General features: G+C 67.1%; 206 protein-coding genes, 1 tRNA gene, 1 rRNA gene, 1 other RNA gene, 1 pseudogene and 1 riboswitch (1 of these 211 cut by a window edge). Of the genes and pseudogenes, 67 read left to right on the forward strand and 143 right to left on the reverse strand.

The window, feature by feature from the left end:
- From L5G32_RS10255 to pheS, 14 genes are all read right to left on the reverse strand, one after another.
- Positions 1 to 124 (reverse strand): 16S ribosomal RNA (locus L5G32_RS10255); the annotation flags it as partial.
- Positions 125 to 649: 525 nt separating this feature from the next.
- Complete coding sequence (tyrS, locus tag L5G32_RS10260; protein ID WP_237010952.1) at positions 650 to 1921, reverse strand: tyrosine--tRNA ligase; 1272 nt, start codon at positions 1919 to 1921, stop codon at positions 650 to 652.
- A complete protein-coding gene (locus L5G32_RS10265) occupies positions 1914 to 2150 on the reverse strand; it encodes a Trm112 family protein (protein ID WP_237010953.1) in 237 nt (78 codons plus the stop codon). The genes tyrS and L5G32_RS10265 overlap by 8 nt, the downstream gene beginning before the upstream one ends.
- Before the next feature lie 28 nt (positions 2151 to 2178).
- A complete protein-coding gene (locus tag L5G32_RS10270) occupies positions 2179 to 5169 on the reverse strand; it encodes an AMP-binding protein (protein WP_237010954.1) in 2991 nt (996 codons plus the stop codon).
- A gap of 106 nt (positions 5170 to 5275) precedes the next feature.
- The gene (gene argH / locus L5G32_RS10275) at positions 5276 to 6718 is read right to left on the reverse strand and encodes an argininosuccinate lyase (protein ID WP_237010955.1); all 1443 of its coding nucleotides are present in this window, start codon (positions 6716 to 6718) and stop codon (positions 5276 to 5278) included.
- Between the two features lie 117 nt (positions 6719 to 6835).
- Positions 6836 to 7333, reverse strand: coding sequence for an arginine repressor (locus tag L5G32_RS10280; protein WP_237010956.1), 498 nt, complete (start codon positions 7331 to 7333; stop codon positions 6836 to 6838).
- Positions 7330 to 8253 (reverse strand): ornithine carbamoyltransferase, encoded by a 924-nt coding sequence (gene argF / locus L5G32_RS10285; protein WP_237010957.1) that lies wholly within the window; start codon positions 8251 to 8253, stop codon positions 7330 to 7332. Before argF ends, L5G32_RS10280 begins: the two co-directional genes overlap by 4 nt.
- Before the next feature lies 1 nt (position 8254).
- A complete protein-coding gene (locus tag L5G32_RS10290) occupies positions 8255 to 9442 on the reverse strand; it encodes an acetylornithine transaminase (protein WP_237010958.1) in 1188 nt (395 codons plus the stop codon).
- Positions 9439 to 10335 carry an acetylglutamate kinase gene (gene argB, locus L5G32_RS10295; RefSeq protein ID WP_237010959.1) on the reverse strand — a complete coding sequence of 299 codons (897 nt, stop codon included), beginning with the start codon at positions 10333 to 10335 and terminating at the stop codon, positions 9439 to 9441. Before argB ends, L5G32_RS10290 begins: the two co-directional genes overlap by 4 nt.
- Positions 10332 to 11561: a bifunctional glutamate N-acetyltransferase/amino-acid acetyltransferase ArgJ gene (gene argJ, locus L5G32_RS10300; protein WP_237011224.1), complete on the reverse strand. Its 1230-nt coding sequence runs from the start codon at positions 11559 to 11561 to the stop codon at positions 10332 to 10334. The genes argB and argJ overlap by 4 nt, the downstream gene beginning before the upstream one ends.
- Before the next feature lie 23 nt (positions 11562 to 11584).
- The gene (argC, locus tag L5G32_RS10305) at positions 11585 to 12622 is read right to left on the reverse strand and encodes an N-acetyl-gamma-glutamyl-phosphate reductase (RefSeq protein WP_237010960.1); all 1038 of its coding nucleotides are present in this window, start codon (positions 12620 to 12622) and stop codon (positions 11585 to 11587) included.
- A gap of 165 nt (positions 12623 to 12787) precedes the next feature.
- The gene (locus tag L5G32_RS10310; protein ID WP_237010961.1) at positions 12788 to 13936 is read right to left on the reverse strand and encodes a metallophosphoesterase; all 1149 of its coding nucleotides are present in this window, start codon (positions 13934 to 13936) and stop codon (positions 12788 to 12790) included.
- Positions 13933 to 16413, reverse strand: coding sequence for a phenylalanine--tRNA ligase subunit beta (gene pheT, locus L5G32_RS10315; RefSeq protein WP_237010962.1), 2481 nt, complete (start codon positions 16411 to 16413; stop codon positions 13933 to 13935). Before pheT ends, L5G32_RS10310 begins: the two co-directional genes overlap by 4 nt.
- Positions 16414 to 16494: 81 nt before the next feature.
- The gene (gene pheS, locus L5G32_RS10320; protein ID WP_237011225.1) at positions 16495 to 17541 is read right to left on the reverse strand and encodes a phenylalanine--tRNA ligase subunit alpha; all 1047 of its coding nucleotides are present in this window, start codon (positions 17539 to 17541) and stop codon (positions 16495 to 16497) included.
- Positions 17542 to 17817: 276 nt separating this feature from the next.
- On the opposite strand from pheS, the gene L5G32_RS10325 reads away from it, so the two are divergent.
- Positions 17818 to 20169 carry a protein kinase domain-containing protein gene (locus L5G32_RS10325; protein ID WP_308192036.1) on the forward strand — a complete coding sequence of 784 codons (2352 nt, stop codon included), beginning with the start codon at positions 17818 to 17820 and terminating at the stop codon, positions 20167 to 20169.
- 165 nt (positions 20170 to 20334) lie between these two features.
- Complete coding sequence (locus L5G32_RS19385) at positions 20335 to 20442, forward strand: RCC1 domain-containing protein (protein WP_237010964.1); 108 nt, start codon at positions 20335 to 20337, stop codon at positions 20440 to 20442.
- A gap of 10 nt (positions 20443 to 20452) precedes the next feature.
- On the opposite strand, the gene L5G32_RS10335 is transcribed toward L5G32_RS19385, so the two are convergent.
- The 4 genes from L5G32_RS10335 to infC all read right to left on the reverse strand — a co-directional run bounded on the left by L5G32_RS10335 (position 20453) and on the right by infC (position 22601).
- On the reverse strand, positions 20453 to 21292 hold the full coding sequence (locus tag L5G32_RS10335; RefSeq protein ID WP_237010965.1) for a TrmH family RNA methyltransferase: 840 nt from the start codon (positions 21290 to 21292) through the stop codon (positions 20453 to 20455).
- A 42-nt stretch (positions 21293 to 21334) separates the two neighbouring features.
- Complete coding sequence (rplT, locus tag L5G32_RS10340; RefSeq protein ID WP_237010966.1) at positions 21335 to 21715, reverse strand: 50S ribosomal protein L20; 381 nt, start codon at positions 21713 to 21715, stop codon at positions 21335 to 21337.
- A 36-nt stretch (positions 21716 to 21751) separates the two neighbouring features.
- Positions 21752 to 21946: a 50S ribosomal protein L35 gene (gene rpmI, locus L5G32_RS10345; protein ID WP_009678672.1), complete on the reverse strand. Its 195-nt coding sequence runs from the start codon at positions 21944 to 21946 to the stop codon at positions 21752 to 21754.
- A gap of 88 nt (positions 21947 to 22034) precedes the next feature.
- Positions 22035 to 22601 carry a translation initiation factor IF-3 gene (gene infC / locus L5G32_RS10350; protein WP_237011226.1) on the reverse strand — a complete coding sequence of 189 codons (567 nt, stop codon included), beginning with the start codon at positions 22599 to 22601 and terminating at the stop codon, positions 22035 to 22037.
- A gap of 246 nt (positions 22602 to 22847) precedes the next feature.
- On the opposite strand from infC, the gene L5G32_RS10355 reads away from it, so the two are divergent.
- On the forward strand, positions 22848 to 23249 hold the full coding sequence (locus L5G32_RS10355) for a DUF1844 domain-containing protein (RefSeq protein WP_237010967.1): 402 nt from the start codon (positions 22848 to 22850) through the stop codon (positions 23247 to 23249).
- A 61-nt stretch (positions 23250 to 23310) separates the two neighbouring features.
- Positions 23311 to 23637 (forward strand): hypothetical protein, encoded by a 327-nt coding sequence (locus L5G32_RS10360; RefSeq protein WP_237010968.1) that lies wholly within the window; start codon positions 23311 to 23313, stop codon positions 23635 to 23637.
- 64 nt (positions 23638 to 23701) lie between these two features.
- On the opposite strand, the gene L5G32_RS10365 is transcribed toward L5G32_RS10360, so the two are convergent.
- Genes L5G32_RS10365 through uvrA form a run of 3 tightly spaced genes read right to left on the reverse strand, consistent with a single transcriptional unit; the run spans position 23702 to position 28339 of the window.
- Positions 23702 to 24664, reverse strand: a complete 963-nt coding sequence (locus L5G32_RS10365; protein WP_237010969.1) for an esterase/lipase family protein — start codon at positions 24662 to 24664, stop codon at positions 23702 to 23704.
- Positions 24665 to 24674: 10 nt separating this feature from the next.
- Positions 24675 to 25427: a N5-glutamine methyltransferase family protein gene (locus L5G32_RS10370; RefSeq protein WP_237010970.1), complete on the reverse strand. Its 753-nt coding sequence runs from the start codon at positions 25425 to 25427 to the stop codon at positions 24675 to 24677.
- 38 nt (positions 25428 to 25465) lie between these two features.
- Complete coding sequence (gene uvrA, locus L5G32_RS10375; RefSeq protein WP_237010971.1) at positions 25466 to 28339, reverse strand: excinuclease ABC subunit UvrA; 2874 nt, start codon at positions 28337 to 28339, stop codon at positions 25466 to 25468.
- 127 nt (positions 28340 to 28466) lie between these two features.
- Here uvrA and L5G32_RS10380 point away from each other — a divergent pair, with 127 nt between their 5' ends.
- The 3 genes from L5G32_RS10380 to L5G32_RS10390 all read left to right on the forward strand — a co-directional run bounded on the left by L5G32_RS10380 (position 28467) and on the right by L5G32_RS10390 (position 32632).
- Complete coding sequence (locus tag L5G32_RS10380; RefSeq protein ID WP_237010972.1) at positions 28467 to 29165, forward strand: MBL fold metallo-hydrolase; 699 nt, start codon at positions 28467 to 28469, stop codon at positions 29163 to 29165.
- 133 nt (positions 29166 to 29298) lie between these two features.
- Positions 29299 to 30132, forward strand: coding sequence for a DoxX family protein (locus tag L5G32_RS10385; protein ID WP_237010973.1), 834 nt, complete (start codon positions 29299 to 29301; stop codon positions 30130 to 30132).
- Positions 30133 to 30316: 184 nt separating this feature from the next.
- Positions 30317 to 32632 (forward strand): HelD family protein, encoded by a 2316-nt coding sequence (locus L5G32_RS10390; protein ID WP_237010974.1) that lies wholly within the window; start codon positions 30317 to 30319, stop codon positions 32630 to 32632.
- 277 nt (positions 32633 to 32909) lie between these two features.
- Here L5G32_RS10390 and L5G32_RS10395 read toward each other — a convergent pair whose 3' ends face one another.
- Complete coding sequence (locus tag L5G32_RS10395) at positions 32910 to 33353, reverse strand: universal stress protein (RefSeq protein WP_237010975.1); 444 nt, start codon at positions 33351 to 33353, stop codon at positions 32910 to 32912.
- Between the two features lie 160 nt (positions 33354 to 33513).
- Positions 33514 to 35667 (reverse strand): excinuclease ABC subunit UvrB, encoded by a 2154-nt coding sequence (gene uvrB, locus L5G32_RS10400; protein ID WP_237010976.1) that lies wholly within the window; start codon positions 35665 to 35667, stop codon positions 33514 to 33516.
- 129 nt (positions 35668 to 35796) lie between these two features.
- On the opposite strand from uvrB, the gene L5G32_RS10405 reads away from it, so the two are divergent.
- Positions 35797 to 36237, forward strand: coding sequence for a QcrA and Rieske domain-containing protein (locus L5G32_RS10405; protein WP_237010977.1), 441 nt, complete (start codon positions 35797 to 35799; stop codon positions 36235 to 36237).
- Between the two features lie 4 nt (positions 36238 to 36241).
- Here L5G32_RS10405 and L5G32_RS10410 read toward each other — a convergent pair whose 3' ends face one another.
- Complete coding sequence (locus L5G32_RS10410; protein WP_237010978.1) at positions 36242 to 36694, reverse strand: VOC family protein; 453 nt, start codon at positions 36692 to 36694, stop codon at positions 36242 to 36244.
- Positions 36695 to 36782: 88 nt separating this feature from the next.
- On the opposite strand from L5G32_RS10410, the gene L5G32_RS10415 reads away from it, so the two are divergent.
- From L5G32_RS10415 to L5G32_RS10430, 4 genes are all read left to right on the forward strand, one after another.
- Entirely contained in the window at positions 36783 to 37331 is a 549-nt protein-coding gene (locus L5G32_RS10415; protein WP_237010979.1) for a ribonuclease FAU-1 family protein, read from the forward strand.
- Between the two features lie 130 nt (positions 37332 to 37461).
- Positions 37462 to 38286: a hypothetical protein gene (locus tag L5G32_RS10420; protein WP_237010980.1), complete on the forward strand. Its 825-nt coding sequence runs from the start codon at positions 37462 to 37464 to the stop codon at positions 38284 to 38286.
- Between the two features lie 307 nt (positions 38287 to 38593).
- Complete coding sequence (locus tag L5G32_RS10425; protein ID WP_237011227.1) at positions 38594 to 40225, forward strand: DEAD/DEAH box helicase; 1632 nt, start codon at positions 38594 to 38596, stop codon at positions 40223 to 40225.
- Positions 40222 to 40767, forward strand: a complete 546-nt coding sequence (locus tag L5G32_RS10430; RefSeq protein WP_237010981.1) for a hypothetical protein — start codon at positions 40222 to 40224, stop codon at positions 40765 to 40767. Before L5G32_RS10425 ends, L5G32_RS10430 begins: the two co-directional genes overlap by 4 nt.
- A gap of 44 nt (positions 40768 to 40811) precedes the next feature.
- Here L5G32_RS10430 and coaE read toward each other — a convergent pair whose 3' ends face one another.
- The 4 genes from coaE to L5G32_RS10450 are packed head-to-tail and all read right to left on the reverse strand — an operon-like array spanning position 40812 to position 44626.
- Positions 40812 to 41753, reverse strand: a complete 942-nt coding sequence (gene coaE / locus L5G32_RS10435) for a dephospho-CoA kinase (RefSeq protein ID WP_237010982.1) — start codon at positions 41751 to 41753, stop codon at positions 40812 to 40814.
- Between the two features lie 37 nt (positions 41754 to 41790).
- The gene (gene dmpG, locus L5G32_RS10440) at positions 41791 to 42858 is read right to left on the reverse strand and encodes a 4-hydroxy-2-oxovalerate aldolase (protein ID WP_237010983.1); all 1068 of its coding nucleotides are present in this window, start codon (positions 42856 to 42858) and stop codon (positions 41791 to 41793) included.
- Positions 42855 to 43817 (reverse strand): acetaldehyde dehydrogenase (acetylating), encoded by a 963-nt coding sequence (locus L5G32_RS10445; protein ID WP_237010984.1) that lies wholly within the window; start codon positions 43815 to 43817, stop codon positions 42855 to 42857. Before L5G32_RS10445 ends, dmpG begins: the two co-directional genes overlap by 4 nt.
- Positions 43814 to 44626 carry a 2-keto-4-pentenoate hydratase gene (locus L5G32_RS10450; RefSeq protein WP_237010985.1) on the reverse strand — a complete coding sequence of 271 codons (813 nt, stop codon included), beginning with the start codon at positions 44624 to 44626 and terminating at the stop codon, positions 43814 to 43816. Before L5G32_RS10450 ends, L5G32_RS10445 begins: the two co-directional genes overlap by 4 nt.
- Before the next feature lie 151 nt (positions 44627 to 44777).
- Between L5G32_RS10450 and L5G32_RS10455 the strand changes: the two genes are divergently transcribed.
- On the forward strand, positions 44778 to 45503 hold the full coding sequence (locus L5G32_RS10455) for an IclR family transcriptional regulator (protein ID WP_237011228.1): 726 nt from the start codon (positions 44778 to 44780) through the stop codon (positions 45501 to 45503).
- A gap of 22 nt (positions 45504 to 45525) precedes the next feature.
- Here the strand turns inward: L5G32_RS10455 and L5G32_RS10460 are convergent, their stop codons facing one another.
- Positions 45526 to 46752 (reverse strand): hypothetical protein, encoded by a 1227-nt coding sequence (locus L5G32_RS10460; RefSeq protein WP_237010986.1) that lies wholly within the window; start codon positions 46750 to 46752, stop codon positions 45526 to 45528.
- Positions 46753 to 46890: 138 nt separating this feature from the next.
- A complete protein-coding gene (rpsA, locus tag L5G32_RS10465) occupies positions 46891 to 48372 on the reverse strand; it encodes a 30S ribosomal protein S1 (RefSeq protein WP_237010987.1) in 1482 nt (493 codons plus the stop codon).
- A gap of 225 nt (positions 48373 to 48597) precedes the next feature.
- Between rpsA and L5G32_RS10470 the strand changes: the two genes are divergently transcribed.
- Together L5G32_RS10470 and L5G32_RS10475 are read left to right on the forward strand one after the other, a co-directional pair.
- On the forward strand, positions 48598 to 49131 hold the full coding sequence (locus L5G32_RS10470) for a 2'-5' RNA ligase family protein (RefSeq protein ID WP_237010988.1): 534 nt from the start codon (positions 48598 to 48600) through the stop codon (positions 49129 to 49131).
- Between the two features lie 19 nt (positions 49132 to 49150).
- A complete protein-coding gene (locus L5G32_RS10475) occupies positions 49151 to 49945 on the forward strand; it encodes a class I SAM-dependent methyltransferase (RefSeq protein WP_237011229.1) in 795 nt (264 codons plus the stop codon).
- A 68-nt stretch (positions 49946 to 50013) separates the two neighbouring features.
- On the opposite strand, the gene L5G32_RS10480 is transcribed toward L5G32_RS10475, so the two are convergent.
- Genes L5G32_RS10480 through L5G32_RS10490 form a run of 3 tightly spaced genes read right to left on the reverse strand, consistent with a single transcriptional unit; the run spans position 50014 to position 52606 of the window.
- Positions 50014 to 50766 (reverse strand): amino acid ABC transporter ATP-binding protein, encoded by a 753-nt coding sequence (locus tag L5G32_RS10480; RefSeq protein WP_237011230.1) that lies wholly within the window; start codon positions 50764 to 50766, stop codon positions 50014 to 50016.
- 17 nt (positions 50767 to 50783) lie between these two features.
- Positions 50784 to 51713, reverse strand: coding sequence for an amino acid ABC transporter permease (locus L5G32_RS10485; protein WP_237010989.1), 930 nt, complete (start codon positions 51711 to 51713; stop codon positions 50784 to 50786).
- Between the two features lie 5 nt (positions 51714 to 51718).
- Entirely contained in the window at positions 51719 to 52606 is an 888-nt protein-coding gene (locus tag L5G32_RS10490) for an ABC transporter substrate-binding protein (RefSeq protein ID WP_237010990.1), read from the reverse strand.
- A gap of 132 nt (positions 52607 to 52738) precedes the next feature.
- Between L5G32_RS10490 and L5G32_RS10495 the strand changes: the two genes are divergently transcribed.
- On the forward strand, positions 52739 to 53647 hold the full coding sequence (locus L5G32_RS10495) for a type IV toxin-antitoxin system AbiEi family antitoxin domain-containing protein (protein WP_237010991.1): 909 nt from the start codon (positions 52739 to 52741) through the stop codon (positions 53645 to 53647).
- 68 nt (positions 53648 to 53715) lie between these two features.
- On the opposite strand, the gene L5G32_RS10500 is transcribed toward L5G32_RS10495, so the two are convergent.
- The 4 genes from L5G32_RS10500 to L5G32_RS10515 all read right to left on the reverse strand — a co-directional run bounded on the left by L5G32_RS10500 (position 53716) and on the right by L5G32_RS10515 (position 58355).
- Entirely contained in the window at positions 53716 to 54777 is a 1062-nt protein-coding gene (locus tag L5G32_RS10500; protein WP_237010992.1) for an isocitrate/isopropylmalate dehydrogenase family protein, read from the reverse strand.
- A 28-nt stretch (positions 54778 to 54805) separates the two neighbouring features.
- Entirely contained in the window at positions 54806 to 57562 is a 2757-nt protein-coding gene (polA, locus tag L5G32_RS10505; RefSeq protein ID WP_237011231.1) for a DNA polymerase I, read from the reverse strand.
- 81 nt (positions 57563 to 57643) lie between these two features.
- Positions 57644 to 58240, reverse strand: coding sequence for an ANTAR domain-containing response regulator (locus L5G32_RS10510; RefSeq protein WP_237010993.1), 597 nt, complete (start codon positions 58238 to 58240; stop codon positions 57644 to 57646).
- Positions 58241 to 58273: 33 nt separating this feature from the next.
- A tRNA-Leu gene (locus tag L5G32_RS10515) sits at positions 58274 to 58355 on the reverse strand.
- Positions 58356 to 58661: 306 nt separating this feature from the next.
- On the opposite strand from L5G32_RS10515, the gene L5G32_RS10520 reads away from it, so the two are divergent.
- Both L5G32_RS10520 and L5G32_RS10525 read left to right on the forward strand, forming a co-directional pair.
- Positions 58662 to 60686, forward strand: a complete 2025-nt coding sequence (locus L5G32_RS10520) for a CocE/NonD family hydrolase (RefSeq protein WP_237010994.1) — start codon at positions 58662 to 58664, stop codon at positions 60684 to 60686.
- A gap of 10 nt (positions 60687 to 60696) precedes the next feature.
- Complete coding sequence (locus L5G32_RS10525) at positions 60697 to 61413, forward strand: copper homeostasis protein CutC (RefSeq protein WP_237010995.1); 717 nt, start codon at positions 60697 to 60699, stop codon at positions 61411 to 61413.
- A 73-nt stretch (positions 61414 to 61486) separates the two neighbouring features.
- On the opposite strand, the gene L5G32_RS10530 is transcribed toward L5G32_RS10525, so the two are convergent.
- The 7 genes from L5G32_RS10530 to trpC form a co-directional block, all read right to left on the reverse strand.
- Positions 61487 to 61966 carry a hypothetical protein gene (locus L5G32_RS10530; RefSeq protein ID WP_237010996.1) on the reverse strand — a complete coding sequence of 160 codons (480 nt, stop codon included), beginning with the start codon at positions 61964 to 61966 and terminating at the stop codon, positions 61487 to 61489.
- 2 nt (positions 61967 to 61968) lie between these two features.
- Positions 61969 to 62874 carry an acyl-CoA thioesterase gene (locus L5G32_RS10535; RefSeq protein WP_372491682.1) on the reverse strand — a complete coding sequence of 302 codons (906 nt, stop codon included), beginning with the start codon at positions 62872 to 62874 and terminating at the stop codon, positions 61969 to 61971.
- Between the two features lie 84 nt (positions 62875 to 62958).
- Entirely contained in the window at positions 62959 to 64392 is a 1434-nt protein-coding gene (gene pyk / locus L5G32_RS10540; protein WP_237010997.1) for a pyruvate kinase, read from the reverse strand.
- A gap of 89 nt (positions 64393 to 64481) precedes the next feature.
- Entirely contained in the window at positions 64482 to 66341 is a 1860-nt protein-coding gene (lgt, locus tag L5G32_RS10545) for a prolipoprotein diacylglyceryl transferase (protein ID WP_237010998.1), read from the reverse strand.
- Between the two features lie 76 nt (positions 66342 to 66417).
- Complete coding sequence (gene trpA, locus L5G32_RS10550) at positions 66418 to 67218, reverse strand: tryptophan synthase subunit alpha (RefSeq protein ID WP_237010999.1); 801 nt, start codon at positions 67216 to 67218, stop codon at positions 66418 to 66420.
- A complete protein-coding gene (trpB, locus tag L5G32_RS10555) occupies positions 67215 to 68522 on the reverse strand; it encodes a tryptophan synthase subunit beta (protein WP_237011000.1) in 1308 nt (435 codons plus the stop codon). The genes trpA and trpB overlap by 4 nt, the downstream gene beginning before the upstream one ends.
- Before the next feature lie 125 nt (positions 68523 to 68647).
- The gene (gene trpC, locus L5G32_RS10560) at positions 68648 to 69466 is read right to left on the reverse strand and encodes an indole-3-glycerol phosphate synthase TrpC (protein WP_237011001.1); all 819 of its coding nucleotides are present in this window, start codon (positions 69464 to 69466) and stop codon (positions 68648 to 68650) included.
- A 129-nt stretch (positions 69467 to 69595) separates the two neighbouring features.
- Here trpC and L5G32_RS10565 point away from each other — a divergent pair, with 129 nt between their 5' ends.
- Genes L5G32_RS10565 through L5G32_RS10590 form a run of 6 tightly spaced genes read left to right on the forward strand, consistent with a single transcriptional unit; the run spans position 69596 to position 77891 of the window.
- Complete coding sequence (locus L5G32_RS10565; protein ID WP_237011002.1) at positions 69596 to 70879, forward strand: SWIM zinc finger family protein; 1284 nt, start codon at positions 69596 to 69598, stop codon at positions 70877 to 70879.
- Complete coding sequence (locus L5G32_RS10570) at positions 70876 to 72360, forward strand: DUF5691 domain-containing protein (protein WP_237011003.1); 1485 nt, start codon at positions 70876 to 70878, stop codon at positions 72358 to 72360. The genes L5G32_RS10565 and L5G32_RS10570 overlap by 4 nt, the downstream gene beginning before the upstream one ends.
- Positions 72357 to 73505 (forward strand): ATP-binding protein, encoded by a 1149-nt coding sequence (locus L5G32_RS10575; RefSeq protein WP_237011004.1) that lies wholly within the window; start codon positions 72357 to 72359, stop codon positions 73503 to 73505. The genes L5G32_RS10570 and L5G32_RS10575 overlap by 4 nt, the downstream gene beginning before the upstream one ends.
- Complete coding sequence (locus L5G32_RS10580; protein WP_237011005.1) at positions 73502 to 75847, forward strand: DUF5682 family protein; 2346 nt, start codon at positions 73502 to 73504, stop codon at positions 75845 to 75847. The genes L5G32_RS10575 and L5G32_RS10580 overlap by 4 nt, the downstream gene beginning before the upstream one ends.
- On the forward strand, positions 75844 to 76995 hold the full coding sequence (locus L5G32_RS10585) for a VWA domain-containing protein (RefSeq protein WP_237011006.1): 1152 nt from the start codon (positions 75844 to 75846) through the stop codon (positions 76993 to 76995). The genes L5G32_RS10580 and L5G32_RS10585 overlap by 4 nt, the downstream gene beginning before the upstream one ends.
- A gap of 23 nt (positions 76996 to 77018) precedes the next feature.
- The gene (locus tag L5G32_RS10590; RefSeq protein ID WP_237011007.1) at positions 77019 to 77891 is read left to right on the forward strand and encodes a GTP pyrophosphokinase; all 873 of its coding nucleotides are present in this window, start codon (positions 77019 to 77021) and stop codon (positions 77889 to 77891) included.
- A gap of 96 nt (positions 77892 to 77987) precedes the next feature.
- Here the strand turns inward: L5G32_RS10590 and L5G32_RS10595 are convergent, their stop codons facing one another.
- The 14 genes from L5G32_RS10595 to L5G32_RS10660 all read right to left on the reverse strand — a co-directional run bounded on the left by L5G32_RS10595 (position 77988) and on the right by L5G32_RS10660 (position 88374).
- Complete coding sequence (locus L5G32_RS10595) at positions 77988 to 78455, reverse strand: SRPBCC family protein (RefSeq protein WP_237011008.1); 468 nt, start codon at positions 78453 to 78455, stop codon at positions 77988 to 77990.
- A gap of 61 nt (positions 78456 to 78516) precedes the next feature.
- A complete protein-coding gene (locus L5G32_RS10600) occupies positions 78517 to 79236 on the reverse strand; it encodes a TIGR02234 family membrane protein (protein ID WP_237011009.1) in 720 nt (239 codons plus the stop codon).
- Complete coding sequence (locus L5G32_RS10605; protein WP_237011010.1) at positions 79233 to 80756, reverse strand: anthranilate synthase component I; 1524 nt, start codon at positions 80754 to 80756, stop codon at positions 79233 to 79235. Before L5G32_RS10605 ends, L5G32_RS10600 begins: the two co-directional genes overlap by 4 nt.
- Positions 80753 to 80932 (reverse strand): tautomerase family protein, encoded by a 180-nt coding sequence (locus L5G32_RS10610; RefSeq protein WP_237011011.1) that lies wholly within the window; start codon positions 80930 to 80932, stop codon positions 80753 to 80755. Before L5G32_RS10610 ends, L5G32_RS10605 begins: the two co-directional genes overlap by 4 nt.
- Position 80933: 1 nt before the next feature.
- Positions 80934 to 81308, reverse strand: coding sequence for a phosphoribosyl-AMP cyclohydrolase (gene hisI, locus L5G32_RS10615; protein ID WP_237011012.1), 375 nt, complete (start codon positions 81306 to 81308; stop codon positions 80934 to 80936).
- A gap of 50 nt (positions 81309 to 81358) precedes the next feature.
- On the reverse strand, positions 81359 to 82126 hold the full coding sequence (gene hisF / locus L5G32_RS10620) for an imidazole glycerol phosphate synthase subunit HisF (RefSeq protein WP_237011013.1): 768 nt from the start codon (positions 82124 to 82126) through the stop codon (positions 81359 to 81361).
- Positions 82123 to 82965, reverse strand: coding sequence for an inositol monophosphatase family protein (locus L5G32_RS10625; protein ID WP_237011014.1), 843 nt, complete (start codon positions 82963 to 82965; stop codon positions 82123 to 82125). Before L5G32_RS10625 ends, hisF begins: the two co-directional genes overlap by 4 nt.
- Positions 82966 to 82970: 5 nt before the next feature.
- Complete coding sequence (priA, locus tag L5G32_RS10630) at positions 82971 to 83717, reverse strand: bifunctional 1-(5-phosphoribosyl)-5-((5-phosphoribosylamino)methylideneamino)imidazole-4-carboxamide isomerase/phosphoribosylanthranilate isomerase PriA (protein ID WP_237011015.1); 747 nt, start codon at positions 83715 to 83717, stop codon at positions 82971 to 82973.
- Positions 83718 to 83722: 5 nt separating this feature from the next.
- A complete protein-coding gene (locus L5G32_RS10635; protein WP_237011016.1) occupies positions 83723 to 84004 on the reverse strand; it encodes a hypothetical protein in 282 nt (93 codons plus the stop codon).
- Complete coding sequence (gene hisH, locus L5G32_RS10640) at positions 84005 to 84640, reverse strand: imidazole glycerol phosphate synthase subunit HisH (protein WP_237011017.1); 636 nt, start codon at positions 84638 to 84640, stop codon at positions 84005 to 84007. It lies immediately after the preceding gene.
- A complete protein-coding gene (gene hisB / locus L5G32_RS10645) occupies positions 84637 to 85284 on the reverse strand; it encodes an imidazoleglycerol-phosphate dehydratase HisB (protein WP_237011018.1) in 648 nt (215 codons plus the stop codon). The genes hisH and hisB overlap by 4 nt, the downstream gene beginning before the upstream one ends.
- Before the next feature lie 2 nt (positions 85285 to 85286).
- Positions 85287 to 86381, reverse strand: a complete 1095-nt coding sequence (locus L5G32_RS10650) for a histidinol-phosphate transaminase (protein ID WP_237011019.1) — start codon at positions 86379 to 86381, stop codon at positions 85287 to 85289.
- Positions 86382 to 86419: 38 nt separating this feature from the next.
- Complete coding sequence (hisD, locus tag L5G32_RS10655) at positions 86420 to 87742, reverse strand: histidinol dehydrogenase (protein WP_237011020.1); 1323 nt, start codon at positions 87740 to 87742, stop codon at positions 86420 to 86422.
- A gap of 131 nt (positions 87743 to 87873) precedes the next feature.
- On the reverse strand, positions 87874 to 88374 hold the full coding sequence (locus L5G32_RS10660) for a GNAT family N-acetyltransferase (protein ID WP_237011021.1): 501 nt from the start codon (positions 88372 to 88374) through the stop codon (positions 87874 to 87876).
- A 416-nt stretch (positions 88375 to 88790) separates the two neighbouring features.
- Between L5G32_RS10660 and L5G32_RS10665 the strand changes: the two genes are divergently transcribed.
- Complete coding sequence (locus tag L5G32_RS10665; RefSeq protein WP_443669357.1) at positions 88791 to 90212, forward strand: DUF222 domain-containing protein; 1422 nt, start codon at positions 88791 to 88793, stop codon at positions 90210 to 90212.
- Here the strand turns inward: L5G32_RS10665 and nadC are convergent.
- Positions 90169 to 91062 carry a carboxylating nicotinate-nucleotide diphosphorylase gene (gene nadC / locus L5G32_RS10675; protein WP_237011022.1) on the reverse strand — a complete coding sequence of 298 codons (894 nt, stop codon included), beginning with the start codon at positions 91060 to 91062 and terminating at the stop codon, positions 90169 to 90171. The genes L5G32_RS10665 and nadC overlap by 44 nt on opposite strands.
- The gene (nadA, locus tag L5G32_RS10680) at positions 91059 to 92069 is read right to left on the reverse strand and encodes a quinolinate synthase NadA (protein ID WP_237011234.1); all 1011 of its coding nucleotides are present in this window, start codon (positions 92067 to 92069) and stop codon (positions 91059 to 91061) included. Before nadA ends, nadC begins: the two co-directional genes overlap by 4 nt.
- 301 nt (positions 92070 to 92370) lie before the next feature.
- Between nadA and L5G32_RS10685 the strand changes: the two genes are divergently transcribed.
- Positions 92371 to 93048 (forward strand): NUDIX hydrolase, encoded by a 678-nt coding sequence (locus L5G32_RS10685; RefSeq protein WP_237011023.1) that lies wholly within the window; start codon positions 92371 to 92373, stop codon positions 93046 to 93048.
- Positions 93049 to 93102: 54 nt separating this feature from the next.
- On the opposite strand, the pseudogene L5G32_RS10690 reads toward L5G32_RS10685, so the two are convergent.
- From L5G32_RS10690 to L5G32_RS10715, 6 genes and pseudogenes are all read right to left on the reverse strand, one after another.
- Positions 93103 to 93633 (reverse strand): annotated as a pseudogene (locus L5G32_RS10690) (DUF2567 domain-containing protein); the annotation flags it as partial.
- The gene (gene bsaP, locus L5G32_RS10695) at positions 93630 to 93890 is read right to left on the reverse strand and encodes a biotin synthase auxiliary protein BsaP (RefSeq protein WP_237011024.1); all 261 of its coding nucleotides are present in this window, start codon (positions 93888 to 93890) and stop codon (positions 93630 to 93632) included. The gene bsaP and the pseudogene L5G32_RS10690, both read right to left, overlap by 4 nt.
- A 58-nt stretch (positions 93891 to 93948) precedes the next feature.
- A complete protein-coding gene (bioB, locus tag L5G32_RS10700; RefSeq protein WP_237011025.1) occupies positions 93949 to 94983 on the reverse strand; it encodes a biotin synthase BioB in 1035 nt (344 codons plus the stop codon).
- On the reverse strand, positions 94980 to 95756 hold the full coding sequence (bioD, locus tag L5G32_RS10705; protein WP_237011026.1) for a dethiobiotin synthase: 777 nt from the start codon (positions 95754 to 95756) through the stop codon (positions 94980 to 94982). Before bioD ends, bioB begins: the two co-directional genes overlap by 4 nt.
- Positions 95753 to 96913 (reverse strand): 8-amino-7-oxononanoate synthase, encoded by a 1161-nt coding sequence (locus L5G32_RS10710; protein WP_237011027.1) that lies wholly within the window; start codon positions 96911 to 96913, stop codon positions 95753 to 95755. Before L5G32_RS10710 ends, bioD begins: the two co-directional genes overlap by 4 nt.
- Positions 96910 to 98304, reverse strand: a complete 1395-nt coding sequence (locus L5G32_RS10715; protein WP_237011028.1) for an adenosylmethionine--8-amino-7-oxononanoate transaminase — start codon at positions 98302 to 98304, stop codon at positions 96910 to 96912. The genes L5G32_RS10710 and L5G32_RS10715 overlap by 4 nt, the downstream gene beginning before the upstream one ends.
- A gap of 113 nt (positions 98305 to 98417) precedes the next feature.
- On the opposite strand from L5G32_RS10715, the gene L5G32_RS10720 reads away from it, so the two are divergent.
- From L5G32_RS10720 to treY, 3 genes are all read left to right on the forward strand, one after another.
- Positions 98418 to 98981, forward strand: a complete 564-nt coding sequence (locus tag L5G32_RS10720) for a TetR family transcriptional regulator (protein ID WP_237011029.1) — start codon at positions 98418 to 98420, stop codon at positions 98979 to 98981.
- Between the two features lie 83 nt (positions 98982 to 99064).
- Positions 99065 to 101209 carry an acyltransferase family protein gene (locus L5G32_RS10725; RefSeq protein ID WP_237011030.1) on the forward strand — a complete coding sequence of 715 codons (2145 nt, stop codon included), beginning with the start codon at positions 99065 to 99067 and terminating at the stop codon, positions 101207 to 101209.
- A gap of 31 nt (positions 101210 to 101240) precedes the next feature.
- Positions 101241 to 103556, forward strand: a complete 2316-nt coding sequence (gene treY, locus L5G32_RS10730; protein WP_237011031.1) for a malto-oligosyltrehalose synthase — start codon at positions 101241 to 101243, stop codon at positions 103554 to 103556.
- Positions 103557 to 103792: 236 nt separating this feature from the next.
- On the opposite strand, the gene L5G32_RS10735 is transcribed toward treY, so the two are convergent.
- The 15 genes from L5G32_RS10735 to lspA form a co-directional block, all read right to left on the reverse strand.
- Entirely contained in the window at positions 103793 to 104566 is a 774-nt protein-coding gene (locus tag L5G32_RS10735) for a hypothetical protein (protein ID WP_237011032.1), read from the reverse strand.
- A 7-nt stretch (positions 104567 to 104573) separates the two neighbouring features.
- On the reverse strand, positions 104574 to 105737 hold the full coding sequence (locus L5G32_RS10740; RefSeq protein ID WP_237011033.1) for an MlaD family protein: 1164 nt from the start codon (positions 105735 to 105737) through the stop codon (positions 104574 to 104576).
- Positions 105734 to 106849, reverse strand: coding sequence for an MCE family protein (locus tag L5G32_RS10745; protein WP_237011034.1), 1116 nt, complete (start codon positions 106847 to 106849; stop codon positions 105734 to 105736). The genes L5G32_RS10740 and L5G32_RS10745 overlap by 4 nt, the downstream gene beginning before the upstream one ends.
- Complete coding sequence (locus tag L5G32_RS10750; RefSeq protein ID WP_372491683.1) at positions 106846 to 107934, reverse strand: MCE family protein; 1089 nt, start codon at positions 107932 to 107934, stop codon at positions 106846 to 106848. The genes L5G32_RS10745 and L5G32_RS10750 overlap by 4 nt, the downstream gene beginning before the upstream one ends.
- Positions 107935 to 107951: 17 nt before the next feature.
- Complete coding sequence (locus L5G32_RS10755) at positions 107952 to 108944, reverse strand: MCE family protein (RefSeq protein WP_237011036.1); 993 nt, start codon at positions 108942 to 108944, stop codon at positions 107952 to 107954.
- The gene (locus tag L5G32_RS10760; protein ID WP_237011037.1) at positions 108941 to 109975 is read right to left on the reverse strand and encodes an MCE family protein; all 1035 of its coding nucleotides are present in this window, start codon (positions 109973 to 109975) and stop codon (positions 108941 to 108943) included. Before L5G32_RS10760 ends, L5G32_RS10755 begins: the two co-directional genes overlap by 4 nt.
- Positions 109972 to 111270, reverse strand: a complete 1299-nt coding sequence (locus tag L5G32_RS10765) for an MCE family protein (RefSeq protein ID WP_237011038.1) — start codon at positions 111268 to 111270, stop codon at positions 109972 to 109974. Before L5G32_RS10765 ends, L5G32_RS10760 begins: the two co-directional genes overlap by 4 nt.
- A gap of 6 nt (positions 111271 to 111276) precedes the next feature.
- The gene (locus tag L5G32_RS10770) at positions 111277 to 112143 is read right to left on the reverse strand and encodes an ABC transporter permease (protein WP_237011039.1); all 867 of its coding nucleotides are present in this window, start codon (positions 112141 to 112143) and stop codon (positions 111277 to 111279) included.
- Between the two features lies 1 nt (position 112144).
- A complete protein-coding gene (locus tag L5G32_RS10775) occupies positions 112145 to 112942 on the reverse strand; it encodes an MlaE family ABC transporter permease (protein ID WP_237011235.1) in 798 nt (265 codons plus the stop codon).
- Positions 112943 to 113320: 378 nt separating this feature from the next.
- Positions 113321 to 114715 carry a threonine ammonia-lyase IlvA gene (ilvA, locus tag L5G32_RS10780; RefSeq protein WP_237011040.1) on the reverse strand — a complete coding sequence of 465 codons (1395 nt, stop codon included), beginning with the start codon at positions 114713 to 114715 and terminating at the stop codon, positions 113321 to 113323.
- On the reverse strand, positions 114669 to 114938 hold the full coding sequence (locus L5G32_RS10785; RefSeq protein ID WP_237011041.1) for a hypothetical protein: 270 nt from the start codon (positions 114936 to 114938) through the stop codon (positions 114669 to 114671). Before L5G32_RS10785 ends, ilvA begins: the two co-directional genes overlap by 47 nt.
- A 61-nt stretch (positions 114939 to 114999) precedes the next feature.
- On the reverse strand, positions 115000 to 115614 hold the full coding sequence (locus L5G32_RS10790) for an IMPACT family protein (RefSeq protein WP_237011042.1): 615 nt from the start codon (positions 115612 to 115614) through the stop codon (positions 115000 to 115002).
- 4 nt (positions 115615 to 115618) lie between these two features.
- Entirely contained in the window at positions 115619 to 119152 is a 3534-nt protein-coding gene (dnaE, locus tag L5G32_RS10795) for a DNA polymerase III subunit alpha (protein WP_237011043.1), read from the reverse strand.
- Positions 119153 to 119276: 124 nt separating this feature from the next.
- Complete coding sequence (locus L5G32_RS10800) at positions 119277 to 120203, reverse strand: RluA family pseudouridine synthase (protein WP_237011044.1); 927 nt, start codon at positions 120201 to 120203, stop codon at positions 119277 to 119279.
- Positions 120196 to 120789, reverse strand: coding sequence for a signal peptidase II (gene lspA, locus L5G32_RS10805; RefSeq protein WP_237011045.1), 594 nt, complete (start codon positions 120787 to 120789; stop codon positions 120196 to 120198). The genes L5G32_RS10800 and lspA overlap by 8 nt, the downstream gene beginning before the upstream one ends.
- 84 nt (positions 120790 to 120873) lie before the next feature.
- On the opposite strand from lspA, the gene L5G32_RS10810 reads away from it, so the two are divergent.
- Positions 120874 to 121911 (forward strand): hypothetical protein, encoded by a 1038-nt coding sequence (locus tag L5G32_RS10810; RefSeq protein ID WP_237011046.1) that lies wholly within the window; start codon positions 120874 to 120876, stop codon positions 121909 to 121911.
- Between the two features lie 127 nt (positions 121912 to 122038).
- Here the strand turns inward: L5G32_RS10810 and L5G32_RS10815 are convergent, their stop codons facing one another.
- Positions 122039 to 122614 carry a WKL family lipoprotein gene (locus L5G32_RS10815; protein WP_237011047.1) on the reverse strand — a complete coding sequence of 192 codons (576 nt, stop codon included), beginning with the start codon at positions 122612 to 122614 and terminating at the stop codon, positions 122039 to 122041.
- 179 nt (positions 122615 to 122793) lie between these two features.
- On the opposite strand from L5G32_RS10815, the gene L5G32_RS10820 reads away from it, so the two are divergent.
- A complete protein-coding gene (locus L5G32_RS10820; RefSeq protein ID WP_237011236.1) occupies positions 122794 to 123732 on the forward strand; it encodes an asparaginase in 939 nt (312 codons plus the stop codon).
- Between the two features lie 16 nt (positions 123733 to 123748).
- On the opposite strand, the gene L5G32_RS10825 is transcribed toward L5G32_RS10820, so the two are convergent.
- Together L5G32_RS10825 and L5G32_RS10830 are read right to left on the reverse strand one after the other, a co-directional pair.
- On the reverse strand, positions 123749 to 125176 hold the full coding sequence (locus L5G32_RS10825; protein WP_308192033.1) for a DNA polymerase IV: 1428 nt from the start codon (positions 125174 to 125176) through the stop codon (positions 123749 to 123751).
- A complete protein-coding gene (locus L5G32_RS10830) occupies positions 125170 to 125352 on the reverse strand; it encodes a hypothetical protein (protein WP_237011048.1) in 183 nt (60 codons plus the stop codon). Before L5G32_RS10830 ends, L5G32_RS10825 begins: the two co-directional genes overlap by 7 nt.
- Before the next feature lie 70 nt (positions 125353 to 125422).
- Between L5G32_RS10830 and L5G32_RS10835 the strand changes: the two genes are divergently transcribed.
- Both L5G32_RS10835 and L5G32_RS10840 read left to right on the forward strand, forming a co-directional pair.
- Entirely contained in the window at positions 125423 to 126175 is a 753-nt protein-coding gene (locus L5G32_RS10835) for an SGNH/GDSL hydrolase family protein (protein WP_237011049.1), read from the forward strand.
- A gap of 344 nt (positions 126176 to 126519) precedes the next feature.
- Positions 126520 to 128004 (forward strand): HNH endonuclease signature motif containing protein, encoded by a 1485-nt coding sequence (locus L5G32_RS10840; RefSeq protein WP_237011050.1) that lies wholly within the window; start codon positions 126520 to 126522, stop codon positions 128002 to 128004.
- A gap of 85 nt (positions 128005 to 128089) precedes the next feature.
- Here the strand turns inward: L5G32_RS10840 and ileS are convergent, their stop codons facing one another.
- From ileS to L5G32_RS10950, 22 genes are all read right to left on the reverse strand, one after another.
- The gene (ileS, locus tag L5G32_RS10845) at positions 128090 to 131302 is read right to left on the reverse strand and encodes an isoleucine--tRNA ligase (RefSeq protein ID WP_237011051.1); all 3213 of its coding nucleotides are present in this window, start codon (positions 131300 to 131302) and stop codon (positions 128090 to 128092) included.
- A gap of 245 nt (positions 131303 to 131547) precedes the next feature.
- The gene (locus L5G32_RS10850; RefSeq protein WP_237011052.1) at positions 131548 to 132552 is read right to left on the reverse strand and encodes a hypothetical protein; all 1005 of its coding nucleotides are present in this window, start codon (positions 132550 to 132552) and stop codon (positions 131548 to 131550) included.
- A 45-nt stretch (positions 132553 to 132597) separates the two neighbouring features.
- On the reverse strand, positions 132598 to 133392 hold the full coding sequence (gene wag31 / locus L5G32_RS10855; protein ID WP_237011053.1) for a DivIVA-like cell division protein Wag31: 795 nt from the start codon (positions 133390 to 133392) through the stop codon (positions 132598 to 132600).
- Between the two features lie 310 nt (positions 133393 to 133702).
- Positions 133703 to 134005 carry a YggT family protein gene (locus tag L5G32_RS10860; protein ID WP_237011054.1) on the reverse strand — a complete coding sequence of 101 codons (303 nt, stop codon included), beginning with the start codon at positions 134003 to 134005 and terminating at the stop codon, positions 133703 to 133705.
- A 91-nt stretch (positions 134006 to 134096) separates the two neighbouring features.
- Complete coding sequence (locus L5G32_RS10865; RefSeq protein WP_237011055.1) at positions 134097 to 134888, reverse strand: cell division protein SepF; 792 nt, start codon at positions 134886 to 134888, stop codon at positions 134097 to 134099.
- Between the two features lie 84 nt (positions 134889 to 134972).
- On the reverse strand, positions 134973 to 135707 hold the full coding sequence (locus L5G32_RS10870) for a YggS family pyridoxal phosphate-dependent enzyme (RefSeq protein WP_237011056.1): 735 nt from the start codon (positions 135705 to 135707) through the stop codon (positions 134973 to 134975).
- Complete coding sequence (pgeF, locus tag L5G32_RS10875) at positions 135700 to 136416, reverse strand: peptidoglycan editing factor PgeF (protein ID WP_237011057.1); 717 nt, start codon at positions 136414 to 136416, stop codon at positions 135700 to 135702. The genes L5G32_RS10870 and pgeF overlap by 8 nt, the downstream gene beginning before the upstream one ends.
- Before the next feature lie 16 nt (positions 136417 to 136432).
- A complete protein-coding gene (gene ftsZ, locus L5G32_RS10880; RefSeq protein ID WP_237011058.1) occupies positions 136433 to 137605 on the reverse strand; it encodes a cell division protein FtsZ in 1173 nt (390 codons plus the stop codon).
- Between the two features lie 261 nt (positions 137606 to 137866).
- Complete coding sequence (locus L5G32_RS10885) at positions 137867 to 138589, reverse strand: cell division protein FtsQ/DivIB (protein ID WP_237011059.1); 723 nt, start codon at positions 138587 to 138589, stop codon at positions 137867 to 137869.
- Positions 138586 to 140061, reverse strand: a complete 1476-nt coding sequence (murC, locus tag L5G32_RS10890) for a UDP-N-acetylmuramate--L-alanine ligase (protein WP_237011060.1) — start codon at positions 140059 to 140061, stop codon at positions 138586 to 138588. Before murC ends, L5G32_RS10885 begins: the two co-directional genes overlap by 4 nt.
- Positions 140058 to 141227, reverse strand: coding sequence for an undecaprenyldiphospho-muramoylpentapeptide beta-N-acetylglucosaminyltransferase (gene murG, locus L5G32_RS10895; RefSeq protein ID WP_237017904.1), 1170 nt, complete (start codon positions 141225 to 141227; stop codon positions 140058 to 140060). The genes murC and murG overlap by 4 nt, the downstream gene beginning before the upstream one ends.
- Positions 141194 to 143050: a putative lipid II flippase FtsW gene (gene ftsW, locus L5G32_RS10900; protein WP_372491684.1), complete on the reverse strand. Its 1857-nt coding sequence runs from the start codon at positions 143048 to 143050 to the stop codon at positions 141194 to 141196. Before ftsW ends, murG begins: the two co-directional genes overlap by 34 nt.
- Positions 143047 to 144579: a UDP-N-acetylmuramoyl-L-alanine--D-glutamate ligase gene (murD, locus tag L5G32_RS10905; protein WP_237011062.1), complete on the reverse strand. Its 1533-nt coding sequence runs from the start codon at positions 144577 to 144579 to the stop codon at positions 143047 to 143049. Before murD ends, ftsW begins: the two co-directional genes overlap by 4 nt.
- Positions 144569 to 145657 carry a phospho-N-acetylmuramoyl-pentapeptide-transferase gene (mraY, locus tag L5G32_RS10910; protein ID WP_237011063.1) on the reverse strand — a complete coding sequence of 363 codons (1089 nt, stop codon included), beginning with the start codon at positions 145655 to 145657 and terminating at the stop codon, positions 144569 to 144571. Before mraY ends, murD begins: the two co-directional genes overlap by 11 nt.
- A 97-nt stretch (positions 145658 to 145754) precedes the next feature.
- A complete protein-coding gene (locus L5G32_RS10915) occupies positions 145755 to 146270 on the reverse strand; it encodes a UDP-N-acetylmuramoyl-tripeptide--D-alanyl-D-alanine ligase (protein WP_237011064.1) in 516 nt (171 codons plus the stop codon).
- Positions 146267 to 147853: a UDP-N-acetylmuramoyl-L-alanyl-D-glutamate--2,6-diaminopimelate ligase gene (locus tag L5G32_RS10920; protein WP_237011239.1), complete on the reverse strand. Its 1587-nt coding sequence runs from the start codon at positions 147851 to 147853 to the stop codon at positions 146267 to 146269. The genes L5G32_RS10915 and L5G32_RS10920 overlap by 4 nt, the downstream gene beginning before the upstream one ends.
- A 169-nt stretch (positions 147854 to 148022) precedes the next feature.
- Positions 148023 to 149909, reverse strand: coding sequence for a peptidoglycan D,D-transpeptidase FtsI family protein (locus L5G32_RS10925; protein WP_372491685.1), 1887 nt, complete (start codon positions 149907 to 149909; stop codon positions 148023 to 148025).
- A gap of 21 nt (positions 149910 to 149930) precedes the next feature.
- Positions 149931 to 150818, reverse strand: coding sequence for a cell division protein FtsL (ftsL, locus tag L5G32_RS10930; RefSeq protein ID WP_237011065.1), 888 nt, complete (start codon positions 150816 to 150818; stop codon positions 149931 to 149933).
- Positions 150819 to 150834: 16 nt separating this feature from the next.
- The gene (rsmH, locus tag L5G32_RS10935; RefSeq protein ID WP_237011066.1) at positions 150835 to 151833 is read right to left on the reverse strand and encodes a 16S rRNA (cytosine(1402)-N(4))-methyltransferase RsmH; all 999 of its coding nucleotides are present in this window, start codon (positions 151831 to 151833) and stop codon (positions 150835 to 150837) included.
- 228 nt (positions 151834 to 152061) lie between these two features.
- Positions 152062 to 152499, reverse strand: coding sequence for a division/cell wall cluster transcriptional repressor MraZ (gene mraZ, locus L5G32_RS10940; RefSeq protein WP_237011067.1), 438 nt, complete (start codon positions 152497 to 152499; stop codon positions 152062 to 152064).
- Between the two features lie 412 nt (positions 152500 to 152911).
- Entirely contained in the window at positions 152912 to 153325 is a 414-nt protein-coding gene (locus L5G32_RS10945) for an SCO2097 family morphological protein (protein WP_237011241.1), read from the reverse strand.
- A gap of 54 nt (positions 153326 to 153379) precedes the next feature.
- The gene (locus tag L5G32_RS10950) at positions 153380 to 153880 is read right to left on the reverse strand and encodes an SAV_6107 family HEPN domain-containing protein (RefSeq protein ID WP_237011068.1); all 501 of its coding nucleotides are present in this window, start codon (positions 153878 to 153880) and stop codon (positions 153380 to 153382) included.
- A 165-nt stretch (positions 153881 to 154045) separates the two neighbouring features.
- Here L5G32_RS10950 and L5G32_RS10955 point away from each other — a divergent pair, with 165 nt between their 5' ends.
- Both L5G32_RS10955 and L5G32_RS10960 read left to right on the forward strand, forming a co-directional pair.
- Positions 154046 to 154738: a GNAT family N-acetyltransferase gene (locus tag L5G32_RS10955; protein WP_237011069.1), complete on the forward strand. Its 693-nt coding sequence runs from the start codon at positions 154046 to 154048 to the stop codon at positions 154736 to 154738.
- 4 nt (positions 154739 to 154742) lie between these two features.
- Positions 154743 to 155558 (forward strand): LppM family (lipo)protein, encoded by an 816-nt coding sequence (locus L5G32_RS10960; RefSeq protein WP_237011070.1) that lies wholly within the window; start codon positions 154743 to 154745, stop codon positions 155556 to 155558.
- Between the two features lie 52 nt (positions 155559 to 155610).
- Here the strand turns inward: L5G32_RS10960 and L5G32_RS10965 are convergent, their stop codons facing one another.
- Positions 155611 to 156591: a methylenetetrahydrofolate reductase gene (locus tag L5G32_RS10965; RefSeq protein ID WP_237011071.1), complete on the reverse strand. Its 981-nt coding sequence runs from the start codon at positions 156589 to 156591 to the stop codon at positions 155611 to 155613.
- 101 nt (positions 156592 to 156692) lie between these two features.
- Between L5G32_RS10965 and L5G32_RS10970 the strand changes: the two genes are divergently transcribed.
- The 4 genes from L5G32_RS10970 to L5G32_RS10985 are packed head-to-tail and all read left to right on the forward strand — an operon-like array spanning position 156693 to position 161696.
- A complete protein-coding gene (locus tag L5G32_RS10970) occupies positions 156693 to 157799 on the forward strand; it encodes a polyprenyl synthetase family protein (protein WP_237011072.1) in 1107 nt (368 codons plus the stop codon).
- Positions 157799 to 159316 (forward strand): phytoene desaturase family protein, encoded by a 1518-nt coding sequence (gene crtI, locus L5G32_RS10975; protein ID WP_237011073.1) that lies wholly within the window; start codon positions 157799 to 157801, stop codon positions 159314 to 159316. The genes L5G32_RS10970 and crtI overlap by 1 nt, the downstream gene beginning before the upstream one ends.
- Positions 159317 to 160804, forward strand: coding sequence for a polyprenol phosphomannose-dependent alpha 1,6 mannosyltransferase MptB (mptB, locus tag L5G32_RS10980; RefSeq protein ID WP_237011074.1), 1488 nt, complete (start codon positions 159317 to 159319; stop codon positions 160802 to 160804).
- A complete protein-coding gene (locus tag L5G32_RS10985; RefSeq protein ID WP_237011075.1) occupies positions 160797 to 161696 on the forward strand; it encodes a phytoene/squalene synthase family protein in 900 nt (299 codons plus the stop codon). Before mptB ends, L5G32_RS10985 begins: the two co-directional genes overlap by 8 nt.
- An 18-nt stretch (positions 161697 to 161714) precedes the next feature.
- Here the strand turns inward: L5G32_RS10985 and L5G32_RS10990 are convergent, their stop codons facing one another.
- Positions 161715 to 162080: an Rv2175c family DNA-binding protein gene (locus tag L5G32_RS10990; RefSeq protein ID WP_237011076.1), complete on the reverse strand. Its 366-nt coding sequence runs from the start codon at positions 162078 to 162080 to the stop codon at positions 161715 to 161717.
- A gap of 73 nt (positions 162081 to 162153) precedes the next feature.
- Between L5G32_RS10990 and L5G32_RS10995 the strand changes: the two genes are divergently transcribed.
- Positions 162154 to 163389 carry a protein kinase domain-containing protein gene (locus L5G32_RS10995; RefSeq protein WP_237011077.1) on the forward strand — a complete coding sequence of 412 codons (1236 nt, stop codon included), beginning with the start codon at positions 162154 to 162156 and terminating at the stop codon, positions 163387 to 163389.
- A 470-nt stretch (positions 163390 to 163859) separates the two neighbouring features.
- Here the strand turns inward: L5G32_RS10995 and L5G32_RS11000 are convergent, their stop codons facing one another.
- Both L5G32_RS11000 and L5G32_RS11005 read right to left on the reverse strand, forming a co-directional pair.
- Entirely contained in the window at positions 163860 to 165254 is a 1395-nt protein-coding gene (locus L5G32_RS11000) for a class II 3-deoxy-7-phosphoheptulonate synthase (protein WP_237011078.1), read from the reverse strand.
- Positions 165255 to 165264: 10 nt separating this feature from the next.
- The gene (locus L5G32_RS11005) at positions 165265 to 165765 is read right to left on the reverse strand and encodes a polyadenylate-specific 3'-exoribonuclease AS (RefSeq protein WP_237011079.1); all 501 of its coding nucleotides are present in this window, start codon (positions 165763 to 165765) and stop codon (positions 165265 to 165267) included.
- Between the two features lie 41 nt (positions 165766 to 165806).
- Between L5G32_RS11005 and L5G32_RS11010 the strand changes: the two genes are divergently transcribed.
- Positions 165807 to 167132, forward strand: a complete 1326-nt coding sequence (locus L5G32_RS11010) for a glycosyltransferase 87 family protein (RefSeq protein WP_237011080.1) — start codon at positions 165807 to 165809, stop codon at positions 167130 to 167132.
- Positions 167133 to 167166: 34 nt separating this feature from the next.
- Here the strand turns inward: L5G32_RS11010 and L5G32_RS11015 are convergent, their stop codons facing one another.
- The 6 genes from L5G32_RS11015 to L5G32_RS11040 all read right to left on the reverse strand — a co-directional run bounded on the left by L5G32_RS11015 (position 167167) and on the right by L5G32_RS11040 (position 171532).
- Positions 167167 to 167892 (reverse strand): lysophospholipid acyltransferase family protein, encoded by a 726-nt coding sequence (locus tag L5G32_RS11015; RefSeq protein ID WP_237011081.1) that lies wholly within the window; start codon positions 167890 to 167892, stop codon positions 167167 to 167169.
- A 52-nt stretch (positions 167893 to 167944) separates the two neighbouring features.
- Positions 167945 to 168937 (reverse strand): ROK family protein, encoded by a 993-nt coding sequence (locus L5G32_RS11020; protein WP_237011082.1) that lies wholly within the window; start codon positions 168935 to 168937, stop codon positions 167945 to 167947.
- Positions 168938 to 168939: 2 nt separating this feature from the next.
- Positions 168940 to 169287 (reverse strand): hypothetical protein, encoded by a 348-nt coding sequence (locus L5G32_RS11025; RefSeq protein WP_237011083.1) that lies wholly within the window; start codon positions 169285 to 169287, stop codon positions 168940 to 168942.
- Positions 169288 to 169437: 150 nt separating this feature from the next.
- A complete protein-coding gene (locus tag L5G32_RS11030) occupies positions 169438 to 170670 on the reverse strand; it encodes an ArsA family ATPase (RefSeq protein WP_237011242.1) in 1233 nt (410 codons plus the stop codon).
- A 20-nt stretch (positions 170671 to 170690) separates the two neighbouring features.
- Positions 170691 to 171128, reverse strand: coding sequence for an SRPBCC family protein (locus tag L5G32_RS11035; protein WP_237011084.1), 438 nt, complete (start codon positions 171126 to 171128; stop codon positions 170691 to 170693).
- A complete protein-coding gene (locus tag L5G32_RS11040; RefSeq protein ID WP_237011085.1) occupies positions 171125 to 171532 on the reverse strand; it encodes a hypothetical protein in 408 nt (135 codons plus the stop codon). The genes L5G32_RS11035 and L5G32_RS11040 overlap by 4 nt, the downstream gene beginning before the upstream one ends.
- 132 nt (positions 171533 to 171664) lie before the next feature.
- Here L5G32_RS11040 and L5G32_RS11045 point away from each other — a divergent pair, with 132 nt between their 5' ends.
- Positions 171665 to 173461: an AMP-dependent synthetase/ligase gene (locus tag L5G32_RS11045; RefSeq protein ID WP_237011086.1), complete on the forward strand. Its 1797-nt coding sequence runs from the start codon at positions 171665 to 171667 to the stop codon at positions 173459 to 173461.
- A 177-nt stretch (positions 173462 to 173638) separates the two neighbouring features.
- Here L5G32_RS11045 and L5G32_RS11050 read toward each other — a convergent pair whose 3' ends face one another.
- The 5 genes from L5G32_RS11050 to L5G32_RS11070 all read right to left on the reverse strand — a co-directional run bounded on the left by L5G32_RS11050 (position 173639) and on the right by L5G32_RS11070 (position 178396).
- On the reverse strand, positions 173639 to 174757 hold the full coding sequence (locus L5G32_RS11050) for a glycosyltransferase family 4 protein (protein WP_237011243.1): 1119 nt from the start codon (positions 174755 to 174757) through the stop codon (positions 173639 to 173641).
- The gene (locus L5G32_RS11055; protein ID WP_237011087.1) at positions 174757 to 176166 is read right to left on the reverse strand and encodes a peptidase MA family metallohydrolase; all 1410 of its coding nucleotides are present in this window, start codon (positions 176164 to 176166) and stop codon (positions 174757 to 174759) included. Before L5G32_RS11055 ends, L5G32_RS11050 begins: the two co-directional genes overlap by 1 nt.
- Entirely contained in the window at positions 176167 to 177144 is a 978-nt protein-coding gene (locus L5G32_RS11060; RefSeq protein ID WP_237011244.1) for a C40 family peptidase, read from the reverse strand.
- Between the two features lie 163 nt (positions 177145 to 177307).
- Complete coding sequence (locus tag L5G32_RS11065; RefSeq protein WP_237011088.1) at positions 177308 to 177877, reverse strand: C40 family peptidase; 570 nt, start codon at positions 177875 to 177877, stop codon at positions 177308 to 177310.
- 18 nt (positions 177878 to 177895) lie between these two features.
- Positions 177896 to 178087, reverse strand: a riboswitch (cyclic di-AMP (ydaO/yuaA leader).
- 111 nt (positions 178088 to 178198) lie between these two features.
- On the reverse strand, positions 178199 to 178396 hold the full coding sequence (locus L5G32_RS11070; protein WP_237011089.1) for a hypothetical protein: 198 nt from the start codon (positions 178394 to 178396) through the stop codon (positions 178199 to 178201).
- A gap of 371 nt (positions 178397 to 178767) precedes the next feature.
- On the opposite strand from L5G32_RS11070, the gene L5G32_RS11075 reads away from it, so the two are divergent.
- Together L5G32_RS11075 and L5G32_RS11080 are read left to right on the forward strand one after the other, a co-directional pair.
- Complete coding sequence (locus tag L5G32_RS11075) at positions 178768 to 180561, forward strand: DEDD exonuclease domain-containing protein (protein WP_237011245.1); 1794 nt, start codon at positions 178768 to 178770, stop codon at positions 180559 to 180561.
- The gene (locus tag L5G32_RS11080; protein WP_237011090.1) at positions 180558 to 180836 is read left to right on the forward strand and encodes an Lrp/AsnC family transcriptional regulator; all 279 of its coding nucleotides are present in this window, start codon (positions 180558 to 180560) and stop codon (positions 180834 to 180836) included. The genes L5G32_RS11075 and L5G32_RS11080 overlap by 4 nt, the downstream gene beginning before the upstream one ends.
- Positions 180837 to 180846: 10 nt before the next feature.
- On the opposite strand, the gene trpD is transcribed toward L5G32_RS11080, so the two are convergent.
- Positions 180847 to 181902, reverse strand: a complete 1056-nt coding sequence (trpD, locus tag L5G32_RS11085) for an anthranilate phosphoribosyltransferase (protein ID WP_237011091.1) — start codon at positions 181900 to 181902, stop codon at positions 180847 to 180849.
- 26 nt (positions 181903 to 181928) lie between these two features.
- Positions 181929 to 182378 (reverse strand): hypothetical protein, encoded by a 450-nt coding sequence (locus tag L5G32_RS11090; RefSeq protein ID WP_237011092.1) that lies wholly within the window; start codon positions 182376 to 182378, stop codon positions 181929 to 181931.
- Between the two features lie 151 nt (positions 182379 to 182529).
- Here L5G32_RS11090 and ctaE point away from each other — a divergent pair, with 151 nt between their 5' ends.
- The 4 genes from ctaE to qcrB all read left to right on the forward strand — a co-directional run bounded on the left by ctaE (position 182530) and on the right by qcrB (position 186887).
- Positions 182530 to 183141 carry an aa3-type cytochrome oxidase subunit III gene (ctaE, locus tag L5G32_RS11095; RefSeq protein ID WP_237011093.1) on the forward strand — a complete coding sequence of 204 codons (612 nt, stop codon included), beginning with the start codon at positions 182530 to 182532 and terminating at the stop codon, positions 183139 to 183141.
- A 70-nt stretch (positions 183142 to 183211) separates the two neighbouring features.
- The gene (qcrC, locus tag L5G32_RS11100; RefSeq protein WP_237011094.1) at positions 183212 to 184108 is read left to right on the forward strand and encodes a cytochrome bc1 complex diheme cytochrome c subunit; all 897 of its coding nucleotides are present in this window, start codon (positions 183212 to 183214) and stop codon (positions 184106 to 184108) included.
- On the forward strand, positions 184105 to 185271 hold the full coding sequence (qcrA, locus tag L5G32_RS11105; RefSeq protein ID WP_237011095.1) for a cytochrome bc1 complex Rieske iron-sulfur subunit: 1167 nt from the start codon (positions 184105 to 184107) through the stop codon (positions 185269 to 185271). Before qcrC ends, qcrA begins: the two co-directional genes overlap by 4 nt.
- The gene (qcrB, locus tag L5G32_RS11110; protein WP_237011096.1) at positions 185268 to 186887 is read left to right on the forward strand and encodes a cytochrome bc1 complex cytochrome b subunit; all 1620 of its coding nucleotides are present in this window, start codon (positions 185268 to 185270) and stop codon (positions 186885 to 186887) included. The genes qcrA and qcrB overlap by 4 nt, the downstream gene beginning before the upstream one ends.
- Before the next feature lie 364 nt (positions 186888 to 187251).
- Here qcrB and L5G32_RS11115 read toward each other — a convergent pair whose 3' ends face one another.
- From L5G32_RS11115 to ctaC, 4 genes are read right to left on the reverse strand one after another with little or no spacing between them, the layout of a single operon-like run.
- Positions 187252 to 188880 carry a hypothetical protein gene (locus tag L5G32_RS11115; protein WP_237011097.1) on the reverse strand — a complete coding sequence of 543 codons (1629 nt, stop codon included), beginning with the start codon at positions 188878 to 188880 and terminating at the stop codon, positions 187252 to 187254.
- Between the two features lie 10 nt (positions 188881 to 188890).
- Complete coding sequence (locus L5G32_RS11120) at positions 188891 to 189454, reverse strand: GNAT family N-acetyltransferase (protein WP_237011098.1); 564 nt, start codon at positions 189452 to 189454, stop codon at positions 188891 to 188893.
- Positions 189455 to 189462: 8 nt separating this feature from the next.
- A complete protein-coding gene (locus L5G32_RS11125; RefSeq protein ID WP_237011099.1) occupies positions 189463 to 189879 on the reverse strand; it encodes a cytochrome c oxidase subunit 4 in 417 nt (138 codons plus the stop codon).
- Entirely contained in the window at positions 189879 to 191030 is a 1152-nt protein-coding gene (ctaC, locus tag L5G32_RS11130) for an aa3-type cytochrome oxidase subunit II (protein WP_237011100.1), read from the reverse strand. The genes L5G32_RS11125 and ctaC overlap by 1 nt, the downstream gene beginning before the upstream one ends.
- A 313-nt stretch (positions 191031 to 191343) precedes the next feature.
- Here ctaC and asnB point away from each other — a divergent pair, with 313 nt between their 5' ends.
- A complete protein-coding gene (gene asnB, locus L5G32_RS11135; protein ID WP_237011246.1) occupies positions 191344 to 193269 on the forward strand; it encodes an asparagine synthase (glutamine-hydrolyzing) in 1926 nt (641 codons plus the stop codon).
- A gap of 151 nt (positions 193270 to 193420) precedes the next feature.
- Here asnB and L5G32_RS11140 read toward each other — a convergent pair whose 3' ends face one another.
- From L5G32_RS11140 to L5G32_RS11150, 3 genes are all read right to left on the reverse strand, one after another.
- A complete protein-coding gene (locus tag L5G32_RS11140) occupies positions 193421 to 194395 on the reverse strand; it encodes a carbohydrate kinase family protein (RefSeq protein ID WP_237011101.1) in 975 nt (324 codons plus the stop codon).
- A gap of 177 nt (positions 194396 to 194572) precedes the next feature.
- Complete coding sequence (locus L5G32_RS11145) at positions 194573 to 194923, reverse strand: HesB/IscA family protein (RefSeq protein ID WP_237011102.1); 351 nt, start codon at positions 194921 to 194923, stop codon at positions 194573 to 194575.
- 136 nt (positions 194924 to 195059) lie between these two features.
- A complete protein-coding gene (locus tag L5G32_RS11150; protein WP_237011103.1) occupies positions 195060 to 196133 on the reverse strand; it encodes a glycerate kinase family protein in 1074 nt (357 codons plus the stop codon).
- 59 nt (positions 196134 to 196192) lie between these two features.
- Here L5G32_RS11150 and L5G32_RS11155 point away from each other — a divergent pair, with 59 nt between their 5' ends.
- Genes L5G32_RS11155 through L5G32_RS11165 form a run of 3 tightly spaced genes read left to right on the forward strand, consistent with a single transcriptional unit; the run spans position 196193 to position 199357 of the window.
- Positions 196193 to 196873 carry a DUF3043 domain-containing protein gene (locus L5G32_RS11155; RefSeq protein WP_372491686.1) on the forward strand — a complete coding sequence of 227 codons (681 nt, stop codon included), beginning with the start codon at positions 196193 to 196195 and terminating at the stop codon, positions 196871 to 196873.
- A 2-nt stretch (positions 196874 to 196875) separates the two neighbouring features.
- The gene (cobT, locus tag L5G32_RS11160; protein WP_237011104.1) at positions 196876 to 198621 is read left to right on the forward strand and encodes a nicotinate-nucleotide--dimethylbenzimidazole phosphoribosyltransferase; all 1746 of its coding nucleotides are present in this window, start codon (positions 196876 to 196878) and stop codon (positions 198619 to 198621) included.
- Positions 198611 to 199357: an adenosylcobinamide-GDP ribazoletransferase gene (locus L5G32_RS11165; protein WP_237011105.1), complete on the forward strand. Its 747-nt coding sequence runs from the start codon at positions 198611 to 198613 to the stop codon at positions 199355 to 199357. Before cobT ends, L5G32_RS11165 begins: the two co-directional genes overlap by 11 nt.
- 13 nt (positions 199358 to 199370) lie before the next feature.
- Here L5G32_RS11165 and L5G32_RS11170 read toward each other — a convergent pair whose 3' ends face one another.
- Together L5G32_RS11170 and gcvT are read right to left on the reverse strand one after the other, a co-directional pair.
- Complete coding sequence (locus L5G32_RS11170; protein WP_237011106.1) at positions 199371 to 200477, reverse strand: branched-chain amino acid aminotransferase; 1107 nt, start codon at positions 200475 to 200477, stop codon at positions 199371 to 199373.
- Positions 200478 to 200542: 65 nt separating this feature from the next.
- Positions 200543 to 201652 (reverse strand): glycine cleavage system aminomethyltransferase GcvT, encoded by a 1110-nt coding sequence (gene gcvT / locus L5G32_RS11175; protein WP_237011107.1) that lies wholly within the window; start codon positions 201650 to 201652, stop codon positions 200543 to 200545.
- Between the two features lie 62 nt (positions 201653 to 201714).
- Here gcvT and L5G32_RS11180 point away from each other — a divergent pair, with 62 nt between their 5' ends.
- From L5G32_RS11180 to L5G32_RS11200, 5 genes are all read left to right on the forward strand, one after another.
- Positions 201715 to 203229, forward strand: a complete 1515-nt coding sequence (locus L5G32_RS11180) for a leucyl aminopeptidase (protein ID WP_237011108.1) — start codon at positions 201715 to 201717, stop codon at positions 203227 to 203229.
- 198 nt (positions 203230 to 203427) lie between these two features.
- On the forward strand, positions 203428 to 205209 hold the full coding sequence (gene sucB / locus L5G32_RS11185; RefSeq protein ID WP_237011109.1) for a 2-oxoglutarate dehydrogenase, E2 component, dihydrolipoamide succinyltransferase: 1782 nt from the start codon (positions 203428 to 203430) through the stop codon (positions 205207 to 205209).
- Between the two features lie 230 nt (positions 205210 to 205439).
- Positions 205440 to 206168 carry a lipoyl(octanoyl) transferase LipB gene (lipB, locus tag L5G32_RS11190; protein WP_237011110.1) on the forward strand — a complete coding sequence of 243 codons (729 nt, stop codon included), beginning with the start codon at positions 205440 to 205442 and terminating at the stop codon, positions 206166 to 206168.
- On the forward strand, positions 206165 to 207217 hold the full coding sequence (gene lipA, locus L5G32_RS11195) for a lipoyl synthase (protein ID WP_237011111.1): 1053 nt from the start codon (positions 206165 to 206167) through the stop codon (positions 207215 to 207217). The genes lipB and lipA overlap by 4 nt, the downstream gene beginning before the upstream one ends.
- 86 nt (positions 207218 to 207303) lie before the next feature.
- Positions 207304 to 208056, forward strand: coding sequence for a DUF4191 domain-containing protein (locus L5G32_RS11200; protein ID WP_237011112.1), 753 nt, complete (start codon positions 207304 to 207306; stop codon positions 208054 to 208056).
- Positions 208057 to 208166: 110 nt separating this feature from the next.
- On the opposite strand, the gene L5G32_RS11205 is transcribed toward L5G32_RS11200, so the two are convergent.
- Positions 208167 to 208688, reverse strand: a complete 522-nt coding sequence (locus L5G32_RS11205) for an RDD family protein (RefSeq protein ID WP_237011113.1) — start codon at positions 208686 to 208688, stop codon at positions 208167 to 208169.
- A 267-nt stretch (positions 208689 to 208955) separates the two neighbouring features.
- On the opposite strand from L5G32_RS11205, the gene glnA (L5G32_RS11210) reads away from it, so the two are divergent.
- From glnA (L5G32_RS11210) to L5G32_RS11220, 3 genes are all read left to right on the forward strand, one after another.
- On the forward strand, positions 208956 to 210389 hold the full coding sequence (gene glnA / locus L5G32_RS11210; RefSeq protein ID WP_237011114.1) for a type I glutamate--ammonia ligase: 1434 nt from the start codon (positions 208956 to 208958) through the stop codon (positions 210387 to 210389).
- A gap of 311 nt (positions 210390 to 210700) precedes the next feature.
- Positions 210701 to 211582 (forward strand): hypothetical protein, encoded by an 882-nt coding sequence (locus L5G32_RS11215; RefSeq protein WP_237011115.1) that lies wholly within the window; start codon positions 210701 to 210703, stop codon positions 211580 to 211582.
- An 11-nt stretch (positions 211583 to 211593) separates the two neighbouring features.
- The gene (locus L5G32_RS11220; protein WP_237011116.1) at positions 211594 to 212163 is read left to right on the forward strand and encodes an FKBP-type peptidyl-prolyl cis-trans isomerase; all 570 of its coding nucleotides are present in this window, start codon (positions 211594 to 211596) and stop codon (positions 212161 to 212163) included.
- Here L5G32_RS11220 and L5G32_RS11225 read toward each other — a convergent pair.
- From L5G32_RS11225 to glnA (L5G32_RS11235), 3 genes are all read right to left on the reverse strand, one after another.
- Positions 212157 to 213287, reverse strand: a complete 1131-nt coding sequence (locus L5G32_RS11225) for an esterase/lipase family protein (protein WP_237011117.1) — start codon at positions 213285 to 213287, stop codon at positions 212157 to 212159. The two genes, L5G32_RS11220 and L5G32_RS11225, sit on opposite strands and share 7 nt — an antisense overlap.
- Before the next feature lie 137 nt (positions 213288 to 213424).
- Positions 213425 to 216433, reverse strand: a complete 3009-nt coding sequence (locus tag L5G32_RS11230) for a bifunctional [glutamine synthetase] adenylyltransferase/[glutamine synthetase]-adenylyl-L-tyrosine phosphorylase (protein WP_237011118.1) — start codon at positions 216431 to 216433, stop codon at positions 213425 to 213427.
- Positions 216434 to 216445: 12 nt separating this feature from the next.
- Positions 216446 to 217783, reverse strand: coding sequence for a type I glutamate--ammonia ligase (gene glnA, locus L5G32_RS11235; protein WP_237011119.1), 1338 nt, complete (start codon positions 217781 to 217783; stop codon positions 216446 to 216448).
- A gap of 201 nt (positions 217784 to 217984) precedes the next feature.
- Between glnA (L5G32_RS11235) and panB the strand changes: the two genes are divergently transcribed.
- The 3 genes from panB to L5G32_RS11250 are packed head-to-tail and all read left to right on the forward strand — an operon-like array spanning position 217985 to position 221332.
- Positions 217985 to 218827: a 3-methyl-2-oxobutanoate hydroxymethyltransferase gene (gene panB / locus L5G32_RS11240; protein WP_237011120.1), complete on the forward strand. Its 843-nt coding sequence runs from the start codon at positions 217985 to 217987 to the stop codon at positions 218825 to 218827.
- A gap of 32 nt (positions 218828 to 218859) precedes the next feature.
- Positions 218860 to 219831: a prolyl aminopeptidase gene (gene pip, locus L5G32_RS11245; protein WP_237011121.1), complete on the forward strand. Its 972-nt coding sequence runs from the start codon at positions 218860 to 218862 to the stop codon at positions 219829 to 219831.
- Between the two features lie 19 nt (positions 219832 to 219850).
- Positions 219851 to 221332 carry a CYTH and CHAD domain-containing protein gene (locus L5G32_RS11250; RefSeq protein WP_237011122.1) on the forward strand — a complete coding sequence of 494 codons (1482 nt, stop codon included), beginning with the start codon at positions 219851 to 219853 and terminating at the stop codon, positions 221330 to 221332.
- Here the strand turns inward: L5G32_RS11250 and L5G32_RS11255 are convergent.
- The 6 genes from L5G32_RS11255 to cobC form a co-directional block, all read right to left on the reverse strand.
- The gene (locus L5G32_RS11255) at positions 221310 to 222770 is read right to left on the reverse strand and encodes an RNB domain-containing ribonuclease (protein ID WP_237011123.1); all 1461 of its coding nucleotides are present in this window, start codon (positions 222768 to 222770) and stop codon (positions 221310 to 221312) included. The genes L5G32_RS11250 and L5G32_RS11255 overlap by 23 nt on opposite strands.
- A 44-nt stretch (positions 222771 to 222814) precedes the next feature.
- An RNA gene (rnpB, locus tag L5G32_RS11260) (RNase P RNA component class A) lies at positions 222815 to 223229 on the reverse strand.
- A 39-nt stretch (positions 223230 to 223268) separates the two neighbouring features.
- Complete coding sequence (locus tag L5G32_RS11265) at positions 223269 to 223949, reverse strand: histidine phosphatase family protein (RefSeq protein ID WP_237011124.1); 681 nt, start codon at positions 223947 to 223949, stop codon at positions 223269 to 223271.
- Positions 223942 to 224703, reverse strand: coding sequence for a zinc ribbon domain-containing protein (locus L5G32_RS11270; protein WP_237011125.1), 762 nt, complete (start codon positions 224701 to 224703; stop codon positions 223942 to 223944). Before L5G32_RS11270 ends, L5G32_RS11265 begins: the two co-directional genes overlap by 8 nt.
- Before the next feature lie 12 nt (positions 224704 to 224715).
- A complete protein-coding gene (locus tag L5G32_RS11275; protein ID WP_237011126.1) occupies positions 224716 to 225840 on the reverse strand; it encodes a Nif3-like dinuclear metal center hexameric protein in 1125 nt (374 codons plus the stop codon).
- On the reverse strand, positions 225837 to 226913 hold the full coding sequence (gene cobC, locus L5G32_RS11280; protein ID WP_237011127.1) for an Rv2231c family histidinol phosphate aminotransferase CobC: 1077 nt from the start codon (positions 226911 to 226913) through the stop codon (positions 225837 to 225839). The genes L5G32_RS11275 and cobC overlap by 4 nt, the downstream gene beginning before the upstream one ends.
- Positions 226914 to 226943: 30 nt before the next feature.
- Between cobC and L5G32_RS11285 the strand changes: the two genes are divergently transcribed.
- From L5G32_RS11285 to L5G32_RS11295, 3 genes are read left to right on the forward strand one after another with little or no spacing between them, the layout of a single operon-like run.
- Positions 226944 to 227666 carry an HAD hydrolase-like protein gene (locus tag L5G32_RS11285; protein ID WP_237011128.1) on the forward strand — a complete coding sequence of 241 codons (723 nt, stop codon included), beginning with the start codon at positions 226944 to 226946 and terminating at the stop codon, positions 227664 to 227666.
- On the forward strand, positions 227659 to 228162 hold the full coding sequence (locus L5G32_RS11290) for a low molecular weight protein-tyrosine-phosphatase (protein ID WP_308192034.1): 504 nt from the start codon (positions 227659 to 227661) through the stop codon (positions 228160 to 228162). The genes L5G32_RS11285 and L5G32_RS11290 overlap by 8 nt, the downstream gene beginning before the upstream one ends.
- A gap of 17 nt (positions 228163 to 228179) precedes the next feature.
- Positions 228180 to 229130, forward strand: coding sequence for an SURF1 family cytochrome oxidase biogenesis protein (locus L5G32_RS11295; protein WP_237011129.1), 951 nt, complete (start codon positions 228180 to 228182; stop codon positions 229128 to 229130).
- Here L5G32_RS11295 and L5G32_RS11300 read toward each other — a convergent pair.
- Positions 229118 to 230074 (reverse strand): cobalamin biosynthesis protein, encoded by a 957-nt coding sequence (locus L5G32_RS11300; protein ID WP_237011130.1) that lies wholly within the window; start codon positions 230072 to 230074, stop codon positions 229118 to 229120. The two genes, L5G32_RS11295 and L5G32_RS11300, sit on opposite strands and share 13 nt — an antisense overlap.
- Between L5G32_RS11300 and L5G32_RS11305 the strand changes: the two genes are divergently transcribed.
- A protein-coding gene (locus L5G32_RS11305; RefSeq protein WP_237011131.1) for a spermidine synthase crosses the window boundary here: on the forward strand, positions 230073 to 230686 show its 5' portion. The gene runs 202 nt beyond the window's last position; the window shows 614 of its 816 coding nt (coding positions 1-614); it begins with the start codon at positions 230073 to 230075; its stop codon lies off the right edge, out of view. The two genes, L5G32_RS11300 and L5G32_RS11305, sit on opposite strands and share 2 nt — an antisense overlap.

A 230686-nucleotide genomic window follows, 5' to 3' on the forward strand; every position in this document is an offset into this window, starting at 1 on the left:
CACCCACGTGTTACTCACCCGTTCGCCACTCGAGTACCCAGCAAGCTGGGCCTTTCCGTTCGACTTGCATGTGTTAAGCACGCCGCCAGCGTTCGTCCTGAGCCAGGATCAAACTCTCCAACAAAAAACATCAAAACACCCACCAAAAGCAGGCAATTTCGACACAAAGCCAGAAAGCAAACCTGACCAATCCAAAAAAACTGACTGATAAATCTACTCTATAAAAACAACAAACCCCCAAAAGAGGTTCATCCTTGTCACAAACAGACAATCTCAGCCACAAAACAAAAATAATATGGCACAAGAAAATCCATCACACACTATCGAGTTCTCAAAGAACACACACCCACCAGCACCAACCCACACCAGGGCCGAACTCCAGCAAGCACATAAAAAATTGTTCCGTCAGCCGTTTTCAGGCCAACTCCCCCAACCTATCAGGCCAGATACCACCAGACAAAACCCACACCCGAACCCCGTCACCAGGGAACGAAACTGAACTTTGCCGAAGCGGCTTCCTACTGTACCTCACCGCGGCGGAGTCTTTCAACTCGCTGGGCGGTGCGGGATTTCGGTGTCGTCGCGGCTGTGCCGCTCGGACTTGAAGAAAGTTACTAGACGGCCACCGCGAAGACAAATCCGCTGGTCGTCAGCCGATTCGCGCTCCCGCGAAGGTCTTCTTTCCGCGGCGGAGCACGAGCCATCGTCCGTGCAGCAGGTCGTCACTCGTCGGAGCCCACTCGGCGTCGGTGATCTTCACGTTGTTGACGTAGGCTCCGCCCTCGTCGACCGCACGGCGGGCTGCCTTGTTGCCGGTGGCCAGACCCGAAGCAACGAGCAGCTCGACGATCGTCGGTGCCGCGCCGGCGTCGAACTCCGCGATACCGGTCTCGGACAGGGCGGCCGACAGTGTGCCTTCGTCGATTCCGTCGAGCTCCGCACGTCCGAAGAGGGCCTGGCTCGCCAGCTCGGCTGCCGCAGTCATGTCGGCGCCGTGGATGAGAGTCGTGAGTTCGGCTGCGAGGCGCTTCTGTGCCAGACGCAGATGAGGCTTCTCGGCCGTGGCCTGTTCCAGTTCGACGATCTCGTCGCGCGACAGAAACGTGAACCACTTGAGGTAGTCGACGACGTCCGCGTCAGCAGTGTTGACGAAGTACTGGTACCAGGCATATGGCGAGGTGAGCTCGGGATCGAGCCAGACGCTCCCACCACCCGTCGACTTGCCGAACTTCTTTCCATCGGCCGAGGTGACGAGTGGAACGGTCAGGACATGCGCGGTGCCACCATCGACCTTGCGAATGAGATCCGCACCGCCGACGATGTTGCCCCACTGATCGGAGCCGCCGATCTGCAGCACCGCTCCGTAACGCCGGTACAACTGCAGGTAGTCGTTCGACTGGAGCAGCAGGTAGCTGAACTCCGTGTAGCTGATTCCGTCGGACTCGAGTCTGCGCTTGACCGTATCGCGCGCGAGCATCACATTCACCGAGAAGTGTTTGCCGACGTCGCGGAGGAACTCGATGGTGCTCATCGGGCCCGTCCAGTCCATGTTGTTCACCAGCACGGCACCGGTCGGCGAGTCGTCGATGTCCACGAACCGCTCGAGCTGTCCGACGATTCGGCCGGCCCAACCTGCGACCGTGTCCTCGGAGTTCATCGTGCGTTCGCCGACGTCCCGCGGGTCGCCGATCAGGCCGGTCGCTCCCCCGGACAGGACGATCGGACGATTGCCTGCCGCCTGGAACCGTCGGAGAGTGAGCAGCGGCACGAGGTGGCCCGCATGCAGACTCGACGCGGTCGGATCGAATCCCGCGTACAGCGAGATCGGACCATCGGCGAGAGCCTTGCGCAACGCATCGATGTCGGTGGTCTGGGCAATGAGGCCGCGCCAGGCCAGGTCGTCGAGAATGTCGTCAGTCATCAGCGTTCTCACTCCCCTGCACTGCAGTGAACGCTTGATGCTCCTCATCGGAGACTGTTCGAGCGTCGTCGATGAGCATGTCGGGGATGCCGAGCTCGTCGATCGAGTACGCGACACGCAGGCGCGGGTTGTACAACTCGTCTCCTGCGTCGATCAGTTCGCCGAGGTCTTGCGGGCAGACGAGCCGGTCGCGGACGACCGGGTCGAGGCGTTGGGCGCGGGTGCTCATGGGTTCCGAGGTTACTCGGGCCGCTGCGTCACTCGAGAGCCTGGGCAGCGGCGTGTGGTGTCGGCGACGACCAGTCGACGGCCTTGGCCGCGCGAGCCGTGTACCGGCGGTAACGACCCATGCCGTCCCGGTACCAGACTCGGGCACCCGGCTTCGGGATGCCTGCCGCGACGAACTTGCTGGTAATGACTCGGAACGATTCGGAACGCGGCATCTCGTTAGTGACCCAGATGAGGTCCGGGCGCTCGTCGGACGGCAACGATCCCAGGCTGACTCGGAGCGTCGTAGGTGTCACCGACGCGGCGTCGGGACGAAGGCTGACGACCGCAACCGCGACCTGCGTCCCCGGCGAGCCAACGCCGTAGACTGCGACCTGATTGACGGCGGCGACTTGCGAGAGTGCCTGCTGGATCGGTACCGCGTAGACGACTCCGTGAGCGGTGCGGATCACGGTCTGCGCGGACCCCATGAACCACAGGTCGCCGTCCGCATCGGCGCGGAAGAGGCTTCCCGTGACCTCCCACCGATCGTGCGTGCGGAACACGTCCCGGAGGACGAGCCCGTTCGATCCGAACCGCTGTGCCGCGTGCGCGACGAGCATTCCGACCTCGTTCGGTGCTGCCTCCCGGATGAATCCGCTGTCGGCGTCCACCTGCAACTGCTCGCTGTCGGGGTCGTACGCCGCGATGCGGACCGAGTTCGTCTCGGGAAGCGCACGACCCATCGAGCCGACCTTGTTGCCGTCGACGTTCGCGAGGATCGTCGATCCATCGGCCGTCGCAAAGAACTCGAGGACACGCGCAGTCGGCAGGACCTCGCCGATCTCCGACCACAGGCCGGTCGACAGACCCGACCCCATGAACAGGCGGACGGTGTTGAGCTGGGCCGGATCGAACTTAGATCCATGGAAGACATCCGCCAGCATCGACCACGTGTACGACACGACCGTCACACCGTAATGGCGGACCTCGAACGCGAACGTCTCGGGATCCACGCCATTCGAGAGCGCGATCCTCGAGCGCCCGGCAACGGTCGCGCCCAGCGTGGTCAATAGACCCGACGCATGGTGCAGCGGGGGCAGGCAGTAGACGGTGTCCCGGTTCGACAGACCCGCAGCGGCCGCGGCGCCGAACGCCGACATCGCGAAACGGTGGTTCGTGATCGACCACTTCGCGACGCGACCCTGGGTCTTCGTGAAGAGAATGAACGCCAGATCGCCGGCAAGACCCGGATCACGGCGATACCAGACCGGCACCCGCACCGCGTCGGGGTCGATCTGCTCCATGTCGATCACGTGCTCGCCATCCGCACGCTCAATGGCGCGCGAGTCGCCGCTGCCACCGCCGAGCACGAGGACGCGGTCGTTGACGGCCGCTGCGACCTCGAGGTGCGTCGGGTCGGTGATGACCGAGTGCGTGTCCGACAGCTTGAGCATCTCCGGAAGGTCTTCGCCCGATGCCAGGATGACGGCGACCGCCCCCAGCCGAGACAGCGCTGCGACGACGACCAATGCCGACGGACGGGTGTCCATCAGAACACCGATGTGTTCGCCCGGACGGATGCCGCACGAGATCAGACCTGCGACGACGTTGTCGATACGGGTATTGACCTGGTCGTGAGTGAGGACGCGGTTCTCGAACAGGAACAGTTCGTCGAGAGGCGTGCGACGTTGGTTCTCGCTCATGAGCTTCGCCAGCGAGATGCGCGTCGACGGCTGGATCTGACCGAGACGGAACAGCCTCGGCACGGTCCGTACTGACTCGCTCGCTACCGCAACCGTCGTGCGCTGGATCGACGAGACCGCCTCGATGACCTCTTTGGACACCGCGGTTCCCGCGCCCGCCACCTGACCGACTCCGTAGGTGAGACGGTTCGCCCAACTGATTCCCGTACCGGTGGACGCCGACGCGTCCATCGGAGCCATGTTCTCTGGTCTCGGACCACGCCCGTCGTTCCACAGGATCCATTCGGCCGTCGTCGGCCACGACAGCCTGCCTGCGGTCGATCCCACGACGAGACCGAAGTGGCCTGCCGGGACCGGTGTCTCGTAGACGTCGGCGTCCGGCGCCGCGCGTTGGATGCCACGGACTGCGACCGGCTGACCGATGTCGTCGGTCTCGCCGACGAACGCCAGCACCGGGCAGCTGATGTCGGTCATCGACACGACGTCGCCGTCGATGACGAAGCCGCCCGACATCATCCGGTTGTGGACGACGAATTGCCGGAGGAGTTCGGCGACGGCCGGTCCGGACCAGGCGACCCACCCCTCCTGCTCGATGAATCGACGCTGGTCTTCACGAGGCAGGAGTGCGTCACGATCGTGGAGTTTGCGTAGGAAGTCGATGCGGCTCTTCGCCGTCTTCACCGGATCCGCGAGCTGGAAACCGGTGCGCGCCAACCAGCTCGGCACCCAGAGGTTGCTGAAGAATCGGTCGCCGAGGAATTCGACGCCCGGCACGACGAGGTTGGCGGGGATGCCGAGCGGCATGGCCGCCGTGATGTCCACCGGGCTGCCGTAGGTCACGAGGCTCGCCAGGCCTTCGGACCTCCGGTAGGCCGCCGTCTGGTACGCGAACATGCCACCCTGCGAGTAGCCCCCGAGGTGCACGTCCCGCCCGACGACGCGCCTCACGAAGTCGACGACTCGGCTGATCGCCACGACATGATCGGTGAGGGTGCGCTCCATGCCGCCCTCTTCGTGGTCGGGCGACCCGAAGTCGACGACCCACGGGATGATCCCGTCTCGGTGCAGGACCGAGACCGCGCCGTTCTGCTCGGTCACGTCGTACACGTTGGCCGACACCATCATCGGCGGGATCAGAATGACGTGAGCGGCGTCTGTGCCGGGATCGTCGGGGAAATAGCGCCGCAACCGGAACATCTTCTCGGTCTCGACGACGGCGAAGGGTGCAGGTTCGGTGCCGGTCGCCAGACCGCCCATGCGGACCACTTCGAGCCCGTTCTGAGTCGTGGCGACAATGCGCTCCACGGCGGTGCGTATGTTCGGCAGTCCGACCACGTCAGTCCCTCTCTCCCCGCCACGGCAGTAGTCACCGCCGAAGCGGGTCCGCGACCCGGATCACCTTACCTGTACCGGATGGTCTCAGGCACGATGACCGCCGACTTCAGGCGAGCGACTTCCGGAGTTCGGCGATAGTCGCCGTGGCAACCGTGATCTGCCGCTCCACCTGCGGGGACGCGGTGCCTCCGTGCGCGTTGCGTGACTCGATCGATCCGGCCACGGTGAGGACCTCTGCCACGTCCGGTGTCAGCGCCGGATGGATCCCGGCGAGCACATCGTCGTCGAGGTCGTTCAGCCCGACGCCCCTCGATTCGGCCTCACGCACACACGCGCCCGCCACCTCGTGCGCCACTCGGAATGGAACTCCCTGCCGGACAAGCCATTCGGCGATATCTGTAGCGAGAGTGAAGCCGGCGGGCGCCAACTCCGCCATACGGTCGGCGTGGAAGGTCAGCGTCGCGACGAGGCCCGCCATCGCTGGCAGGAGGAGTTCGAGCTGCGCGACCGAGTCGAACACCGGCTCCTTGTCCTCCTGTAGGTCGCGGTTGTACGCCAACGGCTGCGCCTTGAGCGTCGCGAGAAGCCCGGTGAGGTTGCCGATCAGACGGCCCGACTTGCCGCGGGCGAGTTCGGCCACATCGGGATTCTTCTTCTGGGGCATGATCGAACTGCCCGTCGACCACGCGTCGGCGAGGGTGACGTACCCGAATTCCGGAGTGCTCCAAAGGATTACGTCTTCGCCGAGCCGCGACAAGTCGACGGCTGCCATGGCGAAGACGAATGCAGCCTCCGCTGCGAAGTCACGCGAAGCTGTCGCATCGATCGAGTTGTCGGCCGCGCTGTCGAAACCAAGGTCCTCGGCGATCGCGACCGGGTCGAGTCCTAGCGACGAGCCGGCGAGCGCACCCGAGCCGTACGGCGAGATCGCGACCCGTCGGTCGGCGTCGACCAGACGTGCGACGTCGCGCAGCAACGGCTGCGCATGCGCGAGAAGCGTGTGCCCCAACAACACCGGCTGGGCTGCCTGCAGGTGAGTCTTACCGGGCATGACGACGCCCGGGTTGGCCGCCGCCTGCGCCACGAGAGCTTCGGCGACGTCGAGCAGGCCCGAGCCGACTCGGCGCATGCCGTCGCGCAGCCACATGCGGAACAGCGTGGCCACCTGGTCGTTGCGGGACCGTCCGGCCCGAAGCCTGCCACCCAGTTCGACGCCCACACGTTCGATCAGTCCGCGTTCGAGGGCGCCGTGTACGTCTTCGTCCGACTCCGCCGGAACGAACGTGCCGTCGGCCAGGTCCGCGGCGAGTTGATCGAGCCCCACGTGCATTGCGGTCAGATCGGCATCGGTCAACAGACCTGCGCGATTGAGCACGCGAGCGTGTGCCTTCGACGCAGCGACGTCGTACGGAGCGAGTGCCCAGTCAAAGTGCGTCGACTTGCTCAAAGCTGCCATCGCCGCAGCAGGCCCGTCCGCGAATCGACCTCCCCACAGGGCGCCTTCGTTGGTGCCCTCCGTGCGGGTGGCTGCGTCGTTGCTGTCGGCCATGAGGTCGGGTTCTCCTTGTAGGACGGGACGGTCGGTGGGACGGGATGGTCGTTCGGGTTCACGCGATGTTCGTTCGATTTCATTGTGCCGGGTCGAGCCCGCGATGTTGCGCAGCGGTCACACGAGGCTTTCGATCTGTTGGGAGAGGTCCGCTCCGGAGAGCGGGCCCCGTGCCAGAACGAAGACCGTGTCGTCTCCGGCGATAGTGCCGACCACTCCGGGAAGTCGCGCACGGTCCAGCGCGCTCGCCAGGTAGGCCGCGGCGCCCGGCGGCGTCCGAAGCACGGCGATGTCACCGGACGAGTCCGTCGACACCAGCAGGTCCGCGAGCAGACGCGACACCCGATCGGTTCCACCGGACACGCCGCGGACCGGGGTGCCGTCTTCTGGCACCACGTAGACGCCTGCCCCGCCGTCCGCGGCTCGCAGCTTCACCGCGCCGAGTTCGTCGAGGTCACGCGACAGGGTCGCCTGGGTGGCCTCGATCCCGATCTCGGCCAGGCGTTGCTGTAGGTCCGACTGGCTTCGCACCATGTCGGCAGCGAGGATCTCGATGATCCGCGCATGCCTACCCGCGCGAGTCGCCGCGAGGCGGGCCGGGTCCGGGTCGGTCACTGGTTCTCCAGCAACCAGGTCAGTAGCGCTTTCTGCGCGTGCAGACGGTTCTCGGCCTCGTCGAAGACCACGCTGGCCGGGCCGTCGATCACCTCGTCGGTGATCTCCTCGCCGCGGTGAGCGGGCAAGCAGTGGAGCACGATCGCGTCGTCGGCGGCGTGGCCCAACAGATCTGTGTTGATCTGATACGCCCGGAAAGGCCCGACCCGATCGAGCCCGTCGCCTTCCTGCCCCATCGAGACCCAGGTGTCAGTGACGAGGACGTCCGCGCCTGCCGCAGCAGCGATCGGGTCGTCGACGACGGTCACGCTGCCGCCGGTCGCCTCCGCTTGACGCTGTGCCTGTGCGACGTCGGCGGCGGCGGGACGGAAGCCCTCCGGTCCGGAGACTCGCACGTGCATTCCGGCGATCGCACAACCCAGCATCAGCGAGTTGGCCATGTTGTTGGCCGCGTCGCCGAGATAGGTGAGCGTCAGTCCAGCCGCCTGCCCCTTGTGCTCGATGATGGTCTGCAGGTCGGCGAGCACCTGGCACGGATGGAACGAGTCGCTGAGCGCGTTGACGACCGGCACGGACGAATACTCGGCGAGGTCGTCGAGGCGATCCTGCCCGAAGGTGCGCCACACGATCGCGTCGACGAAGCGGGACAGGACCCGTCCGGTGTCGGCGAGCGACTCGTCGCGCCCCATCTGCGTCGTCGTACCGTCGACCACGACGGCGTGCCCGCCGAGCTGCGCGATGCCGACCTCGAACGAGAATCGGGTCCGCGTCGAGTTCTTGTCGAAGATGACGCCGACGGTCTTCGGCCCGGCGAGCGGCTTGGCCGCCAGCGGGTCGGCCTTCATCTGCGCTGCGAGCGCGAGGACGCGTGTCTGCTCGTCAGGCGAGAGGTCGTCGTCGCGGAGGAAGTGGCGGGTCATGTCAGCCTTTCGCATGCGCCGCGGCGGCGGCGTCGAGGATCGCGGGGAGGTCGGCGACGAACGCCGCGGCCTGATCGTCGGACAGAATCAACGGCGGGGCGAGACGCAGTACGTCGGGAGCGGGTGCGTTGATCAGATACCCCGCGTCGCGAGCCGCCGCGTCGGCCTCTTTCGAAACCGGTTCGGTCAGGACCACCCCCAGCAGCAGGCCGTCACCGCGCACTCCCTTGATCAGCGGGTGGCCGAGACCTTCGATGTCTGCGGTCAACGACTTGCCGAGCGCATCCACTCGCGCGCACAGGTCGTTCGCGTCGATGTGGTCGAGCACCGCCAAAGCTGCGGCGGCGGACGCCGGATTCCCACCGAACGTGCTGCCGTGATGGCCCGGGCCCAACAGTTCGGCCGCCGGGCCGGTAGCGACCACGGCGCCGATCGGCATACCACCACCGAGCCCCTTCGCCAGGGTCATCACATCGGGGACGATGCCCGACCGATGGTGCGCGAACATGGTGCCCGTCCGAGCGATCCCGGTCTGCACTTCGTCGAGGATGAGCAGCGCCCCGTGTCGGGTCGTGATGTCTCGGGCTGCGGCGAGGTATCCGGGCGGCGGGACGACGACACCGTTCTCGCCTTGGATCGGTTCGAGGATGACGGCGGCGGTCTGGTCGGACACCGCGGCTTCGAGCCCGGCGATGTCGCCGTATGGCACGAAGTCGACGCCTCCGGGCATCGGTTCGAACGGCTCACGCTTGCCCGGCTGGCCCGTCATTGCGAGCGCACCCATCGTGCGGCCGTGGAAGCCGCCCTCGGCGGCGATGATCTGCGGGCGTCCGGTGCGGCGGGCGATCTTGAACGCCGCCTCGTTCGCCTCGGTGCCCGAGTTGCACAGGAACACCCGGCCGTCGTGCCCGAATGCTCCGAGAAGACGTTCGGCGAGTTTCACGACCGGTTCGGACACGTAGAGGTTCGACACGTGGCCGAGCGTCGACAACTGCTTCGCGACAGCGTCGACGATCTCCGGGTTGGCATGGCCGAGAGCGTTCACCGCGATGCCGCCGAGCAGGTCGAGGTATGCCTTGCCGTCGGCGTCGTAGACAACGGCGCCCTCGCCGCGCACGAGTGCGATGGCCGGCGTCCCGTAGTTGTTCATCAGTGACGACGACCACCGCTGCTGCAGGGGTGCGGTCATTCGTGGGGACCTTTCTCGTCGGCGAGAACCGTGGTGCCCGCGGTCGACGCGGTCAACAGGGCTGCGAGCACTCCGTGTGGCTCGCGCCCGTCGATGACATGAGCTGCGCCGACACCGGCTTGAACGGCGTGCAGGCACGCCTCCATCTTCGGCACCATTCCGGCGTCGAGGCTTGGCAGCAACGCTGCCACCTCGCTCGCGGAGATGCTCGAAACGAGCGACGATCGATCGGGCCAGTCGGTGTAGAGACCCTCGACATCGGTGAGCATCACCAGGTGTTCAGCGGAGAGAGCGCTCGCGATGGCGCCCGCCGCGGTATCGGCGTTGATGTTGTGGACGACGCCGTCGGCGTCCGGCGCGATCGTCGAGATCACTGGGATCCGGCCTGCCCGGATGAGATCGTCCACGGCCGATGTGTTGACGGCGGTGATGTCGCCGACAAGTCCGATGTCGGTCGGTTCTCCGTCGACCAGGGCGGTGCGGCGGGTCGCGGTGAACAGGTGGGCGTCCTCGCCGGTGATCCCGACCGCGTACGGTCCGTGGCGGTTGATGAGTCCTACGAGCTCTCGACCGACCTGACCGAACAGCACCATCCGCACGACGTCCATGACTTCGGGAGTGGTGACGCGGAAGCCGCCGCGGAACTCGCCGTCCAGCCCGAGTCGCTTCAGCATCGCCGAGATCTGCGGCCCGCCGCCGTGGACGACGACCGGATGGATACCGCAGGCCCGCAACAACACCATGTCTGCGGCGAACGCAGCCTTCAACGCGTCGTCCACCATCGCGTTGCCGCCGTACTTGACCACGACTCGCCTGCCGTGCAGTGCCTGCAGGGCGGGCAGAGCCTCGGCGATCACCGCGGCTTTCGCCAAAGGGGTTCCGTCGACGCTCATGACGAGTACGCCGAGTTCTCTTCGACGTATGCGTGCGAGAGGTCCGTCGTCCGGACCGTCGCCTCGCCGTCGCCGGATTTGAGATCGGCGACCACGTGAATGCGATTCCCACTCAGGTCGACGTCCCGTGCGCCGTCGACCCCTGTGCCGTCCACACACACGGTGGAGCCGTTGAACGACACTGCGATCACGTCGGGATCGATGATCACCGGGGTGACTCCGATGGCGGCGAGCACCCGGCCCCAGTTGGGGTCCGATCCGAACAACGCCGTCTTGACGAGCGAGTCTCGCGCCACCGAACGCGCGATGATCAGTGCGTCGTCGTCGGTCTTCGCGCCCGTCACGGTGATCTCGACCCGCTTGGTCACGCCTTCGGCATCGTTCTGAAGCTGCGCGGCGAGGTCGTCGCACACGGCGAACACTGCTGCGTCGAGTTCGTCCTGAGACACCTCGATGTCACTCGCCCCGGAGGACAGGAGCAGCACGGTGTCGTTGGTCGACATGGATCCGTCGATGTCGAGGCGATCGAAGGTGCGCGCGGTCGCGTGGCGCAGCGCCGCGTCGAGTTGATCCGCCGAGGCTTTCACATCGGTGGTGAGGACGACGAGCATCGTTGCGAGCGACGGCGCCATCATGCCTGCACCCTTGGCCATGCCACCGACGTTCCAGCCGCCCGGATGGTGCAGAGCGACCTGTTTGGGTACGGTGTCGGTCGTCATGATCGCGTGCGCCGCGTCGGTGCCGCCCTCGATTCCACCGGCCATCTCGTGGACGATCTCGGTGACCCCCGCGAGCACCTTGTCCATCGGCAGCCGATCCCCGATCAGTCCGGTCGAACACACGGCTACTTCCCCGGCCCCGGTCTCAGTGCCCCAGTTCGATAGTGCCTCGGCCACGGCCTCCGCCGTTGCATGCGAGTCCTGGAACCCTCCCGGACCGGTGCACGCGTTGGCGCCACCGGAGTTGAGGATCACCGACCGGAGCCGCCGTGAGGCGAGCACCTGTTGGGACCAGCGAACGGGCGCGGCCTTCACCTGGTTTCGAGTGAAGACGCCCGCCGCGTCGTACTCGGGCCCTTCGTTGAACACGAGCGCCAGGTCGGGCTTGCCGCTGGCCTTGATTCCGGCAGCGAGCCCGGCGGCGCGGAACCCGAGGGGCGCGGTGACGCCTTGTCGCCGGACCATCCGGCCGCCGGACGCCGGATCGTCGAACTCGGCGGGCTCCAACGGTGACTGCGGCTGTGCTTCGGTCACGGTGCCACTCCCACTACGGTCAGGCCTTCGGTCTCTCCGAAACCGACGGCGAGGTTCATCGATTGAACGGCTGCTCCGCCAGTCCCCTTGGTCAAGTTGTCGATGACGCCGACCGCGGTGAACGTTCCGGTCCGCTCGTCCACTGCGATCCCGATGAGGACGGCGTTGGAGCCGATGATCGACCCCGTCTCCGGGAACTCGCCGGAGGGCAGGACGTGTACGAACGGCTCGTCGGCGTATGCCTTCTCGTAGACCTCGCGTAACTGCTGCTCGGTCGCGGAAGTACGTCCGGTGCACGTGGCGAGGATGCCGCGCGTGGTCGGCACGAGCACCGGGGTGAACGACACGTCGACGGGCGTGTTCGCCGCGTTCGACAGCGCCTGAGTGATCTCCGGCGTGTGCCGATGGGCACCGCCGACGCCGTACGCCCGCACCGAACCGATCACCTCGGCCGCGAGCAGGTTGACCTTGGGCGACCGACCGGCGCCCGACGCACCGGACATGGCGACGATGTTGACCCGCGAGTCGACCAGACCGGACGAGATCGCGGGCAGCAGCGACAGAATCGAGACCGTCGGATAGCAGCCCGGCACTGCGATCCTCGTCGTCGACGACAATGTCTCCCGATTGCCCGGCAGTTCGGGCATGCCGTACGGCCACGTTCCAGAGTGGTCGCCGCCGTAATAGTGCGACCATTCCGCCGAGTCCTCGAGCCGGAAGTCGGCTCCGCAGTCGACGATGATCGTCGACGGCGGCAGCGCGTCGGCGATGACGGCCGACTGCCCGTGCGGCAACCCCAGGAACACCACGTCGTGGCCCGCCAGGACCTCGGGCGTCGTCTCCTGCAGGACGCGGTCAGACAGCGGGATCAGGTGCTTATGGTGTTCACCGAGACGCGTTCCGGCATTGCCGCCCGCCGTCAGTGCGCCGATCTCCAGTTCACCTGTGGCCAGCCGCGGGTGGCCGCACAAGAGGCGAAGGATCTCGCCGCCCGCATAGCCACTCGCGCCTGCGACCGCTACCTTGATAGTCATGTCAATCATTATGCATGATGACGCAAATTAATTCAGTGGCAGGGTCGGATCTCGACTCCGCTCGATCAGCGGAAGTGCGACTCGATCAGCGGGCAGGCAGCTCGGTCAGCGGGCAGGCAGCTCGGTCAGCGGAAGTAGGACGTCGATCGGCGGAGTGCAACTCGATCAGCGGGCCGGGCTCGGACGCAGGGTGAGCACGGTGATCTCCGGCGGAGCGAGTACGCGGACCGGCGGGCCCCACGCACCGGTTCCTCGCGTGACGTAGACGGGGACACCGTCGACGTCGCCCCAGCCCGCGGTGACCGGCTGCTGGAAACGCACCAGGTAAGTGTTCGGCCAGAGTTGGCCGTCGTGGGTGTGCCCGGACAACTGGAGATCCACTCCGTACTCAGCGGCGTCCTCCGCCTGAATCGGCTGATGAGCGAGGAGGATCACCGGTCGCGAGCGGTCCCGATCGCCGAGCGCCGCCGCGTAGTCCGGCGCGTACGGATCCGGTGCGGTCTCGTCGTAGACGCCTGCGAGATCGACCACGTCGCCGCCTCGCTGCAGTTCGACGCGTTCGTTGCGGAGCGTCGTGATGCCGAGGGTCTCCCAGAAGTCGAGCCACGCACCGCCGTCGTCGACGTAGTACTCGTGATTGCCGCTGATCCCGAACACGCCGAGCGGAGCGTGCAGGTCGCGCAACGGTTCGAGGTCGGGGCCGACCTTGGCGACCGTCCCGTCGGTCAGGTCGCCGCCGAGCAGAATCAGATCGGGGTGCTGGGCCATCACGTCGTCGACGACCCGACGGACGAAGCCTTCTCCTCGTGCCGACCCGACGTGGACGTCGGTGACCAGGGCGATCCGGACTCCGTCGAACGCCGCGGGAAGATTGTTCAGGTCGGCTTGGTGCTCGACGATCCGCGGGGACGCGGCCTCGGTGAGTCCGTAACCAGTCACGGCGAGTGCAGCCACGACGACGACGGCCGTCGACCCGGCCAGGACTCGCCGCGGCAGCCCACCGCCCGGCCGCCGCACCACGCGCCGCACCACCCGGACCACGCCCGACACGATTGCGATCGCCACCGTGCCGAGAAGCAGGTAGTAGACGACCGCGGCCCAGGTGAAACCGACGAACCCGATAGGACGAGCCCACTCGGGATCGAACACGTCGCCTACCGCGAACGCCATCGTCGTCGCGACACCGAGCACGATCAGCACGACATCCGCGGCCACAGCCCATCGCCCGCGTACGCCGGGCGCTCGGACCAGACGGCGATGCAGCCAGAACGTGACCAGCAGCGCGGCGACACCCGCGACGACGAGGCGGATCAACGGAGCCGAGCGCCTACCGCGTCGGCTGCCCGCTCGACGGCGGCCATCTTCGCTGCACTCGCGTCGTCCTCGGTGAGGGTCCGGTCGCCGGCACGGAAGGTGAGCGCGAAGGTCAACGACTTATTGCCCTCGCCGACCTGCTCCCCGGTGAACACGTCGAACAACGAGATCGACTCGAGCAGTTCGCCCGCTCCGTCGCGCAGCGCGTCCTGCACCTGGCGTGCCGCGACGTCCGCGGACACCACCACGTTCACGTCCTGCAGCACAGCCGGGAACGGCGACACCGTCGGCGACGGCAGGCTCTCCGTGAGTGGCAGAGCGTCGACGTCGATCTCCAACGCGCACAGACGTGCGGGCAGGCCTGCGCGCTCGAGGACGGCGGGATGAAGCTCGCCTGCGTGACCGACCGTCACGCCGTCGACCTCCAGGCGCGCCGATCGTCCCGGGTGCCACGGCAGGGTGTCGTCGGCGACGAGCGTCAACTCCACGCCCGACACCGCGGCGATCTCGCGGGCGGCCTCGAACGCGTCGTATGCGTCTGCGGCGCGACCGGGCCCCCACGGCCCAGCGGGCGCACGCAGACCGGTCAGCACTGCGGCGGCGTACAGCGGCTGGTTCGGCAGTGACGCGTCGAGTGCCGCGAGGTCCTCGTCGGACGGGCGTGACGTGACGTCGAGCGCGTCCACGACCGGCCCCTGGTCGCCGCCGAGGACCACCTGACCGACCGCGTACAGCGCGAGGTCTCGTCGACCGCGAGCGATGTTGCGGGCCGCCATCTCGAGGAGCCCGGGAAGCAACGTCGTGTTGAGCTGCGGCCGGTCGGCCTCGAGCGGGTTGAGCACCGACACCGCTGCACGGCGCGGGTCGTCGGACGGCAGCCCCCACGTGTCGAACACGCCCGCGGGCATGAACGGATACGGCAGCACCTCGATGAAGCCGTCCGCAGCCAGCGTGACACCGATCGCTCGGCGACGCCGCTGCCACGCCGACAGGCCGCGGCCGCCGGGGGCGCGCGGAACGACGGCCGGAATGTCTTCGAGGCCTTCGAGCCGCAGGACCTCTTCGACGAGGTCTGCGGGTTGGCCGAGGTCGGGCCGCCAGGACGGTGGGGTGACGAGAAGGACGTCGCCTGCCTCCTCGACCACGCAGCCCACTTCGCGCAGGCGCGCGGCCGTGGTGCCTGCCGGATAGTCGACGCCTGCCGTCGCATCCGGGAGTCCGGGAGCGATCTCGATCGGCGTGATCGGTTCGGTGTCCAGGCGCACGTCAGTAAGGTCGCCTGCGATGCGTCCGCCGGCGAGGTCGACGATCAGCGACGCTCCGCGATCGGATGCGACCGCAGCGAGTTCGGAATCGACGCGACGCTCGAACCGCTTCTGCGCTTCCGAACTGAGCTTGTGCCGCTTGCCCGTGCGGAACACGCGGACCTGATCGAAGTTCGCCGATTCGAGCAGCACGTTGACGGTGTCGTCGCCGACCTCGGTCGCGGCCCCGCCCATGACGCCTGCCAGCGCGATCGGTCCCGACTCGTCGGCGATGACGACGTCCTCGGGATCGAGCGTGCGGGTGACCCCATCGAGCGTCTCGAGGGTCTCCCCCGCCTGCGCGGGCCGTACTGTGATCGCGCCGCGCACCTTGTCTGCGTCGAACGCGTGGAGCGGCTGACCGAGTTCGATCATCACGTAGTTGGTGGCGTCGACGATCGCCGAGATGGGTCGGATGCCCGCCACCAGGAGTCGCTTGGCCAGCCACCACGGCGACTGCGCTGTGGCGTCGACGCCTTCGATGACGCGTGCCGTGTAGCGGGTGGCGGCACTGTCTGTGTCGATCGCCACCGGCCACGGCTCGCGGGTTCCGGCCACAGCGAGCGCGGAGCCGCCGAGCCCGGCGTCGACGTACGGCACTGCGAATGCACTCGCCAGTTCGCGACCGAGTCCGCGCATGGAGAACGCGTAACCACGGTCGGGAGTGACGTTGATGTCGATTGCGGTGTCGTCGAGTCCGAGCACCTCACGCGCATCGGCGCCCGGCTCCGCCGTGCCCGGGGCGAGCACCAGAATGCCCGAGTGGTCGTTGCCGACCCCGAGTTCGGTCACCGAGCAGATCATCCCGTCCGAGGTCTTCCCGTACGTCTTGCGGGTGGCGATCTCGAACGGACCGGGCAGCACGGTCCCCGGCAGGGCCACCACCACGAGGTCGCCGACCGCGAAGTTACGGGCGCCACACACGATGTCGCGGGGATCGTCCTCGCCGACCTCCACCTGGCAGAAGCGGATCGGCTTCTTGAACTCGGTGAGCTCCTCGATCGCAGCGACCCGCCCGACCACGAGAGGGCCGGTGATCTCCGGGAACGGCTCGACGTCCTCGATCTCGAACCCGACCCGGACGAACCCGGCGTCGATCTCGTCGGTGGACGCAGCCCAGTCGGGCGTGCCGTCGCGCAGTACTTCGGTCAGCCAGGACTGTGGGAGTCGCACGGGGTAACCAACTTCTTTCGTGTGGAACTCGCGTCGCGAGTCGTCGATTCGCAGACGTCGATGAGGACTGGTGGAACTTGTCTAGAACGCGGGACCGAACGGCGCGGTGAAGCGCACGTCGCCCTCCACCATGTCGCGCATGTCAGGCAGGTCGTTGCGGAACTGCAAGGTGCGTTCGAGGCCCATGCCGAACGCGAAACCCGTATAGCTGTCGGGATCGATTCCACTGGCACGCAGCACGTTCGGGTTGACCATTCCGCAGCCGCCCCATTCGACCCAGCCTGCGCCGCCCTTCTTGCCGGGGAACCAGACGTCGACCTCGGCGGAGGGCTCCGTGAACGGGAAGTAGGAGGCCCGCATGCGCGTGGTGGTCTCCGGGCCGAACAACGCCTTCGCGAACGCTTCGAGAGTCCCACGCAGGTTGGCCAGGGTGAGCCCCTTGTCGACGGCGAGGCCCTCGATCTGGTGGAAGACCGGCGTGTGCGTCGCATCGAGTTCGTCGGTGCGGAACGTGCGTCCTGGGCAGGCGACGTAGATCGGCACGTCGCGGCTGAGCATCGACCGCACCTGCACGGGCGAGGTGTGTGTGCGCAGCACCTGGCGGGAGCCTTCGGGTGCGATGTAGAAGGTGTCCTGCATCGATCGCGCGGGGTGGTCGGGAAGGAAGTTCAGCGCATCGAAGTTGTGGTGCTCGGTCTCGACCTCGGGCCCCTCGGCGATCTCCCACCCCATCGACACGAAGACGTCGGCCACTTGTTCGGCGATCACCGTGATCGGGTGCCGCGCTCCCTGCGGGCGACGACTTGCAGGCAGTGTGACGTCGATGGTCTCGGCGACCAGGACGGCCGCGTCGCGTTCGGCGGTCAGCACCTCAGTTCGCTCGTCCAACGCTGCGGACACTCGGCCACGCACCTGATTGACCAGCTTGCCTGCCGCAGAGCGCTGATCCTTCGGAATGGACCCCAGAGCGCGCCGGGCCAGCGCGATCGGCGACCGGTCGCCGATGTGAGCGATCTTCGCCTGCGTCAACTCGTCGAGGTCGGACGCTGCGTCGAATGCGGCTACCGCGTCGACGACGGCGGCATCGAGTTGTTCGTCGGTCGGGAACTCGTCAGCCGAGTCGGGCACTTCGTTGGGGTTCTGCGCGTCGGCCACCTGGCTCGCATCTCCTACACCTGCAGGGAAAAGGACACTTACAGCGTAATCGACCAGGCATAAGGCACAGAGACCAGCCCAGGCCGCTCCCTTTGCGACGGTGTGTGTCATTCGGAAGGCCTAGGTCAATACCGACAATCGGATGACCGAGCAGCTACATTTCTGGTGACCGTGTTCTGTCCGACGGCAGGTACGGGTTCGAGAGTTTCGTGAGACTGGAGGAAGAAAGTGCCTGCACAGCCCGGAGATGTGATCGCCGGATACCGAGTCCTCTCACTACTCGGCTCAGGAGGCATGGGCGATGTCTACGTCGTGGAACACCCACAACTAGAACGCAAAGAAGCGATGAAGGTCATCTCCGTCGCAGGCGCCTCCAACCCCGACTTCCAACAACGCTTCGCCAACGAAGCACGCACCGCAGCCTCCCTGGACCACCCCAGCATCATCACCGTCCACAGCTACGGCGTCGACGACACCAACAGCTCCGAGAAGACCGCAGGCCTGCCCTGGTTCACCATGAACTACCTCGACGGCCCCGACATCGCATCAACCCGACTGACCCCCGCCGAAACCATCAACGTCATCAACCAAGTCGCCGACGGCCTCGACTACGCCCACGCCCGCACCATCGTGCACCGCGACATCAAACCCGCCAACATCGTCATCACCCGCAACACCGACGGCACCCTGGCCCGCGCCGTCGTCCTGGACTTCGGCATCGCCAAACTCTCCAACTCACCACAACTGACCGCCATGAACTCCGTCGTAGGCACCATGGCCTACACCGCACCCGAGATCATCTCCGGCCAACCCGCCACCGCACGCTCAGACCAATACTCCCTGGCCTGCACCACCTACCAAGTCCTCACCGGACACGCCCCCTTCCAAGCAGACACCGCCACCGCACTGATGATGGCCCACGTCCAACAACCCCCACCACCACTCGGCCAAGCACGCCCCGACCTCGCCGCCCTGACCCCAGTGCTCACCCGCGCCATGGCCAAAGACCCCAACGCCCGCTACAACAACTGCCGCGAATTCGCCACCGAACTACACCGCGCACTCACCCAAACCAGCGCAGGCACCGCCACCGCCATCGCACCCACACCCACGCCACCACCACCGATGCCCCACACCTCCAACCCCGGCCTCGGACCCAACCCAACCCCGCACCCCACACCCCACAACCAGTCCGGCCCCAACAACCCACTCGGCCCCCACAGTCAAAGCGCCCCATACAACCAAGGCGCCTACACCTCCAATCCCCAACAACCCGGATACAACCCCGCCATGGGACCCGCCGGAATGGGTTCGGGCGGCATGGGACCAGGCGGCCCCATCGGACCAGGACCCGCCCCCAACGGACCCTGGAACCCCGGCCAACCGACACCACCCAAGAAAAGCAAACGCAACCTCCTCATCACCCTCGCCATCGCCGCCATCGCCATCATCGCCATCGCCGGAACCTCACCCCTCTGGTGGCCAAGCTCCAACGACGACGCCGGCCCGGCCGTCGCCACCGAGAATCTCGAGGTCTCGTTCGGCACATCGTGTTCCATCCGCGACGGTGAGCTGTACTGCTGGGGCGGCAACAGAGCGGGCCAACTCGGCGACGGCACCACCACCGACCGGGCGAATCCCGCCAAGGTGACCGGACTGACCGACGTCACCGGGGTGGCCGCAGGCGGATTCCTCGACGAACAGGATCGAATCACCGCGACGACGTGTGCCATCGACGCAGGCGAGGCCTATTGCTGGGGCGCCGCCGGCGCAGGCCAGATCGGCAACGGGACCAAGGAACAGGGTCAACAGACGACGCCGTTCAAGGTCCCGAATCTGACGGACGTCACCGCGATCGCGAACAGTTACGCGGCTTCGTGCGCAGTGTCCGCAGGCGATGTCTACTGCTGGGGATACGGCACCACCGGCCAGATCGGCAACGGTGCCACGACCGAGAACGTGCTCACTCCGACCAAGGTGCCCGGACTGTCGGACGTCAAGACTCTGGCAATGGGTTCGGGCTCTGTGTGTGCCGTCGACGGCGAATCGGACCTGTACTGCTGGGGCTCCAACCAGAACGGGCAGTTGGGCGACGGCTCGACGACTCAACGGAACGCACCGGTGAAAGTCAACTCGCTCAAGAACGTCGAAGACGTCTCGATCGGCATGAGCCGGGACAGCGACAAGCGCCTCCAAATCGAGACGTGTGCCGTCGCCGACGGCAAGATCTACTGCTGGGGTGCCGGACTCGGCACCGACTCGAGCCAACGTTCCGCGCCTGCGGAAGTGACCGGCATCGACGATCCGCAGCAGGTCTCCGTCGACGTCGACACCGCATGTGTCGTGGACGGCTCCGGCGACGTGTACTGCTGGGGCAACAACATCAAGGGCCAGGTCGGCAACGGAACGACCACGTCCAACGACAAGCCTGCCAAGGTATCGGGTCTGCGTGACGTCGACGTCGTCAAGACCGGCGGAAGCACGACGTGCGCAATCACTGTCTCGAGCGAGATCTATTGCTGGGGCAGCAATTCCAGCAAACAGGTCAGCGACTCCGAAGACTCGACTGGTTCGCCGACACCGGTCAAGCACGCTGCCTGAAACGGATCGAACTCGGCCTCTCGACCCGGGCGGCCGAGTTCGGCCTGCGCGCATGGAATCGGGCAGTTGAACGACATGTCCGTTCTCGCCGCTTACCCTTTAGCTGACCGAAGTCGGCCATCTGAGAGGACCCGAGAATGTCTGCACAGCAGCGTCACCTGTGCGGTGACCGATGCTGACACCTACTGCTGGGGCACCAATTCGTCAGGCCAGCTCGGCAACCAGCAGGCTCCCGAGGAGAAGAGCGCGACGCCGGTCAAGGTGAGCTTCTGACCGGCGCGGGTCAGGTGTTCTGGACTCGCGCGCTCGCGTAGAGGCAGATGGCACTCGCGGCCGCGAGGTTCAAGCTCTCCGCGCGTCCGCGAATCGGGATCGACAGTCGATGATCCGCGTCGGCCAGGACGTCGTCGGGCAGACCGTGCGCCTCGTTGCCGAACAACCACGCGTGCGGCGTGGACAACGTCGTGTCTGCGTCGTCGAGCGAGAGTTCGCCGTCCATCGTCGTCGCGACGAGCGCGACGCCCGCCGACCTGATCTTCCCGAGCGCTCCGGCGATGTCGGGGTCCCGCACCACCGGGATGTGGAAGACGCTTCCCGCCGACGCCCGGACACTCTTCGAGTTGTGCGGGTCGACGCTGTCGCCGAGGAGGAGCACGGCGTCCGCGCCCATCGCATCTGCGCATCTCGTCAGAGTCCCGACGTTGCCGGGTTCGCGGGGTTCGACGGCGACGACGAGGAGTCGCGGGCCTGCGGCCAGGATCTCGTCCAGGGTGGACCACACGAGGTCGCAGACGGCGAACACTCCTGGCGAGGTGGTGGTCTCGGACAGCTTCGACGACGCCCGATCGTTCACCTGATGAACGGGGAGTCCGGCGTCGAGTCCGCGGCGCACGAGCGCGGCATGCCGCTCAGCGTCGCTCTCGCGTACGAGCAGACCGGTCGCGCGCTCGGTCGCAAGCGCAGCGTCCACCGCGTTGAATCCTTCGACGAGGAAACGGTTCTCGGAGCGACGGACCGATGCTCGATGAAGCTTCGTCAACGAAACGACCCGCGACGACCGTTCGGTGAGAACGTCCGTCGCGGGTCGCTGCGGTGACCGCGGTGCAGTGCGGCGGTCGGTCACGACTCGCTCCGCTCAGCAGGCGAGATCATGACGTGCGTCCGCTCAAGCAGCAGGCGCGTTGACATCGGCGGGCAGTGCCGCACGCGCGACGTCGACGAGGCCGGTGAAGGCTGCCGGGTCGGTGATCGCGATATCCGAGAGGACCTTGCGGTCGACCTCGACGCCAGCGAGCTTCAGCCCCTGGATGAGGCGGTTGTAGGTGATGTCGTTCGCGCGCGCCGCAGCGTTGATGCGGGTGATCCACAGCTTGCGGAAGTCGCCCTTGCGCTGACGACGATCGCGGTACGCGTAGGTCATCGAGTGGAGCTGCTGCTCCTTGGCCTTGCGGTACAGGCGCGACCGCTGTCCGCGGTAACCCTTCGATGCCTCGAGTGTTGCGCGGCGCTTCTTCTGGGCGTTGACCGCCCTTTTCACACGTGCCATTAGTCAGTAGTCCTTATACGTCGTGTCAGGGAAAGATCAGCGGTTGAGCAGTCGCTTGATGCGCGGTGCGTCGTTCTCGCTCACAACGGTGGTGCCGTCGAGGCGACGGGTGACGCGCGACGACTTGTGCTCGAGGAGGTGGCGCTTGCCAGCCTTCTGGCGGACGATCTTGCCGCTTCCGGTCACCTTGAAACGCTTCGCGGTGCCCTTGTGGGTCTTGCTCTTCGGCATGGTTTTCCTTAAATCAGGCGAACTCGGGCCGCGTCGGTTTCACCGGCGCATACTCGAGCCCGCTAGGTGCGGGAGTTCTTGTGTGGTCCTATTCGGCCGACTGCTGGGCCTTGGCCCGCGTCTTCGCGCCCTTGTGCGGCGCCAGGACCATCGTCATGTTGCGGCCGTCCTGCTTCGCCGAAGTCTCGACGAAACCGTGCTCTGCGACATCGTTGCCGAGTCGCTGCAGCAGACGGAAACCGAGTTCCGGACGCGACTGCTCGCGGCCACGGAACATGATCGTCACCTTGACCTTGGATCCCGCTTCGAGGAACCGGACGACGTGGCCCTTCTTGGTCTCGTAGTCGTGGTCGTCGATCTTCGGGCGGAGCTTCTGCTCCTTGACGACGGTCATCTGCTGGTTACGGCGCGATTCGCGCTGCTTCTGCGCCGCCTCGTACTTGAACTTGCCGTAGTCCATGATCTTGCACACCGGCGGGCGTGCGTCAGGCGCAACCTCTACCAGGTCCAAGTCGGCTTCGTAAGCCAGGCGAAGCGCATCTTCAACACGCACGATGCCCACCTGCTCTCCCCCTGGTCCGACAAGACGGACCTCGGGAACGCGGATGCGCTCATTGATGCGGGTTTCAGTGCTGATGGGGCCTCCTCGATAAATGTGTACTCACGTGGCCGGCCAGGAGAACTGGCAGCTCGAGGAGATCGAGACCGAGCAAACACCGCCGTGCGCGGGGCCTCACCTTCTGCGATCGCTCGCTGGTGACGCTCCGTCGTCTCGCGACGGTGTGACCGGAACCGGACAACAACGAAGGCCTGCGGCCCTGCGTCGTACGGTGGGACTCGAGAGTTCCTCTTGCTACCCCGGCGTCAGCCGGAGCGGTCATGCTGTGAAAGTCTAACAGGCGTGAGCGCTAACTCCTATTCGACCGGCAGTCCCTCCTCCGACGACGCGCATACGCACGTCGCACCCGGTGGGTCCACAGACGAGAACGTTCGCGAACTCGCAACAATTCCCGCGGTTGAGGTCACCACGCGTGCGATCGTCATGCTGATGAGCGCGGCGGCGGAGAAGATCGGCCCCGAGGCCGGCGGTGAAGCCGAGCACCAAGACCTCCCCGAAGCCCGTGCCCTGATCACTGCGCTCGGTGGCTTGGTCACTGCAGCCTCGGGCGATCTCGGCCTGCACCGCAAGCCGGTCCTCGACGGGCTGAAGGCACTGCAGCTCGCGTTCCGCGAGGCGTCGTCCTACCCGGACGAGCCCGGCCAGGGCCCCGGAGAGAAGTACACCGGGCCGGTCAAGGACTGAGAACAGCGACCCGGAGCTCGACAGTATCGGCGGATGCCTGGATCGCGTCTACGCTAGCCGTATGACGTATCCAGGAGCTGCGGACGGCGCCGACCGCGACGAGGCCGACTACCTCGACGCCGAGATCGTCGAGTCCTCGACGTCGCCCGACTTCACGCCGAACGTGCACGCGCCGACAGTCGAGGACGTCACCGGCTACACCGAGTCAGGTGTTCCGACGTTCGACTTCGTGCGCGACAAGATCGAGCATCGCACCGCGACCGCAGACGGCGGACAGGTCCTCTCCGAAGGCGGGCGCGAGGCTGCCGAACTCGACGACGCGATGGCGAAACGGGACGAGGCCGCGAAGTCGAAGCTGGACGAGATCCGCAAGTCGATGGGCTTGTGAATTCTTCGGCACTCTAATTCGTCCTGACGCCGAACCGGAGTGCCAGAGTCGTCGAACCGTCCACTCACGCCCCGGTGAACGGCGGCACGGCGATGCACGGGACCGGTCTCGGATGTGCCGGGTCGAGTGCGTTCAGCACGAGTGCAGCACTGCGTCGGTTGGCGACGATCGACATGTGGTCCGAATGGTCGGCCGCACAGCCCTTCTGGACCGTGATGTTCGTGACGTCCGTTCCCGGCGGGCCATCGAGGATCCCCGAACTGTAGGGCGTGACGATCGTGTCGTGGCGGGTGACGATGTTCGTGTAGTGGACGCCGGGCAGGTACGGCGTCGGGAGTCGGACGGCCCGGTTGAAGTCGAGGTCGGCGGGCGGCGTCGTGCATTCCGGGCAGTCGGGCCTGGCAGGCGCCTTGACGCCCAACGACTTTCGAATCCGGCCGACCATGTCACCGAACTCGTCGTCTTGGTCGGGCCCCTGCCTCCAGTACGGCGCCAGGGACACGTATGCGTTCACGTGGCCGCCGCCGCCCAGGTACTTCATCCAATAGGTCGGGTGCTCAGTGCCCTGCGAGTGCCCGACGACGTCGAGTCGGTCCGAACCGGTCGACGCGAGGACTCGATCGGCGAAGACCTTGACCTGCCAGGAGCTGTCGACCTTGGGTCCGAGACCGCCGATGGCGGACGCCGGCCACAGCGTGCTGAGGGCCCCGTACGTCGGCGCGAACACGCAGTAGCCTTCGCGGACGAGGACGGCGGCTAGTGTCGCCCAGTTCGTCTGTCGGCCCCCACCTGTCCCGTGCACGAGCATCACCGGACGCGGATGCCTCGCCGACGGCGTACAACCGAAGTCGTTGGTGCCGGGCAGTGAGCCACCGGGATTCTGGAGTTCGGCCCGGATCCCGTCGAGGAAGTCGTAGGTGATCGGTGCGGCATCTGCGGGCGCCGGGCGGACCAGCGCCGTGCCGGTGAGGAACAGGACTGTGGTCGCCACGACGACGATGACCTTCGACGGCAGCGATCGACCCATGACCGTCAGGCTAGACGACCGACGCCAGCAGGACGACCGTCTGGCCGTCGTCGCCAAGGACGATCCTCGTGCGGTACCCGTGCGACGCCGCTACCTCCTGCGCAGTCGCTGCCTGGCTGCGGTGCATCTCCAACGCCACGACCCCACCGCGCACCAGGTCATCGCCACGCACCAGGTAGTCGAGCGACTGCTCCAGCAGGAGACGAACGGTGTCGAGCCCGTCCGAGCCGCCGAAGAGCGCCCGCCGCGGTTCGTGGTCGGTGGCCTCGGCGGGCAGAAGCCGGGCCTGACTGTCCGGCACATACGGCGGGACGGCAGCGATGACGGCCACCCGACCACGCACCCGCGGTGGCAGTGCCGCAAGCAACTCGCCCTCGTACACGTCGGCGCCGGGGACGTTGCGCCGTGCGAACGCGAGTGCGCGGCCCTCGACGTCGGCGAGCATCACCGGAGTCCGAAGCGCTCGGTCGCGGACCACCGCACCGATCGGAGCCACTCCGCAGCACGCTTCGACGACGACCGAGTCTCGATCAGTGATCTGGTCGGTGACGACCTGTTCGACGACGACCTCGGCGAGCAGTAGCGATCGACGCCGCGGAACGAAGACGCCCGGGCCGACGTACAGGTCCAGTCCGCCGAACTCGACCCGGCCGACGATGTGCTCCAGCGGCTCCCCGACTGCGCGCCGTCGGACCCAGTCGTCGACCTGTCTGTCGTCGGCCGCCCATCGACGCAGGACGCGCGCCTCGTCGTCCGCGAACACGCAGCCCGCGGATCTCAACTCGGCGACGACCTGGTCGATCAGACGGCCTCTTCGACCCGTGGGAGAAGGTCGGCGATGAACCCGCCCGTATGCGACTCCGTAACGGCGGCAACGTCTTCCGGCGTCCCCTGCGCCACGACGACACCGCCGCCGTCGCCGCCTTCTGGACCCATGTCGACGATCCAGTCGGCCGTCTTGATGACATCGAGGTTGTGCTCGATGACGATGACCGTGTTGCCCTTGTCGACGAGACCGTTGATCACGAGCAGCAGTTTCCGAATGTCCTCGAAGTGCAGACCAGTCGTCGGCTCGTCGAGGATGTAGACGGTGCGCCCCGTCGACCGCTTCTGCAGTTCGGCCGCCAGCTTCACGCGCTGCGCCTCACCTCCGGAGAGCGTCGGCGCGGGCTGACCGAGACGGACGTATCCGAGTCCGACCTCGACGAGCGTCTTCAAGTACCGGTGGATCGACGTGACCGGCTCGAAGAAGTCCGCCGCTTCGTCGATCGGCATGTCGAGGACTTCCGCGATCGTCTTGCCCTTGTAGTGCACTTCCAACGTCTCGCGGTTGTAGCGAGCGCCGTGGCACACCTCGCACGGCACATACACGTCGGGCAGGAAGTTCATCTCGATCTTGATGGTGCCCTCGCCCATGCAGGCCTCACAGCGTCCGCCCTTGACGTTGAACGAGAAGCGTCCCGGCTGATAGCCGCGGACCTTCGCCTCGGTCGTCGCGGCGAACAACGTGCGGATCTTGTCGAAGACGCCGGTGTAGGTCGCCGGGTTCGACCGCGGTGTGCGGCCGATCGGCGACTGGTCCACCTGGACCAGCTTGTCGAGGTGCTCGAGTCCCTTGATACGCGTGTGATGCCCCGGCACCTGGCGGGCGCCGTTCAGCTTGTTCGCGAGGACGGTAGCGAGGATGTCGTTGACGAGCGTCGACTTTCCCGATCCCGAGACGCCGGTCACCACGGTGAGGACTCCGAGCGGGAACGCCACGTCGATCCCGCGCAGGTTGTTCTCTCGGGCGCCGACCACCGTCACCTGTCTCTTCTTGTCGACGGGACGACGAATCGCAGGCACCTCCAGCACTTCGCGGCCGGACAGGTAGGCGCCCGTCAGGGACCGCTCATTGGCCAGCAGCCCGTCGTAGTCGCCGCTGTGCACCACCTCGCCGCCGTGCTCACCCGCGCGGGGGCCGATGTCGACGATCCAGTCCGCTGCCCGGATCGTGTCCTCGTCGTGTTCAACGACGATCAGGGTGTTGCCGAGGTCGCGTAGTCGAACGAGGGTGTCGATGAGCCGACGATTGTCGCGCTGATGCAAACCGATCGACGGCTCGTCGAGCACGTAGAGGACACCGGCGAGGCCTGCGCCGATCTGCGTCGCGAGCCGGATCCGCTGCGCCTCACCACCGGACAGCGAGCCTGCGGCGCGGGAGAGCGACAGGTACTCGAGGCCGACGTCGAGCAGGAATCGAATGCGCGCCTGGACCTCTTTGAGGACACGACCCGCGATCGCCGCTTCACGCTCGCCGAGTCGTAGGCCGTCCAGGAACTCGGCACAGTCGGCGACCGACAGCGCCGTGACATCGGCGATGGATTTGGGGCCGTGCGCCGGGTGGTCCAGTGTCACCGCGAGGATCTCGGGACGCAGGCGAGTGCCGCCGCACGCCGAGCACGGCACGTCGCGCATGTACCCCTCGTACCGATCCTTCATCTGCTCGGACTCGGTGGTATCGGCGCGACGCGACAGGAACGACATCACGCCTTCGAACTCGGTGTAGTACGAGCGGACGCGACCGTACCGATTCTTGAATCGGACGTGCACCTGGTGGTCGGAACCGTTGAGCAACGCCTTGCGCGCATTCTTCGGGAGCTGGCCCCACGGGGTGTCCACGTCGAAGCCCATCTGGTCGCCGAGGCCCTCCATGAGGCGGAGGAAGTAAGCCGCGTTGTGTCCGGTGGACCAGGGTGCGACGGCCCCGTCGCGCAGCGTGCTCTCGGCATCGGGGACGACGAGCGACTCGTCGATCTCCTTCTGGATGCCGAGACCGTCGCACGTCGGGCATGCCCCGTACGGCGAGTTGAAGGAGAACGCGCGCGGTTCGAGGTCGTCGATGGCGATCGGGTGAGCGTTCGGGCAGGCCATCTTTTCGGAGAACCGACGCTCCCGTTCGGCGTCGTCCTCGTCCAGGTCGACGAAGTCGAGCACGATGATTCCGTCGGCGAGCCGGAGAGCGGTCTCGATCGAGTCGGTGAGCCGCTGCTTCGCGGACGGCTTGACCACGAGTCGGTCGACGACGACATCGACGTCGTGCTTCTCCTGCTTCTTGAGCTTCGGCGGGTCGGCCAACTGGTGGACGACGCCGTCGATCCGCGCGCGGGCGAAGCCCTGTGTCTGCAGATCGGCGAACAGATCGACGAACTCCCCCTTACGGGTCCGCACGACCGGAGCAAGCACCTGAAACCGCGTGCCCTCGTCCATTTCGAGAATCTGATCGACGATCTGCTGCGGCGTCTGCCGTTCGATCCGCTCCCCGCACTCCGGGCAGTGGGCGGTGCCCGCACGCGCGTACAGCAGACGGAGGTAGTCGTACACCTCGGTGATCGTGCCGACGGTGGAACGCGGGTTGCGGTTGGTGGACTTCTGATCGATCGACACCGCAGGCGAGAGCCCTTCGATGAAGTCGACGTCAGGTTTGTCCATCTGTCCGAGGAACTGGCGGGCGTACGCCGACAGCGATTCCACGTAGCGACGCTGTCCCTCGGCGAAGATCGTGTCGAATGCCAGCGACGACTTGCCCGACCCCGAGAGTCCGGTGAACACGATCAGCGAGTCGCGAGGCAGGTCGACGTCGACGCCACGCAGATTGTGCTCACGCGCGCCACGGACGATTAGCCGATCAACCACTACTTTTCCTTACATCTGACAACAGTTCCCCCAAGGCGACAGAGTACGCGGCCCCTCCGACAGTTCTCGGCCCACAGTGAGGGCCATCGCACCGGACTGTGGCGGGTCGGACAGTTAGCCTTGACCTATGACGCAGCAGATCACAGTCTCCGACCAGTACACCGGCAACGTGTCCCCCGAAGCCGACGGCCAACGGAACAAAGCGCAGCGACGGGAACTCGACAACGCGACCGTCGTGAAGATCTCCGTCGGCCCGATGGACAACAACGCGTATGTGATCACCGACAAGGCCACCGGCCAAGCGCTGCTGGTCGACGCGGCGAACGACGCCGGCGTGCTGTTATCGCTCGCCGAGCAACTGCCAGGCACGATCGGTCAGATCGTCACCACCCACGGCCACCCGGACCACTGGGCAGCCCTCGAGGAAGTTCGCACCGGACTCGACGTCCCACACGCAGTCGGCACCGACGATGCCGAAGCCCTCCCGATCGAAGCCGACCGGCTCCTCTCCGACGGCGACACCGTCACGGTCGGCGACCTCGTGCTCGACGTGATCGGCATCGTCGGTCACACCCGTGGTTCGGTCGCACTAGCCCTCACCGAGTCGTCCGGCCGCGTCCACTTGTTCACCGGCGACTCGCTCTTCCCCGGCGGCGTCGGAAAGACGTGGGAGCCCGGCGACTTCGACGTCCTCCTCGGCGACGTCGAGACGAGACTGTTCGGCCGGTACGGCGACGACACGCCCGTCTATCCCGGCCACGGGGTCGACACGTCGTTGGGGGCCGAACGCCCGAATCTCCCCCAGTGGCGCGAACGCGGCTGGTGAACATCCTGGACACGCGACGCCGAATCGGTAATGTCGAGCACGATGGCGTGCTCGAGCCGATGGTCGCTGGACCAGCGGCGTTCGCTTCGAGCGCGGTGTCTGTCAACTTAGACGAGACGAAAGGCTGATCTACATGATTCTCCGACGAATTGCCCGCCCGCTACTCGGCGCAGCCTTCATCGCGTCAGGAGTCGAAGCGGTGCGTGCGCCGTCCGGGCCCGCGCGAACTGCCGAACCACTGCTCGAACAGGTTCCCGCCGACGCGGAGACCGTCATCCGTGTATCGGGTGCTGTGCAGATCGGCGCGGGCATCGCCCTGGCCACCGGCAAGGCGCCGCGTATCGCGTCGACAGTCCTCGCAGGCACGCTTGTGCCGACCACTGTGTTCGCCAGTGACTTCTGGAACGAGACAGACCCGGTCCGCAAGAGCGCGAAGCAGTCTGAGTTCATCAAGAACGTCGGCCTTCTCGGCGGCGTGCTGATCGCATCGGCCGACACTGAGGGCCGTCCCTCGCTGGGCTGGCGCGGCCGCCGTGAGGTCGGCCGGGCACGCGAAGCGGTCGCCGGTGCCCTGCCGAGCAGCTCGGAGACGTCGCACGCCTGGGACGGCGTGACCCGACGCGCTGAGGACCTGACTCACGAGGTCGCGGACCGGATTCCGACGGACACGATCGCCTCTCAGGCCTCGCGACTGTCCGAGACCGCGAAGTCGCAGGCTCACGACGTGGCCGAGACCGTCTCCGATCGAGCACCGGAGGTCTTCGAGAAGGTCCGTCATCGCGCCGAGGGACTGGCGGCAGAGGTCAGCGATCGCGCGCCCGAGGCCGCGGCACGCGCCCGCGTCCTCGCCGAGCGTTCGCAGGAGAAGGCCGCTGTTCTGGCCGAGCGTTCGCAGGAGAAGGCTGCTGAGCGCGCCGAGCAGGCCGCCGACCGCGCGGCAGGCTGGCGCCGCAAGGTTCGCGGCTGAGCGCCGAGTGTTGACGCCCTGAACAAGGGCGTCTACCACGAGGGCGGCCGGTCCCACCGATCAGATCAGCGTCGGTCGGGACCGGCTGCCCTCGTTCGTTGTCTGCGACTTCGACCACCGGACGGGATCGGGCTCCCCCGTCGCGAAAGCCTCCAGTCGCGAAGATCGGTAATATGGAACGACTGTGAGCGCGCCAACCCCAGACTTTCCCGAAGATCCTGCGCCAGACCCACGTCTGGCGGAGGAGCAGACGCATCTCGACGCCGTCTATGCACGGCTCGATCGCATGCGCAGCACCACTCGTCGCCGCCTCGGCGAGACGCTCCGCGAGTCCGCGGGAACTCCGCAGGCGTTGTCCGAGCGCGAGTCGTACGAGCGCATGTACAGCGACGAACTGACCAAGATCGACGCAGCCGAGCACAACCTGTACTTCGGGCGACTCGACATGTCCAGGGACGCAGGCGAAGACACGGTGCGCCGGATCGGCCGGATCGGGATCCTCGACGACGACGACCGCGACACCACCCTCCTGCTCGACTGGCGAGCGCCGTTGTCACGACCGTTCTATCTCGCGACCCCGGCGGCACGCGAGGACGTCGAACGTCGACGCCACATCCGGACTCGAACGCGCACCGTTCGCAGTGTCTCCGACGAATACCTGCTCTCGGGGAAGATCGACGACGACGCGACCGGGTCGAACGTCGTCAACGAATCCGCCCTCGTCGACGCGTTGAACGCGGCCCGCACCGGTGAGATGACTGACATCGTCGAGACCATCCAGCGCGAGCAGGACGAGATCATCCGGTCCACCCACCGCGGCGTGGTCGTCGTCCAGGGCGGGCCGGGCACAGGGAAGACCGCCGTCGCCCTCCACCGCGCCGCCTATCTCCTGTACACCCACCGCGAGATCCTTTCGCGCAGCGGCGTCCTCATCCTCGGCCCCAACGAGGACTTCTTGCGGTACATCGGTCAGGTGCTGCCGTCGCTGGGCGAGACCGGAGTGCTCCTCTCGACGGTCGGCGACCTGTTCCCCGATGTCACTGCGCGCGGCCACGATTCGCGTGAGGCGACCGCTCTCAAGGGCGACCAACGGATGCTCAACGTCCTGCGTGCCGCGGTCCGCGCACGCCAGTCGCTTCCCGGCAAGGGCCTCGTGACCCACTTCGACGGCTTCGAGCTCCCGATCGACGCCTACCTCGTCAAAGCGGCTCGAGCGCACGCCCGATCGACGCGACGCGCGCACAACCTCGCGCAACGAGCGTTTCTCCGGGCAGCCCTCGACGAGCTCGCAGCTGTTCACGCGCGACGCATCGGCTCGAGCGAACTCGACGGCTCACAACTGTTGACGGCCGCAGACTTGGAGGACATCCGCTCCGAACTCGAAGCCGACCCGCACGTCGTCGCCGAACTGACCGAGTTCTGGCCCACGCTCACCCCGCAGCGAGTGCTCCGCGACCTGTACGACGATCCGGCGTTCCTGCGCAAGGCCACTCGCGGTTGGACCGACGCCGAACGCGAAGCCCTCTATCGACTCGCTCGCCCCCTCCCGAACGACGCAGACCTCGCCCCGGGCGACGTACCGCTCCTCGACGAGCTCGCCGAACTCATCGGCTACCGCACCGACGAGGCCGAGCGGGTGAACCGAGCCCGCTGGCGTCAGCAGCTGTCCGAGGCTCAGGACGCCCTCGACATCCTCACCGGTTCCGCGCCCCAGGACCTCGAGGACGATCTCGATCCGGAGATCCTGATGGCGTACGACTTGATCGACGCCGAGCAGCTCGCCGAACGCCAGGTGCACACCGAACGCCGGACCACAGCCGAGCGCGCCTATGAGGACCGGACGTGGACGTTCGGCCACGTGATCGTCGACGAGGCTCAAGAATTGTCGTCGATGGCGTGGCGGATGGTGATGCGGCGCATCCCGAACCGGTGGATGACCGTCATCGGCGACACCGCGCAGACCGGCGACGCCGCCGGCAGTACCTCGTGGCGCGAGGTGTTCGAACCGTACGTCGCGAATCGGTGGCGACTACACGAACTCACCGTCAACTATCGGACGCCGTCGGAGATAACGCGGTACGCCAACCGCGTCCTCGCTTGGATCGATCCCGATCTTGAAGCTCCGAGATCGTTGCGGGCCAACGGAATCGAGCCGTACGCGGTAGAAACCGACGATCTAGCCGCGAGCGTCGCCGACCTGGTCGCCGACGCCGATTGGTCGGGACTGGCGACCGTGATCGCGTCCGACGGAACCGCTGACGCTCTACGGGAGCGGCTCACCGAACGGGGGTCAGGGGTGTCGGTCCACGCGATCACGGCGGCCAAGGGCCTCGAATTCGACACCGTGGTCCTCGTCGACCCGGCCGATCTCGTCGTGGAGTCGCCCCGCGGCTACAACGACCTGTACGTGGCGTTGACGCGTGCGACGCAGCGACTCGTCGTCGTCCACACACGCGCGCTGCCGCCCGATCTCGCCGATATGCCTGCGGCCGCGGGCTGAGCGCCCTCCCCCTACCGTCGGTCGAGCGAAGTCGAGACCCCTCCCGCTGGTCGAGTCCCCACCGCCGGTCGAGCGGAGTCGAGCCCCCTCCCGCTGGTCGAGCGGAGTCGAGCCCCCTCCCGCTGGTCGAGCGGAGTCGAGACCCCTCCCGCTGGTCGAGCGGAGTCGAGACCCTGGGATCTCGACTCCGCTCGATCAACAGAGATCCCGCTCGATCAACAGAGATCCCGGTCGATCAACAGAGAACTCTGCTGATCAGCAGTGGGCTCGGTGGCGCTTACGTGGTGTGAACGATGAGAACGTCGCAGGCAGCCTTGCGCGCGACGTCGGCGGGAACCGAGCCGAGGAGGCGACCGGCGATCGAGTTCAGACCCCGGTTGCCGACCACGAGAAGGTCGGCCTGGACATCGACGACCAGCTGCAGCAGCGCGTCGACGGGCGCGCCCTGAACAGCACGCTGGACAACGGTCGTCGCGCCAGCGCCGACCGCCCGCTCCTTCGCGGTGCGCAGGATCTCCTCGGTCGGCGACGATCCCATCACCTGGTACGCCTCGTCGCGCAACGTGTCAGTCGCGCCGCTCGCCGTCTTCCCATCGTTCGGGAAGTATGCGCACGCGATGACGACGGTCCCGTCGCCGGCGATCGCGCCTGCGCGCTCGACTGCCTTCAGCGACGATTCCGATCCGTCGGTGCCGACCACGATCGTCGAATATCCGCTCATGTGTGAGTTCCCTCCAAGGTGATGTCACAGGGCTACGCCGTGGTGATTGTCCAGACGAACCCATTTCCGACACCGAACATACCCTGTCGTAACCCGGAAACTCTGCGACTTCGAACTCACTGTCACACAGGAATCAATGAATACGACGGTGAAATCGGCGTCACTTTATGCCCGCGGCATCCATTCCACGCAGTTCCTTCTTGAGATCCGCGATCTCGTCACGGAGGCGGCCTGCGAGTTCGAACTGCAGATCTCGCGCCGCGTTCATCATCTGATCGGTGAGCTCGTGGACGAGGTCGGCGAGTTGCGCGCGCGGCATCGCCGAGGTGTCCCGCTGCTCGTAGACGCCCGCACTGACCGCCTTGGACACTTCGCCCTGGGCCCGACGCCCACGGCTGGAATTACGTCCCGATCCACCGATCTCGACGGTGTCGTCGGCTTCGGCGTACACCTGATCGAGAATGTCCGCGATCTTCTTTCGCAGGGGCTGCGGATCGACGCCCTTCTCCTTGTTGTACGCAATCTGCTTGGCTCGACGACGGTCCGTCTCGTCGATCGCATTCTGCATGGAATCGGTGATCCGGTCCGCATACATATGGACTTGTCCGGACACGTTTCGGGCCGCACGACCGACCGTCTGAATCAACGAGGTAGTGCTGCGCAGGAATCCTTCTTTGTCTGCGTCGAGAATCGCGACGAGCGAGACCTCGGGAAGGTCCAGACCCTCACGCAGCAGATTGATGCCGACGAGGACGTCGTACTCGCCGGTGCGCAGTTGGCGCAGAAGCTCCACACGCCGCAATGTGTCGACCTCCGAATGCAGATACCGCACTCGGATCCCGAGTTCGAGGAGGTAGTCCGTGAGATCCTCGGACATCTTCTTGGTCAGCGTGGTCACCAGGACGCGTTCGTCGCGATCGGTGCGCTCCCGAATCTCGTGAACGAGGTCGTCGATCTGACCCTTGGTCGGCTTCACCACGATCTCCGGGTCGAGCAGACCCGTCGGCCGGATCACCTGCTCGACGAACTCCCCGCCCGCCTGGCCTAGTTCGTACGCACCGGGCGTCGCCGACAGATAGACGGTCTGTCCGATTCGGTCGGAGAACTCGTCCCACGTCAGCGGGCGGTTGTCGACGGCGGACGGCAGGCGGAAGCCGAACTCGACGAGGTTGCGCTTGCGCGACATGTCGCCCTCGTACATCGCACCGATCTGCGGGACAGTCACATGCGACTCGTCGATGACTAGGAGGAAGTCGTCCGGGAAGTAGTCGATGAGGGTCGCCGGAGCCGAGCCCGGTCCGCGGCCGTCGATGTGGCGAGAGTAGTTCTCGATGCCCGAACAGAATCCGACCTGCCGCATCATCTCCAAGTCGTAGGTCGTCCGCATCCGCAGGCGTTGCGCCTCCAGCAGCTTCCCTTTGGCTTCCAGGTCGGCGAGACGTTCTTCGAGTTCTTTCTCGATACTCGCCATCGCCCGCTCCATGCGTTCAGGTCCGGCGACGTAGTGCGTCGCCGGGAAGATACGGAGTTCGTCGACCTGCCGGACGACGTCACCGGTGAGCGGATGCAGATAGTAGAGGGCCTCGACCTCGTCGCCGAAGAACTCGATGCGAACCGCTAGTTCCTCGTACGACGGGATGATCTCGACCGTGTCGCCACGCACCCGGAAGCCACCGCGCGTGAACGACATGTCGTTGCGCGTGTACTGCACGTCGACGAGCAGACGGAGCAGCGCGTCACGATCGATGGACTCGCCGACGCCGAGCTCGATCGACCGGTCGAGATACGACTGCGGCGTTCCCAGACCGTAGATGCACGACACCGAGGCGACCACGACCACGTCACGGCGCGAGAGCAGATTCGACGTCGCCGAGTGCCGAAGCCGTTCGACGTCGTCGTTGACCGAGCTGTCCTTCTCGATGTAGGTGTCGGTCTGCGCGATGTACGCCTCGGGTTGGTAGTAGTCGTAGTACGAGACGAAGTACTCGACGGCGTTGTTCGGCAACATCTCGCGTAGTTCGTTCGCGAGCTGCGCCGCGAGCGTCTTGTTCGGCGCCATCACCAGCGTCGGGCGCTGCACGCGTTCGATGAGCCACGCCGTCGTAGCCGATTTACCGGTTCCGGTCGCGCCCAGCAACACGACGTCCTTCTCCCCTGCCGTCAGACGCTGCTCCAGGTCGGCGATCGCGGTCGGCTGGTCGCCTGCGGGTTCGTACTCGCTGACGACCTCGAAGCTGCCCTCGGTCCGTTCGATCTCACCGACCGGCCGGAACTCCGAGTGCGCGATGACCGGTTTCTCAGCGGGGAATGCCATGCCACAAGGGTAGACACCGCCACCGACAATCGCCCGTTCCACCAACGCAGACCGCCGCTGACTGGTGGAATCGACCACATACCCACCGTGCCCGCTCGACAGCCACTTCGACCGATACAGGAGTTCCAGATGACCGAGAACCGAATCACCCCGTCTCGCCGCACCGTGCTTACCGCAGCCCCGCTAGCCGCGGTGGTTCTCGGGGCGGCCGCATGCGGCGACGACTCCAGCGGATCGGACAACACCTCGACTGCCGCGAACTCCTCGCCGTCCGACTCGGCGGCGAACTCGTCGGGCGATGTGCTGACCACGACATCCGAGGTCCCCGTCGGAGGCGGCGTCGTCGTGGGCGACGTCGTCGTCACCCAGGCGAGCGCCGGTGACTTCGCGGCGTTCTCGACGAAGTGTCCACACCAGGGCTGCGCTGTGGCTCCTAAAGATGGAAAACTCGACTGCCCCTGCCACGGAAGCGAATTCGACCTCGACGGATCTCTGGTGCACGGTCCGGCCACCACCGGGCTCACTCCGGTCGACGTCCAAGTCCGCGGGACAGACGTCGTCCGGGCGTGAGGGCTCAGACCCCGGTCACCTCACCGATGGGACTGACCTCGAACGCTGGGTTGTAGACGAAGTCCCAGCGGAATCCGTCCGGATCGGCGACACACGCACTCACCCCACCCCACGACTGCGTGGTCGGCGCGGCGACCGACACCGCACCCGCATCCACCGCTCGGAGATACCAGGTCGCGACCTCGTCGGCAGCCGACACGTTGTGGCCGAGCGACATCGGCGGCGCGAGGGGCCCGTGGCCGACGTCGCCGTACTCGGACGGCATCTGGTCGACCGCCCAGAGTGCGAGCATCATCCCGTGCCCCGCCTGAACAAAGGCGATGTCGTCGGCGACACGATTGATCAGCGGGAAACCGAGACCGTCGGTGTAGAAGCGCGCCGCCACCGAGACGTCGCGCACGCCGAGCGTGATCGCGGTGATCGCGGGGCCGTTCGTTGAAGTCGATGCGTGGGTCATGTCCTCACCGTAAGCCGCACCCGCCAAGGTTTCGACCGGTCTGCCGCGACGGCCTGCACACGCCCGACCCGACCGTTATCGTCGGCTCATGAGTTCCTCCGACGGTCTCGACTCACACATTCATCCGCCGAAGACCGAAGTGTTCGACGTCCCGGCGATGACGAACACCGACAACAAGGGTTTCGTGCGCCCGGTCGACGTGTACCGGGAGAAGCCGTACGGGCTGTACATGTCGCGAACGGCAGACCACCCGCGGTTCACCCATCTGGAACTGTGGCTGCTTCCCGAACTCGGGCTCCGCGCCAACATCTTCCACTTCGTGGACGGTTATCGACCCCAGCAGCGTCTCTACCTCGACGTCGGACGCTTCTCCGGACCCGACGGCCAGGGGCGATGGCACTCGGTGGACTGGTATCTCGACCTCGTCGACGACGCCGACCGGCCGCTCGCCCTGATCGACGTCGACGAGGTATTCGCAGCCCACGCCGCAGGGCTGATGACCACCGCCGAGTGTGAGCGAGCCGTCGAGATCTCGACGGCGGCCCTGACCGGATCGGCCGCCTCCGGGTGCGTGCAGACGTGGCTGGACCAGCAGGTCGGCGAACCGCTGACGTGGCTGGACTCCGAGCCAGCATAGGCGACGGCCAGCCCCTACCCCGAGTCGGTGATGTAGCCCGAATGACCGACTCCCCGGGTGGCCGGTCGGGCACGCTGTGCGACACTTCTCTCGTTCCACCGATCCTACGCACATTGGGAAAGCCGCCGATATGACGACTCCACCGAGACCAGACCAACCTGACTCGAACAATCAGCCCGATCCGAATCAGCCGGGTCAAACGAATCAACCGGGCAACCCGTTCAGCCAGCAAGGCAACGCACAAGGCCCGGTGTACGGCCAGCAGCAGCAAGCCTACGGGCAGCAGCCCGGTCAATTCGGCTACCCGCCGCAGGCGGGATACGGACCGCCGCCCGGCGGTCCCGGCAACCCGACGCCCCCGCCGTCCGGCATCCGATCCAACAAGGTGATCCCGATCGTCGTCGGATGCATCGCCGTCGCGATCCTCGTCGCCGTCGTCGCCGGTTACCTCGCGTTCCGTGACACCGACGACGGCACGGACGTCGACGCCAGCCCCGTCGGTTCGTGCCTCACCGTCGACTCCAAAGAACTGTCGAACGTCGAGACCAAGCGGATCGACTGCGACAGCACCGACAGCCTGGCGTTCATCGTCGCCGCCAAGAAGCCGTCCGAGAAGGGCTGCGAGAAGGCCGGCCTGCGTTTCTGGGTGACCGAATACGGCGACGGGGCAAGCGAAGACACCCTCTGCCTCGCACCGAACTACGTTCAGGGCCATTGTTATGAAGAGTCGTCCGTCGCGACCGGCATCGGCATCAAGGTCGTGCCGTGCAGCGAGGAGTCTTCGATGATGAGCGTCGTCTACAAGGTCACCGAACGCGTCAAGTCCACCTCCGTCCCGAACTGCACGGACCCGACCAAACAGAAGGTCTACGTGTCGAAGATCGACACGGGCCCGAACGACGCTCTCGGCGTGTGCGCCCACATCCAAGGCGACTACGCATGGGAGGACGAGTAACGGCTCCGCCGTCGGGAGGACGAGTAACGGCTCCGCCGTCGGGAGAACTCAACCGCCGCGATGATCGGTCGACAGGCCGTGTGACCACTCGAGTCGCACGGCCTGTCGTCGTCTCAAGGTGTCACCGCGAGCCTTCGCCGCAATGATCTTCGCCGCAGTGTGTATGCTCGGCGGCTGCTCCGTGAAACGAGCCCCTCATTCGGTCGACGTTAAGGATCTCCTCCTGAGTCTCGAAGTCACGTATCTCCCCGACCTCCACCAGTTCGCGCTCTGGTCGTCGCATCGCCTCGACGACCCCGCACGCACCATGACGGTGCCCCTCGTCGTTCCCGTCGACGGCGCGCTCGGCGTCCATCAGGTCCACTGCGACCTGGTCGACGTCGGCGACCTGCCTGCCCGCGCACGGGCGTCCGCGTCGCTCACCGCGTGGCGGGCGATGTGCGACGACCCCGACACCGCACCCGACGTCCGCCTGCCCGTCGCCGCCCACACCGAAGCCGATCCGACCGGAACCGCGGTCACCTCCGCGGGATACGCGAAGGCGGCACTGCGCGACTCGTTCACCACCGAACGCGTGCTCACCGACATCGCCGCAACTCTTCGGCCATACCAGGTAGCGGGCGTCGCCTGGCTCGTGAGGACCGTCGACGCCCACGGCGGCGCCCTCCTCGCCGACGAGATGGGGCTCGGTAAGACGCTGCAGGCCATCGCCGCCCTCGACCGACTCGGCGAGGGTCGACATCTCGTCGTCTGTCCGACCAGTCTCATCACCAACTGGCGACGCGAGATCGCCCGATTCGCACCGTCACTCACCGACCGGGTCCAGGTCGTCTCCTATGCTCGACTGCGTCTGTCGGCAGCAGAGCTTGCCGAAACCCCTTGGAACGCAGTAGTTTTCGACGAAGCTCACACGCTCAAGAACTCGAGGACGCAGGTGTCTCGTGCCGCACGCGGACTCGACGCCCAGGCCCGGATCGCGCTGACCGGCACCCCGATCGAGAACTCTCTCGACGACCTGTGGGCCATCCTGCGAGTCGTGACGCCATCGATGTTCCCGGTGAAGGCCGTGTTCCGTCGCCGGTTCACCAAGGCGGTCGCGTCGGGGGACGACGGGGCCCTCCCCCGTCTGCGTGCCGCCGTCGCGCCCGTGATGCTGGCCCGCACCAAGGATCGCGCGGCAGCCGCCCTCCCGCCGAAGATCGACAATCCGGTGCTCTGCGACCTCTCCGACGAGCAGGCTCGCCTGTACGACTCGTATCTGGCGCGCGCCGCAGACGACGGCTTCGGAACCGGGTTGCAGCGTCACGGACGACTCCTCGCCGTGTTGACGACGTTGAAGCAGATCTGCAATCACCCCGACCTCGTCGACGGTCCGGCCACCTCGTGCGAGGCTGGTCGCTCGGGCAAGCTCGACGTCACGATGGAGATCCTGGAGGCGAACGCCGTCGACCGACCGACCCTCGTGTTCACGCAGTATCGACAGACGGGCGAACTCCTCGCTCGCGCAGCGTCGCAGATCGTCGGCGAGGACGTGCCCTTCTTCCACGGCGGCCTCTCCCTGGACGAGAGGTCCGCGATCGCCGACCGATTCCAGTCCGGGGCCGGTCCGAGCATCCTCGTGATGAGCATCAAAGCCGGCGGGTCCGGCCTGACGCTGACTCGCGCGTCTCACGTCGTGCACTTCGACCGGTGGTGGAATCCCGCCGTCGAAGCACAGGCCACCGACCGCGTGCACCGGATCGGACAGGACAGCCCGGTGACCGTCACGACCTTGACCACGGCGACCACTCTGGAGGAGCACATCGATCAGATGCACCGCCGCAAGGCGATGCTCGGTGTGCACGCCGACGACTCGTCGATCGTCTCCGACCTCGCGACCCTGGACGACGAACGCCTGCTCGACGTCCTACGACGCACTCGAGAGGATTCGCCACGATGACGCCCCAGTTCGGATTCACCACATGGGGCGCGGACATCGTCCGGCTCGCCGAACCCGTCACGGCGAGCACACCGAACACATCCGCTCCGCGCGCGCGGAGCATCGCGCGCAACGGCGGAGTGACGCTGGACATCGATGGCAGGCAGATCACCGCACGAATTCACCGTGGTGGCGAGGCTTCGATCGCGCATCTGGAGATCGCGGCGATGGAGCCGCCCGTGATGGCTGCGCTGCGTGACGAGCTCGGGTCGCGGACCGAACCCGACGACGCTGTCCACGCCGCACTCCGGGCACGCGGGCTACGACCGGCCGCGACCTTGGCGGCCGCAGACTGCTCGTGTCGAGCTCGCACGACGATGTGCGTTCACGTCCTCGCCGCGCTGTACGCGCTCGCGGAGCGCGTCGACCACTCGCCGTCGACCGTCCTCGGCATGCAGGCAGGCGTCGACGGATCCGACGACGCCGCGGCCAACGGTCCGCCGCCACGGTGGACGCCGATCGCAGCCCTGGACGTGCGTGACTATTTCACCGTGCGCGACTGACCTAGCGCTGGGCCACGCTGAGTCGGCGAGTTGCTACCGCAGTGTCAGTCGGCCGGCCGCACACGCACGAGCGCGCCACGTCCTGGATCGGCACTACCGTGCAGTCGTACCTGCGGGTCGTCGGACTCGACGGGCGGGAACCCGCCCGCTGCAAGGGGTTCCGCGAGTGCATCGGCAGCAGTGAGGTCGGCGACGGTCACCGTCAGCTCCGGAATCGGACGCGTCGGATGATCGGCTGCCGACGACGTCGCGGTGTGCGCGACGGCCTGCGCGCCGCCGCCGACGAGGGCCCACAACCGGTTGACGAGACGAGCGCCGAGCTTCGATGACTCCGGGTCGTCGGCGGTGTCGTCGAGCGACGGCTCGACCGCGCGGCGAGCAGCCACGTTGTCACGAAACGGCACGAGGCGTTCCTCCCACACGGCCAATGCCGCGGCGGCGAGGTCGTCGGGTGTGCCGGAGTTGTCGAGCCAGACGTCGGCGACGGCATGGCGCTGCTCGTCGGTTGCCTGCGCTGCGATGCGCTGGCGGGCGTCGTCGGCGTCCATCCCACGCAGCTCGACGAGACGGCGGAGCCGAACGTCCTCGTCGGTGTGGACCATCACGACCAGGTGATAGAACGGCGCCATCCGGCCTTCGACCAGGAGCGGAACGTCGTGCAACACGATCGCGTCGTCGGGAGCGGCATCAGTGAGCTCCTGAGTGCGCGCGCCGATCAGCGGGTGGGTGATCGAGTTCAGAAGCTTGCGGCTGTCGTCGCTGACGAACGCCTTCGCGGCGAGCGCGGGCCGGTCCAGCCCGCCGTCGGCGTCGAGGACGTCCTCGCCGAACGCTTCGACGAGCTGCGCCAGCCCGGGCGTACCGCGCGCGACCACTTCGCGCGCGATCTTGTCTGCGTCGATGTGGTACGCGCCGTGCGCGATGAACGTCTGGGCGACTGTCGATTTGCCGGCGCCGATACCGCCGGTCAGGCCGATTCTGATCACGAGTCCACTGTGTCAGATCGACCCGACCGGCGGTACGTCACACTCCGGCCGGTTCGGCGTCGACCGCTTCGCGCTCCTCGACGAGGGTCAGCGCGATGTCGACGATCATGTCTTCCTGTCCACCGACGAGGCGCCGTTCACCGCACACCGTCAGAATGTCGCGCACATCGAGGTCGTAACGCTGCGCTGCGGTCTCGGCGTGCCGCAGGAACGACGAGTAGACGCCCGCATAGCCGAGCGTGAGCGTCTCACGGTCCACCCGCACCGGCCGGTCCTGCAGTGGCCGGACGATGTCGTCGGCCGCGTCCTCGAGCGCATTCAGTTCGCACCGATGCTCGAAACCGGACAGATTGGCGACGGCGACGAACGGTTCGATCGGGCAGTTTCCGGCGCCCGCGCCGTGGCCGGCGAGCGACGCGTCGACTCGGTAGACGCCGTTCTCGACAGCGACGACGGAGTTCGCGACCGACAGCGACAGGTTCTCGTGGGCGTGGATGCCGATCTGGGTGGCCGGATCCAGGACATCGCGGTACGCCTTGATGCGCGCCTCGACGTCCTTCATCGTGAGTCGGCCCCCGGAGTCGGTGACGTACACGCAGTGCGCGCCGTACGACTCCATCAGCTTGGCCTGCTGCGCGAGCTTCTCGGGCTCGGACATGTGGGAGAGCATCAGGAAGCCTGACACGTCCATGCCGATCTCACGTGCGGCCGCGATGTGCTGGGCCGAGACGTCGGCCTCGGTGCAGTGGGTGGCGATGCGGACCGAACGGACACCGAGATCCCAGGCGCGCTGGAGCTCTTCGACAGTGCCGACTCCCGGCAGCAGCAGCGTGGTCAGCCGTGCGTTGTCGATGACGCTCGCGGCGGCCTCGAGCCACTCCCAGTCGGTATTCGATCCGGGACCGTAGTTCACCGAACCGCCGGACAGTCCGTCGCCGTGTGCGACCTCGATCGCGTCGACGCCCGCCGCATCGAGTGCGGAGACGATGCGTTTGACGTCGTCCGTGCTGATCTGGTGACGGACGGCGTGCATCCCGTCACGAAGGGTGACGTCCTGCACGAAGATAGGCGTCCCGCCGGGGTTCTGCGTCTGGTGCGTGCTCATGCGGTGGTCTCCTTCTCGGCCGCGAGGGCGGCGATCCGCTCGGCGTACTGCAGGCCTGCGGAGGTCATGATGTCGAGGTTCCCGGCGTACGCGGGAAGGTAGTGCGCGGCGCCTTCTACTTCCAGGAACACCGAGACCTGGTGGGTCGGAGCCGATTCGGGCTCCTCCTTCATCAGGGTCTCGACGGTTGAGCCTTCGGCGATCGGGATGATCTGCACCTTCTGCTTCAACCGGTAACCCGGAACGTAGGCCGACACGTCGGCGACCATCTTCTCGACCGAGTTACGGATCTGCTCCTGGGTGTCGAGATCCGGAGCGTCGACGAGCGTGTACACGGTGTCGCGCATAATCAGGGGCGGCTCAGCCGGGTTGAGAATGATAATCGCCTTGCCATTACGGGCACCGCCGACCTCCTTGATCGCGCTGGACGTCGTCTCGGTGAACTCGTCGATGTTGGCGCGAGTGCCCGGCCCCGCCGATTTCGACGCGATGGACGCGACGATCTCGGCGTACGCGACGGGGGCCACTCGGGACACGGCGGCGACGATCGGAATCGTCGCCTGCCCGCCGCAGGTCACCATATTGACGTTCGGGGCGTCGAGGTAGTCGTCAATGTTGACGGCGGGCACCACGTAGGGACCGATCGCGGCCGGAGTCAGGTCGACGAGGCGCTTGCCGAGCGGCTCAAGAATCGAGGCGTTGTATTCGTGCGCCTTGGCCGATGTCGCGTCGAAGACGATCTCGATCTCGTCGAAGCCCGGCAGTTCGACGAGACCTTCGACGCCTTTGCTGGTGGTCGGCACACCCATGCGCTCGGCGCGCGCGAGCCCGTCCGACTCCGGGTCGATGCCGACCATCGCGCCCATCTCCAGATGCTTCGCCGTGCGGATCACCTTGATCATCAAGTCCGTGCCGATATTGCCGGAACCGATGATGGCGACTTTCGTCTTCTTGCTCATGACTGCTTTCCTTCGCTGAACTTCGCGACGACGGTGCCGAGTCCAGAGATCTCGACCCTCACCTCGTCGCCGGATTCGATCGGCCGCATGGGGCCGAGTGCACCGGACAGGATGACCTGTCCGGCGCGGAGGGGTTCGCCGAAGTCGCGAGCCGACTTCGCGAGCCATGCGACCGCGTTGAGCGGATCTCCGAGGCACGCCGCTCCGTTGCCCGTCGAGACTTCCTCGCCGTTGATGAGCATGCGCATGCCGACGTCGACCGGCGAGAACTCGTCGAGGGTCTTGCGGTCCGCCCCGAGAACGTAGACGCCGGACGACGCGTTGTCCGCAACCGTGTCGGCGAAGGCGATGTCCCACCCGTCGATGCGGCTGTCGCACACCTCGATCGCCGCCACGCCGTAGTCGACGGCGTCACGGATCTGGTCGATGTCGAGCGGACCGTCGGCGAGGTCGTTCTTGAGGACGAACGCGACCTCCGCTTCGGCCTTGGGCTGCAGGAGTCGATCCATCGGCACTTCGACGCCCTCGCCGTAGGCCATGTCGTCGAAGAGGACGCCGAAGTCGGGCTGGTCGACGCCCATCTGATCTTGGACGGCCTTCGAGGTGAGGCCGATCTTGCGCCCGACGATGCGGGCGCCGCCCGCGAGACGTCCGGCGGTCAGTCGTTCCTGGACGCGATAGGCGGCAGGCAGGTCGACGGCTCCGATGAGGTCACGGACTGGAGTGCACGCTGTTCGAGTCTGCAGCGCCTGGAGGAGCCTGTCGGCCGCCTGCTGCTCGGCGGCGACGGAGTCGGTACTGGTGGTCATAGTGAACATGTTCCCGCGATCACACCCCGTGACGGAAGGAAGTCGTCTCGTTCAGCGATACGCGGCGTAGAGTCGGTACGTGACCAGCGACTCTGCCTCCATCTCTCCCCCTGGCCCGGTGTCGGTTCCCGATTCGGTGATCGGGAAGGTAATGCTGATCCTGCATGCGTTCGAGGTCGACGACCACGAGCTGACATTGGCTGAGATCGTCCGTCGCACACTCCTGCACAAGGCGACTGCGCACCGTCTCGCGCGGGAACTGGTCGACGCTCGACTGCTCGACCGCACCGACAGCGGATACCGACTGTCCGGCGGCCTGTTCGAGCTCGGCATGCGCGCCTCAGTAGAGCGCAGCCTGTTAGAGATCGCGATGCCGTTCCTTCAGGACCTGTACGCCCGCACCCGCGAGACCGTGCACCTCGGCGTCCTCGACGGCCACGAGGTCCTCTACGTCGCGAAGATCGGCGGCCACCGGCAAGCGAGCGCACCGTCGCGGACCGGCGGCCGGATGCCGTTGCACTGCACCGGGATCGGGAAGGCACTGCTCGCCCACGCTGAACCCGACCTGCGTCGACAGGTGCTCGCATCCCCTCTCCCGCGACGCGCACCGCGGACGATCGTCGCCCCCGGGCTGCTCGCCGCCCAACTCGACACCGTCCGCGAGGCCGGCGTCGCGTTCGAGTTCGAGGAGTCGACGATCGGCATCGCATGCGTGGCCGCCCCGATCCTCGAAGTCGCGACCAACGACGTCGTCGCCGCCGTGAGCGTGACCGGCCCATTGACCCGGTACCGACCGGAGCCGCACGCCGACGCCGTTCGCGCCGCCGCGACCGGGATCGCGGCGACGCTTCACCGACGTCGCGCGCTACAGAGATGAGCGGACGTCACAAGCCCGGCGCTCACCCCGTGACGGCCACAGCCTCGGTGACGTCCACGTCGAGGGTGGTGCGCGCGATCTCCGAACCCGAGAGCACGTCGACCGCGACAACGGTGTCCGTGGACGGATCGCTGACGTAGGCGGTGCCGCCGAGGACCTCGACCAGCGGCATCGGCTCCTGCCATTCGACGGGCTCGGTCCACTCCCCGATCACCTGATGGCGCCCGATCTGTCGACCCGTCGCCGGATCGAACACGTACAGCGCGCCGTCGGTCCCCAGGATCACCGCCTCGCCGTCCTGTCCGCGGGCCAGTGAGCGGAAGCTGTAGCTCGTCGGGAGGTCCACGACGCGCAACGTCCCGGTCCTGGTGTCGGTGAGCGAGAACTTCCGCGGGCGCTCTATCTCATCGTCGTCGAGAGTGTCGGCGGGGACGGTCTTGTAGTCACCGAGAACGAATGGCGAATCATCCGCTCCCGCTTGGTTTCCGATGCGAGCGTAGGAATCTGGAGCGGTCACCTTGGTGATGTCTCCACCGCGAACCAACAGCAGGCCGTCCTCGCATCCGAAGGCCAGCACACCGTCGGCCGCAGCCGCCTCTCCGTGGATGCCCGGGCATTGATCATCAGTCGCGAGTTGTTTCCCGTCGGCCCCGATGATCGCGATGCCGTCCCGAGATTCCTCGTCGCCCTGCGAGACGACGAGCGTCCCGTCGGCCCGCTTGACTGCGACGCCGTGATGGGCGTGAGGCGCACGGTAGTCCGACGTCTCGGGTTGCCCGTCCGACAAGGCCTCGCCTGGCATCGTCACGGCCTCGCCGCTGCCGTCGAAGAACAGCGTGATCGTGTCGTCGTGCGCGACGACGTGGCCCGGCTTGGGGCCGTCGAACTCGACGTCGGTCATGCGCGGCTCGGACGTGAAGTAGTGACTGTGGTCGCCGTGCGATTCACGCCAGGTTCCGGCGTCGACGAGTTCGAAGCCGTCGTCGGTCGTCACGAAGACGTGGCGGGAGTCCCCCGCCGGGTTCAGACGGAGGAAGCCGTCACGCTCGATGTCGGAGACCTCGTCGAGGCTCTTTCCATCGAGCACCTTGAGTCCCCCGTCGTAGGCGACCACCAAACGTGGTGTGGCGCGGGACTTCTCACTGGGCGAGGACGAGGCCGCGTCGTCGGACTCTCCGGAGCAAGCGGAGAGAAAGGCAGCGCCGGCGACTGCGAGGGCGGCGAATAGTCGTGTGTTCGTTTTCTGCATGCGGCCAGTGAACACGTTGATGAAAATTATTGTCAACAACGCATGGTTGCCAACCGCTCCGGACGGAGCGCTGACACAACAGCGCCCCGGAACCCTTAACGGATTCCGGGGCGTTGTCAGCTTAAGCAGCGAGCGCTATCAGACGTTGCCCGACAGCTTCTCGCGGAGTGCGGCGAGCTGCTCGTCGCTGGCCAGCGATCCGCCGGTCGTCGCGGCACCGGTCGAGTCCGAAGGCTCGCTCGACGACGCCGGAGCCGAAGCGGACGACGACGAGTAGTCGGTCGGAGCGTTCTCTGCCTCGGCGGCTGCCGCGGCGAACTTCTCCATCTGAGCGGTGTGCATCTTGTGACGACGCTCAGCCTCGGCGTAGCGCGCCTCCCACTCTTCACGCTGGGAGTCGAAGCCTTCGAGCCATTCGTTGGTCTCGGCGTCGAAGCCCTCGGGGAAGATGTAGTTGCCCTGCTCGTCGTAGCTGTCGGCCATGCCGTACTTCGAGGGGTCGAACTCCTCCGAGTAGTCCTCGTTGGCCTGCTTCAGCGACAGCGAGATACGACGACGGTCCAGGTCGATGTCGATGACCTTCACCATTGCGTCGTCGCCGACCGAGACGACCTGGTCGGGAACCTCGACGTGGCGCTCGGCCAGCTCGGAGATGTGGACCAGGCCCTCGATGCCCTCTTCGACGCGGACGAATGCACCGAACGGCACCAGCTTGGTGACCTTGCCCGGAACGATCTGACCGATCGCGTGAGTGCGGGCGAACTGACGCCACGGATCTTCCTGCGTCGCCTTGAGAGACAGCGAGACGCGCTCGCGGTCCATGTCGACGTCGAGGACCTCGACGGTGACCTCGTCGCCCACGGTGACGACCTCGGACGGGTGGTCGATGTGCTTCCACGACAGCTCGGAGACGTGCACCAGGCCGTCGACGCCGCCGAGATCGACGAATGCGCCGAAGTTGACGATCGAGGACACGACGCCCTTGCGGACCTGGCCCTTCTGCAGCTGGTTGAGGAACTCGCTGCGGACCTCGGACTGGGTCTGCTCGAGCCATGCGCGACGCGACAGGACCACGTTGTTGCGGTTCTTGTCGAGCTCGATGATCTTGGCCTCGACCTCCTTGCCGATGTACGGCTGGAGGTCACGGACGCGACGCATCTCGACGAGCGAGGCGGGCAGGAAGCCGCGAAGACCGATGTCGAGGATCAGGCCGCCCTTGACGACCTCGATGACGGTGCCCTTGACGGCCTCGTCCTTCTCCTTGAGCTCCTCGATCGTGCCCCAAGCGCGCTCGTACTGTGCACGCTTCTTCGACAGGATCAGACGGCCTTCTTTGTCCTCCTTGGTGAGGACAAGTGCTTCGACCTCGTCACCGACGGTGACGACTTCGCTCGGGTCGACGTCGTGCTTGATCGACAGCTCGCGCGAGGGGATGACGCCTTCGGTCTTGTAACCGATGTCAAGCAGAACCTCGTCGCGGTCGACCTTGACGATGGTGCCTTCGACGATGTCGCCATCGTTGAAGTACTTGATCGTTGCGTCGATAGCTGCGAGGAAATCCTCAGCCGAGCCGATGTCATTGACGGCTACTTGCGGCGAGGTGATCGTGGGGGACGACATATGGTGAGTTGCTCCGGACAGGTAGGTAGTAGGTACGGTTTTCAGGACTGTCCGTGCAGGCCAGACCTGGAATCCGACGATTGTGGGCGCGCATGACGGACATGCGCGTATTCCAGGATACTACCCGCCACTGGCCTGCACAAATGGGATGTGTTGCGCCCCTTGATCGGACACCGGGCGGGCACACACCGCGCACTGAATCGTCGGGATGGGATGCTTGTGGACGTGGCTCAATCCATCGAACTGCTCATCGACGAGGAGGCGCAAGCGCGTGTCCGTGACGTCTGGGGAGCACTCGACGCCATCGGCCTGCGCACCCCGGCGTCTGTCCACTGGTCCACCGCCCGCCCCCACTGCACCTTGCTCGCCGGCTCGGCGATCGATGAGTCGGGCGCCGCGCACTCCGGCATGGCCGCGGTGGCGCAACGCCTCCCCTTCTCCGTCCTTCTCGGTGCGCCCGTGGTCTTCTCGTCGCGGTCGACGTTCACCATCGCGGCGAGCGTCGTACCGTCGGCCGACCTCGTGAGTGTCCATGCGGCCGCGTACCGACTGTGTAGCGACGCAGTGATCGACCTCGGCTCGCATTGCGCCCCCGGATCCTGGACGCCGCACGTCACCATGGCGAGACGAGTGCCCGCCTCGGCGATCGCCGAGGCCGTCGCGTGTGTCGGTGAGCCGATCACCGCTCGCGTAAGCGCGATCCGACTGTGGAACGGCGAAACGAAGACGGAGACGGTGGTGACCGGCCGTGCCTGCTGATGATCCCCGACCCCCACGCATGCTCGGCGACGTGGACACCCCGACGAGCGAACGCGCGAACCGTTCGTGGTGGGACTCCGAAGCCGACGAGTACCACGGCGAGCACGGAGCGTTCATCGGCTCCACCACGCCGGGCGGCGAGTTCGTCTGGGGCCCGGAACGGCTACGCGAAGAGGATGTTCGACTTCTCGGCGACGTCGAGGGCCGAGACGTCCTCGAAGTCGGGTGCGGATCGGCTCCGTGCGCGCGGTGGCTTGCGGCACGCGGCGCACATGTCGTCGGGCTGGACGTGTCTGCCGGAATGCTCGCTCACGGTGTCGACGCGATGCGACTCGACGACCGCCGAGTCCCGCTCGTCCAGGCGGGCGCCGAGCACCTTCCGTTCGCCGACGCGTCGTTCGACATCGCGTGCTCGTCGTTCGGCGCGATACCGTTCGTCGCCGATTCTGCCCGCGCGATGCGTGAGGTCGCTCGTGTGCTGCGGCCCGGCGGCCGCTGGGTGTTCGCGACAAATCATCCGATGCGCTGGATGTTCCTCGACGATCCGGGGCCGGAGGGCCTCGTGGTCCGGCTGTCGTATTTCGACCGGACCCCGTACACCGAGGCCGACGACGACGGCGTGGTCACCTACGCCGAACACCATCGGACGATGGGCGATCGGATCCGCGAGATCGTCGCCGCGGGCCTCGTGCTCGACGACGTCGTCGAACCCGAGTGGCCGGACGACCTCGACCAGGAATGGGGCCAGTGGTCTCCGCTGCGCGGCGCCCACTTCCCCGGCACCGCCGTGTTCGTGACCCACAAGCCCGAGTGATCGGGTCGCGTGATCGGCGGCGTCGATGTCTTCGCGCGCTAGTCGAATAGCCGACTGCAGGTAGATCGCTACAGCAGCTTCGACAGGAAACTCTGGGTTCGTTCGTGCTGTGGATTCGCCAGGACGTCACGCGGGCGTCCCTTCTCTACGACGGCACCCGCGTCCATGAAGATCAGTTGGTCGGCCACCTCGCGGGCGAAGCCCATCTCGTGTGTGACGACGAGCATCGTCATCCCGTCTGCTGCCAGACCACGCATCACTTCGAGGACATCGCCGACGAGTTCCGGGTCGAGCGCAGACGTCGGCTCGTCGAAGAGCATCAGCTTCGGTTCCATCGCGAGTGCGCGAGCGATCGCCACCCGCTGCTGCTGTCCGCCCGACAACTGCGCCGGGTAGGCATCGGCCTTGTTGCGCAGTCCGACCTGATCGAGCAGCGCCATCGCATGCTCGGTGGCCGCCGCTTTCGACTTGCCGCCGACCAGCATCGGCGCCTCGATGATGTTGTTGACCACCGTGCGGTGCGGGAAGAGGTTGAAGTGCTGGAACACCATCCCGATGTCGCGACGCTGACGACCCGCGTCACGCGAGCTCAGTTCGTAGAGTTTGCCCGCCTTCTCCCGGTAGCCGATGAGGTCGCCGTCCACCAGGAGTCGTCCGGCATTCACTTTCTCCAGGTGGTTGACGCACCGCAGGAACGTCGACTTTCCCGAGCCGGACGGCCCGATCAAGCAGGCGACCTCCCCGCGCTGTACTTCGAGCGACACACCGTTGAGAACGTCCAGGGCGCCGAAGTTCTTGCAGACGCGGTCGGCCAGGACCATGGGAGTCACGTCGGCGTTCACTTGCCCTCCTCGACGATCGGTTGGTTCGCCGCGGCGAGCGCAGCCAGTTGCCTGCCCGACAGTTCGCGCGACGACCCCTTCGAATAGTGCTTCTCCAGGTAGTGCTGGCCGACCATGAGCACGCTCGTCACCACGAGGTACCACGTCGACGCGACGAGCAGCATCGGGATCGGCTGGAAGTTGACGCCGGAGATGTCGCGCTGACGGCCGAACAGATCCAGGGTGAACGGCACAGCCGACACGAGGCTCGTCGTCTTCAGCATCGAGATGACCTCGTTGCCAGTCGGTGGGATGATCACCCGCATCGCCTGCGGCAGCACGGTGCGCCGCATCGCCTGCCACCACGACATCCCGAGCGCCGTCGACGCCTCCATCTGTCCCTCGCCCACCGACGAGATTCCCGCACGGACGATCTCCGCCATGTAGGCCGCCTCATTCAACGCGAGTCCGACGACCGCGACGACGAAGACGTTCTTGAGGCTGAACTCCTGAATGTCGAGTTGAACGAACGTCGGCCCCCACGGAACGCCGAGGTTGACCGTCTGATAGATCGAACCGACCAGTCCCCACAGGACCAACTGAACGTAGACGGGAGTGCCTCGGAAGATCCACAGGTACACCCATGACGTCCACCGGAACACCGCGTTGGGCGACATCCGCATCACCGCGACCACGACGCCGAGGATGACGCCGAAGATCATCGACAACACGGTCAGCGCCAGCGTGTAGCCGACCCCCGACAGGATTCTCTGCTCGAACAGGTAGTCGCCGTACGTGCTCCACTGGTAGGCGTCGTTCGTCGCGGCGCCGTAGACGAACAGTGCGGCCAGGACGACGATGACGACGCCGACGACCCACTGCCCCGGGTGCTTGAGGGGAACAGCTTTGATGGGCGCCGGTGCGTCCGACGTGTGAATATCGGCCATCTGAGTTACTCCTCGGCCCCGTTGATCTGCGCTGTCTCGATCATTCCCGCCTGCACACCCCAATGTTCGGAGATCTTCCGGTACTGCCCGTCGTCGATCAGGTACTGCACTGCCTGTTGGACCGCCGCCGCGAGCTCGGACCCCTTTTTGATCGGGAACCCGTACGGCGCGGAGTCGTAAGTCGGTCCGACCTGTTCGAGTTGGCCGTCGGTCTTCTTGATCGCATACGCGGTGACCGGCGAGTCCGCGGAGAACGCGTCGACCTGGCCGAGCAGTGCAGCGTTGACGGCCTGATCCTGCGTGTCGAATGCCACCTTGACGATCGGTTCCGCACCCCGCGCCACGCACGCCTCGCTCTTCGCCGGGACCTCATCGGTGTCCTCCGTCGTCGACACCTGCACCCCGACGCGCAGCCCGCAGGCATCGTCGGGATCGACATCGCGTCCCGGTTTGGCCGCCCACTGGATGCCCGCCGTGTAGTAGGTGACGAAGTCGACCTGCTCCTCACGCTCGAGCGAATCGGTGAACGACGACATGCCCATGTGATAGCTGCCCGCCTGCACCGACGGGATGATCTTGTCGAAGTCCGACTGGGTGTACACGACCTTCAACCCGAGGACGGCGCCGATCGCGTCGACGAGATCGACGTCGTAGCCGATGATGTCGCCGTTGCGGTCTTTGAACTCGTTCGGTTGATACGGCGGGTTGGTTCCTACCTTGAGCACACCGCCCGCGCGGATCGCCGAAGGCACGAGAGCCGCGATCGCAGGCTGCTCCTCGACGTGGATGTCGATCGGCTTGGTGTCGAGCGCCGACTCGTCGACCACACAGCCCGACAGCACCAGGACTGCACACGCAGTCACGGCGCCGAACAGGCGCGAGCGCATCCGCATGCCGGGCATCCTCTCGTCGGTCTGGACGCAACCGTTCTTCTCGACGAATGTGTTGGTCCGAAGAACGAGTATGGCGGAACCGGTGTTGGCGACGCGCCGACGGGTCCCTCAACGGAACCGCGCCGAACCGACGTGCGTCTAACCGATATGGGCGACTTCGGGGAGATCGCGGCATTCCTGGCAGCACACGACGGCGTCGTCGGCGTTGGGCAGGCGCACGCCTGCGGCCTCAGTGACGGCGACATCAGGGGCAGGCTCAAGCGTGGCGAATGGCTCGCTCTGGCCCGAGGCGTCTACCGGTCGGCGGCGCACCCGCTCACCGAAGCCGCGATGGTCCGCGCCGCCGTGCTCTCCTACCGTGGAGTCGCCGATCGGACGACGGCAGCCTGGTGGCACGGAATGCTACGAGACCTGCCGTTGCGCATCACCCTGTCGACGCCGCATCGTCGGACCGCACCGGACTGGCCGATCGACGTGCTCGCGACCCGCCGTCGATACCAGCACGAATCCGTCACCGATGTCCTCGATCTGCCGGTCACCCGCAAGCCGCTGACCGCACTCATGGCTGCGGTCGACCCGCCGTCGGGCGCCGCGTTCCTCGACCGAATGCTCCAGAAGCGGACGGTGACTCTCGACGGCCTCTATCGCGCGATCGACGACAATGCCGGACTGCAGGGCATGGTCGCCGCGCGCCGCCTCCTGGCCGTCGCGGCCTCCGACAGCGAGTCGGACGCGGAACGTCTGTTCACGCGTCTCCTCGACGACTGGAGCGTGGTCGGCTGGGTGCAGCAGTATCCGGTCGGCGGCTGGCGGCTCGACTTCGCATGGCCGGAACTGAAGGTCGGGGTCGAGATCTCCGGCTGGGCATTTCATCGGGACACGAAGCGACACGGAAACGACCTGGCCAAAGCCAATTGGCTCCAACGAAACGGGTGGAGTGAGCTGCAGTACAACTGGCACATGCTCAACGACACGCCCGCCCAGTGCATTCAGGAGGTCATCGATCGGCTCACCGCGCGTTCTGCCGCGGCTGACTGGTGATGCCGCAAGAAACTGTGCGGTTGACGTTCACCAGGAACGACGGCGTCACAATATCGTGCACGGAATCGTCAGAGAGCTGCTGTGACCGCAGCGGTGAACTCCGTCGTCGACGCGGAACCACCCAGATCGGCAGTCGCGAGCCCGTCGGCGAGAACATGCGCGACCGCGGCGTCGATCGCGTCAGCCGCCCGCAGCGCCGACGTGGACGCCGACTGTTCGCCGTGCCACCGCACGAGCATCGCGATCGACGAGATCGTCGCGACCGGGTTCGCGACGTCGCGGCCCGCGATGTCCGGGGCCGCCCCGTGGACGGCTTGAGCCATCGCTCGATCGGCAGACGAATTGAGGGACGGCGCGAGACCGAGTGACCCGGACAGTTCCGCCGCGAGATCCGAGAGGATGTCGCCGAACAGGTTCTCGGTCACGATCACGTCGAAGTCGCCCGCACGCCGCACCAGGAGTGCGGCCATCGCGTCGACGTGCTCGGTGTCTACCCGAACGTCCGGGTACCGTTCGCCCACCTGCAGGCAGACATCCCGGAACAGCCCAGTCGTCATCCGGAGGACATTGGCCTTATGGACGACGGTGACGTGGCCGCGCCGACGTCGGGCTGCTTCGAACGCTTCGATCGCAATCCGCTCGGTCGCCGCCCGCGTGATCAGCCCCACCGACAGAGCGACGTCGGGCGTCGGCATGAACTCACCGCTGCCGACCGCCATGTTGCGGTCCGCGTACAGGCCCTCGCTGTTCTCGCGGACGATCAGCACGTCGATGCCCGGAGTCGTGGCCCGAACGCCCGTCACGGCCCGAGCCGGACGTAAGTTCGCGAACAGATCGAACTGCTTGCGCATCACCGCGCCGGGCGCCGGATGCCGCAGGTCCGCCGGATACGACGCGCTGTCGTGCGGGCCGACGAGCCACAGATCGAAGTCGGCGAGGGCCTCGAGCGTGCTCCCAGGCACCGGCGCACCGTGCGAATCGATCGCGGTCGCGCCGAACGGCAGTCGTACCGTCTGCAGCCCGGTCCCCTGCCGTTCGAGTGCGCGCTCGGCCACCGACAATGCAGCAGGCACCACCTCGGGGCCGATGCCGTCACCGTCGAGCACGGCGATCCTCAACGGTTCAGTCACGAGTGCGTCTCCTTGGTGCGATTAGGCCTCAGTGGGCGGCGGCGTCCCACGTCCGGCCGACGCCGACGGAGACTTCCAGCGGGACCGAGAGGGAGATCGCGTCGCCCATCTCCTCGCGGACGAGGGCTTCGATGGCATCACGTTCGCCGGTCGCGATGTCGAGGACCAGCTCGTCGTGCACCTGCAGCAGCATGCGCGAACGGTGTCCCTCGGACGTGAGTCGGCGCTGAACGTTGATCATCGCGACCTTGATGATGTCGGCTGCAGTGCCCTGGATCGGCGCGTTGAGTGCCATCCGTTCGGCGGACTGGCGACGCTGGAAGTTGTCGGAGTTCAGATCCGGCAGGTAGCGGCGACGACCGAACAGGGTCGCCGTGTACTCGTTGCGCCGCGCCTGTACGACGACGTCGTGCAGGTAGTCACGCACTCCGCCGAACCGGTCGAAGTACCGCTCCATCTGCTCCTTGGCCTCTTCGCGACCGATGCCCAGCTGGGCAGCCAACCCGTACGCGCTCAGCCCGTAAGCGAGTCCGTACGACATAGCCTTGACCCGCGAACGCATCTGCGGATCCACTTGGTCGACGGGTACGCCGAACGCGCGGGACCCGACGAAGTTGTGCAGGTCTTCCCCCGACCGGAACGCCTCGATGAGCCCCTCGTCCTCGGACAGATGCGCCATGATCCGCATCTCGATCTGCGAGTAGTCGGCAGTCATCAGAGTCTCGAACTCGACCGACTCCGCTCCCGGCGCCACTGCAGATCGTGGCCCGCTCGCTCCCGCTCCCGGCGCCACTGCAGATCGTGGCCCGCTCGCTCCCGCTCCCGGCGCCACCACGAAACCACCGCGGATCTGGCGTCCCGCCTCGGTACGGACCGGAATGTTCTGCAGGTTCGGATCCGTCGAAGACAGTCGGCCGGTCGCGGCGACGGTCTGGTTGAACGTCGTGTGGATGCGGCCGTCGTCGGCGACGGACTTCAGCAGACCGTCGACCGTCACCTTCAGCCGTGTCGCGTCACGATGCTCCAGCAGGAACTTGAGGAACGGGTGCTCGGTCTTCTCATACAATCCGGCGAGCGCATCGGCGTCGGTCGTGTACCCGGTCTTGGTCTTCTTGGTCTTCGGCATCTCGAGCTTGTCGAAAAGGATCGTCTGGAGTTGCTTCGGCGACCCCAGGTTGACCTGCTCCCCGATCACTTCGTACGCCGATTCGGCCGCGTCGCGGACCCGTTGCGCGAACTCCGACTCCAGGTCGGAGAAGTGCGCCGTGTCGACGCCGATTCCCACTGCCTCGAGATCGGCGAGCACGAAGGTCAGCGGCAACTCCATCTCGGTGAGCAGCGCAGTCGAGTCGATCCGCTCCAATTCGGTGTCGAGCGCGTCGGCGAGCTCGGCGACGGCACGCGCCGACAGCATCAACGATTCGGCGGCTCGCGCCGAATCGGCGTCGTCGTCGAGCAACGACAACTGCCCACCGTCGTCGACGCCGTCGTCGGCTTTGAGCTCACGCCGGAGATAGCGCAGCGCGAGGTCGTCGAGATTGAAGGAACGCTGTCCGGGCCGCACCAGATACGCGGCGAGCGAGGTGTCGGACGTGACGCCGTCGATCCTCCAGCCACGTCCACGCAGCGCGTGGACCGCCCATTTCGCCTCGTGGACGGCCTTGGGCACCGATGCGTCAGCGAGCCAGTCGGCGAGTGCCGCATCATCCGCCGCCGACATGGCGACCGGGTCGATGAACGCGCCCGCACCGTCGGCGGCAGCGATCGCGAGGCCGTCGACGTCCGAGCCGACGACCACCTGCTTGGCGTCGACAGCGATGCCCGACCGCCCGGTCCGCGCATGCGCGTCCAGCCACTGCGCGACCTCGTCCGCGGCCAGCTGCGCACCGTTGATCTCGATGCCTTCATCGGCTTCGGGCTCGGTCGAGGTCAGGGTCGAGAACAGTCGGTCGCGCAGCACCTTGAACTCGAGATCGTCGAACAGGGCGTGGATGCGGTCGCGATCCCACGCGTGCAGCTTCAACTCGTCGGGGCCTGCGGGGAGGTCCATGTCGCGGATCATCTCGGTGAGAGTCCGGTTCATCTGCACCGACGCCAGGTTCGCGCGCAGTGAGTCGCCCGTCTTTCCCCGGATCTCGTCGACATGGTGGACGAGCTGCTCGAGCGAGCCGTACTCCACGATCCACTTAGTCGCCGTCTTATCGCCGACCCCGGGGATACCGGGGAGGTTGTCGCTCTTGTCTCCACGCAAGGCCGCGAAGTCGGGATACTGCTCGGGGGTGAGCCCGTACTTCTTCTCGACCTCTTCGGGGGTGAACCGCGTCAGAACCGACACGCCGGTCTTCGGGTACAGCACCGTGATGTTCTCGTTGACGAGTTGCAGCGAGTCGCGGTCGCCGGTCACCACCAGCACGCGATAGCCCGCCGCGTCGGCCTGGGTCGCGAGCGTCGCGATGATGTCGTCGGCCTCGTAGCCTTCTACGGCCATCACCGGAATGCCCATCGCCGCGAGCACGTCCTTGGTGACGTCCACCTGACCGCGGAACTCGTCGGGAGATTTGCTGCGCTGCGCCTTGTACTCGGGGAACATCTCGGCGCGGAACGTCTTACGCGACACGTCGAACGCGGCCGCGATGTGTGTCGGCTCCTCGTCCCGCAACAGGTTGATGAGCATCGACGTGAAGCCGTAGACGGCGTTGGTGTGTTGCCCGGTGTTGGTCGTGAAATTCTCCGGCGGCAGGGCGAAGTAGGCCCGATAGGCCAACGAATGCCCGTCGAGCAGCATGAGGGTCGGTCGGGTCTCGGTCTTCTTCGCTGCACTCACATCAGTGAGTCTAGGGCGTGGTTCCGACAGGCCGGTCGGCAGTCAGCCGAGGGTCTCGACGACGACCTGCGCGACGGCTTTCATCGTGACGCGACGGTCCATCGCGTTGCGTTGGATCCACCGGAACGCGTCGGGTTCGGTGAGTTCCTGCTTGGCCATGAGCAGACCTTTGGCCTGTTCGACGAGCTTGCGGGTCTCGAAGCGCTCGGACATGTCGGCGACTTCGGCTTCGAGGAGTTTGAGTTCGCGGTACCGACTCAGCGCCACTTCGATCGCGGGCACGAGATCAGCCTGGGTGAACGGCTTCACGAGGTACGCCATCGCTCCCGCGTCCCGAGCGCGCTCGACGAACTCGCGCTGGCTGAATGCGGTGAGCATGACGACGGGAGCGAGTCGCTTCGATGCGATCTCGCTCGCCGCGTCGATGCCGTCACGGACGGGCATCTTGACGTCCATGATCACGAGATCGGGTCGGAGTTCCTCGGTGAGCTCGACGGCCACCTGCCCGTTCGGCGCCTCTCCGACGACGTCGTAACCCTCTTCGCGGAGCATCTCGATGAGATCCATGCGGATGAGCGAATCGTCCTCGGCGACGACGACCCGGCTCGCTTGTCCGGTAGTCGCTGTGTCGTCTGCCATCGCGCTCTCATCCTCGTCTGTCACGGTGAAATGTGCCCCGGGCCGGACTCGAACCGGCACCCCTTTCGAGACCGCATTTTGAGTGCGGCGCGTCTGCCTATTTCGCCACCGGGGCTGGTGGATCAGTGCGAGGTGAAAGTGTACTCGGTGACGCCGACCCTGCTCCAACTCGGGTCGAATGCGTTGCCCGACAGACGGACAACGACTCTGGACCCGCAGCACCCCGCATCGAGCAGTTCGCGCGGACGCCGTCGGGATCAGGTCGGCACGAGACTCGACGGAGACGAAGATAACCCTTATTGTTACCTGAGAGTCAGATCACGAGCAGGTGACGACAGCACACTCCTGTATTCCGTCTGACCTTTCGGGGAAGGTTTCTGAACAGGTGATCGCACCATTGCGCCGGACAGTCCGGCATCTCATGATTGCTCTCGTCGCAGCGACGACCGTCGTAGCCGGGGTCGGACTCGTGCCCGCGACGTCGTCGGACGCGAACGCCGACGTGTACGGCGCGCTCGGAGCGAAGTTGACGCGCACCCACGACGGTCCGCAGAAGTACTCGGGCTACTCGGTGAAACCGGACGTGCCGATCCGTATGAGTGACGGAACTGTGCTGCGGTCCAATGTGATCCGACCGACGAACCGGTCGGGAAAGCCGGTGTCCGCCAAGCTTCCCACCATCGTCACGATGACGCCGTACACGAAGATGGTGTCGGCTCTCGCGTCCGAGGTGATGAACTACCCGGTCCTGGTCCCCCAGCTCATCGATCTGCTGAACGGGATCAACGCACGCGGAACCTTCCTGTCCGGCTACAACGAGTTGATAGGCGCCCTGCGCGGCGGTCTGGTCAACACGTTCGCCTACGACCCGAAATTGGTGAAGAGCGGCTACAACATCGTCGTCGTCGACGTCCGCGGCACCGGTTTCTCCCAGGGCACGTGGCAGGTGTTCGGCGAGCGTGAGCGCAAAGACACCGTCGAGGTGGTCGACTGGGCCAAGAAGCAGAGCTGGGGCAACGGGAAGGTCGGCATGTCCGGCGTCTCGTACTCGGCGATCAACCAGTTGCAGGCCGCGTCCGACGATCCGGGCGCACTCGACGCGATCTTCCCAGTGGTGCCCGGCGCCGACCTCATTCAGGACGTGATCGCTCCGGGCGGCGGCGTCGGATTCGGCTTCCTCGTTCCGTGGCTCACCCTGGTCAACACGACGAAGCTGATTCCGAACGTGGCCTCGATGCTCAACGGCACGTTCGACTGGAAGTGGCTCGCGGACCGGGTGAAAGATCCGCTCACGTTTTTCGACGTCATGATCGAGGCGCTGACCACGAAGTCCCCGAAATCGTTGCGCGGCACCACCCGGCAGCTCGTCACTCCGGGGTCGGACCGTCGAACGTCGTACTTCACCGACGTCTCGGCGATCACGACGCCCACGTTCAGCATCGGCGGCTGGAACGACCTGTTCACCAACAGCGAGGCGCGCCTGCTGACCGGGTTGAGCAAGCTTCCCGATGCGAAGAAGAAGCTGATCATGGACGACGGCTACCACATCACGTCCAGCTCGAACTTCGGGCAGAAGGGCTACCCGCCGCGCATCGACGTGCTCGCCCGCGCCTGGTACGACAAGTGGCTCAAGGGAATCGACAACGGCATCGACCGGTATTCGCCCGCGACCCTGGCCTCCGAACCGAATGGCTGGTTCGTCCAGGGGAAGACCTATCCGCTCCCCGGACACACCTACGAGCGCCAGTATCTGTCCGGTCGGTCGTCGGGCACTGCGCGCACACCTGTCGCAGGCGACGGCTCGCTCTCTGCGGCCCGGCCGGCGGCACGCGCCACCCGCCAGGTGAAGCCGGGACTCTCGACGCTGTGCAGCCGCGACGCCGCACAGTCCGCAACCGGAATCACCGCGATCTTCGACTTCTGCGGCAAGGACTCGCGCGTCTCCGAGGTCGCTGCCCAGACCTTCACCTCGGCCCCGGTGTCGGCGGCGACGAGCATCAGCGGCACCCCCGTGGTCCATCTGCGTCAACGACTCAACGCCACCGACGGCTACTGGCACGCGACGGTCAACGTCGTCTCGCCGGACGGACGGTCGACGACGGTGTCGATGGGCCAGCTGATGGTGTCGCTTCGTGCGATGGACAAAGAGCGGAGTTCGTACGCGCCGAACGGCGACCTGACCGACGCGATCCCGAAGCTGTCGATCTCGGACTATCACAAGGTGAAGCCCGGGCAGACTCTCGACGTCGACATCCCGATGACGGCGACTCAGGCCAAGTTGCGCCCCGGGGACCGACTCCGCGTGGACATCTACGCCTTCAACTTCCCGAAGGCCGTCCCGCTCGGTCCTGAACTGTGGTCGTCCCAGTTACGTCCGCAGTACATCGAGATCGATCCCGCGCACCCGAGTTGGGTCAACGTCCCGGTGTCGCGGCCCATCAAGTGACTCGTCTGAGATGACGGCTCTGGAGATCGCCGTCCAGGACCCCGCAGGCGCGGAGAACGCCCGCGCAGGCGGGGCCGACCGGGTCGAGTTGTGTTCGGCGCTGGGTGCGACAGGTGGCCTCACCCCGACACTCGCCTCTGTCGAGGCGACTGTCGCGACCGGAGTCGAGGTCCACGCACTGGTCCGAACACGGCCGGGTGGTTTCGTCTACACCGCAGGCGAGATCGCGGTGATGGCCGCGGACATCGTCCATCTGGTCTCCGCGGGCGCCGCAGGCGTCGTTGTCGGCGCGTTGCATGACGACGGCTCGATAGACCGGGGCGCGACGGCCGTTCTGATCGCCGCTGCGCGTCAGTCGGGCGATGTCCAGGTCACGTTCCATCGCGCGCTGGATGCGGCAGCGGACCCGGTCGACGCACTGCGGGTCCTCGGCGGTCTCGGTGTGGACCGAGTGCTGACCTCCGGTGGTGCGAGAACGGCGTATGAAGGACGCGCCGTGCTGTCAGCACTCGTCGCGGCCGACACCGGCGTCCAGGTGATGGCGGGCGGTGGCGTGCGTCCAGGCGACATCGGTGCGCTCGTCGCTCTCGGCGTCGACGCCGTCCATCTGTCGGCCAAGGCTCTGGTCGACGATCCTGGATCGTCCGGCCCGGGCGGTGGGTCCGCGGCCGGCCTCGAGACGACGGATCCGGCGCTCGTCGCTGCCGCTCGCCGAGCGCTCCGGTAGTCGGACGGGACCGCCCTATGCGAACAGGTAAGTGAGGGACCGCCCTATGCGAACAGGTAAGTGAGGGACCGCCTTATGCGAACAGGTAGCCGCCCTTGAGTGCGGCGGCGCCGACCACTTGGCGGTAGCTGTCACCGATGCGCACTACGTAGGCGTCGACCACCGGGAGATCGCGGATCTCGAACTCGGCGAGGCACGTGTCGCCGGTGAGGACGGCCAGGCGGGACAGGCGCGTGACGGCGAGCGGTTCGTCGCGCGGCGACGCGCCGCTTGTCGCGTCGAAGACCGCAACGCTGTCGCCGAACGCCACCGGGATCGATCCCGCGACGGCTCGCGTCCCGCAGTCGACGGCGACGCCGCCGACCGCCGTCATCGTCGACCGTTGGTGGAAGCCCTCGACCACCGCGAGTGTCCCGGCCACCAGCGCGGCGAGCACAACGACCACGCTCGCGATCCGGATCGGCCACTTGTAGCTTCGCTGCCAGCGTTTCGGTTTCACCGGCGGGCCGGGCGGCAGATGGAACCGGACGTCGGGAGCCTGGAAGTCGGACACGGTCACGAGCGCGGTGGGAAGTACTTGATCAATGCCTCTTGCACGACGGACGCAGCCAGCGCCCCGTCACGGGTGAAGACACGGCCGGACCCGATGCCGCGCGAACCGGCTGCCACCGGCGACTCGGTCGCGTACAGCAGCCACTCGTCGAATCGGAATTCACGGTGGAACCACATCGAATGGTTGACCGTGGCCGCGAACAGCCGGTCGAATCCCCAGGACAGCCCGTGCGTAGTGATGATCGAGTCCAGGACCGTCGTGTCCGACGAGTACGCGAGCGCGGCGACGTGCAGGAGCGGATCGTCGGGCATCGTGCCGTCGGTCTTCATCCACGCCCGGTTGTGATTGAGGTTCTCGCCGGTGCCCTTCAGTTTCCAGGCAGGCGCGTTGACGAACCGGATGTCGATCGGGTGGAGGGCGTTCACGAACGCCTCGACGGTCTCTTCGTACCCTTCGAAGTGCTCACTGATGGGCGGCAGACTCTCGGGGTACTCGACTTCGGGAATGTCCACGGCGTGTTCGAGGCCCGCCGCGTTGTTCTGGAATGCGACGAGCATCGTGAAGATCACTTCGTCGTCTTGAATCGCGGTGACCTGACGGTTGGCGAACGGTCTGCCGTCGCGGAACCGGTCGACGTGGTACTCGAGGGGCTTCGTCACATCACCGCCGCGGACGAAGTGCGCGTTCACTGCGTGGACCGGCGGGCTGCCCTTGACCAGGGTGCGGCCCGCGGCGACGATGCCCTGGCCGAGTAGTTGACCACCGAAGGTCCGCGAGTTGACCTGCTCGGGGTGGTGCCCGATGAACAGGTCGTCGTCGGCCCGTTCCAGGTCGAGCAGTGCAAGCAGGGTCTGCAGGTCGGCCGACTGCTCGGCCGCCAGGGAATCTCCAGCGGTGTCTGTACTCATAGGTCTCCACCATATGCGACGCGCGCCGCCCGGTGACCGGGCGGCGCGCGACGTCAGCGACAGCGAGGAGGAGCCGTGGCTGTGTCAGTGGTCCTGTTCGCCGATGCGGTGCACGTGCACGAAGTTGGTCGAACCGATCACCGACGCCGGAGCGCCTGCGACGATGACGACGGTGTCGCCTCGCTGCAGTCTGCCGTTGGCGGTGAGGACTTCGTCGACCTGGTCGATCATGGCGTCGGTGTTCTTCATGCGGGGCACGAGGACTGCGTCGGCACCCCAGCTGAGGGCGAGTTGGTTCCGGGTCGCCTCGGTCGCGGTGAACGCGAGCAGCGGAATCCGCGAGTGCAGTCGCGCGACGCGGCGCAGGGTGTCGCCGGACTCGGTGAACGTGATGATCGCGGCCGCGTTGAGTCGCTCGGCGATGTCGCGCGCGGCGTAGGTGACGATGCCGCGGCGGGTGCGCGGGACGTGCGTCAGCACGGGAACGTCTCGAGTTCCCTCTTCGACCGCCGTGACGATGCGCGACATGGTCTGCACCGTCTCATTCGGATATTTGCCGACTGACGTCTCGCCGGAGAGCATCACGGCGTCGGCGCCGTCGAGGACTGCGTTGGCGACGTCGGAGGCCTCCGCTCGGGTCGGACGAGAGTTCTCGATCATCGAATCGAGCATCTGCGTCGCGACGATGACCGGCTTGGCGTTCTCCCGCGCCATCTGGATGGCGCGCTTCTGCACGAGTGGCACCTGCTCGAGCGGCATCTCGACGCCCAGGTCACCGCGCGCGACCATGATCGCGTCGAATGCGAGGACGATCGCCTCGAGGTTGTCGATCGCCTCCGGCTTCTCGAGCTTCGCGATCACCGGCACCCGGTCGCCGACCCGATCCATCACCTCGTGGACGAGTTCGATGTCGGCGGGACTCCGGACGAACGAGAGCGCGACCAGGTCGACGCCGAGTTCGAGCGCGAACTCGAGGTCCGCGATGTCCTTCTCCGACATCGCGGGCACCGAGATGTTCATGCCCGGCATCGACAGGCCCTTGTTGTTGCTGACCGTGCCGCCTTCGGTGACCAGGCAGACCACGTCGTTGCCGTCGACGTGATCGACGGTCAGACCGACCTTGCCGTCGTCGACGAGAAGCCGGTCACCCGGTCGGGCGTCCTCGGCGAGGTGCGCGTATGTGGTCGACACGCGGTCGTGGTTGCCGATCACATCGTCGACGGTGATCCGGACCTGCTCGCCGTCGTTCCAGTCGACCGCACCGTTGGGACGACCGTTGTCCTCGAACTTGCCGAGACGGATCTTCGGGCCTTGAAGATCGGCGAGAACACCCACGGCCTGGCCGGTGTTCACACTCGCCGCGCGAACCGCCTCGTAGACACTGCGATGGTCGCTGTGCGCGCCATGGCTGAAATTCATACGGGCGACATTCATTCCGCACTCGACGAGTGCGGTGATCCCTTCTTCGGTGTTAGTAGCGGGTCCCAGAGTACAAACGATCTTGGTTCGACGAGTCACCGCACAAGGCTATCCGGCGCGCGCACACATTTCGAACCTACTGGCGGGTAAAACGTTTGGTTAACCTCGCGTTCGCCCGCGGATGCCAGTCAGTCGTCGTTCTCGCTGGACTTGTCGCGATCGCGCGACCGGATCTCCATGGCGCCGAGTTCGTGTCCCGACGTGTGTTCGACGACGGAGATCTCGTCGAAATCGAACCCCTCGAGGTTCGACACGACCGTGTATCCCGGCCCCGGCTCGCCCCCCGTGTCATCCGCATCGGTGGCGTCCGCATCGGTGGCGTCCGCGTCGGTGGCCTCGCCGTCGGCGCCATCGCCAGCAGGCGTCTCGGCGGTGTCGGGTTCCGCAGTGTCGGCTGTGTCCGCAGTGTCGGCTGCGTCGGATTCCGGTGCCACTGGCCCAGATTCCCCGAACTCAGGTCCGACAGGCTCCGTGTCGGCGATCCCCTGCTCAGACTCGTCGGACTCTGCAGCCTCAGGTTCTGCGGTCTCAGATTCCGCGGTCTCAGATTCCGCGGTCTCAGAGTCTGCGGTCTCAGGCGCCAAGTCTTCATCGTCACCGGTCCCGACGGCAGAGGCTGCGTCGTCGCCAAGCATCTCGCCGTCTGTGTCATGGTCGCCGGCGTCATGGCCATCGGTGTCATGGTCGTCGATCGCGTGGTCGTCGGTCTCGTCGGAGGTCTCCGGTTCCGATTCCGTCGGATCAGCGTCGTCGTCAGCGTCTGACGTCAACGCAGTCGCCCCGGCAATCGTCCCGACGCCTGCTGCCGCCGCCGCTACACCGGCGGAGGAGCCGGCGTCATTGTCGTTAGCGGACTCTTCATCGACTGGTGCTGCCCACTCGCTGTCTTCGTCCCCATCGTCCCGGTCGTCCCAGTCGTCCCCGTCGTCCCCGTCTTCCCCGTCTTCCCCGTCGTCGATGACCGCAAAGCCCTGGTCGTCGTCTTCCTCGTCGTCAGAGTCGTACTCGTCCTCGTCGTCAAACCCGCCTGCGTCGTACGCGTCGTCCTCGTCGTCGTCCAACTCGGCCGAGACGTAGCCGAGGTGCCCTTCGGCGGCGAGTTCTTCGGCTCGGTCGGGCCAGAACATCGACAAGCCCTTCTCACGCCCGCGGGGCGCCAGCATGACGTACAACGCGGCGCCGAGGAACACGAGAGCGGAGACCAGGACGTTGACGCGCAGGCCGAGGATGTGGGTGGCCTCGTCGCTGCGCATCATCTCGATGCCGAACCGTCCGACGCAGTAACCCGCGACGTACAGCGCGAACAGACGTCCGTGGCCGATCTGGAAACGCCGATCCACGAACACCAGCAGTGCGACGATGAGCAGATTCCAAATCAGCTCGTACAGAAACGTCGGGTGTGCCACTTCGAGCACGTTGCCGTTCGAGACACCGTCGATGACGGCGATGCCGCTGCGCCCGGTGTCGGGGTCGACGCGCTCGAACAGTTCCAGCCCCCACGGGACCGTCGTCGGTTCGCCGAACAGTTCCTGGTTGAAGTAGTTGCCCAGCCTGCCGATGGCCTGCGCCGCGAGGATTGCGGGCGCGATCGCGTCGCCGAACGGCGGGAGCTTGATCCGCTTCCAACGGCAGCCGATCCAGCCCCCGACGGCGCCGAACGCCACGGCGCCCCAGATGCCCAATCCGCCGTCCCACACTTGAAAGACGGCCGCGAGGCCTTTGCCGTCGTCGCCGAAGTATCGCCACCAGTCGGTGATGACGTGATAGATCCGGCCACCGATCAGACCGAACGGAACTGCGATCAGTGCGACGTCGAGGACGTCGCCCGGGCGGCCGCCTCGTGCCTGCCACCGTCGGTCGCTCCACCAGACGGCGACGACGATGCCGATGATGATGCACAGCGCGTACGCGCGGAGCGGGAAGGGGCCGAGATTCCACACGCCTTGCGGCGGGCTCGGTAGGTACGCGAGAACGTGTCCGGCAGTCACACGTGCCACAGTAGTGCACCGGGTGGGACCTTCGGCGAACGTGACCCCACGTCAGGTCGGACTCGAGCGCGGATAGTCAGGCGCCGGAGCGGCGGACGCCCTGCGCCAGGTCGTCCACCAGGGCAGCGACGGCTGGCTGTCCTTCGTCTGCGGCCGACACGATGGCCGAGCCGACGATCACACCGTCCGCGTACGCGCCGATCTCGGCAGCCTGGTCGCCGTTGCGGACGCCTAGCCCGACGCCGATCGGGATGTCCGAGTGCTCGCGGACGCGGGCGCACAGTTCCGGAGCCAGGTTCGACACCGACGATCGAGCGCCGGTCACGCCCATCGTCGACGCCGCATACACGAAACCGCGGCAAGCGTCGACAGTCGACGCGAGCCGCTCCGGAGTCGACGACGGAGCGACGAGATAGATCCGGTCCAGATCGTGGGCGTCGGACGCGGCGTGCCATGCGGCACCCTCCTCCGGGATCAGATCCGGCGTGATGACGCCGACACCGCCCGCAGCGGCCAGATCACGCGAGAACGCGTCGACGCCGTATCGGAGGATCAGGTTCCAGTAGCTCATCACGACCGGCGCGGCGCCCGCGGCGGCCACTGCCTCGGCCGCGGCGAACACGTCACGGACGCGAGTTCCGCCCGCGAGTGCGTGGACGGCCGCCTTGGCGATCGTCGGTCCGTCCATCACCGGGTCCGAATACGGGATGCCGATCTCGACGATGTCGCAGCCCGACGACACCATGGTGCGCAGTGTCTCCAACGACGTCGACAGGTCCGGATATCCGACCGGGAAGTACCCGATCAACGCACTGCGATTCTCTGCGCGGCACGCGGCGAAGGTGTCGCCGAGGCGGCTGCTCGTTGCGGTGTTCACTTGTCGCCCCCTGCGATAGCTGCTGCGTACTCGGTCTCCGACTGCGGTTTGCCGTACAACCCGAACCACGTCGCGGCGGTGTCCACGTCTTTGTCGCCACGACCGGACAGGTTGACGACGATGATCGCGCCCTCCCCCAGTTCCTGCCCCAACTTGAGGGCGCCAGCGACGGCGTGCGCGGACTCGATCGCCGGGATGATCCCTTCACGGCGGGACAGCAGCTTCAGCGCGTCCATCGCTTCGGTGTCGGTGATCGGGCGGTACTCGGCTCGTCCGATGTCCTTCAGGTACGCATGCTCGGGACCGACTCCCGGATAGTCCAGACCTGCGGAGATCGAATGCGACTCGACGGTCTGGCCGTCCTCGTCCTGCAACAGGTACGAGTAGGCGCCTTGGAACGCTCCGGGGGTGCCGCCGGTGAAGGTCGCGGCGTGCCGTCCGGTCTCGACGCCGTCGCCTGCCGCCTCGAAGCCGACGAGTCGGACGTCGGCGTCGTCGATGAACGGATGGAAGATGCCGATCGCATTCGACCCGCCGCCCACGCATGCGACGACTGCTTCCGGGAGCGCACCGGTCTTCTCCTGGACCTGACGCCGAGCCTCCATGCCGATGATCCGCTGGAAATCGCGGACGAGCATGGGAAACGGGTGCGGTCCGGCCGCTGTGCCGAAGCAGTAGTAGGTGGTGTCGGCGTTGGTCACCCAGTCGCGCAGCGCCTCGTTGATGGCGTCTTTCAAGGTCGCCGACCCGGACTCGACGGCGACGACCGTCGCACCCAGCAATTGCATGCGGGCGACGTTGAGCGCCTGGCGTTCGGTGTCGACACGTCCCATGTAGATCAGGCAGTCGAGGCCGAGGAGCGCACAGGCGGTTGCGGTCGCGACACCGTGCTGGCCCGCACCGGTCTCGGCGATGACCCGCTTCTTGCCCATCTTCTGCGCGAGGAGCGCTTGACCGAGCACGTTGTTGATCTTGTGCGAGCCGGTGTGGTTGAGGTCCTCGCGCTTGAGGAACAGTCGCGCGCCGCCCGCCAGCTCGCTCATCCGTTCGGCTTCGTACAACGGCGAGGGACGTCCCGCGTAGTCACGCTGGAGACGGTCGAGTTCGTCGAGGAACTCCCGATCGCTGCGCAGCTTCTCGTACGTGGCGGTGACCTCGTCGATCACCGCCATCAACGCTTCGGGGACGTGTCTGCCGCCGTAGACGCCCCAGTGGCCGCTCTCGTCGGGTCCGATCGGCGCGACGTTCGCGACGCCGTCACTGGCCTTGGGGAAGTCGGTCTGGTCGGTCACGGGTTCAATCATCCTCGTCTAAGTCGCGGAACGGCAATCGAATATCGGGTCAGCGACGCTGGTCGAGACAGCAACGCTCGTCGACCGCCGTCGAGACAGCAACGCTGGTCGAGCGGAGTCGAGGCCCACGGCGAACCTCAGCGGGACGGCTTCGGGCACGACGGATGCGCGCCGGCCGTCACCAGGTCGGATACCGCTACTCGCGGATCGCCGGAGGTCACGAGTCCTTCGCCGACCAGGACTGCGTCGGCTCCCGCACCGGCGTAAGCGAGCAGATCCGCAGTTCCGCGGACACCGGATTCGGCGACGCGCACGATGTCGGACGGCAGTCCTGGAACGATGCGCGAGAACACGTCACGGTCGACCTGCAGGGTCTTGAGGTCACGAGCGTTGACACCGACGACAGTGGCTCCGGCTTCGAGTGCACGGTCGGCTTCGGCCTCGGTGTGGACTTCGACGAGCGCCGTCATGCCGAGCGATTCGACACGGTCGAGCAACGACGCCAGGGCCTGTTGCTCGAGCGCTGCGACGATCAGCAGGACGACGTCCGCGCCGTGGGCACGAGCTTCGTGGATCTGGTATGGGCCGACGATGAAGTCCTTGCGGAGCACCGGGATGTCGACTGCGGCACGGACAGCGTCGAGATCGGCGAGCGATCCGTTGAACCGTCGTTCCTCGGTGAGCACGCTGATGACGCGCGCTCCCCCGTCTTCGTAGGCCTTCGCCAGTTCGGCCGGGTCGGCGATGTTGGAGAGCTGCCCTTTGGACGGACTCGATCGCTTGACTTCGGCGATGACCGCGATGTCCGGCTGCCGTAACGCGGCGGTGGCGTCGCGCGGCTCGGGAGCCTTCGCGGCGAGGGCCTTCACGGCGGCGAGATCGAGGACGGCTTCGCGCGCCGCGACGTCCGCCTTGACCCCGTCGATGATGGAATCGAGCACTGACTGTTCGCTCACTATGACGCCCCTTTCTCGCGCTGTGTCTCAAGAGTAGGCAAGTAGTCCAGAGGTCCGCTGCGCGGGGTGTCCTCGGCTCGAACGACACGATCGGTGGCGATGTCGGACGACGACGCTAGTGTGCGATGTATGCCGTGGACACAAGAGAAGGTGCTCGCCGCCGCACCGGACTCGTCGTCGGTGGCCGCCGGGCGCAAACTCGCCACTCCCGGTCCGTGGTCGTCGACCGGCAGCACCGATGAGCTGCTGTGGGGGTCGTGCCAAGGGAGCGGCAAGAAGCCATACCAGGTGAGCATCGACCTGACTGGACCCGCGTATCGCTGTTCGTGCCCGAGTCGGAAGTTCCCGTGCAAGCATGCGATCGCGTTGCTCCTGCTGTGGTCGGCGGGCGCGATCGACGGCGGCGAGGTCGCCGCCTTCGCAGCCGACTGGGCGTCGGATCGGGCAGAGCGGTCGGCACGCGCCGACAGACCGACCGCGGCGCCTGATCCCGAAGCTCAGGCGGCACGTCGTGCCGAACGGCTGGCGACGATGGACGCCGGTGTCGCCGACTTCGTCCAGTGGCTCGCCGATCTCGCGCGAGGCGGGCTGTCGCAGGCGCTGCGCCGCCCGGTGGCCTGGTGGGAGGCCGCGGCCGCGCGCCTGGTGGACGGTCAGCTCCCGGGCCTGGCCGAACGAGTCCGAGACACCGGAGCCGACGCCGCGCGCGGACTCGACGCTGCCGAACTTCTTCAGCGTGTCGGCGTGTGGTGGATGCTCGTGCGGGCATGGGGTCGCCGCGACCTCCTCTCCCCTGAGTCCGTCGCCGACTTGTATGCCGCAGTTGGCCTTCCGACACCGACCTCGCTCGTCCGCGACGGCGAGAGACGAAGCGGCGTGTGGACCGTGCTCGGCGCGCACCGCGACGAGAAGGGGCGACTCTCACAGCAGCGGACATGGCTACGCGGCGACGACGGCGAGATCGTCATGACGTTGGAGACGGCTGGTCCCGGCCAGAGTCTCGGTGTGCCGCAGTTGGCGGGGGCCCGCCTCGCCGCCGAGATCGCCCTGTATCCGGGGCACCGGCCTCGGCGAGCTCTGTTCGTCGACCCGCCGGAGGTTCTCGAGCCCGCGGCGTCCTTGGGGTCCGGCGGCAGCGTCGACGACGCACTCGCCGCTGCGGCGGCCGCGCTGGCAACGGTGCCGTGGCGTGATCGGCACCCGGTCTGCATCGACGACGTCGCCATGGCGGGCGATGCCTTCGATCATGTCGTCGACTCGGCGGGCTCGGCGATCCGTCTCACGCCGGACACTCCGACCCGAGCGCTCCTCGCAGCGACTGGCGGGCATGCCGATCAGCTGTTCGGTGAACTGGACGGCGGGCTGCTGCGAGCACTCACCGTGATCGAGGGCGGCGAGGTGACCGTTCTATGAGCGGGTCGATCCCTGCGCCCGTCGCCGTCGCGGCGTGGTCGGACGAGTTGTTGTCAGCGGCTGTCCTCGGCACGGACCGTCGCCCGGCACCGACGCCCCCACCGGTCCTCGGCACGGGCGACCCCGACCTCGACCCGGCCCAGGCACTGCTCACGCAGGCCTCGCTCGCTGCGGCGATCGACCGGGGCGGCCGGACAGCCGTCCGCGCGACAGCGATCTCCGCGGCTCCCGCCGAGCACCAACCGCTTGCGCCCCCTCGCGCCGTACAGGTTCTCCGGATGCTCGTCGAGACGCCGCCGTCGCCGCCGGACATGCGCTTCGCGCTTCTCGATCGGTGGCTGACGACCGCTGCAGCACACGGCGTTCGAGTGCCTGCCGGGCAACTGCCCGTCCTACTCGCTCTCGCCGGGACGCGACCCGAACTGCAGTCTGCGTTGCGTGGGGCGTGGGGCGAGCGCGGCCGATGGCTCGCCACGCTCACAGACACACCGTCGAGCCCGCACCCCTCCCCCCAGGCGCCGCCGACAGATGTTCGGGACGGCCTCGCCGAGCGGTGGGCGGCGATGCCTGCGCGTACCAAGGAACAGACACTCAACGAGCTGCGAGCCGGATTGTCCGAGGCAGACGAGCCGTTCGTGGAGGGTTGTCTCGACGAGAAGTCGGCGCGGGTCCGCGACGCCGCGCGGTCGCTGCTGCGATCACTGCCCACGAGCCGCTACTCGCAGCGGATGGCGCAGCGACTCCGTTCGCTCGTCACCGTCGAACACCCCGGCATGGCCCGTCGACTCGCGACATTCGGCTCGGACGGGCCGCTCACCGTCCGCGTCGACCCGCCTCGCGAACTCGACGACGCAGCCGTCCGCGATGGGCTGCCGAAGCTCGCAGCGGACGCCGACCGTTCGTCTGCGATGCGCGCCGTCGTCGCCGACGCACCACTGACCACGTGGACGACGATCGCCGGAGCTTCGCCGGCCCAGATCGTCGAGGCCGTCGTCGCCGACACCACCGTGCGCGACTCGCTGGTCCGCGCCGCGGCGGCGCAGCGCGAGATGGAGTGGGCGGCCGCACTCCTCGAACATGTCCGAGCGCCGGACCTCATCGCGGTACTCGAGCCAGAGCAACGGGAACGCTTCGTTCTGGCCAGACTCCCGAAAGAGTCGGACGTCGAGTTCGGCCACCTCCTGAGCATGGCGCCGACGCCGTGGAGTCCGGCGATCGCCAACGCCCTCCTCGATCGACTCGACCGCCCGGTGTCCGCCCGAAACGGGCGGACGTCCGGAATCCTCGTGACGGCCGGCGACGCCGTCCACGTTCCCGCCGCCGTCCTGCCACGTGTCCAGTCGATGCTCGACGCAGCCGACAACCATCCAGGCGACACCGACCCCAAGCACGCGCGGCTCAGAGCGCAGCGGACCACGTTGCTGCGTACAGCCGTCACCTTCCACGCATATGTCCGATCCATCCAGGAGGCCTTCGCATGACCGGCATCGACCCGACCACGACTGGGACGTCAGAGACAGGGATTCGTGACGAGGTGGTGCGCGCCCACGCCGAGCAGCAGTTCGCCGACGAGCTGACCGCCCTGCGCAACGTCGACGACCGGCCGCGCCCACCACGTTGGGCGATGTCGCCGTGGGCGGTCTCGACCTATCTGCTGGGCGGCGAGTTACGCGACGGAACTGTGATCACCCCCAAGTACATCGGCAGCCGCCGCCTCATCGAGATCGCCGTCGCATCGCTCGCCACCGACCGAGCGCTCCTACTCCTCGGCGTTCCCGGCACCGCGAAGTCGTGGGTGAGCGAACATCTGGCGGCGGCCGTCAGCGGCGACTCGACCCTCGTCGTCCAAGGAACCGCCGGTACCAGCGAGGAGACCATCCGGTACGGCTGGAACTACGCGAGCCTGTTGGCGCACGGCCCGTCGGCCGACGCCCTCGTCCCCGGCCCGGTGATGCGCGCGATGCAGTCCGGCGCCATCGCACGCATCGAGGAACTGACGCGGATCCCGGCCGACGTCCAGGACTCACTGATCACGATCCTCTCGGAGAAGACCCTGCCCGTCCCGGAACTCGACACCGAAGTTCAGGCGCGCCGCGGGTTCAACGTGATCGCGACCGCCAACAACCGCGACAAGGGCGTGAACGACCTGTCGTCCGCGCTGCGGCGTCGCTTCACCACAGTCGTCCTCCCTCTGCCGGACTCACTCGCCGACGAGGTCGACATCGTCACGCGCCGTGTCACAAGCCTCGGCGCATCCCTCGATCTGCCCGCCGACCTCGAGTCGCTCAGCGAGATCAGCCGTGTGGTCACCGTGATGCGCGAACTGCGGTCCGGGCTGACGGCCGACGGCCGCACCACCATCAAGTCGCCGAGCTCCACGCTGTCGACCGCCGAGGCGATCTCCGTCGTCACGAGCGGGCTGAGTCTGGCCGCACACTTCGGCGACGGCGTAGTGGGAGCCGACGACGTCGCAGCCGGTCTACTCGGGGCCGTCGTCAAGGATCCGGTACAGGACGCCGTCGTCTGGGACGAGTACCTGGAGACCGTCGTCCGCGGACGTGAAGGCTGGGACGACCTGTACCGGGCGTGTCGTGACCTCGGATCAGCTCCGACGGGACGCGCGTGACCGGTCACCAGATCGTCCCCGGTGTGCATGTCCCCGGTGTGCATGTCCTCGGGATCCGTCATCACGGTCCGGGGTCGGCGGAGTCCGTCGCCGCCGCGCTCGACGAGCTACGCCCGGACGCCGTGCTCGTCGAAGGCCCACCGGAGCTGACGCCGATCCTGCCGCTGCTCGCCGACCCGCAGACGGTCCCGCCAGTGGCCGGTCTGGTGTACGCCGCCGATGAGCCGCGCCGCGCCGCGTTCTATCCGCTCGCTGCGTTCTCACCCGAATGGGTCGCCACCCGGTGGGCGCTGCACGCGAGCGTGGACGTCGCGTGGATCGACTTGCCTGCAGCGACGTCACTGGCGATCCGCGCGGCTGTAGAGGATCACCAGAATCAGGGCCCGTCCGAGTCCGACGACGTCCCCGACGAGAAGATCACTGACGAGACGATCACCGATCCGATCGGCGCCCTCGCGGAGGCGGCAGGCTACGACGACCCGGAACGCTGGTGGGAGGACGCCGTCGAGCACCGTTCTGGAAGTGCGGTCGACCGGTTCACCGGCCTGCGCGAGGCGATCGCCGAACTCCGCCGCGACGAACCTGCGCCTGCCGCGCTCGTCGACGACGAGAAGGTCCTCGACACCCGCTCTGCGGCAACGCCGACGGGTGCGGCGACGACCGCGGTCCGCGAAGCCGCGATGCGCAAAGCGGTGCGGGCCGCTGTCAAAGCGGGAGCACAGCGAGTCGCCGTCGTCTGCGGCGCCTGGCATGCACCCGCCGTCGATCTCGCACACGGACCGTCCGCTGCCGCCGACAACCGACTGCTGCGCGGACTACCGAAGACCAAGGTCGCCGCGGCGTGGGTCCCATGGACTGCCGGGCGACTGTCCTACGAATCCGGATACGGGGCGGGCGTCACCTCCCCGGGCTGGTATCGCCACCTCTACGACAGCCGTGCTCGGGGCGACTCCCCGGACACCGCGGCCGCTGCGTGGCTGGTGCGTACCGCCCGCGAACTGCGCGAACAGGGTATCGCCGCATCGCCCGCAGCGGTCGTCGACGCCACCCGCGTCGCCCGCACACTCGCCACGCTGCGGGGCCGTCCGCATCCGGGCCTCGCTGAACTCGACGACGCCTCGTTAGCGGTCCTCGCCGACGGCGATCGGACTCCGTTGCGCCTCGTGCACGAGAATCTCGTCGTCGGCCACGACATCGGAGCCGTGCCCGACGACGCACCGATGATCCCGTTGGCCGCGGACCTGCAGCGCCGCCAACGCGCGTGTCGGCTGAAGCCGTCGGCCGCTGCGAAGACGGTGACCCTCGACTTGAGAACCGAAGCCGGCCGGGCACGGTCGACTCTATTGCATCGGCTGAGGCTCCTCGGCGTCGACTGGGGTCAACTCGCCGACGTCGGCCGGACCACCGGCACGTTCAAGGAGGCGTGGGAACTAGCCTGGGACCCGGCGCTCTCGATCGCTGTCGTCGAAGCCGGGATGCACGGAACGACCGTCGCGTCCGCTGCGGCCGCGAAGGTCGCAGCCGATGCCCGCGAGGCGACCCGACTGCCTGCGCTGTCCGAACTGGTCGACGCCTGCCTGCTCGCCGACCTACCGACACACGACGTGGTCGCCGCACTCGCCGATCGGGCCGCGACGCACGCCGAAGTCGCCGAACTCCTGGCCGCCGTCGAGCCGCTCGCCCGTGTCTGCCGGTACGGCAACGTCCGCGACGTCGACACCGGCGACGTCCGTCATGTCATGGAGGCCACCGCGATTCGCGCCGCCGTCGGACTACCCTCGTCGGCCGTCGCGCTCGCCGACGACGCCGCCCTGGCTCTACGCGACTCGATCGAGGCCGCGCACCGCGGCCTGATGCTGCTCGCCGACCCCGATCTGTCCGACCGCTGGTTCCGAGCCCTCACCGAGGTCACGGCGCGCGATGCGACGCCGGGACTCGTCGGCGGTCGAGCGACTCGGATACTGCTCGACGCGGGGCGCATCGATCGCGACGTCGTCGAGGAACAGATGAGCCGGACGCTGTCCACCGCGTCCGACCCGACTGACGCCGCGGGATGGCTCGACGGCTTCCTGACCGGCGACGCCATGATCTTGATCCACGACGCTGCGCTTCTCGCGGTGGTGGACGACTGGTTCGCTCACGTCTCGACCGACGTGTTCGACGATCTGTTGCCGTTGCTGCGCCGAACGTTCGCCGAGTTCAGCACCTCCGAGCGCCGCAACATCGGCCGTGCGTTGTCGCGCCGCGCCGACGACCAGACCGACACCCGAGCGATCGACTGGAACCGTGCCGCGCCGGCGTACGCAGCGACTGCACACCTCATCGGATGGGAGAGCGCATGACCGACACCGACGACCGACTGACCCGGTGGCGGCTCGTACTCGGCGGTGACGACGCCGACGGGGTCGGCATCGACCGCGCATCGATGTCCGCTGCGGACGCCGGCCGCGACCGCGTCCTCGGCGATCTGTACGACGCGCCGCGGCGCGGTGGGCTCGGCGGCTCGCAGCCTCGAGTGTCGCGGTGGCTCGGCGACATCCGCACCTATTTCCCGTCGTCGGTGGTGCAGGTAATGCAGTCGGACGCGATGGATCGCCTCGGACTCCGACGTCTCCTGTTGGAGCCGGAGATGCTCGGATCGGTTCAGCCCGACGTCCATCTCGCCACGACGCTGATCGGTCTCACCTCGGTGATGGACGAGGCGACTCGGGAGACCGCCCGGACCGTGGTCCGCGCGGTCACCGATCAACTCGAGGAACGCCTGCGCAGAGCGACGGTCCAAGCTGTGTCCGGCGCTCTCGACCGGTCGGCTCGCACCTCCCGCCCGAGGCCCGGCGACATCGACTGGAACCGTACGATCGCGGCCAATCTGCGGCACTACCAGCCCGAGTACCGGACCGTGGTGCCCGAGAAGCTCGTCGGGTACGCACGGCGTCGATCGCAGGTACAACGCGAGATCATCCTCGCCGTCGACCAGTCCGGATCGATGGCCGAGTCGGTGGTGTTCGCGAGTGTGTTCGGCGCCGTCCTCGCATCGCTGCCGTCGGTGGCGACACGGCTCGTCGTGTTCGACACCGCCGTCGCCGACCTGACCGACGACCTCGACGATCCGGTCGACATCCTCTTCGGCGTCCAACTCGGCGGCGGCACCGACATCAACCGGGCGGTCGCCTACTGCCAGGACCGCATCTCGAAGCCTGCCGACACCGTGGTGATCCTGATCAGCGATCTCTACGAGGGCGGAGTGGCCGACGAACTGTTGGAGCGCTCACGGGCGATCGTCGACTCTGGCGCCACTATGGTGACCCTCCTCGCCCTGTCCGACTCGGGAGCGCCAGCCTTCGACGCCGACCTCGCCGGCCAGTTGAGCGGTATCGGCGTCCCGTCGTTCGCGTGCACTCCCGACCTGTTCCCCGACCTGATGGCTGCCGCCATCGAGGGCCGTGACGTGGGCGACTGGGCGTCGAGTAACGACATCGTGACCCATTGAGGCTCGACGGTAGGGTCAGTGGCGTGAACCACGCCTCAGCGCAGGGCCCGAACGGGCCTGGATCAGAAGTCGACGTGAACTCATTGCGTAACTCCGGGTTGTTGGGCGACTCCGGGTTCTTGGGTGATCTGGCACAGCTGCGCACAGAGTTCACCCGCTTCATGCTGCGGTACCAGTTCGGTATCGAGGAGGTGATCACCAAGATCAACATCCTGCGTGAGGAGTTTCGCCTTCTCCACGATTACAACCCGATCGAGCACGTGACTTCCCGGGTCAAGGACCCCGAGTCGATCATCCACAAGGTCGCCAGAAAGGACTGCGACCCGTCCTTCGACGCCATCGCTCGGTCGATCACTGACATCGCGGGGGTGCGAGTGACGTGCAGCTTCACCTCCGACGTCTACCGGATGTCAGATCTGTTGACCGGCCAGTCAGATCTGACCGTCCTCCAGGTCAAGGACTACATCGCGACGCCCAAGCCGAACGGCTATCGCAGTCTGCACGTATTGGTCGAGGTACCGGTGTTCCTCTCCGACGCCGTCGTGCCGGTGGTCGTGGAACTGCAGTTCCGAACCATCGCCATGGACTTCTGGGCCAGCCTGGAGCATAAGATCTTCTACAAGTACCGCGGTGACGCACCCGCCGGGGTGCTCGACCAACTCGCCGAAGCCGCTGAGACCGCGCATCACCTCGACACCGTCATGGAAGACCTCCATCGGCAGGTCCACGTCGATACTGCGTCCGACCGCAGACCTGACGGACGCCTCGTTCCTACCGATGATGTGCTCGAGCAGCTGCGGACGATCCGGACTCGCCCTCACCCGGACTCGGCAGCCGGCCCAGAGGGTCCCGGCAGCCCAGAAGACCACGACAGCCCGGACGACTCCGGCTACTGAACTTCCGGCACCCGAGGGCGACAAGGCGCGGCGCGACGCCGCCCCTGAACGCACGGAACCGGGGCCGCGTTCGCGACCCCGGTCCGATGGTTCTCGTCAGTTGGTGGAGGCTTCGGCTGCCAATTTGCCGAGAGTGTCCTCCAGCTCGCTTTCGGTGACGAGCGGGAACTTGAGCTTCTCCAGGAGGTCCTTGTCGGTGACCTTCGACCAGTCGTAGGTGTGGCGGACGAGAGTGCTGTCCGGTCCCTGCGACTCGAGCTCCCAGACCCACTCCCAGCCGGGAGGCTGGACGCCAGCCGGTGCGGTCTGCCACGCGAGCAACTTGTCCTTGGCGTACCCGGTCACATGGTTGTCGGTCTTGTACTCCCCGCCCATGTGCGGGCCTTCCATGTTCATGGTGAACACCTCGCCGACCTTCTGGATCCGGTCGGCGTGGTCGATGCTGCGGATGAATCCGGACCCGTCCAGCTTCTCGTGGCGCTCCGGGTTGCTGAGGACGTCGAAGACATCGGCGACCGGAGCTTCGATGACGCGTTCCACTGTGACACTCGTTTGTTCACTCATGACTCCACCGTGCCGAAGTTCGACGACCTTGGCAACCCTCGAAGCACCGCGCGGACCGGACTCAGTCGCGGTCGTCGGTCGGGTCCATTCCGTTGTCTAGCGAGTCCCACAAGAGGCGTTCGTTGCCGTCGGAGTCGACCTGTTCGCCACGAGCGGCACGCTCGCGGTCGGCGAACACCTTCCGCTCGAGCTCTTCGCGACGTGCCGCGGGTGAGGTGTACTTGGACGACATCCCACCGGCCGTCGCACCCCGCATCATGAGGACTGCCGCGACCGCCGCGCATACGGCGCCCGCGATCAACACGTATGCGGGCGTGTCGAACGTGAGGATCACGGTCACGTCGTACTTCGGGTCGAGGTCGATGGCGTCCGCGGCGAACAGATTGTTCTCGCCGTTGGTGATCAGCGAGACCGCGGGGATCACCGACGCGATCGCGGCGATCGCGAGGATGACGGCGACGACACGCAGCATCCATCCACGCACCGCGAACTGTGCGACGATGCCTGCCACGAACAGCAGCGCGACCGCGACCAGCCACGGGCTCCAGTCCGAACCGTGCACCGCGAAGTTGCGCGGCACGCCGAGTCCGTCCTCGGCGACGACCTCGGCCCACCGCATGCGCGACGACGACCACAGTGCGATCGCGGCGACGACCAGCAGAACGCTCGCGATCCCCTGTCGTCGACGTCCGACCGACTTCTGAGCGGACGCGATCTCCGCGTCGGTCGCCGCCGCTCGCCGGCCACCTGTCTGCTCGTCCTGCGTGCCTTCGCCTGTCATGCTCGGTCCTCTCCGCCGACGCGCGTCACGGTGCCCGCGGCCGCGACGGCGTTCAATACCGCTGTCGCCTTGTTGCGTGCCTCGTTGAACTCGTATTCGGCGTCACTGTCGGCGACGACGCCGCCGCCCGCCTGAACGTACGCCGTGCCGCCGGACAACAGTGCGGTGCGGATGGCGATCGCGGTGTCGGCATCGCCTGCGAAGTCGAGGTAGCCGACGATGCCGCCGTACAGTCCGCGGCGGGTGATCTCGTGTTCTTCGATGATCTGCATGGCACGGACCTTCGGCGCACCGGTCAGCGTCCCCGCCGGGAAGCACGCGGTCACCGCGTCGAGTGCCTGGTTGTCGTCCCGCAGACGTCCCGACACGGTCGAGACCAGGTGCATCACGTGGCTGTAACGTTCGACGCGTCGGTAGTCGGTGACGCGGACGGTACCGGGTTCGCAGACGCGGCCGAGGTCGTTTCGGCCGAGATCGACGAGCATCAGGTGCTCGGAGTTCTCTTTCTCGTCCTCGACCAGTCCCTTGGCGAGGAGTTGGTCCTCCTCTTCGGTGGCTCCGCGCCAGCGGGTGCCGGCGATCGGGTGCGTCGTCGCCAACCTGTCCGCGACGGTGACGAGGGCCTCGGGTGACGAGCCGACGATCGCGAACGGATCGCGCTCGACGCCGGGGACCCGAACGAGATACATGTACGGGCTCGGGTTCGATGCGCGCAGCACCCGGTACACGTCGATCGGGTCGGCGTCGGTGTCGAGGGCGAACCGTTGCGACGGCACCACCTGGAACGCCTCACCCGCCTCGATCGCCTCGACGACGTCGTCGACGATCTGCGAGTACTCGTCGAAGGTGCGCTGCGAGGTGTACTCGGGGGTCGGCCGATCGAACGTCGAGACCGTCGACGCCGCCGACGCCGCCAACGCGGAGGTCATCACGTCGAGCCTGCTCACCGCGTCCGCGTACGCCTGCTCGGCTCGCTCGTCGGAGCCGTCCCAGTTGATCGCGTTGGCGATCAGCGTGATGGTGCCCTCGTGGTGGTCGAAGGCCGCCAGCTCGGAGGTCAACAGCCAGAACATGTCCGGGAGACCGAGATCGTCGTCGGTGATCGACGGCAGTCGCTCGAGGCGGCGCACGAAGTCGTAGGCCATGAATCCGACGAAACCGCCCGTCAGCGGCGGCATTCCGACGATCGCCTCGGTCTGCAGCAGCCGGAGCGACTCGGCCAGGGCGGCGAGCGGATCGCCGCCGGACGGCGCGCCTGCCGGCACCGTCCCCCACCAGTGCGCTTGGTCGTCGACGACGGTCAGGCCCGAGGAACCGGAGCCGATGAACGACCAGCGCGACCACGACTGGCCGTTGGGTGCGGACTCGAGCAGGAACGTGCCGTCGCGGTCGCCCGCCAGTTTGCGGTAGGCCGACAGCGGCGTCTCCGAGTCGGCGAGCACCTTGCGGGTCACCGGGACCACACGATGGACGGCAGCCAGGTCGAGGAACTCCGCCAGCGAGGTGGTGTGCGCGGTCATCCGAGCGGCTCCCCGCCGACGCCCCACTGGCTGCGTGGGATCTCGGTGATCGTCACCCATACCGAGTCGGGGTCCTTACCGGTCGCCTTCGCGTACGCCTCGGTCACCGACGCGATCGTCTCGCGTTTGACAGTGTCCGACAGGCCCTGGGTCTGCGAGATCTGGATGAGCGGCATGTCAGCGCCTTTCGTCGTCGGAAGCGAGAACCGAGTCGGTGAATTCGAGCGGCTCGGTGTCGAAACAGCTGTGGTTCCCGGTGTGGCAGGCCGGCCCGACCTGGTCGACGACGAGCAGCAGCGCGTCGCCGTCACAGTCCAGTCGCACGTCGTGCACGTACTGGGTGTGACCGCTGGTCTCACCCTTGACCCAGTACTGCTGCCGGGACCGGGAGTAGTACGTGCCCTGACGGGTGGCGAGGGTGCGTTCGAGCGCTTCGTCGTCCATCCACGCCATCATCAGGACGATTCCGGTCTCGCGTTCTTGCGCGATGGCCGCGAACAGTCCGTCCGGGCCGCGTTTGAGTCGCGTCGCGAGCTCCGCGGGCAATGCCATGAGAGGCTCCTTGGTAAAAGGTCTGGGCTCAAGAAAAGTCTGGACTCACGTCATCGGACGGTGATGTCGTCGGCACGCATCGCGTCCTTGACCTCGCCGATCGTCAAGTCTCCGAAATGGAACACCGATGCGGCGAGGACCGCGTCGGCGCCCGCGTGGACGGCGGGAGCGAAGTGGTCGGCCGTGCCCGCGCCGCCGGAGGCGATGACCGGGATGTCCACGGCGGCGCGCACCGACCGGATCATCGCCAGGTCGAAGCCGTCCTTGGTGCCGTCGGCGTCCATCGAGTTCAGCAGGATCTCGCCGACTCCGAGTTCCGCTCCGCGCCGCGCCCACTCGACAGCGTCGATGCCGGTGCCGCGTCGGCCGCCGTGCGTGGTGACCTCCCACCCAGACGGGGTGGACGACTCGCTCGCGGTGCGGGCGTCGACCGACAAGACGATGCACTGCGAGCCGAACCGACGACTCATCTCGTCGAGGACTTCGGGGCGCGCGATCGCCGCGGTGTTGACGCTGACCTTGTCGGCGCCGGCACGCAGCATCGTGTCCACGTCGTCGACGGTGCGGATGCCGCCGCCGACGGTCAACGGGATGAAGATCTGGTCGGCGGTGCGACGGACCACCTCGATCATCGTCGACCGACCCGAACTCGACGCGGTCACGTCGAGGAACGTCAGCTCGTCGGCGCCTTCGGCGTCGTAGCGCGCGGCGAGTTCCACCGGATCGCCCGCGTCCCGAAGATTCGCGAAGTTGACTCCCTTGACCACTCGACCGTCGTCGACGTCGAGGCACGGGATGACGCGCACCGCCACACTCACTGGTCCACCTTGCTTTCGATCGTCTCGTCCCCGGTCACGCCGCTGTCGGCGATCACCTGAAGGAGTTCTGCATGAAGTTGTCGGTCGCCGGTCACCAACGATTGCGAACCGACCCGCCACGGTTGCCCGTGCACATCGGTCGCAACGCCGCCTGCCGCACGGACCAGCGCGGCACCCGCGGCGTTGTCCCACGCGTGGTAGCTGAACGACACCGCGCCGCCGAAGATTCCCGCGGCGACATACGCCATGTCGGTTCCCGTGGAGCCGGTCATCCGCAGCCGACGTGCCCGATGGCTCAGCGCAGCGTACAACGCTGCCCTGCCGGTCCCGGGATACCGACCGCCCGACCGCACATTGAAGGCACCGCACCCGACGACCGCCGAGGACAACGGCGCCGGGGCGAGCTGCGGGGCAGGCCTGCCGTTGACTGTGAACGACTGTCCGACGATGCCCGCGTAACGCTGGTTGAGCAATGGCAGCCGCGTGATGCCGAGGACCGGTTCGCCGTCGACGGCGAGCGCCAACAGCATCGCGGCGAGCGGCAGGCCGACGGAATAGTTGTACGTTCCGTCGACCGGGTCGAGGATCCAGACCGGTCCCGAATCGGCGGGCGGGCCGCCGAACTCTTCGCCGTGTACCGCGATCCCCGTCTCGTCACCGAGCGCGGTCGCGATCCGGCGCTCCAACGACAGGTCGACGTCGGTGGCGAAGTCGTCGCCCTTCTTACGCACCGACCCCGGCGAGCCGAGCCCCTCGACGAACTCCGACGTCATCGCGTCCAGAACCTCGTCGGCGACGGCGAGTAGACGTGGGAGATCGAGGTCGGCAGAGGGTGGCACGAGAGTCACTTCGTCGCGGACACCGCGGCCAGCGCCTCGGGCAACGTGAAGCGTCCCGCGTACAGCGCCTTCCCGATGATCGCGCCTTCGACGCCGAGTTCGGTGAGTTCGGCGATCGCGATCAGGTCGTCGACCGTCGACACACCGCCCGACGCGACGACCGGCGAGTCCGTGGCGCGAGCGACCTGCGCGAGCAGTTCGAGGTTCGGGCCGGTGAGCGTGCCGTCCTTGCTGACGTCGGTCACCACGTAGCGGGCGCATCCGTCGGCGTTGAGCCGATCGAGCGTCGACCACAGGTCCCCGCCGTCGGTCACCCATCCGCGGCCGCGCACCCGCCACGACTCTCCATCACGCAGTACGTCGAGTCCGACGGCGATCTTGTCGCCGTGCTCGGCGATCGCACCGGCACACCATTCGGGGTTCTCGATGGCGGCGGTCCCCAGGTTGACGCGAGTCGCACCGGTGGCGAGCGCCGCCGCGAGGGACTCGTCGTCGCGGATGCCGCCCGACAACTCGACGTTGATGTCGAGCTCGGCTGCGACTTCGGCGAGGAGCGCGCGGTTCTCACCGCGGCCGAATGCGGCGTCCAAGTCCACGAGGTGGACCCATCGTGCTCCGCCTGCCTGCCACGCCTGAGCAGCGTCCCGCGGTGATCCGTACGACGTCTCCGAGCCCGCCTCGCCCTGGACGAGACGAACTGCCTGACCGTCGACGACGTCGACCGCAGGCAGCAGTTCGAGAGTCTTTCCCATTGCTTTCAGTTTCCCGTTTCCTCGTCGTGTGCCGCCGCACGGGCACGCCGTTCGTCGATCTCGGTCTGGACGCCGGCCATCATCCGCCGCGATACCAGCGCGATAACCGCGACCACGGCGACCACCGCCACAAACGCGACGATGAGTGCCGCCGTCGGCGACACCTGCGCGACGAACAAGATGATGATCGCCGCGACGATGATCACTCCAGTCGCCGCGCCGAGCGCGTACGCGACCATCTTCCCGAACGAGAAGTCGGCCGACGCCGATCGTGTGGTGTCCGGCATCTACAAACTCCCGATCCAGTTGGTCAACAATTGTGCTCCCACGTCACCGGACTTCTCCGGATGGAGCTGGGTGGCCCACAGCGGTCCGTTCTCGACAGCCGCCAGAAACGGACCACCGTGATCGGACCAGGTCAGACGTGGCGGAGCGATCTTCGAGCCGTCAGAGTCCATCTGCCACGACTGCACGGCGTACGAGTGGACGAAGTAGAAGCGGGCGTCGTCGTCGATGCCCTCGAAGAGCTTCGAGTCGTCCGGAGCCTGCACGGTGTTCCACCCCATGTGCGGCAGGACGTCGGCTTGCAGTCGTGTCACCGAGCCCGGCCATTCGCCGCAGCCGGTCGTGTCCACACCAAACTCGACGCCGTGCTCGAACAGGATCTGCATGCCGACACAGATTCCGAGCACCGGGCGTCCGCCGGCGAGGCGGCGACCGATGATGCGGTCGCCGCGCACCGCGCGCAACCCCTCCATGCAGGCGGCGAAGGCTCCCACACCGGGGACCAGCAGCCCCTCGGCGTTCAGCGCGGTGTCGAAGTCGGACGTGATCTCCACGTCGGCGCCTGCCCGCTCCAGAGCCCGCTGCGCCGACCGGAGGTTTCCCGATCCGTAGTCGAGCAGCGCGATCTTCCGGCTCACAGGCTGCCCTTCGTCGACGGCACGCCACTCACCCGCGGATCGGGTTCGACGGCTGTGCGCAGTGCGCGCGCCACTGCCTTGAACTCCGCTTCGGTGATGTGGTGCTGGTCGCGCCCGTACAAGACACGCACATGGAGAGCGATGCGTGCGTTGAGGGCGATCGACTCGAAGACGTGCCGGTTGATGACCGTCGAGTAGGACGAGTACGGGCGGTCGCCGCCCGAGTAACCGCCGATGGTGGCGGTCAGCAGGTGCTCCGGTTCGCCGGTGTGCACGATGTACGGCCGACCCGAGACGTCGACGATCGCCTGCGCGAGAGTCTCGTCCATCGGGATCCACGCGTCGCCGAATCGCCGGATGCCCTTCTTGTCGCCGAGGGCCTGTCCGATCGCCGTGCCGAGCACGATCGAGGTGTCTTCCACCGTGTGGTGGGCGTCGATCTCGATGTCGCCCTTCGCGTGGACGGTGAGGTCGAAGCTGCCGTGCGCGCCGAACGCGGTCAACATGTGGTCGAAGAACGGCACGCCGGTGTCGATGTCGGTGACTCCGGTGCCGTCGAGGTCGATCTCGACGACGATCGACGACTCACGCGTCGTCCGCTCGACGCGGGCGATCCTGTGCTGACCTGTGCCTGCGTTGGTCACTCTCACTGCTTTCGGTCGGTGCCGGCCAGCTTCTCGCTGACCGACAGGAAGACATCGTTCTCGGCGGGCAGTCCAATCGTCGCACGCAGCCGACCCGGAATGCCCACATCCCTGATCAGCACGCCGTCGTCGAGGTACCGCTGCCAGGTGGCCGGCGCGTCCGCGAAGTCGCCGAACAGGATGAAGTTGGCGTTCGACGGGCTCACGTCGTATCCCATCGCGGTGAGCGCGGCGACGACCCGTTCGCGTTCGGCGACGAGCGCGGCCACCGAGTCGAGGGTCTCGACACTGTGGCGCAACGCCGCTCGTGCTGCGGCCTGGGTGATCACCGACAGGTGGTACGGCAGGCGCACCAGGAGCAGCGCTTCGATCATCGCCGGAGCAGCCGCGAGGTAACCGAGCCGTCCGCCTGCGAACGCGAACGCCTTACTCATGGTGCGCGAGACGATCAGCTTGTCGCCGTACTCGTCGAGCAGGGTCGCCGCGCTCGGCTCGTCCGAGAACTCGGCGTACGCCTCGTCGACGATCACGATGCCGGGAGCCGCGCGCACGATCGCGGCGACGTCTGCTGCCGGGATGCTCTCGCCCGTCGGATTGTTCGGCGACGTCACGAAGACGACGTCCGGAGCGTGCTCGGTGATCGCCGCGATCGCCGCGTCGACGTCGAGACTGTAGTCGTCGGCACGGTGCGCCGGAATCCACGTGGTCTGCGTGCCGTCGGAGATGATCGGATGCATCGAGTACGACGGGACGAAACCCATCGCGCTACGGCCGGGTCCGCCGAACGCCTGCAGTACCTGCTGCAAGATCTCGTTGGAGCCGTTGGCCGCCCACACGTTGTCGACGGTCACCGCGACCCCGGTGGCGCCCGACAGGTAGGCGGCGAGGTCCGTACGGAGGTCGATCGCATCCCGGTCCGGGTAGCGGTGGAGTTCCTCGGCCGCACTACCGACGGCCTTGGCGACGTCGTCGACGAGCGCCTGACTCGGCGGATGCGGGTTCTCGTTGGTGTTGAGGACCACCGGAACCTTCAGCTGCGGTGCGCCGTAGGCGGACTTGCCGCGCAGGTTCTCGCGCAGCGGCAGGTCCGCGAGCACGAATCCCTCGCCTGGCGTCCGGACTGAGCGTGGCGCGTTCACCGGTCGCCCGCGAATCGCGCGGTGACCGCTTCGCCGTGCGCGGGGAGGTCTTCGGCGTTCGCGAGGGTCACGACGTGGTCGGCGACTCCGGCCAGCGCGTCCCGGTCGTAGTCGATGACGTGGACGCCGCGCAGGAACGTCTGCACAGACAGGCCGGACGCGTACTTCGCCGAGCCGGTGGTCGGGAGGACGTGGTTCGATCCGGCGCAGTAGTCGCCGAGACTGACCGGCGAGTGAGCACCGACGAAGATCGCGCCCGCGCTGGTGATGCGGTCGGCCACGGCGGCAGCGTCGCGCGTCTGGATCTCGAGGTGTTCGGCGGCGTACGCGTCGACGACGGCGACGCCCGCATCGAGGTCGTCGACGAGGACGATGCCCGACTGCTTGCCCGCGAGGGCTTCCTTGACTCGTTCCGAGTGCTTGGTGGCACTCGCGGCGGTCTCGACCGCGACGTCGACGGCGTCGGCGAGGGATTCGCTGTCGGTGACGAGGACCGACGCCGCGAGCACGTCGTGCTCGGCCTGGCTGATCATGTCCGATGCGACGATCGCCGGATCGGCTGAGTCGTCGGCGAGGATCGCGATCTCGGTGGGTCCGGCCTCCGAGTCGATGCCGACGACGCCGCGAACGAGACGCTTGGCCGCCGTCACGAAGATGTTGCCGGGGCCGGTGACGAGGTCGACGGGGTCGAGCGTCGTGCCGTCGGTGTCGGTGCCGCCGTACGCCAGGAGCGCGATCCCCTGGGCTCCGCCGACCGCCCACACCTCGTCGACACCGAGCAACGAGCACGCGGCCAGGACTGTGGGATGCGGCCAGCCGCCGAAATCGGCCTGCGCGGGAGAAGTGACGACCAGTGAGCCGACACCTGCCTCCTGCGCCGGTACGACGTTCATGACGACGCTCGACGGGTAGACGGCGTTGCCGCCCGGAACGTAGAGGCCGACACGGCGGACCGGGATCCACTTCTCGGAGACGGTGCCGCCGGGCACCACCTGGGTGCGGGTCGTCTCGCGTCGCTGCTCGGCGTGCACCAGCCGAGCGCGCCGGATGGACTCTTCGAGGGCCGCGGTCACGTCGGGGTCGAGGTCCGCACGCGCCTGCGCGACCACCTCGGCGGGAACTCGCACACTGGCCGGGCGGATCTTGTCGAACTGTTCGGTGTAGTCGAGCGCGGCGGTGGATCCGTGCTCGGCGACCGCTTCGACGACCGGGGTGATGCGAGGCAGCACGGCGTTGACGTCGGTTCCGCCACGGGGCAGTGCACGACGCAGTTCACTCAGCGTCGGGACCGCGCCCCGCAGGTCGGTACGGGCAAGCATGGGTATCTCCACTCAAAGGTCTGCCGATAACGGTCTGGGGATCGGGCTCCCACCAGGATATGCCGTGCGCGCAAACTGTTTGCGATCGCCTCGGGCGGTGCAGGACAGTAGTCGTTCCGGCGAGGACGGATTCAGGCGTTATGGGTCTCGGCCGGCTGTGAACGCGAGTGTTGCGCCGGGCGACGCATCGGCACGTGAGGGATCGCGTTCTCGACGAATCGAGGGCCGTCGACGACGTAGCCCCAGCGGGCGTACATCGCTTCGAGGTACGCCTGCGCGTCCAAGACACTCTCGGCATCCCCGATCTCAGCGACGATCTCACCCATGAGCGCCTGCGTAAGCCCGGTGCCGCGCAACTCGTGGCGGACGCAGACACGACCGATGTGAAACTCCTTGCGTCCGTCTGCGAGCTCGTCGGTGAGGAGCCGCGCCGTAGCGACGGGCGCACCGTCTGGGTCGGCGCACCAGAAGTGGACCGTCGTCGGCTCGGCGTCGCGGCCGTCGATCTCCGGATACGGACAGTTCTGCTCCACCACGAAAACGTCGACGCGCAGTTTCAGGATGCCGTGGAGCGTCGTCGGGTCGAGGTCGATGAGAGGCGCGTGCTGCACGATCGGAGTCACCGTCCCCATGATGCCGGACGGCACAGTATCTGCGGGACATCCAGACCCGACTGCGGTCCTCAGAAATTCATCTGTTCGAACTATTGTTCTATCGAACACATGTTCGTAACATAGATCACATCAGGTTCCGATCTCGATCGGATGCCCTGACAGGTTGTTTTCCAATTTCATAGCGCGTCGTAGCGCATGGCGACTTCGCCAGTAAGCGGCCCCCTGAGAAGGGCGCCGAACTGCCGCGAAGGGTGTGGCGACGGCAACCGCTCGCTGGTCGGGCGGCACCGCTCCGCTCACTGGTCAGGCGGTTCCGCTCCACTCGCTGGTCAGGCGGTTCCACTCCGCTCACTGGTCGAGCGGAGTCGAGACCCATTGCCTGCCGCGGCGGTTCGCGGCGATCTCGCTTCACCCCTCTAGGAAGGAGGGCTGCCATGTTTGCTTCCACTGTCGCCGAGTTCAGTGATTGGTTAGTGGACGAACTCGCCCCAGTCACCGCTGCTGAACACACAGGCCAGGACGAGAGTCCGCCGGACGGTCTACGGCTGACGCAACGATTGGCCTCCGGACTGCGCACAGTCTCCGATGACGAGCTGTATCGCTCGATCGTCGAAGTCGACCGTCTCCGGAACCTCGTCGAAGGCGTCCAGTCCCAATTGGTGGCGACGGCCGACCGGGTCGGTTTGACTGCCCGGCTTCACGTCAGGACACCGGCCGGGTTGTTGATCGGTCTCGGCGTGCCGCCCGCGGCCGCTCACCGCATCGCGCGAAACGCGAAGCACGCCGCCTCGATAGGGGCGCTGGACCGGGGCACTCGGGACGGCTCACTCTCCCCAGAGAAGGCCGATGCCGTCGGCAAGGGCGTCGCATTCGTCGAGAAGCGAGTAGCCCTCGACAAGCAGTCGCGCGACACGTTGATCGGACGACTGATGGTGCAGGAGACACCAGCAGACGTCGCCGCGCGTTCCCGTGAAGCCGCGATCGCATTGTCCTCGGAAGCCGATGTGCCCGATGCGATTCCGGTCGCGGAGAATGCGAGCCTCAACGAGATGTCCATGACGTCGAACGACGAAGGCCGCGTGGTGGCCGAACTCGACATCGACGTCACCACTGGCGAAGAACTCGCCGCCGCGTTGGATCCATTAATGAAGCCGGTCTCCGAACCCGACGGCAGTCCTGATCCGCGCACCGCTCCTGCCCGGCGCGCTGACGCATTCAGGCAGATCATCCGAACCTACTTGTCCGGATCGCAGCGGCCGACAAGCGGCGGCGTCCTTCCACACGCGACGTTGCTCGTCCCGACTGCTGGAACCTCCCCGGCGGGGATGAGCCCGGTCGCATCGCTCGGCTACGCGGGCCCCGTATCGCAGGCGACCGTGGAACTGACCCTCTGCGGGGCGGCGGTCACCGCGGTATCGGTAGACGGGCACGGAGCCCCGATGGACGTCGGGCGCACTCGGCGTCTGTTTCCCGCAGCGATCCGCACGGCGCTCGTTGCGCGCGACCGCGGCTGCGCCCACCCGGGGTGCGGCCGGCCGGCATCGTGGTGCGACGGGCAACCACATCCGGCCGTGGAGCGAAGGAGGCGAGACGAGCCTGGCCAACGGTGTGCTGCTGTGCACGATGCACCACAGACTGATCCACCACTCCGACTGGGAGGTCTTCATCGGCGACGACCGGCACCCCTGGTTCGTTCCGCCCGTCGACCCTCATCGTCCGAAGCGGGAACGCACGGCGATTCGGTCGCACGCACGGCGCACGTTGACCGCCTACCCGACGGCAGACGCGGCCTGATCGCAGTCGAGAGCGCTGCTACATGTCAAGACCGAAGTCGAGGACCGCGACCGAGTGAGTGAGTGCTCCGACAGCGAGATAGTCGACGCCGGTCCGCGCGTAATCGATCGCGACGTCGATAGACAGGCCGCCCGACGACTCGAGCTTGGTCTCCGGCGCTTGTGCGTCCCGACGCTGGACCGCCATCTGCGTCTCCCACGGCTCGAAATTGTCGAGCAGCACGAGCTGGGGATTCAGCGGCAGCACCTCGTCGAGTTGGGTGAGCGAGTCGACCTCGACCTCGACCGGAACGTCCGGTGCCACGGCGCGCACAGCCTCGAGAGCCTGTGCGACTCCCCCGGCGGCGACCACGTGGTTGTCTTTGATGAGCGCGGCGTCGCCGAGTCCCATGCGATGGTTGACGCCGCCGCCGGCACGCACTGCGTACTTCTGTAGGACGCGCATCCCAGGCAGGGTCTTCCGCGAGTCTCGGATATTCGCGGCGGTGCCGTCGACCGCCTCCACCCACGCCGCGGTGGCCGTCGCGATCCCGGACAGATGGCAGAGCAGGTTGAGCGCCGTCCGCTCCGCGGTCAGCAGCGCCTGCGCCGGCGCCGTCACGGCGAGAGCAACGGACCCCGGCTCCACCCGCGCGCCATCGACCAGTTCCTCGTGCACCTCGTAATTGTCTGCACCGATCACCTGGTCGAACACCGCGCGCACCACGGGAAGCCCAGCCACGACGCCGTACTGCCGGGCGACGACCTTCGCCTGAGCGACAGCGTCGTCCGGGACAGTCGCGAGCGACGTGATGTCCGGCCCATACCGCAGATCCTCGATCAACGCCGTACGGATGAGCGCCAGGAGGTCTTCGTCGACGTCGAGTACGAGGTCGCCGGTGGCGGACTCGTCACCGATGAAGGCCTCGGTCATTCGCCGCCGCCCGGGTTGCCGATGGTGATCATGCGCTCGACGGAGGCACGGGCGCGCTCGGCGACGTCGGGAGCCACGACGACCTCGTCCTTGCCTTCGGTGAGGCAGCGCAGCAGGGCGGCCGGAGTGTTCATCTTCATGTACGGGCACGCCGCACGCGAGTTGACGGCCTGGAAGTCGACGTCCGGCGCAGCCTTGCGCAACTGGTGCAGCATGCCGACCTCGGTCGCGACCAACACCTGTTTGGACTCGGTTGCCTTGGCCGCGTCGATCATGCCGCCAGTCGACAGGATCTGCACGCGGTCAGCAGGCACTGTGCCCTCACCAGCCAGGTACAGCGCCGACGTCGCACACCCGCACTCGGGATGGATGAACAGTTCCGCGTCCGGGTGCGAATCGACCTGGTCGGTCAGTTCGTCTCCGTTGATGCCTGCGTGGACGTGGCATTCGCCCGCCCAGATGTGGATGTTCTCGCGACCGGTCGCTCGCTTGACGTGCGCGCCGAGGAACTGGTCCGGAAGGAACAGCACCTCGCGGTCCGGATCGATCGACGCGACCACGTCGACGGCGTTCGACGACGTGCAGCAGATGTCGGTGAGGCCTTTCACCTCCGCCGTCGTGTTCACGTACGACACGACCACGGCGTCCGGGTAGTCGGCCTTCCACTCGCGCAACTCGTCCGCAGAGATGGAGTCGGCGAGCGAGCACCCCGCCCGCTCGTCCGGGATCAGCACCCGCTTCTCCGGGCTGAGGATCTTCGCAGTCTCGGCCATGAAGTGGACGCCGCAGAACACGATCTCGTCGGTGTCGACCTCGGCAGCGATCCGCGACAGCGCCAGGGAGTCGCCGACGTAGTCGGCGATGTCCTGGATCGCGGGAAGCTGGTAGTTGTGGGCCAGGATCGTCGCGTTGCGTGCCTTGGCGAGACGCTTGATCTCGGCCGCCCAGGCCGCGTCGGGTTCGACTCCCCCGTATGCGGCGGGAATGCCGTGGCGCGGGTCGGGCATGCCGAGATCGGTCTCGGTCCGCTGGATCACGGTTCCAGTCGTCATGGCGGGAACTCCATTCACATCGTCTGGCGACGGCGGGCTGCGCCGTGGACCAGGACCGCGGTACGAGTTCGCAGAGCAAGACGAGTCTCATCAGAACAAGCACCGGGCCTTACAACAGGTCTGCGGGTTTCCGACTATTGATCGATAACCCTGCGGTCATCGTAACACCGCTGACGCCGACATTGTTCCGCCCATCACACGCCGCCGTTCCCCGACGTCGGCCTCGGCCCCCGGCCGGTCTCCTACACTCTGTGGCATGACCGAATCCGTGCACGTCGAAGTCTTGTCCTCGGTGTTCCAGATTCGGGAGTGCGGCGACGCGGGGCATCTTCTGCACGTCCTCCTCGTCCGCAGGGACGGCGAGTGGACGCTGCCCGGCGGCGGCATCGGCGACCGCGACACTCTCCCGGCAGCTGCCCAACGACATCTCGCCGAACAGGCGCGTCTCACCCGCGTGGCCCACCTGGAGCAACTGTCCGTGTTCTCCGCCCCGGACCGGGTGCCCGGAGCCCGGACGATCGCCTCGACGTTCCTCGGACTCGTCCCCCGGGACATCCCGGCCGACTCGACCTCGGAGGACGCCCGGTGGGTCGACGTGAACGATCTGCCGAGCCTCGCGTACGACCACGCTCAGATCGTCGACCAGGGCAGGCGCAGGCTCGCCGCGAAACTCTCGTACACGAACATCGCGTTCGCGCTGGCGCCCGGCGCTTTCTCGATGTCGGAACTCTCCGAGATCTACGGCGCCGCTCTCGGTTACACCGTGGACGCGACCAACCTGCTACGGATCCTGTCGCGTCGCGGAGTGGTCGTCGCGACCGGGACCGTCGGTCGGACCGGACGATCCGGTGGACGTCCACCCAGCCTCTACGCCTTCGCCGAGACCGTCCTGCGGGTGACCGACGAGTTCGCCACCCTGCGGCCGCCACTCTGACCGCCACTCCGGTGCGGGCGGGTCGGGCTGCAGTGTCGGGTTCTTCGCGGTCAGCACGCACACCAGATAGACGATGATCGCGGCGGTCGGCGCGCAGATCAGCAGCAGCCACGGCTGCGTGACGTCCGAGTCGAACCACAGCCGCACAGTCAACTCGTAGTCGCCGGGAACGTTCTCGTCGAGCGCCGGACGCACGGCTTTCGCGATCCGCGTGCCGATGTCCATCGCCAGTCCCGACGAGACGATCGCCGTCACCGTCGTCAAGGCCAGCCCCGGCACACCGCGCATGCCTCGTAGACCGAACCACGACGCGAGCGCGAGCACGATGCCGAGACCGAAGGTCAAGAACGCGAACGTCGCCACCCCGCCGAACAGGTTGGCGGACGCCCCCTGGTCGAACCGGCCTTCGCCCGGGGTCGTCACCGTCGCCTTCACCGGCGGTGACAACCACACCCACAGGCCGCCGACCAACACTGCCAGCGCAAGGACGACGATGACGAAGGCGAGCGCCGAACGGTAGTCGACCTTCGTCGACGACGCGTTCGGGGACAGCGAGGCTGCGGTGGTCGAGGACGGAGTGGTCATCGTCGGCCGAGCTCCGTGGAGTCGACGACACCGTGACGCGAGCAGCGCGCATCCCAGCCGTCCGGCCGGACCTGCACCACCATGCGACGACCGCACTGTCCGCAGAACCGCGGTGGTTCCAGGCCCAGGCGCGCGGCCGCGGGGACCGCGTCGTCGGCCTGCATCTCCAGCTCGATTCCGGTGTAGACGCCGAATTTCAGTGGCTCAGCGAGCGGCGACGGAACCGACCTGGTTCCGATCGAATCCATTCCGATCATCTACTGCCTCCTGTCGACGCCGGGCGCGACCACGACGGTACACCTCGCCCGACAGTCGTCAGATCGTGTCATTGAGCACCTTGATCGGCATCGACAGATCCTCCAGCAGATCGAGGTCGCTCTCGGCCGGGCGGCCCAGCGTCGTCAGGTAGTTGCCGACGATGACGGCATTGATGCCGCCGAGGATCCCCTGTTCGGCTCCCAGGTCGCCGAGCGTGATCTCACGACCGCCAGCGAACCGCAGAATGGTGCGCGGCAACGCGAGCCGGAAGGCTGCGACCGACTTGAGCGCTTCCGACGCGGGAAGGACGTCGAGGTCGCCGAACGGCGTGCCCGGACGCGGGTTGAGGAAGTTCAACGGGACCTCGTCGGGTTCGAGGGCCGCGAGGTCTGCAGCGAACTCGGCGCGCTGCTCGAGCGACTCACCCATGCCGAGGATGCCGCCGCAGCACACCTCCATGCCCGCGTCACGCACCATCCGGAGCGTGCCCCACCGCTCCTCCCACGTGTGGGTGGTGACGACGTTCGGAAAGTGACTGCGCGAGGTCTCCAGATTGTGGTTGTACCGGTGCACGCCCATCGCCGCGAGTTCGTCGACCTGCTCTTGAGTCAACATGCCGAGGCTGCACGCGATCTGGATGTCGACCTCGTTGCGGATCGCCTCGATCCCCGCCGCGACCTGGGCGAGCAGGCGCTTGTCCGGGCCGCGGACGGCTGCGACGATGCAGAACTCCGTCGCTCCGGTCTTCGCCGTCTGCTTCGCAGCCTCGACCAGCGACGGGATGTCGATCCACGCGCTACGGACCGGCGACGCGAACAGACCCGACTGACTGCAGAAGTGGCAGTCCTCCGGGCAGCCGCCCGTCTTGAGGGAGATGATGCCCTCGACTTCGACCTCGGGACCGCACCAACGCATGCGTACGTCGTGAGCGAGCGCGAGGATCTCGGTGAGTCGCTCGTCCGGCAACTGCAGGACCTGCAGCACCTGGTCCTGGTCGAGGCCGACGCCGCGTTCGAGGACTTGCTCGCGGGCGACGGCGAGGATGTCGCCGGTGGCTGCTGCAGTGCTCTGCGGCTGTTCGGTGGTGGTCACTGGATGCACTCCTGTCGATCATGATGGGTCGGGCTGCCGATGAGGCTGGGCTCGATGGGGCTGGGCTCGATGGGGCTGGGCTCGATGGGGCTGGGCTCGATGAGGCTGGTTAGCACCCAGGAGGGTGCGGAGGTCTGGAACTGGCTCGGTGCACGCGAACCTGCTCCCGCAGGCACGACTCCGACGATCGGCACACCCGTCAGTCGCTCGAGATCGGCGCGGTTGCACGCCATCGCCAGGTCGGGATCGGCAGGCCAGGATCCGATGACGAGGCCTATGACGGCGACGTCCGCGCTGCGGAGCTCGCGGACGGTGAGTTCGGTGTGGTTCAGCGTGCCGAGACCCGGATCCGTGACGACGACGGCCGGTGCGTGCAAGGCGCGCGCGACGTCGACGATCGTCAAGTCCGGTGCGAGTCGCACCCGGACGCCGCCAGCACCTTCGACGATCACCAGATCGCAATCGTCGGACAGGTCGCCGACCGCTCCGCACACGTCGTCGAGCGCCAGGAACGGCAGCCCCGCCCGGCGTGCTGCGGTCTCGGGTGCGAGCGGGTCCGGGTAGCGAGCGCCTTCCCTGGTCGGCACGTCGCCGACCAGTGCCTGAACGGTCGCTAGGTCGCCGGGCTCCCCCGGAGCGACGCCGGTCTGCGCCGCTTTGACGACGCCGACGCGCAGGCCGCCCGCTCCGGCCGCGGCGGCGATGGCGGCTACGGCGATCGTCTTGCCGACGTCGGTGCCGGTGCCCGTGACGACGAGGACGCGCGCGGTCATCGGGAGGTCTCGACTTCGCTCGACCAACGAGAGGAAGCACAGGATGCCAGGGCGTCACGGACGACGTCGGCGACCGTGTCGAGGGTCGCGTCGTCGACGTCGGCGCGCACCGTGAGACGAAGTCGCGATGTTCCTTCGGGGACCGACGGCGGCCGGAAGCAGCCGACGAGAACGCCTCGATCCCGACAGATGCTTGCAGCGGTCACGGCCGCGGCTGGATCGCCGACGACGAGTGAGACGACAGCCGAGTCGGGGGCAGGCGCCCCGAGTGCGCCCGCGATGCGATCGGCGTTGCGTCGCAACGCAAGCGGTAGCCCGGGGTCGGCCATCAGTACCCGAAGCGCGGCGTGCGCAGCGCCCACCGCCGCCGGGTTGAGACCGGTGTCGAAGATGAAGGTCCGCGCGTGATCGATCAAATGGTCACGCAACAACTCGGGTCCGGCGACCACGCCCCCTTGCGCGGCAAGTGATTTGGAGCAGACTGCGGTCACGGTCAGATCATCGGATCCGGCCAGCCCGCATTCGGCGACCAGACCGCGGCCACCCGGCCCGCGGACACCGATCGCGTGGGCCTCGTCGACGAGGAGCATCGCTCCGGTGTCTCGGGCCGCTGCGTACAGCTCTCGCAGCGGAGCGAGCCGCCCGTCGATGCTGTACACGGAGTCGGTCACGACCAGCGCCCGCTCTTCGGTGCGCCGCGCGAGCGTGCGCCGAACCGCTTCGTGGTCACCACGGTCGACCACCACGACCCTCGCCTTCGACAGCCGGCAACCGTCGATCAGGGACGCGTGGGCTCCGGCGTCGCTGACGATGAGGTCGCCGCGTCCGACCAGTGCGGTGATCGCGCCGACGTTGGCGAGGTACCCGGATGAGAACAGCAGCGACGACTCCGTTCCCAGGAATCGTGCGAAGTCGTTCTCGAGGTCGAGGTGCGCTTGCGTCGTCCCGACCACGAGGCGCGACGACGTCGCGCCCGTCCCCCAGGTGTCCACCGCCGCGTGTGCGCCCGCGATCACCGCCGGGTGTCGGGACAACCCCAGGTAGTCATTGGACGCCAAGTCGATCTCGCCGGCCCCCGACTGCCGCGCGACGGGCGCGCGATGCAGGCCCGCGGCGCGCGTGCGGTCGGCGACGGCGGCGAGCCACGCGGCACTCATGCGGGGGTCTCGACTTCGCTCGACCAGCAGGAGGCGCTCGACCGCGGTGAGGAAGCGCTCGACCGCGGGGAAGGAGCGCTCGACTGAGAGGAAGGAGCGCTCGACTGGCAGGACGAAGACGCGAGCGTCGCCCGGACGCCCGCACCGAGCCCCGCGGTGACCGCGGCCAGATCGGCGTCGTCGATGACGAACGGGGGCATCGTGTAGATCAGATTGCGGAACGGGCGCAGCCAGACGCCCGCGTCGAGGACGGCGTCGGTCGCCGCCTGCATGTCGACCTGGCGGTCCAGTTCGACGACGCCGATCGCCCCGAGCACCCGGACGTCGACCACACCGTCGAGGTCCGCGAGCGGGGCGAGACCTGTGCGCAGCCCGTCCTCGATCTGCGGGACCCTGTTCCGCCAGTCCGATGCGACCAGCACGTCCAGCGACGCGGACGCGACCGCGCACGCGAGCGGGTTGGCCATGAACGTCGGCCCGTGTGCGAGGCCGCCGGCCTCACCGCGGCTGATGACCTCGGCGATCTCCTCGGTCGTCACCGTTGCAGCCAAGGTCAGGTAGCCGCCGGTCAACGCTTTGCCGACACACAGGATGTCGGGCGCGATCCCGGCGTGGTCGACGGCGAACAGTTCCCCGGTCCGACCGAATCCGGTCGCGATCTCGTCGCAGATCAGGAGAACGTCGTGGGCGTCGCACAGGCCCCGCAGTGCACTCACCAGCCGCGGATCGTGGAATCGCATACCGCCTGCCCCCTGCACGACGGGCTCGACGATGATCGCGGCGATCCGGTCGCGCTGGCTGGTCAACGTGTCGTCGACGAGCGCGATGTAGTCCTCGTCGTAGTCGACCGGCGGCTCCGGCACGAACACCTGCTCGGCGAGGACGCCGCGCCACATGGCGTGCATTCCGCCGTCCGGGTCGCACACACTCATCGGCGCGAACGTGTCGCCGTGGTAGCCGCCACGCCAGGTCAGGATTCGATTCCGTTCGGTGCGCCCCAGACTGCGTTGGTACTGGACGGCCATCTTGATCGCGACTTCGACGGACACCGACCCGGAATCGGCGAAGAAGACCTTGGTCAGTGGTTCGGGGACGAGGTCGACGAGAGTCGCGGCCAGACGCGCGGCAGGCTCATGGGTGAGGCCGCCGAACATGACGTGCGACATCTTCTGGAGCTGTGCAGTCGCCGCGGCGTCGAGAACCGGGTGCCGGTAGCCGTGGATGGCCGCCCACCACGAACTCATCCCGTCGATCGCGGTCGATCCGTCGGCGAACGTCAAACGGACCCCGGACGCCGACTCGACCACGCGGGGCGACGTCGACGCAGGAAAACCGCCGTACGGATGCCACACGTGATCGGCGTCGATCCGCTCGATGGTGGCCTGGTCCACTCCGTACTCCTCACACGTTCTCCGCCACAGCGAGACGCCGTAGTCCTGAACACCGTACAGGTAGTCCTGTACGACGTACAGGACGGTCGATTCACGGCGGCTACCCTGGCCCGGTGAGCAACTCCCGGACCGACGTCCTCGCCGCGGCACGTGCCATCTTGGCCGAGCACAGCCTCGCCGACCTGACCATGCGCAGGCTGGCCACCGACCTCGGCGTCCGACCGAATGCGCTCTACTGGCACTTCCCGAACAAGCAGACGATGCTTGCCGCACTCGCCGACGACATCCTCGACGCCGTCGAGCCGCCGACGGAAGGCTCAGCGCCCGAACGGATTCGAAGCACCGCGGTCACCATGCGGGCAGCGCTGCTCGCCGTTCCCGACAGCGCCGAGATCGTGTCATCGGCGTGGGCGTCCGGACTGTCGCACCGGTCGACGGTCCAGACCATCGTCACCGTCGCCCGCGACGGCGGACTCGACGAGCAGACTGCGGCAGGCGTGGCGACGGCGGTGTGCCAGCTGACGATCGGCCTCACCATCGAGGAGCAGACCCGCACCCAGATGGAGCGGCTCGGAGTCACCGGGCCGTCCGGACGTGATTTCGACAGCGAGTTCGCCGGCGGACTCGACGTGATCGTCGCCGGCGCTCGAGCTCGGGCAACCGCCTCGACCGATTAGAGGTCTTTGGCGCCGGTTGAGTACATTCATGAGTCGTTCATGAAATAGGGCTCCCAGGTCCGCCGACCGAAACGACTGACACCGTGACCGACTCCACGCCTGACATCCGTCCTGCGTATCGCACCGACCTGGACGGTCTACGCGGAGTCGCCATCGCACTCGTCGCCTGTTTCCACGTCTGGTTCGGCAAAGTCTCCGGCGGCGTGGACGTGTTCCTCACCCTCTCCGGTTACTTCTTCGTCGGTTCGCTGCTGCGACATGCGATCGCATCCGCAGATCCGGTCGCCACGTTCCGCGACACACTCAACCCGTGGCCACGACTGTCCCGTCTGCTGCGCAGACTGCTCCCCGCTCTGGTCACCGTCCTGATCGGTGTCGCGATCGGAGCCCTGATCCTTCTTCCGCAGACGCGGTGGGTCAGCATCGGCCGCGAGATCATCGCCAGCGCCCTGTACTTCCAGAACTACTATCTCGCGTGGAACTCGCAGGACTATCTGGCGGCGAGTTCGGACAACAGTCCTCTGCAGCATCTGTGGTCGATGTCGATGCAAGGCCAGTTCTTCGTCGCGACCATGCTGTTCGCACTCGTCCTCGCCGCAGCCCTCAAACTGCTCGGCACCCTGCTGCCCGCGTTCACCAAGGCATCGGTGATCCGTACCGTGATCGGTGTCGTCGTCGTGGTGATCGCCGCCGCGTCGTTCTATCACGCGACGGTTCAGCAGGGCGCCAACCAGCCGTACAACTATTACGACACGCTCGCACGCCTGTGGGAACCACTCGCCGGCGGCCTGCTCGCCGTCTGGATGCCGAGCGTCCGTCTGCCGTCCTGGCTGCGGACACTCATCACCGTTGGAGCCCTCGCGCTCATCGTGTCGTGCGGCTGGTGGATCGACGGAGTCGCCGAGTACCCGGGGCCGATGGCCTGGGTGCCGGTCGGCGCGACGCTGCTCATCATCTGGTCGGGCTCCGGGACCGCGCCACGTCCGGCCGCCAACCGGGCTCTGGCCTCCCGGCAGGGTGTCTGGCTCGGCAACCTCGCGTACGCCCTGTACCTGATTCACTGGCCGCTGCTCATCTTCTACCTCGCGTACGCGGACTCCGATCACGCGACGTTCATCGAGGGAACCTGCATCCTCGCCGTCTCGCTCGGGATGGCATGGCTGGTCAAGCGCTACATCGAGGACCCACTGCGGGGAGGCAACCGCTCGCCGCTCGCCGCCCGTCACTGGCCTGGACGTCCTCGGATCCGCTACGCCGCGATCATGTCAGCGTTCCTGGTGCTCGGCGCCGCCGTCGTCGGCACCGGAGCCAAACTGTGGGAGCACCACATGTCGACCGTCGCGATCGGCACAGAAGACATCGACCCCCATCTGTATCCGGGCGCCCGCGCCTGGATCGACGAGATCCCGGTACCCGCGCGCGACCCGCAACCGACACCGCTGGCAGCCGAGTTCGATCTCGCTCCGACGACCGCCGACGGTGTGATGTCCGACTTCGCCGACCTCGACTTCCACGTCGGCGTGTACGGCGACCCCGACGCCGAGCGCACGATCGCCGTCGCGGGCGGTTCGCATGCCGAGATGTGGGTCCCGGCGCTCGACATCATCGGCAAACGCAACGGATTCAAAGTCACCACCTACCTGAAGATGGGATGTCCCCTCACGCTCGAGAAGAATCCGACGCGCATCGACGGGACGCCGTACCCGGAGTGCACTACCTGGGTTCGAAAGGTTCTCGACGAACTCGAACGAGTCCGCCCCGACGCGGTCTTCACGAACTCGACGCGACCGCGACCCGACGGGCCTGCCGACTATGTGCCGCCCGGCTACCTCGAGGTGTTCGACGAACTGACCGCAGCCGGAATTCCGGTGATCGCCATCCGTGACACGCCGTGGCCGCACGACGACGACGGGCGCCCCATCAACACACCGGGCTGCCTCGCCGATGGCGGCGACGCGCACAGTTGCGGCTCCGAGCGTGCAGCTGCGCTGGCTCTGGTCGATCCGATCACCGACTATGCCCTGCTCAACCCGCTCCTGCATCCCCTCGACATGTCCGACCACGTGTGCGACGAAACGTTCTGCCCCGCGATCGTCGGTAACATCATCGTCTACAAGGACTTCCACCATCTCGGAGCGACGTACGTCCGCAGCTTGAGCAGCGCCCTGTCTCGTGCACTGGAGGCTGAACTGCCGTGGACTGGACCGTCGTTCGGCCCGTTCGACTGATCGGGCACAACCCGCCCACGATCGGAGCGCCATGACCACGGTCCCGGCCGACCCGGTCGCGACATACCGGGTGCAGCTCACGCCCGACTTCGCGTTCGCCGAGGTCGCAGGCATCCTCGACCATCTCGTCGAGCTCGGGATCAGTCACCTCTATCTGTCGCCGATCCTCGCCGCCATGCCCGGTTCGACACACGGCTACGACTGGTGCCCGCCCGCCCGCATCGCCCCCGAACTCGGTGGCGTCGACGGCTATCGCTTGCTCCGCGCACACGCACAGGCCCGCGGGATCGGCATCGTCCTGGACATCGTCCCCAACCACATCGGCGTGTTCGACGCCCGCCACAACCACTGGTGGGCCGACGTCCTACGCAACGGCGCGGACTCCCCGTACGCCGAGTACTTCGACCTCGATCTGGACTTCGGCGACGGCGCGCTGTGCCTGCCGTGGCTGCCCGCCGACGGCGACCTCTCGGAACTGCGCCTCACCGACGGCGAACTGTGGTTCGGCGACAGGTACCTTCCGACCGCTGACGACACCGTGTCGTCAGGCCGTTCCGCACGCGAAGTGCTCGATCGCCAGCGTTATCGACTGGTCCCCTTCGACAGCCGCCAGATCGGCTATCGGCGATTCCTCGCCGTCAACGAGCTCGCCGCCCTCCGCCAGGAGATCCCGCGCGTCTACGACGCCACCCACGCCTGGCTTCGGGAACTGGCAGACGAGGACCTCTTCGACGGCGTCCGGGTCGACCACCTCGACGGACTCATCGACCCGATCGGCTACTGCCGCAGACTCCGCGAGGACATCGGCGATCGACTGCTGTACGTGGAGAAGGGACTGAGCGTCGGCGAACGACTCGACCCGGAGCTTCCGGTCGACGGCACGACAGGCTATGACCAGCTCCGCCTGATCGAAGGTGCTTTCACGGCTCCTTCCGGCGCGATCGAGCTCTCTGAGGTCTACCAACGCATCACCGGCATGTCCGGTGACGGCGACGCTCTGAATGCGCGGGCGGCGGAGCTCCGCCACGTGACGCTCATCGATCTGTTCTCCGACCGTGTCCGCCGCGCGACCGCATTGTTCGCGGAGTCGGCGCCCGGCGTCCCCGTCCACAAAGTGCAGGCGGCCGTCACGACGCTCATCTCGCGTGCACCCGTCGCCCGACCCGGTAGCTATCCATCCCTCACCCCGGCGATCCTCGCGAGGATCGCGCGCATCCGCAGTGAAGCCCCGTCGATGGAAGACGGCCTCGACGTGCTGGCCCGCGCCTTCACCGACCCGGACACCGCACCGGAGGCCGTAGCCAGGCTCGGCGAAGCCGTGTCGGCGGTGACGGCCAAGGCGATCGAGGACATCGGGTACAACCGGACCGGACGCCTGGTCTCGGCGAACGAACTCGGCTGCACTCCACTGGTGCCGTCCGTCGATCGTGATGAGTTCCACGGAGCGTTGGCGAACCGGGCCCGTCACTGGCCTCGCGCACTGACCGCCCTGTCGACCCACGACACCAAGCGCAGCGAGGACGTTCGGGCGCGAATCGCGCTGATCTCCCAGATCCCGCAACGGTGGACCGTGTTGGTTCTGACGCTCTGGCGGATCGCACCGCCTCCGCACGCGCCGACCGCCTACTACTTACTGCAGAACCTGATCGGAGTATGGCCCGACACCGGAGCCCCGGACCCCGCCGTCCGCGAGCGTTTCCACGCGTACGCGCGGAAGTCGATGCGCGAAGCGGGGGTCGTCTCGTCGTGGACGGCCGTGAACGACGCCGCCGAGACCGACGTCATCGAGTGGATAGACCGCCTCCTGACCGGGACGCCCGCCGACCTCATCTGCGACTTCGTCGAGATCATCGCCCGACCTGCACGCGACGAGTCCGTCTCGCGCAAGGTGGTGTCGTTGGCGGCGCCGGGCGTCGGGGACGTCTACCAGGGCACCCAGTGGTGGGACGATTCGCTCACCGACCCGGACAACCGCAGACCCGTCGACTACGGGCAGTCACTCGACCACCCGAAGGCAGCGATGATTGCGACGACTCTCGCCGTACGACGGCGCTACCCCGAGTGCTTCGGTCCGGGCGGCGTGTACGAAGCCGTCGTCTGCCGCGGAACCAGCGGAATCCACGTCATCGCCTTCACTCGAGGCGACGCGGAGGGTCAGCCACGCGTGCTGGTGGCGGGAGTCCGATTGGCCCAGACCTTCCGGCCCGGGCCGGCGCGCGAGGACGCAGTGATCCCCTTGCCGCCCGGTGTGTGGCGCGACGCCGTCACCGGCGACGACCACTACGGCGACGTCACCGCAGACGTCGTCTTCGGCGACCGTCCTGCCGTGATCCTCGAGCTCCTGTAGAGCTCGCCCCCACCGCCGGTCGAGACCCTCCACGCCGGTCGAGCGGAGTCGAGACAGCTTCCGCTGGTCGAGCGGAGTCGAGACAGCTTCCGCTGGTCGAGCGGAGTCGAGACAGCTTCCGCTGGTCGAGCGGAGTCGAGACCCAGGATCTCGACTCCGCTCGATCGGCGAAGGTGCGCTCGACCAGCGAAGATCCGCTCGACCAGCGAAGATCCGCTCGACCAGCGAAGGTCCGCTCAGCCTGCCGGCTGTGTCGGCATCGCGGGCACCGGCCCGGTCTGCTGGCTCGGATCGCCGGTGGCCGCCGACTCTCCGCCTGCCATCCCCGGGACCGCCTGCACATTGGAGACGAGCCAGTCGCCATCCACTTTGTCGAGGGTCAACTGAATGAGGGTGACGGCGTGGCCGCCGCCCGGCGCGGTCGCCGACGTTCCGGTGAACTCGAAGCTCACGACGGTCACCGCGTGATCCTTCGAGAACGACTCGACCATCGACGAGTTGATCTTGGTCGTCACGTTGGCGAGCTTCTGGGTGTCGCGCCACTTCACCGTCTCGGACGCCGACGTCTCGATCTGCTTCTTCTGGGCGCCTGTCGACAAGGGGCCGACTTTCGCCTTCAGCTGGTCAGCGGACGCACCGTCCTTCAGCAGGACGCCGAAGTACTGGGTGACGTACTCGGAGGCCGCCGCCTTGCTGTCGTCGAAGGCGTTCAACTCCTGTTCGGTGTCGTACCACTTCCAGCCGCAGAAACCGAGGACGGCGAGGACCGCGATCACGACGACGCCCGCCGCGACCCGGGTCAGGGCGCGTGCCGACACGGTGAACTGCTTGCCCTGCGCCGACTCCCGATCGTCGCCGCGAGCCTGCGCCCGCGCTTTGGCTTTCGCGGCGACTCCGCTGGTCGCGCCTGCCGTGTCATCGGACGAATCGGTGACGTCTACCTTCGTGGTCTCGGTCTCGTGCCCTTCGTCGGAGGCGGTGTTCTCGATCTCAGAATCCTCGGAGCTCATACATCCTTCACTTGTCCAGCGGAACCGTGCGTGCATTCGGATCGTAGTTCGGCGGTGGCTTCCCGGTATCGTCGCCCTTGGGCCGGGGAGCATTCGCCGAGCCGCGAGTCTGCAGCGTCGGATCCTTGGTCTCGCAGTACAGGTTGGTCGGAACGGTCAGTTCCAGGATCTTGGTCGGCCGCACCGGCGCCAACGAGTAGTTGCACGCGGGGCGCGGATACAACGAGGCCAACGCCCACCATGCGCCGTCGTGGAACATCTTCTGCGACTGAATGCTGCCGTCGCGGATCGCCGGGAACAGGTTCGCCAGAGTCGGCGCACGGAGCGCCCCCTGCCTGCCGATGTCCAGAAACTGCTTCACGATGTCGGTGACCGGATCGGTGATCGTGGACAACGAGCCGGCGAGTGAGGTGAACTGCGCCGGACCGTTGCCGAGCAGTGTCCGGATCTCCCCGTCCGCATCGACGACGGCGGTCATCAGGTCGTTGGTGCCCGTCGCCAGCTTCTGAAAGTCCGGCTGGATGTCTGCCGTGGTCTTGAAGACGGTGCCGAGGTTCTCGATGAGCTTCGTCGTCTGCGGAAGCACCCGGGCCAGGTCGGCGAAGATGACGCCGCCGGAGTGGAAGATCGACTTAAGTTGGTTCGGCCCCTCGTCGTTGAGCGCGATCTCGAGCTCTTGCAGTGTCGACGTCAGTTTCGGCGCATCGATCTGGCTGATCACGTCCAGCGTGGACTGCAGCATCGACGAGAACGCGACGGTGACGTGAGTCTGGTCGCCTATCTCGATGGTGTCGCCGTCTTCCAGGTACGGGCCCGCGGTGGTGGCCGGCGTGAAGTTCACATACTGCTCGCCTGCCGCCGACAGCCCGAGTGCGGCCACCTTGGAGTCCTTGTTGATCTTCACGTCGTCGTTCAGCCGCAGCTGGACTTGGACGGTCGACGGGGTCACTTGGATGTCGCGGACCTCGCCGATCTGCGAACCGCGGAGCATCACCTTGCTGGTGCCCTGCAGCCCGCCGGACTCGGGGAAGTTCACGGTCACGTCGTACGTGCCCTGCCACGGGCGCCAACTCAGCGAGCCGAACGCCAGATACGCCAGACCGAGGAGCATGACGACGACGAGGCCGAGGTTACCGATGATGATCTTGCGTTTGACGAGCCATTTCTTCATCGCTGACCCCCGTTCTTCGCGCCGCTGCCCTTTACCCCGAGAGTCGCGAGCAGTCGCTCCAGGGTCACTTGCAGTGCGTGGTCGCCCTTCGTGATGTCACTCGCCTCCGGCAGGCGCGACGCCGAATCGAATCCGACACCGGGCGTCAACCAGTAGATCTTGGCCGCGACGGCCGCTGCCGAGCCCTGCGTGGACTTGATCCACTTCGGATTCAGCTCGGCCAACCGGTCCGAGAGCGGCCCGAAGATCGGCGCCGACTCGTTGAGCGCCGCCAAGGTGGTGTTCAAGTTGGCCAGCAGTTCGCTGAAGTTCTGTTTCTCGGACTTCAGGAAGTCGTTGGTCGCTGACGTCACCTTGTTCGACTTGTCGAGCGTGGTGAGGATCGAACCGACTTGACTGTCGACTGCGTCGATGGCCGCGGGCAGTTTGTTGATCGACGCCGAGATCTGGGCCCGGCCGTCCGCGAGTTCCTGCGTCAGGCGGGCAGTGTCGACCATCGCTGCGTCGACCTGGCCCGAGTTCTTGTTGAACTTGTCGATCGCGGTCGTGAAACCTTCGATGGCCCCGTGCAACTCGGGTGCGTTGCCACCGACCGCGGTCGACAGTTCGGTGAAGATGCGCTGCAAAGCGCTCACCGATCCGCTGTCGACGAGGCCGGTCGCACTGACGAGAATGTCTTCGACGGTCGCGGCAGCCGAGGTCTGGCCGGTCAACCTTCCGCCGTCGCCGATCGTCCCCTTCGACGGATCCTGCGGCGGCAGCAACGCCACGAACACGTCGCCCAGGGGCGTCGCCTGACGGAGCTCGGCACCGGTGCCGGTCGGGAGCGTCACGCTCTTGGACACCGACATGGTGACATTCGCCTGATAGTTCTCGGCGACGATGTCGTCGACCTGGCCGACGTCGGTGCCGCCCAGTCGGACTTTTGCCTGGGCAGGCAGGTTGAGCGCGTTGTCGAACGACGCGTGGACGGTGATCGCGTCACCGATGCCGCCCGGGGCAGGCAACGGGATCTGCTCGACGGTGATGCCGGGGACCGCGCCGCACGCGGCCAGGCTGATCGTCGTCGCCAACGCGACGACTGCGGCTGCGAACTTCCTCATGCGTGTCATTTCGTCAACAGCCCCAACAGTCCGGAGTAGATGCCCATGTCTGGGCCGAAGTCCTTCAGCTGCCCGTTTCGGCATCCCTTCTTGTCCACTCTGATCGCCTCGCAGAGCGTCGCCGTGAGCTCGTTGTCGACCAGCGACTTGTCGAGGAGGACCGACGCGCGCCACGCGCCCTGCTCGGCCGAGATCGAGTTCGACAGGTTCTGGAAGAGCAGCGGCGCGACATCGACCGCTTCGACGACCTGCCGCGAGTAGTCCGACAGGTTTCCGATGACCGCGCTCAATCGTCCGGTCGACGAACTGATGGTGCCCGCGTTGTTCTCCAAGAACTCCGAGGTGTTCTGCAACGTCCGGTTCAAGTCGCCGAGGGTGGCGACCAGACCGGCAGACTGGTCGCCGAGCATCTGCGAGACCTGCGTCATCGACGACGAGAACTGCAGCATCTTCGGATAGTTGTCGGTCAGCGTCGTCGTGAGCGTGCTCAACGACTTGAGGATGTCGACGATCGCGTCGCCGTTGTCCGCACCGGTCTTTCCTGCCTTGGCCAACGCATCGAGGGCGTCGCGCAGACGCTCACCGTTGCCGTCGGCGACGCCGGACGTGATGTCGACGAGATCGGCGATCGGGCCTTCGCCCGGCTTGTCGCCCGACAGGTTCACCACCAGTCGATCGATCGAGTCGAACAGGGTCCCGATCTCGACCGGAGCCTTGCTGTTCTTGATGACGCCGTCGTCGCCGAGCTTCGGACCACCGGTGTACGCGGGCGTCAGCTCGACGTGTCGGGTGGTCACGATCGATGTGTTGACGATCGCGGCCGTCACGTCTTCGGGGATCGCGATATCGTCCTCGATGGTCATCTCGACCTTGACGCGGGTGCCCTGCGGCTCGACCGACAGAATCCGACCGACCGGCATACCGAGCACGGCGACGTCGTTGCCCTCGTACAGGCCCGACACATCGTCGAAGTACGCGGTAACCGTTTTGGACTGCCCCAACGCGGCCGACCAGCTCGCCGGCATCAACGAACAGCCGGTGATCGTGAGCATGGTCGCCGCAGCGACGGCGACCGCAGCGACGGCCCGGCGCATCCCACTTCCTTCCGCGGTCAGCATCCGTCCACCACTTTCGCCAGGCACAGCCAGTTGTCGGGGAAGATGCCCCACGGCAGGTAGCCGTTGGCGTACGGGCCGTCGCCGACCAGGTTGTTGGTCAGGCGAGCGGTTACCGGCAGGATCTCGAGCATCTTCCGCAGGTTGTCTCGGTTCTTCTCGAGACCCGACGAGATGGTGTCGAGGTTCGCCATCACCGGCGCGAACTGGTTCCCGTTCTCGGCGGCGACCGCCCGCGCCTGTTCGGTGAGCTCGGCGATTCCGTCGAGCATCCGGGTGACGAGTCGTTCCCTGGTCTGGATCTTCGTCGCCAGCTGAGCACCTTGTCCGACGATGATCGACAGCTGGAACTGGCTGTCCTGGACCTGCTCGGTCACGGCCTTCGTATCGGTCAGGAGTTGGCCGATCTGGTCGGTTCGGTTGTTGATGACGTCCGACATACGCGTCAACGCGTCGAGCGTCGGTTCCGCGATCGCCGGCGCACCCTTCAGCTGGCTGTTCAGCGTGCGGATGCTGTTGGCGAGATCGTCGGCTTTGATGCCGTCGAGCACCGGAGTGCCTTTCTCGAGCGTCTTCTGCAAGTCGTACGGGACCCGCGTCACCGTGATCTGCTCGCCGTCGAGTTCCTGGTCGGACTCGCCGAGGACGACGTCGACGTACCGCTGGCCGAGGAGCGTCGACATCTTGATCTCGGCGGATCCGTCCTCACGGACGTCGACGTCGTTGTCGACCTTCATCGTGACCTTCACGTGGTCGCCCGCCAATTCGGTGTCGCTGACCTCGCCGACGTCGATGCCTGCGACCCGCACTTTGTCGCCGGTCCGCAGGCCGCCCGCTTGGATGAAGTCACCCGTGTAGGTCTTCTTCCCGAGGTTCGCCGAACTGAGGCCGACCACCGCGACGAGCACGACGATGATGCCGATGGCGCCGATGATTCCGTACCAGAGACCTCGGCGGCCGTTGAATGAGGATCGGACACGTTTCTTCATCGGCACACCACCGAGTGTTGGGTCCCGCCGATCTGGGTGATCAGACCCGGCGGAAGCAAGACGTCGCCGATCGCGATATCGAGTTCACATGCATAGATGTTCAAGTAGGCGCCCTGCATCATGACGTTCGGGAAATGGCCGAGGAACTCCGGTAGGACTTTTGCCATGGTGTCGAGTTTCGCGCCCTGACCGATCAACTTGGTTGTGGCTTCGCGAGCCGCTGTACCCGCGTCCCGCAACGAGCCTCGGTTCTGGGCGAGCACGTCGGCGAAACCATCGGCGGTCGTCCCGATCTGCTCGATCGACTTGCCGAACGCCGCCGAGTTGCCGTTGAGGTTCTCGACGAGCTTCGATGCACTGTCGATCAACGTCTGCACCTGCTTGCCCTGGGACGCGAGCTCGCGCATCACCACCGAGAGATTGGTGATGATCGTGCCGAGGACCTGGTCGCGGTTCGCCATGTCGTTCGCGACTTGACCGATCTGGGCCAGCGTCCGCGACAGCGACACCTCGTTGCCTTGGAAGGTCTGAATCAGGCCCTCCGACAACGAGTTGACTTGTTCGGGCGTCAACGTGTCGAACACCGGCTGGAAGCCTGCGAGCAGTTTGGTGACGTCGAAGGAGTCCTCACCCGGGAGATGGAGCGTCGAACCCTTACTCAGTTCGGCTCCAGGCGTCGCGCCGTCGAGGTTCAACGCGAGGTACCGCTGGCCGATCAGGTTCTGGTACCGGATCGCCGCCCGAGTGTTGGCGTAGACGTGCTGATCGTCTTGCACCTCGAACGTGACTCGGGCACGTCCGTCGTCGAGTTCGATGTCTTGTACACGGCCCACGCGCACGCCGGCCATCCGAACGTCATCGCCCGACGCGAGACCGGACGCGTCGCTGAACTCGGTCGCGAAGTCGGTCACCTTGCCCTGCACCGTGCGCTCGAGAGTCGACCAGATCAGGTACGTGAGGAGCAGCGCGACGACCGCGAACACGCCGAAGCCGATCAACGGCTTGCGAATACTGTCGGTGCTCTTGCTCATCGCTGTCCTTCCTTCTCCGGCGCAACCGACACCAGCGGACCGAGCATCAACGTCTCCGCGGACGTCGGCTTACGGCCGAGCGCCGTCCCCAACGTCTTCGAGTCTCGTGACGTCGAGACCCCATTGGCGCGCTTCCGGTTCCGATCCGGCTGCATGCCGCCTTCCGGATACACCGACAGCGGTCCGGACATCGTCGGGCCGGTTCCCGTGCCTGGTCCGACGCAGCCGGGCCCGCGTAGCTGGCCGTAAGGTCCGCCGTCGTACACCGGGCAGTTCTGCTTGGAGTACATGCGGTAGGCACCGAAGTTGACGCCCAGATTGAGCTGGACGTGGCCGTTGACTCCGGTGAACACACCGAGCACCCGACCGGCGAGCACATAGAGTTCCCGCAGCGCCTGCGGCATCGCGTCCGGGTCGAGCATCGTGGCGCCCAGGGTGGTGTTGAGGTCACGGACGACGCGTTTGCCTGCATCGCCGTTCTTCGCGAACAAGGCCTGCGTCGTGTCGAGAAGGCCTTGGCTGTTGGAGAGCAGTGCGGTGAGATCGTCTTGCTTCTCGGTGATGGTCAACGCGGGCTTCACCGATTTCCCGAGAGTGTCCAGCAGCTCCGGGGTCGAGGCCGCCAGGCCTTTCACCGATGCGGAGAAGGCGTCGAAACCCGATGGCGCACCGGGCGGAAACTGCGCGTTGATCGTCTTCCAGTAGTTGTCGAGGACCCCGACGAACGTCGAGAACGTGGCGCCTCCGCCGTCGAGTGCGTCGGCGATGGTGCCGAGGACCATGCCGAGGTCCTCCGGCGGGACACTGCGCAGAAGAGTCCGAAGATCATTTTGGGCGTCCTGCAGTCGAATCGTCGGCTCCGACGTGTCGGCTTTGATCACGTCACCGGCGGACAGCCGATCGTCGGACGGGTTCTCCGGCCTGATCAGCTCAACCGAGTTGACGCCGAACAGGTTGGACGGCACCGTCCGCGCCGTCGTGTTCGCGGGAATCCCTTCGGCCTGCTTCGGCTCGAGCAGCATGTGGACTTCGCGTTGCTGATCGGAGGACGAGCCGACGACCGCAACCGAGTCGACTTCGCCGACGATCATCCCGTTGTAACGCACGTCGGCTCCGCTGATGAGCCCGTCGCCGACATCGGTCAACGACGCCGAGACGTCGGTCGTGTCGTCGAACTTTCCCTCGTACCTCGCCCACAGGACGCCGAGCACGAGGAGACCGACCACGGCGAAGATCACACCTCGCACCAGGTACGTCGTCATCGACGGATCGCGCCCACCTGTATCGATTTTCATAGCCGGTTACCCCGATATCCTGATTCCGGCGGTCATACCCCAGAACACGAGCGTGAGAATCAGATTCGCGAAGACGATGGTGATGATCGACAACCGAATCGCGTGGCCTGCCGCGATCCCGACGCCCTCCGGGCCGCCCGACGCGAAATAGCCGTAGTAGCACTGGATGAACGTGGTCAGCAGAACGAACACGATCACCTTGATGAACGAGAACACCACGTCGCGCGACATGATGAACGAATCGAAGTAGTGATCGTATGCGCCCGCGCCTTCACCGCTCTGCACTTGGAACATCACCTGGCAGGCGATGTAGTTGGCAGCCAGCGAGATCGCGTACAAGGGGATGATCGAGAGCACCGCCGCCGCCATGCGGGTGGTGACCAGATACGGCAGCGGACGAATCGCGATCGACTCGAGTGCGTCGATCTCCTCACTGATCCGCATCGAGCCCAACTGAGCGGTGAAGCGGCATCCCGACTGTGCGGTGAACGCCGTAGCGGCGAGGAGCGGTGCGATCTCGCGTGTCGTCGCGAACGCCGACAGACCGCCGGTGAGCGGATCCATGCCGAGCAGGTGCAGCGCGGTATACCCCTCGATGCCGACGGTCGCGCCGCCCATGACACCGAGGATCACCATGACGCCGACGGTGCCGCCGCCCACGACGATCGCGCCGTTGCCCCATGCGACGTCCGACAGCAGGCGCCAGACTTCCTTCTTGTAGTGACGGAAGGTGATGGGCGCGAGAGCGATCGAGCGCACGAGGAACGTGATCAAGTGCCCCATCGCGACGAGTCCGTCGCGCGGACCGGCGATCGCTTTGCGTCCCCACTCCAACGGCCGGAGCGCGGGCGGCGTGTACCGCGAAGCAGTCATGTCACACCACCTTCGCTGGGACGACGAGGGCGAACACTTGAGTGAGCACCACGTTCACGGTGAACAGCAGCAGCACCGAGTTGACGACGGCTGCGTTCACCGAGTTCGCGACACCTGCCGGGCCGCCACTGGTGTTCAGTCCCCGGTCGCATGCGACGACGGCGACGATGGCACCGAATATCACTGCTTTCACCACCGCGAATATCAAGTCCGAGGTACTCGCGAACGAGGCAAAGGTTCCGGTGTAACTGCCTGGCGTCCCGCCTTGCGCGTACACGTTGAAGACGTAGCCGGTGATGAAGCCGACGAAACACACGAAGCCGCACAGCAGGAATGCGACGACCATCGTCGCGAGCAGGCGCGGCGAGATCAGTCGCTGAATCGGATTAACGCCCATGACCTTCATCGCGTCGATCTCGTCGCGGATGGTCCGGGAGCCGAGGTCGGCGGCGATCGCCGACCCGACGGCGCCTGCCAGCAGCAACGAGGTCACCAGGGGTGCGCCCTGCCGGATGACGCCGAGCCCGGTCGCGGCGCCAGAGAACGAGGTGGCACCGATCTGGCCCGCGATGTTCGAGACCTGGATCGAGACGATGACACCGATCGGGATCGCGACGAGGAGAGTCGGGAAAACGGATGTCGACGCCATGAACGCGCATTGGCGGACGAACTCTTTGAATGGGAATCGGCGTTTGACGATGTCGACGATCAGAACCTTGAAGACCTCGATGAACATCGCCAACTGGCGACCGAAGGTCTCGAACGACTTGGTGATGTGCTCGCGGTACCACTTGCCCACACCACTGCCCGACCACTTCGCGCCGAGCCCGGCTCTCACCCCTAGCGTTTCGGTGCTCAATCCCCTGCCTTCGCGTCGTCAACCCTGAGGGCGTCGATCGGACGGAGAGTTCGTCCCCAACCGACCGTGGCGGCGTGTCGCGAGGGTGCCCGCTGCTGCCCGCTGATCCCCGAATCCCAAAATCCTATGAATCCGTGGATCGAAGCATACACAGTAACTCCGACTTTCGTGTGCATCGAGTCACAGATACTTTTCGAGTGTTGCACGCACCATATGCCTCATTGCAGGTCATGTGCGTCTCGCCGGGACCGAGAGCCGGTCGTTCTCTGAACACAGCTGTGCTCAGATTGCCTGGCCTGAAGCCCGTCAGGTGAGGCGTCAGGTGAGGTATCGGTACGCGGGCGACCCCGGTTCGAGCCGCTCGACGTTCAACCGCGAACGCGACATCCGGTCCTCGAGTCCCACCAGGCCTGCCGGATCGCCGAGTTCGACGCCGACCAGCGCCTCGCCGGTGTCGCGGTTGTTCCGCTTCACGTACTCGAACAGCGTGATGTCGTCGTCCGGGCCGAGTACTTCGTCGAGGAAGCGACGCAGTGCGCCGGGCTCCTGCGGGAAGTTCACCAGGAAGTAGTGCTTGAGTCCTCGATGCACCAGCGACCGCTCGATGACTTCGCCGTACCGCGACACGTCGTTGTTGCCACCGGACAGCAACGAGACCACGCGTGCGTCCGCGGACAACGACAGTTCCGTCAGCGCCGCCGACGCGAGCGCACCCGCAGGCTCGGCGATGATGCCCTCGTTCTGATAGAGCTCCAACATCGTCGAGCAGATGGCGCCTTCGTCGACGTGCATGATCGTGACGCTGCCCGGAGCGAGGTCGACGTCGGACAGCTCGATGACCGGAACGGCAGGACGCTCGGTGAGGGGCAGTAGGTCCGGATGGGCGACGACGCGGGCGCCCGCCGCTGCCATGACCGAGTGCCCGAGACCGCCGATCCGTTTGACCGACGCCCCGTCGACGAACGGATCGACCGTCTCGAGGGTGTACGGCGAGCCGGTGACGAGTGCGGCGGCGAGCGATGCGGCTCCGCTCGGCTCCACACCGACGATCGCGACGTCGGGGGCCACCGCCCGCAGGTAGGTGACGATGCCCGCCATGCAGCCCGCACCGCCGACCGGCAGCACGACGACGTCCGGCGGACCGTCGAGCTGGTCGACGATCTCGGCGCCGATGGTGCCCTGCCCGGACGCGGTTCGCGGATCGTCGAATGCGTGGATCCAGGTGGCTCCGGTGCGCAGGACGTCGGCTTGTGCCGCCGATGCCGCCGCGTCGTAGGTCTCGCCGACCGCGATCAGCTCGACGAAACCCTTTCCGTGCCAGTTGATCCGATCGCGCTTCTGTTTCGGGGTCGTCGTCGGAACATAGATCCGCCCGGCGATGCCCATGGTCGCGCACGCGAACGCGACACCCTGCGCATGGTTGCCTGCGCTCGCCGCGACGACGCCTGCCGCGCGCTCGGCGTCGGACAGCTGCGCCATCACGTTGTAGGCGCCGCGGATCTTGTACGAGCGGACGCCTTGGAGGTCTTCGCGCTTGATGTACACCTGAGCACCGGTGTCGGCGCTCAGCCGTGGACACGCCTCCAACGGGGTGCGTACCACGATGCCGTCGAGCCGCTGTGCGGCGGCGAGGATGCTGTCCCGACTCAGTCCGGGGACCGGGCTGTCAGTGCTCTTCTCTGCGATATGCGGCGGCGTACTCACGCGGTCCATGTTCCCACCGTCGGCCGTACCAGGCGTAGCCGCCCCACCACACGGCGAGCACCACCACGGCGGCCGTCCACGCGGCGACGATCGCGGATCCGCCGAAGAGGAGGGCCGACATCGCCATGACGAGCCCGACGCACACCGCAGCCAGTTTGTTGACCGGCCACCGCACACCGGCGACGTCGACGGTCGGGACCGTCCGGAGATCGCGATGGATGTGGGTGGTCATAGAGTCGAGTGTAGCTCATCCGCACAGTAAGTTTCGGGTGCACGAATCTTTCTGTCGCGGGTCATGAGAACTGGGACGTCGAGTCCAGGATCTCCGCAGCCCCGGACGTCACGGACAAGACGTGGTCGCGAAGCCCCGCCTCGGCGTCGACGGGGACCTGCACGACGAACTCGACCGCGACGGGCCCGTATTCGGTGGACCGCACGACGCCCATCGAACGCAGGTCCGTGGCGACCCGTCCGGCCTCGTCGACGGGGACCGTCAACCGGATGACACTGGAAAGCACCGCGTCACGCAGCGGAGCTGCGTCGAGCACCGCGGTGGCGCTGCCGCCGTACGCGCGGATCAGGCCGCCCGCACCGAGTTTCACGCCGCCGAAATAGCGCACGACGACGATCGCGGCGTTCACCACGTTCCGTCCGGTCAAGGCGGCGAGGATCGGCGGTCCCGCCGTGCCCGCGGGTTCGCCTGCATCGGACGACCGACTCACCTGATGCGGCTCCGCCCCGATCAGATACGCCCAGCAGACGTGGTTCGCCCCGTCGGAGGGGACGCGGTCGACGAGCGTCGCAGCCTCCTCCGGCGAGGCGACCGGCGCCAAAGTCGCGATGAAGCGGGACTTCTTGATCGTCGTGGTGACGACGATCTCGCCTGCATCAGAATCGAGGACGCGCACCGGCTCAGGTCAGGCAGCCGGGCCCGAGCAGCGCCTTCAGGTCGCCCTTCAACGCCGACGACGGATTGACGCGCAGCGCCTCGGTGAGACGCAACTGGGTCTGCTTCCGGTCGCTGACCAGAGTCACGTGGACGTCCGAGGTCCCCGGATGCCGTGTCAGGACCTGTTTGAGGTCGTTGACCCGGTCCGGCGTGCACCGGTTGGTCGGCAAGGTCAGCATCAACGGCTTAGTGGCGCCGACCTCGGTCAGATCGGGCACTGCGAGATCGTTGGCGCTGATCATGATCGAGTCGTCACGCTTGTTGACTCGGGCCCGCACCAGGACGATGTTGTCTTGCAACAGGTCCATCCCGTACGCCGTGAACGCGCGCGGAAAGAAGTACACCTCGGCGCCGCCGACCAGGTCTTCGATGGTGACGGCGGCCCACGGCTCGCCCTTCTTGTTCACGCGGCGCGTGACCGACGAGATGATCCCGCCGATCGTGATCTGCGCACCGTCGGAGATGTTGCCTTCCAGCAGCGTGGAGATCGACGTGTCGGTCTGCGCCGAGATCGCGTGCTCGAGCCCGGCCAACGGATGGCCGGACACGTACAGCCCGAGCATGTCGCGCTCGAGAGCCAACTTGTGCTTGGTGTCCCACTCCTCGTCGGGGATCTTGACAGCGAACACGTCGCCGACGTCCTCGACGTCCGAACCACCGAAGAGGTCGAACTGGCCGATCGCCTCCGCCTTCTTGGTACTCATCACGGCATCGACCGCATCGGCGTGCACCAGGAACAGTCCCTTGCGCGGATGCTCCATCGAGTCGAACGCGCCCGCCTTGATGAGCGATTCGGTGACCTTCTTGGTGCAGGCGACCACGTCGATCTTCCCGAGATAATCCGAGAAGTCGGCGTAACGTTCCTTCGCCGTCCGCGCCGCGATGATCGACGAGACCACACCGGTTCCGACGTTGCGGATGGCGGCCAGACCGAACCGGATGTCCTCACCGACGGCCGCGAAGTTCGCCAACGACTCGTTGACGTCCGGCGGCAGCACGGTGATGCCCATCTTGCGGCAGTCCGCCAGATAGATTGCGGCCTTGTCCTTGTCGTCGCCGACCGAGGTCAGCAGGCCTGCCATGTACTCGGCCGGGTAGTTGGCCTTCAGGTAGGCGGTCCAGAAGGACACCAGGCCGTAGCCCGCAGCGTGCGACTTGTTGAACGCGTAACCGGCGAACGGCAGGACGGTGTCCCACAGCGCGGTGATCGCGGCCTGGGAGTACCCGTTGTCGCGCATACCGTCGGCGAAGCCGTCATAGGCCTCGTCGAGGATCTCCTTCTTCTTCTTACCCATGGCACGTCGCAGCAGGTCGGCCTGGCCGAGCGAGTAGCCGGCCACCTTCTGCGCGATCTGCATGATCTGCTCCTGGTAGACGATCAGACCGTACGTCTCCGAGAGGATCTCCTTGAGCGGCTCTTCCAGCTCCGGGTGGATCGGCCTGATGTCCTGAAGCCCGTTCTTACGCTTGGCGTAGTCGGTGTGCGCGTTCACGCCCATCGGACCCGGTCGATACAGCGCGAGGACGGCGACGATGTCCTCGAATCCGGTCGGCTGCATCATCTTAAGGAGTTCACGCATGGCCGCGCCGTCGAGCTGGAACACGCCGAGGGTGTCGCCGCGCGCGAGGAGCTCATAGGTCTTCTCGTCCTCGAGCGGCAAGGTGTCGAGGTCGAGGTCGACGCCGCGGTTGGTCTTGATGTTCTCGATCGCGTCGCCGATCACCGTGAGGTTTCGCAGACCGAGGAAGTCCATCTTCAGCAGACCGATCGCCTCACACGAGGGATAGTCCCAACCGGTGATGATCGCGCCGTCCTGGGCACGCTTCCACACCGGGATCGCATCGGTCAGCGGCTCGGACGACATGATCACCGCACACGCGTGCACACCCGCGTTACGGACGAGCCCTTCCAGGCCGAGCGCGGTGTCGTAGATCCGCTTGACGTCCGGATCGGTCTCGATCAGCGTGCGCACCTCCGACGCCTCGGAGAACCGTTCGTGCTCCGGGTCGGTGATGCCCCAGACCGGGATGTCCTTGGCCATGATCGGCGGCGGCAGCGCCTTGGTGATGCGGTCGGCGATCGAGAATCCCGGCTGACCGAACTGCACTCGGGCAGAGTCCTTGATCGCGGCCTTGGTCTTAATCGTGCCGAAGGTGATGACCTGGGCGACCTTGTCGTGGCCCCACTTCTCCGACGCGTACGTGATCATCTCGCCGCGTCGGCGGTCGTCGAAGTCGATGTCGATGTCGGGCATCGACACACGCTCGGGGTTGAGGAACCGCTCAAACAGCAGACCGTGCGGGATGGGATCGATGTTCGTGATGCCCATCGCGTACGCCACCAACGACCCGGCGGCGCTGCCACGTCCCGGACCGACCCGGATGCCGACTTCGAGCGCGTGACTGATCAGGTCACCGACCACCAGGAAGTACGCCGGGAAGCCCATCTGGTTGATGACGTTCAGCTCGAAGTTGGCGCGGTCGGTGTATTCGGTCGGCACGACCTGACCCGAGAACCGGCGGTCCAGACCGACCATCACCTCGCGCTCGAGCCACGATTCCTGCGTGTACCCCTCGGGGACCGGGAAGATCGGCATCCGGTCGTGGTGGGTGAACACGTCCTCGTACGACTGGACCCGCTCGGCGATCTCCAACGTCGAATCGCAGCCGCCCGGGACGACGTCGTCCCACAGTTCGCGCATCTCCTTCGCGGACTTGAGGTAGTAGCCGTCGCCGCCGAACTTGAACCGGGTGGGATCGGACAGCGTCTTGCCGGTCTGGATGCACAACAACGCCTCGTGCGACGACGCATGATCGCGGGTCACATAGTGGCAGTCGTTGGTCACCAGCGGCTTGATGCCGAGCTTGCTGCCGACAGTCAACAGCCCGGACCGGACCCGCTGCTCGATCTCCAGACCGTGCTCCATCAACTCCAGATAGAAGTTGTCCTTGCCGAAGATGTCCTGCCACTTGCCCGCGGCCTCCAGCGCTTCGGCTTCGTGGCCGAGCCTGAGGCGAGTCTGCACCTCACCCGACGGGCACCCCGTCGTGGCAATGATCCCCTCGGAATGCCGGGCGATGATCTCGGCGTCCATTCGCGCCCACTTGCCCAACTGCCCCTCGGTCGACGCCAGCGACGACAGTTTGAACAGGTTCCGCAGTCCCGTCGCGTTCTCGGCCACCATAGTCATGTGGGTGTACGCGCCCGAACCCGACACGTCGTCGGACTTTTGGTCTCGACTGCCCCACAGGACGCGTTTGGTGTTGAACCGCGACTCCGGCGCGACGTACGCCTCGATCCCGATGATCGGCTTGATGTCGAACTTGAGCGCCGTGTTGTAGAAGTCCGAGGACCCGTACATGTTGCCGTGGTCGGTCATCCCGATCGCGGACATCTCCAGCCGTTTCGCCTCTGCGAACAGCGGCGACATCTTCGCCGCGCCGTCGAGCATCGAGAACTCGGTGTGGTTGTGCAGATGAACGAACGACCCGGACACTCTGGCGACTCCCCGCATTGCATTTCGATGGAACGGCTCCACTGTATGCGTCCCCTCCGACAGTCCCGGAGAGGCACGCCCCCACTACCGCCGGTTGTGACGCGTGTGGCGATGCGGACGATCGCTAGACGTCGCGCAGGACGTCGAGTGCGTGTTGAAGGTCGTCCGGATACTCCGTGGTGAACTGGACTCGTCGCCCGTCCGCCGGGTGTGCGAACGCCAACGAACGGGCGTGCAGCCACTGCCGGTCGAGGCCGAGTCGGGTCGCCAGGGTCGGGTCCGCACCGTACGTCGGATCGCCGGCGCACGGATGGTGCAGTGCCGAGAAGTGCACGCGGATCTGATGGGTTCGCCCGGTCTCGAGGTGCACGTCCAGCAGCGACGCCGCCGCGAACATCTCGAGCGTCTCGTAGTGAGTGGTCGACGGCTTGCCGTTCGCGGTCACCGCGAACCGCCAGTCCGATCCCGGATGGCGGCCGATCGGCGCCTCGATGGTGCCGACCGGCGGATCCAGACGGCCCTGGACCACCGCGTGATAGACCTTCTCGACGGTCCGATACTTGAACGCCCGCTTGAGCAGCGTGTATGCGTTCTCCGAGGCGGCGACGACCATCACACCGGACGTGCCGACGTCGAGTCGGTGGACGATCCCCTGACGCTCCTGGGCTCCGGACGTGGAGATCCGGAAGCCCGCTGCGGCGAGTGCCCCGATGACTGTGGGGCCGGTCCAGCCCTGCGACGGGTGCGCGGCCACCCCCGGCGGCTTGTTCACCACGACGATGTCGGAGTCGTGGTAAATGACGTCGAGGTCGGCGACGGGCGTCGGCTCGACGGTCAGCGGACGCTCCGGCTCCGGCAGCGTCACGTCCAGCCACGCCCCGGCGACGAGTCGGTGCGCTTTGTCGACCGCGACCCCGTCGACAGTGATGTCGCCGGCATCGGCGAGACCCGCAGCGACCGTCCGCGACAGACCGAGCAGTCGTGCGACTCCAGCGTCGGTGCGCATCTCGTGCAGTCCGTCGGGAACCGGCATCGCCCGTGAGTCACGCATCGTCGTCCTCCTGTCCCTCGGCGGCGACGGCGCGGTCCTTGCGCGCCGCCCACCCCGAACGGGAACCGTCGTAGTCGTAGCCGAGCAGAGTGAGGACCACCAGGAGCACCGCGCCGCAGACGACAGCCGAGTCGGCGACGTTGAACGTCGGCCACCAGTCGCCGACCTGAATGAAGTCGACGACATGGCCGCGCAGCGGTCCCGGAGATCGGAACATGCGGTCCGTCAGGTTTCCGATCGCGCCGCCGAGCACCAGCCCGAGTCCGATCACCCAGCCCGTCGACACGAGCCGGTTGCTGTACCGGATGATCCCGATCACCACGGCGAGCGCGACGAACGTCAGTACCCACGTGTATCCGGTCGCCATCGAGAACGCCGCTCCGCTGTTGCGGATCAATTTGAAGGTAACGACGTCGCCGATCACGTGGGTCGGGTTCCACGGGTCGAGGCGGGCGACGGCCAGTGTCTTGGTGATCAGGTCGAGAAGGTAGGCCACCACCGCCACGAGGGCGAGCAGCGCGACGGTCCGGGAGGTGCTTCGCCCGGTGGTCCGGACGCCATCGCGCCCGGGCTCGGTTTCACTCATTCCTCGATTGTCCACGATCAGCGTGCGTCACACCGACGCCGCCCTGACCTGACCACGCTGGACACAGTCATTACTCTCGGACGGGTGAGTGTCTCGCCGATCGCGTCCGCCGCGAACCCGCACCCGTCATCGCCCCGTGATCGCCGGATCGGGAGACGCGTGATCGCCGCCCTGACCGTGCTACCGGTCGGCGCGGTCCTAGCGTTGAGCGGCTGTTCCTCCGACGACGAGAGCGCGGCAGACCCCGGACCGTGCGCCGCGGCGTCGAGCGCGGATCGCGAGGGCATGCGGCCGATCCCGGTCGCACCGGCCGACGTCGAGGTACTCGACACAGGGGCACCACAGACAGGGGCACCCCAGACAGGAGCACCACAGACAGGACTTCTCGAGTCCCGACCGGACACGACGAGTCCGCAGGAGGTGACGTTGACGACCGACTCGATCGAAGCCTCCATCGCGCCCGCAGACAACGGCAACCAGTCGGTCCAGCGCACCCAGCAGCAGTTGAGCACCCCGATCACCGCGCGCGTCGTGTGCGACGACCCGTCGGATCTCGAGTTCACAATCGGAACGCCGACGACGAAGGACGCCGAGCTCACCCCCGGACTCGACGCGATCGCCGGGTCGGAGGGCGGACTGAGTGTCGCCGACGGGTTGCAGGTCCGGTCGCTGCGGCTGTTCCCCAACGAGGAGTCCGGATCGCCCGCGCGCAGCGCGCTCGAGCAGTCGTTCTCCGGTGCGCTCGACCAATCGGTTCCGCTCCCGACCGAGCCGGTGGGCGTCGGCGCCCGCTGGAAATCGGTGCGCATCATCTCGTCGGCCGCCACGATCAGGCGGACGACGACCGTCACGCTCACCGGGCGCACCGGGAACATCGTCCAACTGGCGGTCGCCGTCGACGACGTCCCCGTCGACTCGATCTTCCGTATTCCGGGTTCGGCGCAGACCTTGACGATCAACAGGTACTCGATGGCGGGGACCGGCGAACTCACCGTCGACCTCACGCGTGTGCTGCCGATCGCGGGCTCGATCACCACCGAAGGCGCGCGCGAACTCGCGGGCGACGAGAACAGCGCGCCGTTGCTTCAGCAGAACGAGTACACCGTCACCTGGACGTCCTGAGGCACCTGGACGTCCTGAGGTTCTTCACCGGACCCCGATGGTTCACCGTCTCCCCAGAGACGCCCCACCGAACGACGACGAGCCCCGCACCACGTGGTGCGGGGCTCGTCGTCGAGTGTCGGGCGAGTCAGCTCGCCTTCTTCGACGACTTGGCCGTCGAACTCGACGAGCCGTCGTCGCACAGCGGCGTCTTGACGTCGTTGGCCGACAGCAGCGGGCAGACCGTCGACTTCGACAGCTTCCAGCGACCGTTGTCGAACACGATCGCGGCGTCGATCTTCTGCGGCGGGTTGTCCGGGAGCTTGACCTCGACCTTGACCTTCGCCTTGTTCGGGCCGTTCTTGGTCACCGGCGGCTTGATCTTGTAGGTGACGTCCGGGTTGTCCTCGGCCGCCTTGACGAGCTCCTCGAAGAGATCGGGATCGACCTCGGATCCTTCGACGAGTTCGGTCTTCTCGGCCGGCTTCACCTTCGGATCGAGAGCCTTCTCGAGCAACCCGTTGAGCTCCTTGACGTTCGGCACGCTGCTCGAATCGGTCATCGGATCGCTCGACGACGACGTGCCGCCTTCGGCCGCACTGGTCGAGGCCTCTGCGGTGGGAATCGGAGGCAGGTCCGAACCGCCGTCATCCGAACCGCACGCGGCGGTCGCGGCAACGGCGGCGGCCACCACGGCACCGGTCACGAAATTGCGAATCTTCACGGATAAAATCCTCACGTCTGGTTCTACGCGGGTCCAGGTCTGGCCCCCGAGCCAACCCCACTATGCCAAAAGGTGACACGGCGGCGCATCCGACACGTCGCGCACCGCCTGCCGCACCCGTCCCGCGCGTCGCCGGTGAGCAGCACGCATACGGCTTCGACAAGTGCGAGAATCGGGCCATGAGCCCACGCCAGGTTGTGATGATAACCACCGGCGGCACCGCCGCCTCACGCACCACCGACGACGGAGCGGTGCCCGTTCTGTCGGCCCTGGAGTTGCTGCCCGACACCGCAGACGACGTCGCCGTGCGCCCCCGCGAGTTGATGACGGTCGACTCGTCGTCGATGACCGTCCGACAGCAGTTCGACGTCGTGCGCGCTATTGCCGAGGAGTTGTCCGACCCCGCAGTCGTCGGTGTCGTGGTGACCCACGGCACGGACACGTTGGAGGAGACCGCGTACCTCGCCGACCTCTTCGCCGCAGATCCACGCCCGGTGGTGTTCACCGGTGCACAACGTCCCGCCGACCACCCGGACGCAGACGGACCGGCGAACATCGCGGCAGCGGTCGCGCTCGCGGCCGATCCGTCCTCCCGCGACCGCGGTGTGCTCGTCGCACTCGGTGGAACGATTCTCTCCGCTCGCGGCGTGTTCAAGACGTCGACCACCGACCTGCGTGCGTTCGACACCGTCCACCGCGGCCTGCCGCGCCCCTTGATCGACGGGGCGGTGCCTGCACGACCCGCGCGAGTGGACCTTCTCGCGCTGTACCCCGGCGTCTCCCCCGGTACCATCGCCTCAGCGGTCGAACAGCGGGCAGCAGGAATCATCTTGTCCGCCACCGGGTCTGGTAATACACACCCGGACATAACCGCGCAGGTGAACCTCGCGGTGCAGCGCGACGTCCCGGTCGTCGTCTCGACGCGGGTCCCGTACGGCGCAGTGCAGCCGACCTACGGCGGCGGAGGCGGCGGCGTCGACCTGCTTCGCGCGGGAGCCGTCTTCTCGCCCTGGCTGCGAGCACCGCAGGCGCGGATGGCTCTGATCGCGCTCCTGTCGGCCGGAGCCGACCGCGACGCGATCACGGCGTTCTTCGCTGCCTCCTCGCCCGCCGACTGATCACCCCTGTCGACCTTCAGTCCTCGTCGGGCGAATCCCAGCCGAGACTGTCGAGCGGATCGGCGCGCTCCAGCAGCGGTTCGGGCAGCCGGAAGTTCCGTGTCCGTCCGCGCCCGGTCGATCGAGTCTCGAAGCGAACGGTGACGAAGCCGTGTCCCCCGCCTTGCACCCAGCCGTGGCCGTGCTCGGGGTGCGTCACGTCGGTGCCGGTCGGGAACTCGTCGGGTGCCGAGGGTCCGCGCGGGATCTGGACGCTCTGAGGAGTGGAGCCTTCGACGTCCTCACCATTGCCGCCACCCGAAGCGCCGTCGGCACCTGGGGCCGCCCCCTCCTCGCCCTGGTCGGGGACGGCGGCGAGGTCGGGGAACAACGAGTCCTGTCGCACATCGTCGAGTCCGGAGTACCCGACGCCGACGAGCCGGACCGGTCCGATGTCGAGCGGATCGAGCATCACTCGGTAGGCCGCCGCGGTGAGCGCTTTGAGATCCGTTGTCGCACTTGGGAGTGTCGACGACCGGGTCAGGATCGACATGTCGCTGAGCCGGTGCTTGACGACGATCGTCCGCGCGCCACGACCGTCGTCGAGCAGTCTGCGGTGGGCGTGCGACGCGGCCGACGAGACGGCGGCCCTCATGCCAGCGGAATCCATGATGTCGGTCGCGAACGTGCTCTCGGCGCTGATCTGCTTGGCATCCGCGCGTTCGGCGACCGGTCGGTGATCTATCCCCTGGGCGAGCTTGTGGAGTGCCAGACCGACCGTGCCGCCGAGCACTGAGGCGACTTCGGTCTCCGACAGTGCGGCGAAGTCACCGATGGTCTCCACCCCGAGACGGCCGAGCCGATCTCCCGAGACGGGCCCGACACCCCACAGTTTGCGAACCGGAAGCCCGTGCAGGAACTCCAGTTCCGTGCTCGGCGCGATGGCGCGGTATCCGTCCGGCTTCGCCATCCCGGAAGCGATCTTCGCGATCTGCTTGCCCGAGCCGAGCCCGACGGATGCGGCGAGTCCCGTCTCGTCCCGGATCGCGGCACGCATCGCCGTCGCGACTGCGGCTGCATCGGCGACCGTCGCGCCGACGAGTTCCGGCGGTTCGCCGAACGCTTCGTCCAACGACAAGGTCTCGATGACGGGCGCGAACCGGCGCACGATCTCGAATACTCGGCTGCTCACGACACGGTAGACGCCCCCACGAGGCGGGACCACGACGGCGGTCGGCCCGATCAGTCGGCGCGCCTCGTGCATCGGCATCGCCGATCGCGCCCCGTAGACACGAGCCTCGTAGCTCGCACCGGCGACGACTCCACGACCGCCGACACCGCCGACGAGGACCGGCCGCCCGGCGAGGGTAGGCCGCGTGAGTTGCTCCACGGATGCGAAGAACGCGTCCATATCGATGTGGAACACCCACCGTGAGCCGCGCTCAGCGTCGGAGTCCGTCACCACCGCTCACGGCACATCGCCAGCACTCGCGGGTCGTCGGTGACGAATCGGTCGACCTCTTCGCCCGCGTCGCACCGCAGAAGCGAGATGGTCGCCGACTCCGGTCGTAGAGCGGCCACCTCCCACACGGCGCCTGCGTCTTCCCACCGTTGCAGGCGGTCCAGGTCATCGGAGGTCATGGGCGCATTCTATCGTCGACCGCCCGCCCGGAGAACGACCGCCGGTCTACCGCTCGGTAATCTCGTGCAGGTGACTTTCACTCGATACGTCGCTCTCGGCGACTCGTTCACAGAAGGGGTCGGCGATCCCGACCCCGCTTCGCCCAACGGTGTCCGCGGCTGGGCCGATCGCGTCGCAGGCGCGCTCACCGCCGTCGATCCGAGCACCCGCTACGCGAATCTCGCTATTCGCGGACGCAAGCTCGTGCCGATCATCGACGAGCAAGTCGACACCGCCGTCGCCCTGAACCCCGACCTGGTCACCATCCACGCGGGCGGAAACGACATGCTGCGGCCAGGCGTCGATCTCAACGCACTCGGCGAGGCCTACGACGAGGCGATCGGACGGCTCGTCGCTACCGGCGCGACGGTCGTCGTGTTCACTCCGCACGATCCCGGAGCGTCGAAGTTCTTCGGGCCGTTGCGCGGCCGGTTCGCGATAATGGCCGAGATCGTCCGGCACATCGCCGACCGTCACGATCTCGTCCTCGTCGACTACTGGCGCATCCGCGACTACGACGACACCCGTCTCTGGGCGAATGATCGCCTGCACATGTCGTCGCAAGGGCACCAGCGCATGGCGATCGCCGTTCTCGACGCACTGGGAGTCGCACACGACCTGCAGCCGTTGCCGCTCCCTGACTCGATTCCCTCCGGCGCCGCCGAGAACATCCGCTGGACGCGCGAGTTCCTCGGCCCGTGGGTCGGCCGGCGACTGCGCGGTACGTCGAGCGGCGACGAACTGTCCGCGAAGTACCCGACGTGGTCGGCAGCGCCCGTCTGACTCGCTGCTCAGTCTCGGGGATTTCGACTCGCTCCGCTCGCTCAATCAACCACAAAGACTCGCAAGCCGCCCCTGAAGTTGGTTGAGCGAGCGGCACCTGTAGCTCCTGTAGTTGGTTGAGCAAGCGAAGCGCGTCGAAACCCCGGCGTCGCACAGACCGACCACCGCCGAACAACCAGGGACTTCGACTCGCTCCGCTCGCTCAACCAACTACAAAGGCCCGCTCGCGCGAGGCCCGCGGTTACGGGACACTCCACCGATCGGAGAATTGTCGTACCCCGTTGATAATGTCATGTCAGAAGCCAACGAAACCGGTTCTGACCGGCACAGAGGACGTGATTCCGATGAGTGGATCGACGTACGACGGCCAGTCTCTCCCGGACTCGCCGGCCGCGCTGATCGAGCTGATGAACGAAGCCGCGGCGAAACTCACCGAGGTGTCGTTCGCCTCGATGTCGAGCGAGGAGATCCTCACCGCCGCCGAGACCAACGAGCAGATGCGTGCCCGTGTCGAGGCAGCGACGACCAGTCTGATGATCGAGGTGAACGACCAGTTCGCCTTCCACGGCGCCGGTTTCCAGACCGTGCAGAAGTACATGGCCACCGGGCTCCGTTTGGGCGCCGCCGAGGCGAGCACACGCACGAAGCTCATGTTCGCGACCGGCGAGTTCCTCGCCATCGGCGGCGGCCGACTCCCGGCCCGCAATCCGGCCGCTGCGCAGGCGTTGCGCGACGGCGCGATCAATCGCGCCCACGTCCGCGACATCGCCGAGGTGATGGACAAGATTCCCTCCGCAGTCGACGCGGAGACCGTCACCGCCGCCGAGGAGCACCTCGTCGACGCGGCTCGGACGCTGTCCCCGGAGGGCGTCAAGAAGGTCGGCGCGCGAATCCTCGGCCATCTCGACCCCGACGGCGAACTGACGGACGACGCCGACCGCAAGCGCACGCGCGGTTTCACCCTCGCCCCGCAGGATGCGCGGCTGATGTCCAAGGTGCGGGGATCACTGACCCCGGCGCTGCGGGCCAAGCTCGACGTGATCCTGACCGCGTGGGCAGCGCCCGGGATGAACAATCCCGAAGACCCGGAGTCGCCGCACGGCGCAGCCGACCAGGCCGGCCTCGACGAGGAAGTATTGACGGCGGCGCGCGAGCGCGACACGCGCACCACCGCGCAACGCAATCACGATGCGCTCACGGCGATGGCCGACTTCGTCCTCGGTCACGGTGCGCTCGGTCGTCCGGACCGGATTCCGGCCGAACTGGTCGTGACCGTCACCGACCAGGAGTTGGCTGCCGAAGCCGGTGTCGCGCTGACCGCCACTGGCGTGCACGTTCCGGTGAAGGACCTCGTCGAGGTCGCCGCCCACGCGACGACACATCTCGCTGTCTTCAAGGGCCACACCGCCGAAGTCCTCTATCTCGGACGCGGCAAGCGGTTCGCCCGCAAGGCACAGCGCCTGGCCATGTTCGCCCGCGACCGCGGCTGCTCGGGCCCGGAGTGCGACGTACCGTTCTCCCGGACCGAGGCGCACCACGTGGTCCGTTGGGAGAACGGTGGACGCACGGACATCGACAACCTCGGCGGAGCGTGCGGCAAGCACAACCGGGCCGAGGGCTCCGGGGCGGGCAAGTGGACGACCACGATCCTCGCCGACGGGCCCGACGCGGGCCGGGTCGCCTGGCGCCCCTCCGGCTCCACCCGCACGTGGCAGGTCAACCCGATTCACCACGTCGGGCAGGAGCCCGAGTTCCTCCCGAACGGCCCGCCGCGGGGCAGCGGTTCGGCCGTCGAGGCTCTGCTCGCCACGATCCTTGACGCCGCCTGACCCGGCTCTACACCCCGACGGGGTGCGTGAGCCGGGCAGGAGACGTGCGACCGAGCGCGGTACGGCTCAGACCCCAGTGAAGGCCTTACAGCTTGGCAACGTCCGCGGAGACACCGTCACCCAGTTCAATGGCTGCCGCGTCGCCGGTGACGACGTCGAACGTAGTCGCGAGGACCTCGCCCGCAATCAGATCGGCGTGACTCTTCGCCGTCTCAACCGACTCCGCAGGCACCACGAGTCGCACCGAGATACGGTCGGACACTTCGAATCCCAGATTTCGACGCGCGTCCTGCAGTTCGCGGACCCGGTCCTTCGCCCATCCCTCGGCTTCGAGTTCGGGCGTCACCTGAGTGTCGAGCACGACGAGTCCGCGGCCACTCGGCATCTCGGCCGTCGAATCGGGCGACGCCGCGACCAACTTGCGGGTGAACTCCTCACCGCGCAGTTCGATACCGTCCGCGAGGACCACCTGTTCGCCGGTGTCTTCGCTCGTCCCGAACTCCCAGCTCCCCGACTTCACGGCCTTGATCGCCCGCTGTACGTCCTTGCCGATACGCGGCCCCGCAGCACGGGCGTTCACCGCGACTTCGACCCGACCGAACGCGTCGACGTCCGTCGACAGGTCGACGGTCTTGACGTTCATCTCCTCGGCGATCAGATCCGCGTACGGAGCCATCGCTTCAGCCGTCGGCGACGCCACGGTCAGCCCGGGCAGCGGCAGACGCACACGCAGCTTGTTCGCCTTGCGAACGCTGGAGGCCACCGAGCACACCGACTGGATCTCGTCCATCGCCGCGACCAGGTCGAGGTCGGCGGGCACTTCGTCCTCGGCAGGCCAGTCGGCCAAGTGCACCGACCGCTCCCCCGTCAGACCGCGCCACATCGCCTCGGTGGCCAACGGCAACAGCGGGGACGCCAGCCTGCCTGCCACTTCGAGAACTGTGTACAGGGTGTCGAACGCGTCCGGGTCGGTGTCCTGTCCCGCCCAGAACCGCGCACGCGAGCGCCGCACGTACCAGTTGGTCAACGACTCACAGAACTCGCGGAAGCTCTCGCACGCTCCGGCGATGTCGTACACGTCGAGCGCTTCCGTCATCTCGTCGCGAGTCGACGCGAGCTTCGCCAAGATGTACCGGTCGAGCACGTTCTCCGAGTCGGTACGCCACGTCGCGCGACGGTCCGCGTACAGCTGCAGGAAGCTGTACGCGTTCCACATCGGCAGCAGCGCCTGTCGCACACCTTCGCGGATGCCGCGCTCGGTGACGACGAGGTTTCCGCCGCGCAGGATCGGCGACGCCATCAGGAACCACCGCATCGCATCCGAACCGTCACGATCGAACACTTCGTTGACGTCCGGGTAATTCCGCTTGGACTTGCTCATCTTCTGGCCGTCGTCGCCCAGGACGATGCCGTGCGCGGCAACCGTCTTGAACGCGGGGCGGTCGAACAACGCGGTCGCCAGCACGTGCAGGTTGTAGAACCAGCCGCGCGTCTGGCCGTTGTACTCGACGATGAAGTCGCCCGGGTTGTGCGGTAGCACAGCACCCGACTCGTCACCGTCGAACCATTCGGTGTTCTCGAACGGGTAGTGCACCTGCGCGTACGGCATGGACCCCGACTCGAACCAGCAGTCGAGCACTTCGGGGACTCGCCGCATCGTCGAGCCACCGGTCGGGTCGTCCGGATTCGGACGCGTCAGATCGTCGATGTACGGGCGGTGCAAGTTGTCCGGACGGACGCCGAAGTCGGCTTCGAGTTGATCCAGACTGCCGTACACGTCGATACGCGGGTAGTCGGGATCGTCGGAGATCCACACCGGGATCGGGGCACCCCAGAACCGGTTACGGCTGATGTTCCAGTCCTTGGCGCCTTCGAGCCACTTGCCGAACTGTCCGTCGCGGATGTGCGACGGCGACCAGGTGATCTCCTGATTCAGTTCCAGCATCCGATGCTTGATCGGCTGGACGGCGACGAACCACGACGGCACCGCCATGTAGATGAGCGGCTTACCGGACCGCCACGAGTGCGGGTACGAGTGCTCGATCGTCTCGTGCCGGACGATCCGGCCGGACTGCTTGAGGTCCTTGATAATCACCGGGTTCGCGTCGAAGACCATGAGTCCCTCGTACGGCGGGACCAGAGAGGTGAAGCGGCCACCCGGATCGAGCGGCTGGACCACCTCGATGCCGTTGGCCGTCGCGACGTCCATGTCCTCTTCACCGAAGGCCGGGGCCAGGTGGACGACGCCGGTGCCGCTGTCGGTGGTGACGTAGTCGGCCAACAGGACGCGATGCGAGTTCGGGTGTCCGACGAAGAAGTCGAAGGGCGGCGTGTAGGTGAGGTCCGCGAGTTCGCGGCCCTGGTAGGTCGCGACCGTCTCCGGCTCGACGATCTCCTTCCCACGCGCACCGACCAACGCCGACGCCAGCAGGTACTGCGTCCCATCCGCCGCCTTCACATGCGAGTACTCGACGTCGGGATGGACGGCGATAGCCAGGTTGGACGGCAGCGTCCACGGCGTGGTCGTCCAGATGAGCGCGTTGACTCCGTCGAGCGCGGCGAGCGGCGAGTCCGCGGCCACGGTCAGCGGCATGGCGACGGTGACGGCCGGATCCTGTCGCATCCGGTAGGCGTCGTCGAGCTTGGCCTCCTGGTTGCTCAGCGGCGTCTGCTCGTACCAGGAGTACGGAAGCACGCGGTAGCCCTGGTAGACCAACCCTTTGTCGTGGAGCCGCTTGAAGGCCCACATGACCGACTCCATGAAGTCCAGGTCGAGCGTCTTGTAGTCGTTGTCGAAGTCGACCCAGCGGGCCTGACGCGTGACGTAGTCGCGCCACTCGCCCGTGTACCGCAGCACCGAGTCGCGGCAGTACTCGTTGAACTTCTCGACGCCCATCGTCTCGATCTCCGACTTGTCGGTGATCCCCAACTGCCGCTCGGCTTCGAGTTCGGCGGGCAGGCCGTGTGTGTCCCAACCGAAACGCCTGTCGACCTTCTTGCCGCGCATCGTCTGATAGCGCGGGACGACGTCTTTGACGTAGCCGGTCAGAAGGTGTCCGTAGTGCGGGAGTCCGTTGGCGAACGGCGGGCCGTCGTAGAAGACGAACTCCTCCGAACCGTCCCGGTTGGCGATCGACGCCTTGAACGTGTCGTCTGCGGCCCAGAAGTCGAGCACATTGCGCTCGAGGTCTGGGAACGAGGGCGCGCCACGCCCGGATCCGCCGGTCAGGTCGACGATCGGGTACACCGATGTCGGAGCGTCCGGGGACTGCGGGGTATCGGGGGTCTGCTCGCTCATGCGGTCTCCTCGTGCCAGCTGATCACTCAGCATGTATCGGCACGGGGACGCTCGCCTGACGGCTGCGCGGTACCACCCCGCTTGCTGCACCCCACATCGAGCGTGGTGCAGCCTCTCATCGGAAGGCTGTGACGGGCCGACCCGTCCGGTTCTACTGAGGTACTCCGTGTACCCGTTCTTCCGGAAGCTCCCCGGTGATGGCCGGATCGTCGCTGGACAGTGCAGAGCTTACCCGCTCGGCTCGTTCACGCGCCTTCGGGCTTGCCGTCCGAATCGGTGCCGGAGCCCGACTCGGACGCAGCGTCGTCGTCGGAGTCGCGGTAGACGAACTGCATGGCGGGCAGAGTCGGATCAGAGGTGTTGACCACCACGTTCTCCGACTGCTCGATGCGGCGTCGTCGACCGACGTACCCCGCCGACTCGGGGTCGCTCGAACCGTCGGCGGCCCCGAGGGAACCGGTGTCGGTCGGCGGTCCCGACGGCGCCGGAGCGGACGTCTCGGCGTTCGATCCCGGGAACGTCCCCGTCCCCGGCGCTTGCGCTGCCGGAGTTGCAGTCGCTTGCGGCGCAGGAGTTCCCGGCGCGTACGGCTCGGGATCGGCCACTGACTGCTGTCCGGTCTGTGCCGGGAACGAACCGGTCACCGAACGGATGTAGTCGTTGGCGTCACCGGTCTCACCGGTGCCGACCTGGCCTGTCTGGGGCCCCGTCTGAGTCGGGGTCGGGCCGGTGGATGGCTCTCCGGTCCAGCTGGTGCCCACACCGTTGCCGTGCGCGTCCGGCGACACGACCGAGCCGAGGCCGCCCACGGCGGCCGGCTTCCACGTGGTGTCGGACGTCGGTGCTTGCGCCTGCCGAGCCTCGTCGACGCCGCCCGTCGCAGGAAAGCCTGCGGTCCGAGCGCCTGCTGAGTGTGGTCCGCCAGTCGCGGCCGACTCGTCCACACTCGCCTGATCAGTCCCATGCGCCTGATCCGCAGTGCTCGCCTGATCAGCCGTGGTCGCCGAGTCGTCGTCGATCAGCGGCTCGGCCCGGGATGCGGATTCGCGGCCCCGAATGGTGAACAGCGGCTCGTCCTCGACGCCAGCTCGACCGCGTCGATTGGCACGGATCGTGTCGTACAACAGCACGAGCAGTCCCACGACGCAGACGGCGATGCATGCGACGGCGAGCGCGAAGTTCGCGTTCATCAGGGCGATGACGAGCAAGACGAAACCGATGAGGGTCAAGCCCACGGCAGCTGTCAGCATGGGAGGCACCTCATCGGTTCGGTCTGCTCGGTAGCGGTCCTCACGTCAGCTCTGCTGGTAGCCGCCGTCGAAGCCCTGCCCTTGGCCGGACTCCGCAGGCGCTGCGCTTCCGCGCTGCTGCAGCTCTTCCAACTGCGACTCGAGGTAGGTCTTCAGTCGAGTGCGGTACTCGCGCTCGAAGGTCTTCAACTGCTCGATCCGACCTTCCAGCACGCCACGCTGCTGGTTGATGGTCGTCATGATCTCGGTGTGCTTCTGCTCGGCGTCGCGCTGCAGGAAGTCAGCCCGCTCCTGAGCCTGGCGCACCTGGGTCTCGGCCCGAGTCTGCGCATCGGCCAGGAGTGCTTCACTCCGCTGGCGAGCATCGGCGAGCGTCGCGTCGGCGTTGCCCTGCGCGTCGGAGACCATCGCCTCGCTGCGCTGGCGAGCGTCGGTGACCAGTCCGTCGGCCTCGCTGCGGGCCGAGCCGGTGACTCGGTCGGCGGTGTCCTGCGCGAGGGCCAGGATGCGGGCAGCGCGGCTGCTCGCCTCGTCGTCGGTGGCCGGAGCCTGAGTCTGGGTCTGAGCCGCCGCCGCAACGGGAGCCGGTGTCGGCTCGGGAGTGGGAGCCGGCGCAGCGAATCCCTGTGTCTGGGCGGGCCCAGCAGCGCGGGCTTCGGCGAGTTCGGTCTCCAACTCGCTGACGCGCTGCTTGAGATCGCTGTTCTCGTCGATCAGACGAGCGAGCTCCGCCTCGGCGAAGTCGAGAAACTGATCGACCTCGTCCTCGTTGTAGCCCCGCTTACCGATCGGCGGTTTACTGAACGCCACGTTGTGCACATCAGCCGGTGTCAGCCGCATTTGCCGAGTCCCCTCTTACCTTTCGCTCGTATCCGGGTGGATACGAGATCGTCCGCCCGGGCGAACACGTCTATGCGACGGTTTCCATCGCAATTCCATTAATACCAGTACCACTACGTCACTAGCGTGTCATCTCGTCACATCAGGACCAAGTGTCGTCAAATTGCTCAATCAGTTCGCAATCAAAACTCGATCGAATCGTCACCACTTGATGTTAGTAGGCAAACACCTGATCGATCGAACACCCCGTGATCTGCGGTGATGCCCCTCACCCTCCGCACTGCACGCAGTCAGTCGGCGGCACGGCCGGTCACCCACCGGACACGGCCGCGAAGTGCTCTGTGATCTGCATTCCTATCGACACGACGATCAGCACGATCAGCAGCGAGAGGTCGAGTCGGACAGCGCCGAGATTCAGTGGCGGCACGACGCGCCGCAAGAACTTGACCGGCGGGTCCGTCGAAGTGAAGACGATCTCGACGAGGACGACCGCCGCGCCCTTCGGCCGCCAACGCCGGGCGAACGACTGCACCGTCTCGAGCACAAGCCGTCCGAGTAGCAGCAGCGTGTAAACGAACAGGACGAAGTAGAGGATCCACAGGAAGGACGTCACCCCTCAAGGGTGCCTGATTACCGACGAAAACGCCGCGTCGACCCGCCCATAGGCGCGTCGACGCGGCGTGCGTCACTACCGACATCCAGTCTCAGACCTGGTTGGAGAACCCCGTCTCCGCGATCCGCCGACGCTGCTCCGGCGTCACATCAATGCCCGCGGGTGAGAGCAGGAACACTTTTGTGGCGACCTTCTCGAGCGATCCGCGAGCTGCGAAGGCCAAGCCTGCAGCGAAGTCGACGAGGCGTTTCGCGTCGTCGTTGCTCATGTCGACGAGGTCCATGATGACCGGGTTGCCGTCGCGGTACCGCTCGCCGATCGTGCGAGCCTCGGAGTAGTCCGCCGGACGCAGGGTGCTGATCTTGCCTGCCGCGTCTCCCATCGGATCGACCTCCATACGGGGCTCGGGTGCGATGGCGTTGGCGCCGCGCACGCTCATGTTCGACTGGCGGTCGAGCGGTTCCAGACGCGAACGGCCCGGAACCTCGTCCGAGAGTCGGCGCGGAGCCGGTCCGTCTGCCATATGGCGCGACACGCCGTACGGGCGGCTCGCACGCGGAGCGAAACCGCGGGCGCCCTCGTAACGGTCCTCACGAACGGGCGCCTCGAACTCGATGCCCGCGTAGCCCGCATCGCGGTACTCGCCGCGATACTCCGGCTCGCGGAGTTCACCGCGCATGGGTTCACCGCGCATGGGCTCGTCGCGGTAGCCGTCCTCGTAGAACGGTTCGTCGCGCATCGCGTTCGAGCGGTACTTCTCCATGTAGGTGCGCTCACGCGCACTCAGGGCGGGCCCGTCGATGGGCTCGTCGAAGTAGTCGTCGTCGTACTCGCTCGGAGGCACCATGCCGAAATATGCCTTGAACTTCTGCATCGTCGTCATCGGAAGCCTTTCTACAGATGCGCGGGATGGTAGTGAGAGTCGGTGTGTCTCTTGATCCAGATGATTCTGTTGTGACCAATGTGACTAAGGCGAGAGTAGCGGTCTCGCACCCATGATTGCGGTTCCGACACGCACGCATGTCGATCCGTGCGCGATGGCTTGCTCCAGATCGCCAGACATGCCTGCGGACAGTTCGCGTGCGCCCGGATGGTCGGCGACGAACCGCTCGCGTATGCCCGCAGCCTGCGCCATCGCCTCCTCCGGATCGGTCTCGAGCGGCGCGATCACCATCAGTCCGTCCAGCCGCAACGCGCCCGAATGCGCGGCGACTCGCTCGGCGACCCCGCGGAGGTCGGCCTCGACCAGTCCCCCACGCTCCGGATCGCCGTCCAAGCTCACCTGAAGCAGCACTCCGAGTGGATCCGTCCGCTCACCGTCGTCGAGGCTGCGCTGCGCCGCGCCGCCGAGCGCCTCGACGAGATCGAGCGAGTCGACCGAGTGCACACGCTTGGCCCACCGGCTGATCGATCGCGCCTTCTTCCGCTGCAGACGTCCGATCATGTCGGCGTCGAACACGACGTCGGGTCGGTCCGCGCGCACTTGTGCGATCTTGCGGCCGGCCTCCGGTTCACGGGACTCGCCGAACTCCCGCACGCCGAGGTCGATCAGATGCTCGACGTCGCTCGCCGGAAAGAACTTCGTGACCACGAGGAGCGTGACGTCGCCTTCTGTCCGGCCCGCCGCGCGCTCGGCGTCCGCGACTCGCTCCCGGGCGGTCGCCAGGGCCGACGCAAGTTCGTCGCGGCGATCGTCACTCATTCGTATCCATCCAGATCACCGATGCGAGCCGACCGGTCGGCGCTCCGCGACGGTGACTGAACAACCGGTCGTCTTCGATGGTGCACCGCGGGTCGACGGCGACGGCGCCCACTCCCGCTTCGACGAGTTGTCGCCGGATCCCCGCACGCAGGTCCAACCCGGTGGTCCCCTTCGTGGTGCGAGTCGCACTTCCGGGCAGATACTTCTCGACGTCGGCCTGCATCTCGGGCGGCACCTCGTACTGGTCGCCGCTCGCGGCGGGTCCGAGGAATGCCCCGATTCGCTCGGGCTTCGCCCCGAGCTCCACCATGGCGCGTAGAGCGGCTAGGACGATGCCGATGCGCGCGCCGACGCGACCGGCGTGCACAGCAGCGATCACGCCCGCTTCGTCGTCACTGAGCAGCACCGGCACGCAGTCGGCCGTCAGAACGGCCAAGACGAGATCGGTCTGCGTGGTGACGAGCGCATCGGTCACCGGGACCGGCTCGTCGACGGGTCCGTCGACGACCGTGACCGTCCGCGAGTGGACCTGCTCCATCCAGACGACGCGATCGGGCCCCACCCCGAGATTGCGTCCCAGACGAGCACGGTTCTCCGCGACCGCCGTCGGATCGTCACCGACGTGGTCACCGAGGTTGAACGAGTCGTACGGCGACCGCGAGACGCCACCGGCCCTCGTGGTCACGGCACGACGGACCTTGAAGGTCATGCGTTCATCGTTCCTTCTACTTCATGAAGTCGGGCACGTCGACGTCGTCATCGTCGAACCGGAGTGAATTGCGGCGCGGAGCCTGCTCGCCGAACGGATTCCCGGACTGCTCCCGGTCTCCGCCGAACAGCGGGTCCTCCTTGGGCGCCGACTGCGGAGCCTCGCCTGCGCTCGCGTTCGCGACCGAACCCGAGCCACGTGACGGTGCAGCGGCCGCGGGCACATCGGAGCGCTTGCGCTGCGAGGCGCTGTCGAAGCCTGCGGCGATGACGGTCACGCGCACCTCGTCGCCGAGGTTGTCGTCGATCACGGTGCCGAAGATGATGTTGGCGTCCTCGTGTGCAGCCTCCTGTACTTGCGATGCAGCGTCGTTGATCTCGAACAGACCGAGGTCGCTGCCGCCCGCGATGGAGATCAGGACGCCGTGTGCGCCTTCCATGGAGGCTTCGAGCAGCGGCGAGTTGATCGCGGCCTGGGCGGCCTTGCTGGCGCGACCTTCACCGCGAGACGCACCGATGCCCATGAGCGCACTGCCCGCGTCGCTCATGACGCCCTTGACGTCGGCGAAGTCGACGTTGATGAGACCCGGTGTCGTGATGAGGTCGGTGATGCCCTGAACACCGTTGAGGAGCACCTCGTCGGCACTGCGGAACGCGTCCATCAGAGACAGCTGCGAGTCCCCGAGCTGAAGTAGTCGATCGTTCGGGATGACGATCAGTGTGTCGCAGGATTCGCGGAGGGCGGTGATGCCCGCGTCGGCCTGGTTGCCGCGACGCTTGCCCTCGAACGAGAACGGTCGGGTGACGACGCCGACGGTCAACGCGCCGAGCTTGCGGGCGATCGATGCGACGACTGGAGCACCGCCGGTGCCCGTTCCGCCGCCCTCGCCCGCGGTCACGAAGACCATGTCGGCGCCCTTGAGGAGCTCCTCGATCTCGTCGCGCGCGTCCTCGGCAGCGACGCGACCCACGTCGGGGTTGGCGCCTGCGCCCAGCCCGCGCGTCGAGTCACGGCCGATGTCGAGCTTGACGTCGGCGTCGGAGATCAGCAAGGCCTGCGCGTCGGTGTTGATCGCGATGAACTCAACACCTTTGAGACCCTGCTCGATCATCCGGTTCACGGCGTTGACACCGCCGCCGCCGATGCCGACGACCTTGATGACGGCCAGGTAATTGTGGGGTGGCGTCATGATGCCTTCCTACTTCGAGCTCAAACCCTAAAGCTGAACCAAAGGGTTATAGTTATGTCAAGTACTTGCGATGTGCCTAACGGTATTGACTACCTCGCGCCGCACCCCGCAAGGCGTCTGGGCGTGTCGCGATTCGTCGGTGAATTCTTCCCCTAGCGGAGTCTTCCCCGGCGAAGTCTTCCCTGGCGAAGTCGTCACAGCGCAGCCGGGAGCCAGCGCGGCCGAGCCCGCCCAGCGGACGCTGTATTCGAGCCTCGGCGATTATTTGATCGCAGGGAAGTCCGGACTCGAGACGTTGAGTTCGTCGCCCTTGAGCTTCAGAATCTGGCGGAGCGCATCTGCTTTCTCGGCGGTCTGCGACGAATCGCCCCACACCGCATGGCGGCCGCTCTTGAGTTCCACGGTGATGTCGGCCGGCGAAGACGCCTCGATAGAGGTCGTGCGACTCCGCAGCCAGTCGGGCAGTTCCTGCGCGACCGCCAGTACCGCTTTCGTGGTCGGATCCTTCGGTCCCGGGTGGCCGGTCACCACCGTCGGCAGCCCGACGAACGGCGCCGGAAGGGACTTCCGGTCTGGGAAGCTCCGATAGACCATGCCGAGGCGGTCCATGACCCCGATCTTTCCGTCCTGCTCCAGCGTGACGACGGGAACCCGTTCGGTCACGTCGATCGTGAGGGTCGACGGGTAACTCCGCTCGACCGTCACCTCTTCGATCTCGGGGAGCACTGCGACGCGGTCGGCGACGGCGACGGTGTCCACCTGAAGCAACGGCGTACCGGTCGGCGCCTGCGCGGCCCGCCGGATCTCGTTCGCGTCGACGACCTTCGCGCCGACGACGTCGACGTTGCGCACGGACATGAGCGGTGTGTAATAGGCGATCGCCACGGCTGCTCCGACGAGCAGAACCGCCAGGAGCGCGGTGACGATCACCGTTGCACGGCTGGGACGTCGACCGTTCTCGCCGCGCCCGCGGCGACGGCTCATTCGCTCGCGGCCAGCGCCGACAGAATCGACGCAGCCTGCATCGTGATGTCGCCCGCACCGATCGTCAAGACGAGGTCACCTCGCCGGGCGCGTGCGGCGACGGCTCCGGCGATCTCAGACATGTGCGGCACGAACTCTGCGGGGGCCGTCACCTGGTCGGCGATCAGAAGTCCGCTGACGCCGGGCTGCGGGGCCTCTCGCGCGCCGTACACGTCGGCGACGATCACTTCGTCCGCGAGGCTGAGTGCGGCGGCGAATTCGGATGCGAACTCGGCGGTCCGCGAGTACAGGTGCGGCTGGAATACAGCGATCACCCGGCCGGAACCGTGATGGACCACATCGCGCGCGGCCTGCAGCACCGCACGGACCTCGGTCGGATGGTGCGCGTAGTCGTCGAACACATCCACTTCACGCTCGCGACCGCGCAGCTCGAACCGTCGGTGAACCCCGCCGAAGCCCTCGATTCCGTCGGCGACGGCATCGGCGTCGACTCCGGTGCGCACGCACCCGACGAGTGCGCCAAGTGCGTTGAGCGCCATGTGCCTGCCCGGGAGAGTCACCTCCAAGGAACGTTCGACGACGTCCTCGGTGACCGGTGCGTGCAATCGGACCGCCGACGTGCTGCCCGCCCCGCGCGGCGTCACCTCGAGGAGTTCGGCGACGAGCGGAACGTCGGGCGCGAGATCGGCGTGGTCGCCGCCGCCGTAGCCGAGCACGGCCACGCCCCGCTCGGTCAGCGAAGCACTGCAGCGCCCGCCGAGCGCGGCCGATCCCGGATCGTCCAGGCACAGGACGAGCGTGCCGCCGGGCCGTATCTGCGCGACGAACTGGTCGAAGACGTCGACGTAGGCGGCCTCGGTCCCGAAGAAGTCCAGGTGGTCGACTTCGATGTTGGTGACGACGACGACGTCGGGGGTGTACTGCAGGAGTGAGCCGTCGCTCTCGTCGGCTTCGGCCACGAACACGTCGCCGCTTCCGTGGTGCGCATTGGTCCCCGACTCGTTGAGCTCACCGCCGACGGCGAACGACGGGTCGACGCCGCAGTGCTGCAGCGCGACGACGGACATTGACGTCGTCGACGTCTTGCCGTGTGTCCCGGACACCAGCAGGGTCCGGTAGTCGGCCATCAACAACGCGAGGACCTGCGGTCGATAGAGGATCTCGATGCCCCGGTCGCGTGCTTCGACGAGTTCGGGATTGTCTTTCGGGATCGCAGCGTGGGTCGTGACGACGACCGTCGGACCGCCGTCGAGCAGGTCGAGAGCCGTCGGGTCGTGGCCGACCTGGACCAGGGCTCCCCTGGTCCGCAGTGCCAGGATGCCGCGCGAGTCCTTGGCGTCCGAGCCCGACACCTGTCCGCCACGGGCGAGGAGGATCCGAGCGAGACCGGACATGCCCGCTCCCCCGATACCGACCATGTGCACGCGGGCGAGTTGCGCTGGCAGCTGCTGTGGTGTTGCGGGCGCGGTCATCGGGTTCTTCTCTCTCGTGCCAGTTCCAGTGCAGCGGTCGCGACGGCGACCGCCGCGTCGCGATGCCCCACACCTGCCGCTGCCGTCCCCATGGCGGCCAGCCGGTCGGAGTCGGTGATCAACGCCGGGATCTCGCGTCCGGCCCACTCGGCGGTGACGACCTCGTCGTCGACGATCACCGCGCCGCCCGCTTGTTCGACGGGCAGCGCGTTGAGTCGCTGCTCACCGTTGCCGTGCGGCAGCGGAACGTAGACGGCTGGCAGCCCGGTCGCCGAGATCTCGGCGACTGTCATCGCTCCGGACCGGCACATCACCAGATCGGCTGCCGCGTAGGCGAGATCCATCCGGTTGAGGTAGCTGACGCCGACGTACGGCGGCGCTCCTGCAGGCGAGACGGGGCTGATCGAGTTCTTCGGTCCATACGCGTGCAGCACCCCGATGCCCGCCGCGCCGAGGGCCGTCGCAGCCGGTGCGACGGCCTCGTTGAGTCGCTGGGCCCCTTGCGAGCCGCCGAACACCAACAGGGTCGGCGCGTTCTGATCGAGGCCGAAGAACGATCGCGCCTGCGCGCGCACCGCAGCGCGGTCGAGGGTGGTGATCGCGCCACGCACCGGGATGCCGACGACGTCGGCGTCAGGAAGTCCACTGTCGGCGACAGCGGCGAGCACTCGGTCGGCGACCTTCGCGCCGACTTTGTTCGCGATTCCTGCGCTGGCGTTCGCCTCGTGAATGACGACGGGACGGCGACCCGACTTGCGCAGTTCCGCGCGTGCGGCGAGGTATGCGGGCAATGCGACGTACCCGCCGAAACCGATCACGACATCGGCGTCGACCTCTGCGAAGACCTTGCGTGTCGCGGCCACCGATCTGGCGACGCGCCACGGGGTCTTCGCCAATTCCATGCCGGGCTTGCGCGGCAACGGCACGGGCGGGATCAGTCGCAGGTCGTAGCCGCGTTCCGGAACGATCTTGGTCTCGAGGCCTCGGACAGTGCCCAGTGCCGTGATGCGCGCCGCCGGATCGAGTTGCCGGACAGCGTCGGCGACTGCGAGTGCCGGCTCGATGTGGCCCGCTGTTCCGCCCCCTGCCACCACGACGGACAACGGCCTGTCGCCGGACTCACTGTGCTTGCTCACCGGCGCCTGTACTCCCGTCCGTTCGGCCATTCGGGTCGCGGACGACCCCTGTTCCCTCGACTCGGCGGCGACCAGGACTGGTCGCGCCGGACTGATTCCGGCCGCGGTCGGCGCGACTGCCGAGCCGACCCGCCTCGCCCGCCAGGATAGTGGATCTCTCCGGACGAGACCGAGCCCGTCCGTCGCGGCGCCGCCGACGTGGGCCGCGGACGGCGAGCGCGTGCGGGAGCGGGACGTCGTCCGTCGCTCTGCGTCGACCGCCTGCGCTCGAGGCGGTCGCGGAGCTGGTCGGCCCGCGGCGGACGGTACATCTCGGGAACAGGCAGGCGTAGGACACGAGCGAGCCCGCGTGGCCGGGCCGCGCTCAGTGCGCGAACGGCGTCTGGTTCATGGCGGGCCGCCGTCGCGAGGAGCCCGAGCATCGCCAACATCGTCAACATCGAGGTGCCGCCGTTCGACAGGATCGGCAACTGGATTCCCGTGACCGGCAGCAGGCCGATGACGTAACCGATGTTGATGAACGCCTGCACGAGGAACAACACGGTGATCGTTGCCGAGAGCAGTCGCAGGAACGGGTCGATGGAGCGTCGTGCGATGCGCATGCCGACCCAGCCGAGCAGAATGAAGAGCCCGACGACGGTCAACGCCCCGATGAGGCCGAGTTCCTCGCCGATGATCGCGAAGATGAAGTCGTTGTGCGCGTTCGGAAGATAGTTCCATTTCGCGGTGCTGCGTCCGAGTCCGACCCCGAACACGCCGCCGTTCGCGAGCGCATATTGCGCTTGCGTGGCTTGATAGCCGTCGCCCAACGGGTCGTTGGTGCGACCGATGAAGCTGAACACGCGGGCCGCACGGTAACTCGACGACAATGCTAGGGCGACGGCGATCACGACGAAGCCGATCGCGAAGCCGCCGAACACCCGTCCGGAGAGGCCAGCGAACCACAGGAGTGCGCCGATGATGAGCGCGATGATCATGGTCGTCGACTGGTTCGGCTCGAGGATGATGAGCGCACAGATCAGGACGCCGACGGGCACGAGCGGCAGCAGCAGTTCCTTGCCGAACGTTCCGACGCTTCGCCGCGACGCCAGCAGGTGTGCACCCCACACGCACAGTGCGACCTTGACGAGTTCGGACGGCTGCACCGACAGGCCTGCGATGGAGAACCAACGGCGCGCACCGTTGACGGTGACACCGATGCCAGGCACCAGGACCAAGACCAGCAGGAGTGTCGCCACCATGATGCCGACGGTCGCGAACCGTCGAAAGAATCGGATCGGGACTTTCAGAGTTCCGTAGAACAGGAGCAGACCCAACGCGGCGAAGATCGCCTGCGTGGTGACCATGCCGTAGGCGGATCCGTCCTTGGCGTACCCCTCCACCGACGATGCGGACAGGACCATGATGAGGCCGAGGACGGTCAGGATCACGGTCAGCGACAGCACCATGTGGAACGACGTCAACGGTTTGCCGAGGAGTGTCTTCACACCGTCACGCAGGGTTGTCACGACGCCTCTGACGTCCACCGATGACATCGAGAAGTTCAGGCTGCGCGCCGCCTGCGGAGCCGCGGCGCGAGCGCCAGGATTCTCGCGGCGCCGACGACGTGGCCGCGGACGCTCGTCGTCGGGCGAGTCTTCGGGCACGCCGTCGGTGTCGGCACTGTCGGCAGAGGTCCCGTCCGAGGTGTTCCCAACCGTGCCAGTCGAGTCGTCCCCGCCGACATCGCCCTCGTCGGTCGCGTCCCCGTCGGTATCCCTGTCTGCATCCAGGTCGACGTCGACGAACTCGTCGACGTCGGCTACGTCGTCGCTCGTGCTCCGACGTCGGGCTCCGGCCTTCCGCGCGCTCATGCGAGCCGCGCGTCGGCGAGGGCTGCGGACGCTGCGGCGAACGAATCGCCCCGCGCCCCGTAACTCGCGAACATGTCCAGCGATGCGGCTGCAGGCGCCAGGAGCACCGCGTCCACTCCGCCGCGTTCACCACGAGCGTCTGCCTCTGCCAACTGCCAGGCAGCCGAGACCGCCTGTGCCATCACCGCGTCGGCGCCGTCCGCACCGGTCGCCGTGATGGCGGGAGTGTCGTCACCAGTCCGCTGAGTCATCACCGAACCATCGTCCCTTGTGAATACTGTGACTGCTGGGACTTCTGGGGCGTGTCGCGCAATCGCTTCCAGAATCGTCTCCCGATCTGCGCCGATTGCGATCACACCGGCCAGCCGCTGTGTGTTCCGGGTGATCAGATCGTCGACGGCGGCCCCCTTCAGGAGTCCGCCCGCGATCAAGACGACCCGGTCGAATGCGGCGACCGCGGCCTGCGCGGCATGCGGATTGGTGGCCTTGGAGTCGTCGACGAATGAGACGCCGTCGATGACGCCGACGACCTGCCCGCGGTGAGCGCCCGGCGAGAAGCCCGCGAGTCCGCGTTCCACAGCGTCGGCCGACACGCCAGCGGCGCGCATGAGGGCCGCGGCGGCGAGAGCGTCTGCGCGACCGGACGGGCCGGACGGGCGAACACGGTCGGCAGCGATCAGGGGCACCGGCGCACCTGCGAACGCCCGGTCCACGAGGGTTCCCTCGATCACTCCGAGCTCCCCCGACGCCGGTGCGCCCAGGGTGAAGCCGATGCGTCGAGCACCGTCGCCGACCGGCAGTTCGGACGCGACCTCGTCGTCGAGGCCGACGATCGCGACGGCACCCAGGAGCGCTTGCTGCTTGGCCTGCGCATACGCCTCGAACGAGCCGTGCCAGTCCAGGTGGTCGGGCGCCACGTTCAGCACGACGCCTGCAGCGGGACGAACGGACGGGGCCCAGTGCAGTTGGAACGATGACATCTCCACGCACAACACGTCGGCACGCGGGGCTGCGCGCAACGCGTCCACCACGGTCAGACCGATGTTTCCGCAGGCCACGATCGGCAGGCTCGCGGCTTCGCCGATCGCTTCCGCCATCGACGTGGTGGTGGTCTTGCCGTTGGTACCGGTGATCACGAGCCATGTGCGCGGCGGGCCGTACACGCCGGAACGGTCGACTCGCCAGGCGAGTTCGACGTCGCCCCACACTGGGATCCCGGCAGCGGCCGACGCTTCCAGAAGCGGGTCGTCCGGCCGGAATCCCGGTGAGACGACGATCAGATCGACGTCCGACGGTGCGCGGACCGATCCGTCGGGACCGGCGAACGCGTCCGGCCCCAGCATGGCGACATCGCGGGCCTGCAGATCCGGATCGACCCAGCCCTCGATGAACTTGGTGTCGAGCATCGTCACTGTCGCACCCTGCTCGAGCAGCAGGTCCAGCACTGACAGCCCGGTGGCGCGGGCCCCGGCGACGAGGACACGTGCGCCGCCGAGCGCGAGCGGAACGCTCGACACGTCAGCTGCCATGCGAGATGTACTCGCTGTAGAACAGGGTCAGGCCGAGAGCGCAGGCGATGGCGGTCAACAACCAGAATCTGATGATGACCGTGGTCTCCGCCCATCCGCCCAACTCGAAGTGGTGGTGGAACGGCGCCATCCGGAACACGCGCTTTCCGGTGGTCTGGAAGAACGCGATCTGGACGACGACCGAGACGATTTCGGCGACGAACAACGCACCGAGGACGACGGCCAGGAGTTCGGTCTTGGTGGTGATCGACAGACCGGCGACGAGGCCGCCGAGCGCCAGCGATCCGGTGTCGCCCATGAAGATCTTGGCGGGGGCTGCGTTCCACCAGAGGAATCCGAGGCACGCGCCGCCTGCGGCGACGGCGACGACGGCGAGGTCGAGCGGGTCACGGACCTGGTAGCAACCGGCCTTGTCGTCGTTCGCGCCGAGCAGTTCACACGACTGACGGAACTGCCAGAAGGTGATCAGCACGTACGCCCCCATCACCATCGCCGCGGATCCGGCCGCGAGACCGTCGAGTCCGTCCGTGAAGTTCACCGCGTTCGACCACGCGGCGACGACGATCCAGCAGAAGAACACGAAGCCGACCGCCGACAGCGAGATGACGTTGATGTCGCGCACGTACGACAGGTGCTCGCTGGCCGGAGTGAGTTCGGCTCCGTTGCGGAACTGCAGGAGCAATACGCCGAAGATGATCGCAGCGAGGAACTGGCCGACTGATTTGGCCGTCTTGTTCAGCCCGAGGTTCCGCTGCTTGCGGATCTTGATGAAGTCGTCGAGGAAGCCGACGATGCCGAGAGCCGTCGCCAGACCGAGGACGAGGAGACCCGACGCGCTCGGTCCCGAGCCGTCTTGGATGATTCCGACGAGGTGCGCGCCCAGGTAGCCGAGCCACAGTGCGGCCACGATCGCCACGCCGCCCATCGACGGCGTACCGCGCTTGGCCTGGTGACTCTGCGGTCCTTCGACACGGATCTCCTGGCCGAATCCTTGGCGGGAGAACACCTTGATCAACACCGGGGTGAGCAGAATCGACACCGCCAGCGAGATCACACCCGCGATCAGAATCTGGGTCACAGCTGGAAGTCCTCACTCGTCGAGAGAAGTTGAATTCTGAATCTATCGTGAGGACGACCGCCCGGGGTGCATCGGGTGACCCGCCGCGCGTCGAAGATCACAGTTCCACGATCCTGACCTGCAGACCGACGTCGTCACGCCAATAGTCGATGAGAGCGGGCGCGAGATCTGCTGGTCCCGCGATGACGACGACGTCGCCCGGTCCGGGCGTATAGCCGGGTTCGGTCCGCATGTGGTCGATCGCGGCGGCAGGCGTCGCGACGAACGCCGCTTCGTCGCCCCAGGAGCCTTCCATGACCGCGCCTTGGTGCAGTGCACGGACGATCCGAGTGGTTCCGACCGCGATGATCTTGTCAACGGCCACGCGAACCGCCTGACGGCCAAGTCCGTCGTGAGCGAGTGCACGCGCATTGTCGTCGAGCCCGTCACCGTCCGCGAGTTCGCCGAACACCGCCCAGGTTCGTCGGCCCGTCTCCGCCTGCGACGCAGCCCGATGCCCGCTCCCCGCACCGGACTCCGCGGCCACGGCAACCATCTCTCGCACGAGCCGTTTGGCGGCGCCGACGTCGGCCCCCGGTTCTGCGATCAACACGTTCAACGGTTCGCCGCTCACGCCTGGTTCCTCTCGTCCGGTGCCTCACCTGTGTCTGACAGCCGTGTGTCCAGAGCGTCGGCGAGAACCAGTCGGTCATCGAACGGGTGCTTCACCCCCGCGATCTCCTGGCCGGTCTCATGACCTTTGCCTGCGATGAGGACGACGTCACCGGGCTGCGCCCATTCGACCGCCGCGGCGATGGCGGCCCGGCGGTCGCCGATCTCGCGCACGTCGATGGCGCGCCGGACGTCGCCTGGTGTCTGGTCTGCGCCTGCGATGACTGCGGCTCGGATCGCGGCGGGATCCTCGCTGCGCGGGTTGTCGTCGGTGACGATCAGCAGGTCGGCGCCACGCACCGCGGCCTGGCCCATCAGCGGACGCTTCTCGGTGTCCCGATCGCCGCCTGCTCCGATGACCACGCCGATCCGGCCGGACGACTGCGCGCCGAGCGTCGCGAGGACCGCGTCCACTGCGGCGGGCTTGTGGGCGTAGTCGACGACGGCGAGGAAGTCCTGCCCCCGCTCGACCTTCTCGACGCGTCCGGGCACAGCGACCGTCGTCAGTCCAGCGATCGCCCGCTCGACGTCCGCACCGGCTTCGGCGACGACAGCGAGCGCGACGAGTGCGTTGGCGACGTTGTACGCGCCGGGAAGCGGAAGGACGACGTCGCGTTCGACGCCTGCCGGGTCGACGGCGCGGATCTGCTGGGTGCCCTGCCCCGTCTGCGTCGTCTCCAGGACCCGCCATCCGTCGTCGCCTGCAGCGGTGTCGGCGGTGGAGACGGTGATGACGCGGCGGCCGCCAGCCGCGGCGACGGTGGCCATCTGCGAGCCCCAGACGTCGTCGACGCAGATCACCGACCGTTCGGCGTGTGCCGCGGAGTCCGCGGCGAACAGCCGTGCCTTGGCCGCGAAGTAGTCGTCCATCGTGTGATGGAAGTCGAGGTGGTCCTGCGAGAGGTTCGTGAACGCACCGACCGCGAACCGGCAGCCGTCGACGCGGCCGAGAGAGAGTGCGTGACTGGACACCTCCATCACGACGGCGTCGGCGCCGCGCTCGCGCATCACCGCGAGGAGCCGTTGCAGATCGGGAGCCTCGGGCGTGGTCAGTTCGCTGGGGATCGGCTCGCCGTCGAGTCGTGACCCCGTGGTCCCGACGATGCCGACGCTGGCTCCGGTCGCTCGCAGTGCGGCCTCCGCGAGGTATGAGGTCGTGGTCTTGCCCGAGGTCCCGGTGATTCCGATGAGGGTCAGCGACGTCGACGGATCGCCGTACACGCGGGAGGAGACCGCGCCGAGCACCGCACGCGGATCCGCGTGCACGAGCACCGGCAGACCGGCTCCTCGCTCACTGGCGCGCACGATGTCCAGGCCTGCCTGGTCGGTGAGCACCGCGACCGCACCGGCCTCGACGGCCTGATCGACGAACTCGGCTCCGTGCCGACGCTGCCCTGGCATGGCGGCGAACAGGTCTCCCGGTCCGCAGCTCTGGGCCCGCAGCGTGGCGCCCGAGACCTGCACGGCGTCCGCGCTGCCGTCGACGACGATGCCCGCGACGTCGGCGAGTTCGGTGACGCTCACCGGCTCGGTCGCCGGTCGCATCTGAACCGCCTGCGGATCGTGTTGTGCGCTCACTGCGCAACCCCTCTCGTAACATCGCCGGTCTGGGACCCGTCCGTCGTCACGACGCTTTCGCCCGACCTCTGGTTCCCGCCGTGGCTCGTACGTCCACCGCGTGTCGGTAGACGAATCTACCGTGACTCTCGACCGTTCAGGACTGCAGGCGCAGGCGCGGCGCGGGCTGCGGCGAATACGGGACTCGTTCGTGCTGCAGGAGCCACTTGCCGATCGTGCCGAACAGCGGAGCCGCGCTCTGTCCGCCGCCGCCGTCCGAACTGCGGACCGGGTTGTCCATCATGATTCCGACCACGTACCGGGGATCGTCGGCAGGCATGATGCCCGCGAAGGTGATGTTGTAACTCGACCGCGAGTAGCAGTTGCACTTGGGATCGACCTGCTGTGCAGTGCCGGTCTTGCCAGACGTCTGATATCCGGCGATCGCTCCCGACGCACCGGTGCCCTGCTGTGGTCCGCCCTCATCGTCCTGCATCACCGCGCGAAACATGTCGCGCACGGTGTGCGCGGTCTTCGGCGACACCACTTGTACGGACTCGGGTGCGTCGCCGCCCTCGATGATCCGCGGGGGGATCCGGACCCCGTCGTTCGCGATCGCCTGATACATGGACGTCATCTGCAGCAGAGTCATCGACAGGCCCTGACCGATCGGCAGGTTGGCGAACGACCCGCCTGACCACTGGCTGAGCGCAGGCACCGCGCCGGGGCTCTCACCGGGCAGTCCTACACCGGTCGTCGCGCCGAGCCCGAACTTGCCGAGCATGTCGGCGAACCTGCGTTCGCCGACCCGCTGCGCCAGCATCAGAGTGCCGACGTTCGAGGATTTTCCGAAGATGCCGGTAGTCGTGTACGGCGCGGTTCCGTGCGGCCACGCGTCGTTGACGGTGATCCCGGACATCCGGATCGACCCGGGCACCTGCAGCACCTCGTCGGGATTGGTCACCCCGTACTCGATGGCAGCGGCCGCGGTGACTACCTTGTTGACCGATCCGGGCTCGAATGGTGAGGTCACCGACCGGTTTCCGCGGTCGGCGTCGCCCTGCTCGTCTGCGGGCAGCGACGGATTGAATGTGCTGTCGTTGGCCATCGCCACCACCTGTCCGGTGTGACTGTCCAGAACCACTGCCGAGACGTTGTTTGCGCCCGACGCCTTCTTCGCCATGTTGACCTGAGTCTGGACGAACCACTGAGCGTCGGAGTCGATGGTCAGGCGCACGGTCTTGCCGTCGATCGCCGGATGCACGTTGCGGCTGCTGCCGGGGATCACTGCGCCGTCCGCGCCCTGATCGAATGTCTCGGTGCCGTCGGTGCCTGCCAGTACCGACTCCATCGACGATTCGAGACCTTCGGCGCCGTTCCCGTCGTAGTTGACGTCGCCGACGATGTTCGCGGCGAGCGACCCGCCCGGGTAGACACGGATGCTCTGCGGATCGGCGCCGACCTCGGGGAACTCGTCCATGATCCCGCTGGCGATCTCCGGCGTTATCGAACGCGCCAGATACACGAAGTCTTTGTCGGACGTCAGCTTCGACCAGAGGTCCTCGGTGCTGATGCTGCCGCCGAGGGCAGACGACACGCCTGCGGCGATCTCCTTGAGTCGGGTGTCGACGTCGGGAAGGCTCGGGTCCTTCTCGTGCTCGTCGGCGATCGACTTGCGGACCGACTTCGGCAGGAACGTGAGTGCGCGCGCGTCGTCGGTGTGGGCGAGGAGTCGGCCTTCGCTGTCGACGATCGAACCGCGTGTCGCGGGCAGCACCGACGTGACCGTTCGCTGTTGCGCGGCCTCGGCCGAGATCGAGTCGGCCGCGATGACGTGGACGTACACCATTCGGCCTGCGACGAGTGCGCACGCGAGAGCGACGACGATCCACAGCATCCGTTGTCTGCCGATGAAGCGCTTGGACGGCGCAGTGTCGAGTTCGGCGATCCGGTCGTCGGCAGGCTGCGGAGCCTCGGGCGCACCGGCCGTCGATCGAATGCCCGGCCGAGAGCCCGGCGGGCGGACAGATCGAGATCGGGTCATGATCGTCGATTCTCCCCTGCGTCAGCGCGCAGGTTCCGCATTACGCTCCGGCGTGGCGTCGACGGGAGGAGTGACGTTCGTCTGCTGTCGACTCACCTGACGGCTCGGGTCGGCGTTCGGTCGGACGTTGGGCGCCGGACGGTCCGACGGGGCCGTCGTGTTCGGTGCTGCGGTGTTCGGTGCTGCGGTGTTCGGTGCTGCAGTGTTCGGGGCTGTCGTGTTCGGGGCAGGCGTCGTCGCGTTCGGGGCCGCGGTGTTCGGGGCGCCAGTAGTCGGTGCAGCGGAGTCCCCCGTCCCCTGCAGGCCTACCGAATCGTCGACACCCTTCGGGTCGATCTTGTCGACGGGGTCCGGAGCCGGGTTCAGATCGGGCAGGCGACCGCCCTCCGAGACAGTGGGCGCGCCCACCCGGTGCGCCTTGCCGTCGGCGCCGATGACGATCTGTACAGCGCCCTGGCTGGGCACCATGCCGAGGTCCCCGGCCTTCGCAGCGAGGGCCGGCGCCGAGTCGGCGAGGTCGTGCTGTCGCTTGAGATCGTCCCGCTTGTCCTGAAGGGTCTGGTTCTGCTCGCGCATGGCGTCGAGCGCGTACGAGTCCTGCGCCGATTTGGTGGTCAAGTAGAGAGTGAGCCCGAGCGCGCCCGCGATGAGCAGCAGCACCGGGAAGACCAGCGGGACACCGCCCACTCGCTTGCGGGCGACAGCTGAGACCGCCGCGTCGGGCGACATGCGACGCTGCCTCCGGTCGAGTGCACGCTGTGCGGCCTTCGACCGGGTCGAGCGGTCGACTGCCCCGGCACGGCCGCGGCGTGTGGCGCCTGCGTGAGCACGCGCACCCGACGGACGGGCACTGTTCCCCGTCTTGCGGCTCTCGACCCCCTTCGTACGGTCGTCGACAATCATGCTCATCGCGCTCCCCCTTCGTTCACTGCTGTCCCCCGACGTCTGCTGCTATGCGTTCGATGGCCCTGATCCGTACCGGAGCCGACCGCGGATTCTCTTCTCGCTCAGCCTCATCGGCCTGCTCTGCACCACGTGTGACGAGTCCGAAACGGGCGGCCGTACCCGGTAGATCCACCGGAAGTCCAGCGGGAGTGGTGTTTCGGACGACTTTCGCGAAGTCGCGTTTGACGATCCGATCTTCGAGCGACTGATAGCTCATCACCGCGAGGCGACCGCCGACGGCCAACAACTGCAGCGACGCTGGGATCACTCCGCGCAGCGACTCGAGTTCATGGTTGACCTCGATCCGGAGCGCCTGAAACGTTCGCTTGGCTGGATGCCCGCCGGTTCGACGCGTCGCGGCCGGAATCGTCGTGTACAGCAACTTGACGAGCCTCGCCGACGTGGTGAACGGTTCGACGGCCCGCTCACGCAGCACTGCCGACGCGATCTTTCCGGCGAACCGCTCCTCGCCGTATTCGCTGAGGACGCGGGCGAGCGCGCCGTGATCGTACGTGTTGAGGACGTCGGCCGCGGTCAGCTCGTCGTCGGCGTTCATCCGCATGTCCAGCGGCGCGTCGACGGAGTAGGCGAATCCGCGGTCGGCGCGATCGAGTTGCATCGAGGACACACCGAGATCGAGGAGGATTCCATCGACGGCTGCCAGACCGGCAGCTGCAGCGACGTCACCGATCTCGTCGTAACGAGCATGGTGATAGACGACATGGTCGCCGAACGTAGCGAGCCTCTCACGGGCGATGTCGAGGGCCGAGGTGTCTCGGTCAATGGCGTGGACCGTGAGCCCGGGAAGCCTGCTCAGGAAGTACTCGGTGTGGCCTCCGGCTCCGAGTGTCCCGTCGACGAGGACGCTGCCGGACCCGTCGTCGGCGATTCGGGTGAGGGCGGGTTCCAGGAGCCCGAACATCCGCTCGGCCATCACTGGCACGTGGCCGTGTTCGCCGTGCTGACGGTCGTTCACCATTCCCCTCCTCCAGATCGCCGTAGGTGTGCTGCGCCGGCAGAACTGCGCCGGTCTGCGGATACGACTCTGCGGTGAGGCGGGGTCCCCGCCCGAGCGCACCTGGCGTTGGGGAAGTACGTCAGGGTCGATCGGGCCGAGGCCTCATCTCACCGCAGGTGTCGTAAGTTCCTGTTCAGTTGATCGATGTCGTCCAGAACAGCTCTGGCCGCATTGTCATGACCGGGGTCATCAGAGGATCGAGTCCAGCGCTTGCGAGCCCGCGTTCGAGAACGCTTCCTCGTGCTGCGCCTGGTACTCGCGCCACTTCTGCGCGTCCCAGATCTCGAGGTGGTCGTACGAGCCGATCACCACACACTCCTTGGTGAGCGATGCGTATCCGCGATGCTCACTCGAGAGGCTCACCCGCCCCTGACCGTCGAGTCGCTGTTCGTCGGCGCCTGCGAAGAAGTACCGGAGGAACGCTCGCGCTTCGGGATCGTTGCGCGACGCCGCCACGGCCTTGTCTGCGATGGAGTCGAACTCTTCGGCTCGATACACCGACAGGCTGTGATCTTGGCTTCTCGTGACCATGACCCCTCCTGACAGTGCGTCCCGAAACTTCGCGGGCAACGTCAGTCGCCCTTTGTCATCCAGTTTGGGTGTGTATGTGCCGACGAAACGAGCCATGTCGGCACCTCCTCACCCGATGCTGAGTTCAGTGGTTCCGGTGTCCCCCTCGCCCAGTGATACCCACACTACCCCACTTTCCACCACTTTCCACCCATCATGCCCCACTTCCCCACCACCGACGGATAAAACAGCAGGTCAGAGGCAATCACATCCAGGTGATTCTCAGATTTCCGCGCCGTGTCCGCGCGTGTCACGTACCTACTGGCGGGACGAAAAGACACTGCAGTGCCTGGTGGGGCACCCATAGAGAGGATTGTGGGTGAAAGTGGGGGCACCGGGTGGGGGAAGGTGGGGACGCGGGGGCGCCGAGGGCACGCAGAGCAGACAAAGATCGGGGCCGCACCCCTTCGTGATGAAGGTGTGCGACCCCGATCTCGGGTCGAACTATTCGGTCGTATGACTCAGGTCGTCAGCTGTCGTCCTGCTCGAAGCGCCGTTGGAATCGCGATTCCATCCGTTCGCTGAACGACGGCCGTCCGCCTCTGTCCTGTTTCGTGTCGCCGCGCGGACCCGACTGCGAGCCGCTCGCGTCGTGCGTGCCCGCACGGTTCGGTGCAAGCAGCCCGAATGCTGCGGCACCGAACATGACGAGGAATCCGGCGAAGCTCAGGATCTTGAGTCCGCCGACTTCGAAGTCGACCATGAGGCCGCCGACCAACATCGCGAGTCCGATGAGGAACCCGAGTGATGCAATCAGACGACGTCGCGCCGTCGGACGACCTACGCGCCGCTTGGTGACGCTCGAGGCAAACTTCGGATCCTCGGCGTACAGCGCGCTTTCAATTTCATCGAGCATCCGCTGCTCGTGCTCGGAAAGCGGCACCATCCCTCCCTCGCTGGTCGTCCGGGCGTCATCTTGTCGTCGCCCAGTTACTTCTCATGATACGAGCAGATCGGCCATCCGACCACCTTCGCGGGTCGATGTCCGTCGGCGATGCCCGATCTTCCCCTGTTCATACGCCAACAGCGTGGCATCTGCCACATCGAGAAACTCCATGGCACGCCGTTCGACACGGTCGCAGAGGGTGGAATCGACGGTGCGGACAAGCCCTGCCTCGACTTTCGCGCGCATCGCGGACAGCCCGCCGAAATACTCGGCGAGATCGTGGGCTTCCGGCGCGACCGCACGAATGCGACTCCAGGCGTCCCGTGCATCACGGCGCCTGCGAACCGGACCGGCAGGCTCGTGCACGACGAGGACCGCGCCCGCAGCCCTGATCGCCGCCAGATAGAACAGACGAAACCGCTCGGCGCCGTCGTCGTCGACTGCGGATGCGTCGTCGAACAGCACCTCCGCGCGCTCGAGGAGCTCCCGGCTGCGGATCACGACGCGCTCGTCGACGATCTGCTTCGACTGCGACCGCAGGGGCTGTGTCATCTCGCCTCACTCACTTCTTCGGCTCGGCCCGTCCTCCTGGGCCCGTTGAAGTCGAGACTCCCACGGAGGTCTGACAATTCCGCGCGCTAATGTCGTCGGCGAAGGATTCTCGACCACCCGCGGTGCGAGATCGCGGACAGCCGGAGGGAAAGGGGGTTGCACGCCATGACATCACCGTCCCCGTTCCGGATCGTGGCGCTCGACCCCGCCGACGCCGATCGCTGGCTCGATCCCGCCGTGCACGTCTACGTGACGGCGATGGACTATCCGCGGAGCACCGAACACCATCGGTCGCCCCTGTGGCGCGACCACATCGCACGCCCCGGCTGGTTCGCCGTCGGCGCGGTCACTCGCGTCTCCGCAGTGGACGCACTCCGCCCCGCGGTGACTCGTCTGCGCGTCGACGGCCTCACCGGATCCGATCGCGAGGTCCTGGTCGGAGTCGCGTACGGGTACCGCGGAGCCCGCGACCAGTGGTGGAATCAGCAGTTGCGGTCCGGGCTGCGACGCACGGGCAGCACCGCCGAGCAGATCGCCGCGTTCACCGCCGACTACTTCGAACTCACCGAACTCCACGTCCATCCGATGGCACAGGGCCGAGGGATCGGCGAGCGACTGCTGACCGCGCTGCTCGCCGACCGACCGGAGTCGAAGGTACTGCTCTCGACTCCCGAGGTGCCGTACGAGGAGAACCGCGCGTGGTCGCTGTACCGGCGCCTCGGGTTCGGGGACGTCCTACGGCGCTTCACCTTCATCGGCGACCCTCGGCCGTTCGCATTCCTGGGCAGGCCGCTCCCATTGACCGACCGGGTCGACCCGTGTCGCAACGGAGATCGACGCAGTCCTCTGGCACGATGACACCGTGAAGTCACTGTGTCGCGTACCGATCCTCGCTGTCGTCGCACTGCTTGCGCTGGTCCCGTTGTTGTCCGGGTGCCTGACCAAGTCGACGACTGTCGGTGATCAGTTCTCGGGTCGCGTCATCGTCGCCACCAGCCCCGACTCCGGTCCGACCACGCCTGCCTTCGACATCCCCGCTTCGCTGAGCGGACAGGTGTGGGCCTCAGACTTCCCCACGAAGGACACGGCTCCGGCGCCGACGGCCACGACCGCACCCGACACCGGTGACACGCCTGCACCGACCGCCGAAGGCAAGACCGGAGCCCAGTTGTCGTTCGACCACCTGTCGACCGGTCAGTTCGGCCAGCTCGGGTCCATCGTCGCCGCTGCACTCCCCGATCAGACGGCCACGGTCGACATGAAGGTGACGCGAAGCGGTGACTTCGTGCGTCTGCGCGGGTCGACGGCACTCGCCGAGCTCGACCAACAGACCTCCTACGTCTCGATCACCGTGGACTTCGCCGGCCCAGTGGTCGCGACCAACGGCCAGCAGACCGGCGACTCCACAGTCACCTGGATACCGGCCCCGGGCCAGACCACTGAGTTCAACGCGGACGCCGAGTACGCCGACCCCGCGACCGCAGCCGTCCCGAGCTGGTCGTGGTTCATGCTGCTGCTGTGCGCCGCGGTGATGGCATTCATCGCGGTCGCCGCGTACAAGAACCGCGACAACAGCCCGCGACCAGGCCGAGTCCTCAAGTCCAAGCCGCTGCCCAAGCCGTTGCAGAAAGTGGCCGACAAAGTGTCCAAGGACGATACCGACCCCGAGGACCCCTGATGTCCCCAATAGGCGAGATACTCCAGTAGGCCTGATCTCCCGGTAGGCACGATCAGACCGGCGCGAGCGCTCCCCGAGTGTCGATGCCGATCCGCTCGAGGACCTCGCTGGTGGCCTTCGCGAAGTTGAGACTGCAGAAGTGCAGGCACGGCGCGCCTTCGGAGATCAACCGTTCCGAGGTCTCCGTGCACAGGTCGATGCCGACGGCGCGGACCGCTTCGCGGTTCTCTTCCGGCCCGTCGCCCGCAGCACGTGCGAGTCGTTCCTCGACATCGGCGGGAATTCTGCTGCCCGACAACTCCGTCATCCGACGCGCGCCCGCGAGCGACGTGATCGGCATGAGCCCGGGGATGATCGGCTTGGCGCCCTGCTCCGGGTCGGCGGCCACCACCCGATCACGCAGCCGCAGGTAGTCCTCGACGTCGAAGAAGACCTGGGTGACGGAATACTCCGCACCCGCACGCAGTTTGCGGATCAAGTTCTCGGTGTCGGCGGCCAGGTCGGGAGCGCTGTGGTGTCCTTCGGGGAACGACGCGACACCCGTGTGGAAATCGCCGAGACCGTCGATCAGATCGACGAGTTCGGATGCGTACTCGACGCCGTCGGGGTGCGCAGTCCATGCACCGAGCGGATCACCGGGTGGGTCCCCGCGCAGCGCGAGGAGGTTGACGATCCCCTTGTCGGCGTACGCACCGACGAGGGCACGCAGTTCGTCGACGCTGTGATTGACAGCGGTCAGATGGGCGATCGTCAGCAGAGTCGTCTCGGTCGCCAACTCGCCCGCGATGCGGACGGTGCGATCCCGTGTCGATCCGCCCGCGCCATAGGTCATCGACGCGAAGGCCGGATTCATTCGCTCGAAGATGCGGACTGCGCGCCAGAGACGGGCCTCTGCTTCGGCGTCACGCGGCGGAAAGAACTCGACGGAGAACGGCACCGGGCCGCTGCCTCGGGCCGCGATCGCTTCGACGACCGACTGGCCGCCCGCGCGCGCAGCCGCGGACACAGTTGCTTCACTCACGCTCCTGATCATACGGACGAGTCGAATTCGCCCCAGACCCGTCAGACGAGCTACTCCTCTCGCACCGCAGCCGTGAGGCCGGTCACCCGACGTCGCCCCGGTAGGCTGACCGCGTGTTGAATCTGACCGATGTGCCTGCCGCTGTCGACGCGGTGCTGGAGGAGTTCTTCCAGGCCACAGCACCGATTCTGGACTCGATCTATCCGACGGTCGGCGACGGTGGAACCGCTCTACGCGAGTTCGTGATGACTGGCGGCAAGCGCATTCGTCCGATGTTCGTCTATGCCGGACGTCGCTGCGCCGGAGATAAAATCACGATGAGTGAAACTCCGATGACACCTGACGAGACGCTACGAGTGTGCGCGGCCATCGAGCTCATTCAAGCCTGTGCGCTCGTCCACGACGACATCCTCGACCGATCCGACACTCGGCGGGGCAACCCGACCGTGCACCGTCGTTTCGAGGCCCTGCACCGCGCTCGACGCTGGAATCACGACGCCGCCCACTACGGCGACTCGGCCGCCATCCTGATCGGCGACCTCGCACTGGCCTGGGCCGATGACCTGTTCCACGGTGTCCTGCCCGTCGGCGTCGCCGACCAGAGCGCCCCGTCTCGTCCCGTCCCGTTCGCGGCATCTGCCGTCTGGTCGCAGATGCGGACCGAGGTGTTGGCCGGCCAGTTCCTGGACATCACGAACGAGGCGTCGGGCGACGAGTCGACGACGGCGGCCGAACGCGTCATGACCTACAAGACCGCGGCGTACACGGTGGCCCGGCCCCTCGAGCTCGGCGCGACGCTGGGCGGCGCCGACACGAGCATGCGCCGGGAACTGCACGGGATCGGCATCGATCTGGGCATCGCGTTCCAGCTCCGCGACGATCTGCTCGGCGTGTTCGGCGACCCGGAGGAGACCGGAAAGCCGTCCGGCGACGACCTGGTCGCGGGCAAGCGCACCGCCCTGCTCGCCGTCGCACTTCAGCGGGCGGACGAGGCTGCCCGCGACCTCTTGCGGTCGAGCATCGGGCGCGCCTTGGACGACGCCGAAGTCGCGACGGCCCGCAGGGTTCTCGTCGATTCCGGAGCCGTCGCCGAGATCGAGCGACAGATCGCCGAGCGCCGCGACGCCGGCCTGACACGGATCGAGGACCTGGACTGCGACGAGGCGGCTCGCGCCGACCTGCGCACGCTCGCGCATCGCATCACCGTCCGGAGTCGGTGATGGCGACTCGGGCGCCGCGCGTCGCCGTGATCGGCGCCGGTCTGTCAGGTCTGGCCGCGGCCGCGCATCTCCGTGCGAACGGAGCCGAGGTGACCGTCTTCGAAGCCGAGGACTCCCCCGGCGGACTCGTCCGCACCGAGACCGTCGGCGGGCACCGGTTCGACACTGGCGCGACTGTCCTCACCATGCCGTCGCTGATCGTCGACGCACTGGGCGCGCTCGGTGTCGACGCCGACGAGGCGAACCGCCGTCTGGCGTTGCGGCCCGTCGACCCCGGGTACGTCCTGAACTATGCCGACGGCACGAGCCTGGCTGTTCCCCATGACGCTGCGGCGATTCCCGCCGCAGTCGCATCGGTCTTCGGCGAGCAGGCGGGCGACGGCGTCGCCGATCTGCTGCACTGGCTGCGCCGCGTGTACGACGCCGAGTTCGACACGTTCATCGACCGCAACTTCGACGGCCTCGCCGATCTGACCGATGCGCGCACTCGACGGTCGGCCGCCGAACTGGTCCGTCTACGAACGCTCGGTGGGCTCACCGGTGCGATCGCGCGCTTCATCGCGGACGAGCGGCTGCAGCGGGCCTTCACGTTCCAAGCGCTGTACGCGGGCGTCCCGCCGCGTCGAGCGCGGGCGATCTACGCGATCATCCCCGACATGGACATCGGGCGAGGGGTCTTCGCTCCGGACGGCGGGATGGAACGCGTGGGACGCGTACTCGCCGATGCACTCACCGACAGCGGCGCGGACATCGAGTACCAGACGCCGATCACGTCGATCCGTCGCGACCCGCACGGACGGGTGAGCGGGGTCGCGGTCGGCGACAGTGTCGTCGACGTCGACGCCGTGGTCGCGACTCTCGAACGAGACGGCGTCGCCCAACTCACCGGCGAACGGCCACGACGCCGACTGCGGTACTCGCCGAGCGCCGTCGTCGTACACGGTCTACTGCCCGCCGGGACCACGAACACGTGGCGTGCCGGGCATCACACCCTCGACTTCGGGACGGCGTGGACTCAGACGTTCACCGAGATCACAGGCAAGCGCGGGCGACTGATGTCCGACGGCTCGTTCCTGATCACGCGCAGCGCCGTCGGGGATCCGTCGACGTTCGTCGCCGACGGATTCGAGTCCGTGTCCGTGCTGGCCCCGGCACCCAATCTCGACTCCGCCGATCTCGACTGGGATCGAATCGCCGAACCGTACGTCGAGGAAGTCGTCGGAACGCTCGCGTCGCGCGGATACCCGGGAATCGACGGGATGCGCGTCATGCGAATCGACCACCCGAAGACGTGGTCGCAGGCCGGACTGCCTGCGGGCACCCCGTTCTCGGCGGCACACACCGCGTCCCAGACCGGTCCGCTGCGCACCGCCAACGTGTGGCCGACCAGTCCGAACCTCGTGCTCGCCGGAAGCGCGACCGTGCCGGGCGTCGGCATCCCTCCGGTTCTCGTGTCGGGCGGCTTGGCTGCCGCTCGGGTCACCGAACTGCTGCGCGGCGGCGACGGTGGACGGTAGATGTCGACTGTGACTGATCTCCTACGCCGCTACCCCGACGCCGTCCTCGGATTCGTCGGGTCGGTGGCCGTCACCGTCGGCACGTACGGGCTCGCCGACGTGCCCCGCAACGATGCGACGCTGGAGCACCTCGGGCTGGTCCCGATGTCGTACGGTCACGGCAAGACGTTGTCGGGGATCGTCTTCTGGCTCGGAATCACGGCCATGGTGCTCGCGTGGGTTCGGATTGGCCGCGACCGCGAGGCGATGAGCCTGCGCGCGACGTCGACCACCGTCCTGGCGTGGGCTGCTCCCCTGGTGTTCGCCATACCGGTGTTCAGTCGCGACGTGTACGCGTACCTCGGACAGGCTGCAGTCCTGGCCGCGGGCTTCGACCCGTACAACGACGGCCCGGCGCATGTGCCCGGTCCGATCGTCGACTCGATGGCGCAGATCTGGGCTCCGACGACGTCGCCGTACAACCCGGCGTTCATGTTGCTGGCACGTGGGGTCGTCGCGGTGACCGGCGAGAATGTGTTCGCCGGGGTGATGGCCTTCCGGCTGGTGCTGCTCCCCGGGCTGCTGTTGGCCCTGTGGGCCGTGCCGCGGATCGCCGAGCATTTCGGTGCGAGCCGACGTTCAGGTGTCTGGTTCGCACTGCTCAATCCGCTGCTGCTGATTCACCTTGTCGGCGGCCCGCACGGCGAGATGCTGCTGATGGGCGTCATTGCTGCGGGCATCGTCCTGGTGTTGAACGGGCGGCACGCGAGCGGTCTGGCGGTGCTCGGGCTCGCCGTGTCGTTGAAGGTCACCGCGGGTGTGATGGTGCCGTTCGTGGTGTGGATCTGGCTCGACCATCTACGCCGGGAACGCGAGGTGACCGTGCGCGACCGGGTCGGAGTGTTCGCGGCCACTGCTGCCATCCCTGCGGCCGTGTTCGGTGCGTTCACCGTCGTTCTCGGTCTCGGGTTCGGCTGGCTGAACGGGTTGGCGTTCGCGAATCGGATCATCAATCCGTTCACGATCCCGACCGCGGCCGCGCACCTGATCGCGTGGGTGGCGTCGCCGTTCCACGCGTGGAATCTCCACGAAGTCCTCGGAGTGACCCGAACCGTCGGTTCCGTGGTGATGGCTCTCGCGCTCGTCTACTGCTGGTGGCGCGGGCGCCGCGACGAGCGCTCGGCAATGGCGTTCATGTGTTGGGCGGTGTTCGCAGTCCTGCTGCTGGAGCCGTCGACACTGCCCTGGTATTACACGTGGGTCACGGTGATCGTCGTCGCGTTCACGCTTCCGCTGTGGGCGCGCCAGGTGGTCGTGGCAGCCAGCGTCGTCCTGCTGATCCTGTTCCAGCCCGACGATTCGATCCTGTTCTACAAACCGCTCGAGTCGCTCCTCGCACTCGCCTTGGGCGTCCTGGCTGCGGTATCGCTTCGTCATCGAGATCCGCTGCGGCTGAATCGGTTCGGCGCTGTGCTTCGCCCAAGCAGCGCGTCTGGCACCGATGGCTGACTCGGAGCGCGGTTTCGCGGTCGCCCGCGCCGTCACTGCTGATGCGGGCCGTACGTATTATCTCGCTTCTCGCCTTCTGCCGGTACGACGTCGCCGCGCCGTGCACGCGCTGTACGCGTTCGCGCGCATCGTCGACGATGTCGTCGACGGTCCGGGGCCACCGGAATCGCCCGCCCTCCGCGTCGACGTCCTCGACGCAGGCCTGACGGCGGCGTTGTCGGATCGGCCGGCACCGCCGGATCTGGGACCACGCGAAGCCGATGTCCTCGCCGCGCTCGCAGTCGCGGTGCGCGACAACGGAATCGATGTCGGCACCTTTGAGGCGTTTCTGCGCTCGATGCGGATGGACGTCCCGGGCACAGACGTGTTCCGGTCTCGATACCGAACCTTCGCCGAACTCGCCGAGTACACGTATGGCTCTGCGGCGGTCATCGGCCTTCAGCTGATACCCGTCCTCGGGGCCGACCCGTCGCTCGCCGACGGTGCGGCACTGCTCGGCGAGGCGTTCCAACTGACGAACTTCCTCCGCGACGTCGCCGAGGACTTACGACGCGACCGGATCTACCTGCCGTTGGCCGAACTCGCCGCGTTCGGCGTCGACGCGCAGTCGCTGCATGCCGACCTGGCGCGGCGTTCGACGAGCCGCGAGATGCGTCGTGCCGTCGCCCATCTGATCGCGGTGAACCGCGATCAGTATCGCCGCGCGGCGCCGGCGATCGCACAGTTGCCGCGCACCAGCCGACCTGCGATCGCGGCGGCAGCGCAGTCGTACGGCGACATCCTGCGCGTGATCGAGGACATGTCCTACGACGTCATGCGCACTCGAGCCGTGGTGCCGACCAGGACACGGATCGGCCATGCCGCCGCAGCGACGTTGACGGCTGCGCGGTGACTGCGTTCCACGCAGTGGTCAGAATGCCTGGGCTTGCGCGCGCCTGATCACTTCACGCGCGGAATGCGTGTGCAGTGCGTCCGCGGGACGCAGCGCGAGGTCGTCCTGTTCTTCGAACAGCCATTCAAGCGCCTCGTCGCGCGTGTAACCGCCGTCGAGCAGGATCGTGACGAGCCCTTCGAAGTGTTTCGCGAGGCCGTCCGGGCCGAAGAACGCGACCGGGATCACTGGTTGTCCACCACGTGAGGCGGCCAGCAGGTTGTGGTCGCGGATCAGCGTGCGGATCCGGCCGGTGGAGACTCGCAGCCTGACGGCTGCCTCCTCAAGGCTGAGCGCCTCGGCGTCGTCGGGAAGGATGTCGATGGAAAGCGGAAGGGAACCCACGGACGATGACACTACCCGCCCGTGACCTCAGGGTCACACGGCTAGCGGTGCCGTACGGGTAGATTCGATCACCGTGAGCACCCCCGCCGACCCCCTGATCGGCCGCGTCCTGGAACGCCGCTATCAGATCGACGCGCCGATCGCGCGCGGCGGTATGTCTGCGGTCTATGTCGGTACGGACCTGCGCTTGCACCGTCGTGTCGCCGTCAAGGTGATGGACGCACGGTACGTCGGCGATCCACAGTTCCTGCGCCGCTTCGAGTTCGAGGCTCGCGCGGTCGCCGGACTGAGCCACCCGGGGCTGGTCGCGGTCTACGACCAGAGCATCGACGGTGAGATCGCGTTCCTGGTCATGGAGTTGGTGCGCGGCGGCAGTATCCGCGAACTCCTGCGCGAACGTGGGCCGATGCCGCCCCACGCCGTGGTCTCGGTCGCCGTTCCGATGCTCGGCGGTCTCGGCACCGCGCACCGCGCAGGTCTGGTGCACCGCGATGTGAAACCCGAGAACGTCCTGATCTCCGATTCCGGCGACATCAAGGTCGCCGACTTCGGTTTGGTGCGCGCTGTGGCGGAGGCCGGGGTGACTTCGGCGAGCGTCATCCTCGGCACCGCGGCGTACCTCTCCCCCGAACAGGTGTCGTCGACGGAGATCGATGCGCGCAGCGACGTGTATTCGGCGGGCGTCCTGTTGTTCGAGCTCCTCACCGGTCGTCAGCCGTTCAGCGGCTCAACCCAGCTCGCGCTCGCCTACCAGCGCCTGTCGTACGACGTCCCGGCGCCCGGTGACATCATCGACGGCATTCCACCGCAGATCGACGACATCGTGCTGCGCGCGACCGAACGCCACCCAGACGATCGTTTCATCGACGGTTTCGCCATGCAGCACGCCGTGCTCGACGCCGTCGACGAACTCCGACTTCCCGCCTTCACCGTGCCTGCGCCCCACCAGGCGTCGGCCCGTGTCACGTCGGCGATCGCCCGTCCGGTGAGTCCGCCGCAGGCGTCGCCGCCCGACATTCCCGAGACGAGGCAGGACGCCGAGCGGGACGGCCCGGACTTCGACTACACAGACTTCGATGACGCAGACTTCGACGACGCGGGGTACGACGCAGCCGAGTACGAGGACGAGTACGACGACCCGCGACTCGGGCATCGCGGAGTCGCTCGACACGCTGACGATCCGGACGACGACGGCGACTCGATGCCCGCCACTCGCCGCCTGACCGCCCTCGTCTGGTTCGTGCTGATCATCTTGGCCGGCGCTGGCGTCGCCGCCGCCGGTTGGGCCGTCGGCTCAACCCTCGCCTGAGGGCGCACCGCGCCCGCTGGTCGAGTCCCCACACGCCGGTCGAGCGAAGTCGAGACCTCGTACAGCGCAACCGATCTCGACTCCGCTCGATCAACGGGAGCTCCGCTCGATCAACAGGAGGACCGCTCGATCAACGGGAGGACCGCTCGCACAACAGCAGCACCGCACACACAACGACACGCACCCACACGCCGGTCGAGCGAAGTCGAGACCCCGCACAGCACAACCGATCTCGACTCCGCTCGATCAGCAGGAGGACCGCTCGATCAACAGCAGAGCCGCTCGATCAACAGAAAAGCCGCCCGCTCAACACGAGCACCGCACACACAACGACACGCACCCACACGCCGGTCGAGCGAAGTCGAGACCCCGCACAGCACAACCGATCTCGACTCCGCTCGATCAACAGCAGGACCGCCCGCTCAACAGGAGATCCGCTCGATCAACAGAGAAGCCGATCGGTCGGCGGGTCAGCCGCGGAGCATTTCGGCGACGAGGAAGGCCAACTCCAGCGACTGCTGCGTGTTCAAACGCGGGTCGCAGGCCGTCTCGTAACGGCCTTCCAAGTCGAGGTCCGAGATGTCCTGGGCTCCACCGAGGCATTCGGTGACGTCTTCGCCCGTCAACTCGATGTGGACGCCGCCCGGGTGGGTGCCCAGGGCGCGATGGACCTCGAAGAAGCCCTGCACCTCGTCGACGACCCGGTCGAAGTGGCGGGTTTTGAAACCGGTCGATGCGGTGTGCGTGTTGCCGTGCATCGGATCGCACTGCCAGATCACCTTGTGGCCGGTCTCTTCTACGGCTTGAACGATCGCAGGGAGTACTTCGCGAACGTTCCCGTTGCCCATTCGTGAGACGAGGGTCAGACGGCCCGGCCGGTTGTCGGGGTCGAGGAGCTCCACGTATTCGACGGCCTGCTCGGGCGTCGTCGTCGGGCCGATCTTCATCCCGATCGGGTTGTTGATCAGTTTCGCCAAAGCGACATGTGCGCCGTCGATCTGACGGGTGCGCTCCCCGATCCACAGGAAGTGCGCCGACAGGTCGTACAGCACTTTCTCGTCACCGCCCCGCGGATCGTCGGCCAGGCGCAGCATCGCGCGCTCGTAGTCGAGGACCAGCGCTTCGTGCGACGCGAAGATCGACGCCGACTCGAGGCTCGAATCGGTGACGCCGCATGCGTCCATGAACTTGAGGCCACGATCGATCTCCGCCGCGAGCGCCTCGTAACGAGCCCCGGCGGGCGAGGTCCGGACGAACTCACGGTTCCAGTCGTGCACGCGGGCCAGTCGCGCTTCAGCACCGGTCAGAGCGCGCACGAGGTTCATCGCCGCCGATGCGTTCGCATAGGCTCGCACCAGTCGGGACGGGTCGTGAACACGCGACGCCTCGTCGGCCGCCAGTGAGTTCACCATGTCGCCGCGGTACGACAGGAGACCGAGCGCGTCGGTGTCGGACGAGCGGGGCTTGGCGTACTGTCCGGCGATCCGCGCAACCTTCACGACCGGCATGCTCGCACCGTAGGTGAGGACGACGGCCATCTGCAGAAGGGTCCGGATGTTGCCCTTGATATGCGGTTCGGTGTTCGCCGCGAAGGTCTCGGCGCAGTCGCCGCCCTGAAGCAGGAAGGCACGGCCGTGCGCCACTTCGGCGAGTTGGTCGGCGAGCTTCTCGACCTCGGTCGGCATGCAGATCGGCGGGACGCTCTCGAGAACGGTCCGCATCTTCCGCGCTTCTGCGGCAGGCCAGTTCGGCTGCTGCAGCGCGGGACGCGCCAGCACGTCCTCGAACCGTTCGGCGAGCGAGCCGGGCAACGGCGGCAGTTCGGGAAGTTCGTCGAGGGGCACGTCTACGGTCCAGTTCACCACGTCGTTCAGCCTATCCTGCGTCGGCGGCGTCCGAGCGCGCCGCCTCGATCGAACGCCACTTGCTCAAATTGTGCCGCGCATCGGCGAGCGCGTCGTGCGCGTCCTTCGGTGCGGGCGGGAGCTTCGGCGAACCCGCGGCCTCCCAATGCTGACGCAACTCCCGGGTGAACCGCGGCATGTTCCGCGGCAGGTCGGTCATCGGCCCCCACAGCTGACACAGGACGACGTGGTCGTACGCGGCGACCCACGCCCACAACTCGATGCGCCCCTCGCCCGCACTGAGGAACTCGTGCAGGTCCTCGCGGATCGCGTGCCGCGACCGCCACGCTTTGTCGGCGGGTGAGGGCAGCTTGTCGAGGACGTTGGCACGTACCCAACTGCCTGCCCGGCCGGGATCGAACTCGGTGGAGCACGCATAGAACTCTCGGCCGTCCTCGGCGGCCACGCCGATCGACACCAGTTCGATGGTCGTCCCGTCTTCGATGAACTCTGTGTCGTAGAAGTAGCGCACGGGGTGAAGGTTAGCGCGAGCGGTCAGTCCATACTCTTCCTATGCCTTCTTCGACCCGAGTCGCCGAAGCCGTGCTGCGTCGATGGCGGCCCGGGCCCGTCGTGACCGTTCTGTGCGCCCTCGCCTTCGTCGCGTCGTCCACCTTGCAGATCGCCGGTGTCCCGTTCACCTCCAGTTGGGGGACGAGGACCCGCTTCGACATGGACGTGTACCGCCTCGGCGGTCAGCTCTGGCATCAGGGACTGAGCCTCTACGCCGACGGGTCGATGCCGTTCACGCAAGACGGCATCTGGCTGCCGTTCACGTACCCGCCGTTCGCAGCTTTGCTCTTCACGCCGCTCGGCGAGCTGTCGTTGTCCGTGACGAGCACGGGCGTGTCTGTCTTGACCGTCGTATTGCTCGTCTACGTGACCAAGTTGACCTTGGACGTCCTCGGCGTCGCCGACCGTGCCAACCGCTGGCAGATCGCACTGCTGGCTTCGGCCGTCACGGTCTGGTTCAACCCGTTCTGGATGACTCTCGGGTTCGGTCAGATCAACATGGTCTTGATCACCCTGACGATGATCGACGTCTTCGTCATCGGACGTCGCAGCCGCGTCGCGTCGAAGGTGCAGGGCGTGTTGGTCGGCGTCGCTTCGGCCATCAAGTTGACGCCGCTGGTGTTCCTCGGAGTATTCCTCGCCGCAGGTCGTGTCCGGGCGGCCGTCGTCGGCGTAGTGACGTTCGCGGCCGCAGCGTTCATCGGCTGGTTGTGGATCCCGGACGACTCGGTGACTTACTGGACCGACACCGTGTTCCACACCGGCCGCATCGGCGAACCCGAAGGCCGGATCAATCAGAATCTGAACGCACTGTGGCTCCGTTTGTTCGACGACGGCGGTTCGACCGCATCGATCTTGTGGGTGGCGACGAGCCTGCTGGTGACCGTTCCCGCCCTCTACGCCGTGTTCGCCGCTCGTCCGCGCGACGCCTTCGCGCCGGGTCCGATCGGCGGCCGCGTCGACGCGATGGTCGTCACGTGCAGCGTGGCGGTGTGGGGGTTGCTCGTCTCCCCGACGACGTGGGCGCATCACTGGGTGTGGTGTGTCCCAGCGATCGCGACGTGCCTGGTGTTCGTCTCGCGGACTTCCGACCGGCGCGTCCGAACCGTGTACGGGTCGTTGGCCGGGGTCGGCACGGTGATCTTCGCCATCGGCCCGTTCCAACTGCTGCCCCCGATTCAGGCCGGATGGGCATGGTGGGAGCACATCGTCGGAAACACGTACCTGTTGTGGGGTATCGCACTGCTGTTCGCGTTCTGGTGGATGCCGTACCGCACGAGCGTCGACGATGCGCGCGTGCCCGAGGCACGCCTCGACGAGGCGTGAAACCACCGTTCCAAAGAGTAAGGCAGCCGATGAGTCAGGCGGCGGGTTCGTCCCCGCCCATGACGTCTTCGGCCTTCGTGTAGGTGCCGTCGTCGTTCTTCAACTTTGCCGCATAGATGTCGACGTACTGCTGCCCGGTCATCTTCATCAGCGTGTACATGATCTCGTCAGTGACCGCTCGCTCGATGAAGCGGTTGCCCGCCATCCCCGCATAACGCGAGAAGTCCAGTGGCTCACCGACTTTCACAGTGATTCGGGTGGGACGCGGCAAGACTGTTCCGGGCGGGTTGATGCGGTCGGTACCCACCATCGCAACCGGGATGACCGGGTTTCCGGTCTCCAGCGCCATCCGGGCCAGGCCGGTCTTGCCCTTGTAGAGGCGACCGTCGGGCGACCTGGTGCCCTCCGGGTACAGGCACAGTAGACCACCGTCGTCGAGAACCCTCTTGCCTGCCGCGAGTGCACCCTCCGCGGCACTGCCACCGGACCGATCGACGGGGATCTGGCCCAATGCGGAGAAGAACCACTTCTTGAGGAGACCTTTGATCCCCGGCGAGGTGAAGTACTCCGCCTTGGCGAGGAAGTAGATGCGACGACGCGCCATCAGCGGCAGATAGAAGCTGTCGACGACAGCCAGGTGGTTGGACGCCATCAGTGCCGACCCGTCGGCCGGGATGTTGTCGTGTCCTTCGATACGCGGACGCCCCATGAGCCGCAGCGCAGGCCCCATGAGGACGTACTTGATGAGGTAATAGAACATCGTGCCCCGATTCTCTTCTACGCGAAGCCCCGCGGCTCGCCGGACGCGCAGGTCAGTTTACTTCGCCGCTCTCACGTGTCGCAGCCAGTCCTTGTCGCGCCACTTCGGCGGCTCCGATGACGCCTGCGGTCTCCCCGAGCTGGGTGCCGCGGATCCGGGCGAGCTGTCGATGTCCTGCACCGGTGACCGCCGCGGTGTAGTGCTCGCGCGCGTCGTCGAGGAACAGTCCGGACGCCGCCCCGACGCCACCCGCCAGGACGATGAGATCTGGATCGAAGACGTCCGCGATCATGCCGAGCCCGAGGCCTAACCAGCGTCCGAGATCCGCGTAGGCTGCGACACCGACCGGGTCTCCGTCCGCTGCCGCGGCCGCCACCCGGCGTCCAGTGAGCGACCCTGGATCCGCGTCCGACTCCGCCGCCAGCGCGCTGCGCGGAAAGCGCTGCGACGCAATGAGTTCGACCGCAGTGTCGACGAGTGCGGTACCACTGCAGTAACGCTCCCAGCAGCCTCGTTTGCCGCACCCGCACGGACGTCCTTCGGGCACGACGGTCAGGTGGCCGAGCTCGGGAGCGACTCCGAAGCTCCCCCGGTAGATCTCGCCGTTGAGGATCAGTCCCGCACCGATGCCTGTGCCGATGGCCAGGACCAGAGTGTTGTGACCGCGCGCGGCCGCACCGAAATGCAGTTCGGCGACGGCGGCGGCATTCGCGTCGTGTTCGGCGAAAACCGGCATCCCGATTCGGGTCGACATGTCGGCCGCGACCGGGGCCTCCTGCCATGCCAAGTGCGGCGAGAAGCGCACCAGACTGCGATCCGGGGTCAAGAACCCGGCGATCGCCAACCCGACCGCGCCGATCGCCCACCGGTCACGGAGTTCCCCGACCAGGCGGTCCAGACAGTGTTCGAGAGCTTCGGTCGTCGCCGGAGTAGCGGTCCGCAGCGTGTCGAGGATCCGCCCGGTGGGGTCGACGACGCACGCACGGACGCTCGTGCCGCCGATGTCGATGCCGACTGTCAGGTCCGATCCGGTCCGCTGGTCCATCCCTACCGCCCCGCGCTTGAGATCCGAACCGGGATCGACTCGAAGCCGGTCGGTGTCGCCGCCGGGCCAGACGGAGCCGACCGCAGCATCTCGGCCACGGCTTCGAGGACCGTGATGAAGGCGGTCAGGATCCTGGAGAGGAGGTCGCCGAACTCGGTCATCAGTGTTCCGAGTTCGCCGAACAACTCGGGAACCGGCCCGGAACCGAAGGCAGACGCCGCCTCGCCCTGTCCGCCGCCGATCAATGCGGCGAGCTGGTCGATGGTCGTCGCGAACCCGAGCAGCAGGTCTTGCACCGGGTCGCCGGTCGCGGCGTCTCCGGTACGCGCATCGCGCTCGTGGTCGGACATCTCGATGCGGCTCCTGTCACCTGGTCGGTCGGCGGACGAGTGAAGTGTGCTGGCGGGGAATGACGGTCGTTACCGGGTGTCACCGACAGCTTATGACGACGGCGAGCGGACCCGACCAGATCCTACTGGCCAGATCCTTCTGGGGAGATCTTAGTTCCCGGCCTCCCGCTGCGACGACGCCGCTCCCCCGGATCCACCCTGCCGGGCGGGCCAGATCGCGGCGTCGGGCTCGAACCGCACGCACAGTTCGCCATCGGACCAGTCGGCGCCGACCACCCGGCAGCGCCGAAGGACCGACGGCAGTCGTACGGGGTGCCGGAAGCCTGCGACGGTGACGAGCAGGTCGTCACCCGACCGGCCGAGGTGTAGTCGTTCGGGTTCGGGAAGACCCTGTCGCCACCTCAGTTCGAACACAGCGGTCACGCCCTGCCCCGATGATTTCGCGACGGTCAAGGCGCCGCTTCCATACGGTCGGCCACTCGGCGCGGCCATCGGCACAGCGATCTTACGGATCCGCGACAGCCGGTCGAGGACACCACCGGACTCGATCTCGCGCACCGTGACCCCGGAGCCGTCGCCGAGGGTCGCGCGGACGGTGTCCGCGGTCGCCGCGGTCGGCCGGTCGGACTCGCCCGCACTTATCAGGACCGAGCGCAGCGGCAGTGCGGTCAGGTCCGCCACAGCCAGGTGATCGGCGGCGACGCGGCGGCCACGCTCGGATGCGTCGAGAACGAGATGGGCGGCGACCGAGTGCGGGTCACAGAACAGGTCGGCGAGGTCCTGGCAGTCGCGGTCGATCCCTTCGACAGCCGCCGAGAGCTGAGCGAGGACCGGTTTCTCGCCCGCTTGCGCGAGTCTGGTGGCGCGCGGCCACATCCGCTCGATCGCGGCCGAGAGGACGGTCGGCGCACGCAGCAGTGCGAACGGATCCCCCACCCCCGACAGATCGACGACCACCCGCCGCCACCGTCCGGACGTTGCAGCGTCCCGGACCTGTCGCAGCATCAGGAACTCGGCGACGCCGGGAAGGTCGGTGAGCTCGCCCGGCGCGATCGAAGCGAGCGTCCCAACCACCGGCAACGCGGTGCGCCCGGCAGTGAGCGCAGTGAGCGCCGCCGCGAACTGCGTCCACGCGTGTTCGATGACGTCGAGGTGCTCCACGTGCAGGAGGTCGACGTCCGCCGTCACCGGCACCGGTTCTCCCGGCACGCGGTACACACCCAACAGTGCGGGTACCGGCGAACGCGCGTCGAGCGTGACTAAGAGGGTGTCGCGCTGCTCCCCGATCGGCAACGTACCGGGTCGATCCGGCGAGTGAGAACCCGAGAGCGCGGCTGCGGCAGCGAGCATCGAGACGCCCGAGCCACCAGGCCCGAGCACCAGATGGATGTCAGCGAGATCGATCAGCCTTCGACCCTCTTCTTGAGATCGCTGAGCGCCGATTCGATGATCGCCTTCTCGGCGCGGCGTTTGAGTTGGCTGATCATCGGGATCTGAAGGTCGACGGTCAACGAGTAGGTGACCTTCGTCGACCCGTGTACCTGCTGAGTCAACTCGTAGCTGCCCTGCTGGTCTCGCTGAAGCTCACTGGACACGAGGCTCCACGACACCGACGTGTCATCGTCGGACCACTCGTATCGCAGTTCGTAGGTGTCGGCGAGGACACCCGCATCGAGGATGAACCGAACGTGGGTGCCCCGACCGCGAGAGTCGCGTTCGAGAACGGTCACCTCGCGTGCCGCGCCGACCCACTGCGGATAGTTCTCGAAGTCGGCGATCACCGACATGATCGGGTCGACGTCCGCGCCGACGACGGTCGACTGCTCGGTGTGGTCGCTCATGCGATCGCCTTCCCCGCTGCCGGCTCTCCGGCGGCACGACCAGCTTCGAGGATCTGTTTGACCTCGAACGCCATCGCCTTCCCCGCAACCCGGCGGACCCGATTGAGTTCGGCTGTCGCGTCCATCCACGCGCGCGGCTCAGTGGGCAGCGCAGCGGTGGGCTCGGCGTGCAGGAAGTAATGGAGGATGAATCCGTCCAGTCGCTTCTCGCACCAGATCTCCATTGTTCCAGTCACCGGGCCCCCGACGCGCCAGCGCACGCCCTCGTCTCCACGGTCCTGGGTGACTTCCAACGTCAGGTCCGGCCACCACCGCCGCCACCGCGCCCGGTCGCCGACCACGTCGCCCGCCAGCGATACAGAAGCAGCGACGAACGCGTCGTCGGCCACCTGGATGCTCGTCACCGAAACAGCATCACATACCAGCGACGAAAGGCGAAAGCCGACTCCGGCGCGTGACACCCGCATCGGGCGATTAGAATCTGCTATCAGACCAACGCTTCTTGTCACATAGATCGGCTCCGGAAGGTGTATTCAATGGCTGAGTGCCGTGTCCCCGCAGAATTCGTCACCCCGAAGGAGCGGAATTCGGCCGATGTCCTCTACGACATCGCGGCAGCGACGCCCGGCAAGACCGTTTTCCGTGTGCAGGAGGGCGACCAGTGGGTCGCCCTGTCCGCGGGCGACGCAGTGGGCCGGATCCGTTCGCTCGCGAAGGGATTCATCGCCTCCGGTATCGAGCCGGGCCAGCGCGTCGCCATCCTGTCGTCGACGAGGCTCGAGTGGACTCTCATCGACTTCGCCATCTGGTCGGCCGGTGCGGTTCCCGTCCCCATCTACGACTCGTCGTCGGGGCCGCAGATCGACTGGATCATGCGTGACTCGGAGGCCGTCGCGATCGTCGTCGAGACGCCTGCGCACCGCACGACCGTCGACGGCGTGGAGTCCGTCACCGACGCCGTTCAGGTGTTCCAGATCGACGACCCGAACGGCGACGGCATCGTCGCCCAGTTCGCCGAACGCGGCGCGTCGATCACCGACGAGCAGCTCGACGAACGTCGTCGCCACCTGACGGCGGCGGATCCGGCGACCCTCATCTACACATCGGGCACCACGGGCCGCCCGAAGGGCTGCATGCTCACCCACGCCAACATGCTCGGCGAGATCAGCGGTGTCCTCGAGTCGTCGATGAGCACTCTCCTCAGCCCGGAGCGCCGTCTGCTCCTGTTCTTGCCGATGGCGCACGTGCTGGCGCGCGCCATCAACCTGGTGGCACTCGAAGCGGGCGTCGAGGTCGGCTACACCAACAACACGAAGGATCTGCTGCCGATCTTCGCGCAGTTCCAGCCGTCGCTGATCCTGTCTGTGCCGCGCGTGTTCGAGAAGGTCTTCAACTCGGCGCGCCAGAACGCTCACGACTCGGGCAAGGGCAAGATCTTCGACCTTGCAGCCGATACCGCCGTCGAGTACTCCAAGGCCGGGTCGAACGCAGGCCTCGTCCTGCGCGGCAAGCACGCCCTGTTCGACAAGCTGGTCTACGCGAAGCTTCGCGCAGCGCTCGGCGGCATGTGCGAACTCGCGATCTCCGGCGGAGCACCGCTCGGCCCGCATCTCGGCCACTTCTTCAGCGGCGTCGGCATCCCCGTCTACGAGGGTTACGGCCTCACCGAGACGACCGCCGCGATCTGCGTGAACACCCCGAACGAGGTGCGCGTGGGCACAGTCGGCCGTCCGCTGCCCGGCAACGCGGTACGAATCGCCGAGGACGGCGAGGTCATGCTGTCCGGCGAAGTCGTCTTCGCCGGGTACTGGCACAACGACGAGGCGACGGAAGCCGCTCTCACCGACGGCTGGTTCCACACCGGAGACCTCGGCACCCTCGACGCGGACGGCTACCTGTCCATCACCGGCCGCAAGAAGGAGATCATCGTCACCGCGGGCGGCAAGAACGTCTCGCCCGCGCCGATCGAGGACATCATCCGCACCAACGCGCTGGTGTCGCAGGCGATGATCGTCGGCGACCAGAAGCCGTTCATCGCGTCGCTCATCACCATCGACCCCGAGGCGTTCGAGACCTGGAAGTCGCGCAACGGCAAAGATGCGGGCGCATCGGTCGACGATTTGGCTGACGACACCGACCTCGTCGCCGAAGTCCAGTCCTCCGTCGACAAGGCCAATCAGTCGGTCTCGCACGCCGAGGCGATCAAGAAGTTCCGGATCCTGCCGAGCGACTTCACCGAGGAGACCGGCGAACTCACGCCGACCCTGAAGGTCAAGCGCAACGTCGTCGCCGAGAAGTTCGCCGAGCACATCGAAGCGCTGTACAAGAAGTAGCGCTCGCCGCCCACCGCCCTCCGCCCTCCGCCGATCGAGCGGAGTCGAGATCCAGGTCTCGACTCCGCTCGACCAACGAAAAAAGCTCCGCTCGACCAACGAAAAAAGCTCCGCTCGACCAACGGGAAAAGCTCCGCTCGACCAACGAAAAAGACTCCGCGCGACCAGCGGGCGAGGCTACAAGAGGCGCATCAGGCGGGCGGCCTGCTGCCGCCACTGCCAGTTGTCGACGATCCACGCGCGACCTTTCGCGCCCATCGACGCCGCCAGATCGGGGTCGAGCAGGATCGTCGTGATGGCCTGCGCCACCTGTGTGCGGTCCCGCCCGTCGACCACTGTCCCGGTCACTCCCTCACGGACGGTCTCGGGGGCTCCCCCGGAGTCGCCTGCGACGACGGGCACTCCGCTCGCTGAGGCTTCGAGAAATACGATGCCCAGTCCTTCGACGTCGAGCCCGCGCCCGCGCGTGCGGGTGGGCATCGCGAAGACGTCGGCCATGGCGTGGTGTGTGGGAAGTTCGTCGCCGGGCACCGACCCGGTGAACAGCACCGTGTCGGTCACCCCGACCTTCTCGGTCAACTCGCGCAGCCGATCGCCGTACGGTCCTCCTCCGACGATCACCAGTCGCGCGTCGGGCACCTCCCGAAGGATCGACGGCCAGGCCTCGATCAATACGTCCTGCCCTTTGCGCGGCACCAGTCGAGACAGGCACACCACGACGGGCGCGTCACCGAGCCCGTAGCGCTCACGGAGCTCGGCGCGTCCCGCAGCGTCGGGAGCGAATCGGTCGGTGTCGACTCCGCACGGCACGTATTCGAGTGCGGCGTCACGACCGAATGCCGCAGCGAAACGGCCGCGCGTGTAGCGGCTGACGTAGGTGACGACGTCGGTGTGTCGACCGATGTAGCGCAGTACCTGCCGCGCGCCGGGGATCATCGACCAACCGACCTCATGGCCGTGAGTGCTCGCGACGATACGTCGGGCGCCTGCCTTCCGCAGCCGCGGCCCGAGCACGGCGAGCGGCGCGGCCGCACCGAACCAGACGGTGTCGACGTCGTTCTCGCGCACCAGTCGTGCGGCACGGCGAGCGACGAACGGCGTCGGCAGCATCAGTGACGTGCGGTGACGGACTATCCGGTAGGGCGCGGCCGCGTCGTAGGCGTCCGACCCCTTCCATTTCGGCGCGTACACGACGACGTTCTCCGGCGGCACGAAACGAAGCAGGTTTTCCAGGTACGACTGGATCCCGCCGGCGCGCGGCGGGAAATCGTTCGTGACCAGCAGCGTCGTCCGCATCATCGGACCTGTGCGCGCAACCACTTCTGCCATTGCTTCACCAACGCATTCTTGTCCTGGCCCACCGCGCTCTTCATGGCGGCGTCCATGGCGGGCGTGTCACCGCCGGAGGTCATCTTCCGGTACATGTCCTTCAACACCGGCTCGCCGTACTCGTCTGCGACGAAAGCCGAGAAAGACCACGCGCTCTGGTAGGCGACGCGGGCGGCGTCGCTGTCGACGGCGAAGTCCGAATCGACCGGCAACGACTTGGGGAGTCGGTTCGCTGCGACCTCGACGGCGAGGTCCGGTGCGGCGTCGATGAACTCGCGATACGTCCCCTTACGCCCCACATATTCGGGGACGCCTTCGGTCAGCCACATCGGGGCGATCTCGGGTGTGGACAGTCGCGTCGCGACATGCATGAGTTCGTGCCGGAGGACGACGGCGAGAGCGGGTTCGGACAAGTCGGCGGCGTTTGGGGACAGCACGATTCGCTGGCCGACGACCTGCTTCGCGCGCTTGTCGATTCGGGAGAACACCGTGGCTGCCGCCGCCACCGCGGTGTCGCCGGCAGCTGTGCGGGTCAGGCCCGCGAACTCGGCCTGATCGCCGGTCACGATCACTGCGGCCTTCTGCGGCCAGTCGTCGCCCCAGACCTCACTGACGGCTGCGACGGCGCCTGGCATGATCTTCCGCGCCCGGTCCACCGTCTTGTCGGTCTTGCGATAGGACAGGATCGTCGACGTGCCGCCCGCGGTCCGGACGTCGACTGCGGCCAGCCCGCCGAACTCCCACGGGCCGATCTCGGCGGGCGCATCGGGTCCGATGGTCGTCGCCCGAGGGTCGAGAGCGACGGACCGGTCGCCGATCACCTTCCAGTCGTCGTCGTACCGCGCGAACGCCATGGTCTCGGTGAGCGTCACCTCCGGCTCGGCGATACCCGGCGTCGAGGCCCCACCTAACGCATACGTCAGTTCCACCGGGGTCACCCACGTGTCGGTGGCGCCCGACTCCTCGACCTTCGCCGCGAGAGCGGGATTCACCTGCCATTCCGCGCCGCTGCTCGGGGCGACGCGGTAGGTGAACGAGGCGGCGACAAGCGGGCCTCCCCGCTTGTCACGGTCGACGCCGCGAGCGAACGCGTCCGTCATCGTGTGGAGTCGGTCGCGGAGTTCACGTGGCGCGGCGTCGTCGACGAGGGCGTCGACCGCCTCACGGTCTCCAGTGCGGACCACCGACGAGAGTTCGTCGAGGAGTGCCCCGACACCGTCGGTCCGCTGCTGCTCGAACGGGTTGAGTTGTGTGTGTGAGGCACTCACCGAAGTAGCGGTCGACGAGTCCGTCGGCTCCGAACAGGCGGTCGCCGTGCCCGCCGTCGCCACGACGAGGAGGACCGCGATCGCGGCCCCAACGCGGACGTCCCTCACTCAGTACCGTCGCGCGGAGTTGTACGGGCCTGCTTTGTCGATCGGCACCACGGCGACTGGAACACCGAACGTGGACGCGTGGACCACGAAGCCGTCGCCGACGTACATCCCGACGTGTGTGGCGTCCGGGTAGTAGATGACGAGGTCGCCGGGTTTGAGATCGTCGCGATCGACGGGCTTGCCGCCCGCGAGCTGCGCCTCGCTGGTACGCGGGAGGCTCTTGTGCGCCTGCTTGTACGCCCACAGCATCAGACCCGAGCAGTCGAACTGGTTCGGTCCGGTCGCGCCCCACACGTACGGGTCGCCGATCCGCGAGATCGCAGCCTGGACGGCCACGAGTGCGGGCGAGGTCCCCTTGGCCACGGCCCTCGCGTCGAACTTGTACTTGGGGCCGCGGAGTGCGGCGAGTTGCTTGCCGGTCAGTGATTTGTAGACAGCACGGATCCGAACGGCTTCGAGCTGAAGATCGGACTGCTTGGACTGTAGCTTTCCGCGCTGCTTCTCGGCGACGGCGACGGCATCGCTGGCCTCACGTGCAGCCTTGTCGGCGTTCGCCTTCGCCTCGCGCGTCTTGCGTGCGGTCGCCGCGATCGACTTCAGGTCCGCAGCGGACTGGCGCGACATGATCTCGAGTCCGGACATGTTGTCCAGCAGACCCTGCGGGGAGTCACTGACCAGCACCGCGTACAGGCGGTTGACGCGTGCTCCGCGGTAACTCGCACGGGCGAGGGCGTCGACCTTCTTCTGAGCGTCATCCATTTGCTCGGCCATCGAGTCGAGGCGCTTCGTCGCCTTCGCTGACGCCCGACGTTGGGTGACGACGATCTTGCGCTGCACGTCGTAATCGTGCTGGGCCTTGTTCATGGCCTCGGTCGTCTTCTCGGCGTCTCGGGAGAGTTCACGGTAGTGGGACAATATCTGACTCGCGCCGCTCTCCGGCTCCGCCGACGCCTCAGGCGCGATCGGCAGCACCGACATGGCCGCTGTCAGCACGACGCCGACGACGACCGCACCGGTCCCTCGTCTTCTGGCGCTTCGATTCGTCTTGTCCACTACATGTTCCTTAATGCCGAACGGGCGGGCCACACGCGTTCGCGCATGACCCGCCCGGTTCTCAAGCTTTCACAATAGACGAGAACGCTCAGTAGCGGCGAATGCTCGTCACGCTCCAGTTCTTGACCTTGTCACGCTTGACGGGCACGCCCTCGGTCGAGGCGTGGACGAACATTCCGTTGCCCGCGTAGAGGCCAACGTGGCCGCCACCGTTGAACACGAGGACGTCGCCCGGTCGTGCAGCGGCGAGCGAGGCGATCGACTTGCCGCCGCCCATCTGGCCGTAGCTGTCACGCGGGATGGTCTTGCCTGCCTGCCGGTACGCCCACGAGGTGAGACCGGAGCAGTCGAACGCGCTGGGGCCGGAGGCGCCGTACACGTACGGCGAGCCGATCTTCGACTCTGCGTAGTGCAACGCCTTCTTGGCGCGAACCTGCTGCGGAGTGCCGATCGGACCCTGCGGGTCGAACTTCGGCGCCTTCGGCAGAAGGTTGTCCGGGACGTCGAAATTGCCGATGCCGGGGATCTTGACGGGCGCTGCGTCTGCGGGGCCTGCGGCGAGTGCGAGCGATCCGCCGATGGCGATCGAGCCCGCGACTACCGCAGTCGTGGCAGCTTTACGGCCGGTGCCGGGCTTGTCCAAACGGTGTTTAGCCACTGAACTTCTGTACTCCTTGTTGTCTCCCTGACCGCCGACCGGGTTAGCTGTCGGGTTCGGGCCGGAAGAAATGGCCCTACGCGTTCCCAGGACTGACTACCTGAGACCGCGATTCACCCCGATTCGCCGGCGCGTTCTCACACGCCCTCGAAATGAAGTGGTTCCCCGGTTCGCCCCCGGAGGGTGGAGGCGATTAGGCGGTGACCCTCCGGGCATTCCCCCTGTGCTGGGGGATCACCCTGAGTGGAAAGTCTCGAAAAGATTACGAAACCCCGAGGCCGATGTCCACCAACCCCGGCACGAATGCGGAACGACGTCGTGTCAGACCGCACGGAGCCAGTCGCGTGACTCCGGGGCGAATCCGCCGTGACCTGCAGTGACACCGGCTAATGCACTGAGTGCCGTTTCGTCGGATATCAGCCCTGTGTCGACGAACACATCGACGGCATCGGCGATGTCCGATTCGGCCGACGACAAGACATCCCCGCTGGTAACAGGGTCGAACAACACCTGCATCATGCATCCGTCGCACTCCCGATTACGTCCGGGACAGGTCCCGCAGTCGATCCGCATTGTGATCCGCCTCTCATTTGATGTTCGTTGGCACGTTCCGCGACGTCGGCCGCTGCCCGGCGTGTCACGGCGAAGCCGTTTCTCTCGACCTCGGGTGCAGACTACGAATCACCTCCGACAATCTGAGGTCGAGCGATTCGGGCGACTGCCGTCGGACCGAACCGGTCGTGGTCGGGAGGCGTGCCTGTCGGGGGTCCCGCCTACGGTGCAGGCCATGACTGGTGCAGACCACGACCGGGTGTCGACCATTGCCTGGTATCGACCATGACCAGATGTTCAACCATGACCAGGTGTTCAAGCATGACCAGGTGCGCCTCATGACGGGGGTGCAGGTCCCGACCGGAGGACAACTGTCGTTCGCGGACCTGGACGACGACGAGTTCGCGGACCGATCTTTGTTCGAGACGACCCTCGTCGTCGTCGACCTCGAGACCACCGGCGGCAGCTCGGACGCAGATGTGATCACCGAGATCGGCGCCGTCAAGATCCGGGGCGGCGAGGTCCTCGGCGAGTTCGCCACCCTCGTCGACCCCGGCCGGGAGATCCCGCCGCAGATCGTCGCTCTCACCGGAATCACCACTGCGATGACCTACGACGCTCCGCCGATAGAAGAGGTGCTGCCCGCTTTCGCCGAGTTCGCACGCGGTTCTGTTCTCGTCGCGCACAACGCGCGCTTCGACATCGCTTTCCTCCGTAAGGCCGCGGGACGAATGAATCTGCCGTGGCCGTTCACGACGTCGCTGTGCACCGTGGCGATGGCTCGACGCATCCTCACTCGGGAGGAGGCTCCGAGCGTGAAGCTGTCGGCGTTGGCCGAACTGTTCGACGTCTCGGTGCGCCCGACCCACCGCGCCCTCGACGACGCCCGCGCGACCGTCGACGTGTTCCATCGACTCCTCGAGCGTGTCGGGAACCGCGGTGTGCACACCTATCGGGATCTCACCGAGTATCTGCCGCGCGCGACTCCAGCAATGCGCGCGAAGCGTTCGATGGCCTCCGGTCTACCGCGACGGCCAGGCGTCTATCTGTTTCGCGGACCGGGAGACGAAGTCCTCTATGTCGGCACTGCGGTCGACCTTCGACGTCGCGTCGCGTCGTACTTCTCCGGCGGGGACACCCGGGCTCGCATCGGCGAGATGGTGTCGCTGGCCGAACGAGTCGAACACGTGGAGTGCGCGCACGACCTGGAGGCAGGGGTACGCGAGCTCACCCTCCTCGCCGCACACAAGCCCAGTTACAACCGTCGTTCACGCAACGCGCACCGGGGATGGTGGATCAATCTCAGCCGGGAACGATTCCCCCGCCTGTCTGTCAGCCGCTCGCCGGCGCCGGACGCTATCGGTCCGGTGCACAGCCGGACGGTGGCCGCCGACATCGCCGACGTCATCAGCGCAGCGTCCGGCCTGCGCAGTTGCACACAGAGTCTCAGACGAGCCGACCATCATTGGTGCCCCGGCGACGAGTCCGCTGTCGGACTCCCCGATCCGCTCGTCGCGCGGCTCCCCGGCCTGTGCCATGCGGCGAGCGACCGGCCGCAGACCCTGCCGGACTATCTGTGCCGGGTCGAGGCCGCTCGCGCGCTGATGGCCGGGCGCTCCGACGTCCTGCTCACCGATCTCTACCGGCGGCTGCAGTACCTCGCCGACTCGCGGCGCTTCGAGTCGGCCGCCCGTGCGCGGGACCGCCTCTCCTCCACGGTCGACGCCCTCGCACGGTGTCAGCGCCTCGCGGCGGTCGCTCGCATACGTGAGTTGGTCGTCGCGCGTCCGGACGGGACGGGCGGATGGAACGTCAGTGTGGTCCGTTACGGACGGCTCGCCGGTGCTGCGCACGCACAACGCGGAGTCGCACCCGTGCCGGTGATCGAGACGACCGTCGCAGCCGCGAAGACCGTGCTCGCTCCGGAGGACGACGGCCCGCTCGGTGGGGCTCCTGCCGAAGAAGTCGCACTCGTCCAACGGTGGATCGCCGAGCCCGGCGCACGGCTGGTGAGCACGACCGAACCCCTGGAGTCGCCGATCGGATCCGCGCAGCGATGGACTGAATTCTCACTCGCGGCTCGTCGAGCCCGAGACGAGCCCGGGCCGGCCCCGGCTAGAGTTGGGGCATGATCACCGCCATCGTTCTCATCGGGGCCGACATCCACCAGATTCCCGAGACCGCGCAGGCGGTCGCCAATATCCCCGGCGTCACCGAGGTCTACTCGTGTGCGGGCGACGTCGATCTGATCGCCAAGGTGAGAGTCCGCGACCACGACGAGATCGCCGACGTCGTCACCGGTCGGATCAACCGACTTCCAGGCGTGCGCACCAGCGCGACCCATATCGCGTTCCGCAGTTATGCGAGCGCAGAGGTCGACGGCGGATTCTCCATCGGCGAGGACTGACCCCGTCGGCTCAGGCCAGTTCGTGACTCAGAGCTGACCAGTCGTCGAGGAGTCGGGCAGCGGCTCCGCCGTCGATGATCGCTTCGACTCGCTCGACTGCTGCCCGCAGCGCAGCGAGCAGACCTGCGTCGTCGTACAGCGCGGTCTGCTCGTACGCGACGATCGCAGCCGCGGCGTTCACCACGACAGCGTCGCGCACGGCCCCGCGTGTCCCGGCGAGCAGGTCGCGAGCGATCTGCGCGTTCACCGTGGCGTCGCCGCCTTGCAGTGCGCTCAGTTCGACGAATTCGATGCCGAGCTCCCGCGGGTCGATCGACAGTCGCCGAACCTGACCGTCGACCACCTGCCACGCGGACGAGGTCGTGGTCGTCGTGATCTCGTCGAGGCCGTCGTCGCCGCGCACCACCAGCACCCGGTTGCCGCGTTCGGCGAACGCCTGCGCCAGAACGGGGGCGAGATCGTCGAAGGCGCACCCGATGAGACCGGCGGCGGGCGCCGCCGGGTTCGTCAACGGGCCCAGAACGTTGAACACGGTCGGGATGCCGATCTCCTTGCGCGGCGGACCGGTGAAGCGGAACGCGGGATGGAACACCGGCGCGAAACAGAAGCCGATCCCGATCTTCGCCACGCATTCGGTCACCGCGTCCGGACCGAGCGTGATGTCGACCCCGAGCGCTTCGAGGACGTCCGCCCCGCCGCTCTTGGACGACGCCGCACGGTTGCCGTGTTTGACCACCGCGATCCCCGCGGCCGCCACGACGATCGACGTCATCGTCGAGATGTTGACGGTGTGCGACCGGTCGCCGCCGGTTCCGACGATGTCTACTGCCTCACCGGGCAACGTGATCCGGTTCGCCATCGCCAACATGGTGTCCGAGAGACCACGGAGTTCGGCAGGCGCCGCGCCCTTCATCTTGATGCCGACGCCGAACGCGGCGACCTGCGCTCCGGTCGCCGCGTCGGACATGATCTCGCGCATCGCCCACGCAGCCTCCTCCGCCGTCAAGTCGACACCGTCTGTTGCCTTGCCGAGGATCTGCGGCCATGTGTGTTCCGGGATGCTCACGCCTTTCAGACTATCGACCCCCACGACTATCGATCACGTGGGACGTCGAGGACGGCCCACCCGACGCTGACGCCGCCACTGCGCGAGGCGAGGCTCGCGATACGCGAGCGCTCCTGCGACACCGTCCGCGCATCAACCCTCTGTATCCGCGACAGCGAGACGGGCGCCAGGGCCGGATCCACATCCGGATCGGCGTCGAGTCTCGCCGTCTCGACGTACCCCTCCCGCGCGGCAGACGCGGCTGCTGAAGCAGCAAGCGACTCCGGCACCGCGATCAAATGGCGTAGAACCACAGGGACGTCCGACGCGAAGCCCGCCGCGCCCAGCACCGACGACGTCGCAGCAGTGTCGTCGTCACTGCGGACCATGACGACGAGGTCGCCATCGTCCACGGCAGCGATCCGCGTCTGCGGCCGGCCGCGCCGAAACCGTCCCGCGATCCGCCCCCACACGCCGCCGCCTGTGTCAGTGCTCATGAGAACGAGCAAACCACGTCCGACCGACCCCGAGAACGGACACGCCGGAGCCCGATCCAGGTACCCCTCCTACCTGCGCGGTAAGCGGGCAGGAAACCGATTTACCGACCCGGCTGGAAATCGGTTACTACGTACCGTCATACTTCTTGTTGTGACTAGCGCTGTGGGTAACTCCGGAACCGCCATCACCTCACGCGTGCACTCGCTGAACCGTCCGAACATGGTCAGCGTCGGCACCATCGTGTGGTTGTCGAGCGAGTTGATGTTCTTCGCCGGCCTGTTCGCGATGTACTTCGTCGCACGGGCCAATGCTGCCGACGGGTGGCCGCAGCCGCCCGCGCACCTGAATCTCGCGCTCGCCGTGCCCGTGACGCTCGTGCTGATCCTCAGCTCGGTCACGTGCCAGTACGGTGTCTTCGCAGCTGAGCGCGGTGACGTCTTCGGTCTACGCCGTTGGTACACCCTCACCCTGGTGATGGGCACCGTCTTCGTCCTCGGTCAGGCCTACGAGTACTACACGCTGGTCAGCGAGGGCCTCACGCTCTCGTCGAACGCATACGGCTCGGTCTTCTACATGGCCACCGGATTCCACGGCATGCACGTCATCGGCGGTCTCCTCGCGTTCGTCTTCCTGCTGATCCGCACCCGGCTGTCGAAGTTCACGCCCGCCCAGGCGACTGCGGCCATTGTGGTCTCGTACTACTGGCACTTCGTCGACGTCGTCTGGATCGCCCTGTTCGTGGTGATCTACTTCATCCGCTAGCCGTGACGGCCCAGAACCGTTCAGCCCGGTTCACCAGAAACCAGTCCATCCGCTTAGTAGAGAGTCACCGATGAGATCATCTCCACCGAGTTCGCCGAAGCCGAGCGACACGGCGTCGACGCCGTCGCGCTCCAAGGCGCGTCGCAAGCTCCGCCGTCGCGCCACTGGAACGGTCTTCCTGCTCCTCGGCCTCGTCGCCACCGGTCTGATCGCAGGCCTCCTCAGCCCCAAGCCTCAGGTCGCCACTGCGGACGACCTCGAGACGAGCATGATCACCGCGGGCAAGCAGTTGTACGACACGTCGTGCATCACCTGCCACGGAGCCAACCTCGAAGGGGTCGCCGACCGCGGACCCTCACTGATCGGTGTCGGCGACGCCGCCGTGTACTTCCAGGTGTCGACCGGGCGCATGCCCGCGATGCGCGGTGAAGCGCAGGCGCAGCGTAAGCCCGCCAAGTTCACCGAAGCCCAGATCGACCAGCTCGGCTCCTACATCCAGGCCATGGGCGGCGGCCCTCGCGCCATGTACGTCACCACGGCAGACGGTCAGATCAAGCGCGACGAGAACGGCTTCCCCGAGCTGCAGATGGATCAGCTGCGCGGCGAGAACCTCGGCCGCGGCTCGGAACTGTTCCGTATGAACTGCGCGTCCTGCCACAACTTCACCGGCCGTGGCGGCGCGCTCTCGGGCGGCAAGTTCGCTCCCCCGCTGACCGACGTGAACCCGCAGCAGCTGTACACCGCGATGCTCACCGGACCGCAGAACATGCCGAAGTTCTCGAACCGACAGCTGTCGGTCGACGAGAAGAAGGACATCATCGGCTTCATCCGCTACGCAGACACAGCGGCCCCGTCGGGCGGCCTGGGTCTCGGCGGCTTCGGTCCGGCCTCTGAGGGCATGGTGATGTGGGTTGTCGGCGGAGCGGTCATCATCGCTGGCGCCATGTGGATTGGATCAAGGAATTGAGCGATTCGAATAAGGACATCCCATCCGGCGAGGAACTCGCGGCGATGTCCCACGAAGACAAGGTTCGCCTCGGCACGAACCTCGACGGGGTGGAGATCATCCACCGCACCGAGCGTTATCCCGAGCCGGGCACCAAGGCTGAGAAGCGCTCCGAATTCGCAGTCGCGATCTGGTTCGTCATCGCCGGACTGCTCGCCATCGCAGGCTTCGCACTCTTCATCTGGAACCGGTGGGAATTCACCATGCCGGAGGAAGAGGGCTACTGGGCGTACACGTTCTACACCCCGCTCCTCGGTATCACCTTCGGTGGAGCCATCCTGTCGTTCGGGTTCGGCGTCATCCAGATCACCAAGCGCTTCATCCCGCAGGAGATCTCGGTGCAGGACCGCCACGACGGCGGATCGTCGGAGGTCGACAAGCAGACCATCGTCGCCGAACTCAAGGACACCGTCGAGACGAGCACCCTCGGTCGTCGCAAGATGATCCTCGGCTCCGCCGTCTTCGGTCTCGGAGCCCTCGGCCTCGCGGGCGGCGTCGCCGCTGTCGGCGGTCTCATCAAGAACCCGTGGGCCAAGCGCGACGACGCTCCCCTCTGGAACACCGGGTGGTCCCCGATCTTCGACGAGACGGAGGGCGAGACCGTCTTCCTTCGTCGTGACACCGGCAACCCCTACCAGGTGGCTCTCGTCCGTCCTGAGGATCTGGACGCAGGCGCTATGGAGACCGTTTTCCCGTGGCGCGTCTCCGACGGTTACGGCGAGACCGAGGAATCCCGTCACAAGCTCCTCGAGCGCATTCGCGGAATCCGTGACTCGGTCATGCTCATCCGCTTCCGCCCCGAGGACAACGCGAAGGTCATCAAGCGTCGCGGCCAGGAGAGCTTCAACTACGGCGACTACTACGCGTACACGAAGGTCTGCAGCCACCTCGGATGCCCGACCTCGTTGTACGAGCAGCAGACGCACCGCGTCCTCTGCCCGTGCCACCAGTCGCAGTTCGATGCGCTCGAGTTCTGCAAGCCGGTCTTCGGCCCGGCTGCACGAGCTCTGGCTCAGCTGCCTATCACTGTCAACAACCAGGGCTACCTGGTCGCCAACAGCACCATCAACGACGGCGACTTCATCGAGCCCGTCGGACCGGCATTCTGGGAGCGTAAGTCATGACAGTCGCCGACCGCCTCGCCACGCAGGCAGAAGAGGTCGACTCCAGGTATCACCTCGCTGCCGGCATGCGCCGCCAGATCAACAAGGTGTTCCCGACCCACTGGTCGTTCCTCCTCGGTGAGGTCGCGCTCTACAGCTTCATCATTCTGTTGCTGTCGGGTACCTACCTCACGTTCTTCTTCGACCCGTCGATGTCGCACGTGCAGTACGACGGCGCGTACGAGCCCCTCAACGGCGTGACCATGAGCCGCGCCTACGAGACCACGCTGAACCTCTCGTTCGAGGTCCGCGGCGGCTTGTTCGTTCGCCAGATCCACCACTGGGCGGCTCTGCTGTTCGCTGCATCGATCATCCTGCACATGGCCCGCATCTTCTTCACCGGCGCATTCCGTCGGCCGCGTGAAGCGAACTGGATCATCGGCTGCTTCTTGCTGCTGCTGGCGATGTTCGAGGGCTTCTTCGGGTACTCGCTCCCCGACGACCTACTCTCGGGCACCGGCGTCCGCGCCGCGATGTCGGGCATCGTGTTGTCGATCCCGCTGGTCGGCACCTGGGTCCAGTGGGCGCTGTTCAACGGCGACTTCCCCGGCGACATCATCATTCCGCGCCTGTACGTGCTGCACATTCTGATCTTCCCGGCCATCATCCTGGCCTTGATCGGTGCTCACCTCGCGCTGGTCTGGTACCAAAAGCACACGCAGTTCCCCGGCCCCGGTCGCACCGAGAAGAACGTCGTCGGCGTTCGCATCCTCCCGGTCTTCGCGGCTAAGGGCGGCGCGTTCTTCGCGATCGTGTTCGGCTTCCTGGCGCTGATCGCAGGCGTGTTCCAAATCAACCCGGTCTGGAACATCGGCCCGTACAACCCGGCCCAAGTGTCCGCAGGCTCTCAGCCCGACATATATATGATGTGGACGGACGGCTTCGCCCGACTGATGCCTGCGTGGGAGCTGTACCTCGGCAACTACACAGTGCCCGCGGTGTTCTGGGTCGTGCTGGTGATCGGTGTGATCTTCGGGCTGCTGTTCGGCTACCCGTGGATCGAGAAGAAGCTGACCGGCGACTACGCGCATCACAACCTTCTGCAGCGTCCGCGCGACGCTCCGGTCCGTACGGCGGCCGGCGCGATGGCCCTGACGTTCTACATCATCCTCACGCTGATGTGCATGAACGACATCATCGCGCTGAAGTTCCACATCTCGCTGAATGCGACGACGTGGATGGGTCGTATCGGCATGATCGTCCTGCCCCCGCTGGTGTACTTCATCACCTACCGCTGGGCACTGTCGCTGCAGCGCAGTGACCGTGCGGTCCTCTCCCACGGCATCGAGACGGGCATCATCCGCCGTCAGCCGCAGGGCGAGTACATCGAGATGCATCAGCCGCTCGGCCCGGTCGACGACCACGGTCACCCGATCCCGCTCCCCTACGAGGGCGCTGCGCTGCCGAAGCGGATGAACAAGCTCGGCTCTGCGGGCGCACCGGGTACCGGCACCGTTCTGGTCCCGGACACCGCCGAGGAGCAGGCGCAGAACGTGCGGATCGCGCACGAGCAGCACGAGGCCGAAAAGAAGGCCATCCAAGAGCTGCAGGCCAAGGGCGGAAACCCGCTCGACTAGATCGACTCTTCCACAGAAGACGGCCGTCCCGCATCTCGCGGGGCGGCCGTCTTCCGTTCCCCTGCTCCTCGAGCGGAGTCTGCGAGACAGCTTCTGCTCCTCGAGCGAAGTCTGCGAGACAGCTTCTGGTGGTCGAGCGGAGTCGAGACCCCCGACCGAATAGTGCGGCGCAACGGGGCGACGTGCAGAAATCAGTACGCTCATCCGGCGGCAGGGACTAATAGTCCACGAAGGTCGCTGAGCGTACTGATTTTCGCCGCACAGCGGCCTCACTCCTTCGACGGTCTCGACTCCGCTCGACCAGCGAGTCTCGGCTCCGCTCGACCGGCAAAGAGTGGGGTGTCCACTCCCCTACCCCGCCCGTCTACGGGCCGGGGAGCGCGGCGACGGAGAGCATCGCGAGGCGATCGCGCGAGCGCGGAGTGAACTTCACTCGGTTACGGCAGGCGACGCCGTCGACGATCGTCTGTGCCCGCTCCAGGTAGACGGCCCGTTCGATCTCGGTCGACGACGACACCGCGTGCCGCAGAAGTTTGACGGCGGTGTCGAGATCCGCGGCGTCCTCGCGTGGCAGCAGCGAGTGACCGCGCCGCCGGCCGCTGTCCTCGCACACGGTCCAACTACGCGCCAGGCTCGACACTGCACGCCGGTAAGCAGTCGCATGCGACTCGTCCACCGGTCCGTCGGTGCGCAACGCGTCGGCTTCGGCAACCGCATCGAGGAACATCGCGGTCTCGTCCACCGCGACATCGGTCACCGACGGGTAGCGGAGAATGAGCTCGGGCTCCATCTCGTATGCGAGGTACTCGCGGCGCACGCGATCGTGCTCGGCGAGAGCAGCCTCCCACAGTAAGCCGGACGCAGCGTCGCCCCGCGCGGCTCTCGTTCGCGACCACCACCGGAGCCGTCGACGAGGAACCGCGTCGGCCCCGGCGCGGGCAGGCGACGATCCAACGACGGGCACGGGGTCGGCAGCCGACTCCGGGCGCTCGACCAGGTAGTCACGACAGTCGTCGACAGCGACCACCACGACCGCCGAGTCGCCGTCAGCGGGCAGTGCCGGTTCCAGTGCCACGAAGACCTCGCCGCGCGACCCGTCCGTCACGGCCAACACTCGGTGGTGCGTGCATCCCCGCGCCAGCGCGACGTCGCTGACCAGCACCGTGTCCGGTGCCGACGCGACGACGTCGCCGGTCTGGGGGCGCCACGCTCCCCCGGCGAGTCGGATCCTCGTCCCTTCGTCCCGATACGCGCGGACAGCCCGCGGCGAGGGCGCCGCCACGATCCGCGGCGTTTCTGCACTCGCGACGTGCGGGACGTCGATGCTCGGGATCGGTCCGCACACCGCTACGAACGGTGCGAGAACCGCGCGCAGCTCATCCTCGTTCGCACGGTGCAGGACGCGGCTGCGCACTCCGGTCTGTCGAAGGAGCATCGGCGCGGCGCCGATCGCCGCCATGAGGCGTCGGCCGCCGCTGTCCAAAGCTTCACGCGGCAGATGCGCCAGCGCTAGGTCGACGAAGTCTGGGGAGTGCTCCATACCTGGACCCGCGCGCAGCACCGCGTCGCACAGGTCCGCCGACACCGATCCGCGCGCTGCTCGAACTATCGTCTGCGCCTCGTACGGCGTCACCTGGGTGAGGCGCATGGCGAACGCGAGCACCACGGGATCGTCGACGGAGAGCCACCGCCGCATCGTCACCGAGTCAGCGCCGTCGAGGTAGTGATCGGCGGTCGGCGGCGGGCAGAGTCGTTCGACGGCCGTCGGTCTGGAGATCTCGTCACCCGGTTCGCATCTGCGATCGTGCAAGCGGACCACGACGTCGGATTCCGGGTCGTCATAGGCCACCGGGACGATGCTTCGCCACGATCCCCCGTGCATGAACTCGGCGGGCACGCTGTACTTGATCGGCCGTTCATCGATGCCCGGCGCCCAGAGAAGGTCCGGTCCGTCTGCCGGATCGGAGACCTTCACGAAACCTCGCCTCAGCACACGTGGCTCCTCACCAGTCCGAACCGTTCCGCCAGTCGCAGGTCAGCCGCTGCCCGGTGTCCAGGTCGGCACACGACGGCGTCCGCAGGATCAGGGCCGAGTCCTGGTCGTCATCGGGAGACGGCCGCATCCCGTCGACCGTGAGCACACCCAACGGGCCACGCCACGGCTCCCACCCGCGCCGCAGGTAGAGCGGGCGCCCGTCTGCCGAGGCACTGAGCGCACCGAGATCGTGGGCGCGGACGACGATGTCGTCCACCCGAGCCATGACCGCGTCTCCGACACCTCGCCGACGCATCCGGGCCGCCACCGCTACGGCCTCCACGTACCCCGTGCGCAGCACGGTGTCGCCAGCGACCAGACTGCGTTGCACGACGGCCGCGTGGCCGACCATGCCCCGATCGTCTTCGGCGAACACGTGGACTCCACCGAGGCAGTGATCGAAGTCCGAGTCGTCGAAGTCACCGGCGAAAGCGTCGTACAAGAACCGCTGCAGCACCTGACGATCGGTTCCGGACAACGCATGCGAATGACGAAGCCGCACCCGGTATCCGGATGCGGCTTCGTTCGACACTCGTTCGGTCAGTGCTTCTCGGGGCCGACGTGGTACTCGAAGACCAAGCCTGCGACAGCGCCGATGATCGCGAACACCAGGGCGATCGCGAACCAGAAGTTCGCGCTCGCGAATCCGATCGCGAAGAGCGCAGCAGCGGCAGCGATCATGATCGGCCAGTAGCTGTGCGGGCTGAAGAAGCCCAGCTCGCCCGCGCCGTCCTCGACCTCGGCGTCGTCGTAGTCTTCCGGGCGGATCTCGACGCGTCGAGCGACGAACCGGAAGTAGGTGCCTGCGATCAATGCGAGGCCGCCAGCGAAGAACATGCACACGACGCCGGTCCACTCGATGCCGGTCCGGTAGAAGTACGTGCAGATCGCGTAGATGATGCCCATCACGATGAAGAACATCGCGAGGAGTTCAAAGATCCGAGCTTCGAGCTTCATCAGTTCGTACCTTCCTTGGCAGGCGTGCATCCCGTCAGCTTGGTGTTCGACGCGTCACCGAGATCCGACGGAGTCTGGTCATTCGAGACCCGCCGGGAATCGAACGGAACGGTCGTCACCGATTCCGGGACCTGGCAGATGGCTTGGAGAGCCTCCGCGTTGGTCGCCTCGGGGTTCGAGTCGCGGTACGAGATGTAGCGAGCGAAGTCGGCGGGGCTGACCGCGCGCACCTCGAAGTTCATCATCGCGTGGAAGGTGCCGCACATCTCAGCGCAGCGCCCGACGAATGCGCCTTCACGATCGATCGAACTGATCTGGAACTGAGAGTCCGTGTGGTTCTGGTCCGGGAACGGCATCACGTCGCGCTTGAACAGGAACTCGGGAACCCAGAACGAGTGGACGACGTCGGCCGCCGCGAGATCGAACTGGATCCGCGTGTCGGTCGGAAGGACCAGGACCGGGATCGTCGACGACGAACCGAGGGTCTCGATCTTGTCGAAGTTCAGGTACTTGCGCTCTTCAGCGGAGCGTCCGCCTGCCGCACCGGCGATGAGCTCCTTCTCGCCTTCGTGCTCGCGGAACTTCGGGATCTGGAGGTCGAACGGCTCACCCTTGCGGGAGTCCTTGGCGTCGACGAGCTGCTTGTTGTCGATGTTCACCGAGTTGTAGCCGAACTTCCAGTTCCACTGGAAGGCCGTGACGTCGACGACGACGGCCGGGTTCTCTTCCTTGTTCTCCACCTTGTTCTGCACGATGACCGTGAAGTAGAACATCACGGCGATCAGCACGAACGGGATAGCGGTGTACGCCAGCTCCAGCGGAACGTTGTAGCCGGTCTGACGAGGAATGACCTCGTCGTCCTTCTCGTCCGCCTTCGCGCGGTGGAAGGTGATGGTCCAGAAGATCAGACCCCAGACGAGCACACCCATCGCCAGAGCTGCGATCACCGACCACGTCCAGAACACCCGCATATCGTGCGCCTCGGGGGTCACACCCTCGGGCCAACCGAAGTTCAGAGCCTGTTCGGCACTGCAGCCTGACGTCATCAGCACGACGACACCCAGGACCGCGAGGGCACTCAGTCGTTTGATCGTGCGCGACGCCGGTACTCCACGTCGTGCCGACGGCCGTCCACGGTTCGTCAATTTCACGCCTTCCTGCTGGCAGGGAGCTGTCCCACAAGGTTCGCACGGCGGAGCAAACCACTCCTTGCGCAATTCTTGCACCTAGTAACTACGCAGCGTAGTCCAACCCGCGGAGGACTTCTCTATTGGGTCAACCGATGCCTGCGACGCGTAACGCGACCTGCGGATTCGCTCCGGTCCGGCGTGGCGTCGACCTCACGACGTACCTGAGATGTCGCACGTCGGCGTGCTTCTACGGCATAGTGGACGCGGCGCGGAAGCACCTTCACGGTCGCCGCTGCGTGGTACTTGCAATCGACGGGAAATGAGGCTGGTCAGCGTGTGCGGCTTGCTCGGAATGCTCACCAGCGACGGTTCGGCGGGATCGACAGCCGAATTGATCGCGTCCGCAGCGCACTGCATGCGACACCGCGGCCCCGACGAGCCAGGGACGTGGAACGACGACGACATCGTTCTCGGCTTCAATCGACTGTCGATCATCGACATCGAACACTCGCATCAGCCGCTGCGCTGGGGCCCGGACGACAACCCGGAGCGCTACGCACTCGTTTTCAACGGCGAGATCTACAACTATCTAGAGATCCGCGAAGAACTGGCGGCCGAGTTCGGCACGAAGTTCCGGACCGAAGGCGACGGCGAGTCGATCGTCGCGGGCTTCCACCACTGGGGTCCCGAGATCGTCCGGAAGTTGCGCGGCATGTTCGCGTTCGCCGTCTGGGACACACAGACCCGCGAGTTGTTTCTCGCCCGCGACCGGTTCGGCATCAAACCCCTGTTCCTCGCGACCAGCGACGCGGGCACCGCGTTCGGCAGTGAGAAGAAGAGCCTCCTCGAGGTGCTCGATCGCCTCGGCTTGGACCGTGAACTCGACGACCGTGCGATCGAGCACTACACGGTCCTGCAGTACGTTCCCGAACCCGAGACGCTGCACGCGAACATCACGCGCCTCGAGTCCGGCTGTTACGCGACGCTCCGGCCCGGAGTCGCCCCCACCGTCACCCGCTACTTCGATCCGAAGTTCCCGGTCCGCCCGTTCACACCGGACACCGCGCAGAAACGGTACGACGAGATCGCCGAGGTGCTGCGCGACTCCGTCGCCAAGCACATGCGCGCCGATGTGACCGTCGGCTCGTTCCTGTCGGGCGGCATCGACTCGACCGCGATCGCAGCGCTCGCCATCCAGCACAATCCCGACCTGATCACGTTCACCACCGGGTTCGAGCGGGAAGGCTATTCCGAGGTCGACGTCGCCGCCGAGTCGGCCGAGGCCATCGGCGCGCGCCACATCGTGAAGGTGGTCTCACCGCGCGAGTTCATCGAGGCGCTCCCCAAGATCATCTGGTACCTCGACGACCCCGTCGCCGACCCGGCACTCGTCCCCCTCTACTTCGTGGCCGCCGAAGCCCGTAAGCACGTCAAGGTCGTACTGTCCGGCGAGGGCGCCGACGAACTGTTCGGCGGGTACACGATCTACAAGGAACCGCTGTCGCTCAAGTCGTTCGACAAGATGCCCGCAGGCCTCCGCCGCCTCGCCGGCCGCGTGTCCGACCGCATCCCGGAAGGCACTCGAGGCAAGAGCCTCTTGCACCGCGGCTCGCTGTCGTTGGAGGAGCGTTACTACGGCAACGCCAGGAGCTTCGACGACGCGCGGCTGCGCGCCGTCCTCCGTAACTTCCGACCCGACTGGATGCACCAGGACGTGACGGCGCCCATCTACCGCATGAGCGAGGGACTCGATCCCGTCACCCGGATGCAGCACCTCGACCTGTTCACCTGGCTGCGCGGCGACATTCTCGTCAAGGCCGACAAGATCACGATGGCGAACTCCCTGGAACTGCGCGTCCCGTTCCTGGACAAGGAGGTGTTCGCCGTCGCCGAGCAACTCCCGTACGACGAGAAGATCGCGCACGACACCACCAAGTACGCGCTGCGCAAGGCGCTCGAACAGATCGTGCCGCCGCACGTCCTGCATCGTCGCAAGCTCGGTTTCCCCGTGCCCCTGCGCCACTGGCTGGCGGGTACCGAGATGTACGACTGGGCGCGCGAGTTGATCGCGACATCGGACACCGACCACATCGTCGACAAGGCCTTCACCCTGGCGATGCTCGACGAGCACCGCGCCGGAACCGTCGACAACAGTCGTCGGATCTGGACCGTCGTCTGCTTCATGCTGTGGTACGGAATCTTCGTCGACGGGAGCATCGTGCCCGCGATCGAAGATCACGATTATCCGGTGCGTCTGTAGGCACGCGCGACGAAGGAGGGGCGACACACTTTCTTCGGCAGTCCTCGCCCCCTCGCCTAGCGGCTCGGGGGCTGCGGAGGGCTCCGAAAGTGTGTCGCCCCTCCTTCGTTGTCGGTCATGTCAAGGTCACCGGGCTGAGGCGCGAAGGGCGTTAAGAGGAAATCGCGGAGCGGATCTCGGCAGCTGCGTCGGCGCCGTAGGCGGCGGACAGACGCTTCTCGGCGACGTCGACGTCCCACGCCCAGCCCTGAGTCGATTCGCATTCGAGGACGAGCGTGGCGACCATCGCGCCGAGCTGCGCCGACCGCTCGAAGTTCAGCTCCTTGCTCAGGCCCGTGAGGAAGCCCGCACGGAAGCCGTCGCCGACGCCCGTCGGGTCGACCTGCTCGTTCACCGGGACCACGTCCACATGCGTCACCGACCCGTCGGTGTCGATGATGTCGACGCCCTTCGACCCGAGCGTGGTGATCCGCACTCCGACCAGATCGGCGATCTCGGAGTCGGACAGGCCTGACTTCTGCTTGAGCAGACCCCACTCGTACTCGTTCGTGAACAGGTAGGCGGCCCCGTCGATCAGGTCGCGGGCTGCCTCTCCGTCCAGACGCGCCAACTGCTGCGACGGGTCCGCGGCGAACGCGATGCCCTCGGCACGGCAGGCCGCGGTGTGCCGAGTCATGGCCGCCGGATCGTCTGCGCCGATCAACACCAGGTCCGGGCGCTTGTCCGCGACGACCGCCGCGAGATCGATGTCGCCCGCCTCGGTCATCGCTCCGGCATAGAACGTGGCGAGCTGGGCCATCGTCTCGTCCGTGGTGCACATGAACCGGGCCGTGTGCTTGGTCTCCGACCGGTGGACGCCCCCGCAGTCCACGCCGTGCTCGGCGAGCCAGTTCGCGTAGTCGTCGAAATCGCCGCCGGCCGCAGCGACGAGCAGCGGTTCGTTGCCGAGCACACCGAGCGCGTAGGCGATGTTGCCTCCGACACCGCCACGGTGCAGGACCAGGTCCTCGACGAGGAAGCTGAGCGAGATGTGCTCGAGCTGGTCGGCCACGAGCTGATCGGAGAATTTTCCGGGGAACTTCATCAGATGATCGGTCGCGAGCGACCCACAGACGGCAATGAACATCTGTCCAACGTAATGGGATCTCGACTCCGCTCGATCGGCGGGGCGGGGGCCGGCTCAATCAAGCGGGGCGGGGGCCGGCTCGATCAGCGGGGCGGGGGCCAGCAGAACAGACTGCGGCCGCGACCCCGTCCAGGGTCGCGGCCGCAGAAGTACCAGCGCTGGCAGTACCAGTGAAGGTCAGTTGAACGAGTCGCCGCAGGCGCAGCTGCCGGTCGCGTTCGGGTTGTCGATCGTGAAGCCCTGCTTCTCGATGGTGTCGACGAAGTCGATGGTCGCGCCCTGCACGTACGGGGCACTCATCCGGTCGACGGCCAACCGCACGCCGCCGAAATCGGACACGACGTCGCCGTCGAGCTGGCGGTCGTCGAAGAACAGCTGGTAGCGCAGACCGGCACAACCACCCGGTTGGACCGCGATGCGCAGCGCGAGATCGTCACGTCCCTCCTGGTCGAGAAGACCCTTCGCCTTCGCTGCCGCAGCGTCACTGAGCAGGATGCCGGTTTCGGTGGTTTCGTTCTGGACGGTCATGAGCGCTCCTTGAATACGTCTGTCGTCAATCGCCTGACACGGATCGGAATCAGATGTCGTCGGTCTGACAGCCTCAACGGTACCCGTCATGTGGTTATTCCCGCATCAGGCCCCGCAACACGGCGCCCCGCTGCCCTCACGATTCGCCTGCCGACCATCGGGCGGCGACGCGCGCGGCAAGACTCGCCAACGACGGCGCGGCGTCGGTCATCGCGACGGAGGCCGAACCCACGTGGTCGGCTACGGACCACACCTCAGCGATGCCTTCGATCCTCGTGTCACCGCGCACTTGCCCCGCGAGCACGATGATCGGGACGCTGCCGGCCTCGGCGGCGAGCGCCGCGATCACCTTGCCGCGCACGGTCTGACCGTCGAATCGACCTTCCCCAGTGACCACGAGGTCCGCCGCAGCCATACGGGACCGACGATCGGTCGCGTCGCCGACGACGTCCGCGCCCGGCCTGCGTCGCCCACCGACCCAGAGGAGCGCCGCACCGAGACCTCCCGCCGCGCCTGCACCGGATTCCTCACGGACGTCCCGGCCTATCGCCGCGAGGTCGTCCGCCCACCCGGTGAGTCCGTCCTCCAGCACGGCTGCCGTCGCCGCATCGGCGCCCTTCTGCGGACTGAACACCGTGGCGGCGCCGTCGACGCCGAGGAGCGGGTTGTCCACATCGGAGGCGACGACCACGTCGACGTCCCGCAACAGTTCGGCGGCCGCCGCCGGTCCGCCGAGTGCGTCGAGGGCTCCGCGACCTCCGTCGGTGGTCGCGCTCCCGCCGAGTCCGACGACGATCCGGGGTGGCCGGTCGGCCAAAGCCGCCTGCACCAGTTGTCCGACGCCGAACGTCGTCGCGCTCGCAGCAGTCTCCGGGGACGGCGCCTCCCCGAGGATCGCCAGACCGCAGGCCTGGGCGGCCTCTAGATACGCGGTGCCGTCGGCGGCGACCCCGTACTCGGCGGTCACCGGATCCCCCATCGGACCCGCCACCCGCGCCGTCCGCACGGAGACCACCCCCGCCGCCTCGAGGACCGCGACGAATCCGGGACCGCCGTCCGACTGAGGCAGGACGTCGAACGTGTCGTTCGGGCGTGCCGACCGCCACCCGTCGACGATCGCAGCCGCAGCCTGCGTCGCACTGAGGGTCCCACCGAACTCGTCCGGTGCGACCACGACCGTGGCCCCGCGGGCTCCCGTTGCTTCGTCCATGCGCCGCAGGGTACTGCCCGATTCCAGGCGGCGGCCGGTCATCGCCTAGTCTCGAAGGCGTGAAGCTGCCTTGGAAGTCCGATGCGACGAGCACCGACGACACCGTCGACGACGCCCAGACCACCGACGACGCCTCCACCGACGAGGCACGCGTCGAGCTCGGTAAGGCGAAGGCGACACCCGGCAAGGGTCGGCCGACGCCGAAGCGCCGCGAAGCCGAGAACAAGCGTCGCGGACCTGTCTCACCGCCGCCCACCACTCGTGCCGAAGCTCGGGCACGTAAGAAGGCGCTCAAGTCGACGATGAGCAAGGACGAGCGCAAGCAGGTCAGCGCTAAGCGTCGCGAGGCTCGCCTCGAGCAGCGCGAGAAGATGATGAGCGGCGACGAGAAGTACCTGATGCCGCGCGACAAGGGACCCGCACGGCGCCTGACCCGCGACATCGTGGACTCCCGGCGTAACTTCGCCGGACTGTTCATGCCGTTCGCGGTGTTCCTGATAGTCGCGATCATGATTCCGCAACTCGCGGTGATCGCGAACCTGGTGCTGCTCGTGTTCGTCGTGTTCATGGCGATCGACTCGTACATCCTCGGTCGCATCGTCAACAGGCGAGTCCGCGAACGTCATCCGGACACACAGGAGAGCCGCTTCCGGCTCGGCTGGTACGCCTTCACCCGCGCCATGCAGCTACGTATGATGCGTGCACCGAAGCCGCTGGTCAAGCCGGGCGACAAGGTCTAGAAGTGCGCACCCTGGTCCTGGGTGGGACCCGATCGGGAAAGTCTGCACACGCCGAACGCCTTCTCGCCGACGCTGGCGAGGTCCGCTACCTGGCGACCGGTTCGGTACCCGCCGACGACGCCGCGTGGAACACGCGCGTCCGAGCTCATCGGGACCGCCGACCGGAACGATTCATCACGGTCGAGACTTCCGATCCAGCTGTGGAGCTGCGTGCCGATGCGACTGCGGCCGTCCTTCTCGACGATCTCGGCACCTGGCTGACGGGCGTCATCGACCGCGCCGGTGCGTGGGACGACGAATCGGTCTCCATCGATGATCACGTCGACGAGCTGTGTGCCGCAATCGGCGACCATCTCGGCGAGCTCACGATCGTCAGCCCCGAAGTCGGTCTGTCGGTCGTGGCGCCGACCGCCGCCGGGCGACGCTTCGCCGATGAACTCGGGGCGCTCAATGCGCGCGTCGCGCGGGCCGTGGACACGGTGCGGCTCGTCGTCGCTGGACGCGTGCTCGACCTTCCCGCCGACACGACTGACACTGGCGACTCCGGTACTGGCGACTCCAGTGCTGCCGACTCCGGTGCTGGGACGACCACGTCCGCCGTGCCTGTTCCCGCGTCGGCCCTCGCACCTGCCGTCACACCGGCGCACGAGCACCGCACCGTCGACTTCGTACCGCGCGACGTGCCCGACGGGACCGACGCCGAAGTGTTCGTCGCGATCGATCCTCCCGACCAGGAGACCGTGGCCCAGGCCGAGGCCCGACAGCTCACCCTCACCAAGCCGCCGGGATCGCTCGGGCTCCTCGAAGACCTCGGGACCTGGGTGTCGGCCTGTCAGTCGGCGTGTCCGCCGCGTCGGATCGCCGCTCCCGCCGTTGCGGTGTTCGCCGGTGACCACGGCGTCGCCCGCGACGGAGTCTCCGCTTTCCCGCCCGCAGTGACCGCTCAGATGATCGCGAGCATCGCGGCGGGCGGCGCCGCCGTCAATGTGCTGGCCCGCCGGGTCGGCGCGACGGTGCACGCCTTCGACATCGCCGCCGACGTCGACCTTCCCGACGGCCACGCAGTGGTGACCGACTACAAAGTGCGCCGCTCCAGCGGGGACCTGCGGCGTGGCGAGGCCCTCACGATCGCCGAAGCACGTCGAGCCGTCGCCGCGGGCCGCGCGATCGCCGACGGGCTCGTCGACTCCGGCGCAGACCTGTTGATCGCAGGCGACATGGGGATCGGGAACACGACTCCGGCAGCGGTCCTCATCGGCACCATCGCCGACAAGGAGCCTGTGGTCGTCGTCGGCCGCGGCACCGGAATCGACGACGAGACATGGATTCGCAAGACCGCCGCGATCCGCGACGGCATGCGTTTCGGGCGCCGCTACCGCAACGAGCCGTTGGCGTTGCTCGCGGCGGTCGGTGGAGCGGACCTCGCCGCGATGGCGGGCTTCTACGCTCAAGCCGCGGTTCGCCGAACCCCGGTGATCTTGGACGGTGTGGTCACGACAGCGGCCGCACTCGTCGCCGAACAGATGGCTCCGGGTGCGTCGTCGTGGTGGCGCGCAGGCCACCAGTCCACCGAGCCGGCGCACACGTTCGCCCTCAAGAGTCTCGGCCTCGAACCGATCGTCGATCTGTCGATGCGTCTCGGCGAGGGCACGGGCGCGTTGACCGCGCTGTCGGTCGTCATGTCTGCCGTCGACATCCTCATCGACATGGCCACGTTCGACGAGGCCGGCGTCAGCGATGGGGCGTAACCCGCTCACTGCACTCGGCGTGGCCGTCAGTTGGCTGACCGTCGCTCCGGTCCCGTCGCCCCGCGTGGACATGGACCGTCGGACCGGTGGCGCTGCGATCACGGCTGTTCCCCTGGTCGGCGCGCTGCTCGGCGGCATCGCTGCGGCCGCGGGCTACGGACTCTCGTTCACCGCGCTCCCCGACCTGCTCGTCGGAGTCCTCCTCGTCGCACTGTTGGCTCTGGCGACCCGCGGCATGCACGTGGACGGTCTCGCCGACACGGCGGACGGTCTGGGCTGTTACGGCGACGAGGTGCGCGTCCGCGAGGTGATGCGCAGCGGCGACGTCGGACCGTTCGGCGCCGCGACCCTGGCCGTGGTGCTGGGGGCGCAGGCGGTGGCGTTCGGCGCGCTGTCTGCGGATGAACGGTGGTGGGACATCGTGTTCGCGGTCGCGCTGGCCCGTGTGGCCGCCGTCTATGTCTGCCGCGCAGGGCTGCCGCCCGCGAACAGCAACGGTTTCGGCGCACTCGTCGCCGGGACTCAACGTTGGTCGATCCTCGTGTGGACCGTCGTCGCCGCGACCGCTGCCTGGCCGCTCGGGGTTCGCGCGCTGTGCGCGGTCGCCGCCGTCGCCGTGCTCTCCTACGTGTTCTCCGCCCACTGCCGACGGCGCATGGGCGGTATCGCGGGCGACGTCATCGGCGCCGCCGTCGAACTGTCCACCGCCCTCGCCCTGATCGTCCTGCTGGTGTGAGCGACCGGGAGGATCACGGAGCGGGGTGCAGCGTGGTCATCCAGCCGTGGGTGTCGGCGAACAGGCCGCGCTGAAGTCCGGTGAGAGTGTCGCGCAGCGCCATCGTGACCTCGCCGGTCGCGCCGTCGGCGACCGTGTATTCGTCGGTGTCGCTGAGGACGCGGCCGACCGGGGTGATGACTGCGGCCGTACCGCACGCGAACACCTCGGTGATCTCACCCGAGCGGACGTCCGCGGCGAGTTCGTCAGTGGAGATCTTCCGCTCCTCGACCGCGTATCCGGCATCTGCCGCGAGCGTCAGCAACGACTTGCGGGTGACGCCCGGGAGTAGCGAACCACTCAGCGACGGTGTCACGAGGCGTGCCTGCGACCCCGAGCCGTACACGAAGAACAGGTTCATGCCGCCCATCTCCTCGATGTAGCGACGCTCGATCGCGTCGAGCCAGACCACCTGGTCACAGCCCTTCTCCGCGGCCTGCGCCTGCGCGAGCAGCGACGCGGCGTAGTTTCCGCCGAACTTGGCTGCGCCGGTGCCGCCCGGGGAGGCGCGCACGTACTCGGTGCTCAAATACACACTGACCGGCTTCACGCCGCCGGAGAAGTAGGCCCCGGCAGGCGACGCGATCAACGCGTACCGGTACTCGTCGGACGGGCGCACACCGAGGCTCGCCTCGGTCGCGATCATGAACGGCCGCAAGTACAAGGACTCCTCTCCGCCCGCAGGCGGGACCCACGCGTTGTCGACGGCGAGGATCTGGCGCAGCGACTCGACGAACACCTCTTCAGGGAGTTCCGGCATCGCGAGGCGACGCGCCGACGTGTTGAACCGTTCGGCGTTCGCCTCGGGGCGGAACGCGGCGATCGAGCCGTCGGGCTGCCGGTAGGCCTTGAGCCCTTCGAAGATCTCCTGGGCATAGTGCAAGACCATCGCCGCCGGATCCAGCGCGATCGGCCCGTACGGCGTCACCCGTGCCCGGTTCCAGCCGCGTTCCCGGTCATAATCGATCACCACCATGTAGTCGGTGAAGTAATTGCCGAAACCCGGCGCAGCGAGGATCTCGGCGCGGCGACCTTCGGAAACAGGGTGCGGATGTTCGGTACGGGAGAACTCCAAGGTCATGCAGACAATTCTAACGCCGACCCGCAATCGGCTCTCAGCGTGCCCGGGAGGGGGGCCGCCACGAGTCAGACGTGACCCTCGACGAACGGCGGCAACACCACGTCGCATTCGAGGGCGCGTCCGCGGACGTCGACCACGACGCTGGCGCCCTTCTTGATGCCGGATGCGACGTCGATGAACGCGAGGGCGATGCCCTGCTTGAGCGTCGGCGAGAACGTGCCAGACGTGCACACGCCGATCTGCTCCCCGCCGGCCTCCGCGTGGACGGTGCAGTCTGCGCGCGGAACGCCCCGCCCGGTGGCCTTGAGTCCGTAGAGACGCCGCGCGGGGCCTGCCTCGCGCTCGGCGACGAGGGCGTCACGCCCGAAGAACTCGGGCTTGTCCCAGCCGACGGCCCACGAACTGCGGGCCTGGACCGGCGTGACGTCGACGCTCAACTCGTGTCCGTGCAGCGCATAGCCCATCTCCGTGCGCAGCGTGTCGCGGGCGCCGAGCCCGGCGGGCAGGCCGTCCCGAGCGGTCACTTCCGCGATCAGTGCGTCCCATACGACGCCTGCGTCCGCCCAGAGCGGCAGGACCTCGTAACCGTGCTCACCGGTGTACCCCGTCCGGCAGACCCGGACCCGGCGGGTCGCCCCGTCGACGGTGATCTCGGCGTCGTCGAACGCCATGTAGTCCATGCCGGTCGGCAGCCCGAGGGCGTCGAGGACGTCGGTCGACCGCGGCCCCTGCACGGCGAACACCGCGTATTCGCGGTGCAGGTCGGTGATCTCGATGTCGTCGGGCACCACCGCACGCAACGCCTCGAGCACGGCCGACGTGTTCGCGGCGTTCGGGATCAGGAAGACCTCGTCGTCGCTCACCAGATAGGTGATCAAGTCGTCGATCACGCCGCCCTCGGGGGTACAGCACATCGTGTACTGGGCCTTGCCCGGCACGACCTTGCCGAGGTCGTTGGCGAGGGTGCGATTGACGAACGCCGCGGCGCCGGGGCCGGCGACGAGCGCCTTGCCGAGGTGGCTTACGTCGAAGATTCCGACGGCCTCGCGGACCGCCGTGTGTTCGGCGACGGTGCCGGAATACGACACGGGCATGTCCCAGCCGCCGAATGCGGCGAACGATGCTTGCAGGGCTGCGTGACGGTCGGCGATGGGGCCTGCGAGGAGTTCGGTCATGCCCGCTACGGTATCGCCCGCGCCGACTCGAGGCACACGCACCTGTGGCAGAGTTGACTTCTGTGAGCAGCAACGATTTCTCCGCCCGCGAACGCGGCCCGCGCATCGAACTGACCACCGCCCTCGCCAAGGACGACGACGTCCTGGTGATCGGCCTGACCGTCCCGGACGCCGACGGCGAACCGCCGACGCTCCTCGTCGCCGACAACCTGTTCGACGATGAGACTGCCGACGGCGTGACAGCCGCGCTGGGTGCGTTGGGCGCGACCCACAAGTCCGGCGCGCTGACGACGATTCCCGCACCCGCGTCACTCCCGGTGTCCCGGATCCTCGCGGTCGGACTCGGCGACGAGCCCGACGACGCCGAGTCGCTGCGCAAGGCCGCAGGCAATGCGATCCGCGCTCTGGACGGCGTCGCCACTGTCGCGTCGACGCTCTCGGCGGCCGCGATCGGCCCCGTCGCCGAAGGCTTCTACCTCGGCGCCTACCGGTTCGACGAGTTCCGCACCGACAAGTCACGCTCGGACGAGCGCCCGCCCTCGAAGGTGCGGCTCTTGGCTCCGAAGACCAAGGAGAACCGGGCCGAGCTCGACCGCGCAGTTGCGGTCGCCGACTCCGTCGCGATCGCGCGAGACCTGGTGAACACCCCGCCGAGTCACTTGTTCCCCGCCGAGTTCGCCGAGCGCGCCCGCGTCCTCGGCAGCCAGGCCGGGCTGCGCGTCGAGATCCTCGACGACACCGAGCTCACGAAAGCCGGCTACGGCGGCATCGTCGGGGTCGGCAAAGGCAGTTCGCGGCCGCCACGCCTGGTCCGCCTCATCCACGAGGCGAAGGGCTCGGACAAGAAGGTCGCCCTCGTCGGCAAGGGCATCACTTTCGACACCGGCGGCATCTCACTCAAGCCCGCAGCAGGCATGGAGGCGATGACCTCCGATATGGGCGGAGCGGCAGCGGTCATCGCGACGGCCGTCGCCGCTGCACGCCTCGACGTCGGCGTCACCGTCATCGCGACCGTCCCAATGGCCGAGAACATGCCGTCCGGGACTGCGCAGCGACCGGGCGACGTGCTGACCCAGTACGGCGGGACCACCGTCGAGGTACTCAACACCGACGCTGAGGGACGCTTGGTCCTTGCTGACGCCATCGTCCGCGCGTGCGAGGACGAGCCCGACTACCTCATCGACACCGCGACCCTGACCGGCGCGCAGATGGTCGCTTTGGGAACCCGCACCCCGGGTGTCCTGGGGACCGACGAGTTCCGCGATCGAGTGGCCGCCCTCTCGCAGAGCGTCGGCGAGAACGGCTGGCCGATGCCGATGCCCACCGAACTCCGCGCCGACCTCGACTCGCGGGTCGCAGATCTGGCGAACGTCACCAACCACCGGTGGGGCGGAATGCTGTCGGCCGCGATGTTCTTGCGCGAGTTCGTCGCAGACGACGTCGGGTGGGCCCACGTCGACGTCGCGGGCCCGGCGTTCAACTCCGGCGGCCCGTGGGGATACACCGCGAAAGGCGGCACCGGCGTGCCCGTGCGGACCCTCGTCGCCGTCCTCGAAGACATCGCAGACAAGGGGTGACCAGCTCCACAACTCCTACTCACGGGTAGGAGGGCCACTCCCCTGAGCGCACGACAGTCGGCGGGTACTGTGAATCGCGGGAGTCGGTCGATCCACCGCCTGCAGCCTGCGTCACGCATAACCCCCGCGGACGCAGATCAGACCCGCATCGGCTAGACCGGACATAACAAAGTTCACGAGTTTAGGGAGTCACACGCAATGGCCTTCTCTGTTGAGATGCCCGCACTGGGTGAGAGCGTCACCGAGGGCACCGTCACCCAATGGCTGAAGCAGGAAGGCGACACCGTTGAAGTCGACGAGCCCCTGCTCGAGGTCTCGACCGACAAGGTCGACACCGAGATCCCGTCGCCGGTCGCGGGTGTTCTCACCTCGATCCTGGCGCACGAGGACGACGTGGTCGAGGTCGGCGGCCAACTCGCGTTGATCGGTGACGAGGGCGAGAGCGCCGATTCCGCTCCCGAATCGGCCCCTGCCGAGCCTTCCGAGCCCGAGCCTTCCGAGCCGGAGCCTTCCGAGCCCGCGCAGGAGACTCCCGCTGCGACCGAAGCCGCCCCGGCTGAGTCGGCCCCGACTGAGTCCAGCTCTGCCGAGTCCGCCGCCGCGGGCTCCGCCTCCGGCACCGACGTCGTGATGCCCGAACTCGGCGAGTCCGTCACCGAAGGCACTGTCACGAACTGGCTCAAGCAGGTCGGCGACACCGTCGAGGTGGACGAGCCCCTGCTCGAGGTCTCGACCGACAAGGTCGACACCGAGATCCCGTCGCCGGTCGCAGGCACACTGCTGGAGATCGTCGCCGACACCGACGACGTCGTCGAGGTCGGTGGCCGGCTGGCCGTCGTCGGAGACAAGGACGCCGCCCCGGCAGCATCCGCTCCGGCCGCGCCGGCTCCGAAGGCCGAATCTACTCCTGAGCCCGCGCCGACTCCCGAGCCCGAGCCGCAGGCGGCTCCCGCAGCTTCGACTCCCGAGCCAGCGGCGCCCGCTCCGGCATCGAACGAAGCAGGATCGAACAAGGCAGCACCGGCAGAGGCGAACACCCTCGAGTCGACGCCGTACGTTACTCCCCTCGTCCGCAAGCTCGCGGCCGAGAACGACGTCGATCTGTCGTCGGTCTCCGGCACCGGTGTCGGCGGCCGCATCCGCAAGCAGGACGTGCTGGCCGCGGCCGAAGCGAAGAAGGCTCCGGCGGCAGCACCGGCTCCCGCCGCAGCACCGGCCGCCGCTGCGCCTGCCGCCGCGAGCCCGGAGTTGGCTGCGCTGCGCGGCACCACGCAGAAGATCAACCGCATCCGACAGATCACTGCCGCGAAGACCCGCGAGTCGCTGCAGAGCAGCGCACAGCTGACGCAGGTCCACGAGGTCGACATGAGCCGTGTCGCAGCGCTGCGGAAGTCGGCGAAGGCCAACTTCCAGGCTGCCGAGGGCGTCAACCTCACGTACCTGCCGTTCTTCGCCAAGGCCGTCGTGGAAGCGCTCAAGGCGCACCCGAACGTGAACGCGTCGATCAACGAGCAGGCCAAGGAGATCACGTACCACGCGAACGTGCACCTGGGCATCGCCGTCGACACGCCGCAGGGTCTGCTGTCGCCGGTCATCCACAACGCCGACGATCTATCGCTGGCCGGTCTGGCTCGGGCGATCGCCGACATCGCCGACCGTGCGCGTAACGGCGGCCTCAAGCCGGACGAGCTCGCAGGCGGCACCTTCACGATCACCAACATCGGAAGTCAGGGCGCGCTGTTCGACACACCGATCCTGGTTCCGCCGCAGGCGGCGATGCTCGGCACCGGTGCGATCGTCAAGCGCCCCGTCGTACTGACCGCGTCGGACGGCACCGAATCGATCGCCTCGCGGTCGATGGCGTACCTGCCGTTGACCTACGATCACCGTCTCATCGACGGCGCCGACGCCGGTCGTTTCCTGACGTCGGTCCGCCAGCGACTGGAAGCGGCGGAGTTCGCCGCCGATCTAGGGCTGTAAGACGCCCGAGACATCGCGACCGCCGTCCGCTGCGACCCTCGGGTCGCGGCGGGCGGCGGTTCGGCGTCTGACGGCAGTCCGCCCCGAATCGGTCCGCCCGGGAGAATTCCGCCACGGAATAGTTTGCGCCGCACTTGATGTTGGACTGTCTGTGCGTGCACGGACCGATCACCCAGTCCCCGTCAGCCTCGTCCTGGCTGCCTCCCCCATTTCCGTCTAGGAGAATCGCTGTGCGTAACGGATCCGCCCGGTTGAGCACCGAACCCATCGAGGTTCGTCTGCTCGGCTCCGTCGACTATCAGGAGGCGTACCGGCTGCAGCACGACCTGGCCGACAAGCGCGCTTCCGGAGTGCTCGACCACGACGTGATGCTCCTGTTGGAACATCCGTCCGTGTATACGGCGGGCAAACGCACCCAGGACTCCGACCGACCGGTGAACGGCGCACCGGTGATCGACGTCGACCGCGGCGGACGGATCACCTGGCACGGTCCGGGACAACTCGTCGGGTATCCGATCATCGCGCTCGCCGAGCCGGTCGACGTGGTCGACTACGTGCGCCGTCTGGAAGAAGCGCTGATCCGGGTGAGCGATGCGCACGGCGTCACGACGGGACGCATTGACGGCCGATCGGGCGTGTGGGTGCGCGACGACGCAGGCGAGCGCAAGCTCGGCCAGATCGGCATCCGAGTCGCCAAAGGCGTCACCCTCCACGGCTTCGCCCTGAACGTCGACCCCGACATGTCGGTGTTCGAGGCGATCGTCCCGTGCGGCATCGCCGACGCCGGAGTCACGTCCATCGCGACGGAGACCGGTGCCGCACTGACTGTCGCCGACGTCCTCGACGACGTGACCGCCGCGGTCACCGACTGTCTCGACGATCCGGTCCCTCCGTCGCCCGGACACACCGCAGACACCCTCACATCCACTGAACCCGCAACCGTAGGAACTCCGCAGTGACTGCTTCGCCATCCACACCGTCCACGCCTTCCGGTTCGTCCGCTGACGCTCCCGCGGGCCGCAAACTGCTTCGCTTGGAGGTCCGCAACGCGCAGACCCCGATCGAACGCAAGCCGAAGTGGATCAAGACTCGCGCGACGATGGGTCCGGAGTACACCGAGCTCAAGTCCCTCGTGAAGGGCGAAGGCCTGCACACCGTGTGCGAAGAGGCCGGCTGCCCCAACATCTACGAGTGCTGGGAAGACCGCGAGGCGACGTTCCTGATCGGCGGCGAGCAGTGCACCCGCCGGTGCGATTTCTGCCAGATCGACACCGGCAAGCCGTCCCCCCTGGACCGCGACGAGCCGCGACGCGTCGCCGAGTCCGTCCGCTCGATGGGGCTGCGGTATTCGACGATCACCGGCGTCGCCCGCGACGACCTCCCCGACGAGGGCGTCTGGCTGTACGCCGAGGCGGTGCGCAAGATTCACGAGCTCAACCCGGGCACCGGTGTGGAGAACTTGATTCCGGACTTCCACGCCAAGCCCGACCTCCTCGCCGAGGTGTTCGAGTCCCGACCCGAGGTACTCGCCCACAACGTCGAGACGGTGCCGCGCATCTTCAAGCGGATCCGTCCCGCGTTCCGCTACGAGCGGTCGCTCGACGTGCTCACGCAGGCCCGTGACTTCGGTCTGGTCACCAAGTCCAATCTCATCCTGGGCATGGGCGAGACGCCCGAGGAGATCCGCGATTCGCTGCGCGATCTGCACGAAGCCGGCTGTGACATCGTGACGATCACCCAGTACCTGCGGCCCTCGCCCCGCCACCACCCGGTGGATCGCTGGGTGAAGCCCGAAGAGTTCGTCGAGCACTCCGAGTACGCCAAAGAACTCGGCTTCGCCGGAGTCATGGCTGGCCCGCTGGTTCGCTCGTCCTACCGTGCCGGACGCCTCTACGCCCAGGCGATGGCCCGCCACGGTCGTGAGATCGCGCCCGAACTCGCGCACCTGACCGCCGAGGGCTCCACTGCTCAGGAGGCGTCGAGCGTCCTCGCTCGCATGGCGAACTGACAACCGCAGGCGGTCCGGGACGAACGGTGTCCGACGCAGGCCATTCCGCTTCGGACTGTCGCGGCGACGCCCCGTAGACTGTCGGTATGGCGAAGGCGCAAGACAAAGCGAGTAAAGAGGCGAAGGCGGCCGCGAAGGCCACCCGCAAGGCGGCGAGCAAGGAACGTCGCCAGCAGATCTGGCAAGCGTTCCAGATGCAGCGCAAGGAGGACAAGGCCCTCATTCCGCTGATGGTGGGGATCATCGTCGCCGTCACGGTGGTCTTCGTCCTGCTGTCGCTCTTCGCGAACTTCGGCCCGTTGTGGTTGATGATCCCGCTGGGTCTGATTCTCGGCGTGCTTCTCTCGTTCATCGTGTTCGGTCGACGGGTCCAGAAGACCGTGTTCCGCAAGGCCGAAGGCCAGCCGGGCGCAGCGGGTTGGGCACTCAGCAACATCAAGGGCCAGTGGCGTGTGCAGCAGGCCGTCGTGGGCACGTCGCATTTGGACGCGGTGCACCGGGTGATCGGCAAGCCGGGCGTCATCCTCGTCGGCGAAGGCCAGGCGAACCGGGTCAAGCCGTTGCTCGCTCAGGAGAAGAAGAAGTCCGCTCGGGTCGTCGGCGACACTCCCATCTACGTGATCGTCGTCGGCAACGAAGAGGACCAGGTTCCGCTCCCCAAGCTCGAGCGTCACATCCGCAAGCTTCCCGGCAACATCGACCGCAACCGGATGGACGCCCTTGAGGGTCGCCTCGCCGCGTTGAAGGCCAAGGGCGGAGCCGGCGCGGCGATGCCGAAGGGCCCGATGCCGCAGGGCGCCAAGATGCGCGGCGCCGCCCGCACTGTCCGTCGCCGCTGAGCCCACCGCCGGTCGAGCACCCACTGCTGGTCGAGCGGAGTCGAGACCCCCACCGCCGGTCGAGCACCCACCGCCGGTCGAGCGGAGTCGAGACCCGAGACCCCGCGACCTCAGCGAGTTCGAACCAGTGCGGTGCCGGTGGCGCGGTCATGCATGGCGCGACCGTTGTAATCGTTGATGAGGGCGGGAACGACGAAGCTGATCATCACCTGGCGCGCGAGAGCACGGACCGGGCCGACGGCGGCCCGCGGAACCTCGCCCGCCGCTTCCTCGGCCCCGCGTTCCGCACCGTGGTCGACACGCGCCACGCGCATACCGGTGATGTACTGCCCCGGGGTGAACCCGAAGAACGTCACGGTCAACACGCCGATCACGAACCAGACGATCAGCACTGACGTGCCGATGTTGCTGCCCCAGCCGACGATGAGGAGCGCGATGCCGTACGACAGCAACCAGTCGACGAGCAGCCCGAGCACTCGCTGCCAGCCGGTCGACAGGGAGCCCACTCCACTCTCCGGGAGCCCCAGATCCTGGCCGCGGTAATCGTTGTTCTCGCCGCCAGGCATCTGAGTACCCGACAGCCAAGTCCCCATTGCGCGCCTGGACGCCTGCTCTTCACGCCGTGCAGTCATGAGCCCATCGTAGTCGTCGGGCGGTATTATCCGTTTTCCCGTGACCACCGGCACACAGAGGCCGATCACCCCACGCGCGTCGGCGCCAGGCGACTAACCTGTAACACGTCGCCCGTGACGTAACACAGGGGAAACATTCGCTTGACGCCCGGGCAACCTCACCTCCATAGATTTCTCGGTGAGAGTCGCACCTGCCGAACCCGGTCGATGCGGCCTGCGGTCAGAGGTTCTGGCCGGAACGTTTTGATTTAAGGAGTCAGGCCAACCGTGTACAACACGAACGAAGAGCTGCTCGAAGGCATCAAGTCCGAAGGCGTCGAGTACGTCGACATCCGTTTCTGCGACCTGCCGGGCACCATGCAGCACTTCTCGATCCCCGCAGCAGCGTTCACCGAGGACGTCTTCACCGAGGGCCTGGCGTTCGACGGTTCGTCCGTCCGCGGATTCCAGTCGATCGACGAGTCGGACATGATGCTCCTCCCCGACCCCGCGACGGCCCGCATCGATCCGTTCCGCAAGGCCAAGACGATGAACATCAGCTTCTTCGTCCACGACCCGTTCACGCGTGAGGCCTACAGCCGCGATCCGCGCAATGTCGCCCGCAAGGCCGAGGACTACTTGCTCTCGACCGGCGTCGCCGACACCTGCTTCTTCGGAGCCGAGGCCGAGTTCTACATCTTCGACTCGGTCTCGTTCAGCTCCGAGATGAACTCCACCCACTACGAGGTCGAGTCGGTCTCCGGCTGGTGGAACGCATCGTCGCCGACCAACCCGGACGGCACCCCGAACCTCGGCTACAAGGTCCGCCAGAAGGGCGGCTACTTCCCCGTCGCTCCGTACGACCACTACGTCGACCTGCGCGACGAGATGTCGTCCAACCTGACGAATTCGGGCTTCGAGCTCGAGCGCGGCCACCACGAGGTCGGCACCGGCGGTCAGGCCGAGATCAACTACAAGTTCAACACACTGCTGCACGCGGCGGACGACGTCCAGTTGTTCAAGTACATCATCAAGAACACGGCGTGGCAGAACCAGAAGTCGGTCACGTTCATGCCGAAGCCGCTGTTCGGTGACAACGGCTCGGGCATGCACGCCCACCAGTCGCTGTGGAAGGACGGCAAGCCACTGTTCCACGACGAGTCGGGCTACGCGGGACTGTCGGACATGGCGCGCCACTACATCGGCGGCATCCTGCACCACGCACCGTCGCTGCTGGCGTTCACCAACCCGACGATGAACTCCTACAAGCGTCTGGTCCCGGGCTACGAGGCCCCGATCAACCTGGTCTACAGCCAGCGCAACCGCAGCGCCTGCGTCCGCATCCCGGTGACCGGCAACAACCCGAAGGCCAAGCGCGTCGAGTTCCGTTGCCCCGACAGCTCCGGTAACCCGTACCTGGCGTTCGCCGCGATGATGATGGCAGGCCTGGACGGTGTGAAGAACAAGATCGAGCCGCACGAGCCCGTCGACAAGGACCTCTACGAGCTTCCCCCGGAGGAGGCCAAGGGCATCCCGCAGGCTCCGACGTCGCTCGCCGCGGTCATCGATCGCCTGGAGCAGGACCACGACTACCTGACCGCAGGCGGCGTGTTCACCGAGGACTTGATCGAGACCTGGATCGCGCTCAAGCGTGAGGACGAGATCGAGCCGATCCAGATCCGTCCGCACCCGTACGAGTTCTCGCTCTACTACGACTGCTGATTCTTGACCTGCTGGCAGATCCGCTCTGTTCGGCAGGCCGACCACAGCACACCTCGACCCGCTCGCCGATCACCTCCCTGATCGCCGAGCGGGTCGAGTCGTCTGTGTGCCAGGCACGTACCCCGACTGACCGACGTTCACTCACCGACAGGCCACTGCGCGGGACGTTCGTCACACCTGGATCCGATGTCCCTGGGACGATTCGCCGATCGTCGACGGCAGACCGGTAGGCTCGACGTCTTGCACACCTGCAGGTCTGTGGCCGCACCGACGCCACGGCGGGACGCTAGAAATCCGATCAAGGGGACACGATGAGTGGACGGCACCGCGTTACGACGCCGGACGACGACGGCCGCGCGCCGCGCCGTCTCGCCGTCGCGGTGATCGTGGTGGCCGTCGTCGTTCTTCTCGGAGTCGGGAGCTACTTCGTCTTCGGGCGCGGCGACGACTCGGCTCCCCCGTCCGCCGCGCCGTCGAGTTCGGTACCCGCTCAGACTCTGGAAGAGTCGTTCGCCGCATTGCACCTGGCTGCGCCCACCGGAGTCGCGCTCACTCCCGTCGGCGGCGGCAGACCTCTTCTGTTCGGCGATCAGGGCGTCCAGGACGCGTGGTCGACGATCAAAGCGCCGCTGGGACTGGCCGCCGAGCGTAAACACGGCATGAGCCGCACCGAGGCGAACGCCGTCATCGACTCCGACAACGAATCCGCACGCATCCTCACCCGATCGTTCGGCTCCCCGGTTAAGGCGTCCGAAGAGCTGACCGCCGTACTCCGCGAGGGCGGCGACACGACGACCGTCCCAGCGGCACGCCACGGCAACGACTTCCCGATGCTCGGTGAGACGCCGTGGACGCTCGCCGATTCGGCGACGTGGACTGCTCATCTGCCCTGCATGATCGGCAGCGACCACGTCCTCGAGTTGATGGGCGACGTGGCGGGCGTGCAGGACTGGGGTCTGCGCCGCATCGGCGACCGCAGCCCCGTCAAAGGCGGTTGGGGCGAAGCGCCCGACGGCGGCTACGTCGTCCGCCAGATCGGCGTGCTGACGCTGCCCGACGGCAGACAGACCGCAGTCTCGATGAGCACGCACCGCCCCGGGATGACGTTCGAGGCCGGTACTCGCGACCTCGATGAGATCGCCGACTGGCTGACGACCAACCTGCGTCTGCTGCCCGGCGGAGCCTGCCGGTAGCCTTGACGTCCATGACGTCGAAGACCAAGCTCAAGCCCCTCATCCTGATTCCGGCGGCCCTCGCCGCCCTCGCTCTCGCCAGCTGCTCGTCCGACGACGATGCCGCCGCACCGAGTGATCCGACGTGCCCGACCGAGGCGCCCGCCCCCGGCACGGAGGCCGACTGGACACTGCAGGGCAAGACCGGAACGCTCGACGTCGTCGCGCCGACTGACGACAACGCTCCCCTCATCACCGTCCAGGGACCGTTCACTGTCGACCAGACCGCTGTGAAGACCCTCTCAGAGGGCGACGGCGACGAAGTCACCGAGGCGATGAGTGTGACTGTCTGCTACCAGGGCGTCAACGGACGTGACGGCACCACCTTCGACAACGCCTTCGAGCGCGGTGAGCCCGCCGAGTTCATTCCGACCGAGGTCGTGCCCGGCTTCTCGAAGGCACTCGTCGGCCAGAAGGTCGGGTCGACCGTCGCCGTCGCGATGACCCCGACCGACGGGTACGGACCGAACGGAAATCCGCAGGCGAAGATCGAGGGCAACGACACCCTGGTCTTCGCGCTGAAGATCGTCGACGGCTACTGACGGACCGACGCAGCCGCCTTCGTCTCTCTCCCCGGCGGCGCCGCGAACGGTTTGATGAGTTCGGGGACGCCGCCGGTGCGACGCAGGAGCGGGGTGCCGAAGAACGGTGCGACCACCTGGCACGGGACCACGTGCGTCGGCTGGTCGTCGAGCGCGTTGAGGACGAAGGCCGCGGCCCGCGGCGATCCGCAGATGCCGAGGTGGTCGGACAGGTCTTTGACGCACCCGTTCTGCAGGACGATGTTGTGCACCGCCGTCCCGTCCCGTCCCGGTACCTGACCTGAGGTGAACGGGCGGACGAGCTCGTCGTGGACGGTCGAGATGTTCGTGTACTCGATGCCGGGCAGATACGGTCCGCCGTCGGCGTTCATCTTCTGAATGAACGACGAGCCGTCCATCATCTGTGGAAGCGCACGACACGGGATGACGGTCGCCGGATCCAGGCCGAGTCGCTTGTTGGCGCCGGTGAACACCAGGCTGGCCCGGTCGATCAGCGACGTCCCCTCCCAGAGCGGTGCGAGCGAGACGTATTTGGCGATCTTGTCGGCGCCGCCGAGGTACTTCGCCCAGTAGTTCGGCACCAGCGTTCCCTGCGAGTGGCCTACGACGTGGACCTTGTCGGCGCCGGTCGCCGCCATCACTTTCTCCGCGAAATCACCGAACTCTGCGGCGCTCTCCTCGATCGGCTTCATGCCGCCGAGCGCCGAGATCGGCCACCGCGCCCCGTCGATCGCACCGTAGGTGAGGCTGAACACCGAGTAGCCGGCTTCCGTCAACAACGGAACGTATGTCCCCCAGTTGGTCTGGCCGCCGCCTGCTGTTCCGTGCACGAGGATCACCGGGATCGGATGCTCCGGGTCGAGCGGCTCGTCCCAGCGGTTGGCGCCGGGCAGGTCGCCGCCAGGGTGCGCGAGCTCAGGACCGATTCCCGCGAAGAAGTCGTAGACGACCCGACCCTGCGCGTTGTTCTGCTCGCTTCCCAACGGAACCAGTTCCTTCGGGAACCGTTGCACCACTTGGTTTCCGAGCACTAAAAGAGGCTTGGTCGCTTGTTGTCCGATACGGACCGACGCGATCACCGCGTCGGCGGCCGCACGCCCGATACGGGTACGCAAGGAATCCACGTCGTCTCTGCCTCCACGATCTCTACCTGCGCCCGATCGCGCGGCGGTCTCGGGACAGTCTACGCAGCGGCACGACTGTCCGTGGCCGTCTCACGACGAATTGTCCGATTCACGGTCCGGCGACCGCAGGCTGCGCGTCAGCCGCCGAACACTTCGACGACCACTGCCTTCGCGCGACGGGTGACCCGCATGTAGTGCTCGAGGAACTCGGTCGCCTCCTCCTGCGGCCATCCCGCCGCATACGCGACGGCACGCAGTTGACGACCAGGACCGGGCAGTTGATCGACAGGTTTGCCGCGCACCAGCACCAACGCGTTCCGGGCGTGGGTCGCGGTGATCCAGGCTTCGGTGAGAGTCTCCACCTGATCGGCGGGGATCAACTCCGCTTCCGCGATGGCCGCCAACGTCTCCAGCGTGGACGTGTTGTGCAGGGACGGATACTCGTGCGCATACCGCAGCTGAGTCAGCTGGACCGTCCACTCGACGTCGGCGAGTCCGCCGCGGCCGAGCTTGGTGTGCGTCGCCGGATCCGCTCCGCGAGGCAGTCGTTCGGAGTCGACGCGCGCCTTGATCCGACGGATCTCACGAACCGATTCGGGCGACACTCCCCCGGCCGGATACCGAGTCTTGTCGATCATGTGCAGAAAGTCCAGGCCGAGCTCGGCGTCGCCCGCGACGGTGTGCGCGCGCAGCAACGCCTGCACCTCCCAGGCTTCGGCCCACTGCCGGTAATAGGCCTCGTACGACGCGAGGGTTCGCACCACCGGGCCGTTGCGTCCCTCAGGTCGCAGTCCGATGTCCACTTCGAGCGGCGGATCGGCGCTTGGCGATCCGAGCATCGTCCGAACCTGCTCGGCGATGCTCTGCGCCCAGTTCACCGCATCCGGGTCGCTGACTCCGTCGACGGACTCGCAGACGAACAGCACATCGGCGTCCGAGCCGTATCCGAGCTCGCCGCCGCCGAGCCGCCCCATGCCGATCACGGCGATCCGTGCGGGCGCCGGGGTCCCCCGCGTACGCAGGGACTCTTCGATCACCTTCTCGAGCGCGGCGTCCAGGACGGCGGCCCACACCGTCGACAGCGCCTGACACACCTCTTGGACGCTCATCAGGCCCAGGATGTCCGCTGACGCGATCCGCGCCAGTTCTGCGCGACGATGCGAACGCGCCACGGCGATCGCACGCTTCAGGTCGGGGGCGCGGCGCATCGACGCGCGCAGTCCCTTCGCGACGTCCGCCGAGTCGATCTCGGTGAGCTTGGGCCCCGCCGCACCGATCGAGTACAGCTGGATGACGTCGGGCGACCGCATCAGCAGGTCGGCGATGTACTCGCTCGTTCCGAGCACTCGCATCAGAGACTCGGCGACGACGCCGTCGTCGCGCAGCAACCGCAGGTACCACGATGTGGTCCCCATCTGTTCGCTGAGCTTGCGATAGTTGAGCAGGCCTGCGTCCGAGTCGGGCGCGTCACTGATGTGCTCGAGCAGTTCCGGCAGGATCATCGACTGGATCGCCCCGGTCCGGCCGGGCGTGGACGCGAGCGCCCGAATATGCGCGAGCGCGCGGTCCGGCATCGCGTAGCCGAGTGCAGCGAGCTGGCGTTTGGCCGAGTCGTCGGTGAGTCGCAGCAGCCCTTTGTCCTGCCGCGCGACGGCGTCGAGCAACGGACGGTAGAACAGCTTCTCGTGCAGTTGACGCACCCGCGAGATCTGTTTGCGCAGACCACGACGGAAGACTGCCGCGGCATCCTTGTCGCCTTCGGGGCGCACGTGCGCCGCCCTCGCCAGCCACCGCACTGCCGGCTCGTCGTCGAGGTCGGGAAGCACATGGGTCCGCTGCAGCCGCTGTAATTGCAGTCGATGCTCGAGGAGTCGCAGGAACTGGTACGACGCCGAGAAGTTCGCGCCGTCATCGCGGCTGATGTATCCGCCGGTGACCAGGGCGTCGAGGGCGTCGAGAGTCGACTGGACGCGCAGTGACGCGTCCACCCGGCCGTGCACCATCTGCAGCAGTTGGACGGCGAACTCGACGTCCCGCAGGCCGCCCCGTCCGAGCTTCAGGTTCCGCGCCTTGAAGTCGTCGGGGACCGACGACTCGACGCGCCTGCGCATCGCCTGCACTTCGGGGACGAAGTCGTCCCGTTCGGACGCGTCCCACACCATCGGCGACGTCGCGAGCACGTAGTCGTAGCCCAGGCTCATGTCGCCCGCCATCGGCCGAGCCTTCAGCAGCGCCTGGAACTCCCAGGTCTTGGCCCACCGCTTGTAGTACGCGATGTGCGATTCGAGGGTGCGGGTCAGGGCCCCCGACTTCCCTTCGGGCCGCAGCCCCGCATCGACGTCGAAGAAGGCGAGCGACCCGATCCGCATCATCTCGCCCGCGATTCGCGCCGACGTCGTGTCCGCAGGCTCGGCGACGAAGACGATGTCCACGTCGCTCACATAATTGAGTTCGCGCGCACCGCATTTGCCCATCGCGACGACGGCCATACGCGTCTCGAGCGGATCGTCGCCGAGGACGTCGGCGATCGCGACGGCCAACGCCGCGGTCAACGCACCGTCGGCGAGGTCGGCGAGCCTGCCGCCGACTTCGGGCAGATAGAGGACGGGTTCGTCTTCGACGGTCGCCGCGAGGTCGTGCGCAGCCACGACGAGAACCTGGTCACGGTATGCGCGACGCAGATGTGTCACGGCGTCGTTGCCGGTGACGCCCGCACGGAACGTCCGGTCGCCGTCGTCGGCGCTCGGGTCCGCCACCGCGTCCACAGCCGCCAACAACGACGCCCGCGACTCGTCGGCGGTCGGCATCGTGTCGTCGATCAGCAGCCGCCAGGCATCGGCTTCGGCGATGACGTGGTCGGCCAGCGCATCCGAGCCGCCGAGCACCGAAAGGAGACGGCCGCGGAACGGCTTCGACGTGTGCAGCAGCGCATCGATCTCACGCCACGGGTCGTCGTCCCGTTCGCGCAGACGATTCAGTGCTCGCAGCGCCAGGTCCGGGTCCGGGGCACGCGAGAGCGCCCACAGCAGGTCGACGTCGTCGAGCGACGACCAACCGAGCGCGGCCAGATTCTCGCGCGCGTTCTCGTCAAGCAGCCCGAGGCGTCCTGGGCTCGGCACCGTCGAGCGGCGTCCACCTCTCGTCACTCTTCAGACCCCTTATAGCGGCAGGTAGCGCTCGAGTTCGAACGGTGTCACGCGGCCGCGGTACGCCGTCCACTCGGCCCACTTGTTCCGGAGGAAGTAGTCGAAGACGTGCTCCCCCAGCGTCTCTGCCACCAGCTCGGACTTCTCCATCTCGGTCAGCGCGTCGGCCAGTGAGCCGGGCAGCTCCCGATAGCCCATCGCCCGACGTTCGGCTGGCGTCAGCGCCCAGACGTTGTCTTCGGCCTCCTCGGGAAGCTCGTACCCTTCCTCGATGCCTTTGAGTCCGGCGGACAGGAGTACCGCGAAGGTCAGGTACGGGTTGCAGGCGGAGTCGGGCGTGCGGACCTCGACGCGACGCGACGAGGCCTTGTTCGGGGTGTACAGCGGCAGACGCACCATCGCCGACCGGTTGGCCCGACCCCACGTTGCGGCGGTCGGAGCCTCGTCGCCGTAGACGAGCCGCTTGTAACTGTTGACCCACTGGTTGGTGACGGCGCTGATCTCGCTGGCGTGCTCGAGGATTCCCGCGACGAACTGCCGTCCGACAGTCGAGAGCTGCATCGGGTCGTCCGGGTCGTGGAAGGCGTTCGTGTCGCCCTCGAACAGACTCAGGTGCGTGTGCATGGCCGACCCCGGGTGATCGGTGAACGGCTTGGGCATGAACGTCGCTCGGACGCCGTCGTTGAACGCGACCTGCTTGACCAGGTAACGGAACGTCATCACGTTGTCGGCCATCGAGAGTGCGTCCGCGTACCGAAGGTCGATCTCCTGCTGGCCGGGGGCCGCCTCGTGGTGGGAGAACTCGACAGAGATCCCCATCGACTCGAGCGCGTCGATCGCGTGCCGCCGGAAGTTGGGGGCCGCGTGGTGGAACGTCTGATCGAAGTAGCCGCCGCCGTCCGCGGGGATCGGCGGGGAGCCGTCGTCCGGGGCGTCCTTGATGAGGAAGAACTCGATCTCCGGGTGGACGTAGCAGGTGAACCCCTGATCGGCCGCCTTGTTGAGCTGTCGGCGCAGGACGTTACGCGGATCGGCCCACGACGGCGTCCCGTCGGGCATCGCGATATCGCAGAAGATGCGAGCCGAGTACTGCTTCTCGTCGCTCATCCACGGAAGCACTTGGAACGTCGACGGATCGGGTTTGGCGACGGTGTCCGCTTCGGAGACGCGCGAAAGCCCTTCGATCGCCGAGCCGTCGAATCCGATGCCTTCGGCGAAAGCGCCTTCGAGCTCGGCCGGGGCGATAGCCACGGACTTCAGGTATCCGAGGACGTCGGTGAACCACAGCCGGACGAAGCGGATGTCGCGCTCCTCGAGGGTGCGCAGCACGAATTCCTGTTGGCGATCCATACCCGAACCCTAGTGCTCCGCAGTTACGCGCGTGTTACACCGGTCGGTTCGGCCCCGACTTTCCCCGTCTGCCCCGCTCATGTGACTAATGCCACCCACCGGCCCCTGCCGGTTATACACCGACGGTGGAAGAATCAGGGGCGTCCACACCAACCCGGGTACCCGCCTCACGCGGGACTCGAGGCAGAAATGAGGCAAGTCATGTCGGAGAACCCCGTCTACGGTTCCGTCGCCCCCACGTCGTCCCCGCGCCGTCCGGTCCGCATTCAGCATCTCGCGAAGTGGAAGGCCGAAGGCCACAAGTGGGCGATGCTCACCGCGTACGACTACTCGACGGCCCGAATCTTCGACGAGGCCGAGATCCCGGTCCTGCTGATCGGCGACTCCGCGGCCAACGTCGTCTACGGCTACGACACCACCATCCCGATCACGCTCGACGAACTGATCCCGCTCGCCCGGGCCGTGGTCCGCGGCGCGCCGCACGCCCTCGTCGTCGCCGACCTTCCGTTCGGGACGTACGAGGCCAGCCCGCAGCAGGCGCTCGAGTCGGCGATCCGCATGTTCAAAGAGTCCGGCGCGCACGCGATCAAGATCGAGGGCGGCGAACGCGTCGCACCGCAGATCGCCGCGCTCACTGCCGCGGGCATCCCGGTGATGGCGCACATCGGCTTCACTCCGCAGAGCGTCAACGGCCTCGGTGGCTACCGCGTCCAGGGCCGCGGCGAAGCGGGCGACCAGCTGATCGCCGACGCGATCGCCGTCCAGGAGGCCGGGGCGTTCGCCGTCGTCATGGAGATGGTGCCCGCCGACATCGCAGGCCAGATCACTCGCAAGCTGACCATCTCCACCGTCGGCATCGGCGCCGGCCACGAGACCGACGCGCAGGTCCTCGTCTGGCAGGACGCCGCCGGGTACACGCACGGAAAGACCGCGAAGTTCGTCAAACGCTACGCGAGCCTCGGCGACGACCTGCGCTCGGCCGCGCGCCAGTACGCGAGCGAGGTCGCGTCCTCGTCGTTCCCCGGCCCCGAGCACTCGTACTGACGACTCGTGCACTGACGACTAGGGTTGGGCGCATGCGCACGCTGTATCCGGAGATCGAACCGTACGCGTCCGACCATCTGTCCGTCGGCGACGGACAAGAGATCTACTGGGAGACCACCGGCAACCCGGACGGGAAGCCGGTGGTCTTCGTGCACGGCGGGCCCGGCGGCGGGACGTCTGGCGCCCAACGCCGATTCTTCGACCCTCTGCGCTACCGGATCGTGCTGTTCGACCAACGCGGCTGCGGCAAGTCACGGCCGCACATCAGCGACGGCGCCGACCTGTCGGTCAACACCACCGACCATCTGATCGCCGACATGGAGGCACTGCGCGAGCACCTCGGCATCGACCGCTGGCAGGTGTTCGGGGGCTCGTGGGGATCGACCCTGGGTCTGGCGTACGCACAACGACACCCCGACCGCGTCACCGAGCTCGTACTGCGCGGGATCTTCCTGCTGCGACGCAGCGAGATCGACTGGTACTACAACGGCGGGGCAGCCAACATCTTCCCGGACGTGTGGGAGCGCTACCTCGAGCCGATCCCGGACGACGAGCGGCCCGGCGGTGACCGCCACACGGATCTCGTCTCCGTCTATCACCGGCTGTTGACCGGCGACGACCGCCAGGTCGCGCAGGAGGCCGCGAGCGCGTGGGCCGACTGGGAGGGGCGCACCAGCTACCTGGCTCCGCGGCCGGCCTCCGGAGACGGCGGACCGTGGGACCTGGCGTTTTCGACGATCGAGAACCACTACTTCGTCAACCACGGCTTTCTCGACGACGGCCAATTGCTCCGGGACATCGGCAGCATCGAGCACATTCCGGCCGTGATCGTGCAGGGACGTTACGACGTCGTCTGCCCGATGCGCAGTGCGTGGGACCTGCACCGGGCGTGGCCCGCCGCCGACCTGCACATCGTCGACGACGCCGGCCACGCGTCGTTCGAGCCCGGCATCGTCCACCACCTGGTCGAGGCCACCGACCGTTTCGCACCACCCGCAGGCTGAGCACAGGAGCACCCACGCCATGAGCGCCCACGAGTCCCTCGAGATCGAGCTGAAGTTCGACGTCGACGCGGGCCTGCCCGCGCCCGACCTGGCGGGACTCGTCCCCGACGGGACTGTGTCGACACCGCAGACCTATCTTCTCGAAGCCACGTATTACGACACCGCCGACACCGTCCTCGCGCGGCATCGCACCACACTGCGGCGTCGGACCGGCGGCACCGACAGCGGCTGGCACCTCAAGCGTCCGTCGACCGTCAAGTCCGCTCGACGCGAACTCGGAGTGTCGTTCGACGATGCGCCGACCGATGACGGCGTACCCGACTTGATCCGCGATCAGGTCGCGTCCATCGTGCGGCGAGGCGAGCTCAGCCCGGTCGCGACGATCACCACCGACCGCACGGTGACAAGCGTGTTCGACGCCGACGGTCGCGAACTCGCCGTCTTCTGCGAGGACCTCGTGTCGGCCGAGTCGCTGCTGCCCGGCGGCGGTGTCGAACGGTGGGCCGAGTGGGAGTTCGAACTCGTCGAGGGCGACGGTGCACTCCTCAAGCGCGCCAAGGCGTACCTGAAGGAGGCTGGCGCCAGGAAGGCGTCGAGCGTCTCCAAGCTGGCGCGCGCGATCGGTTCGCAGCCGATCGACGACGAGCCGCGCGATGTCGGCCGCAAGTCGACGGCACTCGACCTCGTGCTGGCCGGGCTGGCCGCGCACCGCGACGCTCTCGTGGCGTACGATCCGCCCGCCCGCGACGACGCCCCCGACGCCGTTCACCAGATGCGGGTGGCCGCACGGCGACTGCGGTCGATTCTGACGTCGTACCCCCAGGTCCTCACCCCGCAGTCGGTCGCCCCCATCGCAGCCGAGCTCAAACTTCTCGGCGCCGTGCTCGGCGAGGCCCGCGACCTCGAGGTCGCGCTGGAGACCAACGAGTTGATGCTGGCTCGAGAGAACTCGCCGGCCGACCTGCACGAGGCGCTCGTCGAAGGTGAACGTGTACGACACGCGCGTGCCGTCCATGCGATGCGGTACGCCTTGTCCACCGATCGCTACCTGGCACTGCTGGACGACCTCGACGATCTGATCGCCGATCCGGCGCCGGGCATCGACGCCGACAGTCCCGCTCGAGATGTGGCGGCCGAAGCGGTCGCCATGTCGTACCGGCGGCTGCGACGCGCCCAGAAAGCCTTGCGTCGACACGACTCGTGGTCGCCCGAATGGGTGGAGGCGCTCCACACGATCCGCAAGCGCGCCAAGGCGACTCGGTACACGGCGGATTCGGCGGCTCCTCTGCGGCGGTCGTCGTTCGCCGACGTCGGCGCCTACGCGAAGAAGGTGCAGAACCACCTCGGCGTCTTCAACGACACCGCGGTGAACCGAGCGAAGCTGGCCGATGTCGCCGAGCGCACGCCGCTGAGCCCGGCAGCGCTGTTCGTGCTCGGCCGGTTGGACGCCCGCGAAGAGGCTCGCGGGCGTAAAGCCGTCAAGGCGTACCGACGGCTCTGACCTCCTCCCTCACTGCGAACCGGACCTGCGCTTCCTCGACGTCGGCGACGGTCACTTCCACCGTGCATGTGGTCCCGGCTGCGGGGGCTCCGTCGCACGCGCCGATGATGGCAGGCGACGAGATGAACACCTCTGCGGGTCGTTCGCCGTTCGCGTCGCGCATGACGACGGCGTCGAAGCGCGCGCCGACCTGGTCGGCGAGGACCGTCGCCTCGGTGAGGTCCACGCTGCGTCGTTCGGCCTTCGACGCCAACTGATCCGACGACGCCATCGTCTTGCGAAGGGACGGAAGGGCTTCGGTCACCCAGTCGGGAACCTCGCGTCCGCCGGTCACCGCAAGGCACACCTCGGTCGCGTACCGGTCGGCGAGACGTCTCAGCGGCGCCGTGACATGTGAGTACGCGCCGCCGACGCCTGCGTGGACGACGTCGGCGGCGTCGTAGTGTTCGCCCGGTTCGAGAGTCAGGTAGCCGGAGCCGCGCATCAGTCGCGCCCCGACCGTCATGAGTGCGAGGGTCGTCGGCGCGTCGGCCTGCAGTCCGGCCAGAAACTCGCCGGGCGACGCGTCGGCGGCCCACGGGACTCCGAGAGTCTTTGCGGCGCTGCGGAGTTCAGCGATCGCCTCGTCCGATGCCTGCGGCACCGTCCGCAGCAGTCCGATCCCAGCGCGACGCTGGATGTCGCCCGCGCACATCCCGATCAGGAGCGACACCTGCGCGTTCCAGTTGTCGGCGGGGGTGCGCGGCGCGATCTGCAGAGTCCACGCGCGGCCGCCGTCGTGCCGGACGATCTCCTGGTCTGGCAGGTCCAATTGGACGGATCCACGCCGCAGCGACCAGGCGAGGCGGGTCTGCCCGAACGCGGGCAGAGCGACGATGGACGGGTGCAGACGCCCGGCTTCGTGAGCGGCCATCACCTCCGCGTAGTCGAATCGCTTCCGCGAGCGGACGATCGCCCGTTCGACGCCGACCTCAGTGGTCTCGCCGGAGCTGTCGACGCGGACGGTCCACAGGACAGCGGGGCGGACTTCGTCGGGCAGCAGCGATCCGACGCCTTCGGACAGCGGTCGGGGGTGGACCGGCACACTCCCGTCCGGGAAGTACATCGTCTGGCCGCGTTCGCGGCTCTCCGCGTCGATCGCTCCGCCGGGTTCCACGAGCGCTGCGACGTCGGCGATCGCGTAGTGGACGAGGAAGCCGTCACCGTCGGGCACCACGCGGAGTGCCTGGTCCAGATCTTTGGATCCAGGCGGGTCGATGGTGACGAGTTCGATGTCGGTCCGGTCGGCGCGGCCGTCGGCGAATCGATCGGCGGCGCTCTGCGCCTCGGCGGTCGCCGCGGCCGGAAAGTCAGCGGTGAGATCGAGTTCCCTGCGGATCCGGTCGAAGTCGATGGCGGCGGCACGCACTCTGCGTCGGATACCCGTGGTCGGTTGCATACCCCGAATGTAGTGGTCGCCGAATACAACTCGTCGGAAGTGGGCGAACGAGCCGACGTGTAAGCCGGATCCTGTCCCGACCCTTGCGGGCCGGTGGCGACCATCCATCTGGACACACCGTCGCCGGGTGCCTCGAGCGGCCAACCCGCGAGCTCGGACGAGCAGTCCTCGAACACTCGCGCATCCGCACCGACTCGCGGTGCGGACTTCGGCCTTGCTCCGGGTGGGGTTTACCGAGCCGTCACGGTCACCCGTGTCGCTGGTGCGCTCTTACCGCACCGTTTCACCCTTACCGTCCCGCGGACGGGACGGCGGTCTGTTCTCTGTGGCACTGTCCCGCGGGTCACCCCGGGTTGCCGTTAGCAACCACCCTGCTGCTGTGGAGTCCGGACTTTCCTCGGCTTCCGGCCTGCGCAATGAATTGCGTGGTCCCGTCGCCGCGGCCGCCCGGTCGGCTCGTTCGCCGTTCGAGGATACCGCAGCTCGCGCCGCGCACCGTCACACGCGCTGCGTCTGCAGGTGCGCGGTGTCGTTGACGAGTCGAACCACCGAGCCGCCGTCGGGATAGAACTCGACGATCGAGTACGACGCGAGGTCCAGATGCAGCCGGAACAGCAGTTCGGGGCCGACGCCGAGGGCGCCGCGCAGGAACGTCTTGATCGGCGTCACATGGCTGACGGCGAGGACGGTCTGGCCTGCGTACTGGTCCACCAGGTCGTCTCGGACCTGCGCGATGCGCTGGCCCACCTGTGCGAAGCTCTCGCCGTTCGGCGGGGTGACGTCGACGTCGCTCAGCCACTTACGGTGCAGTCGTCCGTCGCGTTCGGCTGCCTCGGAGAACGTCAGACCCTCCCAGTCGCCGAAGTCGGTCTCGATCAGGCCTTCGTGCACAGTCACGTCCAGGCCGAGGACGCGGGAGGCGAACTCGGCGGTCGCACGCGCTCGGGACAGCGGCGACGACACGATTGCGTCGATCCCGCCGAACGGGTGGTCCGCGAGGCGAGTCGCGGCGGCAGTCGCCTGTTCCAGGCCGGTGTCGCTGAGGGCGGGATCTCCGTGGCCGGAGTAGCGGCGTTCCACCGACAGGTGGGTCTGACCGTGCCTGAGCAGGATGATGCGGGTCGGCGGAGCCGTCTGTCCCTGCCAGTTCGGTCCGCTCCTCTTCTGCTCGTCACTCACGGGGCCGCCCCTGCCCCGGCAGGCCGGAGTGGTCGGTGCGGATCATGATCGCGCCGCACTCCTCGCACCGCAGCACCTCGTCTTCGTCGGCCGCGGCGATCCGTGACAATGTGCGCGGGTCCAGTTCCATCCGGCATGCGCCGCATCGACGTGCTTGGACCAGGCCGGCTCCGACCTGGCCTCGTTGGCGGAGCTTCTCGTAGACACCGACGAGGTCGGCGTCGATCGTCGCCGCCAGAGCGGTCCGTCGCTCGGTGAGGTCGGCCGACCTCGCGTCGACGGTCTGCGCCGCCGCGTCGCGCTTGGCGACGAGGTCGAGTTCGTTCTCGGTCAGGGTCAGCAACGTCGCCTCGGCCCGGTCGGCCTCGGTCGACGTCGCCTCCTGCTGTTCCATGAGCTCGAGCATCTCGCCTTCGAGAGCGTCGCGGCGACGCTCGAGCGATTCGAGTTCCCGCTGCAACTCGGCGATCGCCTTGTGTCCCGTCGTTCCGGCCTCGATCGCCGCTTTGTCGCGAGCGACGTGGTCGGCCATCCCGGACAGTTCGCGGTCGAACCGTTCGTACACCACTGTGAGGTCGTCGACCGCTACCCGCGACGCGGCGACGTCGTCGCGCGCCGCGTCGAGCTTCGTCGCCAGTTCGGCGAGCTGGGCGTCCTCGGGCAGGTTCTTACGACTGTGCGCGGTCTTCGCGATCTCGGCATCGAGGTCGGCGAGGTCGAGCAGCGTTCGCTGCTCGGCGGCAGAGGCTTTCATGGGCAACTCCTGTCACAGTGGTCGTCGGGCGACGACGCCGAACGGATCGGTGGGCGGCGCGAAGACGTTCGTCTCGCAGCCGAAGTCGGTGAGCAGCGCGGCGGCCTGGGCGCACCACGGGTATTCGGTGGACCAGTGGCCAGCATCGATCAGCGCCGGAGCCCCGTCGCGCCTGGCCTCGTCGACCACGTGATGACGAAGGTCCCCCGTGACGTAGGCGTCGACGCCCGCGCGGGACGCGGCCGAGACGAGAGAGTCCCCGGCCCCGCCGCACACTGCGACCGTCTCAATCATGCCTGCGGGGTCGCCTGCCCCGCGCACCGGCCACGCCGCGGTCGGCAGCGAGGCGTCGACGTGGGCGACGAACTCGTCCAATCGCATCGGTACCGGGAGCCTGCCGATGCGACCCAGCCCGAGGTCGCTGTCGACGGGCGCCTGCTCGAAGACGTCGAATGCAGGCTCCTCGTACGGGTGCGCCCCGACGAGCGCGGTGAAGACGTCGGATCGAATTCGGCGCGGCGCCACCATCTCCATACGCTCCTCGTCGACGCGAGTCAGCTCGCCGACGCCGCCGATCGCCGGGGACGCGCCGCCGACAGGCAGGAACTGTCCGGTGCCGACCACGCCCCACCGGCAGTCGCGGTAGTCGCCGATCGCGCCCGCCCCGGCCGCGAACATCGCTTCGCTGACTTGGTCGACGTTCCCCTCGGGAACCATGACCACCCATTTGTCGAGCGAAGCGGACGGTTCTGCGTTCAGCGGGACGGTGTCGCGAAGTCCGATGGCGTCCGCGAGAGCGTCCGACACCCCGGGTCGGGCCTTGTCCGCATTGGTGTGTGCCGAGTACAGGGCGCACCCGGACCTGATTAGCCGGTGGACGATTCGCCCTTTCGGGCTGTCGGCGCCGACGCCCGTCACTCCGCGCATCAGCAGCGGATGGTGTGCGAGCACGAGCTGCGCGCGGGTCGCGACGGCCTCGTCGACGACGGCGTCGGTCACGTCGACGCAGACGAGCACCCGTTCGGCGGGCTCGTCCGGGTCGCCGCAGACCAGGCCGACCGCGTCCCACGATTCGGCGAGTCCCACCGGGTACGCTTGTTCCAGTCGCGCGATCACGTCCGAGAGTGTGCGGGTCATCTCGTCGGTGCTCCTGTCTCGAGTCGGTTCTTCACATCTTGCATGGCGTCGACGAGCGCATCGGACACTTCGCGCGGACGGACCGCCAACCGCAGGTGATCGGCGTCCAGTCCCTCGAAGTTGGCGCAACTGCGCACCGAGAACCCCCGCGCGGCCAATTCGTGCTTCCACTGCCACGCCTGGGGGATCTTCACCATCACGTAGGGGGCGCGCGGCTCGGCCTCCGCCGCCAGCCCCAGTTCGGACAGTCGTGCGAGGAGATGTGCACGTTCGTCGGCGACCTGGTGCGCTTGGCTGCGGGCGTACGCCTGCCCCTCGGGCCCCGCGCACGCGGCGAGGGCCGCGAGCGTCAGCGTTCCGACGGCCCAGTGTCGTCGCCCCGCCGTCATCCGCGCGATGAGGTCCGGCGCCGCGAGCAGGTATCCGGCGCGGAGACCGGCGAGACCGAACGTCTTGGTGACGGACCTGACGACGATCAGGTCGTCTGCGCGCTCGGCAGCCACCGACTCCGGTTCCCGCCGATCGCCGTCGAGGGTGAGGTCGGCGAACGCCTCGTCGACCACGACGATGCGCCCCGGGCGCCGCAGCGCGAGGACGTCGGCCCGCGAGTGCAGCACAGAGGTCGGGTTGGTCGGGTTCCCGAAGACGACCAGGTCGGCGTCCTCTGGAATCACTGCGTCGGCGAGCCGCCACGGAGCGTCGAGGGTGACGTGGGTGATCCGGGCGTTCGACGCGGACAGCACTCGTTCGGGTTCGGTGAACGACGGCGCGATCACGGCGACGTGCTGCGGCCGCAGGTGCGCGAGGAGTTCGAATCCCTCTGCCGCGCCGCCGAGCAGCAATACCTCGTCGGGACTCCGGTGGTGCACGTGCGCTACGAGGCGTGCCACGTCGTCGGCTTCGCGTGCGCTCGGATACGCGGCGAGGTCTGCGACTCGCTCTCGCAACATCCGCGCGATGAACTCGGGTGGCCCTGGTCGGACGTTGACCGCGAAGTCGACGAGCCCGGCCTGTGCGTCGGCGTCGCCGTGCCGGTCGCGGTCGCGCAGGTGGGATGGCACGTCGACTGTCATGATCGTTCAGCCTACGTGCACGATGGAACCATGATCTCGGCCCCGACCATCCCCGGCCCCGTCTCGACCGGCCCCATGACGACGGACACCGTCCTGCTGTTCGACCTCGACGGCACCATCACGGACAGCTACCCGGGGATCAGCCGTTCGTTCCTGCACGCGCTCGAAGTCCTCGGCGAACCGGAGCCGCCCGCCGAGTTCCTGCAGACGATCGTCGGCCCACCGCTGGTCGAGTCGATGCGTGCGCTCGGGTACGACGAGGCGACGTCCGCCGCAGGCGTGCGCGCCTACCGGGCCCGATACGACGTCACGGGCTGGCTCGAGAACTCGGTCTACGACGGGATGGCCGAGTTGCTCGCCGACCTCGCCGACGCGGGCCGCACGATGGCGCTCGCGACGAGCAAGGACCAGCGCATCGCACGCAACATCCTCGATCACTTCGGGCTGACGTCGCACTTCGCGTTCGTCGGCGGAGCAGACGACGCCGCGGGGCGGCTGGGTAAGGCCGCCGTCGTCCGACATGTCCTCGACGCGTTGGACGCCGATCCGGACTCCGACCGACTCCTGATGATCGGCGACCGCTCGCACGACGTCGACGGTGCCGCGTCCTGCCGGGTCCCGGCACTCGGCGTCCGATGGGGTTACGCTCACGCTGGAGAATTGGAGGACGCCCTCGTACACGCGGGCGGTCCGGGACACGACCGGCGGATCGTCGAGACGGTCCCTCAACTGCGAAAGGTACTCGGTGTCTGACAACGCTGCGGCTACGTCCGAAGACCGCGCCCTGCACATCTGTTTCGTCTGCTCCGGCAACATCTGCCGGTCGCCGATGGCGGCGTCGATCTTCGCGTACGCCGTCGAACAGGCCGGGCTGTCGGACCGCGTCCGGGTGACCAGCGCAGGCACCGGAGGCTGGCATGTCGGCGAGCCTGCGGACAACCGTGCTCGCACCGAACTGCTGGCGCACGGCTACTCCGATGCGCACATCGCGTCCCAACTGACTCCCGACCGTCTGTCCGCCGACCTTCTCGTCGTCGCAGACCGCGGGCACGTGGCGGAGTTGGAGCGGAAGCGCCTCGGTGACCGTGTCCGACTGCTCCGCAGTTTCGCCCCAGACGAGGACGGCGACGAGGTGCCGGACCCCTATTACGGGACGCAGGACGACTTCGAATTGGTCCGTACCCAAGCGGAGGCCGCGATACCGGGCTTGATCGCGTGGACCGAGGAGACGCTGGCCACTCGAGCCTGATCCGTATCCTGGAGGACGTGCGCGTCCTCCGTTCGTTCCTCAAGCCCGGGTGGCTGCTGCTTCTGCTGTTCGTCATCGCGTTCGCGGCAGCATGTTTCGCGGTCCTCGCGCCGTGGCAGCTGGGAAAGAACAGCGACACCGAGCACCGGAACGACCTGATCCGCGCCGCCGTCGACACCGACGCGGTGCCGATCGATCAGCTGGCTCCGGCCGGTCGCCCCCTCGACCCGAACAACGAGTGGCACGAGGTGACCCTGCGCGGGCGGTACCTGCCCGACGACCAGGTGATGCTGAGGTTCCGCTACGCGCAAGAGCGGCCAGCCATCGAAGCGTTGACGCCCTTCCAGATCGCCGGCTCGGACCGGACCATCCTGGTGAATCGAGGGATCGTCGCGAACAGCGAGAACGGCCAGGTCAGCATCCCTGCGCCACCGCTGGGCGACGTGAGCATCGCGGCCCGACTCCGTAAGTCGGAGGGCACGAGCCCGGGCAAGGAGCCGCGCACCGAAGGCGGCGAGTCCACGGCGTACACGATCGACACCGCGCAACTCTCGCGCCTCACCGGCCTGTCGATGGACCCGTACTATCTGCAGCTCTCACCGAATCAGCCGGGATCACTCGGCGAGATCGAGCTTCCTCAGCTCGAGTCCGGCCCGTTCCTCTCCTACGGTCTGCAATGGCTAGCGTTCGGCGTGATGGTCCCGCTCGGCGCGGCGTACTTCATCTACAGCGAGGTCAAGGCCCGTCGCGCCCGTCGCGCCGAGGGCGATGACACCGCTGTCGTCGACGCTCCACCACCGACGAGCAAGTCCGAACGCGACCGCGTCCGTCAGGCGCTTCGCGAAACGGGTTTCCGCTCGGGCAACGATGTGCACGCTGCCCCGGGCACACAGATCGGCGACGGTTCGGCGAACACCGCCGACGACGATGCGGTGAAGACGAGGCTGGCGCAGCGCTACGGCAAGTAGCGTCCCGACCCGGCCCGAACCAGGACTGCCGCTGCTGCGCTGGCTCGCTGGACTCGGCGCGACAAGGCCACTGCTGCACGCAGATCCGCGGCTGTCGGCGGCGGCCCGTCTCCGAGTCGCGGACGATCTTCGACGCCGTGCGCGTACTCGGTCCGCCCGCCGAGACTGATTCCGAGGGCTCCGGCGAACGCCGCTTCGACTACGCCTGCGTTGGGGCTGGGATGACTGCCTGCGTCTCGCCGAACGGCGGTCCATACCTCGCGGGGACGGCCCGAAAGCGCTCCGACGATCGATGCCGTCACGCGGGCGGGGACCAGATTCGCGACGTCGTCGATCCGCGCTGAGGCCCATCCGAAACGGAGATACTTCTCCGACCGATACCCGACCATGGCGTCGAGGGTGTTCGCGGCTCGGTATCCGAGCATCCCGGGCGCTCCGGCCACCGCACCCCAGAACAGCGGCGCGACAGCGGCATCCGAGGTGTTCTCGGCGATCGACTCGAGCGCCGCACGGCAGATACCGGTCTCGTCGAGCCGCGTGGTGTCGCGGCCGACGAGTCCCGCGACCGCGGTCCGCGCGCCGTCGACGTCACCGGATTCGAGTGCGGCGGCGATCTCGTCGCCGATCCGGCACAGCGACGTTCCGCCGAGTGCGCTGAACGTGGCGGCCGCCGTCCCCGCAGTCCCGGCTCGTCGCGCGAGAACGCCGCACAGTGCACCGACGCCGATCCACCAGGCGGCGAACACCGCGCCGTGTGCACGATCGTCTCGATAGAGGACGTTCTGTGATGCGGCGACCCCGCTGCCGAACACGGCGACCGGATGTCCCCGCTGGGGATCGGCGAACACCGAGTCGGCGAGAGCTCCGACGGCTGACCCGACGGCGTCGGTGTGACGGTGGCGCATCCGGTGATCGTATCGACCGCCGATATCATCGGTGGTCATGGCCGCCTCTCGCCCGACTCCCGAAGCCGGGGTCTTCGACATCTCCACCGGTACCGCCGAACTCGTGCACAGCGTGGACGGAGGCTGGCTGCTGTCGGTCAACGGTGCGCAGAGCAGTCACATCGACCCGGACCGACCTGACGCACTGGATTTCGAGTACATGCGCCAGGCCTCGGCCGCCATCGTCGACCAGTACCCCGATCCGGCGACGCCCCTGCGCGTGCTGCATCTCGGGGCCGCGGCGTGTGCGCTCCCCCGGCGCCTCGCACACCGGTACCCGCAGTCGCGGCATGTCGCGGTCGAGATCGACGCCGAACTGGCCCGTCTCGCACGCGAATGGTTCGACCTGCCGCGGGCGCCGAGGCTGCGGATCCGGGTCGGAGACGCCCGCGAGGTCACCGAGAGTCTGCGGGAGCAGACCCGCGACGTGGTGATGCGCGACGCGTTCAGCGCGAGCGTCACTCCCGGGCATCTGACGACCGTCGAGTTCACTCGCGCCGTGCAGCGGGTCCTCGTGCCCGGCGGTCTCTACATCGCGAACTGCGGCGATCGCCGTGATCTGGCGTCGGTGCGCTCGGAGGTGTCGACGATCGCCGACGTCTTCGCGAACGT

It is taken from the genome of Gordonia zhenghanii, assembly GCF_021738965.1.
GTDB lineage: Bacteria > Actinomycetota > Actinomycetes > Mycobacteriales > Mycobacteriaceae > Gordonia > Gordonia zhenghanii.

Bases quoted from the DNA above. Each gene is read 5' to 3' on its own strand.
- tyrS (WP_237010952.1), bottom strand. From the start codon at position 1,921: ATGACTGACGACATTCTCGACGACCTGGCCTGGCGCGGCCTCATTGCC.
- L5G32_RS10265 (WP_237010953.1), bottom strand. From the start codon at position 2,150: ATGAGCACCCGCGCCCAACGCCTCGACCCGGTCGTCCGCGACCGGCTC.
- argH (WP_237010955.1), bottom strand. From the start codon at position 6,718: ATGGCCGACAGCAACGACGCAGCCACCCGCACGGAGGGCACCAACGAA.
- argF (WP_237010957.1), bottom strand. From the start codon at position 8,253: ATGACCCGCCACTTCCTCCGCGACGACGACCTCTCGCCTGACGAGCAG.
- L5G32_RS10290 (WP_237010958.1), bottom strand. From the start codon at position 9,442: ATGACCGCACCCCTGCAGCAGCGGTGGTCGTCGTCACTGATGAACAAC.
- argB (WP_237010959.1), bottom strand. From the start codon at position 10,335: ATGAGCGTCGACGGAACCCCTTTGGCGAAAGCCGCGGTGATCGCCGAG.
- argC (WP_237010960.1), bottom strand. From the start codon at position 12,622: ATGACTATCAAGGTAGCGGTCGCAGGCGCGAGTGGCTATGCGGGCGGC.
- rplT (WP_237010966.1), bottom strand. From the start codon at position 21,715: ATGGCACGTGTGAAAAGGGCGGTCAACGCCCAGAAGAAGCGCCGCGCA.
- rpmI (WP_009678672.1), bottom strand. From the start codon at position 21,946: ATGCCGAAGAGCAAGACCCACAAGGGCACCGCGAAGCGTTTCAAGGTG.
- L5G32_RS10360 (WP_237010968.1), top strand. From the start codon at position 23,311: ATGACGTATCCAGGAGCTGCGGACGGCGCCGACCGCGACGAGGCCGAC.
- L5G32_RS10365 (WP_237010969.1), bottom strand. From the start codon at position 24,664: ATGGGTCGATCGCTGCCGTCGAAGGTCATCGTCGTCGTGGCGACCACA.
- L5G32_RS10380 (WP_237010972.1), top strand. From the start codon at position 28,467: ATGACGCAGCAGATCACAGTCTCCGACCAGTACACCGGCAACGTGTCC.
- L5G32_RS10385 (WP_237010973.1), top strand. From the start codon at position 29,299: ATGATTCTCCGACGAATTGCCCGCCCGCTACTCGGCGCAGCCTTCATC.
- L5G32_RS10395 (WP_237010975.1), bottom strand. From the start codon at position 33,353: ATGAGCGGATATTCGACGATCGTGGTCGGCACCGACGGATCGGAATCG.
- uvrB (WP_237010976.1), bottom strand. From the start codon at position 35,667: ATGGCATTCCCCGCTGAGAAACCGGTCATCGCGCACTCGGAGTTCCGG.
- L5G32_RS10405 (WP_237010977.1), top strand. From the start codon at position 35,797: ATGACCGAGAACCGAATCACCCCGTCTCGCCGCACCGTGCTTACCGCA.
- L5G32_RS10410 (WP_237010978.1), bottom strand. From the start codon at position 36,694: ATGACCCACGCATCGACTTCAACGAACGGCCCCGCGATCACCGCGATC.
- L5G32_RS10415 (WP_237010979.1), top strand. From the start codon at position 36,783: ATGAGTTCCTCCGACGGTCTCGACTCACACATTCATCCGCCGAAGACC.
- L5G32_RS10420 (WP_237010980.1), top strand. From the start codon at position 37,462: ATGACGACTCCACCGAGACCAGACCAACCTGACTCGAACAATCAGCCC.
- L5G32_RS10425 (WP_237011227.1), top strand. From the start codon at position 38,594: ATGACGGTGCCCCTCGTCGTTCCCGTCGACGGCGCGCTCGGCGTCCAT.
- L5G32_RS10430 (WP_237010981.1), top strand. From the start codon at position 40,222: ATGACGCCCCAGTTCGGATTCACCACATGGGGCGCGGACATCGTCCGG.
- dmpG (WP_237010983.1), bottom strand. From the start codon at position 42,858: ATGAGCACGCACCAGACGCAGAACCCCGGCGGGACGCCTATCTTCGTG.
- L5G32_RS10445 (WP_237010984.1), bottom strand. From the start codon at position 43,817: ATGAGCAAGAAGACGAAAGTCGCCATCATCGGTTCCGGCAATATCGGC.
- L5G32_RS10450 (WP_237010985.1), bottom strand. From the start codon at position 44,626: ATGACCACCAGTACCGACTCCGTCGCCGCCGAGCAGCAGGCGGCCGAC.
- L5G32_RS10455 (WP_237011228.1), top strand. From the start codon at position 44,778: ATGCTGATCCTGCATGCGTTCGAGGTCGACGACCACGAGCTGACATTG.
- L5G32_RS10460 (WP_237010986.1), bottom strand. From the start codon at position 46,752: ATGCAGAAAACGAACACACGACTATTCGCCGCCCTCGCAGTCGCCGGC.
- rpsA (WP_237010987.1), bottom strand. From the start codon at position 48,372: ATGTCGTCCCCCACGATCACCTCGCCGCAAGTAGCCGTCAATGACATC.
- L5G32_RS10475 (WP_237011229.1), top strand. From the start codon at position 49,151: ATGCTCGGCGACGTGGACACCCCGACGAGCGAACGCGCGAACCGTTCG.
- L5G32_RS10480 (WP_237011230.1), bottom strand. From the start codon at position 50,766: ATGGTCCTGGCCGACCGCGTCTGCAAGAACTTCGGCGCCCTGGACGTT.
- L5G32_RS10485 (WP_237010989.1), bottom strand. From the start codon at position 51,713: ATGGCCGATATTCACACGTCGGACGCACCGGCGCCCATCAAAGCTGTT.
- L5G32_RS10490 (WP_237010990.1), bottom strand. From the start codon at position 52,606: ATGCGGATGCGCTCGCGCCTGTTCGGCGCCGTGACTGCGTGTGCAGTC.
- polA (WP_237011231.1), bottom strand. From the start codon at position 57,562: ATGCTGCTCGACGGGCATTCGTTGGCCTATCGGGCCTACTTCGCCCTG.
- L5G32_RS10510 (WP_237010993.1), bottom strand. From the start codon at position 58,240: ATGGCAGACGACACAGCGACTACCGGACAAGCGAGCCGGGTCGTCGTC.
- L5G32_RS10520 (WP_237010994.1), top strand. From the start codon at position 58,662: ATGATTGCTCTCGTCGCAGCGACGACCGTCGTAGCCGGGGTCGGACTC.
- L5G32_RS10525 (WP_237010995.1), top strand. From the start codon at position 60,697: ATGACGGCTCTGGAGATCGCCGTCCAGGACCCCGCAGGCGCGGAGAAC.
- L5G32_RS10535 (WP_372491682.1), bottom strand. From the start codon at position 62,874: ATGAGTACAGACACCGCTGGAGATTCCCTGGCGGCCGAGCAGTCGGCC.
- trpB (WP_237011000.1), bottom strand. From the start codon at position 68,522: ATGATTGAACCCGTGACCGACCAGACCGACTTCCCCAAGGCCAGTGAC.
- L5G32_RS10565 (WP_237011002.1), top strand. From the start codon at position 69,596: ATGCCGTGGACACAAGAGAAGGTGCTCGCCGCCGCACCGGACTCGTCG.
- L5G32_RS10570 (WP_237011003.1), top strand. From the start codon at position 70,876: ATGAGCGGGTCGATCCCTGCGCCCGTCGCCGTCGCGGCGTGGTCGGAC.
- L5G32_RS10575 (WP_237011004.1), top strand. From the start codon at position 72,357: ATGACCGGCATCGACCCGACCACGACTGGGACGTCAGAGACAGGGATT.
- L5G32_RS10585 (WP_237011006.1), top strand. From the start codon at position 75,844: ATGACCGACACCGACGACCGACTGACCCGGTGGCGGCTCGTACTCGGC.
- L5G32_RS10595 (WP_237011008.1), bottom strand. From the start codon at position 78,455: ATGAGTGAACAAACGAGTGTCACAGTGGAACGCGTCATCGAAGCTCCG.
- L5G32_RS10600 (WP_237011009.1), bottom strand. From the start codon at position 79,236: ATGACAGGCGAAGGCACGCAGGACGAGCAGACAGGTGGCCGGCGAGCG.
- L5G32_RS10605 (WP_237011010.1), bottom strand. From the start codon at position 80,756: ATGACCGCGCACACCACCTCGCTGGCGGAGTTCCTCGACCTGGCTGCC.
- L5G32_RS10610 (WP_237011011.1), bottom strand. From the start codon at position 80,932: ATGCCGCTCATCCAGATCTCGCAGACCCAGGGCCTGTCGGACACTGTC.
- hisI (WP_237011012.1), bottom strand. From the start codon at position 81,308: ATGGCATTGCCCGCGGAGCTCGCGACGCGACTCAAACGCGGCCCGGAC.
- priA (WP_237011015.1), bottom strand. From the start codon at position 83,717: ATGGGAAAGACTCTCGAACTGCTGCCTGCGGTCGACGTCGTCGACGGT.
- L5G32_RS10635 (WP_237011016.1), bottom strand. From the start codon at position 84,004: ATGCCGGACACCACACGATCGGCGTCGGCCGACTTCTCGTTCGGGAAG.
- hisD (WP_237011020.1), bottom strand. From the start codon at position 87,742: ATGCTTGCCCGTACCGACCTGCGGGGCGCGGTCCCGACGCTGAGTGAA.
- L5G32_RS10660 (WP_237011021.1), bottom strand. From the start codon at position 88,374: ATGGGGACGGTGACTCCGATCGTGCAGCACGCGCCTCTCATCGACCTC.
- L5G32_RS10665 (WP_443669357.1), top strand. From the start codon at position 88,791: ATGTTTGCTTCCACTGTCGCCGAGTTCAGTGATTGGTTAGTGGACGAA.
- nadC (WP_237011022.1), bottom strand. From the start codon at position 91,062: ATGACCGAGGCCTTCATCGGTGACGAGTCCGCCACCGGCGACCTCGTA.
- nadA (WP_237011234.1), bottom strand. From the start codon at position 92,069: ATGCCCGACCCGCGCCACGGCATTCCCGCCGCATACGGGGGAGTCGAA.
- L5G32_RS10685 (WP_237011023.1), top strand. From the start codon at position 92,371: ATGACCGAATCCGTGCACGTCGAAGTCTTGTCCTCGGTGTTCCAGATT.
- bsaP (WP_237011024.1), bottom strand. From the start codon at position 93,890: ATGATCGGAATGGATTCGATCGGAACCAGGTCGGTTCCGTCGCCGCTC.
- bioD (WP_237011026.1), bottom strand. From the start codon at position 95,756: ATGACCGCGCGCGTCCTCGTCGTCACGGGCACCGGCACCGACGTCGGC.
- L5G32_RS10710 (WP_237011027.1), bottom strand. From the start codon at position 96,913: ATGAGTGCCGCGTGGCTCGCCGCCGTCGCCGACCGCACGCGCGCCGCG.
- treY (WP_237011031.1), top strand. From the start codon at position 101,241: ATGACCACGGTCCCGGCCGACCCGGTCGCGACATACCGGGTGCAGCTC.
- L5G32_RS10735 (WP_237011032.1), bottom strand. From the start codon at position 104,566: ATGAGCTCCGAGGATTCTGAGATCGAGAACACCGCCTCCGACGAAGGG.
- L5G32_RS10740 (WP_237011033.1), bottom strand. From the start codon at position 105,737: ATGAAGAAATGGCTCGTCAAACGCAAGATCATCATCGGTAACCTCGGC.
- L5G32_RS10745 (WP_237011034.1), bottom strand. From the start codon at position 106,849: ATGACACGCATGAGGAAGTTCGCAGCCGCAGTCGTCGCGTTGGCGACG.
- L5G32_RS10750 (WP_372491683.1), bottom strand. From the start codon at position 107,934: ATGCGCCGGGCCGTCGCTGCGGTCGCCGTCGCTGCGGCGACCATGCTC.
- L5G32_RS10755 (WP_237011036.1), bottom strand. From the start codon at position 108,944: ATGAAGAAACGTGTCCGATCCTCATTCAACGGCCGCCGAGGTCTCTGG.
- L5G32_RS10760 (WP_237011037.1), bottom strand. From the start codon at position 109,975: ATGAGCAAGAGCACCGACAGTATTCGCAAGCCGTTGATCGGCTTCGGC.
- L5G32_RS10765 (WP_237011038.1), bottom strand. From the start codon at position 111,270: ATGAAAATCGATACAGGTGGGCGCGATCCGTCGATGACGACGTACCTG.
- L5G32_RS10770 (WP_237011039.1), bottom strand. From the start codon at position 112,143: ATGACTGCTTCGCGGTACACGCCGCCCGCGCTCCGGCCGTTGGAGTGG.
- ilvA (WP_237011040.1), bottom strand. From the start codon at position 114,715: ATGGACCGCGTGAGTACGCCGCCGCATATCGCAGAGAAGAGCACTGAC.
- L5G32_RS10785 (WP_237011041.1), bottom strand. From the start codon at position 114,938: ATGACCACCCACATCCATCGCGATCTCCGGACGGTCCCGACCGTCGAC.
- L5G32_RS10800 (WP_237011044.1), bottom strand. From the start codon at position 120,203: ATGCGTGACTCACGGGCGATGCCGGTTCCCGACGGACTGCACGAGATG.
- lspA (WP_237011045.1), bottom strand. From the start codon at position 120,789: ATGAGTGAAACCGAGCCCGGGCGCGATGGCGTCCGGACCACCGGGCGA.
- L5G32_RS10820 (WP_237011236.1), top strand. From the start codon at position 122,794: ATGAGCCCACGCCAGGTTGTGATGATAACCACCGGCGGCACCGCCGCC.
- L5G32_RS10830 (WP_237011048.1), bottom strand. From the start codon at position 125,352: ATGACCTCCGATGACCTGGACCGCCTGCAACGGTGGGAAGACGCAGGC.
- L5G32_RS10840 (WP_237011050.1), top strand. From the start codon at position 126,520: ATGAGTGGATCGACGTACGACGGCCAGTCTCTCCCGGACTCGCCGGCC.
- ileS (WP_237011051.1), bottom strand. From the start codon at position 131,302: ATGAGCGAGCAGACCCCCGATACCCCGCAGTCCCCGGACGCTCCGACA.
- L5G32_RS10850 (WP_237011052.1), bottom strand. From the start codon at position 132,552: ATGCTGACAGCTGCCGTGGGCTTGACCCTCATCGGTTTCGTCTTGCTC.
- wag31 (WP_237011053.1), bottom strand. From the start codon at position 133,392: ATGCGGCTGACACCGGCTGATGTGCACAACGTGGCGTTCAGTAAACCG.
- L5G32_RS10865 (WP_237011055.1), bottom strand. From the start codon at position 134,888: ATGACGACGATGCAGAAGTTCAAGGCATATTTCGGCATGGTGCCTCCG.
- L5G32_RS10870 (WP_237011056.1), bottom strand. From the start codon at position 135,707: ATGAGTGACGATCGCCGCGACGAACTTGCGTCGGCCCTGGCGACCGCC.
- pgeF (WP_237011057.1), bottom strand. From the start codon at position 136,416: ATGACCTTCAAGGTCCGTCGTGCCGTGACCACGAGGGCCGGTGGCGTC.
- ftsZ (WP_237011058.1), bottom strand. From the start codon at position 137,605: ATGACGCCACCCCACAATTACCTGGCCGTCATCAAGGTCGTCGGCATC.
- L5G32_RS10885 (WP_237011059.1), bottom strand. From the start codon at position 138,589: ATGAGCCGTCGCCGCGGGCGCGGCGAGAACGGTCGACGTCCCAGCCGT.
- murC (WP_237011060.1), bottom strand. From the start codon at position 140,061: ATGACCGCGCCCGCAACACCACAGCAGCTGCCAGCGCAACTCGCCCGC.
- murG (WP_237017904.1), bottom strand. From the start codon at position 141,227: ATGGCCGAACGGACGGGAGTACAGGCGCCGGTGAGCAAGCACAGTGAG.
- ftsW (WP_372491684.1), bottom strand. From the start codon at position 143,050: ATGAGCGCGCGGAAGGCCGGAGCCCGACGTCGGAGCACGAGCGACGAC.
- murD (WP_237011062.1), bottom strand. From the start codon at position 144,579: ATGGCAGCTGACGTGTCGAGCGTTCCGCTCGCGCTCGGCGGCGCACGT.
- L5G32_RS10920 (WP_237011239.1), bottom strand. From the start codon at position 147,853: ATGCGACCGGCGACCGAGCCGGTGAGCGTCACCGAACTCGCCGACGTC.
- L5G32_RS10925 (WP_372491685.1), bottom strand. From the start codon at position 149,909: ATGACCCGATCTCGATCTGTCCGCCCGCCGGGCTCTCGGCCGGGCATT.
- ftsL (WP_237011065.1), bottom strand. From the start codon at position 150,818: ATGAGCATGATTGTCGACGACCGTACGAAGGGGGTCGAGAGCCGCAAG.
- rsmH (WP_237011066.1), bottom strand. From the start codon at position 151,833: ATGGTGAACGACCGTCAGCACGGCGAACACGGCCACGTGCCAGTGATG.
- mraZ (WP_237011067.1), bottom strand. From the start codon at position 152,499: ATGGCTCGTTTCGTCGGCACATACACACCCAAACTGGATGACAAAGGG.
- L5G32_RS10950 (WP_237011068.1), bottom strand. From the start codon at position 153,880: ATGACACAGCCCCTGCGGTCGCAGTCGAAGCAGATCGTCGACGAGCGC.
- L5G32_RS10955 (WP_237011069.1), top strand. From the start codon at position 154,046: ATGACATCACCGTCCCCGTTCCGGATCGTGGCGCTCGACCCCGCCGAC.
- L5G32_RS10965 (WP_237011071.1), bottom strand. From the start codon at position 156,591: ATGATCAGGAGCGTGAGTGAAGCAACTGTGTCCGCGGCTGCGCGCGCG.
- crtI (WP_237011073.1), top strand. From the start codon at position 157,799: ATGGCGACTCGGGCGCCGCGCGTCGCCGTGATCGGCGCCGGTCTGTCA.
- mptB (WP_237011074.1), top strand. From the start codon at position 159,317: ATGTCGACTGTGACTGATCTCCTACGCCGCTACCCCGACGCCGTCCTC.
- L5G32_RS10985 (WP_237011075.1), top strand. From the start codon at position 160,797: ATGGCTGACTCGGAGCGCGGTTTCGCGGTCGCCCGCGCCGTCACTGCT.
- L5G32_RS11010 (WP_237011080.1), top strand. From the start codon at position 165,807: ATGCCTTCTTCGACCCGAGTCGCCGAAGCCGTGCTGCGTCGATGGCGG.
- L5G32_RS11015 (WP_237011081.1), bottom strand. From the start codon at position 167,892: ATGTTCTATTACCTCATCAAGTACGTCCTCATGGGGCCTGCGCTGCGG.
- L5G32_RS11020 (WP_237011082.1), bottom strand. From the start codon at position 168,937: ATGGACCAGCGGACCGGATCGGACCTGACAGTCGGCATCGACATCGGC.
- L5G32_RS11025 (WP_237011083.1), bottom strand. From the start codon at position 169,287: ATGTCCGACCACGAGCGCGATGCGCGTACCGGAGACGCCGCGACCGGC.
- L5G32_RS11035 (WP_237011084.1), bottom strand. From the start codon at position 171,128: ATGAGCGACCACACCGAGCAGTCGACCGTCGTCGGCGCGGACGTCGAC.
- L5G32_RS11045 (WP_237011086.1), top strand. From the start codon at position 171,665: ATGGCTGAGTGCCGTGTCCCCGCAGAATTCGTCACCCCGAAGGAGCGG.
- L5G32_RS11050 (WP_237011243.1), bottom strand. From the start codon at position 174,757: ATGCGGACGACGCTGCTGGTCACGAACGATTTCCCGCCGCGCGCCGGC.
- L5G32_RS11060 (WP_237011244.1), bottom strand. From the start codon at position 177,144: ATGTCGGTGCTGCCGATCGCGCCTGAGGCGTCGGCGGAGCCGGAGAGC.
- L5G32_RS11070 (WP_237011089.1), bottom strand. From the start codon at position 178,396: ATGATGCAGGTGTTGTTCGACCCTGTTACCAGCGGGGATGTCTTGTCG.
- L5G32_RS11075 (WP_237011245.1), top strand. From the start codon at position 178,768: ATGACGGGGGTGCAGGTCCCGACCGGAGGACAACTGTCGTTCGCGGAC.
- L5G32_RS11080 (WP_237011090.1), top strand. From the start codon at position 180,558: ATGATCACCGCCATCGTTCTCATCGGGGCCGACATCCACCAGATTCCC.
- L5G32_RS11090 (WP_237011092.1), bottom strand. From the start codon at position 182,378: ATGAGCACTGACACAGGCGGCGGCGTGTGGGGGCGGATCGCGGGACGG.
- qcrC (WP_237011094.1), top strand. From the start codon at position 183,212: ATGAGATCATCTCCACCGAGTTCGCCGAAGCCGAGCGACACGGCGTCG.
- qcrB (WP_237011096.1), top strand. From the start codon at position 185,268: ATGACAGTCGCCGACCGCCTCGCCACGCAGGCAGAAGAGGTCGACTCC.
- L5G32_RS11125 (WP_237011099.1), bottom strand. From the start codon at position 189,879: ATGAAGCTCGAAGCTCGGATCTTTGAACTCCTCGCGATGTTCTTCATC.
- L5G32_RS11140 (WP_237011101.1), bottom strand. From the start codon at position 194,395: ATGTTCATTGCCGTCTGTGGGTCGCTCGCGACCGATCATCTGATGAAG.
- L5G32_RS11145 (WP_237011102.1), bottom strand. From the start codon at position 194,923: ATGACCGTCCAGAACGAAACCACCGAAACCGGCATCCTGCTCAGTGAC.
- L5G32_RS11150 (WP_237011103.1), bottom strand. From the start codon at position 196,133: ATGGACGAAGCAACGGGAGCCCGCGGGGCCACGGTCGTGGTCGCACCG.
- L5G32_RS11165 (WP_237011105.1), top strand. From the start codon at position 198,611: ATGGGGCGTAACCCGCTCACTGCACTCGGCGTGGCCGTCAGTTGGCTG.
- L5G32_RS11170 (WP_237011106.1), bottom strand. From the start codon at position 200,477: ATGACCTTGGAGTTCTCCCGTACCGAACATCCGCACCCTGTTTCCGAA.
- gcvT (WP_237011107.1), bottom strand. From the start codon at position 201,652: ATGACCGAACTCCTCGCAGGCCCCATCGCCGACCGTCACGCAGCCCTG.
- sucB (WP_237011109.1), top strand. From the start codon at position 203,428: ATGGCCTTCTCTGTTGAGATGCCCGCACTGGGTGAGAGCGTCACCGAG.
- L5G32_RS11200 (WP_237011112.1), top strand. From the start codon at position 207,304: ATGGCGAAGGCGCAAGACAAAGCGAGTAAAGAGGCGAAGGCGGCCGCG.
- L5G32_RS11205 (WP_237011113.1), bottom strand. From the start codon at position 208,688: ATGACTGCACGGCGTGAAGAGCAGGCGTCCAGGCGCGCAATGGGGACT.
- L5G32_RS11215 (WP_237011115.1), top strand. From the start codon at position 210,701: ATGAGTGGACGGCACCGCGTTACGACGCCGGACGACGACGGCCGCGCG.
- L5G32_RS11220 (WP_237011116.1), top strand. From the start codon at position 211,594: ATGACGTCGAAGACCAAGCTCAAGCCCCTCATCCTGATTCCGGCGGCC.
- glnA (WP_237011119.1), bottom strand. From the start codon at position 217,783: ATGGATCGCCAACAGGAATTCGTGCTGCGCACCCTCGAGGAGCGCGAC.
- panB (WP_237011120.1), top strand. From the start codon at position 217,985: ATGTCGGAGAACCCCGTCTACGGTTCCGTCGCCCCCACGTCGTCCCCG.
- pip (WP_237011121.1), top strand. From the start codon at position 218,860: ATGCGCACGCTGTATCCGGAGATCGAACCGTACGCGTCCGACCATCTG.
- L5G32_RS11250 (WP_237011122.1), top strand. From the start codon at position 219,851: ATGAGCGCCCACGAGTCCCTCGAGATCGAGCTGAAGTTCGACGTCGAC.
- L5G32_RS11255 (WP_237011123.1), bottom strand. From the start codon at position 222,770: ATGCAACCGACCACGGGTATCCGACGCAGAGTGCGTGCCGCCGCCATC.
- L5G32_RS11270 (WP_237011125.1), bottom strand. From the start codon at position 224,703: ATGAAAGCCTCTGCCGCCGAGCAGCGAACGCTGCTCGACCTCGCCGAC.
- L5G32_RS11275 (WP_237011126.1), bottom strand. From the start codon at position 225,840: ATGACCCGCACACTCTCGGACGTGATCGCGCGACTGGAACAAGCGTAC.
- cobC (WP_237011127.1), bottom strand. From the start codon at position 226,913: ATGACAGTCGACGTGCCATCCCACCTGCGCGACCGCGACCGGCACGGC.
- L5G32_RS11285 (WP_237011128.1), top strand. From the start codon at position 226,944: ATGATCTCGGCCCCGACCATCCCCGGCCCCGTCTCGACCGGCCCCATG.
- L5G32_RS11300 (WP_237011130.1), bottom strand. From the start codon at position 230,074: ATGACCACCGATGATATCGGCGGTCGATACGATCACCGGATGCGCCAC.